Raw genomic sequence first — 230,686 nt, forward strand, 5'->3', positions numbered from 1 at the left:
CTTCGGCTTCGCCGTCGTGACGTGCATAGTGCATGCCCATGACGCCCTGAGTGTCGGTGAACTCAAAGACCATATTGGTCATCAGGTCACACTTCGACAGCAGGCCTGCGCGGGTAGCGTGATTGACGTCAGCACCTGTCTGCGCGGCAACCCAGCCCGCCAGCGCCTGAATGCGGTCAGTCTTGTCACGCAGCGTACCCAGCTCTTTCTGGAACAGCACGGTTTCCAGACGCGGCAGGTTATCTTCCAGACGACGCTTACGGTCGCTGTTGAAGAAAAACTCGGCATCAGCAAGACGCGGGCGCACCACTTTCTCGTTACCGGAGATAATTTGCTGCGGATCTTTCGACTCAATATTAGTGACGAAGATAAAGTTCGGCAGCAGTTTGCCCGCCTTGTCGTACACCGGGAAGTATTTCTGGTCGCCCTTCATGGTGTAAACCAGCGCTTCGGCCGGCACCGCGAGGAACTTCTCTTCAAACTTCGCCGTCAGCACCACCGGCCACTCCACCAGGGAAGTGACTTCTTCCAGCAGGCTGTCGCTCAGATCGGCGATACCGCCAATTTTGGCAGCAGCGGCTTCGGCATCGGCTTTGATGGTGGCTTTACGCACGGCGTAATCAGCCTGCACCTTGCCGCGCTCCAGCAGGATCTGCGGATACTGATCGGCGCTATCGATGGTGAATTCAGGTTCGCCCATAAAGCGATGGCCACGAATAGTACGTGCTGATTCGATACCCAGAATTTTCGCCGGGATCAGCTCATCGCCCAGCAGCAGCGTCACGGTATGCACCGGGCGCACGAACTGTACCTCAGAGGCACCCCAACGCATCAGTTTCGGGATGGGCAGCTTAGTCAGTGAGGTGGCGATCATCGCTGGCAGCAGGGCCTGGGCGCTTTCACCCGTCACCTGAGCACGATACAGCAGCCACTCGCCTTTGTCGGTGCTCAGGCGCTCGGCCTGATCAACGGTAATACCGCAGCCGCGAGCCCAGCCTTCAGCCGCTTTGCTCGCGACGCCGTTGGCATCAAACGCGGCCTGAATGGCCGGGCCACGTTTCTCTACTTCGCGATCTGGTTGAGCAGCGGCGAGGTTTGCCACTTTTAACGCCAGGCGACGTGGAGCAGCAAACCAGCTTACTTCGCCGTGGGCGAGGCCTGCGGCATCCAGTTCAGCGGTGAAGTTGGCCGCAAAGGATTCAGCCAGGCTGCGCAGTGCTTTTGGTGGCAGCTCTTCGGTGCCGATCTCCACCAGGAAGGTTTTTTCAGTCATGGCTGCCTCTTATTTCTTGTTATTGCACATCGGGAAGCCCAGTGCCTCGCGGGAGGCATAGTAAGCTTCAGCCACGGCTTTCGTCAGGGTGCGGATGCGCAGAATATAGCGCTGACGCTCAGTGACGGAGATCGCTTTACGCGCATCCAGCAGGTTAAAGCTGTGCGCGGCTTTCAGAATACGTTCGTAGGCAGGCAGCGGCAGTGGTTTTTCCAGCGCCAGCAGGCTTTGCGCCTCTTTCTCGTACTGCTCGAAGCAGGTAAACAGGAAGTCGACGTCGGCGTATTCGAAGTTGTAAGTGGACTGCTCCACTTCATTCTGGTGGAACACGTCGCCGTAGGTGGTTTTACCCAGCGGGCCGTCGCTCCAGACCAGATCGTAAACGCTGTCCACGCCCTGGATATACATCGCCAGGCGCTCAAGGCCGTAAGTGATCTCACCGGTAACGGGTTTGCACTCCAGACCACCCACCTGCTGGAAGTAAGTGAACTGCGTCACTTCCATGCCGTTCAGCCACACTTCCCAGCCCAGACCCCAGGCACCCAGCGTTGGGTTTTCCCAGTTATCTTCCACAAAGCGGATATCGTGGATGGTCGGATCCATACCCAGCTCTTTCAGAGAACCAAGGTACAACTCCTGAATATTGTCCGGAGATGGCTTGATGATCACCTGGAACTGGTAATAGTGCTGAAGGCGGTTCGGGTTTTCACCGTAGCGACCATCGGTTGGACGGCGCGACGGCTGCACATAGGCAACGGCGGTTGGTTCCGGACCCAGCGCTCGCAGGCAGGTCATTGGATGAGAGGTACCAGCGCCCACTTCCATATCCAGCGGTTGGATGATGGTGCAGCCCTGACGTGCCCAGTAATCCTGTAAGGTCAGGATCAGCCCCTGAAAAGTCTTGGTATCAAACTTTGGCATGTTGATTTCGCACGCGATACGAGTAGTTATAAAAGTGGGCGTCAGTATACCCTTTGACCGTACCTATTACCAAAATGCCGTGATCATTCCTCGCTGAATTTTTTGTCGCCTGCGCCACATAATCCCTTCATCCTCGTCCTATTTTTCCTCTCTCAGGTTGTTGAAGCGTGGCTGCCCGGCTACCCTCAATCTCGCATTACAGTAGAAGTGACCGTGAAATGAGGACGAAATGTCGCAAAAGATTGGTTGGATAGAGAATTTACGCGCGGTTGCCTGCCTGATGGTGATTATGATTCATACCACAACCTGGTATGTCACCACCGGGATGTCGGTGGGAGAACACAGTTGGGATCTCTCCAACCTGCTTAACTCGGCTTCGCGGGTCTGCGTGCCGATTTTCTTTATGATTTCCGGTTACCTGTTCTTTGGTGAACGCAGCGCTCAGGGGCGGCATTTTCTGCGTATCGTACTCTGCCTGCTGTTCTACAGCAGCGTGGCGCTGATTTATATCACGCTGCTGACGCCGATCAACGAAGCGCTGTCGGTGAAAAATCTGCTGCAAAAACCGGTGTTCTATCACCTGTGGTTCTTCTTTGCGATTATCGTTATTTACCTGCTTTCACCGCTGATTCAGGTTAAACCGGTGCGTGCGCGTTATCTGGCGGTGGTGACGCTGGTGCTGGCGCTGCTGGCGAATCCTAATACCGTAGACAGCTCCATCGCCCGCTTTCACTGGCTGCCGATCAATCTCTATATCAGCGGCGACACCATCTATTACCTGCTTTACGCGCTGTTTGGCCGGGCGATTGGCATGATGGAGACAGAAAAACGCGGTGTATCCTGGCTGGCGGGGGGCGTATTTTTCGCCTGTGTGCTGATGATCGCCTTTGGCACTAAGCGCCAGTTTGCTATTAACGGTGCTTTTGCCGACACCTGGTATCTCTACTGCGGCCCGGCCGTATTTATTGCTGCCGTCAGCCTGCTGATACTGTTTAAAAATATCTTTAACGATCGCGTCAACCCGTTCTTTGCGCTGATCTCTCGCTGTTCGCTGCCGATCTATGGGTTTCACGCTCTGTTTATTCACTTTATGCGTACCCATGACCTGGATAACACCAACCATCCGCTGCTCGATATACCGCTGATTTTTGGTATTACCCTGGCAGGCAGCCTGCTGCTGGCGCTGGGCTTACAGAAGCTTGACAGGCGTCGTCTGGTTAGCTGACTTTTTAATCACGGCGCGATGAACGGGAGGCTTTTAGCGGGCGCAGTCGTCGGATGCGGGGGTTAAGGATCACCCCAGGCATACGCACCAGCCTGCGGCGATTAGGGTTAGGCACCGGCCGCTCGTGCCACAGTTTGAGCATGATCACCGTCAGCGCCAGCAGCGCCGTAATTCCGTTGGCCGCCATCACCGGCACATCCCCCATGCGGTGGCCGTACCACGTCCAGCACGACACGCCAAAGAACAGCGCGGCCCACATCCCCAGCGACAGGCCGCTGGTATCCTTGTTTTTCACGATATGCATCACCTGGAGACAGAACGATCCAGTGGTCACCCAGGCCGCCAGCGTTCCCAGCCAGACCGGCCACGGTGACAGAAAGATTATCGATAACAGTGCCAGTGCCACAGTGGCGGCAACAACTAACAGGTTCTTCATAAAAGCCCTCGTATCTGTGTTAAGCCCCAAACTCATTTTTGCTAAAGCGGTTTAGCTTTTTATCAAAAAAAAGCGAATGTTACTAGTAACACTAGCACAGGAATTCAACAAATTGAAACCAGGTGGGATCGGTGGCGAAGTGAAAAACCTGTGTGAACAGGATCGCCTGGCCAGTGCCGGCGACCTCAAAAAGGATATTATTGCTACTACCGTTTTACGCTTGCCAGCGCTGTAACGCCCTGCGCAGCTGGCGCGAAGAGGAGAATCCGGCTGAGAGTGCGGCACGTTCGTTGCCTTCCCCCTGCTGTAAACGCTGCCGGGCAATGGTCAGCCGCAGCTGCTCATGATAATCGCGTACGCTAATTCCCAGATGCTGGCGGAACAGACGCGTCAGATGACGTGCGCTGACATGCACTTTGGCGGCAATCTCCTCCAGTGGCCACTCCTGTTCCGGTTGCAGAGAGAGCAGATCCTGCGCCCGATGGATCGCCGGATGGATATGATTGCGGTAGCGCAGCCAGGGCGACAGCTGCGGGTCTTCCCCTGACCGCCGGAAATAGACCACCATTTCGCGCGCCACATCCATCGCCGTCTGGGCACCGCACAGACGGTTAATCAGATGCAGCGACAGATCGATACCGGCAGTAATCCCGGCACTGGTCCAGATACCGCGATCTTCGACAAAAATGCGGTTTTCTTTGACGATCGCTCCCGGTTCTGCCGCTTTAAGCCGCTCTATCACTTCATGATGCGTGGTGCACTGAACGCCGTTCATCAGTCCGGCTTTTGCTGCCAGCAGCGATCCGGAACAGACGCAGACTAACGTTACCTCGCGGGCATGTATGGCGGGCTGGATGCGCATCAGCCAGTTACGTGCTGCCATCGCCTGTGGAGTGTCGAACCACACTTTCGAGTCATGAACCCCGGGGATCACCAGCAGGCTTCCGGCAGGTAATGCCTCCGGCAGCGGCTCGATACGGCTGATATACATCTCGGTAGAGCTGAGAACGCTCTCATCCGGGCCGATATAGCGCAGGGAAAATGCGCCCGCCGCCAGCTTCAGTGTTTCCGCCGGACCGGTCAGATCCAGCGTCATCACACCGGGCAGGGTTAAAAACCACACCGGGGTCGTCATGTTATGCAAGTTCCTTAAGGCAGCCCTCAACGGTACGGATCTCAGCAAAACGATTAATCAGCACGCTTTCGGTACGGTGGCGTAAATCGGCAATGCTCAGGGTAATCCCATCATGGGTGATTGGGAAGGTCAGCGTTGCTTCGGTCACATAGGTCACACGATAGCCGAAGTCTGACGCTACGCGCGCAGTGGTTTCACAGCACTGCTCAGAGCGCAGGCCGGTGATAATCACATGCTTCACTTCGTTCTGCTCCAGCCACTGTTGCAGGCCGGATTCCGTCAGAGCGTTATGCACTCTTTTTTGGAAGCTGGCTACCGGCTGATGTGTCAGAAATGGCAGGCGTACCACCAGACCAGACTCCGGCGCAAACGCCCCTTCACTCTCCACATGAAGTATATCCACCACAGGAATGCCTTTAGCCTGGCAGCCCGCCACCAGTGTGCTTAATGCTTTTTCAAACGCCGGAGTTTCCGCCGCCTCATTGTAGCCACGGTGATAGAAGGATTGCTGCGCGTCAATCACTAACAGTACGGTATCGGTCATTTCTGGACTCCTGCTGAATGGGATTAACGCTATGATGGACGGGATATGGCAAGGAAAGAAGGCCAAAAACGGACAGCTTGCTGCCGGTGGCGGACATCACAAAAACAGAAGGAAAAACCGGAGTTTATTTGTGGTCATTGGCGATGATATACTCTGCGCCTCTGCAATGAAGGAAGATCGTCGTCTCCGGTGAGGCGGCTGGACTTCAAATCCAGTTGGGGCCGCCAGCGGTCCCGGGCAGGTTCGACTCCTGTGATCTTCCGCCAAAAAGATATCTTACCTCTCACGGGAAGACTCCCTATCGTTAAGATTAAGCAGATGGACTGCCTTGCGATTCTTCGTCACCCCGAAAAGCGCGGTGCTTTAGAGAAAATGCGCAAAGTCCGCCAGTGTTGTAATCAAATCTACCGTTAAGCTGTCGTTACCGTAAGATCTGCTGACACTGATGAACGCAGAAGCCCGCTGTCAGTGGGCGGAGAGCCTGGTCAAAACTTAACTATTCGGAAATTCAGGATAGTTCGCCACACTGCTCCAATGGAGCGTTCAGTCAGAAATGTATCTGTATACACTCACTCTCAATATATGCGAATAAACATATATAATATTGACAGTTTTTTACCCCTCATTAATAATCAGTGGGTCAATATGAGGTGTTTATTTCAATGAAATCTCTGCAACTTTTTAAAATCCTCTCCGATGAAACCCGCCTGGGGATTGTTCTGCTGCTCAGGGAGATGGGGGAGCTGTGCGTGTGCGATCTCTGTACGGCGTTGAATCAGTCCCAGCCCAAAATTTCTCGCCATCTGGCAATGCTGCGGGAGAATGGGGTTTTACTGGATCGTAAGCAGGGGAAGTGGGTTCACTATCGCTTATCTCCGCATATTCCTGCATGGGCCGCTGAGGTCATTGAGCAAGCCTGGTTAAGCCAGCAGGATGAGGTGCAGGCTATCGCCCGTAAGCTGACATCAGCCAACTGCTCTGGCAGCGGTAAAGCTGTCTGTATCTAAAATTTATCTAAACATATATGATTTTACATATATAACTGTTTGAGGGGGTTTTATGTTACTGGCAGGGGCAATCTTTATTCTGACTCTTGTGTTGGTTATCTGGCAGCCGAAGGGCTTGGGGATTGGCTGGAGCGCCATGTTCGGCGCGATACTGGCTCTGCTATCGGGCGTGGTACATATTGCGGATATCCCGGTGGTATGGAATATCGTCTGGAATGCGACCGCCACTTTTATTGCCGTGATTATCATCAGTCTGCTGCTGGATGAGTCAGGATTTTTCGAATGGGCTGCGCTGCATGTTGCCCGCTGGGGAAATGGTCGCGGACGCCTGTTATTTACCTATATCGTGTTACTTGGCGCGGCAGTAGCGGCACTGTTTGCTAACGATGGCGCAGCGTTAATTTTGACGCCGATCGTGATCGCCATGCTATTAGCGTTAGGATTCAGCAAAAGGGCCACGCTGGCATTTGTAATGGCAGCAGGTTTTATTGCTGATACAGCCAGCCTGCCACTGATAGTCTCCAACCTGGTGAATATTGTCTCGGCTGACTTCTTCCATCTTGGATTCACGGAATATGCTTCGGTAATGGTACCTGTAGATATTGCGGCCATTATCGCTACGCTGGGGATGTTGCATCTGTTTTTCCGTGCTGATATCCCACCCGCCTATGATCTGGCACGGTTGAAAGAGCCAGCAAAAGCCATCAAAGACCCCGCAACCTTTCGCACCGGCTGGGTGGTATTACTCTTGTTGCTGGTTGGCTTTTTTGTCCTTGAACCGCTCGGTATTCCGGTGAGCGCGATCGCGGCGGTGGGGGCTGTTATCCTCCTGGTCGTGGCTAAAAGTGGTCACGCTATTCATACCGGGAAAGTGCTGCGCGGTGCGCCGTGGCAGATTGTGATTTTCTCGCTGGGGATGTATCTGGTGGTTTATGGCCTGCGCAACGCGGGGTTAACGGGGCATCTTTCCGGCGTACTGGATCTGCTGGCGGGTAAGGGGCTTTGGGCCGCAACTTTCGGCACAGGAATTCTCACCGCGTTTCTGTCATCCGTAATGAATAATATGCCAACGGTTCTGGTCGGCGCACTGTCCATTGATGGCAGCACCGCGTCAGGCGTTATTAAAGAAGCGATGATTTATGCCAACGTTATAGGCTGCGATCTGGGGCCTAAAATTACCCCTATTGGCAGCCTTGCGACACTGCTCTGGCTGCATGTACTTTCACAGAGGAATATGACCATCGCCTGGGGATACTACTTCCGCACCGGAATTATCATGACTCTGCCCGTGCTGTTTGTCACGCTGGCTGCGCTGGCCCTGCGCCTGTCCTTCACTATTTAATGAGAGACTAAAATGAGCAATATTATCATCTATCATAATCCGGCCTGCGGCACGTCGCGTAACACGCTGGAGATGATCCGTAACAGCGGTACGGAACCGACCATTATTTATTATCTTGAAACTCCGCCCTCACGTAATGAACTGGTCAAACTCATGGCTGATATGGGCATCACGCCGCGAGCGCTGCTGCGTAAAAACGTTGAGCCGTATGAAAAAGAGGGCCTTGCAGAAGAGTGTTTTACTGACGAACAGTTAATTGATTTTATGCTGACATACCCTATTTTGATTAACCGTCCAATTGTGGTGACCCCGCTGGGAACCCGGCTGTGCCGCCCTTCAGAAGTGGTACTGAATATTCTTCCCGATGCGCAGAAAGGTGCTTTCACCAAAGAAGACGGTGAAAAAGTCGTTGATGATGCCGGTAAACAACGAAAATAAACCTTCAGCCACCTGATTTCACACACTTATTAAATTATCGGGTGATTATAAAGTGATTTATGCGATTTTATTAAACCTTTCCCCAATGCATAATACCTGAGGACGTAATATTAAAAAGGATGAAAAAGTGGCAACGGGAAATACCGAAATATATCAACTAAACCGCACTCTGGTCTGGTGCGGATTCAAAAAACTTACTCCAATTTCTCTCTTTGTGATCGTATTTGGGGCCGCTTTTGGCCTGGCCGCCACTCAGGCGGGGTTAAGTGAATCAACCATTGTTATCATGAGCACCTTCGTTTTTGCCGGGGCGGCCCAGTTTGCAGCCCTTGAGCTGTGGGGCGTGCAGGTTCCGCTGTTCACGATGATGATTACTGTATTTGCCATCAATGCCCGTCATCTGCTGATGGGTGCCACGCTCTACCCCTGGTTACGGCATCTGTCACCCTCAAAAAAATATGGCGTGATGCTGGTTGCGTCTGATGCCAACTGGGCAATGTCGATACAGGCATTCAGCCGCGGTCTGCCGGGGTTAGGGCTGCTGGTCGGCGGCGGACTGGCGCTATGGTCATTCTGGGTTTTCGGCACCTGGCTTGGGGTTTATTTGGGGGCCACGTTAAGCGATCCCAAAAGTCTTGGGCTGGATATGGTAATGGGGTGTTTTCTGTTAGCCATGGTGGTGGAGGGGGAAAAGAACCTGCGCATGATGGCCATCTGGGGCACCGCAGGGCTGTCATCCATACTGGCTTACTGGTATTTACCCGAAAACAGTCACGTCGTGGTTGGTGCTCTGTCCGGGGGAGTTATCGGGACAATATGGCCGGAGAGTGCAAATGAACATTGAAATCTCAGGGGCAGGCGCGCTGATCGTTGTTTTTGCCATGGCGCTGGTAACACTGGCAACGCGCTGGGGTGGCGTGTGGATCATGTCATTTGTACCCATTAATAACCGGGTTAAGAGATTTATCCAGGCCATGTCGGGTTCGGTGCTGATCGCTATTATTGCACCCATGGCCATAGCGGGCGATAACGCTGCCCGCCTGGCGTTAGCGACAACCGCAGCGATGATGTTGCTACTAAAAAAACCATTGCCTGCGATTGCGGGTGGCATCTTCGTTGCGGCTTTAGTCCGCTATATCCAGGTTCAGAGTGGGCTCGTTTAACACAGCAGTCTGCGCAGCAATATAGTGGGAAAGTGAATACAAAATAATCCCATAATGCGCTGATAAATCATTGGGGTATTGGTTTGCATCAGCATTAATCAAACACCCCATTAATAATTGCTGTCACCACTGCGGTACTGAGTGCAATCAGCACCAGGTTATCGCCGACGATTTTCCACTCATAGCCCGGGTAATAAGGAAGCTGTCCCAGCATTGAGGCAGGGACGGATTTTTTGGCGATCCCCGGCGGCAGAGGTTTGCCGCGAGCCAGGTTTTTTGCAATGCCGGGCGGCAAGGAGCGATAGCCCGTCAGTCCAAAGTTCAGAGCAAGATGTCGCGCTTCATCAAAGCTGATATCGGAATCGACCCTGTCGGGTTTGCCGTAATTTTTACCATGTCCTGATGAGGCTCCATTTTTTTGGCTATGTTTTTCTTTCTGACTATGGCCGTTATTCCCCTTCCCACCGCCATTTCCATTCCCGTTTCCCGGATTAGCCAGAGCAGGCGCAGCCAGCAATGAGCAGGAGATAATGGCGGCCAGCGCCACAGTTAAATTACTGTGCTTCAACATGATCTGATCTCCTGTGGGTGTGTCTTAATAAGATTAGAAGATACGCTAAAAAATCACCATCTTCCGCGTGCTCAGTCGTGCATTAAACCTTTGACCGGGCGTTTAGCGTAAAAATATCCGCGCATCACTTCACAGGCCTCTCTTCTCAGGATGTGATCTCTGCAGCAAAAAAAGATACTCAGGTTTATATAAAATGAAACATCGTTTCATTTTGTTGAGTTCGCCGCGTTTTGCCGTTAAGCTGACCTTATCAGTTTCGGCATCGGGCACTGTCCGCTCACTTACGAGTCACGGAAAGCGCCTGAACATGTTTGATTTAACGAAGGAAACAACATGATTCTGGATAATTTCTCCCTGGCGGGAAAAGTGGCGGTGGTGACCGGATGTGATACCGGTTTAGGGCAGGGGATGGCACTTGGTCTGGCGGAAGCGGGCTGTGATATTGTCGGCATCAATATTGTTGAACCTCTTGAGACCATAGAACGCATCGCGGCAACCGGGCGGCGCTTTCTCAGCCTGACCGCTGACCTCAGCGACATCAACGTGATCCCGGCACTGCTGGAACGAGCGGTTGCGGAGATGGGGCATCTGGATATCCTGGTCAATAACGCGGGGATCATCCGTCGTGAAGATGCCATCGACTTCAGCGAAAAGAACTGGGACGACGTGATGAACCTGAATATCAAATCAGTGTTCTTTATGTCACAGGCGGTGGCAAAACAGTTTATCGTGCAGGGAACAGGCGGGAAAATCATCAATATCGCTTCGATGCTCTCCTATCAGGGCGGTATTCGCGTACCGTCTTATACTGCATCAAAAAGTGCTGTAATGGGTGTTACCCGTCTGCTGGCGAACGAATGGGCGCAGCACCAAATCAACGTCAACGCCATTGCACCGGGCTATATGGCGACTAACAACACCCAGCAGCTGCGTGCTGATGAAGCGCGTAGCGAAGAGATCCTGGGCCGTATCCCGGCCGGGCGCTGGGGGCTGCCAGCCGATCTGATGGGGCCGGTGGTATTTCTCTCATCCCAGGCTTCTGACTACATTAATGGCTACACCATCGCCGTTGACGGCGGCTGGCTGGCACGTTAACTCATCCCAAATTAACTGATGTGCAGCAGGTCAGCCTGCTGCCCCTAAGAGGACGTATCAATGAAAATTGCACTGATGATGGAAAACAGCCAGGCGGCAAAAAACGCGATTATCCTGAAAGAGCTGAACGCGGTCGCCGGGGAAAAAGAGTATCCGGTCTATAACGTTGGCATGTCCGACGAGCAGGATCACCATCTGACTTATATCCACCTTGGCATTATGGCCAGTATTTTGCTGAACTCGAAGGCGGTGGATTTTGTGGTGGCAGGCTGCGGTACCGGGCAGGGTGCATTGATGTCGCTGAACCTGCATCCGGGCGTGATCTGCGGTTACTGTATCGATCCGGCAGATGCTTTCCTGTTCGCTCAAATCAATAACGGTAATGCGCTATCGCTGCCGTTCGCTAAAGGTTTTGGCTGGGGTGCCGAGCTGAACGTACGCTTTATCTTCGAAAAAGCTTTTGCAGGAGAGAAAGGTCAGGGATATCCCGCCGATCGTAAAGAGCCTCAGGTACGCAATGCGGGCATCCTGAATCAGGTGAAAGCCGCCATTGTTAAAGAGAACTACCTGGATACGCTGCGCGCCATTGATAAAGAGCTGGTGAAAACTGCGGTATCAGGCGAGCGCTTCCAGAAATGCTTCTTCGAAAATAGTCAGAACAAAGAGATTGAAAGCTTTGTGCGTGAAATCCTCGCGTAATTGATTTTCATTTTTCGCAGATATAAAAAAACCGGTGCAGATGGCACCGGTTTTTTATTGAGCAGATAAATTATAAAAAGTCCTGCCGCTGCGGCGTGAAAGTATCCAACAGCACGCCTTTTTCCAGGCAAACACAGCCGTGCACAATATCCGGCTTTTTATACAGCGTATCGCCTGCCGCTACCTCGTGCGTCTCGTCGCCGATAGTAAAGCGGAAGCGGCCGGAGAGCACATAGGTCAGCTGTTCATGTACATGGTGATGCATCGGGCCAATGGCGCCAGTCTCAAAGCTGACCTCCACCGCCATCATGCTGCCACCATGCGCGAGAACGCGACGGCTTACGCCATCGCCCAAATCCTGTAATGGTCTGTCTTGCTTAAAAATAAACACGGCTTAATCCTTCCTTAACGAGTGGAGCAGGCTATCCGGGATCTCGGCCAGATAGAGCGCAGGCAGTCCTTCATGATCGGTGGTGAACAGCACATGGCGGTCGTCCGGTGAAAAAGAGGGATGCGGATGCGTAACCTGACGGTCACCGTCGAGCACCCGCCACGAACTGTTATGTGCGGCCAGCGGCGCATACTGACGGGTCTGTGCATCGAAAATATAGAGCCACGGGTCATTTTCAATGGTGTGGCTGGCGGTATCTTTGACATCTACCGGGGTGCCGGAACCATCGCCAACCAGCAGCGTACCGTTCTCATTGCTCATCAAATGCGAACAGGCTGGCATGGTCATCAGGCTGATATCTTCACCGGTTTGCGGATCAAAACGGCGAATATGGCGGTCGTGCTGGCCTTTCAGGTAGGAGACATACACCAGCGCCGAACCGTCCGGCACCCAGAATTCATGGGTACAGCTTTCCCCCGGCGCATGCTCTTTCACTTTACGTACGTCGCTGCCGTTTTCGTTCACCAGCCACATACGCGCATCGACCAGGTCGTGCGGGCCTTCATGGCAGAAGGCAACGGTACTGTCGTCAAACGGGCGATAGATCGGGTGACCCAGCCACTCATTTTTCTCATGGATAACGTGAGACTGACCGCTGAGAAGATCAATACGTAGCAGGCGGCAGTGCGGATTACTGTGATAGAAGGACTGGAAAATTTTCCAGTCTGACAGCGGCGTCCAGTCCTCGCGGCTGATCTCAATACCCACCAGGCTGGTGCATTCACTGTTGGCGACCCATGTACCGTAACCCACCCAGGCCTCCGGCACCTGATATACCGTTTCCTCGCTGAAGTCATCCAGCGCCACGCGTTGCAGCAGGCGTTCATTTTTCACGTAATAGAGGTAGCCATCATCAGGCGAAAGAAATCCGCCAAAAGTGTTATCGCCTTTGCCTTCGGTGAGCTGTACCGCCTGCTGCTTTTGCAGATCCAGCAGGTAATAGTTGCGATTACCGTCGAATTCACCGGCAAACAGCAGCTTGCTGCCGTCGCGGGTAAAGCACTTTTGGTAGAAGTAGTTACGGTGGCACAGTACGTCAGGCGGGGTTAAGCGCGTTACCCGCGCGCCGGTCTGTGCATCTTCAACGGTGTGGAAGTTGAATTGAATCTGAGAACCTTTTGCCATGATTCACTCCATCGGTGGCAATGAGTTTCGCCTTGCTTCTGGCGTCTTCATTAAATTGAAATGCCGTTTCATAAATATGAAAACACATTACCACTGCGACGAATAAAACATCGTTAATCGCTGTCAGAAATGCAAAGCCGATCACAAAATAGCCCTTTTTTCTGTCTGAAAACCGCATCGACAGCCTGGCAGGGGTGACGTGTCGCTCTCTCTGATTAAAGGGTTTTCAACGTTCCCTGGTGGCTGTTGTTATATTTAAGTGACTGTATTGTAGTTAAAAATATGGAGAAAGCGGTCACAGCTCCCGACGAAGAGATGGGGTGGAAGGCGCTGGCTTAGTCAAATTCTTGATAAGAATGTTACTCGTATCGCAAATCTGTGCGAGAAATCATCACCTGGTGTTTTAACTGTGAGTTAATTCACATCTATTCATCCGCCTTATCTATATAAAACACCGTATCTATAAAAATAAAACAACGGTTCATTTTTATAAAATCTCTCTGGGCGGGGCTCACATGAACGCAGAAAAACCAATTTTATTCAGACATCAGCTGGCATACGGCGGTGGTAACTTACTCGGTAGCGGGGCGCTGGCAATTGCCGGTATCTGGTTACTCTACTTCTATACAACGTTTTGCGGGCTGACGCTGTTGCAGGCTTCGGCGATCTTCTCTGTTGCCAGCATTATTGACGCCATCAGTAACCCGCTGATGGGCTATCTCTCCGATAACTTCGGTAAAACCCGCCTCGGCAAGCGTTTTGGCCGCCGTCGCTTCTTTATCCTGCTCGGGATCCCGCTGATGATGGTCTATCCGCTGCTGTGGATGGAAGGCTTCGGGTTCTGGTATTACCTCTCTACTTATGTGCTGTTTGAGCTGATCTATACCTCGGTGATGGTGCCTTATGAAACCCTCGCCACCGAAATGACCACTGACTTCTCGGCGCGCTCCAAGCTGACGGGTTACAAAGCGATTTTCGGTAAGGTTGCGAACTTCCTCGCCGCGTTTATTCCGGGCCAGTTCATTCTGATCTACGGTAAAGACTCTGCACAACCTTTCTTCTACACCGCCGTTACCTACGGTGTGATTCTGTGTGTGGCGATGGGCATGCTCTGGCTCTCTTCCTGGGAGCGTCCGGTAGAAGAAACCACGCCGGTTGAAGAGAGGAAAATGACGCTGGCGAAAACCATGCTGACGCTGATACGCGATATGAAGTCGACCTTCCATCTGCGTGTGTTCCGCAAACATCTGGGCATGTATCTGTGCGGATTTGGCGCGGAGTGGCTGTTTGCCTCGGTATTTACCTACTTTATCATCTTCGTGCTGCAATATGACCCGGCGATGGTAGCGGGGCTGAGTAGCCTTAACTCGCTGCTGCAACTCTTCTCCACCGCTATCTTCATCGGCATCTGTGTGAAGCACGGCTTCAGCAAACCCTACATTCTGGCGCTCTGCATCGTTGTGTTCTCCGTGGTGTGTTACAGCCTGCTGCACTTCCTCCATCTGCCGCAGCAGTACGCAACGGCGGCCATGCTGACTATTACCGTGGTGTTCGGAATTGGTACGGGCGGCGTGTACTACATCCCGTGGACGGTTTACACCTTCCTGGCGGATATCGATGAAGCGTTTACCGGCCGTCGCCGCGAAGGGATCTACGCCGGAGCCATGACCTTCTCCGGTAAGCTGATGCGCTCGGTGATTGTCTTTGTGATGGGTAGCATCCTCAGTTTCTACGGTTTCCAGTCTAAATCTCACACCCAGCCGGAAAGCGCGGTGATGGCGATTGCCCTGGTGTTCTGTGTGGGGGTTATTGCGCTGGCGCTGATGGCGATGGTCTTCAGCCATCAGATGAAGCTGAACCGCAAAACCCATCTGGTGGTACTGGGCGAAGTCGCGAGGATCAAATCCGGCGGGCTGATCGGCCATGTGCAGCCAGAAGTGCGCGCGGTAATGGAAGAGCTGATCGGCTATCCGTATGAAGAGTGCTGGGGTAACAGCAAAGTGTGCCGCAAAATCTTTGATACCCCTGCCGTTGAGCTGGTTGAGGTGCCTGAACCGAAACCGCTGGTGAGCCGCACGCAGCACCCGTAACTCCCCGTTTAAAAACGCTATTAATTCACTCACCGACTGGCCGGGAAACCGGCCAGCGGTACCCTGCGCGTAAAGGATAAGAACGATATGTGGGAACGCAAACTGTGTATTATCACGTTGTCCCTCGGGCTGAGTGCGTCCGCCGTGGCTGCGCTGCCGGAAACCGGCAAGCTGGTCTGGCACAGCATCACTTTTGGTCAGTCGACCGACGTTAATTTTGCCACTAACGTGCTGGCGGAAAAAATTGGCAGAAATGAAACCCTGCTGGCCGACGGTAAAGCGGTTGCGGCAGAGGGCAGCCTGCTGACCACGCCGTTTACGCTTGAAAGCCGTGGCGGGAAAATCGGCAACAGTCACGATGGCCTGACCTTCTTCTACACGCGTCTGCCAGCTGATGCCAACTTCCGGCTGGAAGCCGAGATCACGCTTAACCAGTTTGGCCCGGAAAATGGTGCAAAACCGGCCGGGCAGGAGGGTGCCGGGCTGTTAGTGCGCGATATTTTAGGGCCTGCGCGCGCGCCAGAGGTAAAACCGGGCATTGAAGAGCTACCGGCTGCGTCGAATATGGTGATGAATAGTGTCATGGCGACAGGCGACAAGCCGGCAGAGATAGCGCTGATTGCCAGGCAGGGCGTGCAACAGCCCTGGGGCAACACCGGTATTGGCATTGTGCGCGAACCCTATCATCTGCTGACCAGCCCGCAGCATTTTTCCCTGCGTCTGGCCCGGACAGATAGCGGGTTTGAGGTGGCCTATGCGCCTCAGGGCGGCGACTGGAGCAGCAAAAGCATACCGGGCGCAGACCGCATCACGCAGCTGGATAAAACCCACTATTACGCTGGATTTTTCGCCGCGCGTAATGCCAGCATCACCGTGCACCGCGCCACGCTGACGCTCAGTGATGCCCACACCCAGCCGGGCGTGCCTTATGTGGCACCCGCCCTGCAATCGCGAATTGAAGTGATGTCATCGCCGATTCTGACCCGGCGTGACGGCCTCTTCCAGCTTCGCACCAACGGTAACGGCAAGCTCTCCATCAAACATGGCGGGAAAGCACTGCTGCATGCAAAAACCGTACGTGGCGGTGAGGTGGTAACGGTGCCGGTTCATGCAACAGCGGCAGAGAGCGTGCTGAACGTTGCTTTCACCCCCGATAACGGCCACCCCCTGAATCAGAGCTACCCGTTAACCCTGGCGCAGGTCAGTAACCCGGATGAGCTGTACGCCTCAGCGCAGGGCACGGCCGGGAACGACGGTTCACGCGAACATCCGCTCGATTTTGCCAGTGCGGTCAATCTATTAGCTCCGGGCGGCACGCTGTGGCTGGCGGAGGGCGAGTATCCGGCCAGCGTTATTCCGGCTACGGCCAGCGGCACCGGGAAGCAGCCGAAAACGCTGCGGCCTCAGGGCAGCAACGTCGTGTTTAACGGACTCAAACTCGACGGCAGCTACTGGCATATTCAGGGCATTACGGTGACGCAGAAAAGCTTTCATATTGCCGGGAGTTACAACCATATCGACCGCGTTCGCGCCCATCATGCCGATGATACTGGCATTTGGGTGGCATCGCCGGACGGTATTGGCCGTGCGCTGTGGGCCAGTCATAACCTGATCAGCAACGCCGAGTCCTGGGGCAATCAGGATCCGGGGCGGAAAAACGCTGACGGCTTTGCGGTGAAAATGCGTGTCGGTGAGGGCAACCGCCTGGTGAACTGCTATTCCCATGACAACATCGACGACGGTTTCGACCTGTTTAACAAAATTGAAGACGGGCCGAACGGCAGCGTGACGATCGAAAACAGCCTTTCGGTCAATAACGGTAGTAACGGTTTCAAGCTCGGGGGCGAGGGGCTGCCGGTAGCGCATGTGGTGCGCAGCAATGTGGCGCTGGAAAACGGTATGGATGGCTTCAGCGATAACTTTAACCCCGGAGCGTTGAGCGTTGAGAATAACCGGGCGCTGGATAATCATCGCTTTAACTTCCTGTTCCGTCCGTCGCCTTACACTACGCCGGACAAGCAGGGTACCTTTAGCGGCAATATTTCGCTGCGTACGGTGCCGGGAAAATATGACGATGTGGTCAGCGGAAAGGCTGATGACAGTAATTATTTTTATAGCGTGACAAAGAGTGAATTAATCAAAACTAAGATCCAAAAATAATATCAATATCTCTGGGATACCAAAATGAAAAATAACAGACTGCTGCTCTGCGGTCTGCTGCTGGCCAGCGCCAGCAGCCAGGCCGTGACTATCGACCTTCGCCATGAGTGGCTGGACGACAGTAAACAACATAAAGACCGGGCGATGGTGTCACATCGCTTTGATAATGGCTTTGGTTTTTCACTGGAAGCCAAGTGGAAATCGGGCGGTGAAAATGAGAATAAAGCCTTTAACAATCTGGTGGATAACGGTACGGAGAGTACCATAAGCTATCAGTATAAGGTGACCCCGGCCTGGTTCCTGCAACCGGGATTCACCCTGGAATCCAGTTCAGACAACAGTATCTATAAGCCGTTTCTGACCACCGGATACCAGTTCGACAGCGGCATCTATTTCAATGTGCGCTATCGTTACGAATATACGCGTTCGACCAAAGAAAATACCGAAGATAAGAAAACCAACCGGGGTGAATTCTGGCTTGGCTATCGTCTTGCCGACTGGCGCTTTGAATATAACTATATTTATAAACACAGCGATCAGGTTTTATATGATAACGACAAGTGGGATTATGAGCAGGATCTGAAGGTTGCCTACAATATTAATAAGCAGTGGACGCCGTATGTGCAGGTGGGTGATGTTTCTGTCAGAAAAACCGCTGATGACAGACAGACGCGTCTGCGTATTGGTGTGCAGTACAACTTTTAACGTGAACTGATACCATCAGGCAAAACAGTCCGCCGGAAATCCTGGCGGACTGTTGTTATCACCCGGTCACGGAAGGGTTCAAGCGCTTCGCCCACAACCTCTTCATTCAGATACGGGCCATAGTGATTTTAATTCATCAAGTTACGCTAATTAGCCGTGAAGGGGGATTAGGATCGTGATGATGCATGATGAGTCGCGCTCCATAGAACCCGGCCGAGGTCAGGATCGCCGGAGTTAGCTGATATATCGCAGTATCAGCATGGCACCGGAGGTCAGCAGCAGCACATTGAGCATCTTGAGAAACTGTTCACGCGACATTCTGAGGGTGAAATGTCGCCCCAGCGTAATACCAATCAGCATCCCGGGCAGCAAAGCTGCCGCCAGCAGCAGCAGGTTTTTATCCATATACACCCCGGCGAGGGCAAAAATCACCACGCGAGTCAGAGTGCTCAGGCCAATCAGCGTGGTCTGGGTGATGCGCAGCGTCTCTTTATTCTCGATACGTCCGCTCAGGTAGATGGCATAAATAAAGCCGCCGCTGCCGAACAGCGCGCTGAACACGCCGCCTGTCAGCCCAAAAGGCACGCTGGCTTTATGCGAAAACTGACGCTGAGGCTTCAGGCCGCTCAGGGAGTAAAGGGCATAGGCGATAACAAACAGCCCCAGCGCCAGCAGCAGGATATCCGGACGGGTGGTTAACAGGAGCGCGGAACCCACGAGGCTGCCAGCTATCATCAGCGGTACCAGGCGTTTTAATTCAGGCCAGGCGGCGCTGCGGCCGTCGCGGCTGACGTTAACGACAGCGGCGCACATATCCAGCAGCGCCAGCAGTGGCACAATTTTCGCCACAGGAAGATAGAGCGCCATTACCGGGCTGGCGATCAGGGCGCTGCCGAAGCCAGCCATGCCAAAAATCACATAGGCCACCAGCAAGGTGACCGCCAGAACCAGATAAGCGGAAAGTGGGAGCAGATCCAGCACGACAAAGTTCCTTCTTGTCAAAACGGGGGACTTTACACATTTTAGCAGTAAAAAAAATTGAAGCAGATCTGATAACAACTAATTTTTGGTAAGTATCCGACTGATTTCGTTGCCATATCCCCGTACAGTTACTACGCCATCCACTACTTCCACAATCGCAAAAGGCACTTCTTTTGCCCCATCGAGCATCCCTTTCATGATGACAAAGTCGGTATTCTCACGCCGCACATAGCCGCCGCGATGATCGTGCCCGGTAAAACAGGCGCGTACCTGATAGCGGCACAGGAGATCGGCCAGTACATCACCGTTCCACAGAATATGGCCGGTATGTGGCGTCAGCGGATAGTGGCCAAAGACCACGACCGTTTCCCCCAGCTGCTGCGCCTGTTGCAGCTGAACCTCAATCCATGCGAGCTGGGCGCTGCCCACCGCACCATTCCAGGGTTCGGCCTGCGGCTGATGGCGCGCCAGCAGATCGGCAAGCATGGTTTTCGCCAGCTGGCGTTCATCACCGTTGCCCTGATTGCAGTAAAGGCTGATGTCATTACCGTCGAAAACGATAAAACGATAGCCCGCCAGGCGAAACTGATAGTAGCTTTTCGGTAAACCCGCCGGTGGGGTATGCGCCGCTTTCAGGCGATCGGAAATCACCTGCGCATCATGGTTACCAATCACAATCGCGTGCGGATGGTGCAGCGTCTCATACAGTGGCAGCAGCGCCGCGTAGCTTGACCAATGGCGATCCACCAGGTCGCCCAGCGTTACGACAAAATCGAGCGGCTGGCGATTAAATGTCGCGATCGCCTCTGGCAGTTTGTGCAGCGCATGGCGGTAATAGAGATTTTTAGCGACATCCGCGTCAACATCCGCGTACTGCGGGTCGGCAATCAGACCAAATCGCAGCGTGCTGTCAGCCGGATGAGTGGAACGCATTACCGGCGGCTGGTAAAGCATTGCGGCAGCGCCCAACGCCTGGCGTTGCAGAGGGGAAAGCGGATGCGGAGTGGTTGCAAAAGACATAATTACCTCCGTTAGCGGATACCTGACCGCATAAAAGACTGAACAAACTGACGCTGAAAAATCAGGAACAGCACCAGCAGCGGCATTGAAGTCATCAACGTTGCAGCACCGACCAGCGCCCACTGCACCCCCTGTTCCGGAGCAGAAAACAGCTGTAAACCGACGGTAATGGGTCGCACGTTAACCGAGTCGGTGATCACCAGCGGCCAGAGGAAATCATTCCAGTGAAAGCTGATCGACACCAGCGCGAAGGCGATATACACCGGCCTGGCCAGCGGCACATAGATACGGCGCAGAATCGTCCAGCGGCTGGCTCCCTCGACGATTGCCGCCTCTTCCAGCACCAGCGGAATGCTTTTGAATGTCTGGCGCAGCAGGAAAATAGCAAAGGCCGAGGCTAAATAAGGCAACGCAATACCCCACAGACTGTCGCGCAGCCCCAGCGCTCCCACGGTTTTGTAGTTGTTGAGGATCAGTACGTCGGGACTGATCATCAGCTGCAACAGGATCAGTGCAAACAGCAGTCCGGAGAACTTCAGGCGAAAACGAACCAGGGCATAGGCTGCCATGGTAGCCAGCAGCAGCTGGCAGACGACAATCATCAGCACCAGCAGCGTAGTGTTAAGGAAGTAACGGGCAAACGGCGCGGCATGCCAGGCATCAACAAAATTCTGTGTCGTCAGCGGGGAAAACAGCACAAAGGTGCCCTGATCTGCCGCCGGATGAATGGCGACCCAAATCGCCACCAGAATAGGTAAAAACCACAGTAGCGCCGCCAGCCAGATCGCCAGATTCAGGCACAGGCGGCCTGCGGAGAATGGCCGGGCGGGAAGCGTCATCGTCAGGCTCATTGGTAATGGGCTCGCTTATCCAGCAGGTTGAATTTGATTAAGGCGATAGCGCCGAGGATCACCAGCAGCACCACGGTCATTGCCGAAGCTGCCGGTAAATCCCAGAAGCTGAAGGCGGTACGGTAGATATAAAACAGCAGGAGACTGCTGCTGTTATTGGGGCCGCCGTTGGTCATGGCGATCACCTGGTCGACGATGCGAAAAGCATTCATCGAGGCGTTAATCAGAATAAACAGCGTGGTTGGCATCAGCAGCGGCCACTGTATACGTCGGAAGAAATGGCCCCGTGAGGCACCTTCGATCTCTGCCGCTTCGCTCAGTCGCGGGTCAATCTGCTGCAAAGCTGCCAGGTAGAAAATCATAAAGAAACCGGCTTCGCGCCACACGGAGACCGCCATCAGGCTCCAGAGTGCACTGTCGGGATCCCCCAGCCAGTTGACGGGCGGCAGGGAAAATAGCGCCAGCAGCTGGTTCAGCAGGCCGAGCTGTGGCGTATAGAAAAATAGCCACAAATTGGCGATGGCGATCATCGGCAGCAGTGACGGTATAAAAAATGCCGCGCGGGTCAGCGCACTGCCGCGCAGGCGGCGATTAACGGCCAGCGCCATTAGCAGAGCCAGCCCGACCGACAGCGGAATAGTGACCGCCGCATACAGCAGATTATTACGCAGCGACAGCATAAAAATGTCGTCATCCAGCAGCGCCGCGTAGTTATCCAGACCGACAAACTGCGCCGGATGCCCGTTGCGTGACGCTGAGAACAGGCTCTCCCACATCGTGGCAACCGCCGGGTAATGGGTAAACGTCAGCAGAAAACCCAGCGCCGGTAACAGCAGCAGATAGCCATAGATCTGTATTGACAGGCCACGCTGGCGTGCAGCAGGAACCGCGGTGTGAAGAGAGCTCATAGAGATCCGTTACTGGTAAGGTTTCAGCAGGCGATCGGCCTGCTTCTGTGCTGATTCCAGCGCCTGGGCAGGGGTTTTCTCCTGAGTAACGGCGGCTTCGATCGCATGGTTCAGGGTTTCCTGAATCTGTACGCTGTTATAGGTCGACAGCTCCGGCTGTGAGTATTTCAGCTGTTCACGCGCAACCAGCGCCTGCGGTACCTGTTTAACGTAATCCCGCATTACAGCGGTGTCCCATGCGGCCGGTGAAGTGGCAACATAGCCGGTGGCGATGCTCCAGCGCGCTGCCTGCTCAGGGGCAGAGACCCAGCGAATAAAGGTCATAGCGGCTTTTTGCTGTTCCGGGGTGGCGTTTTTAAACACATAAAGGTTACCGCCGCCGGTTGGGCTGCCGCGCTGGGTTTTCTCCGGCAACATCGCAACGCCGAATGGGAATTTTGCATTGTCACGCACCGTAGTCAGGTTGCCCGTCGTGGTGACCATCATCGCCGTTTTACCGCTGATAAAGTCCTGTGGCGTGGTGCTCCATGCAATCGCTCCCTTCGGTGACACGCCCTCTTTCTGACCCAGATTGGTCAGCCACTGCAATGTTTCGATATTGGCTGGCGTATTAAACGTCACCGCAGTTCCTTTGCCGTTATCCAGGCGGCTGCCGTTGGTGGCGGCCAGACCCTGAAAGTTCCAGTAACCATTTGGCGTGGAAGGAATTTCAATGCCCCACTGGCTGACGCCCTTATCGTCTTTTATCACCAGTTTTTTCCCAAAATCGACCACCTGCTGCCAGTTTGCTGGTGGGGTATTGCCGTCCAGGCCTGCTTTTTCAAACGCCTGTTTGTTCCAGTACATCACCACCGTTGAGCGCTGGAAAGGGATGCCCCACACCTTGCCTTCAATATGACGCAGAAACGCCGGATAGAACCCGTCAATCCACTGTTTCCCCTCGGCGTCATTTGCCAGATCGCTGGCGGCGGTGATAGCCCCTGCGTCGATCAGCGAATAAGCCTCAATATCGCCAATCACCGCCAGCTGCGGAGCATTGCCGCCGCGAAAAGCCGTCAGAGCTTTTGTCACGGTGGTGGCGTAATCACCGGTATATACCGGCTGAATTGTTACGTCGGGATGCAGCTTTTCGAAGTCAGCAACCAGCGTATCGACGGTGTGGCTGATCTTACCGCCCACGGCTATCGGGTAGTACATCTGGAGTTTCACCGGTTCGGCGGCAAAAGCGGACGACGCAGCGCAGAGCAGCAGGGCAGACGTCAGGCGTGAAAAATGAAGAGCTGGAGACATGGTTTTCCCTTAAGCGATAAAAACGTAGTTAAACGGCGTATTTTTGTTCTGACGGTAAAAAGTTCTGTTCCGCGCCATAGCAGCGCTTGCCGCTGGCGCTGGTAAAGAAATATTGCTTTGTCGCGCTCCATTGCAGCCCGACCAGGCTGTGTTCACTAAAGCGTTTCATCCCGGCAACCTTGACGGTGACTGGCTCCTTGCAGGCGGCGATCTGGCATACCAGCAGGGTGTCTGCGCCCATATATTCGTAGCTGATGACCCTGCCGGTTAGCGCCGCATTCTCGGCGGCCGTCAGCTGGATATCTTCCGCACGTAATCCCAGGCTTAACGCGGTTTCAGCGGCGTACTGCACCACCGGAATGGGCATTTCGCCGAGGTAGTGATGCGTGGCTTCGCGCCGCAGCGGGATAATGTTCATCGGCGGTGCACCGATAAACTGCGCAGCAAAAATGCTGGCCGGGTTGTTGTAGAGATTGTCCGGGGTGTCGTGTTGCTCGATGGTGCCATCGTTCAGCAAAATGATTTTATCGGCCATGCTCATTGCTTCGGTCTGGTCGTGGGTTACGTAGAGCATCGTCAGGCCGAGCTTCTTCTGAATGGCGCGGATTTCGCGGCGCATACTCTGGCGCAGCTTGGCATCGAGGTTGGAGAGCGGTTCATCCATCAGACACAGCTTATTGTTGGCAATCACCGCCCGCCCCAGCGCCACACGCTGCTGCTGCCCACCGGAGAGCTGTGATGGCAGGCGTTCGAGCAGCGGTTCCAGCTCCATCAGGCGGCTGACATCTGCCAGACGTGCCGGAAAGTGGCGTTTATCTTCACCGCGTGCGCGAAGCCCGAACAGCAGATTTTCTCGAACGTTAAGGTGTGGGAATAGCGCATAAGACTGGAACACCATCGACAGCTTTCGCTGTGACGGTGGCAGGGCGGTCACATCTTTCTGCTGGAAATAGATTGCGCCACTGTCGGCCGATTCCAGCCCGGCAATGGTGCGCAGCATAGTCGACTTGCCGCAGCCTGAAGGCCCGAGTAGTGCAATAAAATCGCCCTCTGCCACCTCAAAACTGATGTTGTTCAGTGCGGTTTTTGTATCCCAGGCTTTGTGGATATGGTGTAGAGAGAGATAGCTCATGCCAGCTTTGCGTCTTTGTAATAAGGAGTGGGCTTAAGCTAACGAGCCTGAATGAACTTTTTATTAAAGATTGATGACACCTGGAAGATGCAGGCGTTGTCTGGGCAAGACAGGCGGTGGTGGATTAACGTTTTCAGTGGAAAAATTTATTATCAGAGCGATGAAATAAAAAAATAGCATTGATGTTTTTTTAATTTTTAAAAAATAGTTTGTGTTTTTTTATGGTCATTTTTATTGTGCGCTTTTTAAACAATAATAATTTATCCATTTTATGTGAATACATTTGTTGATGGTTCATTTTTTTGGTTGGCGCCTCAAGGTGACAAGGCGATTAAATAACCGTTAGCCTGTTATCAAAATATGATTAAATTTAAATTCAGCTTCTGATTTTTTTGGTTTTTTAAAATAAAGTGAAATTTAAACCGAATTCAATTATTTCATTTTTTTTAATTGATTTTGCGATTCCGCGATAGTTTATGCTGTTTGTTGCGGTTGTTTCTGAAGATTGTTGTTGTTTATAAACATAGTGTTAGTGGTTGATGGTGCAGAACTTAAGTCAAATCACCCTTGAATCAGTTGATCAATAAAATTGATCGAGAAGATCATTTATTGTCACTTTACAACAATTAGCTGCAATACACAGACTTCTTCGCACTCTATTTAAATTTAAAGAGGCTATTAGTAGTTGGCGTAACCACTTCTTATGGAAATTATGTTGCGTTAATTTTCTGTGCCGGGTGGAATATATTCCTGGTGTGGAGGGTTTTCTTTTAAATAAAAAGATGAGTAAAAACAGTTACCAGAGAGGCGACTGTTTAATTGTTTTTTATAAAAAGGAATTGCAGTGATGAAAAAAAACAGTTTCAGGCTGAGTGCACTGACGGTATCCGTTATCGTCGGTTTGAGTAGTGCTGCTTACGCCGCAGGCGTGACTCCCGCAGTAAAAGATATCACGGCACTGAGCCATAATACCCAGAATCACTATTCTGGCGGCGGTGCAGTATTTATTGGTGGTGATAACCTGACCGTGGTTAATAACACCCTGACTGGTTCCCGCTGGGTTAACATCAACCCTGATACCCCCGGATTTGAGGCGTTGCTCAATAGCAGCGGCTATAAAGGTTATATGGATGCTAACGCTGCCAGCCTCAGCGGTGACGTTAACTACCTGATCGACGAAGATTACCAGCGCGCGCTGCACGGTCAGCGTCAGGTTCATGCTGCACACAAGAATGGTTATTCTGCGCCGGTTGGCGTTGTTAATGGCCTGAAAATGGGCACAGCCAGCAATCGTTACCAGAAAACTCAGTCAGTAACGCTGTATCAGCGCGATGCTGCGGGTGCCATCAAATATCAGAAAAATGCCGACGGCACCTTTGCTCTGGATAAGACAGGCAAGAAAATCCCACTGACCGTCACTGCATCTCTGGCGCTGGATCGAAACTCAGATGTTTACATCAAACCGATCACCAACGCGGGCGGTAACTTTGGCCTGGCTGATGCGGCTATCTATTCCAAAGTGGTCAGTCTGCAAAATGACGTGACCGCTGCCGTTTCTGTTAACGGTAATCTTCAGGAAAACAGCGGCAATCAGCGTGCGCGTGATGTGCTGATCGTGAAAAATACCACCATCGACAACACGCTGGATAAAGACTCTGTACGTGTGGGTGCTTCAGGTGCGAACGGTGACCTGCATGGTAACGAACATGTCTTCAATGAGCGTCCATTTGCTACCGGGTTAAGCATCAATAGCAGCAGTATCAACCATCAGTTTGATCAGAACGGGCAGACTGTTTCATCCGGTGTACTGACTCATCAGGTTGCCAAAACCGCCAATGTCGTGCTGGATAATGCACAAATCACCGCGAAGAACATCGCGGCTGTCCGTCACGACGATAACAATAACGGCGGCTATCGCAACTACACATCCTACGACCGTTACGCTGATAACAGCTCAACGGCGGTGGCGATCACCGGATCTGGTCTGTTCGTCTCTATCGGGAATAAATCTACCCTCACCGGCGGCGTTAACCATGCGGGCAATGCACTGAGCCTTTCTGGTCACGCGAACCGTGTTGATGTGAACAACTCCACGCTTAATGGTGATGTACAGCTGAATCATGACGGCTATCGCCCGACCATTACTGTCAACGTGGTACGTGACAGCAAAACTGGTCACTACGTTGCCAATGGCGCTGCCGTGGCGAATTCTCACCTGCTCGACCGTCACCATAACGGCACCACGCTGAATATCGCGAACAACAGTGTGGTTAACGGTGATATTACTGCCTCTGGTCAAACGGGTTACAGCGTACAGCTGATTGATGTGACCGCCAATAATAGTCCGGTAACGTTGTCAGAAGCTGATATCACAGGCTCCACATCTGCAACGGCTATCTATAAAAATGCAGTAAGCAGCGCTAACCAGACTCTGCTGGCGAATGCGGGTGCAGCATGGACTCCGGTGACTGTTAATCTTAACCACAGCACCCTGAATGGTCGTGTTGCGGGTATTACTTCAGTAGCACAGCCTGATTTCATTGTGGGTGGTACTAACGTGCTCTCCTGGCACCCTGACCTCAATGTTAAAAGCGGTGCGGTATGGAATGCTGCTGCAACAGCTGACGGCGGTCTGGCAATTAGCGATGTGCACGACCTGAACCTGTCTGCCTCCACGCTGAACATGATCAACCTGGAAACCGACCATGCAACATTGGGCGGTCGCGGTCGTTATGAAGATGTGGGTGCTGCACGTGTCGTGGTTCACGGAAACCTTTCACAGGATAAAGACAGCAAGGGCAATAACCTGACATCACTGATTAATATCGGTAAGGCTGTGGTTGATCCGCTGATGAATCTGGGTGGCGCATATACCTTTGGTTCGATTCAGGTAAAAGGCTCGGCACAGGGTTCATATAAGCTGGACATCGCTAACTCTGGCGTTGAGCCTTATGTTAAGCAGGGCTACATCGCCGCTCGTGGTGATGTGAACTCGGCCAGCCGATATAACCCGCACAGCTTTGTTAACTATCAAAACAGCGGCAGCAATGCGCATTTCTACGGACGTACAGAAATGGGTATCTGGCAGTACGATGCCGTCGATGTGTTTAACGATACCGTTCATAACGAACGTAACGTTTACTTTAAAAACAACGGCCATCTGTCAAATAGCGCCGCCACTGCGTTAAGCATGGCTGCGTCGCAGGTCAATATTGCCAGCATGGAAAATGATGCGTTAACACAGCATCTGAAGGCAGCACGTCATGCAGAAGATGATGGCGGCGTCTGGCTCTCCTACTTCGGTGGTAAGAACAAAAACACCACCAGTGCTGGAGCAGCCTACAAGCTGGATACCCATGGCGTCATGCTGGGTGTAGATAATCGGTTTGATGCAAAAGATGGCAGCTGGTTAGCTGGCGTGGCCTTCTCTTCTGCACGTTCTGATTTGAGCGTGATGAACAGCAGCGGCGACCTGGACAGCTACGGTGCGCAGTTCTATCTCTCCCGTCAGTTCAGCAATGGCGTCTTTGTTGATACCGCTGCTCAGTTTGACCACTTTAGCAACAGCGGCGACGTTCGTATGCTGGATGGTCAGCGCTCGCGTTCCAACTTCTCAACTAACGGCTACGGACTGGGTATGACCGTAGGTTACGCGTGGGCTGATCAGGGCTTCTTCGCTGAACCATACGCCAAAGTCACTGGCCGTACGATTGATGGGGCGCACTACACCATGAATAACGGCATGGTTGTGAGCAGTGATGATTATAAATCACTGCAAGGTGAGATTGGTGCTGACGTAGGTTATACCTTTGAAATTAATCAGGGTTATATCAAGCCTTACTTCCACCTGGCAGGCCTCAACGAATTTGCTGACAGCAATGAAGTGAAGCTGAACAACGTTAACCTGAACAACAGTATCGATGGTGCGGCAGTTCGGGTTGGTGCTGGCGCTGAAGTGAAACTGATGAAGGATATCGGAGGTTACGCCAGCTTTAACTACACCAAAGGCGATGATATCGAACGCCCGTGGCAGGCCAACGTCGGATTGAATTACTCCTGGTAACTGTCTGTTAATTTTCCCCCCATCTGCGCTTTAAGGTGGGGGGATTTTTTCGATTATGGGATAGCGAACTATATAATGAATAAGATCTTAGCTTATGTAGATGAGAAGAAGGTGAGACTCGCCAAGGTTGTGGCTCAAAGCAATCATGATGGTGGATGTGTCCCGGAGGAACTTAAAGATTATGCTGACAGGCCGTTGTATCTTCTTATTGCGCTATGGTGCTATCGTCAGCGGACGTGGATAGACCGTAAGCAGATCTCTGCCGCCTTTGCTATTACAGAACGTCGTGCTTCCTTCCAGATTTCCTATATTATTCGTAAAAATAACATTGTCCGTTGCCAGACGCGCAAAATCAAAGCTCCGGGTTCGCGCCATTTGTGCCATGAAATCCTTGTTGAAAACGTGCTTTTAACCCCTGAAGACGTTAAAAAACCCTCACAAAGTCACACCAACTGTAAACGCCGCTCGCGGGATAACATCTGTCAAAATGATATGCGCTGGCTCCTAAGCCGCAGTATCTCCAGTAAATCCTGAAGTCTGGTCAGGCACGAGAAGCGGGTGCCTGACCTCTAAAATCGCACGCTAAATCATCCTAAAACTGAGTATGACGCAGGGCAAAAAGAATCCTCGATAATTTATGCCAGAGGCGCGGCCCCTGAAATTTCAGGTGTGGCGTTTGTTCAGCCAGAAATAGTGAATAGTGGCGAACAGGCACAGGGTGTAACCCAGTAGTTCGCTTCCTTCTTCCGCCATATTTTTTACCGTGCGGGTATAGCTCCCAAGCATCAGATGTTCCCAGAGCTGATGAACGCCGAACAGCCTTGAGAAGACCAGAATAGTCAGCATACCAGCAGACATCATGCCCCAGGCCGGATGGCTCATAAAAGCAGCCAGCCCGGAGACAATAGCTCGCGGGTCGCGCAACGCGGTGGCTACACAAGCCAGTGTCAGTGTAAGGGCAAACCAGAACCAGCTACCGTGGGATAAATTATCAAATAAAAAATCCATTTCGCGGATCAGCATACAGCCGAAGAAACCGCCTACCAGCAGATCGATCTGGCGCTGTGCCGGGGAACGCCAGGCACGGAAAAAGAACAATAGTGTGATGACTAACAATATGACTTCCTGAGTCGCTTCAGTCAGCGAGGCCTCGCGAACCGCATCGTTCATCCAGGCCACATCAACAAAGACCAGTCCCATCATAAGGCAGAGAAACAGGGCAGAACCCAAAAATGCGAGTGTTTTATTTCTTATTATTGTGATATCAGCTGTCATATTACCTCCCGGCGAAATTAGGAGGCAATGATAGGGATGTTAACTATGGATACTAGCCATTTTATGCTTTGAGTGCCTTCGCCGCACATAATGCAATATTTTCAATTACTTTCTGTCGTAATGCATTGTTATATATGATATTTTTTCTCCTGTGATTCGAACCAGCTGGCAGGCACGTTGTGCGGCGGCTGCCCCAGCTGTCCGATCCCTTGTTCAATAACGCGTTCCGCCATTTGGTACAGAGCGGAATGACCGGCGGTGAGCAGTCGGATCTGAATGCGTTTCTCAATCAGATAGACGCGGGCAAAATGCGGATCGAAATGAATAATCGATCGGGTATTATCGATAATATCCGCCAGCTTGATGGTTTGTGCATCAGCAGAGGCCTGCCCGGTGTGGCGAAAATGCGCCAGTTTACGCTGCGTACGGTTCTGACCAGCAACCGCGCCACGGTTGGTCAGCATCTCGACCAGTGACGCTACTCGTTCGCCGAAATGGCTTTGGATATCCTCCAGGGTGCTGGCAGTGTCTTCGACAGTATCATGCAGCCAGGCCGCCGCCAGCATCTCTTCATCATCGCTGACGCTGCGCACCAGCTCCACTACGGCCGCCGGATGTACAATATAGGGCTCATCCGTATATTTGCGGCGCTGATCCGCTGCGGCATGGGCTTTGCTGGCGTAGCGCTGCGCCCGTTCTTCCAGTGTCTGCATTGTTATTCTCCCTGCCAATAAAGTTGCTTGCAATTAGATAGTGCACTACCTATATTGTTTTCATGACTAAAGATAAAGATGACAAAAAAGCAGCCTACGCGCCACTGTTGCTCGACCAGCAACTCTGCTTTGCGCTCTACTCCGCCAATCTGGCGCTGCATAAAGTCTACCGGCAGCAGCTGGCTCCGCTGAATATCACCTATCCACAGTATCTGGTGATGATGGTTCTGTGGGAGCAGGATGATGTCACAGTGTCTGAGATTGGAGAACGCCTGTTCCTCGACTCAGCAACCCTGACCCCGCTCCTGAAACGCCTGGAAAGCGCCGGGCTGCTGAATCGTCTGCGTTCGCGTAACGATGAGCGCCAGGTGGTAGTCACGCTGACGCCTCAGGGGCGTGAGCTGCGGGAGCAGGCCCTGAGTATTCCTGAGTCGGTACGCTGTGCCACCGCCTGCGAGCTGGAAAAATTAATGTCGCTGAAGGGCGAGCTGGAGCAGCTGCGCGATAATCTTAACGGTTAATCGCCTTGCGGGTGCCATCGCAGAGCCTTTATCCATATAAATAGCGCGCGATTAAATCGCGTATTTAATTCAAAAAGGAAACTGTTTATGTCATTAGAAAAAGTTGTTTACCGTGCGAAAGCGAAAGCCACCGGTGGTCGTGAAGGCCGTGCTACCTCTTCCGATGGTGTGCTGGATATCCAGCTGGGCCTGCCGAAAGAGATGGGCGGTGCTGGTGGTAATGTGACAAACCCTGAGCAGCTGTTTGCTGCCGGTTATTCTGCCTGTTTTCTCGGTGCGATGAAGTTCGTTGCGGGCCGCGACAAGTTCACTATGCCAAAAGAGGCTTTTGTTGAAGGGGAAGTGGGGATTGGCCCATTACCGACCGGCTTTGGCATCGAAGCTACCCTCAACATTCACCTGCCGGGTATGGACAGTGCTGAAGCGAAAAAGCTGGTGGATGCTGCCCATATCGTCTGTCCTTACTCTAACGCCACTCAGGGCAATATTGATGTGACACTCAATATCATCAACTAAGCCGTCTGACCGGGGCTGATGCCCCGGCTGTCATTCTGTTTCAACACTTTTCTGCGGTGCTTTTGTCTGCCACCCTTCCAGCCTTCCGTGACCGCTGTCAGATAATGCCGGTTCGCTTACCAGTAAAATGCCGAAATTTCACATGTCCACAGACTCAGCCCGCGTAGTGTGTTTTACTACGCATCCTGCGATGGACTGTTACCCCTCATTTTTTCTTCAGAATCCTCTGGTTATGGATGGCCTAAAGGTTTATCGGTGTTGTGGTCGAACTCTGGCCCCATGCAAAGGTCTGATTAGCGTTCAGATCGCGTTTAGCAATCGTTTAGGTTATGCCAGGATTAAGGTTGAATGAATTCTATTAAAATGTTTACCCAGCAGAAGTTATCGCTATTGCTGGCTGTCTACATCGGGCTGTTTTTGAATCTTCCAGTATTTTATCGTCGGTTTGATTCCTTTCTAATAAAGTTTGAAATGATGCAATGGCTGTCAGCTCTGGCTGAAGTGGTGGCAGCGGTTCTGCTGACCTTCTTCCTGCTGCGCGTGCTGTCGCTTGGCGGCAAAAAATTCTGGCGCATTACCGCCAGCCTGATGGTGTTGATATCCGTCTCAGCCAGTTACTACATGGCATTCTTTAACGTGGTGATTGGCTACGGCATTGTCGCCTCGGTGATGACCACGGATACCGACCTGTCTAAAGAGGTAGTGGGCTACCACTTTGTCCTCTATATGATTCTGGTGAGCCTGATCCCGCTGGCGTTGATCTGGTGGAGCAGTCTGCGTATGACGCTGCTGGAGCAGCTTAAAACGCCAGGGCAGCGTATTACGCCATTACTGACGTTACTGCTGGCACTGCTGCTGACCTGGGGACCGATTCGCTATTTCGATAAGATCCAAAGCTCCAATGAGAAGCTGACCAATATTGACCTGCCGAGTTATGGCGGCGTAGTGGCGCACTCCTATCTGCCGTCCAACTGGTTAACGGCGGCGGGGCTGTTTGCCTATACCAGCTACGACGAGAAAATGGACAGCGATGACCTGTTCGACCCGGCGAAAAACTTCACCTATACCGCGCCGAAAGGGCTGGATGACACCTACGTGGTGTTTGTGATTGGGGAAACTACCCGCTGGGATCATATGGGCCTGCTGGGCTATGAGCGTGACAACACGCCTAAGCTGTCGAAAGAGAAGAACCTGGTCGCATTCCGTGGTGAATCCTGCGATACCTCCACCAAGCTCTCTCTGCGCTGCATGTTTGTGCGCGAGGGGGGAACCATGGATAACCCGGGCCGTACGCTGAAAGAGCAAAACGTCTTTTCGGTGCTGAAATCACTGGGCTTCAGCTCGGATCTCTTCGCCATGCAGAGCGAGGTGTGGTTCTACAACAACACTAATGCAGACAGCTACGCCTTCCGCGAGCAGATTGGTTCAGAGAAACGTAACCAGGGTAAATCAGTGGACGATATGCTGCTGATACCGGAGCTGAAATCATCTATTGATGACCACCCTAAAGGCAAGCATCTGGTTATTCTGCACACCAAAGGTTCTCACTATCTCTATTCCCAGCGCTATCCGCGTGATTTCGCCCGCTACCAGCCGGAGTGCATGGGCGTGGACGATACCTGTAGCAAAGAGATGCTGATTAACGCCTACGACAACTCCATTCTGTATGTCGATACCATGCTGGACAGCGTCTTCGATCAGCTGCGCGATAAGAAAGCGATTGTGTTTTACGCCGCCGATCACGGTGAGTCGATTAGCGAAAACATGCACCTGCACGGCACGCCACGCAGTATGGCTCCGCCGGAGCAGTTCCGTGTGCCAATGATTGTCTGGGCATCGGATAAGTACCTGGCAGATCCGAACAATAAGAGTGCTTTTGAGCGCTTACAGGCCGAGCAGAAAGCGGGTAAAACTCACCGCCATGTTGAGCTGTTTGACACCATTCTGGGTTGCCTGGGCTACACTTCAGCCAACGGTGGCATTAAGCAGGCCAACAACTGGTGCGCCGATCCAAAACAGCCTTAACACGGCCAATGCTCAGTAACCTGAGATGAAATAGTGCCTTGCTGTGGTAACCCGGCAAGGCACTCTCCACCGTTATCACTCCTGACTTATTCCCTCTCTTTTTCCACCAAATAATCTGCTGTTGCTGAAAGACTATGCGGCTGCTTTTCATGCCTGGAAATGCGCATAGATGCGCATAAATCCTTATTCTGCCGGGTTCCGTCACTTATTTCGCAACGCGTTTTTCTTATGACCGATCGTGGCTTGTTGCCTGTTTCTTATCTTAGCGTTGCAGCATTTTTATCTATAAGTTAGCCATATAGACAATTTTATCGGGTGCTAATCGACTTCTTTGGGATTATTTTACGGGTTTTTTTTCGATGTTATGTGCTGACTGATCGCGAATTAACCAGGGATTAATGTGGTTTTCATCACACTTAATAACGTTTTACGCTGCAAATGTTATTGAATTGTTTTTTTTATATTTGCTTGCTGTTTCTCACACTTCGCTTAAATACCCTACGCTTGTATTGACGTTCCCTGAAACTATTGACAAATTGAAGCCTCAGTACAAAAGGTAAGGAGATTTGTCTGATCGTTTCTGCGTCGTCAGACCCTCTCCCGATCTCTCTTTTTTACTAATGCCGCAGGGCACCACGTACAGGCCACCAAAAAATATCGGCCGGCGTTAATACCCACAAGGGTATACACACAACATCACATCACTACTGGAGCAAAGCATGACTATTTCCCTGGCTAAATCCGGGATGCTGAAAGTCGGTCTCAGCGCGATCGCGCTGTTAATGGCTACAGGTGTTCAGGCGAAGACCCTGGTTTATTGTTCTGAAGGTTCGCCTGAAGGTTTTAACCCACAGTTATTTACCTCTGGCACCACCTATGACGCCAGCTCACGTCAGATTTATAACCGTCTGGTGGAATTCACCATTGGTACCACTGAATTACATCCGGCTCTGGCAGAAAAATGGGATGTGAGCGCAGATGGCAAAACTTACACTTTCCACCTGCGTAAGGGCGTGAAGTGGCAGACCACTAAAGACTTTAAACCAACGCGCGACTTTAACGCCGATGACGTGGTGTTCACCTTTGAGCGCCAGCTGGATAAAAATAACAAGTATCACGGTGTTTCTGGCGGCAGCTACGAATACTTTGACGGCATGGATATGCCGAACCTGATCAGCAAAGTTGTGAAAGTGGATGACAATACGGTTCGTTTCGAACTGACGCGTCCGGAGTCACCTTTCCTCGCAGACCTGGGTATGGACTTCGCCTCAATCTTGTCCGCTGAGTACGCAGATAACATGCTGAAAGCCGGTACGCCGGAAAAAGTGGATCTCAACCCGGTCGGTACTGGCCCGTTCCAGTTACAGCAGTACCAGAAAGACTCCCGCATTCTGTATAAAGCCAACCCGAACTACTGGGGCACCAAGCCGAAAATTGATCGCCTGGTGTTCTCCATCACCCCGGATGCCTCCGTACGTTACGCCAAAATGCAAAAAGGCGAATGTCAGGTGATGCCGTACCCGAACCCGGCTGATATTGCGCGTATGAAGCAGGATAAGAATATCAACCTGCTGGAGCAGCCTGGCCTCAACGTCGGCTATCTGTCGTTTAACGTTGAGAAAAAACCGCTGGATAACCTGAAAGTACGTCAGGCGCTGACCATGGCGGTGAACAAGAAAGCAATTATCGAAGCGGTCTACCAGGGCGCCGGGCAGGAAGCGAAAAACCTGATCCCGCCAACCATGTGGGGCTACAACGATGCAGTACAGGACTATCCGTACGATCCGGTAAAAGCCAAAGCACTGCTGAAAGATGCAGGCATGGCGGATGGCTTCGCTATCGACCTGTGGGCGATGCCGGTACAGCGTCCGTACAACCCGAACGCGCGTCGTATGGCAGAAATGATTCAGAACGACTGGGCGAAAATTGGTGTGAAAGCCAAGATCGTCACCTACGAGTGGGGCGAGTATCTGAAGCGTGCTAAAGCCGGTGAACACCAGACCGTGATGATGGGCTGGACTGGCGACAATGGGGATCCGGATAACTTCTTCGCTACCCTGTTCAGCTGCGCAGCGGCAAAAGATGGCTCGAACTATTCACGCTGGTGCGACAAGTCGTTTGAAGATCTGATCCAGCCGGCACGCGCCACGGACGATCACAACAAACGCATTGAGCTGTACAAACAGGCTCAGGTCGTGATGCATGACCAGGCACCTGCGCTGATTGTTGCGCACTCTACGGTCTACGAGCCGGTGAGTAAAAAAGTCTCAGGCTATGTTGTCGACCCGCTGGGTGGCCACTACTTCGCCCAGGTAGATATCAAGGAATAATACGGCGGGTTGGAGAGCTACAACTCCCCGTAAATTGCGAAGGGGCCAGGCATGCCTGGCCCTTCTTTCGCAAGATGTGAGCAATAATAATCCTGTCGGCTACGGCTGGCCGGAACTAAAAGAGAATGCGGAATATGTTGCAGTTCATACTCCGACGCTTGGGACTTGTTATCCCAACGTTTATCGGTATCACCCTGTTAACCTTCGCGTTTGTGCATATGATCCCCGGCGACCCGGTAATGATCATGGTGGGCGAACGTGGTATCTCACCAGAACGTCATGCGCAGTTAATGGCCCAGCTCGGTCTGGATAAGCCACTCTGGCAGCAGTACATCACCTATATCAACGGCGTCATGCATGGTGACCTCGGCATATCACTGAAAAGCCGTGTGCCGGTATGGCAGGAGTTCGTCCCGCGCTTTAAGGCTACACTTGAGCTGGGCATCTGCGCGATGCTGTTTGCCGTTGCCGTTGGCATCCCGGTTGGCGTACTGGCGGCTGTTAAACGCGGTTCCATTTTTGACCACACCGCAGTAGGCATCTCCCTGACGGGTTACTCGATGCCGATTTTCTGGTGGGGCATGATGCTGATTATGCTGGTTTCGGTGCAGCTCAACCTGACGCCGGTCTCCGGACGTATCGGCGATACGGTATTCCTCGATGACAGCCTGCCGTTAACCGGCTTTATGCTGATAGACACCCTGTTCTGGGGCGAGCCTGGCGACTTCAAAGATGCCGTGATGCATATGATCCTGCCTGCCATTGTGCTGGGCACTATTCCACTGGCGGTGATTGTACGTATGACGCGCTCGGCGATGCTGGAAGTGCTGGGCGAAGACTATATCCGTACCGCGCGCGCCAAAGGGCTGACGCCGATGCGCGTGATCGTGGTGCATGCATTACGTAACGCCATGCTGCCGGTGGTGACGGTGATTGGCCTTCAGGTCGGTACGCTGCTTGCGGGTGCCATCCTGACGGAAACCATCTTCTCCTGGCCTGGCCTGGGGCGCTGGTTAATCGACGCACTCCAGCGCCGCGACTACCCGGTGGTTCAGGGTGGGGTGCTGATGGTCGCCACGTTGATTATCGTCGTCAACCTGCTGGTCGACGTGCTTTATGGCGTGGTCAATCCGCGCATCCGTCACAAGAAATAAGGGGCCAACATGTCTGTTGTGGATCCAGGCAGCGTTAACGCTGCACCCAAGCCGATGACCCCGTTACAGGAATTCTGGCACTACTTTAAGCGTAACAAAGGCGCGGTTATCGGCCTGGCTTACGTACTTCTGATGATTATTATTGCGGTGTTTGCCAATGTGCTGGCCCCGCATGCTCCCGCTGAACAGTTCCGCGATGCGTTGCTGCGTCCACCGGCCTGGCAGGAAGGCGGCAGCTGGCAGTATATTTTCGGCACGGATGACGTAGGCCGCGATGTGCTGTCGCGCCTGATGTACGGTGCCCGTCTGTCGCTGCTGGTCGGCTGTCTGGTGGTGGTACTGTCGCTCATCTTCGGGGTTATTTTTGGTCTGATAGCCGGTTATGTTGGCGGTGCCGTTGATGCCGCGATTATGCGTCTGGTCGATATCATGCTGGCGCTGCCAAGCCTGCTGCTGGCCCTGGTGCTGGTCGCGATCTTTGGCCCGTCAATTGTTAACGCCTCTATCGCACTGACCTTTGTCGCGCTGCCGCACTATATCCGTCTGACCCGTGCTGCGGTGCTGGTGGAGGTCACGCGCGACTACGTGACAGCCTCCCGCGTGGCCGGAGCGGGTGCGGTGCGTCAGATGTTCGTCAATATTTTACCAAACTGCCTGGCACCGCTGATCGTGCAGGCGTCTCTCGGTTTTTCCAACGCGATCCTCGATATGGCCGCGCTGGGTTTCCTGGGTATGGGTGCGCAGCCGCCAACGCCGGAGTGGGGCACGATGCTCTCCGACGTATTGCAGTTCGCGCAGAGTGCCTGGTGGGTGGTCACCTTCCCTGGTGTGGCTATTCTGCTGACGGTACTGGCTTTCAACCTGATGGGCGATGGTTTACGCGACGCTCTTGACCCGAAACTCAAACAGTAGGCAGCGAGATGGCACTATTAACTGTAGATAAGCTTTCGGTGCATTTCGGTGACGAAAAAGCACCTTTCCGCGCCGTTGACCGCATCAGCTATCAGGTTGAGCAGGGTCAGGTGGTGGGAATTGTCGGTGAATCCGGCTCCGGTAAGTCCGTCAGCTCGCTGGCGATTATGGGGCTGATTGATTTCCCCGGCAAAGTGATGGCAGACAATCTGGTATTTAATCAGCGCGATCTGCGCCGCATCTCGGAGAAGGAGCGCCGCCAGCTGGTGGGTTCCGACGTCGCGATGATTTTCCAGGATCCCATGACCAGCCTCAATCCCTGCTACACCGTGGGCTTTCAGATTATGGAAGCGATCAAGGTGCATCAGGGCGGCAATAAACGTACCCGTCGCCAGCGCGCCATCGACCTGCTGAATCAGGTCGGAATACCTGATGCAGCCTCGCGGCTGGACGTCTATCCGCACCAGCTTTCCGGCGGTATGAGCCAGCGCGTGATGATCGCGATGGCGATTGCCTGTCGCCCTAAGCTGCTGATTGCCGATGAGCCAACCACCGCACTCGACGTCACTATTCAGGCGCAGATCATCGAGCTGCTGCTCGACCTGCAACGCCAGGAGAATATGGCCCTGATCCTGATTACTCACGATCTGGCGCTGGTGGCTGAAGCCGCGCAGCACATAATTGTGATGTATGCGGGCCAGGTGGTGGAAACCGGCCGCGCGGTAGATATCTTTAAGGCCCCGCGCCATCCTTATACCCAGGCACTGCTGCGTGCACTGCCGGAGTTCGCGGCGGAAAAAGCGCGACTGGCTTCGTTATCAGGCGTGGTGCCGGGTAAGTATGACCGTCCTGAAGGCTGTCTGCTGAATCCGCGTTGCCCGTATGCCAACGATCGCTGCCGCAGCGAAGAGCCGCCACTGCGTGATATTGCCGGGCGTCAGTCCAAATGTCATTACCCGCTGGATGATGCCGGGAGGCCAACATATGAAGCCTGAACACGATAAATCGACGCTGCTGATGCAGGCGATCGATCTGAAAAAACACTACCCGGTGAAGAAGGGCCTGTTTGGTCAGGAACGTCTGGTCAAAGCGCTGGACGGTGTCTCTTTCGATCTGGAGCGCGGCAAGACGCTGGCAGTGGTGGGGGAGTCCGGCTGCGGTAAATCAACGCTCGGCCGCCTGCTCACCATGATTGAAACGCCGACCGAAGGTCAGCTGTTCTATCAGGGGCAGGATCTGCTTAAACATGATCCACAGGCGCAGAAGCTGCGACGTCAGAAGATCCAGATTGTCTTCCAGAACCCGTACGGTTCCCTGAACCCGCGTAAAAAGGTCAGTCAGATTCTTGAAGAGCCGCTGCTGATTAACACCGACCTGACGCGTGCCGAGCGCCGCGAGAAAACGCTGGAGATGATGGCGAAAGTCGGGCTGAAAACCGAACACTACGACCGCTATCCGCATATGTTCTCAGGCGGGCAGCGTCAGCGTATCGCCATCGCACGCGGACTGATGCTGGATCCGGATGTGCTGATCGCCGATGAGCCGGTATCGGCTCTTGATGTATCGGTGCGTGCTCAGGTGCTGAACCTGATGATGGATTTACAGCAGGATCTCGGTCTCTCTTACGTGTTTATCTCCCATGACCTGTCGGTAGTGGAGCATATCGCCGATGAGGTGATGGTGATGTATCTGGGGCGCTGTGTGGAGAAGGGCAGCAAAGAGGAGATTTTTTCCAATCCGCGCCACCCTTATACGCAAGCGCTGCTGTCGGCGACACCACGCCTCAACCCGGATGAGCGTCGCGAGCGCATCAAACTGACCGGCGAGCTGCCCAGCCCGCTGAATCCACCGCCGGGCTGCGCGTTTAACGCTCGCTGTCGCCGCCAGTTTGGCACCTGCGTTCAGCTGCAACCGCAGTTGAAAACCTTTGGCGGGCAGCAGGTAGCCTGCTTTGCCGTCGAGCAGGATGAAAACAGTCAGGCCTGAGTTAACTATTGCCTCTCTCCTGTGAGGGGCAATTTCATCTTTAAGCCCCGCAATCAGTACCTTCTCTTCTCATTTAAACGCCATTCCCAGCCCTTCCTCTGATAAAGCCGATGAAATTCTTAAGATAAATGCGAGATTCACCATGCGCTGCTATGCTGTATGAAAAGCAGGCTAATGTGTTGTTGATAAGTCCAGGCGGCAGGCCATTCGCACCGAAGGCGCAACAGCCGTTTTCTTTCAGTAAGTTAGGTAAGATTTTAGCGGACGAGGAGAAACCTATGCGTTGACTATAATATGACAGAGGTAAACGAACCGCTAAGAAAGAGTAAGGGTTGCCGGAGGTATTTCATTTGAATGAAATAGCTCATATTAATCCGTATTAAATATATTGCTAAGGCAAATAATCACATGACTGATAAATAACCCATGTAATTAATAATTTTTTTAAAATTTCACTTTATTAACTCATTAAAATTGTTTCGTCTGTGATATGAGAATAATCTGAACAATTTAAAATTGTATGTTATATTGCCGCGAAATCATCCACCTTGCGCGATCATACTCATGAAAAGCTATGATGACCTGGAGCGTTTTAAACAAAAAACGCACACAAACCACATTGAATTCAAAGACATGTCTGAGCAGGTGCTTAACTCAGACACCACCAACTGGACGGTAATTAAACAGTTGCTGAATGAGGGCGCAGGGTCGGTTCTGAATAATAGCCAGCTAATTAACCGGCCTGCTCCCCAGCCTGTTGCGGCGGATACTTTCATATCCTCTCCAGGGGAAAATGTGCCTGTAATATCCCAGCTGGCAGTACAATCTTTTGTACCCGCCACGCCAGCCGCGTCCAGCCGTATTGGTGCATCGCTGCTCGACAGCATTTCTGCCTCGTTACAGCCCGCCGCAGAGCCAGCGCCCGTGGACGAGCCGGAGGTCGTGGTGAGCAAGACTCAGCCTGCGGAAGCCGCGCCACTGCGCGCGATGCCGATGGCACAGCAAACAGCGGTATCGGGTAGCTCGCTGTTAGCACAGCTGAGTGCCACCCCCCCTGCAGCGGCTCAACAGCCAGCCGCCAGCGAGCCGCCAGCTGTTGAGCCGCAGCCTGTGTTCCAGGCACCGCCAGCACAGGCGGCGCAGCCCGCAGTCGCTCACGCCTTTATTCCGCCACGTTCGCCTGCCGCAGAAGCGCCTGCGACTGTGAGCTATAAACAGTTATTTAGTACGGCAGCTGCATCGGCACCCGCAGCGCTTCCGAAAGATATGTTGTTACATCCCCTGTTGGAGAAAATTGCCTCATGCCGTTAGTTTGTGTCTGCTCCCCTAAAGGCGGGGTGGGTAAAACCACCATGGCAGCCAATCTTGCTCACGCCCTTGCACGCGGTGGCAGTAAGGTTCTGGCGATCGATTTTGATGTGCAAAATGCCCTGCGTCTTCACTTTGGCGTGCCGCTGGCTGACAGCCGTGGTTTTGTGGCGAGATCGGCTGAGTCCTCTGACTGGAGCCAGTCAATCCTTACCACCGGCGGCAATATCTTCGTGCTGCCTTATGGTGATGTCACGGAAGAGCAGCGCGTTGAATTTGAAGAAAACCTCACCAAAGATCCCAACTTCCTGACCCGCGGCCTGCACACGGTGCTTAACTACCCGGGGCTGGTGATTATTGCTGATTTCCCGCCCGGCCCAGGCCCGGCTCTTAAAGCTATGGCCGCTCTGGCCGATATGCATTTAGTGGTTATGCTGGCAGATACCGCTTCACTGTCTCTGTTGCCACAGATTGAAAATGAAAAAATGATTGGTGGCCCACTGAATCATCGTTTAGGCCACTATTTCGTTCTGAATCAGAGTGATAACCGCCGCAACATCAGTCGTGATGTCACCGCTTTTATGCAGCAGCGCCTGGGTGACAGGCTGCTGGGTGTGGTCAACCGCGATGAAAGCGTGGCGGAAGCGAATGCTTCCCAGCAGTCGATCTTTGATTTTAGCCCGGTCTCCGCGGCGGCATTTGATATTGAGCTGATTGGAAAACGCCTGACGGCGCTGCTTGATATCAAAGTCGGTGACGGAGAAATGCATGCTCCGCTAAAGTCCCGTTAACTGCTGGATTATTGCCTGGCAAGGACGCCTGAAGACGCGTGGTATTTATCACGAATTATAACAATCCGTATTCAGGATGACTTATGAACAAAGTCCTGTTTTATCTGCTGCTGCTGATATTATCCCCCTTAGCCGCAGTGATCATCATCACGCCGATGGACAGCCAGAAACAATATATTTTCGGCTTAATCTCTATCGCGATCCTGTTCTTATTAGGCATTAGTAAGAGCAAGAAAATCTCGCTGGTGATGGTGATCCTCTCCGCACTGATGTCTACGCGTTATATATACTGGCGAGCAACGGAAACGCTGCATTTTAATTCTGAAGTAGAAGCCATTCTTGGTATCGGATTATTTATTGCCGAACTCTACGTCTGGCTGATATTAATCCTCGGCTACCTGCAAACATCATGGCCGCTAAAGCGCACTATTGAGCCGCTGCCGGACGATGTCAGCCTGTGGCCCACCGTGGATGTCTATGTTCCCAGCTATAACGAAAGTCTGGACGTGGTGCGTGATACGGTGCTGGCTGCCCAGTGCATTGATTACCCGCGCGATAAGTTAAAAATCTATCTGCTGGATGACGGTAAACGCAGCGAATTTGCCCGTTTTGCCGCTGATGTGGGCGTGGGCTATATCACCCGTGATGATAACCGCCATGCAAAAGCCGGTAATCTTAACCACGCGATGAAAATCACCAAGGGTGAGCTGATTTGCGTGTTTGACTGCGACCACGTTGCTACCCGTACTTTCCTGCAAGCCACCGTAGGTGCTTTCCTGAAAGATGAGAAGCTGGCGCTGCTGCAAACGCCGCACTACTTCTATTCTCCCGATCCGTTTGAACGCAATCTGAAAGCTGCCCGTGAAATCCCTAACGAAGGCGCACTGTTCTACGGTCCGGTACAGCAGGGCAATGATAACTGGAATGCGACCTTCTTCTGCGGCTCCTGTGCGGTGATCCGTCGTTCAGCGCTGGAAGAGATTGGCGGCTTTGCCGTGGAAACCGTGACCGAAGATGCGCATACCGCGCTGAAAATGCAGCGTCTTGGCTGGGGATCTGCCTTCCTGGCAATCCCGCTGGCAGCCGGTCTGGCGACCGAGCGTCTCGGCCTGCATATTGTCCAGCGTACCCGCTGGGCGCGCGGCATGACGCAGATTTTCCGCGTCGACAACCCGCTGCTGGGCCGTGGCCTGAAATGGCAGCAGCGTCTGTGCTATCTCAACGCGATGCTGCACTTCCAGTTTGGTCTGCCGCGCGTCATCTTCCTGACCGCGCCGCTGGCATATCTGCTGTTTAACCTGAATATCATTCACTCGTCGGCCAGCCTGATTTTTGCTTACGTGCTGCCACATCTGGTGATGTCGCTCTACGTTAACTCCCGCATGAATGGCCGCTTCCGTGCCACCTTCTGGGGCGAGATTTACGAAACAGTGATGGCCTTCCACCTGGTGATCCCGACGCTGCTGACGATGATCTCTCCAAAGCACGGCAAGTTTAACGTGACGGATAAAGGCGGCCTGCTGGATGTTGGCTTCTTCGATTTCAACATCGTGCGTCCACATGTGATCTGCGCCCTGCTGCTGCTGGTTGGCGTGGTGAGCGGTATTGTCCGCGCCACCGCTCACGACTACTTTGGCGTTGACCCGTATGTGATTGCACTCAACGTCGGCTGGGCTACCTTCAGCCTGATTATTTTGATGGCGGCCATCGCCGTAGCGCGTGAGACCAGGCAGGTGCGTAAAACCATCCGTATTGATGTCAATCTGCCGGTGGTGCTGCATTACGCCAGCGGCATCTCATCACGTGCCAATACCATCAACCTGTCGATGGGCGGCGCGCAGATCCAGGCACCGGATCAGCGTCATGAAAATGATGAAATTGAAGCGATTGATGTGATGCTGCATTCCGGTGTTATCTCCATCCCCGTGCAGATCATCGGCGCTGAAGATGGCGTGATCCGTCTGCAATTCCACGAAATGCCGCTGTCGCGACGCCGCGAACTGGTGCGCGTGGTGTTATCGCGTGCTGATGCGTGGATCCAGCCGGAAGGGCGCAAAGATAACCCGCTGCGTTCGCTGTTAACTATTATTCGTACGGTATTTGAACTGTTCTGGCTGACATTCCAGGACAGACGCGCCAGGAAAAAACATCAGGTACAAGTGGAAGAGGATAGCGTGGCATGAAGCAACTATTACTGCGCGCACTGTGCCTGAGTACAGCGCTGACCCTGGGCAGCGTTCAGGCCGATCCGACCAGCGTAACGCAGGACAGCAGTGCACTGTCTGATATTCCGCCTCCGGCCGGTGTTGGCGCTGCTGCTGCCCCTGCCGAAACGCAGGAAAACGATCAGCCAGCCGCTGCGGCGGAAGGCGATTTACCTGCGGGTGATGAGGCCGCCCTGCCACCGGGTACTAACGAAGGCCTGCCTGCGGGCCTGCCGCCGTTACCCGCTCCGGTGATGGATGATGCCGCCGCCCCGCAGACGGCGATACTGAATCAGCCGCTGACCAGCACGGTGAGCGTGGCGCAGATGGGTCAGGCGCAGGGGATTACCCTGACCGGCGGCCAGCTGCAATCAGGTATCGTCTTTACGCTGCCGACCGATGAAGTGATCACCAATGCGCATCTCAACCTGTCGCTGAAAGTGTCACAGGCGCTGGCGGCGCGTAATACTTCGCTGCAACTGATGCTGAACGGCCAGCCGCTGGGTACGCTGCCGCTTACGGCATCCGACCGCGCCAGCGAAGATTATCAGCTGGATATTCCTGCGGCGATGGTGGTCTCCAGTAACAACCTGAGTTTTAAAATTAACGATGCAGACCAGCTGCTGTGTGAGCGTGACAGCGCCCAGCAGTATCAGGTCACGATCCTGCCGAAAACCACGCTGGCGCTGGAAGGCCAGCAGCTGAATATCGGTACCAGCCTGCGTAACTTCCCGCGTCCGTTTATCGATCCCCTGCGTATGAGTCCGGCCAGCGTTGCCATGACCTTTGGCGACAATATCACGCCGGGTGAAGTGAGCGCGGCGGCGATTCTGTCGTCGTGGATGGGTATTCAGGCAGACTATCGCGGCATCAGCTTCCCGGTTTTACGCGCACAGCTACCCGAGAAGAACGGCGTGGTGTTTGGCCACCCGGGGGAAAAAATTGGCAGCCTGACGTTACCGGATAGCGACAGCCCGTCACTGCATATCGTCAATAACCCGGACAACCCGGTCTATAAGCTGCTGCTGGTGGTGGGAAAAACTGACGATCAGCTGCGTCAGGCGACCTGGCGTCTGCTGCAGCCGTTCAACCTTGATGACGCAGCCCTGACGGTGCCGCTACAGAGCATGGCACCGCGTAAACCTTATGATGCGCCACGCTGGATCAACACCGACCGTCCGGTACGTCTTAGCGAGCTGCTGCGCAAAGATCAGAGCCTCACTACTACCGGTATCTGGCACGATGCGCTGCGGGTGAACTTCCGCGCTGCACCGGATCTGTTCCTGTGGGACGGTGACACCATTCCGGTACAGCTGAACTATCGCTTCCCGTCAGAAAGCTGGATTGATGAAGATAACTCTCTGCTCAACGTCACGCTGAACGGTACGTTCCTGCGTAACCTGACGGTAAACAAAGTCGGCCTGCTGGAGAATATCTGGCATCGTCTGGGCGGCGACGCACGTCAGGAAAAATTCACCCTGCAGCTGGATCCCTATCTGATTTATGGCGACAACCAGCTACAGCTCTATTTCAATATCAAGCCGAAGGCCAGCGCACCCTGTAGCGTGCTGACCAACAACAACATCAAGAGCCGGATTGAGGATGAGTCGTTTATCGATCTGAGCCATACCCGTCACTTTACGCTGTTGCCAAACCTCTCTTACTTCGTTGGCGCGTCGTTCCCGTTCTCCCGTCTGGCGGACTATTCACAGACGCTGCTGATGCTGCCTGAGAAACCCACTAATGCCGAAATCGGCACGCTGCTGGATATGGCCGGACGTTCAGGAAATGCCACCGGTGTGGCACTCAGCCAGAACAGCGTGGTGTTTGGTATTCCGGCTGGGGGTACCCTGCGTGAGCGTCTGAAAAACAGCGATATTCTCTCGGTTTCCACCCTGTCTCAGGCCAGTTTTAACCGCGATATGCTGGCAGACTCGCCCTATGAGCTCAACAACCACACCCTCGGTGTCAAGGTGCCAAACACGCTGGACAAACTGCGCGGCTGGCTCACCGGCGACTGGTATCGTCAGACGCTGGACGCTGACCGCTACTTCTCGTCAAACGAAGACTGGCGCGGTTTTATCAGCTATCGCTCGCCGTGGAACAGCAGCCGTCTGGTGGTGATGACCGTGGCAACGGACGATAATCAGCTTTCCCGTCTGCATCATGATATGACCTCAGCGCGCATTAACGCCGGGATCCGTGGTGATACGGCGATTATTACCGATGAAAATGGCATCCGCAGCTTCCGCGTTGGCGCGCAGTTCCCGAGCGGACAAATGCCGTGGTACATGATGGTGGTGTGGTATGCCAACCAGCACTCGGTGCTGCTGTCGCTGCTGGCTCTGTTCTGTTCCGTGCTGGTGGGGTTGAGTGCTTATGTTCTGCTACAGCGCCATTCACGCCGTCGTCTGCAACCAAAGAATAATTCCAATAGCTCTGGCGAGAAGAAAGAATGATGAAAACCAAACTCACTCCATTAACCGCCAGAATTCGTTATTGCTGGATGATCGGCAGCGGTTTTGCGCTGTCGGTGATGGCGCTCCCGCTGTTTGCCGCCGAAGCCAACCCGGCTATTCAGGCGCTGTTTGACCAGGCGAACTACTGGCATCAAAAAGCCCATGATGAGCTGGCGCGTGATGCGCTGAACAAAGTGCTGATGGTCGATGGCAACAATGTCCAGGCGCTCTATTTAATGGCGCTCTGGTCGCAGCAGAGCGGCGACGGGGCGGCAGCGGCCAAATGGCGCGCCCGTCTGAGCCAGGTTTCCCCGCAGGACTCGCGCCTGGCGGAGCTGGATAACGCCCGTCAGCTGCAAACTATTCCGGCGGCGCAGCTGTCACTGGCACGCAATCAGGCGCGTAGCGGCAACATCGCTGCCGCATTGCAGACCTGGCGTAACACCTTTAACGGTAATGAGCCACCCGCCAGCGTTGCGGCAGAGTATTACCTGACGATGGCCGGTGACCGTACCCTGCTGCCGCAGGCGGTCGACAACCTGCGCCAGTTCGCGGCGCAGCATCCGCAGGATACCGGAGCAAAACTGGCACTCGGTAAGGCGCTGACCTATCAGGAATCGACCCGTCGCGAAGGCCTGCAAATCCTCGAAGATCTGGCCGGGGGGAATGCTGATGCCGATCGTTCTCTGCGCCAGGCGCTGCTGTGGCTTAACCCACAGCCGGGCGATGCTCCGCTGTACCAGAACTACCAGCAGCGCCATCCACAGGATAAGGCGGTGATGGACTACTACCGTAAAAACATCGGCGGCGTAGCGAAAGGTCAGGGCTTTACGGCGCTGAACAGCGGCGATGTCAGCGGTGCTCAAACCGCCTTCGATCGGGTGCTGCAAACCAACCCGGAAGATGCGGATGCGCTGGCCGGCCTCGGCTATGTGGCACAGCGCAGCGGCGATTACGCTAAAGCGGCAGACTACCTGGAGCGCGCGGCGAAGCTGGGTGGTAACAACAGCGAGCAGCGCCAGCAGCAGGCAGCCGACGCCCGCTTTTATGGCCAGTTAGCCTCAGCGCAGCAGGCGCTGAAATCCGGTGACACAGCTCAGGCGTTGAGCCTTAGCGAACCGTTAACTCAGGCGGCGGGTGAGAAAGGCGTAGCGGCGAAGCTGTTTCGTGCTGACGTGTTGCGCCGTACTAATCAGTTTGAACAGGCCGAGCAGGTGTACCGCGACGTGCTGGCAAGCGATGCGGATAACCGCCCGGCGAAAGAGGGGCTGTTCTACGTCCTGCGACAGCAGAACCGCAGCGCCGAAGCGAACACGCTGCTGGCCTCGCTGCCTGCCAGCGTACGTGAAGCAGTAACGCCACGCCCGGTTGCTACCAGTGAACCGGTACGTCGTGAAGCGAAACAGGCGCTGGCTGCGGGCAATCCTCAGCGCGCTATCAGCATTCTGCAACAGGGGATGCAGCGCTTCCCGGCGGACGGCTGGCTGCGTCTCGATCTGGCACGTATTTATCAGCAGCAGGGTAATTCAGCGGCAGCCGCTGGCGTTATGCAGCCTGCCTTCCGCAACGGTGCCAGCAGCAATGAAGTCTACGCTGCCGCGCTGTTCGCCAGCGAGAGCGGTGCCTGGGCACAGGCACAGAGCCTGCTGTCACGCATTCCGGCCCGCAGCCAGAACGCCGATATGCGTGCGCTGGCGCAGCGGGTGAACTTCAATCAACAGATGTCCGTGGCCCGGCAGTATCTGGCGCAGGGTTCTGATACCGCTGCGGCGAATACGCTGAAAGCACTGGCGGCTAACCCGCCGCAGAACCCGGCCGATGCGGGTAACCTGGCCAAAGCTCTGGCACAGGCGGGAGATCTCGCCACTGCCGTATCCGTGGTGCGCGCCAATATGCAGCGTGGCGTGCAGGGTAACGCCGGAGACTATGCGGCTCAGGTGGCGGTACTCAACCAGGCTGGCCTGGGGGCGGAAGCGCAGGCGTTCCTCAGTAACCCTGAATTGCAGGCACGCAGCACCAGCACTCAGCTGGCGGGACTGCGTAACGGCGGGTTAATCAATGAGGTTGATAACCTGCGCGAACGCAAACAGTACGCTGCCGCCTACGATAAGCTGATTGGCGCACTGCAAAAAGATCCGCAAAACAGCGACCTGATGTTTGCCATGGCGCGCCTCTACCAGTCCGGCAAAATGAACAAAGAAGCGGCGGTGGTCTACGACTACCTGATGACGCGCGACACTGAAACTCAGGATGCCCGCGAAGGGGCAATCAATACTGCCCTGGCGCTGAACGACGTGCCGAAGGCTCGCGCTCTGGCCAGCGGTCTGCGCGGTGAACCTTCACCGGAACGTCTGCTGCTGCTGGCGCGTGTCTCCGAAGCAGAAGGGGATCACAATCAGGCACTGAGCTATCTGCGCACGGCGAAAGGCAAAATGATCGGCCTGGAAGGCAGCAGCGTCGGCAGCACTGCCGGTATTGGCGGCCTGACGCTGTCCGATAACCCGTTTATCAACCGTACCACCATGTCGGTGCGCCCGTCGCCGTCGGTGTATGGCAACACCATGCCTTGGCAGCAGGCACCGGATGCACATGACTACCGTGATATCGGCGGAGCCAGCGGCGGACTTACCGTGGTCGGCGGCGGTACAGAAGTGGCTACCCGGCAGAATCAGACGCTGCATCAAATCGACACCATGATGGATGATTTGCAGAAAGATACCGGCACCTGGATGCAGGGCGGTGTGCAGATCCGTGGTCGTGATGGCGAGAGTGGCTTAAGCAAGCTGACCGAAGCCAAAGCACCGCTGGTATGGTCAAGCTCACCGCTGGGCGATGCCCGCTTTGACTTTACCGTAACGCCAATGACGTTAAGTGCTGGCAGTGCCAGCGGCGATGCTTTCCGTCGTCTTGGTACCGGTGCTGTGGGGGTGTCCGTTGAGAACCTGATTCAGAATATCAAGAATGAGCAGACCAGCTATAACGGATTAACCGCCACCGAGAAGGCCACATTTGATGCGGCTAACCCTGGCGTGGGCGCAGCACTGACTAACCTCTCTGGCATTGATAGTGCGGATTACAACCCGTTCACCAACAGCGGCCTGAGTAACTTACAAAAACTGAACAACAACACTACGCTGGCAAAATACCTGGCCGCGTCCTCTCGTAAGGTTAACGTCGATACTGCGTCGTCAGCTTCCACGGACTCCCAGAATGCAACCGGTGTAGAGCTGAACCTCGCACTCAGCGGCGACAGCTACAAAATTGACCTCGGCAGTACGCCGCTTGGTCAGGATCTCAGCACCCTGGTGGGTGGCGTGAAGTGGGCGCCGAAGCTGACGGACTACCTGACGCTGGTACTGACCGGTGAGCGCCGTGCGGTAACGGACAGCCTGCTCTCTTATGTCGGGGTGAAAGATAAATACTCCGGTAAGAGCTGGGGGCGCGTGACCAAAAACGGCGGTAATGCGTTGTTAAGCTATGATGACGGCGATGCCGGATTCTATGTTGGCGCGGGCGGTTACAGCTATATTGGTGAAAACGTGGCCAGTAACACTTCGTTAATGGGGAACGCCGGGGCCTATGTGCGTCCGTTCCACTTTAATGACCGCGAGCTGAAAACCGGTATCAATATCAGCTGGATGGACTTCTCGAAAAACCTCAGTAACTTCAGCTACGGCTCAGGTGGCTACTTCAGCCCGCAGAACTATGTCAGCGTCTCGTTCCCGGTGGACTTCACCCAGACCTATGATGATCTGAGCGTGAAGATTGGCGGTTCAGCAGGCTATCAATCCTATACGCAGGATAAAAGTGCCTACTTCCCTAACAATAGCGACTACCAGTCGCTGCTGGAAGATGCCGTCACGGCGGGCTATGCCAAAGAGGCTTACTTCAGCGGCGGCAGCAAAAGCGGTATCGGCTATAACCTGCACGCAGGTGCGGACTACAAAATCAACAAAGACGTTACCGTGGGTGGTCAGTTGGGCTATGACACCTTTGGCGACTATAACGAAAGTACAGCGCAGCTCTACTTCCGCTACATGCTGGGAGGCAAATAAGCATGAGTCAGTTACAGGAACGCACCCTGCAATATTATCGTCAACAGCAGTATCAGCCGGGCTGGTTTGATCTGCTGAGTGTGATGATCAACGGCATGCTGAATAACGCCGGTGAGCGGGAAAGTCAGGCATTTTTACGCCAGATGGGCGATAACCTTGCCCATCGTTACCCGCTGGGCGCGATCGCTACCGTGGCGGATCTGGAAGTGCAGATCAACCAGGTACTGGCGCGGTTTAACTGGGGATTTGTCGATCTGCAACCGACTGAAACGGCGATCGTTATCGATCATCTGGCGCTGCCGCCGGGCGATGGCGTAATGCCGGATCGTCAGTGGCGTCTGGCGCTGGGCGCGGTGCTGATGGGGCTGTATGCCCGCTGGCTGCGCGTGCAGGGAGGCGGCGATAATGTGTCGCTGAGTTGTGAAGAGACCGGTGAAAGCTCACTACGTTTCCGTTACCAGGCTTGAGGAATACGATGATGGCAATGCTCAGGACAGGCCTGATTCTGCTTGCGCTGGTGCTCGGGATCTCCCAGGCCAGCGCCGCAGATGGCTGGAGCAGTTTTAAAGCGCGTTTTATGACCTCTGAAGGGCGCATTCAGGATACTGGCAATAAAAATGTCAGCCACACTGAAGGCCAGGGCTATGGCATGCTGATGGCGGTCTATTACAACGACCGCAGCAGTTTTGACAGCCTCTGGAACTGGACGCAGAAGAACCTCAGCAACCCGAATAACGGGCTGTTTTACTGGAAGTATATCCCCGGTGCCAGCGATCCGGTCAGCGACCGTAATAATGCCTCCGACGGCGATATGCTGATCGCCTGGGCGCTGTTAAAGGCGGGTGAAAAGTGGAATGTTCCCGCTTATTTGCAGGCTTCCGATCGCCTGCAAAAAGCGATTATTGAGCGCAACGTTATCACCTTTGCCGGACGCACAATCATGCTGCCGGGGGCACAGGGCTTTAATAAAACCAGCTATGTGGTGTTAAATCCTTCCTATTTTATTTTCCCCGCATGGCGTGACTTTGCCCGGCGCAGTCATTTGAAAGTGTGGAACTCACTTATCAATGACAGCCTTGGCCTGCTGTCGGAAATGCGTTTTGGCGACAGCGGTCTGCCGCTGGATTGGGTGGCGATGAACGCAGACGGCTCAATGGCTCCGGCCACGGCCTGGCCTCCGCGCTTTAGCTATGATGCGATCCGCATTCCGCTCTACCTGTACTGGTATGATTCAGCGTCGCTGCAACTGGTGCCGTTCCAGCAGTTCTGGATGAACTTCCAGCGCTTGCAGACCCCGGCCTGGATTGACGTGTTGAGCAACAGTAAAGCGCCTTACAATATGGCGGGCGGCCTGCTGGCGGTTCGTGATTTGACGCTGGATGATTCGGGTCATCTCAGTGATTCTTTAAGCGGCAACGAAGATTATTTTTCAGCGAGTTTGCAGCTGCTGGCGTGGCTGGCGTATAAAGATCGTTAACAATCACCCATAAAATCCGTCAGGGCGAGGTACTCCTCGCCCGACCCTCCTGCAAGGGATAAACCACCCAATCCCCGTCGTCTCTATGCAAGCCGCTACCTGACCATCAGCCACGCCTGAAATCAGCTCAGACAGCGCCAGCAGAATAACGATCCCAACTTCTCTATTCGCCTCACTCCGAATCCTCTTTATCAGGAGGCGATTTTAGTGAGATATCGTCCGGCACCAGGCGAACGGCAGGAGTAATCAGCTCTGTTGAAGGGGGATGCTCCTCCAGCTCTTTCGTGGTATCACGCCAGTCGCCAGGGGCGAGTTCCGCTATTTGCTGTACTTCAGCGAGAATCTGCACATCTTCAAACCATACCAGCCGGTGAGTGAAAATCTCATCAAGGGGCAGACGAAAGATATATTGCAGGGCGGTATTCAGGTCGGTATAGCAGCAGGAGGAGAGGAACAGATAGAGCCGGTCGCCAGTGTGCGTCACCAGGTCACCGTAACGGCGCGGTTTGCAGAGCGCCAGCGCCTGTTCGGGGCCGAGTTGCGGCACCGGCCGTAGTCCAATCAGCAGGCCTTTACCATCTTCCGGTAGCATGGTGTTATTAATCAGGCGCGTTACGGAACGGCAGAAATGATCTACCGGCAGATAGCCTTTTTCCTGTAGCGGCTGCATCGACTTAAGTAAAATAGTGAGATCGTCAGGCACATGGCGGTTATAGCGCTGGCCCTGTAGCCCTTCCAGGGTGGTGAGAAAGCGCGACACGCTGACGTTATAAGGCACAATAGCATTCACACCGCAGGCCAGCAGCAGGCGTTCATCGCTGTAGCGCAGCGCTGTTTGCATCTCACGTACCACGATTTTCAGGCCGCTGCCGCGTGTACGGCGCAGGTTGTGGATATCACCCGCCAGCGTGGCAATCTGGTCATTATGATGCAGATTAAAAATCACCGTGGCGGCGCTGGCCTGCTGCGCACGGCTGGCAAGCAGGTTGTTATCATCAAATAGCGTCCAGGCGCTGGAGAGGGACGGCGCACCTTCCAGCACATTTTTTTCCGCGAGATAAAGATATTCGTCATTTAACGCTAACGGGGTATTTTGCCCGCTTTCATTTAGCTGAATAAAAGAGTCCTGAAGTAAACTGAGACGCAGTTCACGATCTGCTAACATTCCACTTTTACTACACCACCAGTTTACCCGGTAATTCCAGCTGTCCTGCTGCCACTCAAGATGTGACAAACCTTCTAAATGCCGGTAAAGAGTTTGTAACTCATTTCGCAGGTTATTAATTCCGGAGCCGCTGGTGATTATCAACAGAGTTGATTTTCTGGCGGCTAACCATTTCTGCATTTCTTTCAGCCAGTTAATTAATTCTGCCTGGGATAGCTTCTCCCAGCTGCTGAAGGCGGTATAAAATATTACGAGCTGGGGCTTGTTAACTAACGCGTGAGATAAATCTTCTGTCAGATTTTGCAGTGCTTCTGAGGTTTCAGGCAGGGGAAATATCGTGATTTTATTCGGCTCGCCCTGGGGGGCTGGCATCAGGAGTGTCTCAGGCTTTTCGGCAGTGCTTATCAGGATTAATGCGCGTTGCGTAGCAATGACCTGACGCACCAGCAGGCGCGCATCCTCCTGCCGGTTAACCGTTATCCAGTAGCATCCTGGAAGCTGTAGCAACACTAATTCATTTTGAACTTGTCCAAGCCCTAAGGTAAATGAAATCGTCATAAGATTCTTCGCACCAGGGATAATCCAGCATGATGGTAGCCTGGGTAAATTTTTGCGTATCAATTATTATACCGCTAAATATACATGACTACTTACCAGGTTCCAGTGAATCCTTTTATACCTGTCATACATCTGGTTGCAGGGATGTTAGCGGTTCCCGTTCGTCTCCCAGACAGAGTTATCTATACTCCCCGCAGACTCGTTATTATGACAAAATATATTAATCAACAGGAAAGTTCGTGCCTGATGGCCGGAAATGACAAGTGACAGCCCGCGCCTTTTTTTACAGTCCGGGCGAGAATCATCCGATGACATTCGGGCATTGAGTGAGGCTTTTTCGTGGACGACACTTCGTTATACCGGTCTTGCGCGCCAGGAAAGGCAGGCTGCTGTTACTGCCCGATGGCAGGGCGATTTAGCGATACTACCGCAGCCGCTGGTGCCCTGCGCCAGTTTTAACTAAGCGCCGGTACCTGACGAAAACACCAGGAAAACGCTTAAACGAACGATTGCGCAGCGTGATTGCTTAAAAAACGGCAGCCATAGGATATACTCGGGACTGTTTTTTTCCTCCTGTATGTAATCAGGGCTTCGGAGAGCAGGCTTGCGCGTCAGTCGTTCATTAACGATTAAGCAAATGGCAACCGTTTCCAGCGTGGCGGTGGTGACCATTTGTATTTTTATCGTCATACAGCTTTTTCATTTTGTGCAGCAGCGCAGGATAGACTACGCCCAGCAGATGGAAAATGTGGCGCATACCGTGCGCCAGCCGCTGTCACAGGCGGTACTGAAAGCCGATATTCCACAGGCCGAATTTATTCTTAACTCGCTGCGTCCGGCGGGGATTCTGGCGCGCGCAGAAGTGGTGCTGCCTAACGGATTACAGGCGCTGCATACTGATTTTGAACCGGAAAAACCGGTTCCGCGCTTTATCATGCAGCTGTTCGAGCTGCCGGTGGAGATCACCGTTCCGCTCTATTCCGTGCAGCCGGCGAATCCTAAACCGCTGGCTTATCTGGTGCTACAGGCCGACTCCTGGCGCGTGTATCAGTTTATCCTTAGCGCCGTTTCTACCATGGTCACTGCTTATCTGCTGCTGGCGCTGATCCTCTCTGTCTCCATCAGCTGGTGTATTAACCGTCTGATGGTGCGACCGCTGCGTAATATCAGCCGCGAGCTGCAGGATCTGAGTCTGCAACAGGCGATGGGTCACCAGCTGCCGCTGCCGCGCTACCATCGTGATGATGAGATCGGCATGCTGATCCGCCACTACAATCGTAATCAGCAGATGATCGCCTCTTCTTATGATGAGATTAGCCATACCAGCAGTGTGCCTCCCCTGAGCAGTCAGCGGCGACTTGATCTGGAATATGACATTCTTCAGAGCCTGGAGCAGCAGCAGTTTGCGCTCTGGTTGCAGCCGCAAATCGATATGAACACAGGTCAGCTGGTTGGCGCAGAAGCGTTGTTACGCCAGCGTCAGGCCGATGGCTCCTGGAGCCTGCCGGAAGAGCTGATTACCCGTGCGGAGGAGAACGGGGTGATTACCGCCCTTGGCCGCTGGGTGTTTGAGGCCTCATGCCGCATTCTGGCAGAGTGGCAGCAGCAGGGAATCGGGCTGCCGCTGAGTGTGAATCTGTCGGCCATCCAGCTGCATGAAGCCAGCATGGTGAGCTTTTTGCAGGAGCTGATACAACGCTATCGTATTCTTCCCGGCAGCCTGATGCTGGAGATCACCGAAACTGCGCAAATTGGTGAGCCTGAGCAGGCGCTGCAACTGTTACAGGAACTGAAAAAAATCGGCGTGTCCATTGCGCTGGACGACTTCGGAATGGGCTATGCCAATCTGAACTGGTTGAATCAGTTTAAAGCGTTGCCGATCAGTAAATTAAAAATCGATCGCAGCTTTGTGGCGGCGCTGCCAAATGATGACACTATGGTGCGCATCGTCGCGTTTATCGCCGACATTATGACGCTCGACGTGGTAGCCGAAGGTGTGGAAACCGAAGAGCAGCGTGACTGGCTGCTGGTGCGCGGCGTTCATATTGGCCAGGGTTATCTCTATTCTGAAGCGTTGCCGCTGGCACAATTTACCCAGCGTTACCTGCCCCAATCCTGAAGTTCCGCCCCCTTCAAACGTAGTATCGGTAGCACCGAAGAATACTTTTCGGTGCTGCCATTAGAATGCGCTAAGCTGCGCTGTATATGTGCTTACACGAATTGACGATATAGCCATTAGAGTTATCCTGGTGCGCAACCCGCTGCTATAGGTAGACCTTATTTTATATTATCACCTTAGTGAATCGTTACTATTTTAAACTCAACGCTAAAAAAGCAAGCTCTTCAGGTATTGCGCAGTATTTTATTTTATTTTTTACCTTGGTTGAGATTATTTGTTCTTAATTTCGTTCTGTCTTACATTGTTGATGATACTTAATTGAATTAAGCTAGCCTTCTTCAACCTGCAAAATTAATTAATCCTAAAATAATATCTAATTCGCTCTGAAGTGAGGGTGACATGCTATGGGTGAAAAATGAAGAGAGTTTACTTTTTTTTAGTATGTTTTATGACATTCCCATTTATTAGTATTGAGGCCAATTCTGCAATGTTTATTTATCCAATGGAAGTTGCTATTGGTAAAAATGGGGCATCGCAAATAAAAATAATTTCTCAAGATGACAGCATCCAGTTTATTAAAGTCAGTCTTAAAAAGGTGGTTGAACCAGGCACGAAACAAGAGCATGAGCTCCCCGTTGAGGCTGATGATTCCACAGCACTTATTCTGACTCCACAAAAAATTGCGCTTTCGGCAGGGAGTGAAAGGATCGTCAGGCTTGTTTCAGTTATCCCACCGAAGAAGGAATCGACGTGGCGTGCATACTTTGAAAGTGTTAATGAGGATAATTTTCTTTCATCAGCTTCTGAAGGCGAAGAAAAAAACATTGCCAGTATCGGTGTGAATATTATCTGGGGCGCGCTGATACATGTTGCACCTGAAGTTGTGATTCCCAGCCTGAAAATTAACGCAGACGATGGACAAGTTATAAATGATGGTACCGTACGTATTCCTGTAAAGGAATGGGGTGAATGCGGCCTTGATGGTCAGTGTCAGTGGAAGAAAAAGATAGTGACGATCTATCCGGATACAGGAATCTATCTTCCTGGTATGAAATTTTCCGCCGATAAAAAATACCGGGTTAAGTATATAAACTGGCTTACCAAAAAAATGGAAGAACTCCCTCTGTCTGTTATGCAGGCTAATTAACCTTTTCCCGATCAAGGGAATATTATGAAAAGGAATATCCAATGAAAAGTCATTTTAAGCTCATTGCAGTTGCCGGGATGCTGGTCACGGCTTTTGGTACCAGCGCTGTGCAAAGAGATATCACCGTAACCGCAGATATTGACCCAACGGTTGACATAACACTGGCTGACGGCTCGTCACTTCCGTCCTCTATTGCGATGCAATACCTGCCGGGTAAAGGGCTGGCAGCTCATAAAGAAAACATCAAATTTTGGTCGAATACGGAGGACAGGGCGCTGAACGTCAGTCTGGCCAATGCGCCCTCCCTGACTGATGCCAATGGCAGCAATGCCATTCCACTAAGCGTGTCTGTTAACGGCAAAAAACTGTCCACTACCGCTACCAGTCTGGCGTACGCAACCACGTTCCCGAGCGGTATCGCTAACGGCTCCTCAACCATGCCGCTGGTGATCGCCCAGGCCACGCCTGGTAACGTATCCAGCGCCGGTACCTACACGGGCATTGTCAGTTTGATTGTGACACAGGCCACGGCGCCAGTTGGTAATTGAAGATAATGACGGGGCGAGAGCCCCGCCATTATCACGGGAGAGCATGGATGAAATTCAGAGTTAACTCTTTGGCCATTTTTATTTGTGCCTATCTGGGAACTTCCACTATCAGTGCCTCACTTCGCGTCCCTAAAGGTTTTGAAGAGCTTGCTCGTGGTCAGACAATCCTTACCGATATTTCTCTCTATGGACACTCGCTAGGGGTTTTCCAGAGCCATGTGGATCTGGAAATCGTCCAGTTTTTGCAGCCTGAAGCTATAGCTGCTGCCATCAATAAAGTGTATCCGGAGACGTCAGCTCTCAGCGGACTGTTGCGAAATGAACTTGGAAGACGTTTTCATCGTAACGGGAATCTTTCATGCAGTACCAGTGGTGATGCGCCAGGTTGTGATTTCCTGAAAACAGAAACAATAGACATTATTTACGATGAAAATAACGCCCGGATCAATCTGTTTATAGGTAGTCACTATCTTCCTAAAAAAAAACAAGAAAATATTTACTATGAAGCCAGTGCAGAGAGCCAGAATGCGCTGATTCACCAGCAAAATATTAATTTTGTTGCCGACAAAAATTATCAGTCAGCCTCCGTTCAGGGTAATGGATCGCTGGGGGTTACGGACAGTGGTTATCTTAATGTTGACTGGAACTGGCAGGGACAGCGTTCACATGCCGCCAGCATACAGAAGGCCGAGGTCAACAGCGCATACTTCCGGAATGACTTGAGAAAACGCATGTATATTAAGCTCGGGATGATGGATGCCCGTGATCTTTTCAGCTACACCGGAGGGAATATTAATCTGAGCCAGTTACCGTTGGGGAAAATACGTGGTGTTCGAGCGGGCTCCACTCTTGCCTGGGTTAACATGAACAAGCTTTCCCGCGGTACACCGGTCAGTGTTTTTTTATCCAGAGATGCCAGAGTAGACGTCTATCGAGATAGCCAACTTCTCGCTTCGTTTTATCTTAAAGCGGGTACGCAGGAGCTTGATTCCCGTTCATTTCCAACGGGAAGTTACGCGCTGACCCTGCGGGTATATGAAGATAACCAGCTGGTAAGAACGGAAACAATGCCTTATACCGGATTGGGGGAAGTTTCCAACACTTCGCAATGGTTTGTTCAGGCAGGCTCTCCGGATACGGAAGACTCTTCAAATAAAGATAATGACAGATATGTTATCCATGCTGGAGCCAAATGGCCGGTAGGTGATAGCGCCACACTGACTGCCGGAATGGCATTATTTAGCTCGGCCCGTTACTGGGAAGGTGCTATTGACTGGTCACACGGGTTCAATTCAGGATGGATTGATGGTCTGCTGACCTCCAGGGCCAGTTATCTCCATGGTAGTGAAGGTTCAAGGGGAAATATTCAGCAGGTTAACTATAACGATGGTTTTTCGCTGAGCTTTTATCGCAGCGAAATGACTGCGGTGGACTGCAATAGTCAGAATGCTCACCGCTACAGTTTTAGCGGATGTTATAAAAGCACAAATATGATGCTTTCAATGCCATTTAATAAATGGTACGGCACGCTGGGCTATGCGTTGAACAGTAATCAGGGGCGATACGTCTATCGCAGGGATCTGACTGATGATGACTCCCGTAATCAGGCCGGAGTGCCATGGGAAAAAGTTTACCGTACACGTTCAAGGAGCAGGACCTGGCAGACCGGTGTAACCCGTACTTTTTATGTAAGCGGCATCAATATTAACTCCAGCGTGAATGCTTTCATGCGGGATGAAAGCGTATCCACCGGAAAGGATAAAGGTATCTTTGTCACCCTCTCTTTTTCCAGTAGTCGCAATACGGCGGGGGGAAACCGGCAGGCATTCTCAGGGGGAACCAGCTGGCAGAACAGCAAATATGGAAATAATCAGCTGGGATACAACGCCGCCTACAGCCAGTACGCTGACAACAGCGATGAAAATGAATCAGGTATCTCATTTAATGGTGTAAATACCGACACAGTCATGTCTTCAGTTTACGGCCGAATGGGAGGGCAATACGGAGCGGGTTCACTGACTATTAGTGATGCGTGGGATCGTAAGGAAAGTGAACACCTGCTCAGCGGCAGTGGCAATTACAGCTCCTCCCTGATAGTGGATCGGCAGGGGGGCATCTTTGGTCGCTGGGGTGACGGTACGCCCTCTTCAGCAATAACCGTTGGCGTTGAACAGGGCGATGAGTCTGGTCAATCACGCGTTAGTGTGTCTGTGGACAGCGGTGGTGGAAGTGAAGTGCGGGGGAGCAGCAGGGGGCTATTTATGGTTCCCGGCTACAGGGAAACCGCTTTTGATGTGACTGAGTCAGTGGTTTCACCAGCAGGTATCAGCAGTGAGATCCGTAAAGGGACGGGACAACGAAAAGTCTTTATGACGCCGGGTAAGGTATTTAACAGAAAGGTTGAGGTTTTTACCCGTTATACCTGGCTGGGCAGGCTGTTAGATGAACGCAGCAGGCCGCTTGAAGGTGCTATTCCGTTGAATGTGATGTCATGGACTCCACTAGGTAAGGGAAGCTTCACTCTGGAAACGACACAGGAGATCAAGACGCTGTACGTCATGAAGAACAACATCTTCTGGCAATGTGGAATGGAAGTTAATGCGATCAGGGATGTTATCCGCTACGTAGGGGAAACCTCATGCAAAAGTACAGAGCTCGCAAAACTTCCCGATGCTGAGCAAAAACAGGCTGAGCTGATGACTGCCGGATCGGGAAGTAAAGCTCTGCCGACAGTGAAGCAATAAAGAGAAATGTTAAGCTTCCAGGATGATCGGGATAATGTTTGGTGAGGCAGAAAAGGTATGGCTCCACAAGGGAAGTGAATGATCTAAGGAGCTTTCCGCGCTCACCGCAGTCACTTGTCGGAGTAAGTTCCTGAGGATTCGCTGCGTTGTCGCCTGCCTGCACCTTTAGGGGATACATGTGAAATTTTTTAGGGTAAAGAACCAGGAAGCTGAATTATTAACATGAAAATTAAATTGTGCATATATTTAATAATATTATTAAGCCATAATTGTATGGCTAAGATTTTACAGCCTGAAAATAATACTCACACTGTCGTTTATGGCTATGATATTTCCTCATTACCTCCTGTAGATAGAGTGGAATTATATACTCATCGTGTTGCTGGCTATGATACTAGTGATGGTGAAAAATGGGGGAGGAATACCTTACAGTGTTTCTCTACTCAATCATCTGATTATGGAAGGTGCCCAACCTCACCACAGCCTGGTCATGAAGATCCTTTAAATATAACGCTTAAATTTAATAATAGTTTAAACAACGCCTCTAAAACTATCACCTTGGTTGCAACGAAAAACCCCAGCACGGGCGGGAATAATATAATTACCAGCCCATTAAATTCATCGTGGTATGGTGCGTATGGTGTCAGGTTTACAGCTTGGATACCAATGGCTGAGGTACGAAAACTCGGGATAGGGAGTTGGAATGGGCAGCTAAAAATGGGGGTTTATCAAAATGACCGTAATAACACCACGACTAATGTGAAGAAAGTTGCCGACTGGAATACTTTTATAAAAATAAATATTAAAGATAGCGGTAAAGTTAAAATATTTTTTCCTGAATTCAGAACAACATCTCCCGTTGTTAATTTGAATTTAAATTCCCGGCCAGGAGAAAAATCAGAGTTGGGTGGAACGACAAGGTTAGATATGTGCCTTTATGATGGAAATAACTCTGCAAGTAATCGTATCCGCTTAAAGTTTTCAGATCAGGGTTACCTGCCTGCGGACAGGTCTCCTGGCATGTTTTCATTATACAGGGCTAACGCCGATAAAAACTTAATAACGAACAGAATTGACTATCAGTTAAGGATATCCGACCCTACCATGGGAGAGTTTCGGGATGTCAAAAATGGAATTGATATGATATTTACAGGAACAAATTCTCGTAAATTTCAGAAGTTAGTTGTCATTCCGGGTATCCCCGGTGCGTCGTTATGTGTTCCGGCCCCCCTGGTTTTTATCACCCCAAAAATCAAATTGTCTGATAAAAAAGCAGGGCGTTACAGAGGCGTTGTGACAATAATTTATACACCTACTACAGAAAGTTAGTTATTAAGCTTACTGCAGGAGTATTAAGTGAGATCTGTGGAATCTCTATTCAATGCTGAGCCCATCAGGTAAAAACCATATATTTATCTGAGGAGCAGGCGTTGCCCGGTAGCCGTGCTCGCTGTGGTAACTGAATGCGTTGAAAGTGAAGAGCAGCGTGACTGGCTGCTGGTGCGCGGCGTCCATATTGGCCAGGGCTATCTCTATTCTGAAGCGCTGCCGCTGGCACAATTTGCCCAGCGTTACCTGCCTCAATCCTGGATTTCACTCTCCTTCCCTTACTTTCTTTAGTTATACAACTTCCGGCTGAAGTGATTCAGCTCATAAAAACAGGTTATGGATGCCCTTGAGCCGGGTGAGGTCGTACCATTCTTGTTAATGGGGTGTTAGTTTCCTGCTGTCGTTTGATGATAATAACAGCAATTAACGGATGCCTTTTATGAAAATCTCCCTGTTCAAAAGTCTTTATTTCCAGGTGCTGACAGCCATCGCCGTTGGTGTTCTGCTCGGACATTTTTACCCGGAACTGGGCGCGCAGATGAAGCCGCTGGGTGATGCCTTCGTCAAACTGATCAAAATGATTATTGCCCCGGTAATTTTCTGCACCGTGGTGACCGGTATTGCCGGTATGGAGAGCATGAAAGCGGTGGGGCGCACCGGTGCCGTGGCGCTGCTCTATTTTGAAGTCGTCAGTACCATTGCCCTGATTATTGGTCTGGTGGTGGTTAACGTATTACAGCCCGGCGTGGGAATGAACGTTGACCCGGCCACGCTCGATGCTAAAGCGGTGGCAATGTATGCCCAGCAGGCGGAGCAGCAGGGTGTGGTGGCGTTTCTGCTGGATGTTATTCCCGCCAGCGTGGTGGGGGCTTTCGCCAGCGGCAATATCTTACAGGTGCTGCTGTTCGCCGTTCTGTTCGGCTTTGCGCTGCATCGTCTGGGTGATAAAGGCACGCTGGTGTTTAACTTTATCGACAGCTTCTCAAAAGTGATTTTTGGCATCATCAATATGATCATGCGCCTGGCACCCATTGGTGCCTTCGGTGCGATGGCCTTTACCATCGGTAAATACGGCGTTGGTTCTCTGGTTCAGCTCGGCCAGTTGATTATCTGCTTCTATATTACCTGTCTGCTGTTTGTGATCGTGGTGCTCGGACTGATTGCCCGCGTGGTCGGTTTCAATATCTTCAAATTTATCGCCTATATCAAAGAGGAGCTGTTGATTGTGCTCGGTACCTCCTCTTCGGAGTCGGCGCTGCCGCGTATGCTCGATAAAATGGAGAAGCTGGGCTGCAAAAAGTCGGTGGTTGGTCTGGTGATCCCGACGGGTTACTCCTTTAACCTCGATGGCACCTCAATCTATCTGACGATGGCGGCGGTATTTATCGCCCAGGCCACCAACAGCCATATGGATATCTGGCATCAGATTACGCTGCTGGTGGTGCTGCTGCTCTCCTCGAAAGGGGCGGCCGGGGTAACGGGCAGTGGTTTTATTGTGCTGGCGGCGACACTCTCAGCGGTGGGGCATCTGCCGGTGGCAGGCCTGGCGCTGATTCTTGGTATCGACCGCTTTATGTCCGAAGCGCGTGCGCTGACCAATCTGGTCGGTAACGGCGTGGCAACCGTGGTGGTGGCTAAATGGGTAGGCGAGCTGGATGAGCAGCAGCTAAAAGAGACGTTAAATGCGGATAAAAAACGTCAAAAGATAGCCTGAAACGTCGACAGCACGGTTTTATTAACAAAAAAATCAAGCCAAATGCCCGTCGTGACTTGCCCTCACGGCGGGCATTTGCATAATAACCCCATACTTTTTTAAGATTTTTCATTCCGCTGTGTGACATCCTCGTCGATGCGTGGTCTAAAAGCTGTTCCTTTAAATAACAGCGGCTTTCCAAAGTTATCTGTAACCGTGACAGAATCAGGCCTTAGACCGCCAGTGATAATTATTTGGTTTGTGATTGAGTAGGGGTTCACATGCAGGGCACCAGAATTCGTCTTTTGATGGGTGGAATATTACTGGCAACGGCCAGTATGACTGTACAGGCTGAAACACTCCAACCCGATCCTGCCTGGCAGCAGGGAAAACTGGAGAATGGTTTTAGCTGGCAGTTGCTTACCACCCCTCAGCGGCCAAGCGACCGCATTGAGATTCGCCTGTTGGTTAACACTGGATCGCTGGTAGAAAGCGCCCAGCAGGCAGGCTACAGTCATCTGATACCGCGCCTGGCGCTGGTACATAATGCTGCGCTGGATCCGGCGCAACAGCGTTCACTGTGGCAGCAAAGTATTGATCCGCAACACCCCCAGCCTCCCGCCGTTACCTCGTATGATTTTACAATGTATAACCTGAGCCTGCCCAATAACCGCCCGGAGATGCTGAAAGAAGCGCTCACCTGGCTGGCAGCGACTGCAGGTAAAATGACGATTAACGATCAGGTGGTCAACACCGCCCTCAATGCTGATGATCCGATTGCCACCTGGCCGGGCAATCCGCAGGATGTGTGGTGGCGTTACCGTCTGAAAGGTTCCACAATGCTGGCCCATGATCCGTCCGCAGCGGTAAAAACCCCGGTGGATATGGCGCAGCTCTACGCTTTCTATAAACAGTGGTACACGCCTGATGCGATGACGCTGTTTGTGGTGGGTAACGTCGACAGCCGCAGCCTGGCTGAACAGATCAATAAACAGTTCTCCCCGCTGGAAGGTAAGCGCGATCAGCCCTCCGCCATGCCAACACTCTCTCCGTTACCGCAGCAGCCGGTAAACCTTGTGAACAATGCCATCAGTCAGGATCGCCTGTCGCTGGTGTGGGATACGCCATGGCAGCCGATTCGTGAGTCGCAAAATCTGCTGCGTTACTGGCAGAGCGATCTGGCGCGTGAAGCGCTGTTCTGGCATGTGCAGAAAGTCCTGAGCGATAACAAAACCCAGGGTATGCAGGTCGGTTTTGACTGCCGGGTGCTGTATCAGCGCGCCCAGTGTGCGATCAATATGGACGCAGACAACGCGGCGCTGAACAACAATCTGGAGCTGATAGCAAAAGAGCTGGTCAGCGTGCGTGATAAGGGGCTGACCCGGCAAGAGTTTGACACGCTGATGGCGCAAAAGAACAACGAGTTGACCAAGCTTTTCGCCACCTATGCGCGTACCGATACCGATGTGCTGATGAGCCAGCGCCTGCGCTCGCAACAGAATGCCGTGGTGGATATTGCGCCGGAGCAGTATCAAAAGCTGCGTCAGGCTTTCCTGGCAGACTTAACCCTGGAACAGCTTAATCAGGAACTGCGCCAGCAGTTAACCCAGGATATCACCATGGTATTGATGCAGCCGCAGGGCGAACCCGAAACCAAAGTGAAGATGCTGCTGGAAAACTGGCAGAAAATTATGACACCGGTAGCGGCAGCCCCGACGGACTCAGCCCCAACGGATGGCAGCGCACCGGCTCAGTAATTGCCGGGTATTTCCTGCTGCTGGCTTGATGTCGCAGGGTCGGGTATATGCCCGACCCTGCAATAATCAGGCGCAGGCATCACCATTTACGTGCGCGCAGCCATTCGTTGACCAGCATCGGCCAGCTGGCCAGCGGTAAGTCGGCCACATTGCGAATACCGAAACCATGGCCGCCTTTTTCATAGAAGTGCAGTTCGCACGGCACCTGGTGTTCACGCAGGGCGCTGAACATCACCATGCTGTTATTCACCGGCACCGACTGGTCATCAACGGCGTGGATCAGCAGCGTTTGTGGTGTTTTCTCACTGACGCGGCTCTCCATTGAGTAGGCATCAATTTCTCCCCGGGTGGGATGTTCACCCAGCAGCTGCAGGCGTGAACCGGTGTGAGCCAATCCGTCACGCATGCTGATAACCGGATAGATCAGCACCAGCGCATCAGGGCGGGGGGAGAGCGCATCAGCAGCATCCTGTACCGGATACAGTTTTTCACCAAAACGCGTCCCGAGGCTGGCGGCCACGTGGCCCCCGGCAGAAAACCCCATCATCACAATACGCTCGCCGTTGCGGCCGCGCAGCGCACGTTCGCGCAGCACCCTGACGGCCCGTTGTGCATCGGCCAGCGGCGCATCTGCACCTTCATGGTGGCCGTCGGCAGGCAGGCGATAGGTCATCACTGCCAGCGTATAGCCCATCGAGGTAAAGAACATCGCCAGCGCGCTGCCCTCTTTATCGATCATAATGCGCTGATAGCCACCGCCGGGAGCCACCAGCAGCGTGACGCCGTTCGACTGCTCCGGATACCATATCGCCAGCTCCGGGCAGCGCACGCCGCTGGCTGCACGGTCGAAAGGTTCGAAGGGTTTGGCCAGATCAACAATCTGCGGCTGCGCCCGTGAGTCGCTGGCACCCGGCGCATCGCCGTGCGGCCAGAGGTTAAAAATTTCTGCGTTCATGGGCGCTCCTGGCAGTGAGATTAAATAATATTATAGAAGCCCGGGAAAAAGGGCGGGTGGTTTCCATCACAGCGTACTGAATATATAGCCTGATTAAATCCGCTTGCAGTAATACGGCTAACGTATTTGCAGAACGGATGATGGCGCAATTAACTGTGACGTTTTATTCTCGCGCCGTCTACGATTTAGATTCAGCTTTAATCAGTTTCGGAATATGCTCAAATTTTTCCGCCTTAAGCGCCCGGACAGCGGCAAACCTGCGCCAGCGAGGCTTTACATTAGTTATTTTTAAATATTAACTTAAACACAAACTATTTAATTAAACGCTGTTTTTACTTGGGAATAATTCTTCACAGGTGAAATGTAACCAACGGTAATAATTTTACTGAAGATAATTGATTAATTAACCCCGCCTCTTTTTTTCGCAGCGGCTATGCTTTCTGACGGAATCTGAACGGAGAGTGAAGATGAAATGCCGCCTGCGTCATACGCTTATTTTCTGCCTCGGAATGCTCGGAAGCCTGCCGTTGTTTGCCCGGGAGTATGCGTTTCTCAGCCAGAGTGAACTGGCGCTGAATAAAACGCGTCTGCAACAGCAGCAGGCACCACAACTGACCGTAACGGCCTGGCAGCAGTTACAGCATGAGGCCGATCGGGCGCTGAAAGCGCCGTTGCTTAGTGTCACGGATAAAACGCTGACGCCTCCCGGCGGTTCAAAGCACGATTATCTCAGCCTGAGCGCCTACTGGTGGCCGGATGAGCACGCGGCAGATGGTCTGCCCTGGGTGCGGCATGATGGTAAGGTCAACCCGGCCAGCAAGAATGAGGCAAGCGATGGCCTGCGGCTGGCAGCATTTACCGCCCGGGTGCAGGCCCTGACGCTGGCCTGGTATTTTTCCGCTGACGATCGTTACTCCGACCGGGCGATCGCGCTGATCCGCCACTGGTTTATCGATCCCGATACGCGGATGAACCCCAATCTTACCTATGCTCAAAGCGTGCCTGGCAAAGCAGAAAACGGGCGGCGATCCGGCGTACTGGACGGGCGTTATTTTGCCACGCGTATTGTGGACTCTTTGCTGATGCTGCGCACCGCGCCGGGCTGGCATCAGCAGGATGAGCAGCAGATGCAGCGATGGATGAGTGACTATCTGCACTGGCTACAGACCAGCCCTGAGGGAAAAGGTGAAGCGCAGTCGGAGAATAACCACGGCAGCTGGTACAACGTGCAGGTGGCGGGAATTGCCTGGTATCTGCGTCGGCCGGAGGTGATACCGCCAATGCTCGAGCAGGCGAAAAGCCGTATGAACCGCCAGTTTGCCGCCGATGGCAGTCAGCCGCTGGAGCTGGCGCGCACCCGATCGTTTCACTACAGCTGGTTTAATTTGCAGGCGTTGACCGCGCTGGCGACGGTGGCACAGAACAGCGGAGCCGGGGATCTGTGGCATTACCGTACCCCGCAGCAGGCCAGCTTGCTGACGGCGCTGGACTTTATGGCACCGTACAGCAGCGGAAAAAACTGGCCGTATCGCAGCCTCGACCATACTGGCGTGCGGCTGATCCCGCTGCTGTCGCTGGCGGATAACCAGCTGCACCGCGATGGCTATCAGACAGCTATCCGTCAGGCTGACTGGACGCTGCCTGAAAACGGCCCAGGGCGCGGGGCTAAACAGGAGGCGCTGCGCGATACCTGGCTACTGGCGGTGCCGCGCTTTAGCGTGGGGCAGGCATCAGTTCACGGGGAATAATCGCCCCGCGATGCTGGATCACCGTGCTGGCGGTCAGGTGGCCGCGCTGCGCCGCCTCGGTTGCACTGCCGCCGGTCAGGCGCACGGCCAGATAGCCCGCGCTGAAAGAGTCACCTGCGGCCGTAGTATCAACAACCGCTGACGGCGGCAGGCGTACGGCGGGGATCTCCAGCAGCGGCTGGTCACCGTTCGCCACCAGACAGGCATCAGCACCGCGTTTAATGACAATTTCACTGACGCCAGCCTGCTGCGTACGTGCAACAACGTCTGTCACCGGAGCCTCGCCCCACAGCAGGGTTTCATCGTCCAGCGTCAGGAAAGCAATATCGGTACAGGCGAGCATCGCCTGATATGCGGCGCGGGCCTCTTCACGGCTCGACCACAGGCGCGGGCGATAGTTATTATCAAAAATAATTTTACCGCCGTTGCTGCGGCAGGCGGCCAGCAGGGTGTAAAGGGTTTCCCGGCTCTGCGGGCTGAGGATCGCCAGGCTGATACCGCTCAGGTAGAGATAGTCGTAATCAGCCAGCTGCTGGCAGATCGCTTCTGCACGCTCGCCCTCCAGCCAGTACCGTGCGGCGGCGTCATTACGCCAGTAGTAAAAGGTGCGTTCGCCCCTGGCATCCGTTTCAATCACATACAGCCCCGGCAGCTTGTTCTCCATCTGCTGGATCAGGTCAGTATGCAGGCCTTCGTTTTGCCAGGCAGTAATCATCTCGCGGCTGAAACTGTCGTTGCCCAGCGCAGTAACATAATCTACCCGCAGCGCCTGTTCCGGCACCTGGCGTGCCACGTATACCGCCGTATTCAGCGTATCGCCACCAAATCCCCGGCTCATGGCGTTGCCCTGCTGGGAGAGTTCAATCATACATTCGCCGATTACGGCCAGCTTCTGTTGCGTCATGGTCATTCGCTCAATAAAAAATATGCCCTCAGTCTCACCCCGCGCGCGCTTACAGTCAATGATTTAAAACGACGTTTTAATTTTATTGTGATATGAGTTCAACCTTGTTCAACTGTTGATAAAACGGCCTAAAAGGTGCCTTTTATGGCGATTGAAATAGCGTAAAGTTGGTAACCTTGGCAGGGTTATCGTGGCTCCATTGCGGATAAAGTTCTCAGGGACGATGCCGATACTTGCAACACGGGATGCTATATGAAGGCGATCTCACATATAAAGGATCACAATAATGGTGCTGAATAGCCTCAGTCACCGGTTACCGAACGCAATTGCTGAACAAGAGCAGCTTAAAGAACCTGCTTACTGGCAGCAGTGTCAGCGTTCCTATAACTTTCAGCCGATTTACCGGGTCAACGGTAGCCTGATGGCAATTGAGTTGCTCACAGCGGTGTACCACCCATCCGCGCCGAGCCAGAGAGTATCGCCGGAGCTTTATTTTGCAACGCTTGAGATCCCTCAACGCCTGCATATTGTGGCCGAGCAGCTGACGCTGCTGGCTAAATGGGAAAGAAAATTTAGCCGTACCCACATAGTTGCTTCGGTCAATATTGACGGGCCAACGCTGTTGGCTATCCAGCATAACAGTACCGTTCGTCAGCTTATTGCACGCTGCCCCTGGGTGCGCTTTGAGCTGGTTGAGCACCATGTATTGCCGCAGGAAGTGATCGTCGCGCAGATGCCAGAACTGGGGCCACTCTGGCTGGACGATTTCGGTTCCGGTATGGCGAACTTCTCCGCCCTGACCGAACTCAAATACGACTACATCAAACTGGCCCGTGAACTGTTTATTCTGCTGCGTGAAAGCGAAGAGGGACGCAACCTGTTCGGGATGCTGCTGGCGCTGATCAATCGCTACTGCAAAGGGGTGATTGTTGAAGGTGTTGAAACCCCGGAAGAGTGGGAGCAGGTGCGTAACTCCCCGGCCTATGCCGCTCAGGGCTATTTCTTTGCCAGACCAATGCCGTTTGAAGAGCTGGAGACCCTGCCGCTGAACCTCGTATAATGCCATCTGCTGCCATCTCGACTATCTTTACCTGAAACGGATAGCCATCAGGGAGACGACGAATGTCGCGTACGGGGAAGGTCATTAGCTGGATTGTCGGGATTTTTGTGCTGCTGGTGGTGGTGATTGTGGTCGCGATCGCCACCTTCGACTGGAATCGCCTGAAACCCACCATCAACCAAAAAGTTTCTGCCGAGATTAATCGCCCGTTTGCCATACGTGGCGATCTCGGTGTGGCGTGGGAACGCAACCGCAGCGAGCCTGGCTGGCGTCGCTGGGTGCCATGGCCGCATGTTCATGCCCAGGACATTATGCTGGGTAATCCCCCTGAAATTCCTGATGTTACGATGCTGCATCTGGCGCGCGTCGACGCCACCCTTTCACCGCTGGCGCTGCTGGGTAAGCAGGTCTATCTGCCGTGGATCAAGCTGCAACAGCCGGTCGCAAAGCTGGTGCAAACCGCCGGTCGCAAAAATAACTGGACGTTTAACCTCGCGGGCAGCGATGAGAAACAGGGGGATCAGCCACCGTCAGCGTGGTCTTTCCGCCTGGATAACGTGGTGTTTGACCAGGGCAATATCAGCTACCGCGATGCTATCAACAAAGCTGACGTGCAGGTCACCGTCGATCCGCTGGGCAAGCCGGTGCCTTATGCACAGCTGGCAGGCGGGGAAGAGGGGCAGAAAGGGGCGGCTGATTTTGTCTTTGGCTGGCGCGCCAGCGGCACCTATAACAATGAACCGCTGAAGGGCGAAGGTAAAATTGGCGGCATGCTCTCTTTGCGCAGCCAGAATACCCCATTCCCGGTGCAGGCGGATGTGCGCAGCGGCAGCACCCGCGTGCGGTTAGCGGGCACGGTGCAGGATCCGATGAATCCTGGCGGCGTGGATATTCGCCTGCGCTTCTCCGGCGATACGCTCTCCAGCCTCTACGGGCTGACCGGAGTACTGCTGCCGGATACGCCGCCGTATGAAACTGACGGCCATCTGACGGCGAGCTTCCGGCAGAAGGAGGGGGCGGTCTTCCACTATAAAAATTTCAACGGACATATCGGCGACAGTGATATTCACGGCGCACTGACTTACAGCCAGGGCCAGCCCCGGCCAAAACTGGAAGGTACGCTGGAGTCGCGTCAGCTGCGAATGGCCGATCTCGGCCCGCTCATCGGGGTGAATTCCGGTAAAGGCAGTGAGAAAACCGATCCGGCGAAGGCACGGCGCGGTGAGGCTGCCACTCAGCCCGCCGATCGGGTGCTGCCGCATGATAAGTTCGATACCAAAAGCTGGGATGTGATGGATGCCGATGTGACCTTTAAAGGCCGGCGCATTGAACACAGCAGCTCACTGCCAATCAGCGATCTCTCCACTCATCTGATACTGAAAAAGGGCGATTTGCGCCTCGATCCGCTGCGCTTCGGCATGGCTGGTGGCAGTCTGAATGCCAGCGTCCGTCTGGAAGGGGATAAAACGCCGATGCAGGGGCGTGTGGATCTTCATGCGCGCAATCTCAAGCTACGCCAGCTGTTCCCGGACGTGCAGGCGATGCAGAGTGCGCTTGGCCAGATTAACGGTGATGCGACACTCAGCGGACGCGGTAATTCTGTGGCGGATCTGCTGGCAACCAGTAATGGCGATCTGAAGCTGCTGATGAATGATGGTCTGATCAGCCGCAGCCTGATGGAAATTGTCGGCCTCAACGTGGGTAACTACGTGGTGGGTAAGCTGTTTGGCGATGATGAAGTGAAAATCAACTGCGCCGCCGCCAATCTCCAGGTGAATAACGGCCTCGCCTCTTCGCGGCTGTTTGTCTTTGATACCGAGAACGCGATTATCAATATTAGCGGCACCGCGAATTTTGCTAACGAACGTCTCGATCTGTCAATTAACCCGGACAGTAAAGGTATCAGGATTATCACTCTGCGCTCGCCGCTGTACGTGCGCGGCACCTTTAAAAACCCGGATGCCGGAGTTAAACCGGGGCCGCTGATTGCCCGTGGTGCGGCGGCGGTGGCGCTGGGGACGGTAGTGGGGCCGGCGGCGGCACTGCTGGCGCTCATCTCACCGAGTGATAACGATGATAATCAGTGCACCCGCGTGTTGCAGCAGATGAAAAGCGGAAAGTAACGTCGTGAGGGCCGGGCGGTACATGCCCTCCTGCATCCGCTGCAGGGGGCGTGCCCGACCCGGCGTCTGGCACTATCAGTCAAACAACGATTCGTGGCGGGTTTCTTTACACAGGATCAGCGCAATCAGCGTCAGGCAGGCCATTGATGCAAGGTAAACGCCGACGTAGAACAGCCCGTAAGTGTGCGCTAACCAGGTGGCGATATAAGGTGCCACGGAGGCCCCTAAAATCGACGACAGGTTATAGGAGAAGGACGCGCCGGTATAACGTACTTCGGTCGGGAACAGTTCCGGCAGCAGTGCACCCATCGGGCCGAAGGTCAGGCCCATAACGCTCAGGCCGCACACCAGGAAGGCCATAATCAGCACCGGATTACCGGAGCCGAGCATCGACGGGAATACCATCGCAAAGCCGATAATCATCAGGGTGATAACGATCATCGTCTTGCGGCGACCAAAGCGGTCAGCCAGCAGCCCGGCAATCGGCACCATCACGCCAAAACCAATCACCGCTACCATCAGCATCCACAGGAAGGTATTGCGCGGAATACCCAGTCCGTTCGGCGCAGGTGTGGTGCCGTAAGTCATTGAGTAGACGGTCATAATATAGAAGAGCGTGTAGGTCGCCAGCATAATGAACGTGCCAATAATGGTGGTACCCAGATGCTTACTTAACAGGGTGCCAATCGGCACTTTTACCTGTTTTTTCTCTTTTTGCACTTTGGCGAAAACCGGCGACTCATGCAGGGACACACGCACATAGAGGCCAATCAGCACCAGCACCGCAGAGAGGATAAACGGCACGCGCCAGCCCCAGCTCATAAACTGATCGTCTGTCAGCAGCCAGGAGAGCAGCAGGAAGGTGCCGTTAGCAAAGAAGAAGCCAATCGGCGCACCAAGCTGCGGGAACGAGCCATACAGGGCGCGTTTTTTCGCCGGGGCGTTTTCCGTCGCCAGCAGTGCCGCACCGCCCCATTCGCCGCCAAGACCCAGGCCCTGACCAAAGCGCGCCAGCGCCAGCAGCAGCGGAGCGAAGACGCCAATGGTGTCATAACCCGGTAGCAGGCCGATCGCCACGGTGGAAATTCCCATGGTCAGCAGCGAGGCCACCAGCGTCACTTTACGTCCGGCGCGGTCGCCGAAGTGACCAAAGACCGCAGAGCCAATCGGGCGCGCGATAAAGGCAATGGCGAAGGTAGCCAGCGACTGTAGCGTGGCAACGGTAGGATCGCCCTGCGGGAAGAAAATATGCGGGAAAACAATCACCGCCGCAGTAGCGTAAATATAGAAATCGAAGAATTCGATAGCGGTTCCGACCAGCGAAGCAATCACCACTTTACCGCGTGAGTTTACGGGCGTGGCGTCGGGATCGGTGTCGATGGATGGCGCGATGGAAGCTTGCATAAATGTTTCTTATTTGAATGTGAATGTAAACGATGTAACAAATAATCTTACGCACAGCCCTGGCCGCATTCAATGGTGAAAAAGCGCCGAAACTGCCGGTTTTATCGCCTAAAAGAGGATAATTTTCATTCCAGGATAAATGTGGGTGGATGGCAGGGCGAAACTGAGGATTTATGGCGTGAATCACTACAAAACAGCCAAATTAAAGTTAGCTGTCAGCAATAAATGCTGTCTAATGGCTAAATAATAACCAGTAATCGAGATTTTCAACTGCTTTACCGCTGATTGTTACGGTATCGCGCCTTATAAAATCTTAGCGTCGTTGATAAAAGGTTTAGGAAGGAAACTATCAGTGCGGTTTACAAAACCACCCTGCGGGCATAGAATTTCGCCACTTTCTTCTCAGGAGCACACAATTGGACAGTCACCCTGTAACTGACGCGTTATAAAGGCAGACCCACTCCCGTTGTGAGCCTGCCGAACACCGGCGGGCTATGTTTCACCTCCTTATCCGAGCTGTTTCATCCCCCCCTTTACCTTGCACCTCTTCCTGCGCTGACGTCTGAACTGCGTGTGGCGGACTGTGCATAAAATAATCTTCTTAGCATTAAGGACTATCCCATGACTGAACCTCCGTCCCGAGAGAGGTTGCGGTACGATCACAGGAGGAAAATCCGGAGATAACTCCTGCCTGCTGTCATCCTGCCCGCCTGCCTCCCTCACGCTGAAAAACTGAATAAAACCTCGTTTGCAGGCGTGCTATGCCTGCGCGTGAAACACCTTTGTTCAAGGAGTGGCATGATGAAAATGCACCAGAGCAACCTTAAAATGGCCCGCGATCTGGCGATCGCCAGCGCAGCCACCCAGAGCCAGGATCACACCCTCGCACGCCTTAATACCCAGCGTCAGGGGTTAACCCGTGAAGATGCTGCCGCCAGGCTACAGCAATATGGCGCCAATCAGGTTGCCAGCGATAATGCTCCGGCAGCGCTGATTCAGCTGTTCCAGGCGTTTAATAATCCCTTTATCTGGATTCTGATGGTGCTGGCCGCTATCAGCGTACTGACCGACTACGTGCTGCCGCTGCGCCGGGGGGAAGAGACCGATCTTACCGGTGCCACCATTATGCTGGTGATGATTAGTCTCAGCGGCCTGCTGCGTTTCTGGCAGGAGTACCGCACCAATAAAGCCACGGAAGCGCTGAAATCGCTGGTGAGCACCACCGCAACGGTGCTGCGTCGGACCCATGCTGACAGCGAGGCCGTGAAAATCGAAGTCCCTCTTCAGGAGGTGGTGCCTGGCGATATTGTGCTGCTGTCGGCGGGGGATATGGTTCCGGCTGATGTGCGGCTGCTGAGTTCCCGCGATCTGTTTGTCAGCCAGGCGGCGCTAAGTGGTGAAGCACTCCCCATTGAAAAATATGACAGCCAGAGCCACCCCCACGGCACTCACCCGTTGCCGGATGAACAGGCGTTGCTGAGTCAGCCCGGTATCTGCCTGATGGGCACTAATGTTGCCAGCGGCAGCGCGACGGCGGTAGTGGTGGCTACCGGCAGCCAGACATGGTTTGGCACGCTGGCAAAATCACTGGTAGGTGAGCGCCCACAAACCTCCTTTGACCGTGGCGTCAACAGCGTCAGCTGGCTGCTTATCCGCTTTATGCTGGTGATGGTGCCGGTAGTATTGCTGATTAACGGCTATACCAAAGGCGACTGGAGCGATGCGCTGCTGTTTGCGCTGGCGGTGGCCGTTGGCCTGACGCCGGAGATGCTGCCGATGATTGTCAGCTCCAATCTGGCGAAAGGCGCGATCGCCATGTCGAAACGCAAAGTGGTGGTTAAGCGTCTGAATGCTATCCAGAATCTTGGAGCAATGGATGTACTGTGCAGTGATAAAACCGGCACCCTGACTCAGGACAAAATCATCCTGGCCGGACACATTAACCTGCGCGGCAACAGCGATGAGCAGGTGTTGCAGCTGGCCTGGCTAAACAGTCGTCATCAGACAGGGGTGAAAAACCTGATGGATCGGGCGGTGCTGGGGTTCAGCCAGGGTAACGCGGCGGTCAGCGGGCTGTGGCGCTTCCGTAAAATCGATGAACTGCCGTTTGATTTCGAACGCCGCCGTCTGTCGGTGCTGGTAGCGGATGAAGGCCAGCAAACCCTCATCTGCAAAGGAGCGGTAGAGGAGATGCTGGCGGTATCGGCCTTCTGGCTGGATAAAGGAGAGGCACGCCCGCTGGACGATGCTGCCCGCAGCCGGTTACGCCAGCTGGCCGAAGGCTATAACCAGCAGGGATTTCGCGTGCTGGTGGTGGCAAAGCGTTATATCAGTGAGCATTCACTTACTTCACCGCTCTGCGTTGCCGATGAACGTGAACTGGTCATTACTGGCCTGCTGACGTTCCTCGACCCGCCGAAAGAGAGTGCCGCCGCCGCAATAGCTGCGCTGCATGAACAGGGCGTGACGGTCAAAGTGCTGACGGGTGATAACGCGGTGATCACCAGTAAAATCTGTCGCGATGTTGGGCTGGAGCCGGGAGAGCCGCTGTGCGGCAGTGAAATGGCGAATCTGAGTGACGCAGAACTCGCGCGTCTGGCAGAGCAGAGAACGTTATTTTGCCGCCTCAGCCCGCAGCAGAAAACCCGCGTATTGCAGGCGCTGCAAAGCAACGGCCACACCGTCGGTTTCCTTGGCGACGGGATTAACGATGCTCCGGCGCTGCGGGCGGCAGATGTCGGGATCTCCGTCGACAGTGCCACCGATATTGCTAAAGAGTCGGCGGATATTATTCTGCTGGAGAAAAGCCTGCTGGTGCTGGAACAGGGGGTGCTGAAAGGCCGTGAGACCTTCGGCAATATCATCAAGTATCTGAATATGACCGCCAGCTCCAACTTCGGTAACGTGTTTTCGGTACTGGTCGCCAGCGCGTTTATTCCGTTTCTGCCGATGATGGCGATTCATCTGCTGTTGCAGAACCTGATGTATGACCTGTCACAGCTGGCGCTGCCGTGGGACAAAATGGACAAGGAATTCCTGCGTAAACCGCGGCAGTGGGATGCAAAGAATATCGGCCGCTTTATGCTGTGGATGGGGCCAACGTCGTCGATTTTCGATATCACCACTTTCTGGCTGATGTGGCATGTATTTGCTGCGAACAGCGTCGAAACCCAGGCGTTGTTCCAGTCCGGCTGGTTTGTTGAGGGGCTGCTGTCACAGACGCTGGTGGTACATATGCTGCGCACCCAGAAAATCCCGTTTATTCAGAGCCGCGCCGCACTACCGGTGATGCTGATGACCGGGCTGGTGATGGCGCTGGGTATTCTGATTCCGTTCTCACCGCTCGGGCATGCCGTCGGTCTGGTGCCGCTGCCGTGGAATTACTTCCCGTGGCTGCTGGCAATCCTGCTGAGTTACTGCCTGGTCACCCAGGGAATGAAACGCCTCTATATACGCCGTTTCGGCCAGTGGTTCTGAGGGGATATCGGATGAAAAAAGATAATACAGTGACCGCTATCATCCTGTTTTTCGTCGGGCTGCTGATTTTTTGCAGCAGCGTGGCGATGATCTTCAGCGCTTAATCTTTCAGGGGCGGGCCTGCCTGCCCCTGAATCACGGACGAATAAAGCGCAGATAGATAAAACGGATAACGTAAAACTCGATGACGCCCAGCAGCAGGAACCACAGGCAGAACACCAGCGTATAGAGCTGGCCGATATCCTCCAGGTGGAACATCTCTACCAGCTTGCGCGCCAGAGTCAGGCCGAATGAGGGCGCTGGCAGCAGCAGCGCTGAGAGGAAGCCGAGCAGCAGGGTGCTCATCGGCATCAGGAAAGTTTCAAACGGGTTTTTCATTACAATTCCGTATTAGTCAGTTACCGCCATTTTCTGTTAATCCGCGCCTGTCTTCAATCATTAACCACCAGCGCAGCGGGCACCTGCTCACGCATCCAGCGCACAAAGCTGCGGCGCTTTTCTGATGGACTGAGATCCTGACGCCACAGCAGATTGATGGGGCGGCTCTCCGGCTGCCACTGTTGCAGCAGCGGCAGCAGCCGTCCAGCGGCAATATCCTGCGCCAGCAGAATGCGCGGTTGCAGTACCAGCCCGGCTCCGGCCAGCGCCGCCTGACGTAGCGCCTGGCCATCGTTACAGGTGAAACTGTTGTCGAAGGGCCAGGTCACATCGCCCCACTGCCACGCATTATTCTTGTTCCACGCCGGGTTGGCGAGGCACCGGTGCCGGTGCAGATCCTCTGGTATCTGTGGCGTACCGTGCAGCGCCATGTATTGCGGTGCGGCGCACACCACCATCTGATACTCCCCAAGCCGCTGTGCTACCAGCGATTCATTATGCTTCAGCCCCCCGATGCGGATGGCAAAATCGAACCCTTCGGCGATCAGGTCGACAAAGCGGTCGTTAAGATCCAGCTCGATCTTCACCTGTGGATAGCGCAGCTGATAACCGGCTACCACCGTGGCGATGGCGCTGGCTCCCAGGTTGAGCGGAGCGCTGATGCGTAGCAGGCCGGAAGGCGTGTGTTTCATATTTTCCACACTTTCATCTGCTTCTCTCAGCTGTGCCAGTGCCCGCTTACACTGCTGATAGTAGCTTTCTCCGGCCTCCGTCAGATGCTGACGGCGGGTATTACGTTGCAAAAGACGGGTATTTAGCGCTGTTTCCAGCTGGCGTACATGTTTACCGACCATCACGGCGGTGATATCCAGCCGTCGCGCAGCTTCGCTAAAGTTGCCGCTCTCCACGGCGCAGATAAAGGCCTCAATACTGCGTAATTTATCCATGATTACTAACCCAGGGTTTGGAGTTCCCGAAAGTATCGCGCATTTATCCACCCACTGCACTGCGCCACAATCAACGGACTTAACCAACCGTCTGGAGAAACAGCATGAAAATTTTAGTGATTGGCGCATCAGGTACCGTCGGGCAGGGCATTGTGCAGGAGCTGGAGCGTGACCATCAGATTATCCGCGTGGGTAAAACCCGGGGTGATTTTCAGGTCGATCTTACCCAGGAGGAGAGCGTGAAAGCGCTGTTTGCGCAAACCGGCAAAGTCGATGCGGTGATCTCAGCGGCTGGGGGCGTACACTTCGGCCCGCTGGCAGAGATGAGCTGCGAACAGTTTAACCGTGGGCTGCAGGATAAGCTGATGGGACAGGTACGGCTGGTGCTGACCGGCAAAGATTTCGTTAATCCGGGCGGCTCTTTCACCCTGACGAGCGGTATTCTGGCCCAGCAGCCGATCCGCACCGGGGTAAACGCCTCGACGGTAAATGCTGCGCTGGAAGGTTTTGTTCTGGCGGCGGCCACCGAATTGAACGGCCTGCGCATCAATGCCGTCAGTCCGACGGTGTTGACCGAAGCATTGCCAGACTACGGCCCGTTCTTCTCCGGCTTTGAAAGTGCTCCGGCCAGCCGGGTGGCGCTGGCATATCGCCGCAGCGTCGACGGCGTTGATAACGGAAAAATATATCGCGTCTGGTAATGCCTGCAAGGTAAGGAATTTATCTGGGGGTATTTGTGCTGATAACTGGCGAAATATCCCCCAACTCCTTAAAGGATATTTAACCCTGGTGATTGTGTAACGTAGTAATTCTTTTAGAGTTTCCGCTCTGATTTTCATCTCTAAATTAGCCACTGTTAAAAAGTATAGCCGAGGCTATACTCAAATCCCTGATTTTACTGTCTTTTTTTCTGACGTTTAGCGTGCTAGGATGCGTTTCTCTTGAACGGGCTTATGGTTATTTTTCCTACATAAGCTGATGTTTTAACGACCTGGAACGCCTGCGCCGTTTCAGTCCGGATAAATACAATGAACCTATATGCAACCCTGATTCTGGCTTTTGGTATGTCGATGGACGCTTTTGCTGCGGCTATCGGCAAGGGGGCCAGTCTGCATCGCCCCAGCCTGAAAGAAGCGCTGCGTACCGGACTGATCTTCGGTGTTATCGAAGCACTGACCCCGCTGATCGGCTGGGCCATTGGCCTTGCGGCCAGCCAGTACATTATGTCCTGGGATCACTGGGTGGCATTCGGACTGCTGTTTATTCTTGGCAGCCGGATGATTGTTGAAGGCGTACGTAAGAAAGAGTGCAGGCCGGAAGAAGCACCAACCAGCCACGGTTTCTGGCTGCTGGCCTGTACCGCAGTGGCCACCAGCCTTGATGCGATGGCCGTCGGCGTCGGCCTGGCATTCTTGCAGGTCAATATCGTGACCACTGCGCTGGCAATCGGTGCCTCCACCATGATTATGGCTTCAGCGGGTATCCTGCTCGGCCGCTTCCTCGGCCCGGTGATGGGAAAATGGGCAGAAATTTTCGGCGGCGTAGTGCTCATCGGTATTGGCTGTAGTATTTTGGTGGAACATCTGGGCCTGATGAGCTAATTCTCTGGCCCGTTCAGCGGCGGAGTGGGTATGGCGCTATCAATAGTCGACTGGAACAGCCGCAATCATATTGAATGTTCACATCTGACCGCCAGCAACGCGGCCTTCCCGCTGCACACCCACGAAGAATATGTAATCAGCGCCAATCTTAGCGGCATTGAAACCCTCACCCTGCATCAGCAAACCCTGTCAGTCCATGCCGGGGATATCACCATCTATAATCCCGCAACGCTTCAGTCTTCACAGTTTGGCAGCGATCCGGTGGAATTTTTTAGCGTGCATCTGCCACCGCAGGTATTTGCCGATCTCACCGATCGATCCCAGCCGATCCTGCGTGAAGGCGTTTTGCGCGATCCGGCGCTGTTCGCGGCGATCTGCGGCTATGTACTGTCGCCGGATGAGGAGCAGATCCAGCAGCAAAACCTACTTTGGCTGACCAGCCAGCTGCTGAAACAGAGCCGGGTCAGTGAGACGGCGGCAGCACCGGCGACCATCGGGCGTGCGCTGGAGTGTATGCGCGATAATCTGACCATGAAGCTGACGCTGGATGAGCTGGCCGCCGCCGCCGGGTTAAGCAAATATCACTTTGTGCGCCAGTTTCGCCAGCAGATTGGCATTGCTCCGCTGCAATATCATATGCAGCTGCGCCTGCTGGCGGCGCGTAATCTGCTGCGTCACCAGCACAGCACGCTCGACGTGGCGCATCAGCTGGGTTTCTACGATCAGAGCCATTTTATCAACAGCTTCCGCAAGATGATGGGTATTACTCCGCATCACTATCTGCGCATGGTCAGCCGATAAATTCGCGATAGCCCGAGATAATGACATACGCCGCGAAGTAGCAAAAAATCACTGCCGAGGCGATATATGACCAGCGTAGCATCTTCGCCCCGAGCATCCGTCCGCCCACGCTGCCCACCGCGCACAGCACTATCGTCCAGCAGACACCCGCCAGAAAAAAACCGCTGAGAAACCAGCCTGATGCTGCCGTTCCGCCGCTGCTGAAGCGGGAGATCAGCGCACCGCCGACCGCTGCAAACCAGAGGATCGCCGTGGGTGATGACATGGCAAGAAAGATACCGCGAAAAAAATTCTGACGGATGGTGAGCGCCTGTCCAATATCTCCGGCGCTCATCGCTGCTGCCGGACGCATGGCGTTTTGCACCATCTTCCACGCGAACCATAGCAGGATCAGCGACCCGCCGATCCACAGCACCCAGCGTACCGGGGTGAACTGTAGTAACACCGCCATTCCGGCCATTGCGAGGATCGCATAGATCAGATCGCCCACGCAGGTGCCGATCCCCAGCCAGAAACCGTGAAAAAAGCCACGCTGCATGGCTAAGGTGATCATCGCAATATTGGCGACGCCAATATCAAGGCAGAGAGAAAGACTGAGCAGAAAACCATTTGAGAAAGGCATTGGCGTCCGATCCATAATGAAAGAGATCGCCATTATGTTCAGAGATTTAATGGAAATATTGGAAAAAATTGCGCGGAAAGTGCCAGGGATTAATCGCCATAGCGGCAAGGCTGTTTAGCAACGGTTTATCTTTTTAAACGCATAATTAACTCAATTTTGTGATCTACTTCATAAAATGTTGCCTGAAAAACGCCCGGTATGTATAATTTTATAGCGATTTTCAATAGAAGCTGTAAGCAACTTATCATGAAAAAATTCTTCAAATACGTGTTCAGAGTGTATGTCGATACCTTTAAACATGTACCGCCAGGCATCGTTCTTTAAACCTGGCAGCACCGAAAAACCCTCGATAACACGTCGGTCAGGGACTGGACCGATGGTTATCACCTTCTCTGACAATCACCGTAGAAAAATATTGCCTTATCGTGCTTCCTGCGCGAATCTGTGGGCTATGCCAAATACTCAGCTTTTCCTCACCGCCACCACGACCACCACCGCTTCTGGCGGAGTGTGGCGAGTTTGCGTGTCTGAATAGTTAGCAAACCTTTCCCTCCCGCCGGTTACCGACGGGGTTGCATCTTTCTCCGTGGTTTCCGGCCTTAAACAGGCAAGTAACAGGAGAAATAGCATGCCAGACGCCTCTGCGTTGTTAGTGATTGATATGCAGGCTGGATTACTGCACGGCCCGCAGGCTCCCCATGATAAAGCACGTTTACTGCACAACGTTTCCCATCTGATGATGGCGGCACGTGCGCGCCAGGTACCGCTGTTTTTTGCGCAGCATACCGGGCCTGCGGATTCACCGATCGCCGCAGGCAGCACGCTCTGGCAGCTCGCCGCTGAACTGCCGCTGTCCGACTCTGACCGCTGTTTCAGCAAAACCCGGCCATGTTGTTTTACCGCAACTCCGCTGCTGAGTTGGTTACAGGATGCCGGTGTGAAGCGGCTGGTCATTGTGGGGATGAAAACGGAATATTGCGTTGATACCACCTGCCGGGCGGCGGCAGATCTGGGATTTGAGGTGGTGCTGGTGAGCGATGCGCACAGCACGACGGATAGCGCGGTGCTGACGGCAGAACAGATTATTGCTCATCACAATACGACGCTGGCCGGGCCATTTGTACGGCTGATAGCGACAAAGGATATGTTCTTTTAGGAAATCTGCAGGGCTGGTTAAGTATTCGGGTATCGCCGGGTTTCTCAATTCAGTCTTGCGTTGATGCCTGTTTTACGGCTGTGATCAGGTGAATTTACTTGCCTGTCCATGGCCGTTTTATTTTTCTCTGATACCGCACTTTTCCCTTAATAACGCACTGACTGACATCTGACCGCGATCCTGATGCACTAAGCTGTAGGTTTCCTGTGGTACAAGTGAGCCTGCTTTATGCTTTATCGCCGTTTTGAAAGGATGATCAATATCTTCAGGGATGCCCCGGCGGAGACGCCCCCTGACAACGTCTGGGCATTCTATCTCTACTATCTGCGTCAGGTGTGGCCGTGCTTCGCTCTGTTACTGGTGATTGGGCTGATTGCATCGCTGATTGAAGTGGCGCTGTTCCGCTATCTCAGCCGTATTATCGACCTGGTAAACAGCACTCCCGCCGCCACCTTTTTTAGCGATCACGGCAGTGAACTGCTGTGGATGGTGGCGGTGGCGCTCATCTTCAGGCCGCTGTTTATTGGCCTGCACGATCTGCTGGTACACCAGACCATTAACCCCGGCATGACCAGTATGATCCGCTGGCAGCATCATAACTATGTGCTGCGCCAGAGCCTTAACTTCTTCCAGAACGATTTTGCCGGACGTATCGCCCAGCGCATTATGCAGACCGGTAACGCCCTGCGTGACTCGGCGGTACAGGCGGTGGATGCCCTGTGGCATGTGCTGATTTACGCCATCACCACGCTGGTGCTGTTTGCTGAAGCGGACTGGCGGCTGACCATTCCGCTGCTGATCTGGATTGTCGGCTATGTGCTGTGCCTGCGTTACTTTGTGCCACGTGTTAAAGCCCGTTCAGTGGCCTCCAGCGATTCACGTTCGCGCCTGATGGGCTGCATTGTTGATGGTTATACCAATATCACCACGCTGAAACTGTTTGCCCACAGTGACCTGGAGCGTCAGTACGCACGTGAAGCCATTGGCGATCAGACGGCGAAAACCCGCAGTCAGGGGCGTATGGTTACCGGTATGGATGTGGTGATCACCACGCTCAACGGTCTGTTGATTATCAGCACCACCGGGCTGGCGCTCTGGCTGTGGACGCAGTCACTGTTAAGCGTTGGGGCGATTGCACTGGCAACCGGGCTGGTGATCCGCATCGTGAATATGTCTGGCTGGATTATGTGGGTGGTGAACGGCATCTTTGAAAATATCGGCATGGTGCAGGATGGCCTGCAAACCATTGCCCAGCCGGTAAAAGTCAGCGATAAGGCACAGGCTCCGGCACTGCGCGTGCAGCAGGGCGAAATCCATTTTGACGGCATTCGCTTTAACTACGGCGGTGAACGCACGGTCATTGATAATCTCCAGCTGACCATCCGGCCCGGTGAAAAAATCGGCCTGATCGGCCCGTCCGGAGCCGGGAAATCGACGCTGGTCAATCTGCTGCTGCGGCTGTATGACCTGAACGGCGGACGCATTTTGATTGACGGCCAGAATATTGCCGAGGTCAGCCAGGAGAGCCTGCGCGCACAGATTGGCATGATCACCCAGGACACCTCGCTGCTGCATCGCTCGATTCGTGACAACCTGCTGTATGGCCGCCCGGATGCCAGTGATGAAGAGCTGCAACGGGCTATCCATCAGGCCAAAGCGGATGAGTTTATCCCGCTGTTGTCCGATCCGCAGGGGCGTAGCGGGCTGGATGCTCACGTAGGCGAACGCGGGGTGAAACTTTCCGGCGGCCAGCGCCAGCGTATTGCCATTGCCCGCGTGCTGCTGAAGGATGCGCCGATCCTGATTATGGATGAAGCTACCTCTGCGCTGGACTCCGAAGTGGAAGCGGCGATTCAGGAGAGCCTGGAGACACTGATGGGAGAGAAAACCGTGATCGCCATTGCCCACCGTTTGTCGACTATTGCGCGAATGGACAGGCTGGTAGTGCTGGATGAGGGCAGGATCGCCGAGATTGGCAATCACAGCGAGCTGCTGGCGAAAGGGGGTCTGTATGCGCGCCTGTGGCGTCACCAGACCGGCGGTTTTGTGGGTGAAGTGTAATTAATTCGGCATGGGCGACGGGCGTTATTTATTGCCCGTCTGGCTGCCGCCACGGCAGCGCCGTTTTAGCTTCTTCTGCCCAGGCGCGTATCCCCTCGCGCTCCTGACGCAGGAAATCGGCCACTGCATCATGCAGCCCGGGATGGCGCAGCAGATGCCAGGACTCCGTCAGCACCGGTTCGAAACCGCGTATCAGCTTATGTTCACCCTGCGCTCCGGCGTCAAAACGCTGTAAACCGTGCTCAATGGCATACTCCATCCCCTGGTAGAAACAGGTTTCAAAATGCAGCCGGTTGAACTCCTCCAGGCAGCCCCAGTAGCGGCCATAGAAGGTGTTGCCGTCCACCAGGCTGAACGCCATCGCCACCGGCTCTCCGCGCTGGCTGGCAATCACCACACGAATGGCCTCCGGCATACGTTCGGCCAGCAGGCTGAAGAAATCGCGCGGCAGATAGGGCTGGCGGCCACGCACCCGGTAGGTATTGGCATAGCAGGCGTAAACAAAATCCCACTGTGCTTCGTCTACTTCTGCGCCGTGATACCAGACAAATTCCACCCCCTGACTGGCGACCAGCTCGCGCTCTTTACGCAGCTGCTTGCGCTTGCGTGAGGTGAGGAGATCAAGAAAGTCCTGGAAATCGCGAAAGCCACGGTTGTGCCAGTGATACTGACAGCCGAGGCGCGGCAGCCAGCGTTGATCCTGCTCCAGCCGCTGGCGAACACCCTCGTCGCTAAAGTTAATATGGCCGCTGTAAAGCTGCTGCCCTGCGAGGAATTCAGGCAGCGCCCGCAACAGCTGCGCTGCTGCCTGGTCATCGCCCAGCAGCCGCGCGCCGCTGACCGGGCTGAAAGGCACCGCCGACAGCCATTTGGGATAGTAGGGGATCCCCGCCCGCTCGCTGGCCTCGGCCCAGGCGTGATCGAAGACGTATTCACCCATCGAATGGTTTTTTGCGTAGCCGGGCATCGCCGCTTTTATAGTGCCATCCTCCACCCACAGGAGATGCTGCGGCAGCCAGCCGCTGGCAGCGCTCACTGCACCGCTCTGTTCCAGCGCAGAGAGAAAGGCATGACGTAAAAAGGGCTGATCGTTGGGAGCCAGGGCATCCCACTGACTGGCCGGAATATCGGCCAGCTGCGTCAGAAGAGTGAGGGACATCGGCGTGCTCCGCGTGACTATCAGGGAAGGGAACGCTCTACGTTACTGCTTTTCACGGCGGGATCAATCCGTTATTCACGCATGCAGGTGTAAAGAAGCCTCATACTCATTCTCATTATCATTTAGCTTTGTTATTCTTGCCGGCCTTATGTGCGTTGTCACGCGTGCGCGGCTTTCAGGTTTACAAGGCGGATTTATGGCGGGTGTTCAGGGTTATCGCTTATTTAATGTGGTACTGGCGCGTAAGCAGGTGCTTTCTCCTTCAATGCTGTGCTGCGTATTCAGCGGTGATGATGTACGGCAGATGAAGATGGATGCGCCGGATCAGCGGATTAAGCTGCTGTTTCCTTCGCTTAACGGCACCCCATCGGCGCTGACCGGAGAAGGGGCATGGTGGGAGATGATCGCCGGGATGCCCGCAGAAATTCGTCCGATCCCCCGCACTTACACCCTCCGCCATGTCAATGCTGAAGCGGGCGAAGTGGAAATAGAGTTTGTGATGCACGGTACTGAAGGCCCCGCTTCCGCCTGGGCGCTGGCGGCCGAAGCGGGCGATGCGTTACAGATGATAGCTCCGAATCGTGCGCATGTGGCAGACAGCGGCGGCTACGAATGGAACCCTCATCCAAAGGTGGAGCGGGCGCTGGTGGTGGCCGACGAAACCGCCTTCCCGGCGGCTAAAGCTATTCTGGAGCAGCTGGCGGAGTGGCCCAGTCCGCCGCTGTTACAGCTGTTTATCGAGGTACCAAAGCGCGGCGACTGTATCGATCTCAGCCACTATCCGTTTGCTGAAGTTCACTGGCTGCCGCGTGAAGAGAGCGGGGCGTCTCACGGTGAAGCGCTGCTGAGTGCGGTAAAACAGCATGTGATCCTGCCTGATGCTGCGCCTGAACAGCAGGAGCTGAAAGATGTGGCCGAAGAGGAGTTGCTGTGGGATCGCGCCGATAGTGTAGATAGCCGTTTTCACGGCTGGGTGGCGGCGGAGTCCAGCGCGGTGAAGCAGCTGCGCCGTTATCTGGTGGGCGATTGCGGCCTCTCTAAAGAGAGCATCAGCTTTATGGCTTACTGGAGCCGCGCACCGCGTCGCCAGGCTTGATCAGCGCTTCATCAGCCGCTGGCTGGTGTCTCTGAGGGTGTTATAGAACCAGGTTTTCGCGGTGATATCGCCGATCTCGGTGTGTGCGTACAGATATACTTCAAGATTCGGTAGTTTAAAGGGCAGTTCAATCACGCGTCCGTTGCCGCGTGCTACATAGATTTTCGCCGCGCTGGAGGGCAGCGTCACCAGCAGTTCGCTGGAGGCAATCAGCTCCCCCAGCGCGGCAAAGTGTGGCACTTCCAGCGCGATGCGGCGCTCAAAGCCATACTCTTTTATCCGCTCCTCCACCATGTAATGGCCGCTAATGGTCGACACAATAATGTGCTGCTCATCCAGATAGGCATCCAGCGTCAGCGTGTCGCCAATGCGTGGATGCTGGCAATTCAGCAGGCAGACGTAGCGCTCATCCATAATCCGGTCACGCTGCGCCAGCGAGATGCTCTCGTTACGGCTGCATAGTGCGGCGTCAACTTTACCGGTCAGCAGCCATTCATCCAGTTTCTGCATCTCCACCGGGATCACCTCCAGCTGAACATTGGGGGCGAGAGTGCGCAGATGCTGTACCAGACCAGGCAGCAGCAGCAGTTCGCCGAGGTCGGAGAGCGCGAGACGAAATTTGTGAAAGGATGTTTCCGGCGCGAAGCTGCGGGTGTCTGCTACTGCCTTTTCAATGCTGCTCAGAGACTTTTTAAAAATCGTATAGAGCTGGCTGGCTGTCGGAGTGGGCAGCATCCCTTTACGGCTGCGTTTAAACAGCTCGTTACCTGTCTCAACCCGCAGCCGTGCCAGGGCGTAGCTTGCTGAGGGCTGCGTGATAAACAGGCGCGCAGCGGCCCCGCTAACGCTCTGAGTTTCATAGATAGCGATAAACACCCGTACCAGGTTGAGATCCATTTTGGCTGACATATAGCCCTTATCTATTATCAAAGATTAATACTATCTATTTGAACTATTTTAAGCGCTCTAATACCATCCCTTCTACGTTTTTTTGATATGTTCTCCCTTTTTTTTCATATCGTAATTACTTCAATAAAATCAAAATAATAACTAACTTCCTTGAACTTTTAAGGCAGGAGTGGGCGTTTTGCGCCCGTCATCGCGGAGCTAAATATGAAACATGAAATTGTCGACGTCATCGTGGACTGGATTGACGATCACCTCGAAGAGGGGCTGAATATCGAAACGGTAGCGGCCAAATCAGGCTACTCAAAGTGGCATCTGCAACGTGCGTTTAAAGAGCAACGGGGCATTACCCTCGCCACTTTTATACGCAGCCGCCGTCTCGATCAGGCTGCATCTGTGCTGGTCAGTTCCACCAAAAGCATTATGGCGATTTCAATGGATCTCGGTTTCTCTTCTCAGCAGTGTTTCCAGCGGGTGTTTAAGAAGCACTTCAACGTTACCCCGCGAGATTACCGTATCCAGTACCGTCAGTACCATTAATCCCGGAGCCTCTGAATGTCACAGTTGGTTAAACTGGCCGCCGTGCTGGCGGCGTTTTGTCTCACTCCCCTGACGCAGGCTGCGGTAGTCAGCCATCCTCAGATGAGTGCGCATACGAATAACGGGCAGGGCAGCCCGTTCGGCTATGAACGCCAGCTGAAAAAGATGATGCGTCCGATTAACGATCTGCTGCCGCAGGGCGGGAATGACGAGGCGCAGCGGGTGCGGGAGCAGTAAGAGCCTGTACGATTGACAGGCGCAGGATCTGATTTCCCCCGTCATTTTTATCACAACGTAAAGTCCTTAAAATTCCGCAATTTTAAGCGCCCGTATCTTGAAAGAGTTCATAAATCATCGGTTATACTGTGCTCCCTGCTGATTTGTGAACTGGATGTTATGGAACGTTTCGTCGAAAACCTGATTTATACTTCGCGCTGGTTGCTGGCCCCTATCTACCTGGGGCTGTCGCTCGGTTTGCTGGCGCTGGCCATTAAGTTTTTCCAGGAGGTTTTCCACCTGCTGCCCAATGTGCTGGCGATGGCAGAAAATGAGCTGGTACTGGTGCTGCTTTCGATGATCGATTTGACGCTGGTGGGCGGCCTGCTGGTGATGGTGATGCTCTCCGGTTATGAAAATTTTGTCTCCAGACTGGATATCTCTGAGCACCGTGAAAAGCTTAACTGGCTGGGTAAGATGGATTCTGGCTCGCTGAAAAATAAAGTGGCAGCCTCAATTGTGGCCATCTCCTCCATCCATCTGCTGCGCGTATTTATGGATGCTCGCAATATTCCGGATAATAAACTGCTGTGGTATGTAATTATTCATCTGACGTTTGTACTGTCGGCCTTTGTGATGGGCTATCTGGACAGTATGTCGCGGAAAGATAAAGATAAAGTGTGAAGCATAGCGGAGTCGAAAAGAATGTCGAAAGGATTGGTTATTTTACTGCATGGCGTTGGCAGCAGCGGGGACGATCTCGCAGGCCTGGGTGACTACTGGGCACCAGCGCTGCCCGGCGTGAGCTTTGCCAGTCCCAATGCACCGTATCACTTTGAACATGGCGCGGGCTGGCAGTGGTTTAGCCTGTCGGGGATTACGCCGGAGAATCGCCCGGATCGCGTGGCCGCAGCGCGGGTGGCGTTTGATCAGCAGCTGCAGGCGATACTTGAGCAGCACCAGATGAGCGATAGCCTGGATAAAGTGGTGCTGGTGGGCTTCTCGCAGGGTTCAATTATGGCGCTGGACGCGCTGGTATCGGGCCGCTGGCCGGTAGCGGGGATGGTTGCGTTCTCGGGCCGCCTGTCATCGCCTCAGCCGTTCGCTCCTGCGCTAAATACCCCCGTGCTGCTGCTGCACGGTATGGCTGATGATGTGATCCCGGTGCAGGAAGGCCAGGCGGCAGAACAGCGGCTGCGTGCCGCAGGCGTACAGGTCACCAGCCAGTTTGAACCGGGTATTGGTCACACCATTTCGGAACAGGGCGCACAACGGGCCGTGGAGTTTATTGCAGAACGTCTGGGGTGAAACGGACGAGGCATGCCTCGTCCGCTGGTGCCATCCCCGCATGGGACGGGCTATTCCGCATAATCTTCAAGTACCGGCGGCGGCGTGAGGGGCAGGTCGATAATAAAGCGTGCTCCGCCCTGTGGCCGGTTCTCCGCATAAATGGTGCCGTCATGCAGGGTGACAATGGCCTGACAAATCGCCAGCCCCAGCCCGACACCCGGCACCGATGACTCTTTATTGCCACGGGAAAACTTCTCGAAAATCAGCTGCTCCTGACCACGGGCAATACCCGGCCCGTTATCCCATACCTCCAGCATCAGCCGCTGCGCTGAGGGCTGCGTGGCACGTATCCCAATCTTCGCCGCCGGGCCTGCATACTTCAGCGCATTTTCCAGCAGATTGCTTAATACCCGCTCCATCAGCGGGCCATCGACGTCTATCAGCAGCATTGGCGGCAGATCGAGCGCGATATTGCGTCCTGCCAGCAGCGCTGAAAGCTGACGCAGCGTGCTGCCCACCAGTTCATCGAGCGCCATCCATTCGCGTTTCAGATGGAAACCACCGGACTGAAGCCGTGCCATATCCAGCAGGTTATTGACCAGCCGGATGGTGTTCAGCGTCTGCTCGCGCATCGCGCTGGCCTGCGGGGCATAGGGTGAGTTTTCGGAGGCGAGGTCGAGGGTAAGGATTTCTGCCTGACCAAACAGCACCGTCAGCGGCGTGCGCAGATCATGTGAGAGCGCCGACAGCAATGCATTACGCATCTGTTCACGCTCGGCAGCCAGCCGCGCCACGGCTTCACGCTGGCTCAGGGCCATGCGTTCCAGCGCGTTGGCAATCAGCATGGTAAAGGTTTCTACCAGCCGCTGCTGTTCGGGGATCATCAGCTGACGCAGGTTAAGCGGCTCCAGAATCAGCAGGCCAAGGGTTTCATTGCCACTTTTTAAAGGCAGCATCTGCCAGGGAACGCCGGGCAGCGTATCGGTACCCGCCCCGGCTGGCTGGCCTTTATCAAAGCTCCAGCGGGCAATGGCCCGATCCGGTATGGCGCTGAGGTGAGCTTCACCCACGGCCACCAGCTCGCCATGTTCATCGGGCAGATAAAGCTCGCTGCGCGCCTGAAGGGTGCTTTCAATACTGCGATTGAGCGTGTCGGCGATATCGCGCTGGCTGAGGGCGCGGCTGAGTGCTTTTGCCATCTCATACAGATGATGCACCCGCCGCTCACGGTAACGCGCCACCCGCGCCTGATAGCGTACGCCGGCCGTAAGATTACCGACGATAACGCCCACCGCCAGCATCACGCCAAAAGTCACCAGATACTGCACGTCCGACACCGCCATGGTGCCGGTCGGGGCGACAAAAACTAAGTCAAAGGCGACGATATTCAGCAGTGTTGCCACCACCGAAGGCCAGCGGCCGTAGCGCAGTGCGACAATCACCACCGCCAGCAGATAGACCATGACCAGGTTGACCGAATCCACCGCCGGCAGCAACCAGCGGCCTGCCACAGTCACCAGCGTACAGAGCAGCAGCGCGGCGGCACAGCCCTTCAGCTGTGCATGCCATTTACCTTCACTGCCGCCCGCACGTGGCGTCAGCGGACTGGCAGCTTCCGGGATCGGCTCATCCAGCGCGACGATTAAAATATCGAGATCCGAGCCCAGCTCACCCAGCCGGTCGGCAAAGCGTTCGCGCCACCAGCGCCGTGAAGGACGGCGGCCAATAATAATTTTCCCCAGGTTATGCTCGCGGGCGTAGCGCAGCACCGCGCTGGCTTCGCTGGGGTCGGAGAGGGTGGCGGTTTCCGCACCAAGATCCTGCGCCAGTTGCAGCGTACGCAGGATACCGCGCCGCCGCGCTTCGGAGAGACGATGCAGGCGCGGAGTTTCGACATAGACCGCGTGCCATACGCTGTCGAGCCGTGCTGCCAGCCGTGCCGCGCTGCGCACCAGTTTCTCACTGCCGCTGTTATCACCAATACAGAGCAGGATGGCGTCCCGCGTGTGCCAGACTTTTTCACGGCCCTGGGTGTCGCGCCAGGCGCGCATCTGATCGTCCACGCGGTCGGCAGTGCGGCGCAGAGCCAGTTCACGCAGGGCGATCAGGTTACCTTTACGGAAGAAATTCTCGATGGCGCGTTCGGCGCTCTCACCGATATAGACTTTGCCCTCTTTCAGCCGCTGGCGCAGGTCATCCGGCGGCAGGTCTACCAGTACCACTTCGTCGGCGGAATCGAAAAACGGATCGGGTACGGTTTCACGCACGCGGATGCCGGTAACGCCGCCTACCACATCATTCAGGCTTTCCAGGTGCTGTACGTTGACGGTGGTGAGGACATCGATACCTGCGTCCAGCAGTTCGTCAATATCCTGCCAGCGTTTTGGATGGCGGCAGCCACGGGCGTTGCTGTGGGCCAGCTCATCCATCAGGATCACTGCCGGATGGCAGGCCAGCGCCGCATCAAGGTCAAATTCAGGGTGGCGATGCTGGCCGGTAGCGCGGCGCGGCAGGATGGTTAGCCCGGAAAGCAGTGCGGCGGTTTCCGGGCGGTCGTGGGTTTCCACCACGCCCACCAGCACCTCCAGCCCCTGAGCACGCAGACGACGTGCTTCCTGGAGCATCGCCCAGGTTTTTCCCACGCCTGCGCAGGCACCAAAGTAGATTTTCAGCTTTCCCCGGTGGCTTTCTTCCGCCAGGCGCAGCAGTGCGTCCGGGTCAGGGCGCTGGTGTTCGTCGTTCATCAGATTCCTTATCAGGTGCAAACCCGGGCGAGGCGTGCCTCGCCCCTACGAATGTGGAACCGGATGTGGTTGATCCGGTGCAAACCCGGGCGAGGCGTGCCTCGCCCCTACGAATGTGGAGCCGGATGTGGTTGATCCGGTGCAAACCCGGGCGAGGCGTGCCTCGCCCCTACGAATGTGGAACCGGATGTGGTTGATCCGGTGCAAACCCGGGCGAGGCGTGCCTCGCCCCTGCGAATGTGGAACCGGATGAGGTTGATCCGGTGCAAATCCGGGCGAGGCGTGCCTCGCCCCTACGGATGAGGTTGATCCGGCGCCCCCGGGATACCCAGGGGTCGGGCATGCCCGACCCGGTTCCATGGCTCAGGGCTGCAATTCATCCAGCGCCAGGTTCAGTTTCAGCACATTCACGCCCGGTTCACCGATAAATGCCGGGCGCGGCGTCACGGTATTATCGGCAATCAATCGTTCCACGGTTTCCAGCGGAAGCTGACGCGCTTCGGCTACCCTGGCCGCCTGCCAGTGCGCTGCCGCAGGGGAAATCTGCGGATCCAGCCCGCTGCCGCTGGCGGTAACCAGATCCACCGGCACCTGAGGGCTGGCCTGCGGATTAGCTGCCCGCAGCGCCGCCACGCGTTGAGCGATAGCCTGATCGAGCGCCGGGTTGCTGCCCGCCAGATTACTGCCGGAAGAGGCCAGCGCGTTATAAGGCGCATCGCCCGCTGCCGATGGCCGCCCCTGGAAATAGTCAGCGCGGGTAAAGTTCTGGCCGATAAGCGCCGAACCGCGCACGCTCCCCTCTTCGCGCAGCAGCGAACCGTTGGCCTGCTGTGGGAACCACCACTGCGCCAGTCCGGTGGTTAACAGAGGATAGAGCAGCCCGGTGACCAGTGTCAGCAATATCAGTAAAAACAGAGCAGGACGTAATTGGCTCATCATCTTTTCCTTATGCCATGCCCAGCAGGGTCAGCAACATATCAATCAGTTTAATCCCGGCGAACGGCACCAGCAGGCCGCCGAAACCATACACCCACAGGTTACGTCGCAGCAGCGCGGCAGCACTCAGCGGACGATAGCTCACCCCTTTCAGCGCCAGCGGGATCAGGAAGACAATCACCAGCGCGTTAAAGATCACCGCCGACAGAATGGCGGAGTTGGGCGAGTGCAGATGCATCACGTTCAGCATATTGAGCTGCGGCAATGTGGCGGCAAACGCAGCCGGGATAATGGCAAAATACTTCGCCACATCGTTAGCGATACTGAAGGTGGTCAGGGAGCCGCGCGTCATCAGCATCTGCTTCCCGATATGTACCACTTCCAGCAATTTGGTCGGGTTGGAGTCGAGATCCACCATATTGCCCGCCTCTTTTGCCGCCTGAGTACCGGAGTTCATCGCTACCGCCACGTCGGCCTGCGCCAGCGCCGGGGCATCGTTGGTGCCGTCTCCGGTCATCGCCACCAGCCGCCCTTCCGCCTGATACTGGCGGATCAGCGCCAGTTTGGCTTCCGGCGTTGCTTCTGACAGGAAATCATCCACCCCGGCTTCAGCGGCAATTGCGGCGGCGGTCAACGGGTTATCCCCGGTGATCATCACCGTTTTGATGCCCATTTTACGCAGTTCGGCAAAACGTTCTTTGATGCCGCCCTTCACAATATCTTTCAGTTCCACCACGCCCAGCACCGTTGCGCCATCGCACACCACCAGCGGCGTACCGCCCGCGCGCGCTACCTGCTCAACCAGACCATTGACCTCTGACGGGAATGTGCCGCCGTTGCTGTCGATATGGCGGCGTACCGCATCCACTGCGCCTTTACGTACCGCGCGATCCTGCACGTTAACTCCGCTCATACGCGTCTGCGCAGAGAAGGGGATAAAAGTAGCATCCAGGCTTTTCAGATCGCGCTCACGCAGATTAAATTTCTGCTTTGCCAGCACCACAATACTGCGCCCTTCCGGGGTTTCGTCCGCCAGCGAGGCGAGCTGTGCCGCATCGGCCAGCTGCTGTTCACTGATGCCAGCGGCTGGCAGGAACTGCGTCGCCTGGCGATTACCCAGCGTGATGGTGCCGGTTTTATCCAGCAGCAGCACGTCCACGTCCCCGGCGGCTTCCACCGCGCGGCCGCTGGTGGCAATGACGTTAGCTCCCAGCATACGGCTCATCCCGGCCACGCCAATGGCCGACAGCAGGCCGCCGATGGTGGTCGGGATCAGGCAGACCAGCAGCGCCACCAGTACCGTCAGACTTACCGGCGTCCCCGCCCAGGCGGTAAATGGATAGAGCGTGGCGGTTGCCAGCAGAAACACAATGGTCAGCGCTACCAGCAGAATGGTCAGGGCGATCTCATTCGGTGTTTTACGGCGTGTGGCACCCTCTACCATGGCGATCATCCGGTCGAGGAAAGTTTCCCCGGGGTTAACGCTGCACTGCACCACCAGCCAGTCAGAGAGGATGCGCGTTCCGCCGGTCACCGAGGAGAAGTCGCCGCCGGACTCACGGATAACCGGGGCTGATTCACCAGTGATGGCGCTTTCATCCACCGATGCGCCGCCTTCCAGCACCTCTCCGTCGCAGGGGATCATATCGCCCGCTTCTACCAGCACCCAGTCGCCTTTACGCAGCGACTCTGCCGCCACCGGTTGATGGCTGGCCCCATACTTCGGCTCTGCGAGTTTTTTTGCAAAGCTGGTTTTGGTGATGCCTTTCAGGCTGTTGGCCTGCGCTTTACTGCGTCCTTCCGCCAGCGCTTCCGCCACGTTGGCAAACAGCACGGTAAACCACAGCCAGATGGAGATAGCGGCGGTAAATCCAGCCTCACCGGGCAGTTTCCCGGCGGCGATGGCAATCGCCAGCAGCGTGGTCAGCACGCTGCCGAGCCACACCACGAACATTACCGGGTTGCGCACCTGGGTGCGCGGATCCAGTTTTTTCAGCGCATCGAGCAGCGCGACACGCATCAGCGCTCCATCAAACAGCGCCTGTTGATTACGACTCATGTCTCTTCTCCGCCCGTTAACGACCGATCATTTGCAGATGTTCCGCCACCGGCCCTAAGGCCAGCGCAGGGATAAAGGTCAGCGCACCGACCAGCAGCACGGTGCCCGCCAGCAGGGCGATAAACAGCACCCCGTGGGTTGGCAGCGTGCCCTGACCTGCGGGCTGAATCTTTTTCAGCGCCAGGGAACCGGCAATCGCCAGCACCGGAACGATAATGCCGAAGCGGCCCACCAGCATGCAGAACGCCAGCAGCAGGTTCCAGAATGGTGTGTTAGCACTCAGCCCGCCAAACGCGCTGCCGTTGTTGTTGGCCGCCGACGAGACGGCATACAGCACTTCTGAGAAGCCGTGGGTTCCGGGGTTGAGCATTCCGCTGCGTCCGGCTTCGGTCATCATCGCCAGCGCGGTACCGAGCAACACCAGGCTTGGCGTCACCAGGATAGCCAGCGCGGTCATTTTCATCTCCCAGACGTCGATTTTCTTGCCGAGGTATTCCGGCGAGCGACCGATCATCAGCCCGGCGATAAACACCGCCAGCAGAACGAATAGCAGCATGCCGTACAGCCCGGCACCGACGCCGCCAAATACCACCTCACCGATTTGCATCAGCCACATCGGCACCATGCCGCCGAGGGCGGTAAATGAGTCATGCATGGCGTTGACCGCCCCGCAGGAGGCCGCCGTGGTGATCACCGCAAACAGGCTGGAGTTAAGGATGCCGAAGCGCGTCTCTTTTCCTTCCATATTGATAGCGCTGTCGGCACCCAGGGTAAGGAAGTGCGGGTTACCGTTCAGTTCGGCCCACATCACCACCGCGACCGCTGCGATAAACATCAGCGACATTGTCCACAGCAGCACATGACCCTGACGGGCATCGCGCACCACTTCGCCGAAGGCAAAGCAAAGCCCAGCCGGTATCAGGAAGATCGCCAGCATCTCGACAAAGTTGCTGTAAAACGTCGGGTTTTCGAACGGATGGGCGGAGTTAACGTTAAAGAAGCCGCCGCCGTTGGTGCCGAGCATTTTGATCGCTTCCTGCGAGGCCACCGGCCCCATCGGCAGCGTCTGTTTTACCCCTTCAAGGGTGGTCAGGCTGAGATAGCTGTCGACGTTTTGCAGCACGCCCTGGCTGACCAGGAACAGCGCCATCAGCAGCGCCAGCGGCAGCAAAACATACAGCGTGATACGGGTGATATCGCGCCAGGCGTTACCCAGCTCTCCCAGCGCACGGCGGGTGAAACCGCGCATCAGTGCAAAGGCAACCGCGATGCCGGTGGCAGCCGAGAGGAAGTTCTGCACGGTCAGTCCGACCATCTGACTGAAATAGCTCAGAGTGCTTTCGCCCGCATAGGATTGCCAGTTTGTGTTGGTCACAAAGCTGACGGCGGTATTGAGCGCCAGATGCCAGCTCAGATCCGGCAGCTGCTGCGGATTCAGCGGCAGGCTGCCCTGGTTGAGCAGCATAAGAAACAGCAGCAGTAAGCCGCAGGCGTTAAACAGCAGGATCGCCAGCAGATAACGTTGCCAGCTCATCCCCTCCGGGGTGACACCGCTGATGCGCCACAGGCCACGCTCCATGCCAGCCAGCCCGGGTAGCGGGCGGTCATCCACTAATCGTGCCAGCCCTTTGCCCAGCGGGCGGGCCAGCAGCATCAGCAGCACCATATAGCAGGCTATCAGTAAAAAAGCAGGGGCAACCATCAGAACTCCTCCGCATGGATCAGGGCATAAACTAAATAGCCCAGCAGCAAACAGACCAGCACAATGCCAGTGATTACGGCGACGCTCACAACACACCTCCAACGGCGTTTTTCAGTACTGCCATTGTTGCGGGGAGCGTGCAAAGTTGATGTAAAAATGCAGGGCGGGGGTGTAAAGAAAGTATAAAAATGGGTGGGGGTGCTGGATATTTAATCAGGGGAGGCCGGGCACAGAGGGAATAGAGGGATCCTCAGAAAAAAAGGCCAGCAGCGGTTTTAATACGGCACTTTCCGCATGCTGTTGATGGTAAATCAGCGCCAGCCGATCGGCTGCGACATCAAGCTGTGGTACGTCCAATGCCAGCATTCCGGCTTCCGGCAGCGCATCGGCCAGCGACGGCACCAGCGCCAGAGCGACGCCCTGCCGGACCAGCTGCTTCATCACCGGCAGGTCGCTGGCCTGGGCCACCACCTCGGGCGTCAGGCCCGCCTCGTTAAAACAGGACAGCACCCGCTCATACATGCCAAAACCGCGTTGACGACGCAGCAGCACCAGCGGGTGTGCCGCCAGCTCTGCCAGCGATAGCGAGGATGAACCAGCCAGCGGCCCGTCTGCCAGGCACAGCACCCGTACGTGCAGCTGCTGCAACACCCTGCTGGTTACGTCGCAGGTATTAAGCGTTAGCGGCAGGTGCACCAGCGCAGCGTCGATCTGACGACGCTCCAGCAGCTCCTCCAGATAGAGCGGATCGCCCTGATGCAGTGAAAACTGCAAATCCGGACGCTCACTGCGCAGCGCGACAATGGCGTTGGTCAGCAGGACGATACCCATATCGACACAGCCAATCCGCACCACGCCGCGCTGTCCTTCGCTGAATGTGCGCATTTCGCTGTCGATATTATCAGCCAGCTGCAGCAGATCGCTGGCGCGCTGGTAGAGATGCCGTCCGGCATCGGTAGGCGTCATGCCGCGCGGGGTACGCTCAAACAGACGGACGTCCCAATGGGATTCCAGCTGAAGCAGCGCTTTGCTGATTGGCGGCTGCGCGGTGTACAACACCTTTGAAGCCGCGGAGATAGAACCGTGCTCAACCACCGTTTTGAAATAGTGCAGCGGTTTCAGTTTCAACATATCGGGGGGATCCGGTAAAGGTGTGAAGCTCCGTTGTACACCATTTACCGCAAGAAAACAGGGCGGGGCATGCCTCCCGCAGGGGGAGTGCATACCGGCTGGCAGGTTATTCAAAATCCGGCAGAAAACGCTTCACATCAACCTCTTTAAACTGGCAGCGCTGGAAATGGCTCTTCAGCGCATAGGGCACCGTACAGTCAAAAATAGTCTTACAGGAGATCCCTTTTCCACTGATGCTGGGGCTGAATTCAGGCACCTGAGAAGGATCGAGCGGGTGACAGCGCACCCCGGGAATAAACAGCGTATCCACATCCCCCTGATAGCGGGTTTGCATCGCCCACAGCACGTCATTACTGTCGAAAATATCCACATCTTCATCCACCAGCATAACGTGCTTCAGCTCCGGAAATGCGGAGAATGCCAGCAGCGCTGCCTGCCGCTGTCGCCCTTCATCCATCGGGTCGCTTTTTTTAAACTGCATCACCGCCAGGAACTTACCGCCGCCAGATGAGTGGGCAAATACGTTAAGCAATCGTCCGGGCATTGCCCGTTCAACCATGCTCAGGATGCTGGCCTCGGTGGGAATACCCGCCATATTTACGTGCTCTTCGCTACAGCCGATGGTGTGTTGCAGGATGGGCTGACGACGATGGGTAACCGCTGTCACCTTAATCAACGGCAGCGCCGCATTGGCCATTCCGGTATAACCGGGAAATTCCGGCATCGCCTTACCGGTGTTGGTGTTCTGGTCTTCACGCACCCGCACATTTGGCACCAGCTCTCCTTCTATCACCACCTCCGCATGGGCTATTGCCCGCGCATCCACTGATATTGCCTGCGCCAGCTCTACGGCGCGACCACGCAACGCCCCGGCGATACTCAGCTCATCGAATCCCAACGGCGTGGTGGGTGGCTCAAAGCAGGCTCCCATATAAATAGCGGGGTCGACGCCAATACTGATGGTGATCGGCAGCGTGTTACCGGCGGCTTCTGCTTTCTGACGGAAGACATCCAGATGACGTCCGGGAGCAAAGTACATCGACAGCTCATCACGGCCCTGGATACAGAGACGGTGGATCGTAACGTCTGATTGCCCGGTGACCGGGTCGCTGGCGTAGCACAGACCCATAGTAAAATAGGGCCCGGCATCCTCTTCGGTATTGGTTGGCGCAGGGAGCAGGGTGCGCAGGTCAAAACCTCGCTCGCTGGCAAGATGCACCACTTCCTGACAGGGAATATCAGTACGTGACGTTTTTACCGGGGAGATCGGTTTTTTTACTGAATCCATTAACAGGTGACCGAGCCGCGCCGGATGACATCCCAGAAGCTGACCGACACGACGCCGGGAGGCTAATACCCCGGTAACCACGCGAAAATCATCGAAGCCTTTTACCTTATTGAACAACATGGCGGGGCCTTCGCGCGTGGGTCGTCTTGTGGTGCCACCGGCTCCTACGTAACGGTAAACCCCGGAAAGTTCAGCATGCGGGTCAACCTCCGTATCGCTCTCAACCAGCTCACCCGGCAGCTCGGCCAGCAGCGCCAGTGCAGAGCGCAGGTCATGCACAGAATTCGCCATTATCACCTCCACAGTGCGGTATTGCAGCCATTATGCAGTTCGTCCGCAGTGGTGGATATGATCGGAAAAATTACGGGCTATGCCTTTTAGCTATTGAACTATTCAGATGGGAATTATTGCGATTCTGGAGATGTTTAAGAGCCATTTTTTATATCTGATTTTGAGACCTGCCACTGTCAGTAACGGCTGAAAAGTGAATGGGATGTTCTTTATGGTTTTTTATTCTTGATAAATTAAGATCTGGTTTCTAATTCCTCATTTATTGTATTGGTTAAATATAATGTGGTTTGTTGATTAAAAGTTCATGGTATTTCATTAGTGTGTTGTTTATTCGCTTGTTATGAATCATAAAAGAAAAAATAATATAAAATGGTAGTGTGGATTAATCTTATTATGACATCAACTAACAGGTATTTAACACGCGGTAAATATTGATTTTCCTTGCCGTAAAAAACATCGCTGATTCTTTGAATAGCAGAATAGAACGCTATAATTAAACCGCATTCAAGGCCAATGCGAGGCACATTATATTATTTTTAACGGTACAATAATCAATGTCGCCAAAGATTCATACGGAAGGTTAAGAATCATGAAAATTTTGGTTGAGAGTGAAAATGTTTTTTATAAGAAAGGACTGGAGACGTTAATTCTTGCATTGGCAGTAAAGCAAGGTACGGGGGCGGTTATAATTGCCGATTGTGTCAGAACCAGGGAGGGGGATGTAATAAATGTTATATTTCGTGACTCGGCTATCAGCATTAATATGTTTAAAAAAGATAACCCATCTTATAAATCAGCATTAAAAGAGAGTAAAGAAACCATTCAGGTTCCATTTAGTTGCAGGAACAGAAAGTTGACAGAGATTGGCTGGATGATTGAGAAGATATTACTTATCGCCAGCATGAGTCTCGACGATTTTGTTAATGATGATTTTTATCAGGTGACAGGGCTAAGAAAGCATGAGCAGCTATCTCTTACTGAAGCCAATATAGTACTTTTAATAGGTAAGGGAAATAATGTAAGAGTAATCTCTAAAGAGCTGCGCAGATCGGAAAAAACAATTAATGTTCATTGCAGAAATGCATCCAGAAAGATGGGCATGATTAATAAAGTTGATTTTTATAACTATGCGAAATTTATTGCAACTTGCGGGAAAAATGAAAGAAAAACGCTGTGTCTGTAGGTTTTTTTATCTGAAGTAATTTAAAAACTGATGAGGAGGTTGATTGTTAATAACGTCCCTCCTCAATAAAAAACTGTTCAGCGATGTCTGAAAGATGACCAACGGAAGCACTATTTTGCTTTTAACGGCTTATCATTTGTTTTAAACGAGTTCATTACCTGAATATAATGTTGACGCTGGAATTCAGTAAAGTCCTCGTTAGATATCAGAGTGAAAATAATAAGCATTTTATTTTCTGGATTATAATCGGGATGCTTCGGAAGTTGGGCGTAAGATTGCACCTGCCGGACATATTTTCCGTCTTCAAGATAGCGATGAGCAACCTGCACCACCGGCAACTGTGCCTCACCGATTTTATGTTCAATCTGCTTGCCTTCGTTCTGGAAACCAGGAAGTGTATTTTCCATGGTCTGAACCTGTTTTTCGCAGAATGTCACTAATGTCTGGTCTCCCATCATCAATGCCCGGTTAATAAGAATATTGTATTCTTTACCATCAGGATCGCGAAAACGTAAAACGTTAATAGAAACATCAATAACAGGAATATCAGTAAGGAAACTACCTTCTAATAAAGGGTATGTAATCATTGAATAACTCACATTGTAATAGAATGAGAAAGTGCTTCTTAATAATGGTGGTGTGAAATCCTGTAAAATAAATTTATCGTTACCATGCCTCCTCTAACGTTTCTCCCCAACCCGAATTACCGGAAAATGAGCAGATGCGGACGGAATAAGGAGTTAAAGAACCATTTGATGTAATTTCTACAGGTATTGAGAATCTGCTGTTATCGGATGATGACATTTTTTCCTCTATTTCATTCTGATAAACTGTTTTTTGTTCTATCAGATGATTACTTTTGGTATAGATAGCTATGTACCAATACAGTGCATTTTTATCTAACAGGTCAATTTGTTCCGGGGTAAATTCGATGGTTTTTTTATGTATTCCGACAAGCTGAGATAACCATTCGCTTTCAACCAGATCCCCGCAGGAGAAGTAAGATAGATGTTGATCGCCTGTCACATCTGGATGTACCTGGCATGTTGAGAAATGCACACCCGCTCTTCTTTCAAACTGGCTAAGAGTGCGCTGCGAACCAAGACCATACATACCCAGATTACACTGCGTATCTTTTTCCTGGCCCAACAGGATATTCACTCGTTTTTTAGAGCTGGCATCCCGTTCCCACCAGGCTTGTTTAATATTACCTTTAGATTTGGCTTCTTCACCATGATCGGACCACACTTTTACGTGCTCCTCTCGACCATAAAAATGCCATAACAGAACTTTATCAGGATGGTAAATATCATAACCATGAGTAAATGCCCTGACGGCCATCGCGATCTCTTCACCTTCAAAAAATATATTGGGATCGTTGGGGATATCCGTAACGAAACTACCCAATGAAAAGATAAATCCACCGGCCAGGTAGCTTCCTCTTATCGGAGAGTCGATCTTCTCGTTCATCACCAGAGGACTAAGCTGGAGAATTTTATCTGGAGAGAACCCTCTGAATATTATTCTTATCAGCTCGCCTGATTTTTCCGTGGGTTTATCCGGCTGATACCCGGGCGGATATCCGGTAATCACCGGTTTTGGACTATGTGGTAATAACCTGTCCAGCATAGTTATCATCTCGCTGTCCCAGCCTGATATAAAACGGCAGTGGGAGTCAATTTGCAGGAAATACTTTTCATTATCGAAGAGAGTTTCCGCAATATGCCTTGCCCAGCACGCACCCTGGCTAAGATAGTAGTGAACGCTGATTACACGAATAACGCATTTTTTATAATGGAAAACATACAGGTTGAATCCGTTATGCAACCGCTTCTCGATAAGTTGCATTCCATGATTGAGGAATATGGAGATCTCCCCACTACACTGCCAGCAGATGCTGATGCGCAAAGCGTGCGGATTATCACACCGGGAGATCATATCCTCAAGTGTGGGAATAAGTTCAGAGTCGCGATAGCTCGCGATGCTGACAAATATATAAGGTACATTATCCATTTTATACCATCACATTGTTGCTTAGAGAGGCTGCTACTTCACCTGTAATATAATTTCAGCTCTGGCATTAAACCGGCCTGCGGTCGGGCGGGTATTTGCTGTGCCGGAAGAGAGCAGTGTTGCTTTCCACTTAAATTCTGCTGGAATGTTGTTAAAGCTGGTGACCTGTCTGGTTGTTCTGCCATCAACAGAAATTTCTCTGTCATTGCTGTCAGTGATTTTTATTTTCATGGTGTCTGATGACCCACCCGCATCGGTAACGCTAATGTACTTTCCGTCTGGCGTCCGCGATGTGGCAAACACCGAAGCCGTAACAGAATAGGTGCTATAGTCTGTTCGGCAATTCATATCAAAATACAGTGGCCTCTCAACGCCGGTAGTTATTGTTTGTTGTGAGACAGTATTAAAATCGATACTTTTGCTATTCGAGAAGGTACAGGCTGGCGTACTGACAATATCGATTCGTCCGGTCACTAACTTTTGTCCATAGTTTGCTATTGAATCCGTCAATACCCAGAAATACCCTATTTCACCACCTGAAAGAACGGTGTTTACCATATTTGGCGTAATTCGCAATGTTTCTGATGTTTTATAAAACTCAATAATCCAGTAAGAACGGTAATCAATGGACAGGCGGCCGTAAATATCCGGCACGTGATTTCGGAAAGGCATATATCTGGGTGCTACGCTGTTGTTCCAGGCGACTTTTACTCCAATGCCGGGGATTTGCGTGGCATAGATGTTATTAACACCTTGTATCGGCAGGTTATAGACTGAACCGCCATACGGATCCACATTCGGGGTACAGTTGATATAAGTTACGTAATTTCCTGCGGTAGTGGTGCGGAAACTGGCAAACGGCGTGGACGTGTCAGCCGGTAAATCTGCACTGATACTCAGTACCTGCGACGGAATATTGAAAGTAATAGGTGCAACACCACCGAATTCCCCTCCTACGTCGAGGGTACATGCAGCGTGTACTGCGGGGCTAATTAACGCGCAACAGGCGAGGAAAAATTTATTCCATAACAGTTTCATTTATGTGTTCTCGCTATCAATTTTATCTATGATTTCTGACGGCAGCATTTTCAGCAGTTCGGTGAAACGCTTTCCAACCATACTTTCAGCCAGCTGCAGCAAGATGATTACCGGGCTGCTTGGTTCCACACGAGTAAACCAGTTTCTAATCTCACCCAGCCGGGCCAGAGCATCTTCGCGGGTTTCTATAAGGCTATTTATTTGTGACGAGGGTATGGATCGTCTTACTGGCTGTGCGGCTGCTTCTTCCTCTGGTTTTAAGGTTACAGCTATCTCCTGCTTATTTTCTTCAAACTGAGTTTCCTGGCTCTCTTGCTGGCTATTACCCTCGTTAATTACTGCTGATGACTTTGCAAAAAGCGTGAGTAGATGGGTAATTAAAGGCAGGTCGGGGGCCTCCTCTCCCAGGCTCTCTCTGAGCAGAGAATGAATGTCCAGCAATGATGCTGATGCCGTTTTTAAAGAGGCGATCTCCTGGTTATCCTGTACCTGCCACTCTTCGAGCATGGCAGTGATCATTGCTTCAGGAAGTGCATCGACCTCCCTGGGAGAAGAAAATGATTTCTCAAAATCTTTTACCGAAATAATCTGTCCCGCAGCTTTGGGTAGTTTTAGATTTCTTAAATCAGCGATTAATCCCGCAGTATCATCCAGCTCTGAGAATGCATTGGAGCGCATTAATGGTTCAAATTCATCTTCATCCATTAATAGCGGGTAATAGCTGTCTGGATAGGTTTCTATCAGCGTTTTTAAGGCGGTTATTCCTTCCTCAACGGCTATCAGGCCCAGCCGTTTTATCCGACAGCGCATCATGATAATAAACAGGCGCAGATCTTTACTTTTCTGCATCAGGGCGGCACATTCACGCTCGACCTCTGACCAATTTACTGGTTCAGCTTGTTCAACAAAATTACCGTATTCGGCATCCTGCCTTGGTTGTATTTTCGACAGCAGTAAAATAAAGTCAGAATCATATTCCAGGCTGTCTCCGCATGGAAACACCGCTGAGACGGGCTGTAAAAGATTGCTGTAGAACTTACTTATCTCAGTGATGGTGTTATCAGACACAGGTTCCCTCCTATGTAACATTTAACATCTGGAAAATTTAGGACATAGCTGACTAATGTAACTATCCCTGCCTGAGATGAGATATAAATGCGGTCAGGCATGACAGTAAATCTCAGGCTCAAAACTCATTCCTGATACAGGTTCAATATTATCCAGCCTTTCAAGCCAGGTAGCATAACCAAGCTGGTGTGTGCCATTTAGCGTAGCGTGGGGAACTTCTTCAGCAGCCAGCACCAGCTGTATATCCCATGCATACTCATAGCCAACAAAATTTTTTACCCACTCCTGGAGAACCGGCAGATCTTCTCCCCAGGGGCTAAACTGCATATATTCTTCCAGCTTAAGCGGGCCGAGGATAAGTTTGAATTTGTGCTGACAATCTCTCACCGTATTGCCGAGGATCGCCCCATCGCCGAGCAGCAGCGCGCAGCTGCCATCTCCGAGAATAGTTTGATCTGCTGGATCAAGGCGTATCCACTGTTCTGCAAACTCCTCCATTCGTACGGGCACCTGGAAATAGTAATGCAATGCGCCGATTATCCCCTCCGGATTGCGAGACTCGCGGATAAGATGTGAAGATGAAGCGAGGCGTGCATGCGGAGGTAAGTGTGTGTCACTTATTTCCTGAGCATCGATACCGATAAGACTTCCGATATAAAAAGAGAATCTTTCATCATATTCACGATCGAGAGAGGCCGTATCCTGTGATAAAAACCAGGCGCGATAGAGCTGCGATAAAGCCCGGTGATGAAATATATTAATAAAATCGGTTAGCGTATGGTCATGAGCCTCGGAACGTGAATAAGCCAGCTCGGAGTAATGCAATGGCATCGACCCCTGCGGGCCCCAGATACCTAAACCAAACAGTTCAAAGTTAACCCGCCCGTCTTCCAGCGAAATAGCCGATATTTCACGCGGCGCGAAGGCCATACTGGCACACTGGCCAACGCGGAAGAACTCCTGACCGGGAAGCGTTGCCTTACCAATCGGCGGCATCTCGCTTTTTTTGGCCGCGATCGCCCGCATAACGCTGATGTAACCTGCGCCCCAGGGTTCGTCCTGTTGGAACCAGGCACCCAGCTGCGAAGAGAGTGGCTCAATCAGAGCGTTTTCTTTCATACTCACAGTGCTCCACGCCTTCCTGGGCGGGCTTGCCAGCGTGCAATAAGGCCTCTTTGCATCGAGTGCAATTCTGTTTCAGTAAAAATATTGATCGCTGCATGGCGTGAGAGATAGTTCTCCATGATCAGACCAAATAAGTACGGGCTGATGCCGGAAAATCCCTCTTCATCTACGGTTAACCTGCAATTTACGCCACGGCCATATACCAACAGGCCGTTACCGGGAATGCGACGAATAACCGGCTCACTTTTACAGCCCACAAGGCTGTTAACCTGAGCAATCGCTTCCTGGTCGGCGCCATTAAGAAACAGGCGAAGCATATTTCGCAGCGATTCTCCTCCCGGCCCATGATCCATATCGGAAAGAGGCAGGTAGTTGAAACTGAGCTGGCGAATCAGCCGCCAGGCGGCTTCGCCCAAAGCAAATGCTGGCCTTGGAGCACTGGGCTGACAAACAAATCTGGCACCGTGAATCGGGACAGAGCCGGGCATAGTCAGATCGAAACTACCGCTACTTGAGATCAGACGAGGCAGATCGCGGTTAGTCACCATCGTATCGATGGAAAGGTAGCGGATATCGTCGCTAAAAGGTGCCTCATGCTGATCAACCAATGAAACGAAAACCTCAGTACTGACGTATGGGGTACGTGTGTCGTATTTTCTTTTATTGTGATCTTTTACTCTGGCTTCTCTGCGCAGTGAGAAATAGCGGCCAAAGTTACCATCGTCGGCATGCCGGGTATGATACAAAGGCTTGAATATTACTTCGTCGCTGCTTTCTGCCTTCTGTCCTAACAGCCGGTTTACTGAAAAAACCTCAAAATCCAGAGGCCTGCTGCGGTCAGGAACGACATGGAAGCTGTTCAGTGCACGGTTGATCTCTATTCTGTCGACCAGTTTAGGAAAAAGGTTAATGACAGGAGTACAGAACAGCAGGAAGCGGGATGCATCAATATGACCGATTAAATCCTGTGGTAATCGATCAAGTAAGATGATCAGTTCTGCCTCATTCGACTCATTGTGTTGCAGACCAGCGGCCAGCTGATTTAGCGTGAAGAAGTAAAAACGCTGACGGCAGGAGAAGTACTCCTGTATAAGGTTGTGCCCGTGAAACATATTCCACGAAAGTGGTAACACACTCTGCTCTGGCTTTAAGCCCTCGAAGGTAACGGGTTTTTCACTGACGACAAAATCTTCACCTTTTTCCTCTCCCCCCGCCCGTACAATCATCGCGACATGGCTGGTATGCAGTAGCTCAAAAATATGCGATACCAGTCGCTCATCACCATCAATAAAAATGGGAAGCCGATCCAACCCCTCAAGCTGGGAAAATAAGATCTCTCCTTGCAGCCTGAGTTTAATACGTAATGCTCCCTTTATTCGGGAGTTGGAAATTCGGTATCTCTCCAGATTACACATGTCTGGAGGAATAGATGTCAGGCGCGCATCCGCAATTTCAATTGGCCAAAGTGTCAGATCCTGCCCATTACGAAATTCACAGCGTGAGGCTTCACCGGGTAAAATCCGGGTATGAAATGCGCTATTTTTCGGAACGGCATAGCCCTGCATCAGGTCACCTTCTTTCAGGTTCGGCTGTAGCTGCACCACACCGATTGAAGGCGTTGGAGAGTTGTAGTTAGGATATACAACATCTAATAATCGCTGAGTGAATTTAGGGAACTCAGCATCCAGTTTTATTTGAGTTCTTGCAGAGAGAAAACAGAAAGATTCGATTAATCTTTCTACGTAGGGATCGGCGACATCTATGCCATGCATTCCCAGACGGCCAGCAATTTTGGGATGTTTCTCAGCAAACTCACGTGACATTTCTTTCATAAACGTAAGTTCCTGATTGTAATAATCAAGAAATTTATGATCCACTGATATCTCTCACTAAATCCATTTAAATCGAACGAAAAACGATTTTTTTTGTTTTTTGCTGGCGGCTCTTCACAAAGGTGAAAAATTTCTATAATTCAAAAGTTGAAAAAGTTAATTTTATTGATTAGGGCCGAGAACATAGCATATGTAAGGAAAAACAAAACCATAGTTTTTGTCCATAAAAATAAAATTAGGAGTTGTGATCGGGCTATATTCCTAATCTTGTTTTTTGGAGCGACTTTAGCTTTTGTTAGCTTCTTAAACGTGAGTATCATAGAGGAAAAGATGAAGTGAGCACTGTTTTTATCGTCATCTTCATTAGGCTCAAGGAATGAACTAGTGGCTATCACAAGAAAGAACTTATTCGGCAAGCTGGACAATGTTTTATTCAAAAGCATTGAGAGTGCAACCGCATTTTGTAAACTCCGTGGCAACCCTTACGTTGAAATACCTCACTGGATCAATCAACTATGGCAGCAGGATGATAGTGACCTGAAACATATTTTCAGGCATTTTGAACTTGATGCTGAATCCCTGGAACGCAATCTTTCACAGGCTATATTACGCCTGCCAACGGGTGCCAGTACTATTTCGGATTTCTCTTACCATATTGAATTGGCAATCGAACGCGCCTGGATTTATGCCAGTCTGGAATGTTATGCGAGTCGAATCAGAAGTGGCCATCTCCTGATTGCAATGCTGACGACAATGGAACTGCGTCGGGTATTATCCGCAATCTCACCGGTATTCGATAGTATACCGCTGGACGTGCTGACTAATGATTTTAACTATATTACGCGTTCATCGGCTGAAGCCAGCGAGACGGAAAGTGATATTCAGCATGAGAGTGCGCTGCCGGGCGAAGCCAGCAATGCCATCAATGGGAATGACGGCTCTGCTTCACTCTCTCAATATTCTACAGACCTTACGGCGCTTGCGCGTGAGGGAAAAATCGATCCCGTTTTAGGTCGCGATCATGAGATCAACACTATGGTCGATATCCTGTTGCGCAGACGCCAAAACAACCCCCTGCTGACAGGGGAAGCGGGCGTTGGCAAAACAGCAGTTGTGGAAGGGCTGGCCCAGGCGATTGTTGCAGGGAAAGTGCCGCCATCGTTATCTCAGGTTCGTTTGCTGGGCCTTGATATCGTGGCGCTTTCTGCGGGTGCCAGCATGAAGGGGGAATTTGAAGCGCGTCTGAAGGCAGTGTTAGATGAGGCAATCTCATCCCCGGTGCCGGTGATCCTCTTTATTGATGAAGTACACACGCTTATTGGTGCGGGAGGAACGGCAGGAACGGGCGATGCGGCTAACCTGCTGAAACCAGCTTTGGCACGCGGTCAGCTGCGTACCATTGGTGCGACGACCTGGAGTGAGTTTAAGCGTCATATTGAAAAAGACCCGGCGTTGACGCGTCGTTTTCAGGTACTGCAAGTTGAAGAGCCTGATGAAAACACTGCAACATCAATGCTGCGCGGTCTGGTTCCTATGCTCGAAAAGCACCATAAAGTCTGGATTATGGATGAGGCATTGCAGGCCGCTGTGCGTCTGTCACATCGCTATATACCAGCGCGCCAGCTGCCTGATAAGGCGATTAGTCTGCTGGATACTGCCTGTGCGCGTGTTGCCGTTATGCAATATGCACCTCCGGCGGAGCTGTTGTTAAGAAACTTCCGTGCTGAAACAGCCCAGACGGAGCTGTCACTGGCTGAAAAGGCTCTTGCCTTTGGTAAGGAACAGCGCCAGCGCATTGATGAGCTACAGCTTGATATTACGCAACATGAAAAACAGGCTCAGGAGCTTGCTGAACGCTGGGAAAAAGAGAGAGTTCTGGTTGCTGATATAGTTACAGCCCGTGAAGAACTTGATGCATTAATCCAGCAGGAATCGCCATCGCCAGAAGAGATCGCCGGGCTTCAGGGGCAGCTCAACGCGTTGGAGGCTGCTCTGCAAGAGAGCCGCCAGGAACAGCCGCTGGTTCAGGCCGAAGTTAATGCCGAAGTAATCGCCAGTATTGTTGCCAACTGGACGGGCATTCCCGTTGGCCAGATGATGAAAGATGATATTCGCACCGTTCTGGAGCTGCCATCACGCCTTGAGGAAAGAGTGACGGGGCAGTCTCATGCTTTAGATCTGGTCAGCCAGAGCATACAGGCTTCCCGGTCAGGTTTAGCCGATCCGGGCAAACCGATCGGCGTCTTTATGCTTGTTGGCCCTTCCGGTGTGGGGAAAACGGAAACGGCACTGGCGCTGGCAGAGCAGCTGTATGGCGGTGAACAGAATCTTATCACCATCAATATGAGTGAGTACCAGGAAGCGCATACCGTCTCTTCATTGAAAGGCGCGCCCCCGGGTTATGTAGGATACGGTGAGGGCGGTGTATTAACTGAAGCGGTACGCCGTAAACCTTACAGCGTGATATTGCTGGATGAGATTGAAAAAGCTCATCCGGATGTTCATGAACTCTTCTTCCAGGTATTTGATAAGGGCTGGATGGAAGATGGTGAAGGGCGTCATATTAATTTCAAGAACACTATTATTTTACTGACAAGTAATGCCGGTAGCGAGGTGATCAGTACAGTATATGCTGATATTGATACTGCCCCCGATGTAAATAGCTTAGGAAAGCTATTGCAGCCGGAGCTGTTAAAAGTATTCCCTGCGGCATTTTTAGGACGAGTCAGTATTGTTCCTTATTTACCATTACAACTGTCTGCGCTGAAGCATATTGTAAAAGTTCATCTTGATCGTATAGGAAATCGTTTACAAGAACAGCATCAGGCGTCCCTTAAGTATGATGATAAATTGGTGAGTTTTGTGGTGGATCAGTGCCCGGTTGCTGAAACGGGGGCACGAATGCTAATCCGATTTATTGAGCAGAATATTATGCCGGAAATGGCGCGTAAAATATTGAGTGATGAGCGAGGTATTGATGGTGGATGCATTAATTTAAGTATCAATGCCGAGCATGAAATAACAATGCTCTTACAAGAGAAGGAGATCTTAAAAAGGAAAAGGGAAAGTTCTATAAAAAAGAGTAGTCGTGCTTTGGCTTAAGCACAAAAAAACACACATTCATTATGATTTATTAAGGTTAGATATTATGAAAAAGTTTAAAATTTACGCGTCCGTATTGGCACTGAGCATGGCTGCTTCTTATGCTTATGCAGCAACTCCAGCAACACCTGGTGTTGGTCAGGGGCAGGTACAGTTCAATGGTAAGTTAATTGATGAAACTTGTGAGATTGAATCAGGTAGCGAAAATATTCAGGTTACACTTCCTACCTTATCAACTAAGACTCTGGCAGTTGAAGGTGCTACAGCGGGTAGCAAATCATTCGATATTAAAGTAATTAAGTGCCCGGCAGCCATTACTAAAGTTGCTGCACACTTCGAAGCAATTGGTAGCTCCGGCGGTAACTCTGCGACTGGTAACCTGGTGAACAGCGCAACAACTGGAGCAGCGGGATTGGTTGAAGTTCGTCTGTATAACTCTAATGAAAATCAGCTGATCCTGGGTAACTCTGGCGATCCGGTTGCGGTTAAAGATCAGAAAGCTACCCTGCGTTATTACGGTGGCTACTATGCTACGGGCGTAACAACCCCTGGTCTGGTTACAGCAACCGCACTGTATACCCTGAGCTACCCATAAAATTCTCTGATTTTTAATGAAATATTAAGTCGCGATTATTGCTTACTCGCGACTTAACATTCAGCAAGTCAGATCAGGAATCATAGAGGTGTTATCTGACACCTCTATCAATTTCGATTCATTTCTGAACTATGTAATGGTAATAAGATGTTCTATAAAATTAATACAGCAGTTATTTTTTTTATTTTGTTGTCAACAAGCTCAATGGCCGCAATGACAATTAGTGGGACACGCGTTATTTTCCCTGGCGATGAGAAGGAAGTAACCGTAAGAACTACAAATAAAGGAGATACGCCCGCATTAGTTCAGGTTTGGGTTGATGATGGAAATGCAAATGCTGACGTAAACTCAATGAAAGTTCCTTATATGGTGACGCCTCCGGTGTATCGCGTTGAACCGGGGAAGGGGCAGAGTCTGAGATTGATATATAACAACATGGTGCTGCCAAAAGACAGAGAGTCGATATCCTGGTTAAATATGCTGGAAATACCACCCGCCTATAAGGGGCCGGCTAAAGACCGGTTGGAGCTGGCATTCAGAACCAGAATAAAAATTTTTTATCGGCCAAAAGCTTTAGACAAAAGTAGCAGTGCAAGCCAGACAGAGGATCTTAAATGGGCCGTTGATAACGGAAGTAAAAAGGTGAAGGTCACAAACCCAACACCATATTATTTCTCGTTCGATAGTATGACTATTTACTCGGGCTCGAAGAGTGTCAATGTTGATGCGGATATGGTTGCACCGTTTTCTACCTCTGAGTTTGATTTTGAAAAAAACGCACCAGCTATAGGGAATGTTACTGGTGCCGAGTTTAAATTACTCAATGATTATGGGGCAATTATTGTCGGTAAACTAAAAGCAAGTGGTAATGGATTGACCTTAGAAAATTATAAATAGAAGAAAGTACTTTAAAGATTCTCATTGGAAAAAGGAGCTTGCCAATTGAGTAATTTAATCACAAGAAACCATACTGAAACAGACCGTTTAAAAAATATTAGTGCACGAGTCAGCGGAGCGATGAAGATCCTCGCCAGCATGTTCTGTTCAGTTGCAGTGGCACAGGATGGTGTGGAGAACAATGCGACCGGTGATAGCAGTGAGCCTATGAGGGTTGATTATAACCCAGTTTTTATTCACGGCTCAGGCGTCGATGTAGGACGTTTCAGTGAAGGTAATAAGATTGATCCAGGCGTTTATAGTGTATTTGTCATCGTTAACCAAAAGAGTCTTGGAAAATACAACGTCACATTTAAAGATATCGAGGGTAGTTCCAGTGCACAGCCTCATTTCACGCTGAAAGAACTGAATCAGATCGGCATAAGATTAAACGCAAATAACGATCAATCTTCTCAGTTAGTTGACGAAAAGACAGATGAGTACTTTTCCATAAAACAGGTCATTAAGAAAAGTGCTGTACACTATAACTCGGGCGACTATGAGTTAAGTATCACCGTGCCGCAGGTGAATATCATCAACCGTCCACGTGGATATATTGACCCGAACAGATGGGATGCCGGTGTTCCTACCATTTTTCTTGATTATAACAGTAATATGTACAGGGGATTTACAGGTGCAAAGCATGGTGAAAGGCTTAAGAACGTAATTTATACGGGTAACCTTGGAATGAAAGCGGGGATTAACCTTAAAGGCTGGCGCTTCAGAAAACGCATGAACGTTAATCTGTCCAGCCGCGGGGAGTCCTATACGCAAAATTTAGTGGGCTATGCGCAAACGGATATTACTCGCTTACAAAGTCAGTTGACCATTGGTGATAGCAATACCAGGGGTGAAGTGTTTGATAGCTATAATATTCGAGGCATCGTTTTGCAGTCCGATGAGCGAATGTTACCTGAGGGGTTAAGAAACTACGTACCTATACTGAGGGGTGTAGCGGAAACTAACGCTAAAGTAACCATCATCCAGCGAGGACAGACGGTATATGAAACCGTTGTTCCTCCCGGCCCGTTCGAACTGAGTGATATCGGGGCGATGGGCTACGGCGGTGACCTGCAAATGACGATAACGGAATCTGACGGACGGGTCAGAAACCAGAGTATTCCCTTTTCCGCCCCTCCTATGCTCTTGCATCAGGGAGTATCACTCTTTAGCTTCAGTGCCGGCGAGCTCAGAGAAGATTCGTTAAGGAAAAACCCTAAAATTATGCAGGGGATCTACCAGTATGGTGTGGGAAATATGTACACATTATACGGTGGCGGACAATTTGCAGAAAACTACTATTCGTTAGCGTTGGGTAATGCATTTAACACTCCGATTGGCGGCTTTTCTTTGGATGTGACAAACGCAACAAGTAAGCTTGCTGATAATAAGAAAAAAACAGGTACCAGTTTCAGGGTCGGCTACAGCCGTTATATGGAAGCGACGGATACGGATGTCACCCTCGCGGCGTATCGCTATTCAACGGAAGGGTATTTCACCTTCAGAGAAGCAAGTATGGAGCGATACTATCGTCGTAATATTCTGGAAACAGATTATCGTGCGAAAGAGCGTGTTTCCATGACGATTGGCCAGCGTTTAATCAACGATGCCTATCTTAACTTTACGGGGAGTATGTACAAATATTGGGATCACCGATCAGGAACCCGACAATACTCGGTGACGTATAACAAATCAGAAAAATATTTCAGTTACTCACTGACGGCCATGCGGAGCAAGAATAATAACCGTGAGAATGAGAATACTTACATGTTATCGTTCAGTATTCCCTTTGGTGGCGGCTACACCAAAAAACCAGTGTTTAACTCACTTTATACCAGCCTGACCCATGACGAAGGGAAAGGGACTTCTCTGCAAGTCAACGCTAATGGTAGTCAGGGAGAAATGAGTGAGCTGACTTATGGTATTGGAGCAACAACAGAAAGCAAACGTCATAATAACGGGGCACAACAATCGGTATCGGGGAATGCTTTTTATCGTTCACCTTTGGGAAACTTTGGTATCACGGCTTCGGCTGACAGTAAATCAACGAATCAGGTATCTTTATCCGCCAGCGGTAGTGTAGTAGGGCACCAGGGGGGCGTAACAGTTGGGCCACCGGTAGGTGATTCACCCTTTGCAATTGTTAGTGTGCCTGGAGGAAAAGGAGCGAAGATATTAAACGGATATGGTGCAGAAGTTAATTCTAGTGGATATGCCATTATGCCTTCGTTGACATCATATCGTGAAAACACGATCTCAATCGATACCAGAGGATTACCCGGTACGGTCGATGTATTAGACAGTGAAAGTACGATAGTTCCAAGAGCGGGATCCGCTATACTTGTTAACATGAAAACAATTGTCGGTTCGCCTTATATACTTATCGTCAGGCGCTCTGATAACAGTTACCTGCCAATTGGCACGGAGTTATTTGATATGAACGGTGTCAGTCAGGGAATAATTGGTCAGGGCGGCATGGCATTTGTTCGCGGCTGGGATCCAACCATTAATGTTCTGAGAGCAAAATGGAATGAAGGCAGGGAACAGTGCCAGATACTCCCTAATAAATATTTAACTCCTCCAATAAAGGATAGCGGTGACATAGTTACCATGGAGGTAAAATGCATCATATAAGGCTTATGCATCCTGGTTTTAATAAAATACTATATTCAGCGTTAATATTCGTAGCTATACTGCTGTTTAGTCCTGCTAGTTCAGTCGCAAGAGATTGTACTAATCTTGGTTGTAATACCAGTGTTTTTTTTACAGGAGTCTATGCTGAAGAAACCTGTGAGATTGTAATTAACGGTGGAATTAATATTGATGTAATTCAATTGCCGATAATCTCTACTCAAACACTAAGAGGTGCTGGTTCTGAAGCAGGTAGCAAAACGTTTACTGTTGGATTAAAAAAGTGTCCGATTAACAGGAATATACAGCTAAAGTTTGTTAGTAATTTGTCTCAAGCGGACAATACAACTGGGAACTTATTAAACAACACTGGTGTAGGTTACAGCCGTAATACGCAAATAAGGCTGAGGAAGAAAAATGGCTCACAGATAAAAATAGATGACCTGACAAGTGCGCAAAATTATTACATTCCTTTGTCTGGTGGGGTTGTAACCCATGATTATATTGCGAACTACTATTCGAGTGGTTTGGCAACATCAGGGCAAGTTAGAGCAACAGCAGGTATAGAACTTTTTTATAAATAAAAAACGATGGCGCTGCAAAGCGCCATATAAGCCATAAATTATCTATTTTCTTAAAAGAAATGCAGCCGGCATAGTATTAACGTATTTTATCTATTGTTAACTGAGGATTTAAAAGGAATAGTAATGGCTATTAATAAAGGAAGTGCTCAGAAATTTATTGCAAGAAACCGCGCGCCGCGAGTTCAGATTGAATATGATGTTGAAATTTATGGTAGTGAGAAGAAAATAGAATTGCCTTTTGTAATGGGTGTGCTTGCTGATTTATCCGGCTCTCCCCTGGAACCGCTGCCGCCAGTTGTTGACAGAAAGTTTCTTAGCATCGATATCGATAACTTCGACGAAAGAATGAAAGCAATGAAACCGCGAGTGGCATTTGCAGTACCTAATACATTAACCGGAGAAGGCATGTTGATGATTGACATGACTTTTGAAAGTATTCACGACTTTTCACCCGATGCTATAGCAACAAAAGTGGACTCTTTATCTCAGTTACTGGAAGCAAGAACTCAGCTGGCGAACTTACAAACCTATATGGATGGTAAAGCCGGAGCTGAAAGTCTGGTGACTAGCGTACTTAAGGATCGAGCACTGCTCAATGCACTGGCCAGTGAGGCAAAGCCTGCTGCGCCAGATAATAAAGCTGCCGAGAATGACTGAATATCGTAGAGGGAACTATGTCAACTCAAACCGTAAAGAATGAAAAACAAGCCGTTGCCACGCCGTCGTACAGCGACTTCAATGCGCTATTAACTAAAGAATTTAAACCGAAGTCTGAACAGGCAAAGTCTGCCGTTGAATCAGCAGTTAAGACGCTGGCTGAACAAGCTCTGGCGAACTCTTTGACCCTGGCTGATGATGCATATAAAAATATTGCTGTTTACATCGCAGAGATTGATCGAAAGCTAACAGAACAAATTAACCTGATTCTGCATCATGAGCGATTCCAGGCGCTGGAAAGTGCATGGCGCGGTCTGCACTATCTTGTCAATAATACTGAAACAGATGAGAAGCTTAAGCTGCGCTTTATGGACATTTCCAAAAATGAATTAAGGCGTAACCTGAAGAGATATAAAGGGATAGCCTGGGATCAGAGCCCGCTCTTCAAACAGGTTTATGAAGAGGAGTACGGGCAGCTTGGTGGCGAACCTTATGGCTGTCTGGTAGCAGACTACTACTTTGACCATACGGCGCCCGACGTGGATTTGCTTGCCTCCATTGCGAAGATTTCAGCTTCTTCTCATGCTCCTTTCATTACTGGTGCCGCGCCGTCTGTGATGCAGATGGAGTCCTGGCAGGAGCTGGCTAACCCGCGTGATTTAACCAAAATTTTTACGCAGAACCTAGAATACGCAGCATGGAACTCTTTGCGTAACTCAGAAGACTCACGCTATATCGGTCTGGCTATGCCGCGCTTCTTGTCACGCCTTCCGTATGGCATCCGCACTAATCCGGTAGATGCTTTTGACTTTGAAGAGACCACAGACGGTGCCGACCACAGCAAATATACCTGGTCTAATGCCGCCTATGCGATGGCCGTCAATATTAACCGCTCATTTAAACACTACGGCTGGTGTACGTTGATTCGTGGGGTTGAAAGTGGCGGTGTGGTGGAAGATCTTCCCTGCCATACTTTCCCGACCGATGATGGCGGCATAGATATGAAATGTCCTACAGAGATTGCAATTTCTGACCGCAGGGAAGCAGAATTAGCCAAGAATGGATTTATTCCACTGATTCACCGTAAAAATACAGACTATGCAGCATTCATTGGTGCGCAGTCATTACAGAAACCCGCTGAATATTATGACCCGGATGCCACATCTAACGCCAATTTATCAGCGCGGCTTCCTTATATGTTCGCTTGTTCGCGTTTCGCACACTATTTGAAATGCATTGTCCGTGACAAAATCGGAAGCTTTAAAGAACGTGAAGATATGCAGAACTGGTTGAATAACTGGATAATGAATTATGTTGATGGTGATCCAAGTAACTCCTCAATGGATACAAAAGCGCGTCGTCCATTAGCTGCAGCTGAAGTTATTGTTGAAGATGTAGAAGGAAATCCGGGTTATTATCAAGCTAAATTCTTCTTACGTCCTCACTTCCAGCTTGAAGGTTTGACCGTTTCTTTAAGAATGGTTGCTAAATTACCTTCACTTAAAAACGAAAGCTAATATATATCTGATATCTTGAGTGATGTTTTAATTTTGGGAACTGTATTAGAAAAATTAATTTTATCTGATACGGCAACGTAGGGGCCGCAACAAATGTGGCTATTTTATTACATTTAAAAGGAATTATCATGGCACAAGATATGTTTATCAAAATTGATGGCATCGAAGGTGAATCTCTGGATGCTGTTCATAAAAATGAAATTCAGGTACTGAGATGGAACTGGGATGTTAGCCAGCATTCCAATATGCATAGTGGTTCCGGTGGTGGTTCTGGAAAGGCAAGTGTCAGTGATTTCTGTTTCGAGCACTATACCGATAAAGCCAGTCCTAACCTTCTGAACTACTGTCTTACCGGTAAACACATTAAAAATATTCAATTCGTGGTACGTAAAGCAGGCGGCGATCCGCTTGAATACTTAACCATTAAATTTACCGATGTCATTATCACTCTGGTCGAAATGTCTGGTTCTTTAGAAGACGAGACACGCCCGCGTGAAACTGTGAGGTTCTCATTCACGAAGATGACGCAGGACTATGTAATGCAGAATGCGGAAGGTCAGAGATCTGGTGTTATCTCCGCAAGCTATGATGTTAAAGCTAACCAGCATGGCTAATAAAGCAGAGAGATAATTTACTCTATTTTTGATAGGGTTAATCTCTGAGATATATTGCCCGGGGAATTACGCATGGTTCCCGGGCAATATTAAACGTTAACATTCTGATGAGGAGTGAAATAACAGGGTGTCGAAAGGATTTATAATCATATATTTTACGATTTATGCTGGGTAGTCTTCATTTTGCTACATTTTAAAAACAGATGTTTTATGATAACAAAATGTTTAAGAAATCTTGCAGGATAATATTAGCTGTTTTTCATGCGTTGGTTTTAATTTCGACATTAACATCATGCAGTCTATTTTTCGGAAATAAAAAACCGGAAAGCAAGTCTGGCAACATAAAAATAACGCTGTCTGCATCGAAAGATATTAACCCTAGCGCTCAGAGTAAGCCGGCACCTCTGGCTATCTATATTTATGAGTTAAAAACACCGGATACATTTGATAATAGTGATTTTTACTCAATAGTAAATAATACCAATAAGATTTTTTCCGAACAATCAACGAAAGTTTATCAGGCTGTTTTGATGCCCGGTGAAAGGAGAAACATTGAGATTAACCTTGGTGAGTCCAGTGTGGCTCTGGGTGTTGTTGCTGCTTACAGAGATATTAATCACGCAGACTGGAATAAAGCGATAAAAATTCCAGGTGCTCAACCGAGACCTTGGTGGAAGATCAGTAATTCAAAGGAGCCATCAACTCTTTGTGTTCAGTTCAGCCAGCTCTCAATCTCAACAATTAAATGGATTAAGATGTGAGAACCAATAAAGTCGTCTGGAGCGAAGGGCTTTTTTTACGTCCCCAACTTTTCCAACAACAAGAGCGCTATTTGGAATATTTTGCCCATAAGCGAGCTGCGACTCTCAATCCTTTTTTTTGGGGTTTCTCCCAATACGATATTGATAAGGAGGCGCTGGCATATGGCAAGCTGGTTCTGAAATCTGGCGGAGGCGTACTGCCTGATGGTGCGCCGTTTGATATCCCTGATCATGCTGAAATTCCGGAGCCACTAACCATTCTTCCGGATCATTTAGGCAAGATGATCTATCTGGCCGTTCCCCTGCGTCTGGAGAACAGTGACGAGACAATCTTCGATAAAAACAATCAGAGTTCCCTGGCCAGGTTTCAGGCCTATGAAGCCAGTATTAATGATACCAATGCCATCAGACAAGGGGCTAAACCTGTTCAGTTGAGCAGACTGCGCATGCGTCTGGTTCCTGAATCAGAAATGACAGAGTCCTGGCTCGGCCTGCCCTTAACCAAGGTTAAAGCACTACAGCCAGATGGCAGCGTCTTACTTCACTTTGAAGATCATATCCCACCCGTTACGGGTTACGCCGCCAATACGCTATTGGCAGAGTGGCTGACGCACCTTAATGGCTTGGTTAAATTGCGCGCGGAGATGCTGGCAACGCGCCTCTCTACCAGTGACGGTAAAGCCAGTGCCGGTGCTGAGGTTGTCGACTATTTGCTGCTGCAAATTTTTAATAAATATGAGCCGCTTCTCGACCACATCAGGCATATTCCTGAGCTGCCGCCGATCCTGATTTACCAGGAGCTGGCTAAATTCTCCGGTGAGTTATCCACTTTTGTACGGACACAAACGCGTCGGCCTGTACCGGCACCGGGCTACGACCATGTGCGGCTGTATGAATCAATCCGGCCACTGGTTGAGGAAGTGAACTACCTGCTGAATCAGATCATGATCCGTGCAGGGCAAATGATCCCGCTGCTGCCCAAAGGCAACGGTGTCTGGTCTGCTTCCATGCTGCCTGCTGAACTGCATTCTTTCACCAACCTGGTGCTGGCTGTCCATGCGCAGCTTTCCATGGATGTGTTGCAGCAGCAATTTACTTCGCAAACCAAAATCAGTGCTCCGCAGCAGCTGCATGAACTGGTCAGGTCGCATTTACCCGGGCTGGTATTACAGGGCTTGCCGGTACCGCCGCGACAGATTCCTTACAGTTCAGGATATGTCTACTTCGACCTGCTTAAAAGTGGGCCATTCTGGGAGAAAATCGCTGCAACCGGTGCGATTGCGCTGCACGTAGCTGGCGATTTCCCCGGGCTTAAAATGGAACTTTGGGGAGTCAGGAGCTGATGAGCGAACTACAGGACAACGGCCTTGCTACCGAGCTTGTGCCGCCTGAAGAACAGAAGCCTGAAGAAATGACACCGCAGGCGCTGGGCAGATTTCTTCCGGATGAGCATACGGTTGCTGCCGATCGCCCTCTTCATGCCATTAACGAAGATGAAGAAATCGAAGCGTTTCTGCGAAGTGAAAAAGATTATTTAAATGAAACGTCTCTTAGAAGCGAGGGCGTACAGCAGCGGCTGGTTAATATCAGGCAGGCCGAAAATCCGCTACTGGAAGCCAGCCAGCCCTTACTGCGTGCATTGAGTGAAATGCCTGAACATGTTGAATCCATAGAATATGTTGAGGTGCTGAAAAGAAGTATCAAAAATGAAGTTAACCTCTTCGCCGTCGTTTGCGAAGAGATCGACGTTTCATGGAAGAAAATGGCCATTGTCAGATACTGTCTGTGCACCGCTATTGATGAAGCCGCCCATGCCAGAGCCTGGGCCCAAAGTGCCGGATGGTCACAGAGTAACCTGCTTAACCATTTTGAAGGTGATAACGACGGGGGGAATAAGTTTTTCCTGCTGGTTGGTCGTCTTTCCATGAACCCGCATGAATATGCAGATGTTCTTGAGGTGCTGTTAAGAATTCTGGGGCTTGGATTTGAGGGGCGCTACAGCATTATAGAAGATGGTGACCGGCAGTTAACGAAAATAAGGCAGCGGTTGTTAACCATTATTCAAAGTACCAGAGACACCACCTCAACGATTTTATCACCCCATGGATTAGTGAAGCGAGGTAAGCAGAAGCGTGAGAAGTTAATAGTTCCGGTACGCGTCACACTGTTGTTATGCGGGATTCTTATTGCCTCACTTTTCTTTTGGTATAAATACTGGCTTACCATCAATAAAAGTGGAATAGCACATAAAATTCTGGCGATGCAACAGATTAATATGGCAAAGCCGGCGGTGAAAAAGTTGCGGCTTGCCTATTTACTCAGGCATGAAATTGCCAAAGGACTGGTAAATGTCGACGAGACTAAAGACCAGAGTAAAGTGGTATTCAAAAGTGATTCTGTTTTTGATAGCGGGGCAACATCAGTTAAGCCAGCTATGGACTATGTGATGAATCGTGTGGCCAGAGAAGTCCTGCGGGTCAACGGCAGTGTGCTGGTCGTTGGTCATACTGACGCGATGCCTATTCACCGGCCGGGTATTGAAAACAATATCGTTCTCTCAGAACTACGAGCAAAGGCAGTGGCCAGTTATTTTATTAATACCGGACTGGCTGAAGGGAAAATAAAAATTCAGGGCGTAGGTGATACTCAGCCACTGACTAATAACAGTACACCCGAGGGGCGTGCGCAAAACAGGCGCGTGGAATTTTTCGTTACTTATTGATGAGATCAGTAATGTCTTTTATTAATAGATTGTTTTCTGTTCGCGTAACAAAATTCTTGCTTTTTATAGCATGTTTTATCCTGATATCCCTGTTTATATGGTATTTAGGTCCATTCTTTGGGTTTGGCGAAACACGGCCATTAGAAAGCATTGAGCCACGAATTATTCTGATCGTTCTTACTCTGCTCTGTATTATTGGGCTATGGTACAGATTCCCGCTGTTGATCATGCTGCTACTTGCACTTTGTTGTGCAGTGTGGATATTGGGGCCATATATATTAGTAGGAAACTCCTATCCCGTTGCTACAGTCAACCGCAGAGTTATCGTCATTGGCTGCATACTGCTGGTTGCACTCTTCTATGGTGCATGGAAGCTGATTGTTGCATTAAGAAAAAACCCGAAGTTTTTAGACCGGTTTATCAAAGATGAAGTGGTGAAAGAGGACTATAAGAGAGCTGAGATCTTCGCCATTATTCGAAATGCAAATAGTCACATCAAAAATATCAGTAAAAGTACCTCAAGATTTAAACAGTTTTTCTGGCCGGTGAAATTCCTTAGCGATCTGCCATGGTATATGGTCATTGGGACAGAGAGCGCAGGTAAAACCTCCTCAATACTCTCCTCCGGACAGAGTTTCCCCGAGCCTGAACAACTGAAAAAAATCGCACAGAAGACGATGCCAACGGCAATCTGTGAGTGTTGGTTCTCGAATGATGCACTTTTTTTAGATACTGCGGGCAGATATGTCACCCATGCGGAGGAAAATAATAACGAATGGAAAAATATTCTTGAAGCCATTAAAAAGTACCGTTCTATTAAAGCCATCAATGGCATCATTGTTAATCTATCCGTTGCTGATGTCATGGGCCGCAGCAAAGCGGAGTTGTACGATATTTCGGCTAAGATAAGATCAAGGCTGGATGAGACCCGCAGTGTGCTGGGTATCCATTTCCCCGTTTACGTACTGGTGTCAAAAGTCGATCAGCTGTCTGGATTTTCTGAATATTTCAGAATATTGACCGAACATGAACGTGAGCAGATTTGGGGCGTGACTTTCCCCTATGGGCAGGAAATGGAAACATCTTCTGCCGAACTGCGCGAGCGGATTGATGATGAGCTGGGACTGCTGGAAAAGCGTATTGAAGATAAGATGACGTTACGCCAGCAGGAAGAGCTTAACCTCAGTGACAGAAAAAGAATGTACAGTTTACCCCAGGATTTTCGCGTGTTATCGCAGGAAATTGCTGAAATTCTGCAAAGTATATTCTTTACTTCACGCTATGACGAAACTAAAGGATTGAGCAGCTTACGTGGATTATATTTCGCCAGCAGCAGCCAGCCAGCAGATGTTTATTTATTAAATAATAAAACGCTGATTCAGCGATGGAGTAATTTTGTACAGAGAAGAACCTCCAGCGCGGTCGAGTTAGTCATTAAAAAGCACAATGATGCGGATTTCCTGGTCACGGATACGTCCTACGGTCGTCATTACTTCCTCAAGACGTTGTTTGCTGAGATCATCGTTAAAGATGCCAGGCTGGTTCGCCATAATCTGCGGACACAATCTAAATATCGCTTCCAGAATATATTTATACACAGTGCTTGTATTCTATTCACTGCATGGATGCTTAATGGTTTTTATCATAGTTTTTATAACAATGATGGCTATCTTGCTACTGTTTCTACCAGAGTATCCTCTTTAGAAGATGCAATTCGAAATTTCGAAAAGGCGAACAACCCTGAGTTAATTCCCGGGCTGTTATCGATGGCTCAGTATATGCCAGAGTACAGTGAAATCGATGTGACGCGTCCACCACTTGATTTCCGCTTCGGCCAATACGTAGGTTGGGATATTACGGCAGACTCTCTTTCTTTGTATCAATATTTCTTACAGAGATTGTTGTATCCAATGGTACAGCATGAAGCACTGGAGAAGCTCCAGGACACGCTTATTGATGAAAATAATAGCGAGATATACACCGCACTGAAAACGTATCTGATGCTTAATGGCCATGGAAAATTTGATAAAAAGTTTCTTATCAATACGATTACTGAAGCATGGGATAGTTCTGGAAAAATAGCACCTTATGCCGATCGGGAAATTTTCATTTCACATTTAGATGCGCTTTTTGATGTCCCTGAATGGCGCCGTTATGCCCAGTCTATGGATAAGGAACTGGTTGCGCAGGCAAGAGCCGTTCTGAGCCGTATTCCGTTAAGCGATCGGCTTTACGATCGCATTAAAATTCTGGCAAGGGATGATGCCCCAGCGAACCTCACCCTCGGGCAGCTGCTCGGCGCTAAAGACAACCAGATTTTTACCATGGCAGTTACCGATCAGGCCGCGACCAGCATCCCGGGGCTATTTACCTATGTTGGTTATCATGAGGTATTCAAAAAAAAAATCAGCTCCCTTATCACCAGATTCAATGATGAAGATGGCTGGGTAATGGAAAGCAAAAAAAGCACGTCATTAGCAGAGTTCCGCTCTACAAGGGTGCGCAGTGACTTAGGGTTTGTCGGTTCCGCTATGTTGGCCAATGCAAAACGCATTGATCCTGTTAAGCAGCGAGTTATGCAGCGGTACTACGAAGAGTACACCCAGCGGTGGAGTGACTTTCTCAGCCATATTCGCCTGAGATCGAACGGGCCACAGAATCCTCTCGGGCAGCTGGCGCTCTCTTTTGATATCTATTTGCTGCGTACCATAGCCTCAACAAATTCACCGCTGATTAAACTGGCACAGCGGGTCGTAGAGGAAACCACACTTTCAGCGTCAGAGGCTGACGGTCTGGCAGATAATCAGACTCCTAACTCCCGGCTGCTACAGAACGTTAACCGGGCAAGTCAGCTGCTGGATTCGCTCGAAAAGAAACGAGTGTGGGAGGGGGTAGATAGTCACTTCGCCACTCTGCGCGAATTTGTCACAGGCTCTGCACGGCCTGATGAGAAGGCTGGCAACGGTGCGGTGGCAGACAGCCAGTTAAGAAAAATAATGGGGGTGCTCCAGGATCAATACACTTTGTTTGTTATCTCTGATAACGCATTGAAAAATGGCAATATGCCGGTTCTTTCTGATGCGGGTATCAAGATCGGCGCAGAGTCACAAACATGGCCGGATCCAATCAGAAATATTATTGAGCCTCTTTTAAAAGGGGCGCATAAAAAGGTTAACCATCTGGTTATTGCGGAAAGTAATAAAAAAATAGAGTCCGATCTGGGGGAAATGTGCCGCAATACCATCGTGGGGCGTTATCCGTTTGCCAGAAGAAGTAAGGAAGAGGTCAGGGTGAGTGACTTTGAGCGGTTCTTCGCCCCAGGAGGCCTGGCAGATACTTTCTTCAGGGAGAACCTGACGGAGATGGTAAACACTTCCGTGAAGCCATGGCGCTATAAAAGTGAAAGCGTTGAGCGAGACTCTGGCACGCTGAAGACGTTCGAACAGGCCCGGGATATCCGCAATATCTTCTTCCGGAATGGCGAGAGCAAGCAACTGTCGGTTAACTTCTCGGTATCTGTGCCTTACATGGCACCCACCATCACTCAACTCAGCCTTAATTTTGATGGTGCGACGATGGATTATTCACATGGCCCCGTCGTCCCGGTTTCATTTATCTGGCCAGGCACCCGCGCCGGTTCAATACTCAATATGACAGCACAACCAAGAATGGCAGACAAACTTTCAGGTCTGGTTTTCACCGGTCCATGGGCTCTTTTCCACTGGATGGATAGCGTGACAAGGATAGAAAATCCGTCTTCTGCCAACCCGGTTCTGGTGTTCTCCCTGAGCGACCGTATTGTGAATATCCAGGCGTCCGGTATTACCTATAATGACCGGCTGATTACTAATTTATTGCGCAACTTCCGCTGTCCGCGATGAGCTGAAGTTTATTAAATATCAACAATAAATTTGGTGGAGGTATAGACCAGTGCAGATATCTGTTATTGACGATGACCGCCGTCATCGTTGGTATCACAGGCGTAGATATAGCCATCGGGCTATGCTTAAGTTTTTACAGGATACTGTTGAACCTGCGATCAGAAATTTATCGCAGGATGATGATATTTCCGCGAGCTACCCGTGGTGTTTCGTATTTTCAGCGAAAGAACTAAACCGGAAAAAATATTATGTTGGTGCACTGACGCTATACAATAATAAAAGTCTTTGCGTCATTTATTCACACCTGACCTATGATAAAGTATCAGAGGATTTCAAAAAGAATTTCCATATCGCATTCTGGCTGGCGAGAATTCTTGTGCTGTGGCTAAGTAAAAGTAAGGAGGATAAAAACACCTCATTTATTTCAGAGTGGATTAATTCACTGAAAATACATTATTCACCTTTTCTGGAATCCATTCTAATTCGTAAGGAATACAGGTTTAGAAATACTTCTGAATCACTGCTATCAAATTATCACTGTTTAGATAATCAGATTTCTGTTGATGGTGGAGTAGAGTTTATGCCATGGACAAACTGGCCTGAGTGTATTCAATCCGGAAGTTTTGTCTGGATTTGGCGACAAAGTCGGCATGGTCGAATTATTGATTCGAGAAAAATACCGATACCTATGGATATTACTAACGTTCATCGTTAGTGGTTATGGACAATCAATCTTGTAAAAGGTGATTATAATGTCACGTACTATTAACTTGTACAGCGCCGCAATGCCCACCTTGTTGGGCGAGCCGGGTTTGGTAGCATCTACGCTTAGAGGTGAAGAGTCGTTATCTACACTGTATTCATACTCTATTATGACAAAGACACCGGCCAATCCCTTGATACCCTGGCAGTCTGCTTCAAATATCGATATTAAGGCTCTGATCGGTAAGGAAATGACAGTTGAGATAGAGCTGGACGGCAGTGGTCTTGATACGGTGATGGGTATTGGTAAAGGCACCCGCGAAATATCAGGACTTGTTCAGCGGGCAAGATTTCTTGGCCGTGATGCTAATCAGGCAAAGCATGAGTTTATTATCAGGCCCTGGCTTTACCTGACAGATTTGACTGCCGACTATAAAATTTTCCAACAAAAAAACGTGGTGGAAATAATTGACGAAGTTTTATCTGAATATAACTTCCCATCAGATAAGCGCCTTAGCGGCAGCTATCCTCAGCTTGATTTCCAGGTTCAGTATGGCGAAACCGACTTTAACTTCATTCAGCGCCTGATGGAGGAGTGGGGCATCTACTGGTTTTTCGAGCATGATGAGCATAAACACAAGCTGGTACTTGTCGATCATGTCGGTGCCCATAAAGGCTTTGCAAGCAGTGCCTACCACACTCTTCAATATTCACCCGACCAGCCCAAATCTGGTGAGGAGTATGTAACCCGTTTCGATCATCAGGAAACGATTACTACAGGAACATGGGTCACCAATGATTACGACTTTACCAAATCACGTGCGGATATCCTCGCTCTGGACAGTAAGCCGCGTAATACCAGCTTTAATGATATGGAAATCTTTAGCTGGCCGGGGGATTACGAGCAGCCTGGCATAGGTGAGCAATTAGCTAAGGTTCGTATGGAGGAGCTGGGTGCTAAGGGTTCCCGGGCCAAAGGGTTTGGTGAGCTACGTGGTGTGGTTTGTGGCTGCAACTTTACCCTTAAAGGATTCCCGGTACAAAAAGTTAACCGCGAATATTTGATTATTTCCAGTAAGTTAGACATAGAAGAAATCGGTCAGGTAACCGGCCAGGAAGAATTTAAATATCAGTGTGAGTTTACCGTACAGCCGACAACTAAAATCTACCGTCATCCATGTACCGCGATTAAGCCGAAAACACGTGGCCCGCAAACAGCTATCGTTGTTGGCCCCGCCGGGCAAGAGGTATGGACAGATACTTATGGGCGGGTAAAAGTTCGTTTCCTGTGGGATCGTTACGGCCATAATAACGAATTTGACTCCTGCTGGCTGCGAGTCAGTCAGGCCTGGGCAGGGAACCATTTTGGCGGAATTAATATTCCCCGCATTGGTCATGAAGTCATTGTCGACTTTTTAAATGGCGATCCTGACAGGCCGCTGATTTTAGGTAGCCTCTACAATAACGTCACTATGCCCCCCTGGGATCTTCCGGCTAACGCTACACAAAGTGGTCTGGTCAGCCGAACCATCGGTGGCGGACGAACAAACTTCAACGGTATCCGTTTTGAAGATAAAACGGGCAGTGAGTATTACTGGGAGCAGGCCGAGCGAGACATGAATCGGCTGACCAAACGCAACGAATACCAGTCGATAGGTGCCAACTCAAATATCAAAGTTGGATTCTCCCGAACTAAATTTGTTGGCGGTTTCCAGACGGCAAACGTTCTTGGTTTCAACAGCCTGTTGGTCGGCGGTGCGATGACCACGGTGGTTGGTGGCGCGAAGTCAGTCAACATTGGGGGGATATATGGGGTGAACGTCGGTGGCGCAGCCTCCCTCGCCGTGGGCGGCGCTAACTCTCTGGCGGTGGGCGGAGCCAACTCCCGCGCGGTGGGCGGCGCAGATTCGATTGCGGTTGGCGGTGCGGCCTCGACAGTTGTCGGCGGGGCTTTCTCGCTGACTTCCGGCGGCATGCTGACCATCTGTGCTTCCAACATTAAAATTGTCGCCGGTGGAAAGATTGTGATTCAGGCAGGTGAGGTCGACATCAACCCGGGCGACTGCTGCGACTGTAAAGGAGGGTGCGGCGGCGGCGGCGGCGGGCCTGCTTTACCTGGTTTACCTGGGCTGGGAGCGTTTGGATTTATACCTTTACCGCTGCCATTACCGCCATTGCCAATTTGGCCACCAGTGATACCGCCAGCAACGCCATCGGTTACGCCATCGGTCACACCGTCTGTTACGCCATCGGTCACACCGTCTGTTACGCCGTCGGTTACGCCATCGGTCACACCGTCTGTTACGCCGTCCGTTACTCCATCGGTAACGCCATCCGTTACCCCATCGGTGACGCCGTCGGTCACTCCTTCGGTGACGCCATCCGTTACCCCATCGGTGACGCCATCCGTTACGCCGTCGGTCACACCGTCGGTTACGCCGTCCGTTACGCCGTCGGTTACGCCATCGGTCACACCGTCGGTGACGCCTACACCTTCCTTTACTGCTTACCTGGCAACGCCAACACCGTCCGTAACACAAACTGTGACGCCAACGCCTATTGAACGAGATGCTGAGTAAGAGGAAAACTTTACTATTTTCAATCACGTCAACGCCCATATGGGCGTCGACGTTTTATCAAAGGCATACCAGAGGAGCCAGTAGCAACACAACGTTTCAGTCGATCTTTGTTTCGATGATTAATCCATTAAATGAGGTGATTTATGGCCAATGCAGCCAGAGTAGGTGATGCAATAAGTCATGGCGGAGCGATTGTTTCGGGTTCCGGCGATACAACCATCAACGGCAATAACGCGGGTATCGTGGGTAATAGTGTCGCCCCCTGTGCCTTACATGGAGCAGCTCCGGTAGCGACCGGATCCGGCTCTGTGTTTATTAACGGTTGCAATGCTGCGCGCCTTGGTGACGTCACCGGATGCGGCGCAGCGATTGTGACCGGCTCCGGTGATGTAGATATAGGCGGCTAAAGCATGTTCTTATCGATGACCTGGCCAGATAACCCCTGTCGTTACCATCTTGATGAGTCTCATACATCGGTAGCGATGGTGGGTTTCAATATGTTAAACGGTACGTTCTCCCGCCCGTGCTCTGACAGCCACAACGAGAACGTTGTATTCTTTTACCGGACACTTGCCGGAGCAGTTGCCTTCAATACCTGTGATGAGTATGTCTGTATTATTGATGGAATACCGGTAGAAAAGGGCGAGGCTCGTACGCTGAATTTGGATTCAACAATTCAGATGGGTCATTACAACATTCAGGTGATTATCAGTGAAAACGCCGTTTCGCTTGAGGATATTTTTTATGCGCTCCATGATTCCGGTGCTGATAAAAGTAATATTATCATTCCGGAAATAGAGGACATACTTCCCAGCGGTGCGCATTATGTCGGTGATTTAAACTATTTTGATGAGATGGTTTCTGAGAAGCAGGATGTCATCGATGTGATGAAACCATTGGAAGCAGAATATAAAAAATTCCTGATTTGGGGGCATATCAATAATAATCTATACGATAAAGAGGTGCATCATTACCATCATATTAATGATGATGGCTTTTTTGATGCAGCCAGATCGGAGATGAAATCAAAGACCATTACTGAATGTATCCTTGATACGCCTTCACTGATAGATAAGGTGTGGGATCAGCTCGAGGTGGTCAACCTCCAGGATGAAGTGCTGTTTGAAGAGGAGAAGCATGAAATTTTAATGCTGCTTGCTCCTGAGAAATTCACGGCAAAAGAGAAGAAAATGATACCAGAACTGGCCTTCCAGGATCTTTATAAGATTGGCCTGGATAGCCATTACTAAAAATGACAACTGAAGGAAACGTAGATGGATACTACAACGTCATTATATGGAGCGTTAAAGTCCTCATCGCTGGAAGAGATTCTGGCCAACTGCCTGTCGCAGGTTAGAAGTAATCCTGATGATATATCTTTACGCGAAACCCTCTACAGGCTGTACTGCCTTGAAGGCTCGTGGCAAAAGGCGCTGATGCAGCTGCAAACTATTGAAGTGATCAAACCCGATTTAGTGCAGCAGGTGGAGATAACCAAAAACCTGGTGTTCAGTGAATTAATCAGAGAAGAAGTGCTGCGCGGAGAACGCCTGCCGGGGATGCTGAACATTGAGCTACCAGAGTGGATTAGCCTGTTACAGCAGGCAAACAAATCACTGGCTGAAGGCGCAATTACTGAGCAAGAAGAGCAGCGTAGCCAGGCTTTCTCGATGGTCAGCGTCACCGCCGGAGATGGCCCCCATACCGGCCCGTTCTCCTGGATTGCCGATAGCGATGGGCGAATCGGGCCTGCCTGTGAATTTATTGTCGCCGGCGGCTACCGGTGGGTGCCCTTCTCTGAGATAAAGTCTTTAAGCATTGAAAAACCCACAGAGCTCATCGATCTGGTCTGGTCCAAAGCACATATCCAGACCAGTAGTGACGTCTATTATGGCTATATCCCTTCGCGCTATCCTCTGACAGATAACGTCAGTCAGGATGCTAAACTGGGTTTAGTCACTGAATGGGAAGATATTTCTTCCTCATGTACCCGTGCCTCAGGGAGAAAAGTGATCATTACTGATTCCAGCGAGTTCTCCCTGCTTGAAAGCGAAAAAATCATGTTCGCTTAAGGGTCTGGTGATGGAAAGAAAAAGGCAGTTTCTGCCCACCTTGCTGGAAAGGTTGCAGGACGATGAACCGAAACAAAGTCGCGAAAGCTACGATGCATTCTTTTTCGATTCAAGAATGATGCGATCTATTATTCAAAAAGATCTCGCAACCATGTTGAACAATACCAATATCGAAGAGAGCCTTGATGAAAACAAGCATCAGCAAGTGGCAGAGTCGGTTGTAAACTATGGTGTGAGAGCTTTGGTGGGAAACCATGCCAGTCAGCATAAGTGGCACGCCATCGAAATGAATATCAGAACTGCAATACTGCGGTTTGAAAGCAGGATTATACCTGAGTCGCTGGTTGTACGTTCGCTACTGAGCGAAGACCATCCGAGTAGAAACGGTATGATCCTGTTCGAAATACGCGGGCTTATTGACTGGTCTCCTCACCCGATCGATCTCTGCTTTCATGGTCATTATGATATTGAAACTTCACATACTGAATTAAAAAATATCTAAAAAGGCCCCCACCGTGACGATTTTTAGCGCCACGGTGGGGAGCGTCCCCGGCTGTTCGATAAAATCTGTCCGCCTGCCTGCGCAAGCTGTGACTTCTTTGTGCTCAACCCTTGCAGCGCTTCGCTATCCAGTTAACACAATTGGGGTTTCCTCCTTCCCATCTCCTTTTCAGGATGGTTAAATCCGTTATTAACCACTGAGCGGAGGTATTATGCTGTCCTCACACACCCTTAGCCTTGCTATCCATCGTAACTGGGTAGACCTGTATGAAACTATCTGGAAACCGGAGTTTTTCCCGAAATGGGCGTCAGGTATGAGTCAGGGGCCGCTCGTGCCGGAAGGCAACAGCTGGAAAGGGCGTGGCCCTCTGGGGCCGGTGAAAGTCCGTTTCACCGAACATAATCCGTACTGCATTATGGATCACTATATTGACAGCGGGTTCAGCAAGGAGATCTTTGTGCCGATGCGCATTGTCGCCAATGAGGAGGGGTCACAGGTGCTGATTACCGTGTTCCGTCAGCCGCTGGTGTCGGATGAAAAATTTGCCCAGGAGCTGGAGTGGGTGAAACGTGATTTGCAGGCGCTGCATACCTTGCTCACAACCTGAAAACCCGAACAGGGATGAACGCCGTAATCCAACGGAAAGGAAATTCTGATGAAAAAAATTATCTTTGATACTGATATTGGCGTCGATGATGCTTTCGCCCTTGCCTATGCGGCGAAATGTGCGGATATCATCGGTATTACTGCGGTATTTGGTAATGTGCCGGTAGAGCAGGTGGTGAGCAACGCCCGCCTGTTTAGCCAGAAAATTGGCCTGGATGTGCCCATTTACCGCGGCTGCTCACGACCGCTGGCGCTGCCGCCCACGCCACCCGCCACGGCGGTGCACGGCGACGACGGGCTTGGCGGAGTGTTTGCTAATCCTTATAACGGCGCGGCACCAAACGCCATCGATTTTATTATTAATAGCGTGCGCGCTAACCCCGATGCTCTCACCATTGTTGCCGTCGGGCCACTGACCAATATCGCTCAGGCGATTAATCAGGCTCCCGATATTGTGCCGCAGATTAAAGAAGTGGTGATTATGGGCGGTGCTTTTGGCACTCACGGCTACAGCGGCAACGTCACCCCGTTTGCAGAGTTTAATATCTGGAAGGATCCCCATGCAGCCGACCAGGTGCTGAATTCCGGCCTTCCGGTAGTCGTCCTGCCGCTGGATGTCACCATGGAAGTGCATATCAGCGGTGATGAAATCCGCGCCCTGATGCATCCGGTACTTGAGGCTATTTCCCGGGGCTATCTGCGCTACAGCCAGGTCAGCAACGGTATAGAAGGCATGTCGCTGCACGATACGCTGACCATTGCCTATCTTCACAATCCTGCGTGGTTTGGCGTGACAGAAGCGCCAGTACGGGTAGTTACGGAGGGCGTCAGCCTCGGCCAGACGCTGCGCCAGCTTGGCAGTGTGGCATCATTAGATAATCCGTTTGCCGGTAGCCGGGCGCAAAAGCTCTGCCTGAGCGTCGATGTTGAACGGGTGAAAGAGCATTTCCTTGCCACTCTGAAGCTCTGAATGACCCTAAAAGTCAGCTTCTGCAAAAGTGTGTAAAACGCGGTCAGTTTTCAATCAATATTTTTGACTAAGAACAGCAAAACAGTCCGCTATCACCAATTCATTAGCAAGCGTAGTATTGTTTGCAACGAGGCAGCAAGCCTTAATCAAACAAACCTAATGAAGGAATTACCCATGAAATCCATCAAAACTTTTGCAGCAGTTATCGTACTCTCAGCCGTTTCTTTCGGCAGCTTCGCTCAGAGCGTCACCGCTACCGGCACCACGCTGGACAGCGCTGAAGCTAAAATTGCCGCTCAGGCACAGCAGGCCGGTGCGTCTTCTTACAAAATTACCGAAGCTAACACCAGCAATGGCGTTCATATGACCGCTGAACTGTTGAAATAAGACAACGCGCCAGCTGGCAGACGTTGCAGTTAAAGGTTATATGCCCGGTCTCTGGATAACAGAGAACGGGCATACCCGATCCTGACGCTCAGGCAATCACCGGCACATAGTAGTCGATACGGCCGCTGCCTGAACCATTCAGGTGCTGCGGATCGATACGCTCAATATCATAGCCTTCACGGCGCACGGCTCCTGCGGTTGGCAGAGCGTGCTCGTAAATCAGTTTGATGAAATCAGCGAACTGCTGCACATTGCCGTTAAAGGTGAAATGCAGATAGGTTTGCTTATCAATCGCCACATCTACCAGCGGTGTTATTGCACCTGTCGTCTCAGTATTGAGACAAGCCAGATACTGCAAGGTGGCGCAATCTTCAGCGCGAGGCCCGCCTTTAATCACATTAGTCAGCCCGAACAGCACGTCGGGTTTCTTTGCTGTCAGCGCCAGTCGCCGCTGCCACAATATTTCACGCTGATCCCAGCAAAAGTCGCAAATAGTGTCGATCGTAAAGGCGTGGTCAGTTACCCGGCCCTGTAACGTCATCGCATCCAGCTCAACCAGTTCGCCTTGCGGAATCGGCATTTCGCCCAGGTTAATTGGCGGGCAGAGTCCCTTACATGACCAGTGCGGCGCATCACGATACTGTGCGGGCGTGATATTGAAGTGGCGCTTAAACGTTTTGTGATAAACGTTATGGCTGGAGAAACCGTGCTCGCTGCCGACGGAGTCAATCTGTTTATCAAACAGACGCAGGGTGACAGCGCTGGAGGTCAGCCGCCGCTGACGGCAGTAAGACGCCAGCTTTTGCCCGGTCACTTCTTTAAAAATACGTTGCAGGTGCCATTTCGAATAGCCTGATTTTTCAACGAAGTCGTTAATGGTCAACGGAGTATGAATATTGCCTTCCAGCCAGTGGAGAAGCTGGTAAACAACCTCCTGTTTAAAGGTAGTTTTCACAATGAATTACGCTCTCTGGTGAGTGTCAGCAAATGATTTTTCAGCGACAGCGGATCGCGGATGCCATGGGTATTACCCAGTGAGTAGGCGAGCCAGACTCCGTCAGCCGCCAGCCGCGCAACTTCGTGTTGTGGCAGGCTATCCGTCTCCTGGTGACGCTGCAGGCGTTCAGCCAGCCACGCAGCCCAGCGCTCGCACAGCTCGGGCGATGCCATCATCGAAAGTGACAAAGGAATAAGCAGGCTTTTATCGGCCTGCAAAATATCGTCAAACGCCACGCCGATATAAGCGCGGGTAAACCGGCCTGATGGCAGATCATCGGCGTCCATCAGGCGATCAATGGCCTGATCGTTCTCTGCCAGAAAACTGGCAAATACCGCATCCAGCAGCGCCTGCTTATGAGGGAAATGATGGAAGAATCCCCCTTTTGTTACCCCGGCGGCCGCTGAAACGGCCTGCACAGTGACTCCCGTCAGCCCACTGCGTGCCGCCAGTTCGGCCGCGCAGCGGATCAGTGCAGCCCTGACCTGTTCCGGCTGCTTTTTACGCTTATAACCCCGTTCACAGCAGAGTGCTTCGCGCAGTGAATGGGCTGTAGTGGTCTGTTTAGTCATAATGTTTCGCTTTAAAGATACCGGGCGGTATGTTTGAGGCAACATAGCATAATTTTGCCCGTGTCAGTATCATTTTGCCGCTAAAATAGTGGAAGAAGATGAAACGTTTGAACCCTGTTTAGCTGATAATAAAAAAAATAATCTGACATTTGTCATGTCCTGAGAATTAATCCCGACCGCTGCTGTTGCCACGTGGGCAGACGTGATAGTTTTTTTGGCATAACAGTTATCAGGAAACCCGTGATGAAAAAAACCACACTAACGGATATCGCCCGCGAGGCTGGCGTGGGTGTCGCCACGGTCGACAGAGTGCTGAACCGGCGCGCCCCGGTACGCCCGGACACTGAAGCTCGCGTGGTGCAGGCTGCTTCCCGGCTTGGCTATCGTTTCGACCCGGAATTTCTCACAGGCAGCGTGGTGCAGCCAGGCTCAGGTTCGCTGCGCATTGGTGTGATTCTGCTTTCACGTGACTACTCCTTTTACGACACCTTCGCCCGCGCGCTGGAACAGCACGCCGCACCTTATTTGCAGGAAGGCACGCGCATTGAGTTCGCTTTTCATGATATTCACGCTATTGAAGAGACCGCAGCGGCTATTGATGAACTGAGTGAGCACGTTAACGTGCTGGCGCTGATTGCGCTGGATAATGCGCTGGTGCGCCGGGCGGTGGAAAAGGCGAGTAAAAAAGGGGTGAAAGTCTTCACCGTTCTGTCCGATCTCTCACCCTGCGGTCACGCCGGATATATCGGACTGGATAACCGTAAAGCGGGGCGTACTGCCGCCTGGGCCGTGGAGCGTTTGAGCGGGCCGCCGGGCAAAGTGGGTGTGATCGTCGGCGATAATCGATTTTTATGTCAGGAAACCTGCGAAATCAGTTTTCGATCTTATCTGCGCGAATATGCCACCGGCCATACGGTACTTGAGCCGGTAAAGAGCTTTGAAAATGTCGAGCAGGGCTATCAGGTGACCGCCGATCTGATTCGTCTGCATCCCGAGCTGTCGGTGATTTATGCGCCCTGTGGCGGCGTGGAAGGTGTGGTTAATGCGCTGCGCGACAGCGACAGACGGCATGAGATTACCCTGATCTGTCACGGGCCGTTGCAGGATGCACAGCTGGCGCTGATCGACGGTACGCTGGATATTATGATCGCCCATCGGCTGGATGAACTGGCCGCCCGCGTGGTTGAGGCCATGCAGCAGGCCAGCCAGGAAGAGCGCGGTGGTTTTATCGCACTAACCAGCAGCTTCGAACTGATCACCAAAGAGAATTACTGAAAGCCTGTCGGGCCGGTTCTGCACTGGCTCCGCATTCCGAATAACTCACTGAAATAGTGGAAATGATAGATTTATATCATTTAAAACTATCAAAAATAGTGAGATCCCCATCAAAAAACGTACATTCCATCATTGTTAGAAATGGAATGTTTGTTTGATACTTCCTTCAAATATTAACTGAAGGATGACCCCCTGTGCTGCTAACTGCTCCCCTCCACATGACAACATGGCCTCTTTTAAGGAGATCATCATGACCATTCACATTGCAAACGCACCTTGCAGCTGGGGTGTGGATGATCCCAAAAACCCGTATCTGCCCCCTTACGAGAAAGTGCTGAAAGAAGCCGCACAGGCGGGATACAACAGTATTGAGCTTGGTCCCTGGACCTATCTGCCAACGGATGCGGCACTACTGACTGAGAAGTTAAAACAGCATGGGCTGACGATTGTGGCAGGCACCATTTTTGACGATCTGGTGAGCGAAGCAAACTTCCCGGCGATGATTGAGCTGACGCATAACCTGTGCCGCAACCTGTCACAAGTGCCAACGGCCACCCCGACTCACGGTGACAATCTGCCTGCACCCTATCTGGTGATTATCGACTTTGGTAACGCCGACCGTGCACGTCTGGCAGGGCAGTATCATCAGGCAGAGCGCCTTTCCGACCATGACTGGCAGCGCATGATCAGCCATATCACTGAGATCTCCCGCATTGCCAAAGAGTACGGCGTCCGTCCTGTTATTCATCCTCACGCGGGCGGCAGTATTGAGTTTGCTGATGAGCTGGAGAAGCTGGTACAGGATATTCCGCACAGCGTTGCGGGCCTGTGCCTGGATACCGGACACCTCTACTACGCAGGTATGGATCCGATCCCTGCGCTGGCCCACTATTTTGATCGCATTGATTACCTGCACTTTAAAGACGTAAACGACGCGGTTTTCCGCAATGTGATCGCCCGGGAACTCGACTTTTTTACCGCCTGTGCGGAAGGGGTGATGTGCCCGATTGGCAAGGGTGCGATCGACTATCCTGCGGTGCGCGCCTTCCTGGCTGAACGCAATTACCAGGGCTGGATCACCATCGAACAGGAACGTGACCCGCGCAATGCCGATGGCAGCCTGCACGACGTGACCGAAAGCCTGCGCTATCTCCACTCTGTCGGATTCTGAAAAGGATAACCCATGATTAACGGTATTAAACCTCTCGATCGCTCCCTTCGCTGGGGCATGGTGGGCGGCGGCGGCACCAGCCAGATCGGTTATATCCATCGTTCGGCGGCGTTACGTGACAACACGTTTACCCTGGTGGCCGGTGCATTTGATATTGATGCAGCACGCGGACGCGCCTTTGGTGAAAGCCTGGGCGTGGCGGGCGAGCGCTGCTATCCCGACTACCAGACGCTGTTCCGCCAGGAAGCGGAACGTGCTGACGGCATTGAAGCGGTGTCGATTGCCACGCCGAACAACACTCACTTTGCCATCTGTAAAGCGGCGCTGGAGTCTGGTCTGCACGTGGTGTGTGAAAAACCGCTCTGCTTTACCACGGCTGAAGCTAAAGAGCTGGCGGCGTTAAGCAAACAGCGGAACAAAATCATCGGCGTGACCTATGGCTATTCAGGCCATCAGCTGATCCAGCAGGCGCGCAGCATGATTGCTGAAGGGCTGCTGGGCGATATTCGCATCGTCAATATGTCGTTTTCCCACGGCTTCCATAATGAGGCGGTTGAGCTGGATAATCCGAGCACCCGCTGGCGCGTTGATCCGAAGTTTGTCGGCCCGAGTTACGTACTGGGCGATCTGGCTACGCATCCGCTGTTTCTGGCCGAAACCATGCTGCCAGAGTTGAAAATCAAACGCCTGATGTGCTCCCGTCAGAGCTTTGTCAAAACCCGTGCGCCGCTGGAAGATAACGCCTTTGTGCTGATGGAATATAACAACGGAGCGGTGGGATCGCTGTGGTGTTCTGCGGTGAACTGCGGATCGATGCACGGCCAGAAGATCCGCGTGATCGGATCGAATGCCAGCCTTGAGTGGTGGGATGAGCAGCCGAACCAGCTGCGCTATGAAATTCAGGGCGAACCGGTGCGTATTCTTGAGCGCGGTATGGGCTATCTGGCACCGCGAGCGCTGGAAGAGGATCGCATTGGCGGGGGCCACCCGGAAGGGCTGTTTGAGGCCTGGTCAAATCTGTATCGCCGTTTTGCCGTCGCGATGGATGCCACCGATCGTGGTGATAAGACACTGCTGGCTGATTTCTGGTATCCGGATGTTGATGCAGGCGTGGCGGGCGTGCAGTGGGTTGAGCGCTGCGTTGAGTCGGCGGATGCCGGAGCGATATGGGTTGATTTTGAGTAACCCGGGTTAGTGCTGTATTGGATGTCAGTCTGACCGGCTCCCCGTTAATGAGCACGGACTGACATCATGATCATCTGCTTCAAGCCATGAGATATTCGACAGGCTTTTTTATCGCACCAGTCAGGGCGGCTTTCGTGCCTGAATAATCCGCCCTGACGCAAAACTATTGCTTCGTCAGCATACCTCTGCCCACGCCATACCCGACCACCAGCAGCGCTCCTGTTGCTCCGGCAACCCAGTGTAAATACGCCAGATGCGCGGTATAACGCAGCAGTACCGGGTCAGTAACCAGCATACTGCCGGCAATCCAGCCGATCAGCGCGCCGCCCAGCGTCACAATCAGCGGGAAGCGCGACAGCAGAGCCAGCACCAGCTTACTGCCCATCACAATAATCGGAATACTGATCAACACGCCGAGCGACACCAGCACGACGTTGCCATTACCGGCGGCAGCCACCGCCAGCACGTTATCCAGCGACATCACCACATCAGCCAGCGTAATAGTCAGCACGGTTTTCCACAGGCGATTGTCGCTGCTAATGGCGGCCTCTTCCTCTTCGTTACCCACCAGCTTAAAGCCAATCCACAGCAGCAGCAGGCCGCCTGTTATCTTCAGCCACGGCAGCGCCAGCAGATGAACGGCAATAATCAGCAGCACCACCCGGGCAACAATGGCACCAAAAGTGCCGAGAATAATGGCTTTTTTCTGCATCTGTGGAGGCAGCTTGCGGCAGGCGAGGGCGATAACCACGGCGTTATCACCGCCCAGAAGAAGATCAATCAATACGATTTGTAGCAAAATTACGGCAAAATCCAGATGTTCGAACCACATAAGCACTCAGTTAACGCAGATATAAGGCCACCGTGGTGACCAGACAGCGATCAGCGGCGGAACTCGTCGGCGCTAATCTGATATTTCCTCAGTTTATTATATAACCCGGCACGTGACAGCCCCATTAACTGGGCGGCCTGGCGCAGATTACCGTTGAGGGCATCAAGCGTGCTGATAATATGTGCGCGTTCATTAACATCCAGCCGCACTGCCTGATGGGGCGCGTCGCGGCATGCTGCATCAGCGGGCGGGATGCTGTTGGTGACTTCATCCGGCAGATCCTGCACATCAATAAACAGACCGTCGTTAATATTGATCACGCGCTCGACAATATTTTCCAGTTCGCGCACGTTGCCCGGCCAGTGATACCGGCTTAATGCCTCCATCGCGCGCGGGGTAAACTGCACATTGATCTTCTTTAACTGGGTGCAGACTTTCTCGCGGAACCATTCAGTCAGCGCCGGGATATCGCTGCTGCGTTCGCGCAGAGCCGGAACAGGAATAGAGATAACATTCAGACGATAGTAAAGGTCGCGGCGAAACGCGCCAGTCTCCACCGCCCTGATCAGGTTGCAGTTGGTGGCGGCAATAATACGCACATTCACCTTAACCGGATGCGATGCGCCGATACGCACCACCTCACTCTCCTGCAATACGCGCAGCAGGCTGGTCTGCGCCTCCAGCGGCATATCGCCGATTTCATCAAGGAACAGCGTTCCGCCCTCCGCCAGCTCGAACTTACCTGCCGCACCGCCGCGCCGCGACCCGGTAAATGCGCCGTCCATATAACCAAACAGTTCACTCTGAACCAGATCGCGCGGCAGTGCCCCGCAGTTAACGGCAATAAAAGGCTCACCGCAGCGCAGACTGCCATTATGGATAGCCTGAGCAAACAGCTCTTTACCGGTGCCACTCTCGCCGGTCAGCAATACCGTGCTGTCGCTGCGGCAGCTGCTGCGGGCTTTATCCATCGCAGCTTTAAGCGCCGGTGCGCTACCGCACAGCATATCAAAGGTATAGCTGGCGCTGACGCCCATCACACGGCGGGTAATGGCACGGATACGCTGATTTTCACGCAGGGCGATCACCTTGCCGCCCCCCGGCGCGGGCATGATCGACACCTGGCAGCAGAGACGCTGATTCTCTGTGGGGTTAAACACAATTTCGCGGTCATTGCAGAAGGTCATGGTTGCCAGGCGGGTATTCTCCGGGTTCAGCACCTTATCGGCCTGCTGACCGGGCCGCGCCAGTCCGTGGAAGATCTGACGCGCATAGCGATTGATAGTTTTGATCATCCCGGAGCGATCGAGCACGATCACCCCTTCATTCAGGGTTTCGAGGATCGATTTTTGCTCCGCCAGCAGCGCGCGCAGGATCAGCTGCTGGCCGATGGCCTCGGCGGCGGCCTGCACTGTGCCCAAAGTGTGATAGTGGAAGTTATCCTGACTGGCGGTCAGCGTCAGTACGCCAATCATGCAGCCATCGGCATCACGAATCGGGGCAGCGGCGCATTGCAGATGGCGCTGGCGCAGAGCTAATTTCCAGTTTTCCCCGTTCAGCATATAGACCAGCCGCTGCTGTTTCAGACAGCGGGCGGTGCAGTTGGTACCCATTTCCGACTCGGTAAGAATGCTGCCCACCGGGGTCAGATCGCGCCCGCAGCAGGAGAGCGTAATCCCCTGTGCATCGGTCAGATTAATATGGCCATCCGGATTATAGGCCAGCAGGTTTTCCATAATGCTGCCCGCAACTTCAATCAGCTCACTGTTATCAGCCAGAATCTGTTTAAGCATTTCGTCGGGTGGAAAGTTGTAGGCAAAATGCGCAGGGTTGATTCCGGCGGAGCGGCTGCTTTTCCACGAGCTGAGTACATCCGGGCGCACAAATTCCGGCTCCCGCCCGGCATCAAAATCTCGCCTCGCCTGTTCCAGCAGATTATCCCAGCGGCTGGCTTCACCGCCCGCAGGCAGACTCAGCTGCCCATCACACTCCGCATCGATCCCACCAGCTAACGTCGGTTGATTCATCTTGCTTCCCTCCCGCTAAATGGAATGTCCATTTTATCGACATGTTAAGTTGACATGTTTTTTTTGTGTTCATTTTGTGATCGCCTCGTACAGAGAAAGCTGTACTCACCGGTGGTCTGCACTCTGGCATAGGGTTTGCTTATGTCTGTGTAACAACTAAAAAACAGTCAGCCAGCTACCTGAAGGGGAACAAGATGTCAGCAACAAACAAGAGCGTACGTGTGGGATTAATCGGTGCAGGCCGCATGGGCAGCTTCCATGCTCAGGCGCTGGCACAAAAAGTTCCTGGCGCAGTACTGGCTGCGGTTGCCGATCCGGTGCCGGGTGCCGCGCAGCGTCTGGCCGAAAAACTGGGTGCCGGTAAATATTACAGCGAACCACAGGCGATGCTCGACGATCCGGATATTGATGCGGTGCTGATTGCCACTCCGGCACGAACCCATGCGGAGCTGGTGGCGGCGGCAGCCCGCGCCGGAAAGCATGTGTTCTGCGAAAAACCAATGGCCATCACGCTGGAAGAGGCGGACAACGCCATTGCTGCCGCGAAGAGCGCGGGCGTGGTGCTACAGGTGGGCTTTAACCGCCGTTTTGCTGCGGGCTTTGCTGCCGCGCTGGCCGGCATCAAAGCCGGAGAAATCGGTACACCGCAGCTTATTCGTTCCCTGACGCGCGATCCCTCTCCGCTGCGCGATCCAAGCGGCATCCCGCCATGGACGATCTACCTCGAAACGCTGATCCACGACTTTGACACCCTGCTGCACTGCAATCCCGGAGCAAAACCGGTGGAAGTGTATGCGATGGCGGATGCGCTGGTGCGCCCGGACTTCAAAGACAGGGGGCTGCTGGATACCTCGGTAGTGACGATTCGCTTTGATAATGGTGCGATTGCCGTCGCGGATGCCAGCTTCGAAGCGGTTTACGGTTATGACGTGCGTGCGGAAGTGTTTGGCAACAACGGTATGTATCAGATGGGAAATATCAACGTGAATAACTGTGTGCACTACGGTGCCGCCGGTATTTCCATCGGTACCTCCCGCCAGGACACCGACCTGCTGGCGGATGCCTATATTGCCGAGCTCACCGAATTTGCACGCTGTGCGGCCAGTGGTGACACCCCGCGCGCGACGGGTGAGGATGCGCGTAATGCGCTGGAAATCGCGCTGGCCTGTATTGCCTCTGTACAGCAGGGCAAACCCATTCAACTACGAGGATAACAACGATGGCGGACTATCGTCTTTCGGTTTCAGCCGAAATGGTTTTTCTGGATTTACCATTTATCGAACGTGTGAAGCGCATACATCAGCTGGGCTTCGGCGTTGAAATCTGGCACTGGAACAATAAAGACATTGATGCGCTGGCGGCGACAGGGGCGACATTCACCTCGATGACCGGCTATCTGACGGGCAACCTGACGGATGATGACGAAATTGCACAGCTGTTAAGCAGCGCCGCTGAGTCGCTGGCCGTGGCGGCGCGTTTAAACTGCCCGAGCCTGAACCTGCATGGCACCGGGCTGGATAATCAGGGGCTGCCGGTCAAACCGGTGACGGTTGTTACCGGTGAGATGTGGGTGAAAGCGGTGCGTACGCTGGAAAAATTAGCCGCGCTGGGTGAGAAGGCCGGGCGCGTGTTTACCCTGGAAAATCTCAACCTTGCCGTCGACCACCCGGGAACGCCGTTTGCCAGGGCGGCGGATACGCTGGCGCTGGTGGAAGCGGTCAACAGCCCCTATCTGAAGATGAATCTTGACCTGTACCACGCGCAGATTGGCGAAGGAAATCTGATCGAGCTGGTGCAGCGCAGCGGCAGTGCTATTGGTGAAATCCAGGTGGCTGACGTACCCGGGCGCTGTGAGCCGGGTACGGGCGAGATTAACTACCGCGCGGTGGCAAAAGCTCTGCGCGCTATGAACTATCGGGGGGTCATTGCGCTGGAAGGCTGGGCGTCAGGGGACAGTGAAGCTGCCCTGGCAAGTTTTAAAGCGCATTTTGATTAATTAAGCATGTGATGCGGCCAGCCCTGGCCGCTTTTTTTCAGGAGGGCCTGCGTCGTTCATTCAGTTCACTACCCAAAATAATAACTTACCTACACCTACAGGAATCCATCCATGAACGTGAATAAAATCGCATTGTTGATTGGTGCTCTGGCACTGGCACCCGCTTCCCAGGCTAAAGATCTGCGTATTGGTGTTGCACTGGCGAACTTTGATCTGAATTTCATCTCCATTCTGCGTACGCAGATGGCGAAGGAGATGGAAAAAGAGAAAATCCAGGGGCAGTTTGAAGATGCCAAAGGGGATATCGCGGTACAGGTACAGCAGGTTGAGAACTTTATTAACCAGGGCGTGGACGCCATTATTCTCAACCCGGTGGATACTCAGGGGGTGAAGCCGATGATGGACGCAGCGAAACGCGCCAATATCCCGCTGATTTTCGTTAACCGTAAGCCAGAAGTGGAGCTGAGTGGCAAGATGGCCTACGTCGGTTCTGACTCGCTGCTGGGTGGCCGGATGGAGATGGAAGCACTGGCAAAAAGAATGAATTACAAAGGTAATGTCGCCATTCTGATGGGTGCGCTGTCGGCAGAAGAAGCGCGCCAGCGCACCAAAGCCACGGAAGATGTCATCGCCAAATATAAAGAGATGAAAGTGGTGGAGAAGCAGTCTGCCCAGTGGATGCGTAACGAAGCGGTAGACGTCACCTCCGGCTGGCTCCTCTCCGGTGATAAGATCGATGCGATTGCCGCCAACAACGATGAGATGGCGATTGGCGCGATTATGGCGCTTAACCAAAGCGGCAAGAAAAATATTCTGGTGGCCGGAATCGACGGTACGCCGGATGCGCTGCAATTTATCAAAAGCGGCAAGCTGGCATTAACCATCTTCCAGGACGCCGCAGCTCAGGGAGTTGGCGCTGTCACCATGGCGAAGCAGGTAATTGATGGCAAAAATAGCGACAAGTTTATGTGGATCCCCTATCAGGTGATCACTAAAGACAATTACGAAGCTTTTATCAGTAAAAACGTCAAATAATCCCGCCAGGCCCTGGTTGGCAGGGCCTGCTTCCTGCGCATCGTTTCTACTAAAAATATCACCTTACCCTGACCGGCTTTGACGTGGCTTGCTGCCATGCAGATGACCACTGTTTAGCGTTGACAGCTTTCCTTATGGCAGTTGGCGGAAATCTGCGCTTCCCCTTAGTCTCCTTACTCAATATTTTCCAATTCATGATGAAAAAAGTGTGATGTCAGTGGCATTTTCAATGTGATATGAATACTATTTCGCCACTGAGCCACGCTCTTCTGTCGCTCACCATAAACCTCCCTGTTTTCTGCTGAGAATGTTGGACATGCATTTTGATTAGTCGCCGCCGGTTTATATTGGGTACCGGTGCGTTTATGCTTGCCATGAGCACCGATAGTTTGTTCGCCCGCCAGGATTTTTTTCCGCTGTGGCCTGATGAACCGCCAGGCGGCGGCGGGCCGAGCGGGGCGCTGCGCATCTCCGCCAACGGCTCATGGTCTAACATTGTCAGTCCGGGAATTCAGCGCTTTGTACCGGAAAAACCCAACGGTAAAGCCGTGCTGATCGCCGCAGGCGGCGGCTATCGCTGGATAGGTATGGGCCGCGAGGCCTGGCCAGTGGCGCGCTGGTTGAACAGCAAAGGATACACCGCGTATGTGCTCAGTTATCGCCTGCCGGGAGAGCACTGGCAGGACGGCAACCGCGTGGCATTTCAGGATGCACAGCGGGCGATGCGCCTGGTGCGCTCGATGGAAAATAACGTGCACCTGCTCGGTTTTTCCGCCGGGGGGCATATGCTTGGCCTGGCCGCAGCGCGCCCGGATTATGCCTCCTATGCCCCGCAGGATGCCATTGACCAGATAGTGCCAAAAGCTGACAGCGTTGGGCTGATCTATCCGGTGATTACGCTGGAACCGCCTTACACCCATACCAATACGCATCTGTCGCTGGTGGGCAACCATCCCTCCCCGGCGGAAGAGGCGAACTGGTCGGTGCAAAACTATGTCACCCGAGCCTACCCGCCGCTGTTCCTTGCTCAGGCGGAGGATGATATGACCTCCAATCCGGAAAATAGCGTGATCATGCACGATATCTGCCGCAAAGCCGGGGTATCGGTGCAGATGATCCGTATTTCACAGGGCGGCCACGGCTTCGGCCTGGGAAAAGCCGGTACGCCCGCCGCCATCTGGGATGAAGCCTACGCGGTGTGGCTGGCGGCCAGGGCCTGATAGCGATGGGCGGGGGCCTGATCTGAGTTTTTATCTCTCTTCGCCAGCGCGTTCCAGCACCTCTGTCAGGCGCTGGATCACCACCTGCGCTGCCCGTGACAGCTGACGTTTAGGTGCCACGCAGAGCGCAAGGGTGAGCGGGCGTACCGCCCGGCCGTGCAGCGGCACAAACGCCAGCTCCCCGCTGGTAATCTCCGGTCTGACATCCAGCAGGCTGAGAACGGAAATCCCTGCCCCGGCGCGCACCAGCGATTTAATCATGCGGATATCGTTACAGCGGATAGTCGCTTCCGGCATCAGACTATGGCGGCCATAGAGCATGGCGGTGCGTTCATGTACCATCAGCGGCGCGGTGGGCAGGATATGGCGATACTCGCTTATCTGGCCGATGGAGAGCGACGGCTGACGGGCCAGCGGATGATCGGCAGCCATCACCACGCCAATCGGCATCTCGCAGAAAGCCCGCACTTCCAGCCCGCTGTGCTCAACCGGGTCGAGCAGCAGACCAAAATCCACCTGCGCATCCGCTACCTGGCCGACAATGGTTTGGCTGTCATGTATCCCCAGGTCGAAGGTCAGCCACGGGTATTCTTGCGCCGCCGCAGCCAGCGCTTCTACCATCACGCCCTCACTCAGTGCGGCGATCAGTGCCACGCTGACATGTCCGCGCTTCAGTCCCTGTAGCTCGTCAAACCGTTCGCGGGTGCGGCGAAACTCCCGGCTCCAGCGGCGAACATCGTCATACAGCAGCTCTCCGGCGGTGGTGAGTTTCAGCCCGGAGGGCAGGCGTTCAAACAGCAGGGTACCCATCATCTCTTCTGCCAGCAGGATTTGCCGGTTCATCGCCGAGGCGGAGACGTGCAGCTTTTCAGCCGCTTTGCGCAGGCTGCCGCTCTCGGCCACGGCGGCAAAGTAGTGTGAGAAACGCGAAAACGGATCCATAGACCTCTCCTGTACGAATTTTTGCAGAGGGTAAGTGAATTATCTCTGATGGACTGCAACACCTTTGAGTATCCACAATGCCTGTAGCGATAACAACCGAACGTTGAGACAGGTGACCCCCATGAAAGCCAAAATCACGCCGCCCCCGCACTGCACCTTTGAACCCGACGACTGGGAGCGTCTGGCCCGCCACTGGCATCCGGTGGCCCGCGCAGTGGATATCAGCAACGCGCCGATGAAAGCAGTGCTGCTGGATGAGCAGCTGGTGATCTACCGGGTAAAAGGCCAGGTGGTGGTGGCGCGCGACGTCTGCCCGCATCGCGGCGTGCCGCTGACGCTGGGTTTCCATGATGAGGCCGGGATTATCTGCCCCTATCACGGCCTGCGCTTTGGTGAAGATGGCCGCTGTAACCGCGTACCTTCCAGCCCGGATCAGGCTATTCCAGCCAAGCTGAACCTGCTGACTTATCCCACTGAGGAGCGTTTTGGCCTGATCTGGACCTGCCTCGCGCCGGAGGAGGGGGCGACCCCCATGCTGCCGCAGATGCCGCACTGGGAGGAGCCGGATTTTCAGCAGATTGTCTGTCCGCACTTTGATATTGCGGGCTTTGCCGGACGACAGGTGGAGGGCTTCCTCGACGTGGCGCACTTTGCGTGGATCCATACGGAAACCTTCGCCGATCCGGAAAATCAGGAAGTGCCGCCCTACATCCCGGTAGAAACGCCCTATGGTTTCAGCGTTGATTACTGGAGTTCAGTCAGTAACTACTCGGCTGAATCAGATAAACAGGCACCGGAAGGTTTTCAGTGGCTGCGTCATTTTGAGATGCATCTGCCGTTTACCGCCACGCTGACTATTCATTTTCCCGATGCTGAAAAACTGGTGATTATGAACGCGGCCTCGCCGGTATCGGCGCGGAAAACCCGGCTGTTTGCACCGATTGCACGTAATTTCGACCTGCATATCCCGGTCGAAGATGTTCACGCCTTCAACCATCGGGTATTTGAAGAAGATCGGCTGATGGTGGAAACCCAGCGCCCGGAGCGGCTGCCGCTGGATTTAACTCTGGAGGCCCATATTCCGGCGGATCGCAGCTCCATAGCCTATCGCCGGGGCCTGAAAAAGCAGGGCTTTGGCGAATTCTTCCTGGTTTAAGGGGAACGCGATGCAAACCATTGAGGTGATTGTTGACGCCCTGTCACGGCAGGGGAGCAAAAATATAGCGTTGACGTTAGTCAGCGCCGATGGCGGCCCGCTGCCCTCCTGGCAGGCGGGGGCGCACGTTGACCTGCATCTGGCGGGCGGGCTGGTGCGTCAGTATTCGCTGGCGGGGGATCCGCAACAGCGCGACAGCTATCTGCTGTGTGTAAAACGAGAAGCTGCTTCGCGCGGTGGCTCGCGTTTTGTTCATGAACAGCTGCGCCTCGGGCAGCGGCTGACCCTCTCCGTGCCGCGCAATATTTTTTCCCTGCAACCGGCAGAGCATAGCGTTCTGATGGCTGGTGGCATCGGTATTACTCCGCTGCTGGCAATGGCTGAACAGCTGGATGCCAGCGGGCAGAGCTTCGAGCTGCATTACTATGTGAAAACTCAGGCCGATGTCGCGTTTCGCACCCGGCTGCATCAGGGATTCCGTCACGGCAGCTGTACGCTGTGGTCAGGCTGTGAAGGGCACAGCCCGCGCCGCGATCTGCCTCCGGTGCTGCACCAGCCCGAGGGTAAGCGCCTCTATCTCTGCGGCCCGGCGGCTTTTATGGCGCATGGGGAAGCGGAGGCCATCAATCGCGGCTGGTCTGCTGACCGTATTCACAGTGAAGCTTTTTCCGCCGTTGCCATACCTGCCAGCGCTGAGTCAGCAGAGGGGTTTACCGTGACGTTAAGCAGCAGCGGAAACTCCTATTTTGTGCCGCCGGAGAAGAGCATTGCGGTGGTGCTGCTGGAGCATCAGGTGGCGGTACCACTCTCCTGTGAGATGGGGATTTGCGGTGCCTGCCTGACGCCGGTGCTGTCGGGGGAGGTGGATCATCGTGATACGGTGCAGTCGCAGGCGGAGAAAAGCTGTTCTGACCAGCAGATTGCGCTGTGCTGTTCGCGCAGTCGTACGCCGGAGCTGGTGATTGCACTATAAGGTGAGCGGGCGGGGAGGGTTCCCCGCCAGCAGAGCGGATTAACGTTGCAGGAAGGCCAGCAGATCCTGATTTAACCGATCCTGATGGGTAACGGCAAAACCGTGCGGCGCATTGTCATAAACCTTCAGTTCTGAACCGGGGATCATCGCTGCCGCCAGCTTACCGGTGGCTTCAAACGGCACAATCTGGTCGTTACTGCCGTGGATCACCAGTGTGGGCACGCTGACTTGCGCCAGATCGCCACGAAAATCGGTCTCTTCAAAAGCCGTTACGCAGTCGATGGTGCCTTTCAGCGAGGCCAGCAGCGCGATATTCAGCGTCTGGGTCAGCACACCGTCAGAGAGGGTTTGCCCGGCATTAATGCCATAAAATGGCGTGTTGAAGTCGCTCATAAACTGCGCCCGATCCTTGCGGATCCCGTCACGAATGCCGTCGAATACCGCTTTTTCCACCCCTTCAGGATGATCGTCCGTCTTACCGAAGATCGGCGTTACCGCCCCGAGCAGCACCAGCGCACTGACACGGTCGCTGCCGTAGCGGCCAATATAGCGTGAGACATCGCCACCGCCCATCGAGAAGCCCACCAGCGTAATCTCATGCAGATCGAGATGTTGAATCAGGTCGTTGATATCGGAAGCGAAGGTGTCGTAGTTATACCCTTCCCACGGCTGGTCAGAGCGGCCAAAACCACGGCGGTCAAAGGCAATAGCCCGGTAGCCACGCTCGGCAAGGAAATTCATCTGGCTGTCCCACATATCCGCATCCAGCGGCCAGCCGTGGCTGAACAGCACCGGTTTGCCCGTGCCCCAGTCTTTGAAATAAATCTGCGTGCCGTCCTGCGTAGTGAATGTGCTCATTTCTGTTTCCTCTAAGGTGGATGACGTGATGTTGTGGCTAACGTTAGCTCCCCGGAAAAGATAAAGATAAGGCATTATTTTGCACGACTTGTTAGAAAATTCTTATCAACTTATCTGTCTGATTTAACTGTCGATTTCCCTCTGTTTATTGGCGGGATCCCTGTCAAAAAAAACTTAACAAGTTGCCAAATTCTTTCCGCTATCAGCAAATTCCTGCCGGACGTAATCTTGTTTCCAGCAGCACAACACTCACTCAAAACATCGCTAACTGATAACGAAAAGAGGAATTGACCATGTCTAAATTCGACCTGCTGGATCCACAGAACTCCACCCTGATTTTCATCGACCATCAGCCGCAGATGTCTTTCGGCGTAGCCAATATCGATCGTCAGCAGCTTAAAAATAATACGGTAGCCCTGGCGAAAGCGGGAAAAATTTTTAACGTGCCGACTATTTATACCTCGGTGGAAACCGAAAGCTTCAGCGGCTACATCTGGCCGGAACTGCTGGCGGTTCACCCGGAAGTGCAGCCCATTGAGCGTACCTCAATGAACTCATGGGAAGATGAAGCCTTCGTGAATGCGGTAAAAGCTACCGGACGTAACAAGCTGATTATCTCTGCCCTGTGGACAGAAGTGTGCCTGACCTTCCCGGCGCTGATGGCGATGAAAGAGGGCTTTGAAGTCTACGTGGTCACCGACACCTCCGGCGGCACCAGCGTGGATGCTCATGAGCGCTCCATCGACCGTATGGTGCAGGCCGGTGCGATACCCGTGACCTGGCAGCAGGTGTTGCTGGAGTATCAGCGCGACTGGTCACGTAAAGAGACCTATGACGATGTGATGGATCTGGTGCGTGAACACAGCGGTGCCTACGGCATGGGCGTGGATTATGCCTACACCATGGTGCATAAAGCCCCGGCACGTAAAGCCTGATCCTTCCCACTCCAGCCGCCTGTTGGTACGGGCGGCTGATCTCCTGTCAGCTGGAGTATCACCATGAATACAACGTCATCCGGTGCATTCGCGCCGCTTAAGCAGGGGCTGTTTGCGGTGATTTGGGCCGCGACGATCCTCGGTAATACCGGCAGTTTTATGCGCGATGTTGCCAGTTCATGGCTGGTCACCGGGCTGTCATCGAACCCGGCGGCAGTGGCGCTGATGCAGACCGCCGCCACACTGCCGATTTTCCTGCTGGCGATCCCCGCAGGAGTCTTGTCCGATATTCTGGATCGCCGCCGCCTGCTGATTGCTGTCCAGCTACTGCTGGCGAGCGTCAGTGCGACGCTGCTGATCCTCTCGCATAATAATCTGCTGACCGTAGAATACCTGGTCGCGCTGACCTTTATTGGCGGCATCGGCGCGGCGCTGATGGGCCCGGCCTGGCAGGCGATTGTGCCGGAGCTGGTTCCGCGTCCACAGCTCAAGAATGCGGTAGCGCTTAACTCGCTGGGGATCAACATCGCCCGCGCCGTTGGCCCGGCCACCGGAGGCCTGCTGCTGGCCGCGCTCGGTGCCTGGGCGGCCTATGGTGCCGATGTCCTCAGCTATGTGTTTGTCATTGCCGCGCTGCTCTGGTGGAAACGACCGCAGAAAGCGAAAAATGAACTCTCAGAGCATTTTTTCGGTGCTTTCCGCGCCGGTATCCGTTACGTCAAAGCCAGCCGCGAACTGCATCGGGTGCTGCTGCGTACCGTGATTTACTTCTTCTTTGCCAGCGCTATCTGGGCACTGTTGCCGCTGGTAGCACGTAATCTGTTGCAGGGCAGCGCCGGATTTTACGGCACCATGCTGGGGGCGGTGGGTGCAGGCGCGATTGTCGGTGCACTGCTGCTACCCGCGCTGCGTCAACGGTTGAGCGTTGATGGTTTAATGCTGCTTTCGGCGGGCCTCTCCGCGCTGGTCATGGTGACGATTGCCCTGCTGCCAGTCAAAGCGCTGGCTCTGCCGCTGATGGTGCTGCTGGGCGTTAGCTGGATAATAGCGCTGACCTCGCTCAACGGCGTGGCACAGGCAGTGCTGCCAGACTGGGTGCGCGGCAGGGGCCTGGCGGTTTACCTGATGATGTTTAACGGTGCAATGGCCGCAGGCAGCCTGTTCTGGGGGCTGGTGGCACAAAAAAGCGGGCTGGTAATGACTCTGCTGATCGCTGCCGTGGTGCTGATACTCTCCGCGCTGCTGTGCCTGCGCATCAGACTCCCCGCAGGCGAGGCCGATCTGCAACCCTCAGGCCACTGGGATGAACCAGAATTAGCAAGCGAAGTGACGGCAGATCGCGGGCCGGTGATGATTCAGATCGAGTATCAGGTAACCGCAGAGGATCGCCCGGCGTTCCTGGCAGAGATCAAAAAGCTGTCGCTAATCCGTCGCCGCGATGGTGCCTGGGCCTGGGGTATCGCCGAACACAGCCATGATGAAACCACATTAATCGAGTGGTTCCTGGTAGAGTCCTGGCATGAGCATCTGCGCCAGCATCAGCGCGTCTCCCATGCGGATGCGGATCTGCAAAGCAGCGTGATGCGCTTCCATCGGGGCGGGGGGAAGCCGGTAGTGCGGCATTTTCTTTCACTCTAACCCCCCCCGCCAGCATCTTTCTGTCCGCAGCTGTGTTGGCTGCTCTCCCAAACCCCGGTCACTTACAACAGTAAGCTCCCGGGGATTTGCTCTTTTGCCGCCTTGCTGCAAACAGAAATCTACTGGCGGGGGCTTTCTGCGTCTTTCTGTGCGTAAATGCGTTGGCTGCTCTCACGAACGCCGGTCACTTACAACGGTAAGCTCCCGGGGATTTGCTCTTTTGCCGCCTTGCTGCAAACAGAAATCTACTGGCGGGGGCTTTCTGCGTCTTTCTGTGCGTAAATGCGTTGGCTGCTCTCACGAACGCCGGTCACTTACAACGGTAAGCTCCCGGGGATTTGCTCTTTTGCCGCCTTGCTGCAAACAGAAATCTACTGGCGGGGGCTGCATCTTTCTGTGCGTAAATGCGTTGGCTGCTCTCACGAACGCCGGTCACTTACAACGGTAAGCTCCCGGGGATTTGCTCTTTTGCCGCCTTGCTGCAAACAGAAATCTACTGGCGGGGGCTTTCTGCATCTTTCTGCGCGTAAATGCGTTGGCTGCTCTCATTGCTACTCCGCCGCATACACCTGGCGAAGCCCTTCGAAGTTCTGTAAGCGTTCGCGCCACCACATGGCTGCGTTGCCGGTTGCGCTGTCGCTCCAGGCCAGAAACGCCTGGTCGCGCCGCGTTTCGCTGTCGAGCTGACGTTCGACCAGCGTACCGTTCTCCAGATGCGGTGCCGCCAGATAACGCGGCAGATAGCCGCAGCCCAGTCCGTCAACCTGCGCCTGCACCTTATCAGCAAAGCTGTGCACACTCAGGATTGGTTGCTCGTCGAGCACGCGCAGGTCGGTGCCTTCGGCATGGCGTGAGCTGTCATGTACCACCACTGCCCGGTACTGGCGGATCTGCTCACGCAGCAGCGGGGCCGGCAGCACAGCCAGGGGATGATGTGGCGCAATGGCAAACGCATATTCCAGCCATCCAACCGGCACACAGCTTACGCCGCTGTGACGCACCGGCTCCTGAACCGCGCCGAATACAATATCTGCCAGACCATAACTTAGCGCTTCCCAGCAGCCAGCCAGCACGTCCTGGCGGAACAGCAGCCGGGTGTGATGATGTTCCTGATAGAACGCATCTACCAGCCCGGAGAGCAGTGAAAACGGCACGGAAGCGTCAAGGCTGATAGTCAGTTTAGTTTCCCAGCCGCTTTCAACATATTGCGCCTGCTGCTCAAGCTCGCCCACGGCACGCAGCAGAACACGCCCTTTCTCCAGCATTAAGCGGCCGGTGGGGGTAAAGGTTGCACGATGCCCGGAGCGATCCAGCAGCGTGATATTTAAGTCACTCTCCATCTTCTGCACCGTATAACTCAGCGCCGAAGCGGTTTTAAACAGCCTGGCCGCGGCGGCGGCAAAGGTACCGTGCCGATCGAGTGCATCAAGAATCAGCAGTGCCTCAAGGTTTAATCGCATGGTGTTCCCCAAACCCAAAATTTGTTTAACAACAACCTAAATTCTTTCCGTTATCAAGCAGCACCGCTATTTCGTATTGTTTTCCCTGTCAACGCAACCTGAATCGCAGCCTGGAGTTAATGATGGACTATCCCCATCAGCCTGAACATATCACCCTGGTGATCACGCACCGCCTGTTGCCAGGCAAGCAGGAGGATTACCAACGCTGGCTGGAAACGATTATGCCGCAGGCAGCACTGTTCCCCGGCCATCTCGGCGTCAATGTGCTGCGTCCGGTACACGATGAAATGACCTGGACGATACTGGTGAGATTCGACAACCTGGATAATCTTTATCAGTGGCTGAATTCTCCGCAGCGCGCAGAACGCGTAGCAGAACTGGCCATGCTGCTGGCCGGGCGCGAGCATATTGAGATGCGACCCGGCGCAGCATTCTGGTTTACCCCGGCGGATCCGGCACGGGTAACACCGAAGCGGTGGAAGCAGTTTCTGGTAACGCTGGCTGTGATTTTTCCCTCCACAAATCTGGTTCCCTGGTTCTGGGGGGCGCTGCTGCCCGCCAGTAAAGGAACGCTGTGGGGACATTTTCTTAACGATGCCTGCGTGGTCGCTCTGGTGGTGTATCTGTGGATGCCAGCGATAACGCGTTTATTAAACAACTGGCTGTCCCCAAGCGGGAAAACCAGCCCGGAGAGTAACGATGAATAGTGCCTCATTGATTCTGACCAACGGTAAATTCCATACGGTTGACCGTGAAAATCCGCTGGCAACGGCGGTAGCGATTAAAGACGGTAAGTTCCTCGCGGTAGGTAGTGAAGCAGAAGTGATGCAGTTTGCCGGCGATGAGACCCGCCTGGTGGATCTGAAAGGCCATACCGCTATTCCCGGGCTGAATGACTCGCACCTGCATCTGATCCGTGGCGGGCTGAATTACAATCTTGAGCTGCGCTGGGAAGGGGTACCGTCGCTGGCGGATGCTCTGCGCATGCTGAAAGAGCAGGCGCTGCGTACACCAAATCCGCAGTGGGTGCGTGTGGTGGGCGGCTGGAATGAGTTCCAGTTTGCCGAACGCCGTATGCCAACGCTGGATGAAATCAATGAAGCGGCACCGGATACGCCGGTATTTATCCTTCACCTCTACGATCGCGCACTGCTTAACCGCGCAGCACTCCGCGTGGTGGGCTATACCCGCGATACGCCCAATCCGCCGGGGGGCGAGATTCAGCGCGACGGTAACGGCAACCCCACCGGGATGCTGATTGCCCGCCCCAACGCGATGCTGCTTTACTCCACGCTGGCGAAAGGGCCAAAGCTGCCGCTGGAACAGCAGGTGAACTCCACCCGCCAGTTTATGCGTGAGCTGAATCGCCTCGGGCTGACCAGCGCCATTGATGCGGGTGGCGGTTTCCAGAACTATCCGGATGACTACGAGGTGATCAGCGAACTGCACGAGAAAAAGCAGCTGACGGTGCGTATCGCCTACAACCTGTTTACCCAGCGTCCGGGCCATGAACTGGAAGATTTCGAGCGCTGGACTGATATGCTGAAACCGGGGCAGGGCACGGATTTTTATCGCCACAACGGGGCCGGAGAGATGCTGGTTTTTTCTGCCGCTGACTTTGAGGACTTCCTGGAGCCGCGCCCGGATCTGGCTCCCGGTATGGAAGATGAGCTGGAGCGGGTGGTGCGCCATCTGGTAGAGCACCGCTGGCCTTTCCGTCTGCATGCGACCTATAACGAGTCCATCAGCCGCATGCTGAACGTGTTCGAGAAGGTTAACCGTGAGATCCCGTTTAACGGTCTGCACTGGATTTTCGACCATGCGGAGACCATTACTGAGGCCAATATTGAGCGTGTGAAAGCGCTGGGCGGCGGAATCGCGGTACAGCATCGGATGGCGTTTCAGGGGGAATATTTCGCCGAACGCTACGGCCATGAAGCGGTGAAGCAGACGCCGCCGGTGGCGAAAATGCTGGAGGCCGGCGTACCGGTTGGTCTGGGCACTGACGCCACCCGCGTTGCCAGCTATAACCCGTGGACGGCGCTGTACTGGCTGGTGTCCGGGCGCACCGTCGGCGGCATGGCGATGTATGATGCTAATGCACGTCTGGATCGTGACACGGCGCTGATGCTGTGGACGCAGGGTAGCGCCTGGTTCTCCAGCGAACAGGGGAAAAAAGGGCAGATAAAAGTGGGTCAGCTGGCGGATCTTGCCGTTCTCTCGCAGGACTATTTCAGCGTACACGAAGAGGCAATCAAAGGCATTGAGTCAGTGCTCACCGTGGTCAATGGCGATGTGGTGTACGCTGCCGGGAGCTTTAGCCCGCTATCACCGCCGCCGGTGCCGGTACTGCCAGAATGGTCGCCGGTGGTAACCACGCCAGGCCACTACCGCAGTGCACCACCGCTGGCGAACGGCCGCGTTGCTTTTGCCTCACAGCCGCACCAGTGTAGCGGCCCCTGTGGCGTGCACAGCCACTCGCATGACGTAGCGCGCCGTTCCAGCGTACCGGTATCGGATGACAATGCATTCTGGGGCGCGTTGGGCTGTTCCTGCTTCGCGTTCTGAGTTCTGAAAACCGGCTCCCGAAAGCAGCACTTCGGGGGCCGGAAGGTTTACCGGTTAGTGACTTAACACGGTAAATTCTGCATCGATGGCTTCAGCTTTTTTCCGCCACTCTTTAAACTGCTGCTGGCGTGCGCGCCCTTCGCTCACGCTCTGTTGCAGATTGACCACCTTTTCATGCAGCACGATGTAGTTATTGAAGAAGTCGGTAACGAAGCTCTCGCTGTCGATCGACTTCAGCCAGTGTTCACGCTGGGCCTCAAAGTTTTTCACCATGGTGTCGAGCGCTTTGGCAAACTCCTGCTCTTTTTGGATCTGGCTCCAGCTATCCCACAGTTCCATCCCGAGGCTGACAAAAGCCAGCGCCCCGTTAACGCCTTTCGCCAGATTTACCGCACCCCATGGTTTGAACTTCAGCAGCTTGCTGAGATCCACTCCCACGGTTTTAGCCACGCTCACAATGCCATTACGGGCGGCGAGCACCGTGGTGTTAGTGATCATATTGCTTTTCACCACGTAGCTGATGCCCTGGCGGCCATAGCTCATCAGGGCATTGTTAAAGTGATTTACATCAGCGTTAAATCCCGTCTGCATCTTGTCGATGGCCAGAGTGACCGACTGGAGCTGGCGATCGAACTCATTTTGCAGGCGCGCGGCAACTATGCAGCCTTCAGAACCCACTTCACGCTCAAAGAAATCATTGAAAGTCTCCATGCTCAGGCCGCGGGTTTGCAGGATCAGGTCGGTGAAATAGCGGCTGATAAACTCACGCAGAGCGATCCGTGCCGTGCTGATCTGACGTGAGATGGCATCCAGCTGTTGCCCTGCGCGCTGGCTCATCGTCTCCAGGCCGTTGACCTCCTGAGCGATATTCTCATCATTCTCAATCGCTACCGGCAGCTGTTTGCTCAGAACATCGCGGATAATACTTTTTTTCATCTCACCGACCAGCGCCAGCGGGCCGCCGTTCTGTTTAATCTTCACGGAGGTTGCCTGCTGTAACCTGTCGATATGTGACAGAGCTTTAAACGACTCCAGGTTCTGTAACCAGTGCTCTGTGCCCATATCAAACGGGTTAGCAGCGACGGCCACAATCGACAGATTTTCACGCTCGGCACCGTTAAGGGCGATCAGACTCTCCAGACGCCCGGTGACGTTATCGCGTTTAATGGCCAGCGCCGCGCGGTAAGCTTCCTCATCTTCAACATCGACGACTTCATCAAAGCGACTGAGCACAAATACCGTGCGCGGTAGCAGATCCAGAGTCCGGAACAGCCAGTTCAGGTCTTCTTTATGGCTCTCTTTTACCGGATTGGTGGAGTTCATCACATACAGCACCAGATGCGCTTCGCTGACATATTTTTTGGTGATGTCTTTGTACTTTTCAATAGCGTGGGTGTCTTCGTTAACCTGCTCTTTAAAGCCGAATAACCCCGGGGTGTCGATCAGCACATAGTCATTTCCAACGTCATAAATCCTGACCTCGTTGGAGGACTCCTGATGGCTGATATTCATGCTGGATTTGTCCAGCTTCTCCATCCAGGCCGCAGCAATGGAGGTTTTCCCTTCAGAAAAACCGCCAATCAGTGCGATTTTAAGCTTCTCGTTGCCGGCTCCGGCGATTGCGGTCGCCAGCTTATCGCGCAGGTGAGGGTCGATCTGAATACCAAAGCTCTCCCCCTGCTGAAGAAATGCAGAAAGCTCCTCCAGCACGGCAACTACGCGTGACTGCTGGCTTTTAAAAACGTCGAGTGTCTTTTCCATTAGCGGGCTCCCCGGGCTTCAGTTTCAATATTGTCAGAAAGGGTGGTGAGTTTTTTGGTCGCGTTAAGCAGCATACGGTTAATGTGCTTCACCTGCTCAACCGGCTGTTGCACGTCGCTTTGCAGCTGTTTGATGGTGTTTTCCAGCTCCGGGAAAATCTTGTCGATGCTGGAGTAGAGCGATGAGCGCAGGTTGCCCGCGATTCTGTTCAGGTTTTCGTCGGCGGATTTACGCTGCTGCGACATTTTGAATTTGGCGTTGAGTGCTCCCCATAGCGCTTTCGCAAATGAGAACACCAGGCTTGCCAGGGCCGGAGCGAGCAGCAGCCAGCCAGCCGGATTCCAGAACATCAGCGCACCGCCGATGGCCGTGCCAATCAAACCACCTACTTTCAGACCGCTATCAATCTTAAATTTCAGGTCGAAATTGATATTAAAACGCTCGGTACCAAATTTATCCGTTGCGGCCATCAGCTCCAGGGTTTGCTGCTGGTGGTGCCGGATAACATCGGCAATCTCATCCTGGAAGTACTTCGTCTCTCGCTGCATTTTTTCCGGCAGCGACGTCTGTAGCCGGGCAACGCCCTCTTCCAACTGTTCACGTAGCTCAGATTTAAAGCGATCGTTGCTGATGTCATCCTCAATGGTGCGATAGATTTTGCTGCGCACCGTGCTTTTGAACTCATCGACGGCGGTTTCGCCACAGGACGCCAGCCGGGCGCGTAATCCGGCCAGCGCATTATCCAGCTGATAGCGGGCACTTTCCGCGCCAGCATCCAGATCTTTTTGCAGCTGTCCGAAGGATTTCTGCTGTAGCTCTTTTACCTGGCGGACAATCGTATTAACGCTCTGTACCGCTTTATTCAGGTTGGAATGGGCAATTTTTGCCTTGCTGTCCCGCACCAGCTCTTTGGTCAGCAGATGGTGGAAATCGGTCAGACGACTTTTAAGCAGAATGTCGGCGGCCGGAATTTTTTGCAGGAATTTTTCGCGATCCTGCGCCAGTTTCGATCCGGGAGCAAGATGATCCGCCAGCGCCAGGAAGGCCGGCTGGGCGCTTAAGGTATACGACTGGCGATAGTGTTCGCCCAGCTGCTCGCGCATTTTATCATCAAGATCGCGCAGGCTTTCGCTCTCATCATCGCTGACCAGACTGCCTCTGGTTAACTGCATCGGGTTAGTAATACGCTTGTTGTAAACTGCCCAGACTTCGGTCTGCGCACCGAGATGTGCCTTTATCTTTTCTAATGTTCCGCTATTCTGCGCATCCCCTTTCTGTGGCGCGGTGGCTTTGCTGGTCAGGTAAAACACCGCATGGGCTTTTTGTACTGCATTGGTGATTTGTGTGCTGACCTTTTCCTCTTTGCCTTCAATGCCGGGAACGTCGAGCAGAGCAAAGCGTTGCCCTTCTGATTCAAAATGATAGCTCTGGGTATCCAGGGTAAAGTCCGATCGACCATCACCAATAATCTGCCCATCAGCAAGCTGCGAAAGCGCCGTCAGCTGCTCCTGCAAGGCAGACTGCTGTTGCAGGGCGGCGCTATGCTGCTGTTCTGCCGCGGCTTTCTGCATCAGCAGTGCGCTGGTGGATTGGGAATGCCCAGCCGTTGCCGCTGCCTGCTGCGCTTTCAGCTGGAGGATGGCGATTTTTTCCGGGCTTTTAATTAACAGGCCGATCAGGCGCTGCCACAGTGATGCACTGCTTCTCTTCGCTGCCAGCTCGTCGGTCAGCTGCTGGATTTGTTGCTGTAAGGCCGCATTCTGCTGGTTAAAGTCTTCTTGTAACTGCACCAGTGCACTGTTGAAACGCGTCAGGGTTGCTTCACAGTTTTGTACCGTCGCGTGCAGGGCGTCGATCTGTTCCGGAGCCAGGCTGTGCTGCTGGCGAAACGCGGTAAACTGCTGTCGCTGTTTCTGCTTGGTCGGTTCATTGAGCAAGATGCGTAATGTTTCAATCAGCGTTGATTTACCCGCATTGGTTTCGCCGTAAAAGGCGATTGTGAACTCATCCCATTCGGCATTGTTTTGCAGGCTGGCGATATCGTGATCCAGCTCGTGACGAAATTTTTCGAGGATTTTTACTGCCTGCGCAGTGGCCTGGGTGAGGGATTCATCACGGGTTCCGCTGGCCAGAACCGTTAACAGAGAGTCTACTTCACGGACAATATTTTGATAAATCTGATTGGGAATGGTGGCATCCATTGTCATCAACATAACCTGAATTATTTAGCAGATGGCAATATTAACGGTTCGATAGTCTCTTTTCTTTAATCAGTTTCGTGGTTTTGATGAAAAATAAGGCCAGCAATTGCTGGCCCATGTTGGTCGTGCAGTATGCAGAATAGATAAGCGTTACGGCAGAGCGTAAGCAATCACATCGTCACCGCGGTTGTCGTTGGTGCCGGTACGCGTTGCACCGCCCGCCACGACGACCACATACTGTTTACCATCTTCTGCGATATAGGTCATCGGTGCGCCCTGTCCACCAACCGGCAGACGGCCACGCCACAACTCTTTACCCGTATTGTTATCCAGTGCGCGCACGAAGTAATCGAGCGAGCCGTGGAAGAAGGTCAGCCCACCTTTGGTCACCAGCGGGCCACCCATGGTTGGCATCCCCAGCGGGATATCAAGGCCAGGTGCAACACCATTGATTGGCGCATCTTTAATGCTGCCCATCGGCATCTGCCAGCGTGTTTTACCCGTCGCAAGGTCGATAGCGGTCATCGAACCAAATGGCGGCTTGAAGCACGGTACGCCCAGCGGTGACATAAACATCGAACGCTCAACCCCCCACGGGGTGCCCAGCTGTTTGGAGTATTCGCCTTCGGTGCTCGCCTTCATCCCTTTCTGCTCGGCTTCTTCACGTTTGATGAATTTGCCCCACTGCGCCATACGGATGTCGTTAACGATCAGCGTACCGGTTGACGGGTCAATTGCACCGCCGCCCCAGTTAAAGCCGCCGTAGTAGCCAGGGTAGATCAGGGTACGTTTTTTATCAGAGAGTGGAGTGAATTCGCCCTCCCAGCGCATCTCTTTGAACTGCACGCGGCAGTAAAGCTGATCGAAGATGGAAGCGCCCCACATATCCGACTCTTTCAGTGCGGCAGTACCCACGGAGATGGCTGAGTACGGCTGAGTGTCGGCTACTTTCATACCCGGCATCGCATCGGTAGAGACCTTGCGGTATTCCACCGGGATCACCGGTTTACCGGTACGGCGATCCAGTACGAAGATCTGGCCGCGCTTGGTCAGCTGGATCAGCACCGGAGTCGTGGTGCCGTCTTTGCCTGGCATATCGTAGAGGATCGGCTGGGAAGAGACGTCATAGTCGAACTGGTCGTGATTAGCAGTGCGGAAGTGCCACACCTCTTTACCGGTTTTCAGCTCAACGGCGACCACGGAGTCGTTATATTCGTCTGAGTACGGGTGACGGTTGCCGGTCCAGAAGTCTGGAGTCTGGTTGCCGGTAGGGAAGTAGGCAATGCCGAGCTTCGCATCATAGGCCGCTGTTCCCCAGAAGTTCGGGGTCTCAATTGCATAGGTCTGGCCTTCCGGCAGCGGGGAGCTGTCCTTCGCGCCGCGTGAAGCATCCCATGCCCACAGAATTTTTCCGCTGCGAGCATCAAAGCCGCGCACCACGCCGGAAGCTTCGCCGGTGGTCAGGTTATCGTTCAGCTTGCCGCCGACCATAATCACGCCGTCGGCAACCAGTGGTGCAGAGGTCAGGTAGTAAGAACCGTGCGCCGTCGGGCCAAGGCCGTTCAGCAGGTTAACAAATCCATTGTCGCCAAAGCTTTCATCCAGCTTGCCGGTTTCGGCATCCAGCGAGAAGATGCGGCCATCAACGGTGGTGCTGATGATGCGTTTATTAGCACCCTGTGGCGCATCGCTGAGTTCGGTATAAGCGACGCCACGGCAGCGTTTCCACTGCTTGTTGCCTTCGGTTTCTTCAATTTTCGGGTCGAAGCGCCACTTCTCTTTCCCGGTGACCGGGTCGAGGGCGATCACTTTATTCAGCGGCGTACACAGATACATGGTATTGCCGACTTTCAGCGGCGTTACCTGATATTCGGAGCCGTTAATCGCCAGATCGCCGGTATGATAAGTCCAGGCCACCTTCAGATCTTTCACGTTGCTGGTGTTGATCTGATTGAACTGAGCAAAGCGCTGGCCTCCGGTATTACGACCATAGGCTGCCCAGTCGTTACCGCTGTCATCGGCGGCTTTTTCATCCAGTACGGCAGCTTTGTCACCGCTGGCTTCCACTTCCGGATGAATACGGAACATATTGGCAAAAATTGCCACGATAGCGATGGCCAGCACCACTGAGAAACCGCCTGCCACTTTGCAGCCGATAACACGGGTCTGATCTTTCTTACGCAGTACCGGAGCACACAGTGTAGCCAGCAGTGCAACCACCAGGAAGGTAACGGTACGCGGCACCAGCTGCCAGAAATCCGTACCGACTTCGCTGAAGGCCCAAATCAGGCTGACAATCAGCAATGCCCAGGCGAGATACAGCGCCCAGCCATTTTTCCGTGCTAATCCCAGACCGGTGGCGGCCATCGCCAGACCAGCAGGGAGATAAAACCATGAACCACCCAGTGTAATCAGGTAGACACCGCCACCTGCAAGAGATAAGCCCAGAAGAACCAGGACTATCCCGATAATAACAACCAGAATATTGCGACTGTTTTTCATGATGAGATATTTTCCATACAGAACGATTCCTTTTCAGGACGATTGATGAATCGACTCTTGCCCGACATTAATTGCAAAATTGTTATATTTGTTAAGTGTTTGCGATGCCTGTCCCTTGCACCTCTGTGCACCTTTTTGCCACGTCTTGATAACATTTCCCTGTAGCTTTCCTTTCTCCTCTCGTTATTACCCACAGTAACTAACGGGCTAATGCCGTTTTTAGTCATTTAAAAACATGTGGTTAGAGAGGTGATAGTGAAGCGGCAAAGATATTACCTGAGCTTGCTACCGTTGGCAAAGCGTATTGCCAACGGTAGCAACATTAAACATGTATGTAACATATTGCTGGCGCAGCGAGAGATTATCAGTATGTAAAGAGGGGGAAAATCACACATCCGGCACCCTGCGCTTTAGGGGACAGTGAGATTCCTCTATTCTGTTGGCAACAGGTTCAGCTACCGGAGCGCAACTGCTTAAATAATCATGAAAAACCGAGTGACAGAGAAACAGACGCAGAAAGCAACGGCGAGCGATGTTGCGCTGCTGGCCGGCGTATCGAAATGGACAGTGCTGCGTGCGTTTAAACCGGATGCATCGATTTCACCGCTGGCGCGCGAAGAAGTGCTGGCTGCGGCAAAAAAACTTGGCTTCCGGCCAAACCTGCTGGCGCGCAGCCTGAAACAGCGTAAAACCAATATTATTGGCGTGGTGACCGATGAGTTTACCAATCCGCATACGCTGAAAATGCTCAATGAGGTCACGCGGCAGCTGAACGAGCGTGGCTATATGGCGCTGCTGCTTAATGTCGACTCCGATGCTAACTACCAGTCGGTGCTGCAAATGGCCGGGCAGCTACAGGTGGATGCGCTGCTGTTCCTCGCCACCATTTTTAGTGACGAACTGATTGTCGCCATGGAGGAGCTGCATCAGATCCCCAGCATTCATGTGTGCCGCAGTACCGATAGCGCCGATGTGGAAGTGGTAAGCGTGGATGGCTATGCCGCAGGTCAAGAGCTTGGGCGCTTGCTGCTCTCTCAGGGCTATCATCGCTTTGGCTATATGAAAGGTCAGGACACCTCTTCAACACACCTGATGCGTATGGAAGGCTATGTTGCCAGCCTCGACGCAGCCAATAAGACGCTGGATAAAGTGCTGTTTGCCGGTCATTACGATCGTGAAATGGCCTATCAGACGATGATGACCTATCTGAAAAATACCTGGGCCTCCGAACGTATTGATGCGTTGTTCTGTGAAAACGATGTGCTGGCGTTTGGAGCCATGCAGGCGATCCGTGATTTTGGTGAGGGTGCACATATCGGCGTGGTGGGTTTTGATGACGTGGGCGAAGCCAGCTCATCAATGTGGAACCTGACCACCTGGGCACAGCGCTGTGATTTACAGATTGCCGAAGCGTTGAATCGTCTGCTCGATAACCGTGCCGATGAAGAGGGCGCATGGCGCAAAGGCGAACTGAAGATCCGCCATTCGCATCTCAGCCGTGAGGTTCATGGAGAAATGGCCCAGTGCGGCTGTGCCAGCCGTAGCTAACCGGTTTTCGATTCCGTTGCGCTTCAGACGAAAAAAAACCATGGTGATGACACCATGGTTTTTTTATCTCGCTTGTCCCGTGGGGGTTAGCGCATAGTAACAAACTCTTCCGAACCGGTCGGATGGATAGCAACGGTGTTGTCGAAGTCTTTCTTGGTAGCACCCATTTTCAGCGCCACAGCGAAGCCCTGCAACATCTCATCCATACCGTAACCGATACCGTGAATACCGACGATTTTCTCATCGGCACCGACGCATACCAGCTTCATACGGCACGGCTGACGGTGCTGAGTGACGGCGGTGTACATGGCAGTAAAGGCCGATTTGTACACTTTCACCTGGTCATCACCAAACTTCTCACGCGCTTCCGGCTCGCTCAGGCCCACGGTGCCGATTGGCGGATGGCTGAACACTACGGTTGGCACGTTGCTGTAGTCCAGATGCTCGTCTGGCTTATTGTTAAACAGGCGTTCGGACAGACGACGGCCTGCGGCCACCGCTACTGGCGTCAACTCAACTGCGCCGGTATTGTCGCCCACGGCATAGATGCCTTTAACGTTAGTATTCTGGAACTTATCAACCTTGATATAGCCTTTCTCGTTCAGCGCAACGCCGGTAACCTCCAGATTCAGGTTATCGGTCATTGGCTCACGACCAATTGCCCACACCAGGCAGTCAACGGTCTGCTCTTTACCATTTTCCAGCTGTAGCGTCAGGCTGCCGTCAGCATTTTTGACCACAGCTTTCGGGATGGATTCGGTGTGCAGCGTTGGCCCTTCGGTATTCATCACTTCAACCAGCGTGTCGACAATCAGCGGATCAAAGCTGCGCAGCGGCGCATGTTTACGCACGAAAAGATGGGTTTCAGAACCCAGCGCATTGAGTACGCCCGCGATCTCTACCGCGATATAGCCTGCGCCAACAACCGCGGTGCGTTTCGGCAACGCCTGCAATTCAAAGAAGCCGTCGGAGTTAATACCGTATTCCGCACCCGGAATGGTTGGCTGGGTTGGGCGGCCGCCGGTAGCGATCAGAATATGGTCGGCAGTAATTTTTTCGCCATTAACTTCAACAGTGTGCGCGTCAATGAAACGGGCGTAGCCTTTGATCACGTCGACGTTATTTTTTCCCAGCACGTTGTCGTACGAGGTGTGGATGCGATCGATATAGGCACTACGGTTTTTCAGCAGCACGTCCCAGTTAAACTGGTTTACAGTGGTATCAAAACCATAGTCGGGGCCATAGTTATGGATGGCTTCGGCAATCTGCGCCGCATGCCACATCACTTTCTTCGGTACGCAGCCAACGTTAACGCAGGTGCCGCCGAGGTCTTTCGCTTCGATCAGCGCACATTTCTGGCCATACATGGCCGCACGGTTAATGGAGGCGATACCGCCGCTGCCGCCGCCGATGGCAAGGTAGTCATAATGTCTGGTCATCGAATCTTCCGGTTAAGTCAGTGAGTAAAATCAGTTGGCATAGAGTGTAACGCTTCAAGGGTAAAACCCGCAAAGTTTGCGTCTATGGTTGTGATAGGGGGGGAGGCAAAGAGCGCATACTGTGCCTGCTCTGTTTAAGGTTTACCTTAGTTAGCAGGCACAAAGCGAATGAGTTCGGTGCTGCTTAATCTGGAGGATAAACACCCCTGACCTTATAGTCATCGACATATTTCACAATCTTGCCGTTTTTTTGCAAACGATAGGTGCCATCATATGCCCGGAACATCATTCCCATATTTTTGCTGCTACTGACAGAGAAAGTCGCGTCCTTCTCAATACAATTTTTTCTGGTTTTCATCTCCATAAAGCAGAGCCTGTCATACTTATCCAGCTCTTTATAGCCATCGCCGAATAGCCAGAATGTCACGCTAAATGATCCATCTTTCCCGGGAGAGGGAACGCTATATTTTTCCCTGAGCATTTTTTCATTTTTTCGCCACCAGTTTATTTTCCCCCTGTCGGTAAAAGGGAAGCTCCTTACCAGCACAGAGCTGTAATTATCATCTCTGTGAACAGCAACAATCTCAACCGGGCGTAGCGATAGCAAGTAGAAATAAAGTATTAGCGCACTGCCTGTAAAAATAAGCACGAAAATCGTTATCTTATATTTCAGTTTCATTACGATCTCCATTTACTTCAACTGTTGCTTCCATATTGGTTATAAAGGGTTTAAAACCAAATTTATTATACCGTTGTAATAAAAACCAGATGCGGAAAAAGTGAAACTGTTTAAATTTAAATTTTGAAATATCATGAATGTCCAGGCCAAAGTGATCCTGTACCTTGTAATGAACAAAAGCACGGTAACGGTCGCCCTCAACTTGTAAGGATTTAAGGGTAATATGTGTCGCCCAGGTATCGTGCACGGTGATGCTCATGCCGTTTAATTTATCCTGGAATCTATCAAATTTAGGAAGTTTTCCGAACGATATTTCTTTTCTAAATTCATCTTTTTCGTGTGCGGGATAGATGCTTTTACCCCAATCTATTTTATCACCCAGGACTTTTTTTATGCCCAATAGTGTGCTGTTTTCCGTTGTGTCACGAAGAACATGCTCTTTCAACGCCATGTTCAGCTGTGCGCTGCTATATGCCGTACCGTTACCGTGCTGCATATGGTTGATCATCTTTCCGATCTCGTGGCGGTAAGGGCCATAAATAGAGAATACGCGGGATAGATCGCGGAATTCATCGAAGAGAATTTGGGCACACTCTTGCACGGTAATTTTCGTACTGGTAACCCGTGAACCACTGAACATAGACTGTGGACGATTGAGTGCGGAAGTTTTTGTCAGAGTATAAGGATCCACCTGGTCAGAGATATATCGTAGACCAAAATGTGTTTTCAGCTGTTGTGCGGTTAAATCACCATATTGCATATCGCGGGAGTTGTAGTCATCCATTCGCCGTTGAGATTGAAATAAAACGCAGGGATATTGTAGTCTGGCCATAATAGAATCTCCTTATCCATATATTTCCACAGGATGAATAATAAGCATCGGCAGGTGCTTTTGTAAACGTCGTGGTCATAAATGGATTTTTTCGCATGTGTAGCGCAACAGAAATTCATAGGAGGGGAGTGATTAACAGCACGGGGATCCGGCTCGTTTTGTGTTAGACCTGGAAACAGTGAAGTTGGCTAAGTCAGCGGAATAATAACTGAGGGAGTCTGTGGATTATAAAATTTTTCGGTTAAGTCAGTGAGTAAAATCAGTTGGCATAGAGTGTAACGCTTCAAGGGTAAAACCCGCAAAGTTTGCGTCTATGGTTGTGATAGGGGGGAGGCAAAGAGCGCATACTGTGCCTGTTCTGTTTAAGGTTTACCTTATTTAGCAGGCACAAAGCGAATGAGTTCGGTGCTGCTTAATCTGGAGGATAAACACCCCTGACCTTATAGTTATCGACATATTTCACAATCTTGCCGTTTTTTTGCAAACGATAGGTGCCATCATATGCCCGGAACATCATTCCCATATTTTTACTATTATCAACAGAGAAAACAACGTCTTTCTCAATGCAGTTTTTCTCGGTTTTCATATCCTCAAAACAGAGTCTGTCATATTTATCCAGCTCTTTATAGCCATCACCGAATAACCAGAATGTTACGCTAAATGATCCATCTTTTCCGGGGGAGGGAATGCTATATTTCTCCCTAAGCATTTTTTCATTTTTTCGCCACCAGTTTATTTTCCCCCTGTCGGTATACGGAAAGCTTCTTACCAGCACAGAGACGTAATTACTGCTTCTGTGATGAACCGCAATAATCTCAACCGGGCGTAGCGATAGCAAGTAGAAGTGAAATATTAGCGCACTGCCTGTAAAAATAAGCACGAAAATCATTATTTTATATTTCATTTTCATTACGAGCTCCATTTGCTTCAACTGTTACTTCCATATTAGTTATAAAGGGTTTAAAACCAAATTTATTATACCGTTGTAATAAAAACCAGATGCGGGAAAAGTGAAACTGTTTAAATTTAAGTTTTGAAATATCATAAATGTCCAGGTCAAAATGTGTTTTCAGCTGTTGTGCGGTTAAATCACCATATTGCATATCGCGGGAGTTGTAGTCATCCATTCGCCGTTGAGATTGAAATAAAACGCAGGGATATTGTAGTCTGGCCATAATAGAATCTCCTTATCCATATATTTCCACAGAATGAATAATAAGCATCGGCAGGTGCTTTTGTAAACGTCGTGGTCATAAATGGATTTTTTCGCATGTGTAGCGCAACAGAAATTCATAGGAGGGGAGTGATTAACAGCACGGGGAACCGGCTCGTTTTGCGTTAGACTTGGAAACAGTGAAGTTGGCTAAGTCAGCAGAATAATAACTGAGGGAGTCTGTGGATTATGCAATTGCAGTTTTTAGGCACCGGCGCCGGAACGCCCAGCCGTGAACGTAACGTCACCAGCATCGTGCTGGATTTGCAGGGTGTCCGCAATGCCACCTGGTTGTTTGACTGTGGTGAAGGTACTCAGCACCAGATCCTGCGCACTCCGATCAAGCCGGGTAAGATCGAGAAGATCTTTATTACCCATCTGCATGGCGATCATATCTTCGGCCTGCCGGGGCTGTTAACCAGCCGATCAATGAATGGCTCCGGCGATCCGCTGACGCTATACGGGCCAGCGGGTATTAAAACTTTTGTAGAAACTGCAATCAGCCTCAGCGGTTCATGGCTGACCTTCCCACTGGAGATTGTGGAAATTACCGCTGGTGAAGTGTGTAACGATGAACAGTTCCGCGTTACAGCCTATCCGCTGACCCACCCGGTGGAGTGCTACGGATACCGCATTGACGAACATGACAAACCCGGTGCGCTGAATGCCGAAAAACTGGCGGCAGACAACGTCCCTGCCGGGCCCTATTTTTACGACCTGAAGCATGGGCGTAGCGTGACGCTGGACGATGGCCGGGTGATTAACGGCTGGGATTACGTGGGCGATAAGATCCCAGGCCGCAGCCTTGCGATCTTTGGCGATACTGCGCCGACGGAACGGGCAACGGAACTGGCGGCAGGGGTGGATGTAATGGTGCACGAAGCGACGCTGGAAGTGGCGATGGAAGAGAAAGCGAATAGTCGCGGCCATTCAACCACGGCACAGGCGGCGAAAGTGGCGCAGGAGAGCGGGGCGAAGCGGCTGATTATAACGCATCTCAGCTCGCGCTATCTGCGGGCTGACTGTGAGCGGCTGCTCAAGGAGTGCCAGGCGATATTTCCGCACACCGAGATGGCTCACGATTTCGCGGTATTTAACCTGTAAAGCCGGGCGAGGGGGGGGCAGGGTCGGGCATGCCCGACCCTCAGGTGACAGCGTTATTCCGGCACTATCCAGCTGACTTTGTGGTAGCCGGTACCCGATGGCACCAGTACTTTTTCCAGCCACGGCAGCACATTTTTCATCTGCTGCTCCAGTTTCCACGGCGGATTAATCACAATCATACCGGAGGCGGTCATACCAAAACGGTCGCTGTCCGGGCGTACGCCCAGCTCAATTTGCAGGATACGGCGGATGCCGGTGGCCTGTAGCTCGTTAAACATACGCTTAATCTGCTGACGCAGCACAACCGGATACCACAGGGCGAAGATCCCGGTGCCGAAGCGTTTGTAACCTTCCTGAATTCCCTGAACCACTGCCTGGTAGTCGCTTTTCATTTCGTACGGTGGATCAATCAGGATCAGACCACGGCGTGACGGCGGCGGCAGCTTGGACTTCAGCTGCTGATAGCCGTCGGCACGGGCCAGGCGTGCACGAGTATCTTTTTGAAACTCATTACGCAGCATCGGGAAGTCGCTGGAGTGCAGCTCGGTCAGCTGTAGCTGATCATCTTCGCGCAGCAGATGGCGGGCAATCAGCGGTGAACCCGGGTAGTAACGCAGTTTCCCGCCCGGATTGTAGTTCTTCACCACGCTAATGTAGGGTGCCAGCTCTTCCGGCAGGTCATCCTGCTGCCAGATACGTGCAATCCCTTCAAGGTATTCTCCGGTACGCTCCGCATGCTCACCGCTTAACAGGTAACGCCCGGCACCCGCATGGGTATCAAGATAGAGATAAGGTTTTTCCTTCTCATTTAACGCGCTGATAATCAGGCTCTGCACGGTATGTTTGAGAACGTCGGCATGGTTGCCGGCATGGAAGCTGTGGCGATAACTGAGCATGTATTGGGATAATCCGGATGGTAAATGCGAGCATGCCGCCATCGGGCGGCACAGGTTGCGGTCATTATAGCGAAAATGGGTTAAAAAAGCGCGTTCAGGTCGGGATATGCTGCCAGAACGGATAGGTAAACAGCAGCAGGTGCAGCATATTAAAGGCAAAATGTACCAGCGCCGCTACCCACAAACGCCCGCTCCATAGCCAGGCCAGCCCATAGATCAGCCCGGCCAGCGTGGCGAACAGCACCAGCAGTACTCCGCCAGAAAAATGAACCAGGCCAAACAGCAGTGAAGCAATCAGCAGTGCCTGTTTATCCCCCAACAGCAGGCTTAAACGCTGCTGAATATAGCCGCGAAACAGCGCTTCTTCTGCCAGACAAACAAAAAACAGGTTTGCCAGCATAAATGATCCCAGCCAGTCTGGCAGGTGCGGCTCCACTTTTATGCCGCCAGCGAGGGTGGCGAGCAGTAATAGCAGCGGCATCGACATCAGCAGAATCAGCCACCATAACGAATTAGCCGGAGGCTTTGCCTGACGTTTTAGCAGCGTGGGAAGGCAGGCAAGTAACAGAAAGGGGATCAGTGCTTTATCGATGTTGTAGTAAAAGGTAAAGGGGGCGCTCTCTGGCCCGGCCTGTTCGCCGGAAACAATGATGAGATTATTAAACCCCGGAATCATATGCAGCATCAGCGCTACAGCGCTAAATACCAGAATAATTTCACCCGGCAGAGAAAATGCGTGGGTTTTTTTTTGCATCCCGCAGCAGAGAGCGACAATCCCAATGATACTCAGTGCAATCATGCCCGGCGGCAGCAGCGTCTGATTAAATATCGCCAGGCCCAGAGCGACAGCCAGCAATATCAGCGAACTTCGCAGATAAAAAGGCAGAAAGAGTAATGAGGCCGCCAGCGTATACCACATAAATAAACTCCCTGTTTGTAACGGAGTAATACGATGTATGAAAGCGGTGAGGAGTATGCAACGACCACATGGGAGTGGCAATGCGTAAAGTGCGGAGAAAATAGTGTGCTGCGCCGGGAGAAAGCCGTTGCTGATAGGCTGGCCCATTGATTTTCACTACACTTACCCTCATGTTAAAAAGATCGTGCGTGACAACGCGCCCCATACAACGATTAAAGGACTGCGCTATGACCAATCCGTTACTCTCCTCTTTTACGCTTCCCCCTTTCTCCGCCATTAAGCCCGAACATGTGGTTCCTGCCGTGACTCAGGCGCTGGATGATTGCCGTGCGGCGGTAGAGCGCGCGGTAGCCCAGGGGGCACCGTACAGCTGGGATAATCTGGTACAGCCGCTGGCCGAAGTGGATGACCGTTTAAGCCGCCTGTTTTCGCCGGTAAGCCATCTGAACTCGGTACAGAACAGCCCGGAACTGCGCCAGGCCTACGAGCAGACGCTGCCGCTGCTGTCAGAATACAGCACCTGGGTGGGCCAGCATGAGGGCTTGTATCAGGCCTATCGTGACCTGAAAGAGGGCAGCAACTATGCGGCTCTGGATATTGCACAGAAGAAAGCAGTCGATAACGCGCTGCGTGATTTCGAACTCTCCGGTATTGGCCTGTCGAAAGAGAAGCAGCAGCGCTATGGTGAGATTGCCGCGCGCCTGTCAGAGCTGGGTTCGACCTACAGCAACAACGTGCTTGATGCCACTATGGGCTGGAGCAAGCTGATTACCGATGAGAAAGAGCTATCCGGAATGCCGGAAAGCGCGCTGGCCGCCGCTAAAGCACAGGCGGAAGCGAAAGGTCAGGAAGGCTGGCTGCTGACGCTGGATATTCCCAGCTACCTGCCGGTCATGACCTATTGTGATAATCAGGCGCTGCGCGAAGAGATTTATCGTGCTTACTCCACCCGCGCCTCTGACCAGGGGCCAAATGCCGGAAAATGGGACAACAGCGAAGTGATGGCTGAAGAGCTGGCCCTGCGTCATGAGCTGGCTCAACTGCTGGGCTTTGCCTCTTATGCTGAGAAGTCACTGGCCACCAAAATGGCTGAAAACCCGGCGCAGGTTATCGATTTCCTGAATGGCCTGGCCACCCGCGCTCGTCCGCAGGCAGAGCAGGAAGTGGCACAGCTGCGTGCTTTTGCGCAGAAAGAGCACGGCGTGGACGATCTGCAACCCTGGGATCTCACCTATTACGGCGAAAAACAGAAACAGCATCTCTACACCATCAGCGATGAGCAGCTGCGCCCGTATTTCCCGGCACAGCGTGCGCTGGATGGCCTGTTCGAAGTAGTGAAGCGTATTTACGGCATCACCGCCAGCGAACGTCACGATGTCGATGTTTATCATCCTGATGTGCGCTTCTTCGACCTGTTCGACGAAAGCGGTGAGCTGCGCGGCAGCTTCTATCTTGACCTGTATGCGCGCGAGCACAAACGCGGTGGGGCCTGGATGGATGACTGCGTGGGCCAGATGCGTAAAGCCGATGGCACATTGCAAAAGCCGGTTGCCTATCTGACCTGTAACTTCAATCGCCCGGTGAGCGGCAAGCCTGCCCTGTTTACCCACAATGAAGTGACCACCCTGTTCCATGAGTTTGGTCACGGCCTGCATCATATGCTGACGCGTATTGAAACCCCGGGCGTGTCTGGTATCAGCGGTGTGCCGTGGGATGCCGTCGAGCTGCCAAGCCAGTTTATGGAAAACTGGTGCTGGGAGCCGGAAGCGCTGGCATTTATCTCCGGTCATTTTGAAACCGGCGAGCCGCTGCCGCAGGATCTGCTGGAAAAAATGCTGGCGGCGAAAAACTATCAGGCGGCGCTGTTTATCCTGCGTCAGCTGGAGTTCGGCCTGTTTGATTTCCGTCTGCACGCCGAATTTGATCCGGCCAAAGGCGCACGCATCCTGGAGATTCTGCAAGAGATCAAAGCGCAGGTGGCCGTGGTGCCAGGCCCATCCTGGGGCCGTTTCCCTCATGCCTTCAGCCATATCTTTGCCGGTGGTTATGCCGCAGGTTATTACAGCTATCTTTGGGCGGATGTGCTGGCGGCTGACGCCTACTCGCGTTTCAAACAGGAAGGGATTTTCAACCGTGAAACCGGTCAATCCTTCCTTGATAATATCCTGACGCGCGGGGGTTCTGAGGAGCCGATGGAGCTGTTCCGTCGCTTCCGTGGCCGTGAGCCGCAGCTGGATGCGATGCTGGAACATTACGGCATCAAAGGATAAGTCAGCGGTGAACATCTGTTTATTAGATGAAACGGGCGCCAGCGATGGCGCCTTATCTGTTTTAGCTGAACGCTGGCAGCTGGTACACGACGATAACGCGCCGATGGCGCTGGTGCTCACTCCACAACATCTGGAGCTGCGTAAGCGTGATGAGCCAAAGCTGGGGGGCATTTTTGTTGATTTTGTCTCCGGAGCGATGCTGCACCGGCGTAAATTTGGCGGTGGCCGGGGTGAGGCGGTAGCGAAAGCCGTGGGTATCAAAAGCGGTTATCTGCCGGATGTGGTGGATGCCACCGCAGGGCTGGGGCGTGATGCGTTTGTGCTGGCCTCGATTGGCTGCCGGGTGCGGATGCTGGAGCGCAATCCGGTGGTGGCCGCCCTGCTCGACGACGGCCTGCGCCGTGGCTATGCGGATGCCGGGATTGGCCCGTGGCTGCGTGAACGTCTGACGCTGCTGCATGCTTCGAGTCTCAATGCGCTGACGGATATCACTCCGCCCCCTGACGTGGTGTATCTCGATCCCATGTATCCGCATAAGCAGAAAAGCGCGCTGGTCAAGAAAGAGATGCGGGTGTTCCAGTCGCTGGTGGGGCCTGATGAGGATGCCGACGGGCTGCTTCAGCCTGCGCGCCAGCTGGCAAAGAAACGTGTAGTGGTGAAGCGGCCGGACTATGCGCCGCCCATTGCCAATGTGGCCACGCCAAACGCGGTGACCACTAAAAGCCACCGCTTTGATATCTACTCGCCTGCCGGATAACAGCGGTATGCCGGGTTTATCGTTAAGCGACGTTTTTCCCTGCCTTGAGCACCAGGCAGGGAAGTTTCTTTAGACGAACGGTGCCAGCGGATCGGCAATCTCAAAGGCGGCGGTTTTATCAGCCTTCGGCGGATAGATAAGCTCACGGGTGATTGACTGTTTGATCTTCTTCGCTTCCGCACGGGTTGCTTTTACCTGTTGATCCCAGCCTTCCGTATAGACAGCGCCCCATGCGCCGAGATCCAGACAGGTGACATAGTTTTCCTGACGATACGGCAGTGGCTCCACGTTCAGCAGGCTGGCGGCCGCATTGTTACCGGCAAATTTACCCAATAAAATCGCGTGCTGGCAGGTCATAAGCGCATAATTTCCCCTGCCGTCAGTGGCTGCACGGGCAACGTCGCCGGTGGCATAAATATCGTCAAAGCCCACCACCTGTAATTGTTCATTGACCTGTAAACGTCCCTGGCGATCCCGTGGGGCATCAATTTGCTGCGTGAGATCATTCGCCTGTACGCCGACGGTCCAGATTACGGTCTGTGCAGTAATGATCTGTCCATCTTTTAGTGTCACGCCACTGGCATCCACGCTCTCGACTTCTGCATTAACCCGCCACTCTACGCCCAGTTCAGCGGACGCCTGGGTAATCACATCGCGCAACGCTTCGCTGAAACGCGATCCCGGCTGCGGGCCGCGTTCAACTACGATGATTTTAGTCTGAGCATTCTCGCCGAAGATTTCGCGCAGGCGTGCTGGTAGCTCGGTGGCCATCTCAATTCCAGTGAAGCCGCCGCCGCAGACCACCACGGTATTACGTGCTTCGCTCTCCGGCTGTTGAGCCAGGCTTGTCAGATGTTGTTCCAGCACTTCTGCGCTTTCCAGCTGATCCAGGTCGAACGCATACTTTTCCGCACCCGAGACCATCGAACGGTTAACGTGGCTGCCGCTGGCCATAATCAACCGGTCGTAGCGCAGGCGGTGGGCTTCGCCCTTGTCATCTTGCCAGCTAACTTCTTGTAACGAAGCGGTAATTTTCTTAACCGTCCCGCGCAGGAAGCGAATTCCCGTGGCATCAAACAGGGGTTGCAGAGGCGCAGTCAGCGTCCGTACGGCTTTTTCATAAAAACGTGGACGAATGCGCAGTTCGGGCTGCGGAGCAATCAATGTGATATCAACGGCCTGGTGTTGATTTTTATCGGCCAGCCGCGCGGCGCTGAGTGCTGCCCACATCCCAGAAAAACCTGCTCCCACGATCACTATTTGTTTACGCATTTTAATATCACTCATTCCATTGTGGTTAACAACTCGGATTGTATTGATCGTAGTTACAAAGTGCAATGAGCTTTGTGCTTAACGGGGGGTTAAAAAAGCGATCCTGTTATATCTGTATGATTTAATTAGAAAGTATATTTTACTCTGTTATCCGGTATTGCTGTTGCTCTGGCATGCATATAGTGAAAAAGCTACAATAACTCAGATTTATTTTAGCTGAGATAAGCATATGGCATTTTATAGTTCTGGCGTTGAGTACGGCATCCATAGCCTGATGTATATGGTGGATAGCAGAGGTGATGCCCGTGATATGAGCGTCCGGGAAATTGCCGACCTGCAAAATGTCCCTTACGATTATCTGGCTAAAATCTTTACCCGACTGTCAAAAGCGGGGCTGGTGCGAAGCAGTGAAGGCAAGGGGGGCGGCTTTCAGTTAGCGCAGCCTGCCGAAGATATAACGGTACTGGATGTGGTCAATGCGATTGATGGCGATAAGAGTATTTTTGAATGCCGTGAAATTCGCCAGCGCCTTGCTCTGTTTGACCAGCAACCGCCCGGGTGGGCCTGTGAAGGTATTTGTGGCGTACGCACGGTGATGGATATGGCGCAGCAGCGTATGGAAGAGGCATTAGCCCAGCATACTATTCTCGATCTTACGCGAAAGATGTATCGCAAAGCGCCGGACGCATTTGTCGTTGAAGTCCAGGACTGGATCGCTGCGCGTAAAGGTTGATTGCGCGCACCGACCCGTCTTCACCTGTCGGAAATGGTGCAAAGTCGGGCACATTAACGCCAGTAATATTCAGGCATTCTCAGATATTAACGTGCTCAGTTAGCAGCATTAATCTTCGTCTTCGTCACGCAGCGGCACAATCAGCATGTCAATATGAACGGTGTTGATTAGCTGGCGTGCAGAAGACATCAGCTTGCTCCAGAAATCCTGGTGGTGCCCGCAAACCACCAAATCTACCTGATACTGCTTGATGGCATCGACCAGCACCTGGCCGAGGTCACCGCTGCCGCTTAATGTTTCCGAAATTGGATAGCCTGCGCTGTTGGAGAGATCCGTCAGCGCGGTGTGCGTCTCTTCAGAAATACGTTTTTGCATATCCCCGAGGTTGACATCAATCAGACCGGTGTAGAGATCTGAATAGTTAACATCAACGTGGATCAGGGAGACTTTGGCGTCGTAGGGGCGCGCCATGGAAACTGCTTTATCAACCAGCAGTTTACTTTCCGGCGAGAGATCGACGGCAATCAGAATGTGTTTATAGGCCATTTGAATACTCCTTTTCGCGTAAGTGCTAAGAGGAAGTATAGCGAAAAAAGTTTGCAGATGTTGTGGCATGGGGCAGCGTTTGAGAGGGCGATCAACATGAATTTTCGTCCCTTTGGATATGATGCTGTAAACATCGCTGGAAATAATTTAAACATATCTCCTACACTGATAATTGACGGCAGCAAAAACGTTTTGTGGCGTCAGTCGGCATGCAGCAATAATCTCAAAATAAAGGTTGGCGAAACCATCGAGGGGCATATCCGGCTTTGCCCGCATTATGCATTCCGTGGTGAGTGGCCGGGAGGGGATCATGATCAGCACTATTGCGCTTTTCTGGGCTCTTTGTGTCGTTTGTGTGGTGAATATGGCGCGCTATTTCTCTTCGCTACGAGCTCTGTTGGTGGTGCTTCGTGGCTGCGATCCGCTGCTGTATCAGTATGTAGATGGCGCAGGATTTTTTACGTCTCACGGGCAGCCGAGCAAGCAGGTACGGCTGATTGGTTATATCTGGGCGGAGCGCTATCTGGATCATCACGATGACGAGTTTATCCGCCGTTGCCAGCGGGTTCGCGGGCAATTTATCTTAACAAGTTCTCTTTGCGGACTGGTATTAATCAGCCTGGTCGGGCTGGCAATCTGGCAATAACGTGGCATTCAGCCAAAAAAAAGCGGACCGGAGTCCGCTTTTTTATTGTCGCTATCAATCAAATCATCTTCAGCGCCAGCCAGTACAGCACACCGGAAAGAACAATCGAGACCGGCAGGGTGAAGACCCAGGCCAGCAGGATGTTCTTAATGGTGCGCCCCTGCACGCCGCCACCGTCAACCAGCATAGTACCGGCAACGGAGGAGGAGAGAACATGGGTGGTAGAGACCGGCATCCCGGTATAACTTGCCACGCCAATTGAGACTGCTGCCGTCATCTGTGCAGACATCCCCTGGGCGTAAGTCATACCTTTCTTACCGATTTTCTCACCGATGGTGGTGGCAACACGACGCCAGCCAACCATCGTTCCCAGCGACAGCGCTAACGCCACCGCGACGATGATCCACACCGGGGCATACTCAACGGTACTGAGCAGGTCACCCTTCAGCTTGTTGAGGAAGCGTTTGTCGTCAGGCTGCGTTTCCGGCAGCTTGGCGGCTTTCTCTGCGGTGTCTGAGATACACATCAGGAGACGACGCAGATGGCTGCGCTGCTCCACGCTTAACGCATCGTAGCTGGACAGGTTGTTTAACAGCCCTTGTACCGTCTGGATGGCAGGCAGAGCGCGTGCAGCATCGCAGTGGAACTCATGGGGCTGTGAAGCGACCTCTTCCGGCGTTGGCAGCGCAGGCGGTGTCATCTCAATGATATGCGTCAGCGAGAGGGCATGCTGCTGGTAATATTTTTCCAGGTGGTCGACCGCATCGCGAGTGCGAGCAATGTCATAACCGCTGGAGTTCATATTGACCACAAAGCCTGCCGGTGCCACGCCGATCAGTACCAGCATAATCAGGCCGATACCTTTCTGGCCGTCGTTCGCACCGTGCGAATAACTGACACCAATCGCTGAGACAATCAGCGCGATACGCGTCCAGAACGGTGGCTTTTTCTTGCCGTCGATCTTTTCACGTTCAGCTGGCGTCATATGAATACGCTGACGTTTTTTATTCCCACTCCAGTAACGGCGCAGAATAAACACCAGCCCGCCAGCAATGACTAAGCCGACAATCGGTGAAATAATCAGCGACATAAAGATACCGATCATTTTTGGAATATTCAGCGCATCCACCACCGAGGTGCCAGTCAGCAACGCGTTGGTCAGGCCGATACCAATGATGGCACCAATCAGGGTATGAGAACTGGAGGCCGGTAACCCAAAGTACCAGGTGCCGAGGTTCCAGATAATAGCGGCAAGCAGCATGGAAAAGACCATGGCAAGCCCGTGAGCCGATCCCACATTCAACAACAGATCGGTGGGTAGCAGATGGACGATAGCGTAAGCCACGCTTAAGCCGCCCAGCAGTACACCAAAGAAGTTAAACACCCCTGCCATGACAACCGCTAACTGCGAGCGCATTGCACGGGTATAGATCACGGTAGCTACCGCGTTTGCCGTATCGTGGAAGCCATTGATTGCTTCGTAGATCAAGACAAACAACAGAGCAAGAACCAGTAACAGGCCGGTATGATAATCAAGACCAGCAAACAGATGTAGCATAAGCGTTACGCCATTTCATTTTGGAGGACATGAACGCGGCGCATTATCAGCGACAAACCGCACCCGGGCAAAGGGAAATATAGACTTTTTTTGACATGAACGTGTCAAAGTTATGACAGTTGATGGTGAAAGCATCAGTAAATCAAACGGTTACAAAATGTTTCGACCTGCAATTTGGTCTGAAGCTGGTATCCCTGGCGTCAACTCACTACAATCAGCGTTTTTGCAGGTCGGCGCGCGGAGTGTGAAGTGGAAAAGTATGACGTTATTGTAGTTGGCGCGGGCGCGGCTGGCCTGTTTTGTGCGGCCCAGGCAGGGCAGAAGGGGCGGCGCGTTCTGCTGATTGATAACGGCAAAAAAGCCGGGCGTAAAATTCTGATGTCGGGCGGCGGACGCTGCAACTTCACTAATCTCTACACCGAGCCTGCCGCCTACCTGTCGCATAATCCACATTTTTGTAAATCTGCGCTGGCGCGCTATACCCAGTGGGATTTTATTGACCTGATCAATCGTCACGGCATTGCCTGGCATGAGAAAACCCTGGGCCAGCTGTTTTGCGATGATTCTGCCCAGCAGGTCGTTGAGCTGCTGCTGAAAGAGTGCGAAGAGGGGCAGGTGACGCTGCGCCTGCGCAGTGAAGTGGTGGCGGTAAGCCGTGATGATAGCGGCTATACCTTGCAACTGAACGGCGCAGAAGTGCAGGCAGAAAAGCTGGTGATTGCCAGCGGCGGGCTGTCGATGCCGGGGCTGGGTGCCTCACCGTTTGGCTATAAAATTGCCGAACAGTTTGGCCTGAAGGTCTTCCCGACCCGCGCCGGGCTGGTGCCGTTTACGCTGCATAAACCACTGCTGGAGCAGCTGCAAACCCTCTCTGGCGTATCGGTACCGTCGGTGCTGACCGCGGAAGATGGCACGGTATTTAAAGAGGCGCTGCTGTTTACGCATCGTGGGCTTTCAGGCCCTGCGGTGCTGCAACTTTCCAGCTACTGGCAGCCGGGTGAATTTGTAACCGTGAACCTCTCGCCAGGCCAGGATGTTGATGCTTTTATTAACCAGGAGCGCCACAGCCATCCGAATCAGAGCCTGAAAAACACGCTGGCAAAACTGCTGCCGAAACGCCTGGTCGAGTGCCTGCAACTGCTGGGGATGGTGCCCGAATGCACGCTGAAGCAGCTTAACAGCCGCCAGCAGGCCGATCTTGCCAGCGCCCTGCATCAGTGGCGCGTCCAGCCCAACGGCACCGAGGGCTACCGCACTGCCGAAGTGACGCTGGGCGGCGTTGATACCACTCAGCTTTCGTCGAAAACCATGGAAGCACGGGCTGTGCCGGGACTCTATTTTATCGGCGAAGTGGTGGATGTTACCGGCTGGCTGGGCGGTTATAACTTTCAGTGGGCGTGGAGTTCCGCCTGGGCTTGCGCGCAGGCGCTGTAATCAGACTCATCTTGCTTACTGTGGCGTCAGGGCAAAGTGCGGGTGGCGGCCAGCCAGGAGCAGCAGAAATTCATATTCAATCTGACTTAGCTGGCCTGGTTTGGTTGCCGCCTCTTTTGTCTGCCAGACGCGCAGACTGAGGTTAAACCGTTCGGCGGCATTCTCCTGCGAGAGGCCGGCGGCCAGGCGAAGTTCACGCACGTTTGTCGTGACAGACACCGGGCGTTGAGATGTTTGGTTTGCCATGGGCGTTTCCTTCTAATCCGGACAGGGGCCACCTGAGTGGCGAGTGTTAAACGGATGCAGCAATCGCCTGACGCGCGACATCATGCTATCAATCTGGTTGCTGACAGGTTTCCCCGGTGTTGCCAGCGTGGTGAATCATAAAAGGTCATGCTGTTTTATATATAGCACGCTATTTAATCGTGCATTATGTTTATGAATTATATTGTGGCACTAACTACGAAAAAGAGAAGGGGGAAATTGATTAAAGATCTGCATCGACATCCAGTATAAATTTTGTCAATGGCGGTCAGAAATACGGTGAACTCGCGCTGCGCCTGTCCTGTCAGGGAGTGTTGAAAATTTAATCGTTTGTTCCTTTCGCATTGACAGGACATTCCTCCAGCTTAGTGTTCCTTATTTAGCGCGCTGAAATAGCGCCTGAAGGGCTTAAAACCCTTTTATGGCTGTGCCGCTCAGGTCGCTTTAAGAATGAACTTCAGTATGCCGTCCAGCGTCGGCAGCTGTGTCTCCAGATCAAATTCGGGGTTGATCGCTTTGCGTGAGATCAGCCCGTCAATCAGGGCATAGATTGCAATGGTCGCGCTTTCTGCCTCCAGCTGGCGGTCAAACTCGCCTTTCTCTATTCCATCCTGAATGATGGTTTTAATGCCATTACGCATCAGCAGATCGGTAGCCATAAAAGTGGCTTTCACCTCATCATTGCGCGCCGCTTCGGCAATGATTTCTACCCATAAGCGGTGATCAGCCGGATAACCGACGTCATTGATGCAGGATTTCACCAGCTGACAGATACGTTCAAAAGGCGAGCCGCTATACGGCTGGCTGTAGTTCAGCAGGGCGGTATTTTTCTCTTCTTCAACAATTGCAGAGATAAGGGCTGATTTGCCTTTAAACCAGGTGTACATCGCGCCCTGACTCACTTCCGCCTGGCGGGCAATATCACCAATACTGGCACCGTTAAAGCCTTTTTCAGAAAAGCATTTTGCGGCAGCGTTAATCAGCCGATGCCAGGTGCTGCTTTTGTCTGTACTCATCGTATTCTCATCATATGAACGTTCATTCACTACGGTATCTGAAGGCCCTGATGTTGTACAGGCGATGGCGGGGATGCCTTCTGTCAGCTGGCGCTATAGACAGGCAGCAGCAACCAGGGTAGGTTGTGAATGAACGTTCATTCATTTTGGATGAGATGATGACCATGTTGACGGAGGAAGGGTCTAAATGAGTAAGCTGAAAACAATCCGGCTGGTGATGCCGCAGTGGCAGGGCGGAAATAACCCGGCCTATCACTTTGGCGCGCAACTGCTTGCCTGGCTTGCGCCTGCGGCCAACTGTCCCGTGATCTCTATTCCTGTCACGCCCCCTGAGAATAATCCTCTGAGCGATGAAGGTGGCATCGTCGGGCGACGGCAGGTTATCGCCCAGCTTAAGCGTGCGCAGAGTGCAATTCAGCTGCACAGCCCGGATAAAATCGCGGTGTTAGGCGGAGACTGTCTGGTCGACCTCGCCCCGTTCGCTTATCTGGCGGGAAAATATCAACAGGGCCTGGGTATTCTCTGGATCGATGCGCACCCTGATGTGATGACGCCCGCTGAGTTCAGCCACTCTCATGCGCATGTGCTGGGCGCATTAATGGGCCATGGCGATGCTGAGTTAACCGCTGCCGTGACGCGACCAATATCAGGCGGTAAAGTGATGATTGCCGGTCTGAACGATCCGACGGCTTATGAGACCGATTTTATTCAGCAGCACGCGATTAATACCTGTTCGCCGGATGAGATTAAAGCGGGCAGTCGCCCGGTTCTTGACTGGATTGAAAATGAAAAAATCACTCATCTGGCGGTACATTTCGACCTGGATGTGCTGAACTTCAGAAAATTCAGGTCGGTACTGTTCGCGAATCCGGATAGCGATGAAAAGACCTTTGATGGTATCGGAAAAGGAACGCTGGAAATTGACGACGTGATTAGCCTGATCAACCAGGTGAATAACGTCTCCACAATCGTCGGGCTGGGCATTGCGGAACATCTCCCCTGGGATGCCATTAATATGAAAAGAATGCTGGCAAGTCTGCCATTAATCAGTGACTGATTGTTTGGTTCAGCAGGCACATCCTGAGTGATGTGCCCATCCACCACCGGGCTTTACGCCGCCGCCCGCGCTCCGCGCTTCACCGACATCGCATAGCCCGCCGCAGAACAGACGGCGATAAACCACGGGATCAGCTGCACCAGCTTTGAGTCGCTGCCGCTAAGAAGTTGCAGGTTATTGATCACCAGAATGATGGTGACTGACATTGCCGACAGCGCGAGCAGCGGTGCCCAGAACACCTGCCATGCGCTGTTATGGTGATTATCTTTCCGGCGGAAAAACATGATCACCGCCGCCGAAACTCCAACTTGTAACACCAGAATCGACAGGGTGGCGATGGCTGAACCAAAGGCGAAGATCTGTGCCATCGGGTCGAGATCGATGCTGCCCATACCGACCAGCAGCATCAGGAGCAGTACGCTGTGAACATGGCTGGCTTTATGTGGTGTACCGTTGGTCGGATGTGTGGCACACAGCTCTTTCCAGATCAGGCCGTCACGGCTGATGCTGAAAATATAGCGTGAAATATTGTTATGAAACGCCATCGCGGCCGCAAACAGGCTGGTGATCAGCAGCACCGACATCGTATCCACCGCCCACTGACCGACGTACTGGCGGGTGATATCAAAGACAAAGTTGCCGGGGTCTTTACGCGCAATTTCTACCAGCTTATCGATGTCGTATGCCTGCACCAGCGACCAGCTGGTAAAGCAGAAGAAGGCGGTGATAATCAGCAAAGCACAGACGGTGGCGCGCGGTACGGTTTTATGCGGATCGCGGCACTCTTCCGCGTAAATAGCAGTCGATTCAAAGCCGATAAATGAAGCGATGGAGAACATAAAGGCGATGCCGAGGTTCCCCTGCATAAATACCGATGGCTCAAACGAACTGATATTCAGATCGCCGGATTTTTTGACTAGCAGCATCACATCGGTCAGCAGCACAATAGCGACTTCTGCCAGCATCAGCACCCCCAGCAGCTTTCCGCCGACCTCCACGCGTCGGATGCCGAGCACCCAGGCGAGCACCACACACAGCATACTCAATGCCCACCAGGGGATATGCACGCCGAGATGCTGTTCAATAAACAGCTGGCTGAAGAAGCCGAGCATCGCCACCACTGCCGTCTGGACGGAGAAATAGGCAATTAAGGCCAGCACTGAGGCGGAGGCTCCCCAGTTTTCGCCCAGTCCTTTTGAGATGTAGGTATAGAATGCGCCTGCATCGCTGACGTGGCGGCTCATGGCGATATAGCCCACCGAGAACAGCATCAGAATGGCACAGGCCATAATATAGATAACGGGAATACCGCCGCCGTTACCGGTGAACATCGCCACCGGCAACCCGCCGACCACGCCGGTGAGAGGCGATGCAGCAGCCACCACAAAGAAGACCAGAGAAAATAAGCCCAGGGTATTTTTTCTTAAACCGGTAGAGTTGCTCATCGCCAGCGCCTTAGTTGACAGTGAAATTGTGCTCTGGAAGAGGGTCTTCCGAGTCCAGGTACTGACTGGCATCATTTATCAGCAGCGGCGGGTACGGATAGTAAAAATCGGACAGTACGAAGGTGCAACAGATGCACTGTTTTAGTGCTACCTGGCGCTAACCATGCGCTAACTTTTGCTTATCAATGATAACGAATGCGGTCGTTCCACGCGGCGAGCAGGGTACGGCGCTGATAGTCGAGCGGGGTGGTGCTGATCAGCTTTTTAAACTCGCGCAGAAAATGCGACTGGTCGCTGAAGCCGAGGTCGAGCGCCATATCGGAAAATGAGATCTGTCCCTGCTGATGCAGGCTGTGCAGCGCCGCCTGGCAGCGCATAATACGGCCGAAAGCCTTGGGTGACATCCCGGTGTCCTGGCGAAACTGGCGCTGAATCGTGCGGCAGGTATAGCCGGTTAACGTCTCCAGCTGCTCTACGCGAATATTGCCTTTCTGTTGCAGGATGGTGTGGATAATCGTCGCGGTCACCGCCGACGTCTTGCGCATCAGACGTGGAATAAAGTGGCGATTAAACAGCGCTATCTGCTGTGAAAACAGCGGCGTATGCAGAATCTGTTCGCAGGCCTGACGTGCATCCGGCACCACATCGAAAAAGTTAAACTCGCGATCCGTCAGCTCCTCTGCCATCACATCAAGAAAGTCCGGAATAACTCCCGGCGCAAAGCGCACACCAAAATAACGGTGGTTACGGTTGAGTGCTGCGCTGCGCGCTTCCAGGGTGGTGCCGCACACTCTGGCCACCGGCTGTGCGGCATCGCAGTCAAAAACAATATCAACGCAGCCGTCCGGCACTGCCAGCGTCAGGTTCGCCGACTCCGACACTTCAAAACTGTAAAAATGAGAAATCGCCGGGTGGCTGCTGGCCATCAGTGAGTAGTGAGTTGCGGCACTGAGAACAAACCAGGGCTGCTGCGGCTGAATATCGACCGGCGGACGGAAAACGGTGAAATTTGACATGGGCGGCTCCTGCAACGGGGATGACCAACCCTCGTTGCAATTCGGGTGCCATATCCCGTTGTCCCATTCAGCATCATGTCGCAAAAGTTCAATACAGCCCGCCAGGCCCCCCGCTATTTTCAACCTGAAGCGCAACGTTGATTGCAACGTCACTCACTTATCTAAATGGGGTAACCGGCATGTCTGACGCAACTAAAATTGATTTTATCTATCTTTCGGAACAGGACATGATTCGTGCCGGGGTAACGGATATGCCCGCCTGTGTGGATACGATGGAGGAGATGTTTGGCCTGCTGTATCAGGGCGACTACCGCATGGCGGGATCGAATAATGATTCACACGGTGCGATGGTCACCTTCCCGGAAAACTCGCCGTTCCCGGCGATGCCTAAACCAACCGCCGATCGTCGTTTAATGGCGATGCCTGCCTACCTGGGCGGCAGTTTCTGTACGGCCGGGGTGAAGTGGTACGGCTCAAATATTGCCAACCGCCAGAAAGGACTGCCGCGTTCAATTCTGATGTTTACGCTGAATGATGCCGATACCGGAGCGCCGCTGGCGCATATGTCGGCCAACCTGCTCTCTGCTTACCGTACCGGTGCCGTTCCTGGCGTAGGCGCCCGCCATCTGGCGCGTAAAGATTCTAAAGTGATTGGCCTGCTGGGGCCGGGCGTAATGGGTAAAACCGCCGTCGCGGCGTTTATTGCCGTCTGTCCGCAGATCGACACCATCAAAATCAAAGGGCGCGGACAGCACAGCCTGGATACTTTTATCTCCTGGGTGACCGTCACCTTCCCGCAGATCGCCACCATTGAAGTGGTCGACAGCCTCGAAGCGGTGGTAAGGGGTTCCGATATCGTCACTTATTGCAGCTCCGGCGAGGTGGGCGATCCGTCGACCTATCCGCTGGTCAAACGCGAATGGGTCAAGGCCGGTGCATTCCTGGCGATGCCCGCGCTATGCAATATCGATGAGGGTATGGAGCAGCCGGACGTACGCAAAGTGCTCGACAACACCGGCCTGTATCACGCCTGGTACGAAGAGGTGCCAAAGCCCGCACATCACACCATTCCGGTGATTGGCGTGCGCTTTATGGATATGGTCGCCGAAGGAAAACTGACTCACGCGCAGCTGGAAGATATCGGCCAAATCATCGCCGGGGATGCGCCCGGCCGTCAGAGTGACGATGAGATCATCATTATGTCGGTGGGTGGGATGCCGGTGGAGGATGTGGCGTGGGGCACGGTGGTTTACCGCAATGCGCTGGCACGCGGTATCGGCGTGAAACTGAATCTGTGGGAAACCCCCGTTCTCTCTTAATCCTCGTTATTTTTGCCGCCTTGTGCCAATGCCAGTGATTGAGAGATCAATAAAAGGAGAGAGATATGACCGTTATTACTAAAGTGAAAACCGGATCGATTTTCGAAGAGAAAGCCAGCTACTCGCGCATTGTGGCGGTAGATAACTGGATTTATGTCTCGAATACCGCCGGGCGTCATCCGCAGACGAAAGACATTCCGGAGGATATCAGCGCTCAGACCCATCAGGTGTTCGCCAATATTGAGCAGGCGCTGGCCGCAGTGCAGGCGACGCTGGCCGATGTGGTGATGTCGCGGGTGTTTATACAGGATCCGCAGGATGTGCCGACGGTGATGGCCATCATTGGCGAAAAGTTTCGCGGAATCAATCCTGCTTCTACGGTGACCTGTCCGCCGCTCGGCTCCACTGTTTATAAAGTGGAGCTGGAAGTGACCGCCTATCGTGGCGCATCTGCCGCAGAAATCGTCGAACTCACCGTGGCGCTGTAACGCCCGCTAAAGAAGGTATCTATGGCCCCTGTGATTGCTCCGGTTCACACTAATACCACGCTGCCCGCTGCCACCACCGTGGTAGTGATTGGCGGCGGTATTGTTGGATTAACGGCCGCGCTGACGCTGGCAGAACGTAATATCCCCGTGGTGCTGCTGGAAAAAGGCCGCCTGGCGGGTGAGCAGTCCTCACGTAACCTCGGCTGGGTGCGTAAAACCAGCCGTATGGCGGACGATATTCCGCTGGCACTCGCCTCTGACCGCCTGTGGGCCGCCATGGCGGAGCGTACCGGGCAGGATGTTGGCTATCGTCAGGCCGGGATCATGTTTGTTGGCCGTACTCTGGCACAGATGGCGATGTATGAAAACTGGCTGAAATCCGTAGAGCATCTTGGCCTGGATTCGCAGCTGCTGAGTGCGCAGCAGATTGCGGCGCGGGTGCCGGGCGGCAGGGAAACCTGGGCGGGAGGTATTTATACTGCTTCTGATGGTCGCGCCGAGCCGACGCTGGCATCCAGTGCGATTGCTACAGCAGCCATTGCCAGAGGTGTAACCATCGTTGAAAACTGCGCGGTACGCAGCCTGTCGCTGGCGGGGGGCAAAGTCAGCGGCGTTGTGACGGAAAAAGGGGAGATCCGCTGTGAACAGGTGCTGCTGGCCGGAGGGCTGTGGTCACGGCGTTTTCTCGGCAACCATGGCATATCGCTACCGACATTGCCGTTAATCTGCTCGGTTCTGCGCACCACGCCGATGGACGGGCCAACGGAGATCGCCGTGGGCGCACCGGATTTCTCCTTCCGTAAGCATCACGATGGTGGCTTTATTATTACCCAGCGCGGTGCGCTGGATGCCTCGCTGACGCTGGATCATCTGCTGATTGGTTGGCGCTATCTGCAACAGTTACGCAGTCAGCGCAGCTTCCTGCGTATTTCGTCAGGCAAATATTTCTTTAAAGATCTGGCGCTGGCTCGCCGCTGGAAAGCACACAGCCGCTCACCGTTTGAGCGGGTACGCACTCTCGATCCCGAGGTTAACCCGGCGCTGAACCAGGAGGCGATGACTAATCTGATCGCTGCCTGGCCTGCTTTTAAAAACGCGGTTATTGCTGACGCCTGGGCCGGGGCCATCGACGTGACACCGGACTCCAATCCGGTGATTGGGCCGGTGGCGAAAATACCGGGCCTGACGCTGGCGACAGGATTTTCAGGACATGGATTTGGCACGTCGCCCGCCGCCGGGCAGCTGGCTGCCGACCTGGTGTCAGGCTCTCAGCCGATTATCGACCCGCAGCCCTATCGGTTTGAGAGATTCTGAGGCTCAGTCTCCCAGAGCTGGATACCGTCGCGGCCGGTGCGTTTAACGCTGTAAAGCGCCTGGTCGGCATGGCGCAGCCACTGGTGAATGGATTCGGCGGTGGCTGCCGGAGCAATACCGATGCTCACCGAACAGCGGAAGTCTGGTGAGGCAGGTAGCTGAATCTGCGAGATTTTCTCTTTTAACGCGGCGGCGAGCATCACAATAGTGTTGCTGTCAGCATCGCGCACAATCACCCCCAGTTCATCCCCCCCAAAGCGAGCGGGGATATCCCGGATGCCTACTTCCGTGCGCAGCAGCATGGAGATCTCCGCCAGCAGATAATCCCCGGCTTCATGGCCGAAACGGTCATTGACCTGCTTAAAGTTATCCACATCCAGCAGCAACAGCCAGGCGTGGCTGTCACCCCGCTGGGTGCGCAGGTACTCACTTTCCAGCCTGCGATCGAACAGGCGGCGATTAGGGATTTTCAGGCTGGGATCCATCAGGGAGATACGCTCCAGCTCGCGATTTTTGCGGCGCAGGCTGAGGGTTAGCTGATAGGAGACGGCGCTTAACACCAGCATATAGCAGGTCGCCAGCGGCAGCGTCAGCCACACCGTACGGGTGCTGAAGGTGAGCTGTAGCGGCATACCGATGACGCTCCACGCAGGAATAAAAGCCAGCAGAAAAGCGGCGATGGCTGATTTTAACTGCGGCCAGCCCCCGGCGGCATAGCGGTCAGAGGCCAGTACCGCCATGATAATCAGTGACGGCAGCGGGCTGATGGCCATCACCGCCACCCAGACCCCGCCAAAAGCGGCGTCGATGGTGAGATTGCGCCGCTCGGTATTGGTTGGATCGTTGGAAGATTGTGCCAGCATCCAGGCGATTATCGGCCAGATAAAGGCATTGATACTGAGCAGAATGGCCAGCCACAGCCCGCGATTTAACTCTGTCAGCACCGACAGGATGGGGAAAAAACACAAAAAAGTACCCAGTTGCCGCATGGCGAACATGCGACGAATAAAGCGCATTGAGCGCTGTTTTAATTGTCTGTCATCAGGAGAGTAATAGTGCATGAATGCGCGACATTGTGCCGATCGATGGTGCAGTGTATCGGAAAAAAAGTAACGCGTTGGTAATTTTATTAGTGCCTGAGAATAATGCCAGCAGACGAACGCTGCTGGCATTAACAGGTTGGAAAATTATCTAATTAAAACGAGTAGTTAGCCGATACTGAGAAGTTGCGAGGCGCGCCATAAACCACGTAGGTACCCATATAATCGTAATACTCGCGGTCGAACAGGTTATTGATATTAGCCTGGACGGAAACCTGCTTAGTAACCTGATAACGGCTGAACAGATTCACCAGCGTGACAGGGGACTGATCGATATAGTCGCTGCCTGCCGGGCCGTCCGCAACATTCGCCCAGGTTTTATTCTGCCAGTTCACGCCACCGCCTACGGTGAGATCCTGCAACATTGGCAGACGATAGCTGGTAAACAGTTTGGCGGTAGTGCGCGGTATTTCCGGCATAACGGCAGTACCGTTACGCTGTTCAGCTATATAGCGCGATGCACCGAACGTCATCTGCCAGTTATCGGTTAATGCACCGTTCACTTCAAACTCTACGCCGCGGCTGACCGCATCCACTTCGTCATAGGCATATTCAGTGGTGCCAGGAATATAGACATAGCTGTTAACACCCAGCCCGTTCTGCTCGGTACGGAACAGTGAAAGCGTGGCGGTCAGACGGCTGTTATTCCAGTCGCCTTTGATGCCCGTTTCGTAGCTTTTGCCCGTTACCGGATCGAGGTACTGCGCGCTGCTGTTACGTGAGGTTTGCGGCTGGAAGATGCTGGTGTAGCTGGCATACAGCGAGTAGGTATCGTTCAGGTCGTAGGTCAGACCGGCATAAGGCGCAATCTTATCGGCATCGTTATTACCGGACGTGCCGTTAGCGCTCCAGTCGGTGTAGCGGGCACCCACCAGCAGTGACAGTGGATCGGCGAGGGAGAAGCGGGCCGCCGTATAGACCGACTTCTGGCGAATAGCGTCATCCAGATAAGGCGTAAAAGGTGACCAGTCGGTGGCCCCTGTGGTGCCGTTCCAGTTACGGAAATCACCCACCTGCGAGCTATCCAGATTGGTGAAGCTGTTAAAGAAGGTGTTGTCCTGCTTGCTGTAGCTACCGCCAATCATCAGTTCATGACTGCGGCCCAGCAGTTCAAACGGGCCGTTAGCATAGAGATCTACGCTGTCGGTGGTGCGGCGACCTTTGTTCCAGCCGCTGTAAAGCAGGCTTCCCGTGCCGGTGGCTTTATCCGGGTAACCGCTGGCATACATCAGACGAGTGTCAAAATTGGTGCGGGTATGGCTGCCGGTGGCCTGTGCCTGCCAGCCGCTGTCAAATTTATGCGTCAGGGTGGCGAAAAACTTATTGGATTCTTTATCGCTGTACGCCCAGTCTGCGCCGGAGTTAAAGCTGCGATCAAAATGGGTGCGCTCGCCGTTGCTGTAGAAGGTTGGAATACCGCCCCAGCTTGGGTCTTCAGTGCTGCTCTCCTGATAATCCCACCCCAGCGACAGCGTGGTGGAATCGCTCAGATCGGCATCCAGCACGGTGGTGAGGAATTTCTTACGGGCATGATAGCGATCCAGCCAGCTGTCATTTTCCTGGTAACCGCCGATGGCGCGGCCGCGTACGCTACCTGACTCATTCAACGGTACGGTGATGTCGCCCACGTAGCGCTGCTTATCCCAGCTGCCGGTTTCCGCCGACAGGCTGCCGGTCACGACTTTACTGTCGGCGTGCTTGCGCACCATATTGACAGAGGCTGACGGATTACCGGATCCGAGCGCCAGGCTGTTCGCACCGCGAATCACTTCGACACGGTCATAGATAGCCGTATCTGAACGCGCGTCACCGAGATCCCAGACATCGGTCACCACGGTCGGTACACCATCAAACAGATAGTTATTAATCAGGAAACCGCGTGAATAGTAGTTCGAGCGATCGGAGTCGATATTTGAGGCAGAGACGCCAGTGGTATTGTTCAGCACATCGCCAACGCTTTGTAGCCCCTGATCCTGCATGCGCTGTTTGCTGACGATTGACACTGACTGCGGAATATCACGCACCGTCAGCGGCATTTTGGTACCCGCAGTGGTCACCGGCACGCTGTAGTCGGTGGCCGCCTGCTGTACTGCGGCACTATCTGCACTGGCTTCAACGGTCAGCGTATCGCTGGTGCTATCGGCGGCAAATGCAGGGTGCAGCGCGGAGATGACCAGCAGCGCGGCGATTGACGGAGTGAAAATAGGTGTAGCAGATAATGACGCTGAGTGAGTTTTATTATGGGCTGCTGAACGAGAAATTGGCACGATCATTCCTGGAATAAGTAGCTGATGTTATGTAACGGCCTGCACCGGGCACAAAGAGATCTACCGTTTGTCCTTAGGCGGTATTGGCACGCTGACTAATCCATGATGTCGCGGTGAGGTCCACTGGCACTGCAAATTGGCAATATTGCTTGTAATAGGAAGTAATGGGAAAGCAAATGAGAACTATAATTATTTAGGTATTGGATGTAAATATTTATTAAGCATGCGGGGAACTAATGCGGGTTTGGGGAATCATGGGGGGATCATGGCGCAGCGAACCTGCCCGGCCCCGGGGATAAAGAGGGAGCCGGACAGGGCAGGATTACAGCATCAGAAATCTGCTTTCAGTACCACGCGGAAATTGGCTTTTCCGGCGCGAACGTGATCCAGCGCTTCGTTGATTTTCGACATCGGGAAAAACTCAACGTGTGGCGCAATATCGCGACGTGACGCCAGCTTCAGCAGGGAACGCAGCTGACCAGGCGAGCCGGTAGAGGAACCAGTAATCGCTTTATCACCCATGATCAAATCAAAAGCACCTACCTGGAAAGGCTTCATCACGGCACCAACGGTGTGGAATTTTCCCTTCGGTGCCAGTGCATCAAAGTACGGCTTCCAGTCAAGATCGACGGCTACGGTGCTGAGGATCAGATCGAAGCGTCCGGCCTGGGCCTTCAGCGCTTCCGGGTCACGGCTGTTGACCACTTCATCGGCACCCATATCAAGGATCGACTGTTTTTTACCCGGCGTAGAGCTGAATGCCACCACTTCTGCACCCATCGCCCGCAGGATTTTGATGGCGATATGGCCAAGACCACCAATCCCGATCACGCCCACGCGGCTGGTGGCGGTAATATTGCTCATCAGCAGAGGCTTAAACACGGTGATACCGCCACACAGCAGCGGGCCGGCGCTGGTGGCATCCAGGCTTTCCGGGAGCGGGATAACCCACTGCCAGTCTGCACGCAGCTTCTCGGCAAAGCCGCCGTGATTCAGAATGGTTGGCGTGGTGCCCTGTTCGCAGTTCACCTGCTCACCGTTAATACAGGCGTCGCAGTGCTGGCAGCTTTTTGCCGTCCAGCCAATGCCCACGCGCTGGCCTATTGACAGCCCTTTATTTTTTGCCGCTTCGCCGAGTGCGGAAACGCGCCCGATCACTTCATGGCCGGCAATGGTCGGGTACTGAGAGATCCCCCATTCATTGTCGATCATCGACAAATCGGAATGGCAGACGCCACAGTATTCAACTTCGACTTCCACTTCCTCTGCACTCAGCGCGCCAGCGTCGAACTCATACAGCTCCAGGGCCTGTCCTGCTTTCATTGCAGCATAGCTTTTAATTTTCACTTCAATACCTCAGATTCAGTTTACGGTCAGGGGAGAGTGTAGCGCCCCGGGGTGTTAAAGTTGTTTTTTCGCCGCACAAACTGCGCATCAGCCGGAGTGAATGAGGTTTTTTTGTGCAAAAAAAGCCGGGAAAGAAGCAGGAGCCTGCCAGAACATGCCCTTTTGATGCCACATTCCACTTATATTGTTATTTTTCTCAGGTTAATATCAGGGACAGAGTCATTTTATATCGGCAAAAAATGCTTTTTTTTCACGAATGGTAATTAAGTATATTTAATTAATTCCTCAGTGTAATCCTAATGATGTGTTTTTTGTGAGATTAACGCTGATGATCATAATGGTGTTTTAATTTTACAAGCCTTAAATCATATTAATATGTCTTAATGGTATATGTTTTTAATTATTTTGTAATAATTAAAAATGCTTTATTGTTGTCGCCTTATGCGTTAGATCAACCGGTGTGATATTAAGCTGTGAATGCTTCAATATACGGGGTGTGTTGTATTTTTTATTAATGGAGTCTGTAATAAAGGGATTTTGTTATGCGAGTTTTTAGAAAAAGATTTTCCTTTAATCTTATAACCCTGGTGCTTTTTCCCCTCAGCGCGCTTGCATCATCAACATGGGAAGTGAATGATGGAACGCAACTTCAGGTATCTCAGGGAAATACCACCACAGGTGAGAAACAACCTACATTATCCGCCAGCGGAAAGAACAGCGTATTGACCACCGACCCGGGTCTGAACTTTATTACTACGGGAGACGTCTCGCACGGTCTTCAGGTCAGTGATGGAGCAGAAGCCAATATCAATAAAGCTTCTATTTCAACTCAGGGGGATTATGCCCATGGGGCAGAGGTTGATCAGGGTACGCTTAAGATGAATGGCGGGAATATTCATGTTAGCGGCGACAACTCGTTCGGTATCTCTGCTACTGGAAATTCCACCGTTGACCTTAAAAACACCAATATTACCCTTGGGCAAACGTTAAATGAAGGGATCGATATTAGTGGCGGAACGCTTAACGGGAGCGGGTTAGTATTAACGGCAAATAAACCGCTAATGTTGAATGTGATAGAGCTGTCCAATCGCGCTCAGGCGATACTAAAAGACACGCAAATCATTCTTAATGGCAGAAGCTCAAGTTTTGGTATCCATGTTAATGACGCCACCCTGAATGCGTCAGGGTTGATTATTAATGCCAGTAATAAAGGGCAGGGTATTCTGGTTGAGAAAAGCAGCCAGCCGGGTGATGCGTTGATCCTGAGTGACAGCAGCATCTCTACCCAGGGGGAAAACGCTACGGCAATTTCCTCGCGCGGGCAAAGCGTCCTCAATAATGTGAATCTCAACACCAGCGGTGATTTTGCCCATGGCCTGAGTCTGGAATACGGCGGTACGGCGCAGGTAAACGGCGGGCATATCGAAACGTCAGGACGTTATGCACATGGAATCTGGCTGACGACAGAGGATTCCGCGTTGCAGGTGAAAGATACGGTGTTCAGCATTTCGGGTGACAATGGTATTGCGGTATCGGCGACGGCAGGCAAGGCATCACTTGACCATATTCAGGCCACGATATCCGGAGAGGGCGGGCGCGGTATTGTTTCCCAAACCCAGCTGGATGCAAAAAATATCAATGTGCTCACCGTTGGTAAGAATACTACTGGTGTGCAATCCAGCGGTGCTAAGGCCAATATGACGTTAAGCAACTCATCTATCACCACTACCGGGAGCAGCGGCACCGGGATAGTGGCATCCGGTGGCGGCAAAATCACCGCCGATGGCACCACTCTGACGACCAAAGGTAAACAGTCCATCGGCGTCATACTGAGAAACGGCACGCTGGGTATGACTAACAGCAGCATTGCCACGATGGATGGCCCCGGATTGTATGTCGACAGTAGCGCCACCAGCGAGGTATCACTGGATAATACGCAGCTAGCCAGTGGCGGTTTCAGTGCCGTGCAGACGGTGGGGAGCGGACTGAACCTTAATCTGACTAACGGGACAGTGGTCACCGGAGGCAATGGCGATGTACTGAATGCCATGACTGCGAAAGACAGTCAGGGTGCAGATGTACGCAACAGTCAGGTTAATGTGATGGCGGATAACGCTACCCTGAATGGGAACGTGCTATCCGACTCATTGAATAATCAGGTGGATCTGAACCTGAAAAATGGTTCGACGCTGACCGGCTACACGAAGAATGTCAGCAGCATGATGCTGGATCAGGCCAGCGTCTGGAATGTCACCGGTGACTCCGATCTCAACAGCTTGCAGCTGGATGGTCACGCTCAGTTCGATGGCAAAGAGTTCCATACTTTAACCGTCAATAACGATCTGAGCGGCAGCGGTGTGATTGGTATGAACGTGCAGCTGGATGATGACAGTTCGCCGGGCGACAGGCTGAATGTGAAGGGGAATGCCACCGGGAAATTTACCGTAAATATTACCAATAAGGATGGCAAGGGCGCGCAGACGCAGATGGGGATCCCGGTGATTAACGTGGCCGGTGAAACCGGAGGCGTCACCTTCACTCAGTCAAAACCGGTTCTGGCCGGTAACTATGAGTACTTCCTCAACCCGGTGAACAGTCACGACTGGTATTTGCAGTCCAGCTATAAGCCGACCACCAGTACTATTCCGAATACACCCATTCCCACCCGCGCCTATCGTCCCGAAACGGCAGGCTATCTGATGGGGCCTTATCTTAACGCAGCCTATGCTTATACGGCTGCCGGAACCTATCACCAGCGCCTTGGGGCCAGGCAGGGGGATAAGGCCGTTTGGGGCCGTATCTATGGGCGTCACGATCTCTACGGCGCTGGCCGCTTTGGCTATGACGGCAATACGGTGTTTATGCAGCTGGGCAGCGATCTGTGGCGCGGAAACCTGGCTCCTGATTTTGAGGGGCGTTCAGGGGTGATGGTGACCATCGGGGATATCCACACTAATGCGCGCGATTATGCGCGTAGCGAGCGTTCTGGCCTGTCAGTTAATACCGGCAAAATCAAAACTACTGCTTACAGCGTGGGCGGATATTTTACCGCTGAGGCAGACGATGGCATGTATCTGGATACTGTGGGCCAGATGACCTGGTATCGTAACCGTTTCAAAAGTGCCCATGATTCCCGGCAAAGTAGCTACAGCTCCTTGCTGTCTGCTGAAATGGGGATGCCTTTTACCGTCAGCGGGCTGGTTAAACTGGAGCCGCAGTTGCAGCTGATGGGGCAGTATCTGCACAGCGGTGAAATCCGTTCTCATGGTGTTAAAGTCAATCGCAGTCATGACTTCCTGGGGCAGGCGCGTGGCGGGGTGCGAATGTTTTATGACCACAAGGATATTCAGCCCTGGTTACAGGCAGATGTGGTACAGCGAATGGGCAATCTTCCCGGTATCACAATGAACGATGAGAATTTAACACCTCATGTCCACTCCGGCTGGTGGCAAATCGGAGCGGGGGTTCGCGGCAAGGTTAACAAGGAGATCAGCCTGTACGCCGATGTTAACTATCAGCACGGTTTTGGCCAGGGTATAGAGGGCTACGGCGGTAATATCGGGATGAAGTACGAGTTTTAAGTCATTTCTTTTACGATAAAAAAAGGGCTGGCCGGTTTACCGGTCAGCCCTTTTATCACCAACACGTTTAGCTCATCAGAACTATTCGTTAATACGCGGATGCTGATCGATCAGGCGGGAGCGTTTCGCTTCCAGCTCAGTAATCTGCTCGCTGATATCATCGATTTTCTGTTCAATATTGTCGTGATGCTCCTGCAAAATCTCTTTCGCTTCGGCAATATCTGAAGCGGCAGGGGTTGCGCCACGCAGCGGCATATTGGCAGTTTCTTTCATCATAATACCCGTCACCAGGCCAATCACAGCCACCACCATCAGGTAGTAAGCAGGCATATACAGATTGTTAGTGGTTTCTACCAGCCAGGCCACTGCGGTTGGCGTCACACCGGCAACCAGCACAGAGATGTTAAAGGCACTGGCCAGCGCACTGTAGCGGATGTGAGTCGGGAACATGGCGGGCAGGGTGGATGCCATTACGCCGGTGAAGCTGTTGAGGATCACCGCCAGCACCAGCAAGCCGGCAAAAATCAGCCCCATTACGCCGCTGTTAATCAGCATAAAGCACGGTATTGCCAGCAGCAGCAGCGCGATGCTGCCGATAATCACGAACGGACGACGACCAAACTTATCGCTCATCAGGCCCATTACCGGTTGCACAAACAGCATACCCAGCATGATAGCGATGATAATCATCACACCATGGTCTTCTGAGTAGTGCAGGTTATGCGACAGGTAGCTCGGCATATAGGTGAGCAGCATGTAGTAGGTCACGTTGGTCGCAATCACCAGACCAATACAGGAGAGCAGGCTCTTCCAGTGCTTGGTGGCAATCTCTTTGAAGGAGACTTTCGGCCCTTCAGCCAGACCTTCACGATCGCCCTGTTCCAGTTTTTCCACGTGCTGCTGGAACGCCGGTGTCTCTTCCAGAGCATGACGCAGGTACAGCCCGATAACTCCCAGCGGCAACGCCACGAAGAACGGAATACGCCAGCCCCAGTCGAGGAAGTTTGCTTCACCAATAATGGCGGAAATCAGCACCACCAGCCCGGCACCGAGCACGAAACCAGCAATGGAACCGAAGTCCAGCCAGCTGCCCATAAAGCCGCGCTTACGGTCAGGAGAGTATTCAGCAACAAAAATTGATGCGCCGGTATACTCACCGCCTACCGAGAAGCCCTGAGCCATTTTACACAGCAGCAGCAGAATCGGTGCCCAGATACCAATCGTGGCATAGGAGGGAATTAAGCCGATACAGAAGGTACTGATCGACATAATGATGATGGTCATCGACAGGATTTTCTGACGACCGTATTTGTCACCCAGTGCGCCGAAGAACAGGCCACCTAGTGGACGGATTAAGAAAGGAACGGAGAAGGTTGCCAGTGCGGCAATCATTTGTGTGCCGGGATCTGCGCCCGGGAAGAAAACCTGACCCAGTGCGTAAGCGACAAAGCCATATACACCGAAGTCGAACCACTCCATGGCATTGCCTAATGAGGCCGCCGTAATTGCTTTACGCAATCTGGTATCGTCAATAATTGTAACGTCTTTTAACCCAATCGGCTTGACACGCTTCCTACGTAACTTCATATAGAGCACCCTGTAATTATCTGTTTTTCCAAGATAAAAATCTCGCCGCTATGGTCAGACCCGTGGTTTTGACTGACCGCTCACGGGAGAAAACCAGCTGCGAAATGCGCCATCGTCAAACATTGAACGGTGCCAATGTTGCACGGCAGCACATTCTGCCAACTATACAGTATATCCTCTCTTTGCCACCTGGCACCATTTCAGCAGGAAACTTCCTGTTTGCCGGAAAAAAACCTGCATTTGTACGGTGTTTCCTACTAATAATTTGCAATGGGCTGGCGAATAAAATCAGAGGAGGCAGTTTAATGCAGGCCAATAAGTTAACCTTATCATTGGCTTGATGCAAATAAACTGAGAAAAAATTGTGGAGCGAACTCTGAACGGTTGATCTCAGTCAGTAATATTCATCGCCGCTTTTTGGGGAAAAGGTGAGTAAAACAAAAACAATAATTTCCAAAATTACGGGTTCACTAAGCTGGATAGTATTGAAGAATATTTAAAATATTATTGCCATGATGCTCTGTTATCTACTCGCATTTATCACCTGCTTATTCGCTGACAGTCGTCAGGTGTGCGGCTGCCACTTACAGGCTCGGTTCTGCCGCAGCGTTCTGCTGCGCAATCCATTGCATCAGGGCCGTGTTGTCCATCGGTTTGGCATAATAGTAACCCTGGATATACATTACGCTGTGCCTCTTGAGATATTCCATTTGCACGGCGTTCTCTACGCCTTCAGCGACGACTTTTAGCGCCAGTTTATCGGCCAGCATAATAATGGCATCCAGTACTGGCGTCTCGCCGTCGACGCTCTCAATAGCATTCACAAAGCCTTTATCAATTTTCAGATAATCGAGCGGGAAAGTTTGCAGATAGGTCAGCGAACAGTGGCCGGTGCCGAAATCATCAATGGCAACCTTCATTCCTTCATTACGCAAGGTTGTTAATTTACGCCCGACTTCTGCGCCGTCTCTGATCAGGCTGCGTTCCGTCAGTTCGAGAGTGATAGTGGCGTTTAAATGCGCCACATCCAGGGCAAACTGGCGAATATCAGCAACAAAATCCTTATCCTGCAAATGTTCCGCCGCCACGTTAATCCCGAGATTAAATCCGGGCGGCACCTGCCAGTTGACGCAATCTTTTGCCACCAGCTGCAGCAGATGCCGGGTGAGGGGAATAATCATCCCTTCGTCTTCTGCGGCGGCGATAAAGATATCCGGGCGTACCCAGCTGCCGTTGGGTCGCTGCCAGCGCAGCAGCGACTCGGCTCCCGATAAGCAGCCCGTGACCTGGTTATACACCGGCTGATAATTTACCGTAAATTCATCACGATCGATGCCGCGACGAATATCATCGCGGAAGGAGCTTTTACGTTTTAGCCAGCTGTTGGTGACCATCATAAACAGCAGCGACAGAATGATCGCCATCGGCAGGAAAGTGAACAGCACCTGAAGCCAGCTGTGCAGCGCTTCGCTGCGTGGGGTGGTCAGGCTGACGGTAATCGCATAGCGATCGGAGCTGGTGGTATAAGTCGAGGTTCCGAGAAGCTCCTCATAGCTACTGAGTGGTTTCCCGCTGGCGATGCGATAACCACCGCCAAACTGCATGGTGATGTGATAGCCATGCTTAAGACCGATAGCCGTCATAAAGTCGATCAGATATTGCCCTTCCACCACGGCATAGCTGCTAAAGCCATCAGGCGTGGCCTGGGAATACACCACCGCAGGACGATCCTTCACGCCAAAAGTGCCGGGCAGTGAGAGCATCCATGAAGGCAGATGATGCCCGGGAAGACGGCCACGCAGCATGGTATCTAGCGTGGCGCGCGTCGAGCCAAAGGCCGATGAGCAATAGATCTCGTCACCGTGGGTCAGCCCCACCGAACGGAAATAGGGGTAAAGCGTACCGTAGCGCTGTAGCTGAGAACGGATATCTGCACACTGACGATTATTGAACTGGCGCAGACGGCTGGTCATCTCCCAGGCAAGCTGACTGACATGTTCAGCCTGATCTATCAGTGTAGATGCCGTAGTTTTCTGCTGATGAATAAGCGAGTTACGCGCTTCGAGAAAGGTAAAAACAAGGCAGAGTAACAGCGGCAATATACCGGCGACGGTGAGCCAGAAATAATCATGCTTAGGCTTTACGAATGCTTGCAAGCTGTTCCCCTGTGAGCTGCGCGATTGGGCCGCTGTCGCGCGAATAAACGGCCTGGATCCTGTGTTATAGGTTAATTATCGTCACACTATGACAATAATAGAATGAAAAGCCTCTTAATGACGTTTTAAGCGCTCTATTATCGGCGTAAGGCTGCCCGCAAGCGTTGATATTATGCAAAAATTACTGAATCGACCCTCACCTCTTTTTGTACAGCGTTTAACTTCACAGTGTCCCGCAAAGAGATGGGCCGCATCAGAACTTGCCGTGGCTATCCGGCTGACGTAATTTATTTTTTTACTGTTAAAGGAAGCCTGACGATGAAGATGAGCGATATTCCTTTTGGTACCACCGACTGGTCGGTGCTGGAAGCCACGGAGCACGCAGGAGAGAAGGGGAGCGCCTGGTGGCGCACGCAGCAGTTTGGTGAGGTGCGGGTGAGAATGGTGGAGTATACCCCCGGATATCTGGCCGATCACTGGTGCAGCAAGGGCCATATTCTGCTGTGCCTGTCCGGTGAGTTGCATACTGAGCTGGATGATGGCCGCCGGTTTACCCTGACGGCGGGTATGAGTTATCAGGTGGCGGACAATGCTGAAGCGCACCGCTCCTGGACGGAAAACGGCGCGCAACTTTTTATTGTCGACTAACCTGTCAAAGCTTAAGCCGCAGACTTGCTCTTCTGCGGTTCCTATTATTAAGAGTCAGAGCTGAAGTAGATCTGTTTCAGCGCCAGCTCGACGCCGCGAATTTCTGCCAGCCCCTTCAGACGGCCAATCGCGGAGTACCCTGGATTGGTTTTTTTATGCAGGTCATCCAGCATCTGGTGGCCGTGATCCGGGCGCAGCGGAATAGCACGCTGATTGCCCGCGCGACGACGGCGCTGCTCCTCGGCAAGAATCACTTTAATCACCCCTACCATATCCACATCTCCTGCCAGATGAGCGGCTTCATGGAAGCTGTTCGGGTTCTCTTCACGTTTGGTCGAGCGCAGATGCGCGAAGTGAATACGGTCGGCAAACGTCTCCGCCATTTTCACCAGGTCGTTATCTGCGCGGACGCCGTAGGAGCCGGTACAGAAGGTGAAACCGTTATGCAGACTGTCGACGGTCTCTTTCAGCCACTGCATATCTTCAAGGGTAGAGACGATGCGCGGCAGGCCGAGGATCGGGCGCGGTGGATCGTCCGGATGTACCGCCAGCACGATCCCCGCTTCCTCTGCTACGGGTACGATGGCGCGTAGAAATTCGGCCATATTTTCACGTAAACGGGCTTTATCAATGCCGTCATACTGGGAAAGCTGCGCCTGGAACTGCTCCAGCGTATAGCCCTCTTCCGCGCCCGGCAGTCCGGCAATGATATTGCGCGTCAGGGTGTCGATCTCCTGCTGGCTCATGGCGGCAAAAAAGGCAGCCGCTTCTTGCTGTTCCTGCGCGTTATAGTCCTGCTCTGCGCCGGGGCGTTGCAGGATATGCAGCTCAAAGGCGGCAAAAGCAATATGGTCGAAGCGTAGCGCTTTTGCCCCGTCAGGAAGCGTCCAGCCGAGGTCGGTGCGCGTCCAGTCCAGCACCGGCATAAAGTTGTAGCAGACCGTATCAATACCGCAGATACCCAGATTGCGCAGCGACTGTTGGTAATTGGCAATATAGCGCTGGTAGTCACCGCGCTGGGTTTTAATCGATTCGTGGATGGGGACACTTTCTACCACTGACCACACCAGGCCTTTCTCGGCCAGTAAGGCCTGACGGGCTTTAATCTCTTCAACCGGCCAGATATCGCCGTTGGGGATGTGGTGCAGGGCAGTGACGATCCCTGTAGCGCCCGCCTGGCGGGCATCGTCTAATGAGACCGGGTCTTTGGGGCCATACCAGCGCCATGTATGTTCCATACTTTCTCCTTCGGGGCAAAATCGACTGCGCCGATAGCGCCCCATCATAGTGAGTTAATTAATCTGCGATCGGGTCTTTAACGATAAAGAAATAGGCCAGCGCGCCAGCAAAAGTGACGCAGGAGCAGATCACCAGCGCCATATTGAACGAGCCGGTGGTATCGACCACCCAGCCGGTAACAATCGGAGCAAATGAGGCACAGATAAAGCTGCCGAAGTTTTGAATGCTGCTGACCGATGCCACCATGCGTGACGGAGCCATCACCTGTACCAGTCCCCATGCGGAGGTTCCGGCAAAGTGCACAAAGAACAGCGCCATGCTGATAAAGCCCACCGCCATTGCGGTAGACGTGGACTGCACCACCAGCAGTGTACAGGCGGCGGAGCAGACCAGACCCAGGCAAATCAGCGCCTTACGGGTTTTTGCCAGCCCATAACCACGGCGCGCCAGACGGTCGGCGACAGTACCGTTGACCAGCATACCTATCGAACCAAACAGAAACGGGATGGCGGCGACCCAGCCGGTATTGGTCAGGCTCAGACCGCGTTCGGCCTGTAAATAGCCTGGCAGCCAGGAGAGATAGAGCCAGCCGGTGTAGTTTACGCCGCTGAAACCGAGGATCATTCCCCATACGGTGCGCTTCTTAAACAGTGCTCCCCACTCTTTCAGCGATACGCGGGTTTTTTGCGACGGCACAGAGCCCTGATTAAGGTACTCCTGCTCTTCGGGCGTGAGGGCGAAGCGGTCGCGGTTGCGATACCAGGCATACCAGCAGAGGGCAATGGCTACCCCGGCTACCCCGATAATTACAAACATCATGCGCCAGCCAAATGCCAGCATCAGCGCCACTAGAATCGGCGGTGCAAACGCCTGACCGAAGGTGGTTGAGGAGTTAAAAATCCCCATTGGCAAACCGCGTTCCCGGGCGTTAAACCAGTCATTAACGACTTTGACGCCGCTCGGCATAAACGGCGCTTCGCCGATCCCAAGGCCAATACGTAACATAATAAAGTGGCTGAAGCTGTTTACGGCACCGGCCATTCCCTGCATCACTGACCAGAACAGCAGGCCGCCGCCGAGGACGATGCGCGGCCCGAAGCGATCCAGCAGCAGGCCGCTGGGTAACTGGGAGATGCCATAAGAGAGAGAAAATGCCGAGAGCAGTACGCCAAATTCAGTGGCAGACAGGCCGAGATCGTTACGGATCGCCGCATTAGCGATCGACAGCGATCCACGGTCAAGAAAGTTAATGATCCCCGCGAGGAACAGCAGCGTCAGCGAAACAGTCTGAATGCGCCGCAGGCGGCTGGATTTTTGCACTGGTGATTCAAAGGTTGAAACCGTCATCGGTGTTCCTCGTACGGCTCAACGGCCGTTTTTTATCAGGTAGTCACAGGGGTAGGTTGTCTGGCCCAGTGGTCAGGCCGCTGGGCCACAGGATAAACGCGAAGGGGAGTCGGATTCCGTGATCGCGATCGCAGCACGATGATCCCGGGTTCATTTACACGCAGTGCAGGCCCTGTGATAAGCTCTCTTCATCACCTCTTGCGCCTGGAACGGTTATGGAATTACCGACACTGAAAGTAGAGCGCCTGTACCGGCAGATTTCTAACCTGCTGATTGGCTGCATTAAAAAGGGGCAGTTCCCTGCCGGGGCGATCCTGCCGCCGGAAAGAGAGTTAGCGAAACAGCTGGGCGTCAGCCGTTCGTCAATTCGCGAAGCGCTGATTGCGCTGGAAATTACCGGCTGGGTCGAGATCCGCACCGGCAACGGCGTTTACGTAATGAATCCGCTGCCAGAAAGCGACGATGCTCCTTCAGAAGAGGAGTTCAGCCTCAAAGCGCTGATCAAAGCGCGTCAGGTCTATGAAGCGATGACGGCTGAACTGGCAGCGCGCAACGGCAGCGACGATCAGCGCGCTGAGTTGCAGGAGATCACCCAGGATCTCACCCAGTTACATATCAATGACGAGAAATTCCTGCGGGAAGATAAGCGCTTCCACCTGCTGATTGCCGAGATGACCGGCAATGAGGTGCTGCGCGATATGATGGAATATCTGTGGAATAAGCGTAAGAGCTCGCGCTTTGTGCGGCTTGAGAGCCACTACGCTGAGAACGATTTTCCGCGTGAGATGAACCAGGATCACGAGGATATTGCCCGTGCCATTATTGCCCGCGATGCCGTTCAGGCGCGGGTCTGCATGGATCGCCATTTGCAGCATGTGTACGACAGGCTGTTTGTGGAGTGAGGGGGGTTAACCCGGACGAGGCAGTGAGAGATCCTGCGGCATCCGGGTAACTGATACCAGCCTGACCTCAGGCTGATTTCCGTCCGTTACCCAGCAGGATCGCCAGCTTGCCGCCGCCGGGAGTGGTCTCCATCAGAATTTTACAAACGCTGGTCAGCGGTACGGATAGCAGCATACCCACCGGGCCGAGCAGCCAGCCCCAGAATATCAGCGAAAGAAATACCACCAGGCTCGACAGGCCCAGCCCGCGCCCCATCACTCTTGGTTCCAGCAGATTGCCCAGCAGCATATGAATGGTGATAAACAGCCCCGCAACCAGCCCTGCCTCCAGCGGAGTGTTCAGCAGCAGCGCCTGCAATACAGGCGGAATACCGGCAATTACCGGCCCGATATTGGGTACAAAGTTCAGCACAAAGGCCACCACACCCCACAGCAGGGCGAATTTAACCCCCAGCGCCAGCAGCGCCAGCCAGACCAGCACCCCGGTCGCCAGGCTAATCAGGGTTTTCAGCGCCAGATAGTGGGTTACGCCTTTGAGCGCTTTATGCATCCCGGCAATACGGATCTGCGGATTTACCAGCGCGTAGCGCAGCTTATATGGCAGATGATGAACCTCAAACAGCATGAAAATCACCGTCATCATTACCAGAATAATTTGCGCCATTGCCCCGGAAAACTGCCCCAGCATGGTGGTGGCAACATCCATCACGGCGTTGGGATCCAGCCGCTGCGCCAGCGACTCAGGGGAGATCATAATATGAAAACGAGCGGCAAAATGCTGTACCACGGCCAGCTTTTGCTGCGTTTGCGCCTGAAGCTGGGGATAAACCTCGCTAAACTCCTGTAACGATCCGGCAATCATGGCAATCAGCAGCGCCAGCCCAATCAGTACCACTACCACCACCAGACTGATGGCGAGGCCGCGTCGCATTTTTCGCCGCATCAGCCAGCTTACCAGCGGGTTGAGCACGATAGCGAAAAACAGCGCCATCAGGAACGGCACCACGATCTCAGCTGACAGTTTGATCCCACCCAGAATCACTACCAGCGTTGCCAGTTTCAGCAAAATATTTTGCCCGATCTTCTCCTGCTGCAATGGCTTCATTGCGTCTCCGTTTTGATGATATGCGCAGCAAGTGTAGTGGCAATCAACGACTCTCTATTCACTTTCGGAATGATCGTATTTAGAGGGACAGGAGAGCGGAACAGGGTTTTTCAGCGAGGAATTATCAGGGCGAGGCACACCTCGCCCCTGGGGATTACGCCTGCAACAGCTCAATACTTTGACGGATCTCGCGCTCGATATCTGCCGCACTCCAGTTATCCATCTCCGAGGCAAACGGCTCAAAGGCGTAAATCCCGGTGTAGCCCAGCTTTTCCAGACGCTGCACCTGCCAGACGCTTTTCAGCAGATCGTCGTGACTGAGCATCAGACGCTCTTCGTCAGTCAGTTCACTGACCGGGCGGCTGTCGACCACGCCGGAGAGATGCACCAGGCCAATCTGATTGACATCAATACCGCTGGCAAAATCCTGCTCTGCTCCTTCATACAGATGATGATGGAAGGTATCCAGCACGATCTTAAACGGCACCCCGGCCTGCCTGATAAGCTGCTGTGCCTGCGCGGCTGAACGCAGAGAACTCACCGGGAAACCCAGCGGCTCTACCAGCCCTTCCACGCCATAGCGGGCAAATAACGGTGCCAGCGTAGTCAGCGCTTGCTGCGTCTCTTCGGCAGATATCCTGGTGCCGTCGTTCAGCGGGCACATGACCAGCGCTTTCGCCCCAATCCCCTGAGCATCTTTCAGCAGGCTTTCGGCACGGGCCAGCAGGTCGTCACTGATCTGATTAAACGGATACAGCGCGTTAATAGTGACAATTTCCAGACCATACTGCTCTGCCAGCGCATGAACCTGCTGATGGCTCAGGTTATCGGTGACGCTGCCGCCTTTCATATCGTTACGCAGTTCAACTTTATGCAGACCCAGCTTTTGCACCAGCTGGAAAAATGCCTCAATGCTGAGAGCGGGTGCAATTTTACGGTTAATACAGAAACGGGTTGGATCGATAGCCATCGTGTGGCTCCTGTTGAGTAGGGTAGGAAGGTAAAAAGTTCATTAAAGGTGTACCGCCAGCCATTTTTATTGATTGCCAGGCTGGTCGAAAGTCGTACACAGGCCATAAGAGAACATTTATTTCATATTTAGTTAATAATGAAATTTAAATTTTTAGATCCGTCTCGCAAAATTTCACTCTGTGTGCGTTAAGGCTCAAATTTATCCCAGGTAATCCTTAGGTTTATGCAGGGCAAAACAGGGTGTTTTCTGGCAGGCGTAGTGAAACGGCTGCTCCGCACTCCACCTGAGCTGCGCGCTTTTTTTAGCGCACATCATTCCCGCGTGAAAGTCACCACAACATCACCATAGAAAAATGCGATCCAGCCCGCTAAAAACGAATTTTCTAAAGTGTAATATTTGAAAAATTTATTCCAATATTATACTGTCTCAACACGAATCAAGGTTTTGCCCGGTTAGGCAGCGGTATGACGTCAGACTGCCTGCCAGGGAATTCATTACTAATACAGAGGCCAGCACATGACTATCGTAGGAAACTTTATTGGCGGTAAAACATCTCTGAGCGCCAGCAACGAAACCATTCCAATTTACGATCCGGCAACCGGCAAACCGGTGCGCGAACTGACGCAGAGCACCAGTGATGAAGTGGCAAATGCGATTGCCGTTGCGCATGAAGCATTCGATAGCTGGTCTCGTACTTCGCCGCTGCGCCGTGCACGTATTCTGTTTAACTTTAAATCCCTGATGGAAGAGCACCGTGATGAGCTGGCCGGACTGATCGTCAGTGAGCACGGTAAAGTCTGGTCCGATGCGCTGGGTGAACTGACCCGTGGTCTGGAAGTGGTGGAGTTTGCCTGCGGCATCCCGCATCTGATTAAAGGTGAAAACTCTGCCGATGTGGCCACCGGCGTTGACAGCTATTCACTGATGCAGCCGCTGGGCGTGGTGGCCGGGATTACCCCGTTCAACTTCCCGGCGATGGTGCCGCTGTGGATGTTCCCGATTGCGCTGGCCTGCGGTAATACTTTCGTACTCAAGCCACCGGCTCTTGACCCTTCAGCCGCCGTGCGTATGGCTGAACTGCTGACTGAAGCGGGCCTGCCGGATGGTGTGTTCAACGTTATTCACAGCTCGAACGAAAATGCCGAGCAGCTGTACAAGGATCCGCGTGTTCAGGCTGTGAGCTTCGTGGGCTCTTCAGGTGTGGCAGAGCATATCTATACCACCGCCAGCGCCCACGGTAAGCGTGTGCAGGCATTTGGCGCGGCGAAAAACCACGCTATCGTGATGCCAGATGCTGACCTGGAAGCGACAGTTAACGCCATCATGGGCGGCGCTTTCGGCTCTGCCGGGGAGCGCTGCATGGCACTGCCGGTTGTAGTGGCCGTGGGCGACGATACCGCAGATAAACTGATTGCCGCGCTGACTCCGCTGGTGAAAGCGCTGCGTGTTGGCCCTGGTATCCACAAAGGCAAAGACGAAAACGAGATGGGGCCGGTGGTTTCAGCCGCGCACCAGAAAAAAGTGCTGGGCTACATCGATAAAGGCGAAGCTGAGGGCGCGAAGCTGGTGGTTGATGGACGGGGCATCCAGGTAGAAGGTCATCCTGATGGCTATTATGTGGGCGGGACGCTGTTCGATAACGTCACCACTGATATGGTGATCTGGCGTGAAGAGATCTTCGGGCCGGTGTTGAGCATCGTGCGCGCACCTGATTACAAAACGGCACTGGATCTGGTTAACAGCCACGAGTTCGGTAACGGCAGCGCCATCTTCACCAGCAATGGTCACACTGGCCGCGACTTCGTGCGCGAAGTTCAGGCGGGCATGGTTGGCGTTAATGTCCCGGTTCCGGTTCCGATGGCCTTCCACAGCTTTGGTGGCTGGAAACGTTCCGTATTTGGTGCGCTGAATGTGCACGGGCCGGACGGTGTGCGCTTCTACACCCGCATGAAAACCGCCACCGTACGCTGGCCGAGCGGTCAGAAAACTGTGTCTGAGTTCAGCATGCCTACGCTGGGATAATTGAATACGGGCGGGGGGAACCTCGCCCTTACAGACAGGAGGCTGTATGTCATTGCTATCCAAAGTAAAACAGCCGGATGCGCAGGGCCGTATCCAGCACATCACCCCGGAAAGCGCTGGCTGGCGCTACGTCGGCTTTGATGCTTACCAGCTGAAAAAGGGTCAGACGCTGAGGCTGGAAAGCGGCAGCAAAGAGCTGTGCCTTGTGCTGGTCGCCGGGCTGGCTTCAGTAAAAACCCGTCAGGCCGAATTTCCGCATATCGGCAAGCGCATGTCCCCGTTTGAACGCACACCGCCTTATTCTGTTTATGTACCGCATAACGAGCAGGTGGAAGTGGTGGCGGAGTCTGATCTGGAGCTGGCGGTATGCAGTGCACCTGCCACTGAGGGCAAGCTGCCTGCACGGTTAATCGCTCCTGAAGATGTCGGCGTCGAACAGCGTGGTAAAGGTAATAACAAACGCCTGGTTCACAATATTCTGCCCGATGATAAACCTGCCGACAGCCTGCTGGTGGTAGAAGTGTATACCGACGAAGGTAATACCAGTTCCTATCCCAGCCATAAGCACGATCAGGAAGATTCACCGGACGAAACCTATCTGGAAGAGACGTATTATCATCGTTTCAATCCGGATCGTGGTTTTGCAATGCAGCGTGTTTATACCGACGATCGCTCGCTGGATGTTTGTATGGCTCCGTATAATCAGGATGTGGTCACCGTTCCGCGCGGCTATCATCCGATGTCGACCGTTGCCGGTTATGACAACTACTATTTGAATGTGATGGCCGGGCCGGTGCGTCTGTGGAAATTTACCTGGGAGAAAGATCATGCCTGGGTGAACAGCGATGAGTATCCGCGTAAAGGATAATGTATGGGCGATCGTTTTCGGGTCAGGCATGCCTGACCCCTGCGAGAATTCATACTGTGTTTGCGGATTACGGTAACCCACGCTGATGCTAAAACGGACGACGAAACGGGCTACCCTCACAGGCAGCCCGTTTTCTTATGGGCGGGATTTATTCGGATCAACGTTGGTAAGCGCCAGCGACACGGCCAGCGTCTGTGCCAGACACAGCGAGGCAACCTGAGAACGGAAGCCATCAACCTGTGCTTCACGCACCACAAAACAGACATCGCTGAAGGCGGCCAGCGGACTGACCTGGCTGTCGGTAATTGCAATCTGATGCGCACCGCGTTTCGCGCCAAGCTCCACCAGCTCCACCGCTTCACGTGCATAAGGCGAATAGCTGATGGCAATCACCACGTCTTTTGGGTTGACCATACTCAGCTGCTCGGCAAACATCCCACCCAGACCATCAATCAGAAACGCCCGACGCTCCAGATGGCGCAGGGCATAGGTCAGGTAAGACGCAACGCTGAATGAACGACGTAAGCCGATAACATAGATGTTGTCAGCTTCATCCAGCAGTTTCACCGCTTTTTCCAGCTGCTCTGGGTTGACCTGCATCGCCAGCTGTTGCAGCGCCTGCGAGTTGACCATAGTAAACACATTGAGGATTTCAGCCGGGCTTTCCGGGGCGCTGGCGGACTCGTCGGTAGCGGTCTGGCGGAACAGACGCGCACGCTCGGTATAGTTAACCGTTTCTTCCATCAGATGCTGGCGGAAAACCTGCTTCATTTCATTGAAGCCGCTAAAACCGAAAGCATTCGAGAAACGGATCAGCGTGGAAGGCGGAACATCCGCCTGCTGGGCGATAGAGGCGACGGTATCAAAGGCGATACTGTTGCTGTTATCGAGAATGTAGCGAGCCACCTGTTTCAGGCGTTTACTGAGAGTGTCGTAGCGACGGCGGATATCGTCCTGCAACAGAGAGAGCTGGGTCGGATTATTATTCATTAAACGGCTCGCAAGAAAGGAAAATAATGTTCTTCTTCGCGTTATTCTACCAGATGAACAAAAAATTTCACTTGATGAAGAAAGCAGCGGCTTCTATTTCATCAGGGTTGGGAATCAGTTCACAAAATCATAACCTTTTGTGCTTTTCGGCAAAATAATAAATTCATTTCATAAAAAAAGGGTAACCCTGTGCCAGGTTACCCTTATTGATGGATCGTGCTACCGGGGATCGTGCCGGTGTTACTTCGCCGGACGCGCGTCGCGCCAGTAACCAATCAGTGTCAGATAGTTGTTTTTCACTTTTTCCACAAGCGAGGCATCATCCAGCTCACCCTGCAACCACTGGCGTGATGGCTGACCGAAGATGGTGCGACCCACAGCAAACCCTTTCACCCAAGGGGATTTAGCGGCGGCAGCGAACCCGGCTTTCAGTTCGGCTTCCGGCGCATCCAGGCCCAGCAGCAGAATGCCGCGGCAGTGTGGGTCGTTTTTCTCAATCAGCGCGCTGATTGCTTCCCAGCTGCTGTGTGACAGTGGCGGCAGCTTCCACCAGTCAGGCTGAATACCTAAACTGTAAAAGTGGCTGAGGATCTCCAGATAGTACTTTTCATCTTTATCCGGGTTACTTTCCGGCAGGATCACTTCCAGCAGCAGCTCATGGCCAGATTTGTTACAGCCTTTCCATACGTCAAGAATCAGCTCATCCTGCTCTTTACGCATCTCTGCGCTATCTTTCGGATGGTAGAAAGTCAGACATTTAACGACGTGCTCCTGAGGCCAGTCCACCAGCTGGGAGCCGATGTTACCGTGCTCAAGACGCAGCGGACGCGAACTTGGCAGCTCAATAGGGCGGCCAATCCACCAGCCTTTGCCGGTAATGGCGTTCAGCGCTGGCTGACCATAGGTGGTGTCCGCCAGGATACCGCAGCGACCATTGTCCAGGCCGGCCTCTTTTGCTGCGGCCTGTGCACCCTGAAGCAGCAGCAGTTTCAAATCCGGGATACGTGAATCATCGACGCCCGCTTCCGCCGCCATATCGGCCAGCTGTTTGCGATGGTCGAAGGCAAAAATGTTCAGCTCATTCCACTGCTGCTTACGGGTGGTGACGCGGTGCAGGTGGTTAAGGCGGCTGTCGAGGTCAGGGCGTTTCACCTCTTTATCGCGGCTGAGGAAGTCGTCCAGCTCCTCTTTTGTCGGCATGGCCGGGGCGCAACCGTGACGTGATACCACCAGCGCACCGCAGGCGTTAGCGTAGCGGCAGGCCTGCTCCCAGCTTTCGTCGTTCAGCCAGCCGCGCAGCAGACCGGACATAAAGGCATCGCCTGCGCCCAGCACGTTCAGCACTTCAACCCGTACGCCGGTTTGCAATTTGGTCTCTTCCCAGCTGTCGGGAATATCACCTTCAAATACCACACAGCCCAGCGGGCCTCGTTTGCACACCAGCGTAGCTTTTGTCGCTTTACGCACGTTTTTCAGCGCAGTCAGACTGTCGGTGCTGCCACCGGCAATATGGAACTCCTCTTCGGTACCGACGACCAGGTCAAAATAGTGCAGTACTTCCTGCAACTGCTGCGTTACTCGCTCGGACTCGACAAAGCGGGTTTCGCCATCGCCCAGCGAGGTCAGCCCCCACAGAACCGGACGATAATCGATATCCAGCGCTGTGCGCAGGCCGTGACGACGGGCGATATCTAACGCTTTCAGCACCGCTGCACGGGTATCTGCGTGTGAAAGGTGGGTACCGGTGACAGCAACCGCACGGGAGGACGCGATGTACTCTTCCTGAATATCGTCCGGAACCAGGCCCATATCTGCGCAGTTATCGCGGTAAAACACCAGCGGGAAGGTTTCCTTATCTTTAATCCCGAGGATCACCAGGCCGGTCAGGCGGGTTTTATCAGTAATCAGGCTCTGGGTATCACAGCCAACACGCTGCAACTCTTCACGCAGGAAACGGCCCATGTGTTCATCACCAACGCGTGCCAGCATGGCAGATTTCAGCCCCTGAATCGCAGTACCGTAGGCAACGTTGCCAGAGGAACCACCAAGATATTTCGCAAAGGTGGTTTCATCTTCAAGGCGCGCACCAATTTGCTGGCCATAAAGGTCGACAGCGATACGCCCGATACAAATCACATCGAGCCGCTTCTGTTGTGTACTCATACCTGTTGTTTCCTCTGTTTTTTATATCCTGCCTCCTGACCGTTGTCATGTAACGCCAGTGAGTACGGATAGTGCCGATGCTGTTGAGCGTCTCCAGAGGATCGTGGCGCATTAACACGATCGGTTCCGGATCTATACCCCTCACTCTTCAAGGCGCATATACGCTGGCTGCTACTCGAATTAGTTGGGGTATAACATGTAGCAAAGTATGAGGAATAAAAATTCCAATTTCAATATGAAATGAAATTATTGCCCCAAAAATGTGAGGTGGTTAAAACTCTTGCGTCGTGGATTTAGCTACCCGGCGGAGGTGCGGTGTTTCGCAGCATTACAGAGATGTGAGCAGCCTCTCAACTTTCTTATGGCGCTTCAGTGAAGATATTGATGTGAAACGATTTTTTCCTTTCAGTAGTAAAGGTATTGTTATCGTTTCATTTACCCGATGTAAATCACCCCATTTCCTCCCGTTTCAGTGCAGAATTTGATCTCACTCGCAAAATGAAATGTTTCTTCTGTAATTGTGTTTAGTGAAAAAAATATTTGTTTATAATCGGCTCACGTTTCACTTATAGCTGTCGCCGTTTTGACCCTCAAGGCGACCACAAATGCGAACCTCGGTGGATCTTATGAAGTGGTCACCGACACTGAAAGGAAGAGCAAATGGGCACGATCAGATTAACCACCGCACAGGCTCTGGTCAGATTCCTGGACAACCAGTATCTGTCGGTAGACGGCGTTGAAACCAAATTTGTTAAAGGCATTTTCGCTATCTTCGGTCACGGTAACGTGTTGGGCTTAGGCCAGGCGCTGGAGCAGGATAGTGGCGATCTGGTGGTTTACCAGGGGCGCAATGAACAGGGTATGGCACATGCGGCCATCGGTTTTGCCAAACAGAAGCTGCGCCGCGAAATCATTGCCTGTACCTCGTCCGTGGGGCCGGGTGCGGCGAATATGATTACCGCTGCTGCAACTGCATCGGCAAACCGTATACCGTTACTGCTGCTGCCAGGGGATGTCTTTGCCACCCGACAGCCTGATCCGGTGCTGCAACAAATTGAGCAGAGCCACGATCTGAGCATCAGCACCAACGATGCTTTCCGTGCCGTCAGCAAATACTGGGATCGCGTCAGTCGTCCGGAACAGCTGATGACCGCCTGTATCAACGCCATGCGCGTATTGACCGACCCGGCAGACACCGGCGCAGTCACTCTCTCGCTGCCGCAGGATGTGCAGGGTGAAGCCTGGGATTTCCCGGACTACTTCTTTCAGAAGCGCGTACACCGTCTGGAGCGTCGTCTGCCAACCGAAGGCCAGCTCTCTGATGCACTGAAGCTGATAGCCGGTAAGAAAAAACCAATGATTATCTGCGGCGGCGGAGTGAAATACTCCGGCGCTGGCGATGCGCTGCTGGCTTTTGCCGAGCGCTACAGCATTCCGTTTGCCGAAACCCAGGCGGGCAAAGGCACCATCGTCTCTGACCATCCGCTGAACGTTGGCGGCGTGGGTGAAACGGGCTGTCTGGCGGCCAACCTGCTGGCGAAAGAAGCTGATTTGGTAATTGGTATCGGTACGCGTTACACCGACTTTACTACGGCCTCGAAGTGGATTTTCCAGAACCCGGATGTCAACTACGTCAATATCAACGTCAGCAACTTTGATGCCTACAAGCTGGATGCGGTTCAGGTTGTGGCGGATGCGCAGGAAGCGCTGAACGCACTGACTATTCGCCTGGCGGCCACCGGCTTCAGCAGCGGCTGGGGTGAAAAAGTGTCACAGGCGCAGAGCAAACTGCTGAAAGAAACCCAGCGTGTTTACTCATCCGTTTACACCGGCACTGATTATGTACCGGAAATTGATGACCATATGGATCGCGAGGCTGTGTGGGCGGAGTTTAACCGCCTGACTGACTCTTTCCTGACCCAGAGCGGCGTGCTGGGTACGCTCAATGAGCACCTCCCAAAGGATTCAGTGATTGTCGCGGCAGCGGGCAGCCTGCCGGGCGACCTGCAACGCATGTGGCGTACCAAAGATTACAACAGCTATCACGTCGAGTATGGCTACTCCTGCATGGGTTACGAGGTCAACGCTTCACTGGGCGTTAAGCTGGCTGAACCACACCGTGAGGTTTACACCATGGTGGGGGATGGCTCCTTTATGATGCTGCACTCCGAGCTGGTTACCTCAATCCAGGAGGGGGCGAAAATCAACGTGATCCTGCTGGATAATATGACTAACGGCTGCATTAACAACCTGCAAATGGAACACGGGATGGATAGCTTCACCACCGAGTTCCGCTTCCGTAATGCCGAAGGCGGCAAGCTGAACGGTGGTTTTGTACCGGTCGACTTTGCGGCTATCGCGGCAGGTTACGGCTGTAAAACCTATCGCGTCACCACCCTGGAGCAGTTGCAGGCGGCGCTGATTGATGCGCAGAAACAGACGGTATCAACGCTGATTGATATTAAAGTTCTGCCAAAAACCATGATCCACAAATATTTCAGCTGGTGGCGCGTAGGCGGTGCCCAGGTGTCCACATCAGAGCGCGTAGACGCTGTGGCCCGGATGCTGAATGAACATATCGACCAGGCGCGTAAATATTAATCAGACCCTTAATTCTTCACGCCGCAGGTGCTTTGTCTGCGCCTGTTCACCCCAGTCACATAGTGATCTGTGCGCCAGGGGAGTCGCAGGTATTCCGCCTTCCTGCGGCGAGAATTATTTTGGGTATAGAAATTTGTTGTTGATTTAACGGGCGTCTTTATTGCACCCGCTCTTACCCCCTACTCGTAAGGAAAGATCATGACTTTAAAATTAGGTGTAATCGGAACCGGCGCTATCGGCCAGGAACATATTCGCCGTTGCAGCAAAGTGTTGCAGGGTGCGCAGGTCGTTGCGGTGTCTGATATTAATGTGGACGGTGCCAAAGCAGCGCTGACCCGTATCGGTATTGAAGCTGAAGTGTTTGCCAACGGCCATGACGTGGTGAAATCACCGAACGTTGATGCGGTGCTGGTGACCTCCTGGGATCCAACCCATGAAGAGTTCACCCTCGCGGCGATTGAAGCTGGCAAGCCGGTATTCTGCGAAAAGCCGCTGGCGCTGAGTGCGGCGGGCTGCCGTCGTATCGTTGATGCCGAGATTAAGTTTGGCAAACGTCTGGTACAGGTTGGTTTTATGCGCCCGTATGACAGCGGCTATCGCGCGCTGAAAGAGGTAATTACCAAAGGTGAAATCGGCGAGCCGCTGATGCTGCACTGCGCGCACCGTAACCCAACCGTCCCGGAAAACTACACCACCGATATGGCCATCACTAACACGCTGATTCACGAGCTGGATGTGCTGCGCTGGCTGACCGAAGATGATTATAAATCGGTACAGGTGGTATTCCCGCGCTCTACCTCGAAAACTCACGCAAAACTGCGTGATCCGCAGGTCGTGCTGTTTGAAACCCGTAAGGGCATCCGCATCGATGTGGAGATCTTCGTTAACTGTGCTTACGGTTACGACATTCAATGTGAAGTGGTGGGTGAAGAAGGTATTGCGAAACTTCCTGAGCCATCCGCCGTACAGATGCGTAAAGAGGCCAAGCTCTCTACCGCTATCCTGACCGACTGGAAAGACCGTTTTATTGATGCTTACGATGTTGAATTGCAGGCATTTATCAACGATGTCACCGCAGGCAAACTGACCGGGCCATCTGCCTGGGATGGCTATGCCGCATCCGTTGCCGCTGATGCCTGCCTGAAAGCGCAGGAAAGCGGGGCGATTGAGCCGGTGGAATTACCGCCGCGTCCAGCGTTCTACAACTAAATCCGCCCTGTTTTTCGCTGCCGGACTGATAAAAGGTGAACGCGCCTGCGTCCGGCAACGGGAATGACTGAGGTTTAGCAGTAGAAATATTGAAACCAGACGCGCTTAACTCCCGTCATCACGACGGGGGATCACCGTAAAACAGCGTACTGATTTATTCACGGAGAGTCTGATGAAAATTGCCTTTGATGTTGATGTCATTCGGGATTTAGGCATCACAAAAATGGTTCACCAGGTGGCGGATTGGGGCTACAAATATATTGAGCAGTCCCCGCATCCGCAGATTAACCCGTTCTATAAGCATCCAAAAGCCAGCCGCGAAATTATCACTGAATACAAAAACGCGCTGCGTGAGACCGGGCTGGAAATCTCCTCCTATATCGTTGTGTATCGCTGGTCCGGTCCGGATGAGGCACGCCGTCAGGCCGCCGTCAGAAACTGGAAACGGATGATTGAGATTGCGGTGGAAACCGGCGTACAGGTGATTAATACCGAGCTTTCCGGTAATCCGAATGAGCCAGAAATCTGCGAAGAGATGTTTTATCGCTCAATGGAAGAGCTGCTGCCTATCGTCGAACGTGAGGGCATCCGCATCGAAATACAGTCTCATCCATGGGATTTCTGCGAAGAGAGCAACGAAACCGCCGACATGGTGAAATCGTTCCGCAGTGAGAACGTCAAATACCTCTACAGCGTGCCGCACACCTTTTTCTACGACAAAGGGAAGGGCGATGTGAAAACCATGCTGGAGTATTCCGGTGTTGACCTTTCACACGTGCTGATTGCTGACACCATGAACCACACCAAACACTGTCGCTATATTGTGAACCCGCCTGGCGTTGACGCCACGATTCACCAGCATGTGGGTGTGGGCGAAGGTGAAGTAGATTTCCAGACGCTGTTCCAGACGCTGCGCGATATGGACTTTGCCAACCGCACGTTCAAAGTTGGTGGCGAGTCAATTATTGCCTCTTCGCTGTTCGGTTACCCGGAAAAAATGAATCGTCAGGCAGTGGAAACGCGCGAGCTGATCGAGCGAGAACTGCTGAGAAAATAAAGCAGGGCGGCAGCGGTCGCCCGGTGAACCCCTGAGGCAACACCATGAACAAAGATAACGTTAAACTGGCTATTGCACCGATCGGCTGGACCAACGATGACATGCCGGATCTGGGCAAAGAGAATACTTTCCAGCAGATCGTCAGTGAAATGGCACTGGCGGGCTTTACCGGCAGTGAAGTTGGCAGCAAATATCCGCGTGACCCGGCGGTGTTAAAGCCGATGCTGGATATTCGCGGAATTCAGATCGTCAACGCGTGGTTCAGCACCTTCTTCGCCAACGGCGATAAAGCTAAAACCATTGATGAATTCATTAACCATCGTGATTTCCTGCATGCGATGGGGGCAAAAGTGATTGGTTGTTCAGAGCAGAGCCTGAGCATCCAGGGCACCACCAAAGCGGTACTGGAAGAGAAGCCACATTTTACCGATGAGCAGTGGCGCCTGACCGTAGAAGGCTACAACGAGCTGGCGAAACTGGCCGCTGAGAAGGGCATGACCGTGGGTCTGCATCACCATATGGGTACCGGTATTCAGACCACTGCCGAGGTGGATCGCTTTATGGCCGAGACTAACGATGATGTGTACCTGCTGTTTGATACCGGCCATGCTTACTACTCGGAAGGTTCACAGGAGGCGATGCTGGCAATCCTGACCAAATACCTGCCGCGTATTAATCATGTGCATCTAAAAGATGTGCGCGATGAGGTGGTTGCTCAGGTCAAAAGTCAGAAGCTGTCATTCCTTGATGGTGTGAAAAAAGGTACCTTCACTGTACCGGGCGACGGTGTGATCGATTTTGATCCGGTGTTTAAAATCCTCGACGATTTCGGCTACAAAGGCTGGATGGTGGTGGAAGCGGAGCAGGATCCTGCCCTGGCGAACCCGTTTGAGTATGCGGTAAAAGCGCGTAAGTACATTCGCGAACACGCCGGGCTGTAACAGCTGACGAGTCCTGGCATAGGTTGACACTTTCATGCTTTTAAAACGCCTGATGCACTGCATCGGGCGTTTTGTATTTTAGCGACGGATGAGGCCGCTCTCTGTTGTAAATTTCTATCGATTCCCTCGCCATCTCTCTTGTCTGCTCCCGATCTGCCGGGCGGGATAGCAAAAACTTCGTCTTCAGTATCCCGTTTACCCTTTTCGCCAATGCGTTCTGATAGCAGTTATAGCCATCTGTTATTGAGCAGATTAGCCCGTGCTTTTTATGGATTGACTGGTAATTTGCTAATCCGAGCGGATCGATTCACCCCAGCGGATTCGGCCCGTACGCATACAGGTTTATCCCCTCGCCAGCCCTATCGGATCCGGCTGCGTGAACCGCCCTACCTCTGGGTCGTACTACCTATTTGAGTTGTAATAGGTCAAGGATGTTGCATCGTAGTTCATACGCTACCGCCCTTCCGTGATAGTCTTTATCTGCACAAAAATATTTTAAATCAGATGATAATATAAATATAGATTATTGAGATTCAAGAATATCTCAAGACCAACGTGATGCTCGGCCAAGCGAACATTAGAATTCAATAGAACCATAATCTGCGTGATACCCTGCAAGGTGATAATTCGGGTTAAGCAAGGTAATATACTAACGTAGCAACAGGGTAAAAAACTGGAAAGATTCAAGGGTGACCTTTCCAGTGTGCATTTTATCAATCACTAAATACAAAGCTTTCTTCAGCTAAATTGTGGTCTTTTCTATACTTCTCGTCCCACATTAAATAATCATCTGGCTCCTGAGAGCTAATACCTTTTTGCCAATACTGCTCTCCATAGGCTAACTCCATCGCCCAATGATATTCCAACTCATGGCACCGAACAACAATCGCCATATAACCATCTAGTGCATTTTTTACTAAAGGCGAAGAAAACATGAGAGACTCTGCTTCATCTTCTGATTTATTAGCATATTTCACCATGATGGCTTTTATTATTTCCACCCACGTATGAAAATTGAAAATTATATTTTCCGTCGGTTTTTTATCATTAATAAATGAAATTTGGTCAACAATCTTATTTTTATCCATCATAGCTAACAACCTTTAACTTTAAAACGATCAAACAGCGCTGCTGCTTTATCTGAGAAAATTTCCAATTGACTTACTCTGCTTGTTGGCGATGCCCCTCTTCTTACTGCCCTGGATTCCATACCACAGAACCAGTCACACTATCATACCCATGTAAAAGATTTGTGTTGTCGCACCGTATTTAAGATAGCACCGCCTGACAAGGCAACCGCTGGCGCTCAACATGATGCCCGGTCAGGTGGTGATTAAGATACAGCAGGTTAATATGCTGGCCTAGAAACTAATAAACTTTTCATAATGAACTATATAATATTTTTCATATTTTTAACTTGGAAATATTCTACGCCAATCTTCAGACTCACTTAACCTTGACCATGTTGCATATTTCCACTTTATATTCCCTTCTTTTAAATTTTTACTAATTGAGTCTTCAAAAGAAGAATTGAAATCATCTTCTGAATTTAAGATAATGTAGAGAATATGAAAATCATCACAAAGAAAATCCCCTAACCGATCAATTCTATCCACAACCTCCAATGAGTAACCCTCCATGGTTGCTCTAGCTATATCACGCCCTTTATCATCTTTATAAGGTAACTTTATACTAAATGCCTTTTCTAGTTTAGGAATTAATTTATCAAAAGGAATATCTTCGAGCAGTACAATACTTAAACGTCTATTGTTTTTTTTCATTTCGCACCCTTAATTAACATCCACCGCTACCCAACCGACGTTGAACATCTCCAGATCTTGCCATTGCATCTATCTCATGAGTTGGGAATATCCTAAAACCAAAAGGCTCATTTCTTAGCCCAGGAATAGCCTGTCTCAACCGCCTATCTATTGAAGCTTCTATTTCACTCATTCCTGATATCATAAATGCCTCGCGTCTTCTATTATCAAATACAGGATTGTTAGCTAAATAATCCGAGTGGATGAACCCGTCCACATCAAAGTCTTTTAGATTAATAGGTTTAGCAAGCGCCGGATCATGGGATTTACTTATTCCGCTTGCGGCACTACCTCGGTATCCGACAGTTGCGTTTGGATCTATTTTCTGTATCGCTGGGAGATGCTCTAGCAAGATCGCATCTATTTGCTGTTGGATGCTACTTAAGCTGCTAAGTCCTAGCGGATCGATCCACCCCAGCGGATTCGGCGCATAAGCATACAGGTTTATCCCCCCCGCCAGCCCTATCGGATCCGGCTGCGTGAAGCTCCCGCTCCCCGGGTCGTAGTACCTCAGCGTATTATAATGCAGCCCCGTCTCTTCGTCATAATACTGTCCCGCAAAACGCAGGTTCTGCTTCGCCGCGTACGGCGACAGCCGGCTCTCCTCCCTTCTGATGACCCCGAACAGCCCCGTATGCAGCGGACGCCACACCGTGTTTCCCTCCCTGTCACTCAGCGCCTGCGGCATCCCGTTCACTTCCGCATGTACGTACCGCATCCCGCCCTCGCCGCTGTCATACCGCGCCAGCGGCGTGTGGCTCTCTCCGTGATAAAAGTGGAAGGTCAGCGCCTCGTGCGTACCCTGCTCTGCGCTCAGGCGCATCCCCTGCCAGTAAAAATCCGTCCGCTTATCCGGCTCGTACGGGCTCACATGCTTCACCGTTTTGGCCGTCCGCCTCCCCAGGCCGTCGTAGTCATAGCACACCTCCCGGTAGCGGGGATGCCCGCTGAACGTCACCGACGTCACGCGCCCGTCGCCGTCGTAGTGAAGGTGCTGCACCGCGCTGTCCTTCACGCTGATGCGCCGCGCCAGCCGCCCGAACTCGTCCCACTCGTGGCGGTAATCACCCGCCCGGCTCACCTGGTCGTTCCACGCCACCGCTCCGCCGTTCAGCAGGTTACCCGACGCGTCCCAGCGGAACGCCTCCTCCCGCCCCTCCGCGTACCGGGCCAGCACCCGGTCAGCCCCGTCATACTCCCAGCGCGTGTCCTGCCTCACCCCGTATCCGCCCGCCTCCTGTCCGGTCGTCAGCGTCATCTTCACCATCCGGTGGCGGCGGTCATACTGCCAGCGCCGCGCCAGCACCGGGCTGAAGGGCCGGCCTGCCGCCTGCCGTCCGGCAGTTTTCGCCGTGATGCGCCCCGCAGCATCGTACTCCGTCCGCTCCGTCAGCGCCCCCAGGGTTCGCTCCGTCTCACGGTGCAGCCGGTCGCGCGCGTATTCCGCCAGCGTGTGCCGCTCACCCCCGTGCAGGAACTCGCTCTGGAGCAGGTGTCCGCTGCCGTAGCGGCAGTAAACATCTGACGGCTGTATTGTGCTGGTTCTGGACAGTGAAGAAGTGGAAGATCTGAAACGTGAGCAGGAAGCCCTGCGCCAGCAAATGCGGCAGATTAAGCAGGCTAACCGGGATATGAAGAACGCCGCTAAAGCGGCGCTCGGGGGGATCAGGGTTTAACCTATCAACCGCATGGAAATAGCTGGAAAGATCTGTTGGTTTTTCCAGCCATTATAGCTACTCGTATTTCAATTTATACTTCCCAACCACATCAAAAACATGATCATAAGTACTTAATACAATTCTTTTTCTGCCATTTTTATACACACCTTCAACCTCATCAAAGCTTGATTCTGTATATTTTTCGTATGGATAATCATCAATTTTATATATAGATAAGCTTTCTATTTCATCAAATAAAAACTGAATATCCACATCAGGATAGTTCATGATCGCCGGTCTACAAGCAGATAGTGACAATGATGCCTTAATAGCCAACTTAAATGGGTGAAAATTTAAATCCGTATTGGATAAGATCAAAGCATTACGTCCAAAAATAACACCATATTTTGTTTCTATTTCTTTCATTTTCATATCAATGGCAACCTCTTACCCCTATTGATTCACCACCATTTTGAGTCGTAAATCTTCGATCAATTTTAATTTCAGCCAACTCAGCAGGAGTTGCCCACCTAGATGGTATCTTAGATATCCCAGCCTCTTTAGCAGCATAAAGACGTCTATTATCTAAACTAAACACCGAATGTTTATGCGCACCTTGAGATAATAATCGTTCCTGAACGTTGGCAGGTAAATCAAGCATTCTAACTTTACGAATAGGCTCAACTTGGTTGATATATGATGGATCATTTATTAAACGGTGCTTGAGGTCATTAATACTTCGTCCATCATCAAATATTGGATTGATATCGTTCTGGGAATATAAAACCGTTTTAGGACTGACCGGTGATAACCCAAGCGGATCGATCCAAGTTAACGGATTCGGCCCGTACGCATACAGGTTTATCCCGCCCCTTAATCCTATCGGATCCGGCTGCGTGAAGCTCCCGCTCCCCGGATCGTAGTACCTCAGCGGATTATAATGCAGCCCCGTCTCTTCGTCATAGTACTGTCCCGCAAAACGCAGGTTCTGCCTCGCCGCATACGGCGACAGCCGGCTCTCCTCCCTTCTGATGACCCCAAACAGCCCCGTATGCAGCGGACGCCACACCGTGTTTCCCTCCCTGTCACTCAGCGCCTGCGGCATCCCGTTCACTTCCGCATGTACGTACCGCATCCCGCCCTCGCCGCTGTCATACCGCGCCAGCGGCGTGTGGCTCTCTCCGTGATAAAAGTGGAAGGTCAGCGCCTCGTGCGTCCCCTGCTCTGCGCTCAGGCGCATCCCCTGCCAGTAAAAATCCGTCCGCTTATCCGGCTCGTACGGGCTCACATGCTTCACCGTTTTGGCCGTCCGCCTCCCCAGGCCGTCGTAGTCATAGCACACCTCCCGGTAGCGGGGATGCCCGCTGAACGTCACCGACGTCACGCGCCCGTCGCCGTCGTAGTGAAGGTGCTGCACCGCGCTGTCCTTCACGCTGATGCGCCGCGCCAGCCGCCCGAACTCGTCCCACTCGTGGCGGTAATCACCCGCCCGGCTCACCTGGTCGTTCCACGCCACCGCCCCGCCGTTCAGCAGGTTACCCGACGCGTCCCAGCGGAACGCCTCCTCCCGCCCCTCCGCGTACCGGGCCAGCACCCGGTCAGCCCCGTCATACTCCCAGCGCGTGTCCTGCCTCACCCCGTATCCGCCCGCCTCCTGTCCGGTCGTCAGCGTCATCTTCACCATCCGGTGGCGGCGGTCATACTGCCAGCGCCGCGCCAGCACCGGGCGAAGGGCCGGCCTGCCGCCTGCCGCCGGCAGTTTTCGCCGTGATGCGCCCCGCAGCATCGTACTCCGTCCGCTCCGTCAGCGCCCCCAGGGTTCGCTCCGTCTCACGGTGCAGCCGGTCGCGCGCGTATTCCGCCAGCGTGTGCCGCTCCCCCCCGTGCAGGAACTCGCTCTGGAGCAGGTGTCCGCTGCCGTAGCGGCAGTGCAGCAGCCGGCTCCCGTCCGGGTAGGCGGTGCTGACGAGGCTGCCGCCGGCGTCATACCCGTACCGGTACTGCCCCCCGTGGTTACGCTCCCCGGCCAGCTGCCCCGCGGCGTCAAAGTCAAAGGAGACCGTCCGGTACTCAGGCGGCTGCCCCGCGGACAGCGCCGCCCGGCAGGCGGCCTGCCCGGCATGCCGGATGTGCAGCGAGCCCGGCCGGTACTCATATTCGGTACGGCAGTCCGCCCCCTCCCGCCGCACCAGACGCCCGGCCCTGTCGCGCACCAGGGTGGTGCACAGCTCGCCGCCCTGCGTCCCCAGCAGCCTCTCTTTCACCACCGCCCCCAGCCGGTTACGGGTCAGCTCCCGCACCGTGCCGTCCGGACGAACCTCGCGCATCAGCCCGTCCAGCGCGCTGTAAGCAAACCGGAAGGGCTCGCCCTTCTCATTGTACAGCGCGCTCAGGCGGCCAAAATTATCATACTCAAAGCGCACCCGCTTTCCGTCCTCCCGCCGCTCCGTCACCTGCCCCCGCGCGTTATAGCGGTAGCGCACCCGGGTTTCCCCGTCCCCGCTGATGCACTCCGGCAGCCCGGAGGCCGCGTAGCGGTACTCCCGCACGCCCCCTCCGGCAAACCGCTGCGTCAGCAGCCGCCCCGCGGGGGAAAACGTCAGGCGCTCCGTCTGGTGCAGGGCGTTCTGGATAAGGCTGAGTTGCCCGTAGTCATCATATATAAACCGCGTCACGCTGCCGGTGCAGTCGGTCCGGTTCAGCAGCCGGCCGCTGGCGCTGTAGCGGTAGTGCGTCTCGTTGTTTCCCGGGTCGCGCCGGCAGATGCAGTGGCCCGCGTCGTCCCGGACGAACAGCGTTTCCCCGCCGCCGGGGTCAGTCTGCGCCACCAGATCCCCCCGGTCGTTATACCGGTAACGCCAGGTGCCGCCGTCAGGCATCACCCGCACCAGCGGAAAGGCAAAGTCCTCATGCCACCGGGTATGGGTTTTCTGCCCCTCCGGATCGGTGGTGTGCGTCAGATTGCCGCTGAGGTCATACTCCAGCGTCCACGCATTATTATCCGGGTCGGTCACCCGGGTTAACCTGTCCGCCTCGCTCCATTCGAACGTCCAGACGTTGTCGAGCTCGTCAACATAGCCGGTGATCAGGGCGTTCGGCCCCAGCGGCGGTAGCTGCTCCCTTTCCCCTCCACCGTGACCTCCACCTGGCTGAAGGCGAGGTCATACTCCAGCCGCACCGACTCCAGCAGGCTGTCGCCGTCCAGCAGCGTATGCTCAGTCACCCGGTAGTGCGCAGGCTCGCCGCCCCGCTCAGGGAACAGCGTGTAGCGATAGCGCGCCGCCAGCCCGGTGGCATAGGCGTGGCCGGTCATCAGCCCGTGCTCAGGATCCCAGGCGTAGCGGCGGGTGGTCACGTGGTCGGCGTCACTCACCCGGATCAGCTCCCCGGCATCGCCGTAGTGATACTGCACCAGCAGCCTTTCCGCCTCCTCCTCCCCGCGCCGGATAACCTGCGTCACCCGGATCAGACGATCCCGCTCCGGCTCATAGCTGAGGTTCACCCGCAGTTCCTGCCGGTCTCCGGCTATCTGCCGCAGCCGGCCCTGCGCGTCATACAGGTATTCCAGGCCGTTCTCATGGCGATCCAGCTCGCAGCGCAGGCGGAAGTGGCCGGGCCGGAGGGGGTGGTCTTCAAACAGGCAGAACTCACCGGCGGCGGTCTGCAGCAGGAACTGATTGTGCACGCTGCGCCACAGGGTAAAGCCCTCGTCAACGTAGCGGACGCTCATGCCCTCCGGCACCACGCCCAGGCCGAGCTCGCGGCCGGAGCGATCCCGGTAGTAAAGGGCCTCCTCGCCGTTTTCATCGCGGATCTCAAGCGAGACGTCGGACGGCAGGCTCCAGCCTTTTCCCAGCGCACCCCGGCGGGAGTTCCCGCTGTGATACATCCGCTGCCAGAGCAGGGGGACGGGCCCCTCCAGCACAAAATCCAGCTCCGCATCGCCCGCCAGGATTTTGCTGCCGGTGGCATAGTCCACGGGATGCTCTGAGGACATCATGCGCGACACCGCCTCCCCGACGGCCGCGAAGCCCACGGCGGTCACCGCCGTCACGAGCGCCTCTTTCACGAAGCTGCATGCGGTGGTTTTGATACAGGTCATGATGGCCTGGCGGCCCGCCGCGACGAGGCCCACGGCGAGGCCCCCGGCAATCTCACCGGCCGCGGCGGCAAACGGGTTTTTACCGCTGCGGATGTCGCGTACCACCACGCTGTCCCCGCCGATGCGGACTTTGCCGCCCGTCTGCACCGGCGCAATCCTGGCCTCGCAGGTGCTGCGGTCGTCCGTACGGCAGGCGGGCTGGCTGTTGATCTGCACCCGCTTTGCCCCCTCGGCAAGATAGGGGCCGCCGTCGTTAAAATGCCATTTGGTGCAGATAATCCTGTCCAGGTTCGCCGGGGAGGAGGCCGGATGCGCGCCGGCCACCACCGGCGACAGGATGCTGCTGCCGGCCGAGGCCAGAAAGCCGGGCTTCGCGGCGCTGTCGTCACCGGCGCGGCCGCCGGCCGGCGGCATTCCCTCCCGGCTGACGGCCTTCACCGCCGCGGCGGCGGCGTTCAGCGGGATAAGCGGGCCGGCGTCCGCCGCCATCTGTAGCAGGGTTAATCCCCTGCGGAAAATGCCCTCGGCTATCCGGGCCGCCCGGCCCCCGGAGGGGGCTTCCGCGTCCGGGGCGGCCTGGCTTAACAGCGCGTCACGCTGAATTTTGCCTGCGGCGCGCGCGGCGGGGAGCGCCCTGATGCGGACGGTGGCGGAGCCGGATACAATGCGGGCATCTTCCGAAGGCGGGAACCAGCCGGCGACCGTGTCGGCCACGGCATCCACCGCTTCACCAAACACAAAGCCGACGGCGACGCCCACGGCGGCCCCGACCAGCAGTGAGGCGGGAAACGTGACGGCCATGGCGGCGCAGGCGACCGCCCCGGCGGCGGCATAGATGGCCCCCTTCACCACGCCGGACACAAAATCAGCGAGGAGCGAGGTGTGCAGCAGGACGTCCGTTTCCCGGGCGGCTAAATATTTAGCGTCACTCATGGCCCGCCCCCGTTAATTTCCTCCACTTCAGGCTCTGTTCTGGTTCCCGGCCGGGCACCGTGCCCTGCCCGCCGGACGCCTGCTCCGGCGCCTGCGGCTGCGGCTGCGGCTGCCTGCCGGTATGCTCAATGCTCAACAGCTCCGCGCCCGCCAGGCTGACGTTGAGCTGAAACGGGGTGGAAAAACGCTCTTTCAGGGTAAAATGGATCACCGCCAGGGCGTCCGGTGACAGACCCGCAGGGGTAAGCGTAAATTGCAGACCGCCGGGAGACCTGCCAGCGAACGCGGCAGGATTATTTGAATTATCAGAAAACATCTTTTTTCCTTCCTGGAAATTAACGCGCAGGCTCCGCCTGCTGCGTCAGCTGGTGATTACAGCTGAGTCAAATAGTGAGAAAATCGCATATACCCTGCCAGCATTTCTTGTTAATAACCAGCCTGTTAGCGCTGTGGCCGTGTCGAAAGGCCGATTCTGTGACCGCGATCGACCAGTGGCTGATAATCAGTGACGGGAGCGGGTATTTATATAAGAGGGAAAAATGTAGGGCGGGAAGAGTCATTACTGAGATGATTTAGTGGCCTGAGACACGCCGGAAAGTTATAAAAAATATAACCAGTGCGTGCCTCATTCCACAGATATCCTCCCCGGCTTACACTAGCGTATCCGTGCGTTTAAACCCGGCCATTATCACGTTCTCCGGATTTAAGTCGGAAACGTGTCAACGCTATTCAGGACGGGTCAGCCAATAAAAAAAGCCCCCCGCGCCAGAGCGCCCGGGGGGCTTTTTTATGCCGCCAGATTACTTCAGCTGGAGGGTATTGATAATGCTTTCTGCTTCGGTCTGCGCCTGCTGCTGATTGTCAGCTGGCAGCGTGATCTGCAAGGTCATTAGCTTGCCATCTACTTTGCCCAGAACCACAGAAGACCAGGAAGATTGATTATTGGCAGAGATCACGGTGTCCAGCTGCTGTAGCTGCTGGCCTTTGACGGTAATCGCTTTGTTGGTCACCACCTGAAGTTGAGCATCGCGATTACGCTGCTGTGCTTCCAGGCGGTTAGCCAGAACGTCCAGCCCTTCGTTAGTGCTTTCACCATCAATCACGATGATGGCTTTCTGGCCTGACTCATCCGCATAGACGTGCATATTGTTTGCCTGGGTGCCGAGCTTACCGCTCTTATCAGACATACCTGCCGGCAGGGTGAAACTCAGTTTGCCATCCATCAGAGTGACATTCTGGCTGGACTGGCTGCTGCTGACGCCATTGTCGTCGGCGGCGGCTTTTTCATCTTTTTTGCCATCACAGGCAGCCAGCCCGGCTACCAGTACAGCGATTCCGGCATATTTCAGTAAATTACGCATCAGGGTCCCTTTTCACATTGTTCGCGTGGCGTTTTAAGGCATTCATACAAACGTATTCAGCGGCTAAAAGCAACTTCTTACCCGTCTTACTTTAAGCAGCAGCCGCGATGGCTGGTGCTGCAACCCCCGGCTACATCGTTACCGATGCTTCAGGGCTTGCAGCCTTGCGGCAATTCGAATGACCGGGCAGGGCGATTAAATGCAGCTTAACCGAAGTTAACCCGTGCGCTATTGGATTTCTCTGCTAAACGCTTTAACGCTGCATTCAGCAGTACGCCATACGCAGGCAGGAAGAACACCATACAGATGAGCACCTTAAAGCTGTAATCGACCATAGCGATCTCAACCCAGTGGCTCGCCATAAACGGATCCGGGCTTTTATAGAAGGCGATAAAGAAGAAGGCCAGCGTATCGCTGATATTACCGAGAAACATCGCTGCTGCCGGAGCCATCCACCAGGCTGCTTTCTGGCGCAGGCGGTTGAACACGTGGATATCGAGGATCTGGCCGAGCGCATAGGCCATAAAGCTGGCACAGGCGATGCGGGCAACAAACAGATTCATCTGTTCCAGCGCCGCGAAGCCCTGCCATTCGCCCTGATAGAACAGCGCAGAGATAGCATAGGAGATAAACAGCGCAGGGATCATAACTGCCAGGATAATGCGTCGTGCCAGCGGGGCACCAAAAATACGCACGGTCAGGTCAGTTGCCAGGAAGATAAACGGGAAGCTGAACGCGCCCCAGGTGGTATGCAGGCCAAAAAATGCTACCGGCAGCTGCACCAGGTAGTTACTGGAGGTGATCACCAGCAGATGGAAAAGGGAGAGCCAGACCAGCGCATGGGTGCGCTGACGCGTAGAAAAAGCGATCATGATTGTAAGCCTTTTTAGATTGGGGTGAGGGAACCCATGAATATTTGTGTCTATTTCGCCCAGGCGAATTCGGCGCATATTACCGTTTTGACCTGCTAATGCAATGGTTAATTTTAGCGCAAACGTTATCGTTGCAGGCAATCCTTGCACGTGCAACCACCGGCGCTAAAATAGACGGCGTCCGCCCTACAATTACTGAGAATCTTATGAGCGACCTTTTCGCCAATCCCGACCAGACCCTTGATGCGCTCGGCCTGCGTTGCCCGGAACCGGTTATGATGGTGCGCAAGACCGTGCGCCATATGCAGGAGGGTGAAACCCTGTTGATCATCGCCGACGACCCGGCCACCACGCGTGATATCCCCGGTTTTTGCCGTTTTATGGAACATACGCTGGTGGCACAAAACACCGATGTGATGCCGTTTAAGTTTTTGCTGAAGAAAGGGATGTAAGCAGCGGGCCGGGCATGCCCGACCCTACGCAACCGGAATGCTGGCTTCGGTTTTAATTGCACAACCAGCCCATATCCGTAGGGGCGAGGCATGCCTCGCCCGGATTATTTCTTCCGCAGCAGCCGCAGTGCATTAGCAGTTACTAACGCTGTAGCGCCTGAATCTGCAAGCACTGCCAGCCATAGCCCGGTAATACCCAATAGCGTGGTCACCAGGAAGATCCCTTTCAGCCC

At 53.0% G+C, this 230,686-nt stretch carries 195 protein-coding genes, 1 tRNA gene and 2 pseudogenes (2 of these 198 only partly in view); 112 read left to right on the plus strand and 86 right to left on the minus strand.

Going from position 1 to position 230,686, the window contains the following annotated elements; genetic code table 11:
* Both glyS and glyQ read right to left on the minus strand, forming a co-directional pair.
* On the minus strand, positions 1–1,273 hold the 5' portion of the coding sequence (glyS, locus tag GN242_RS00260) for a glycine--tRNA ligase subunit beta (protein ID WP_154753306.1). Its footprint begins 797 nt before the window's first position; the window shows 1,273 of its 2,070 coding nt (coding positions 1–1,273); the start codon lies at positions 1,271–1,273; its stop codon lies off the left edge, out of view.
* Positions 1,274–1,282: 9 nt separating this feature from the next.
* On the minus strand, positions 1,283–2,194 hold the full coding sequence (glyQ, locus tag GN242_RS00265) for a glycine--tRNA ligase subunit alpha (protein WP_154753307.1): 912 nt from the start codon (positions 2,192–2,194) through the stop codon (positions 1,283–1,285).
* Between the two features lie 229 nt (positions 2,195–2,423).
* On the opposite strand from glyQ, the gene GN242_RS00270 reads away from it, so the two are divergent.
* Positions 2,424–3,419: an acyltransferase gene (locus tag GN242_RS00270; RefSeq protein ID WP_156286709.1), complete on the plus strand. Its 996-nt coding sequence runs from the start codon at positions 2,424–2,426 to the stop codon at positions 3,417–3,419.
* Between the two features lie 4 nt (positions 3,420–3,423).
* Here the strand turns inward: GN242_RS00270 and GN242_RS00275 are convergent, their stop codons facing one another.
* Complete coding sequence (locus tag GN242_RS00275) at positions 3,424–3,855, minus strand: SemiSWEET family sugar transporter (protein WP_156286710.1); 432 nt, start codon at positions 3,853–3,855, stop codon at positions 3,424–3,426.
* Between the two features lie 112 nt (positions 3,856–3,967).
* On the opposite strand from GN242_RS00275, the gene GN242_RS21820 reads away from it, so the two are divergent.
* On the plus strand, positions 3,968–4,090 hold the full coding sequence (locus GN242_RS21820; protein ID WP_255476743.1) for a hypothetical protein: 123 nt from the start codon (positions 3,968–3,970) through the stop codon (positions 4,088–4,090).
* On the opposite strand, the gene GN242_RS21885 is transcribed toward GN242_RS21820, so the two are convergent.
* On the minus strand, positions 4,070–4,990 hold the full coding sequence (locus GN242_RS21885) for a GlxA family transcriptional regulator (RefSeq protein ID WP_154753310.1): 921 nt from the start codon (positions 4,988–4,990) through the stop codon (positions 4,070–4,072). The two genes, GN242_RS21820 and GN242_RS21885, sit on opposite strands and share 21 nt — an antisense overlap.
* Before the next feature lies 1 nt (position 4,991).
* Positions 4,992–5,534, minus strand: coding sequence for an isochorismatase family protein (locus GN242_RS00285; protein ID WP_154753311.1), 543 nt, complete (start codon positions 5,532–5,534; stop codon positions 4,992–4,994).
* A 171-nt stretch (positions 5,535–5,705) separates the two neighbouring features.
* Between GN242_RS00285 and GN242_RS00290 the strand changes: the two genes are divergently transcribed.
* From GN242_RS00290 to GN242_RS00315, 7 genes are all read left to right on the plus strand, one after another.
* Positions 5,706–5,800: transfer RNA gene (locus GN242_RS00290), tRNA-Sec, on the plus strand.
* A complete protein-coding gene (locus tag GN242_RS21890) occupies positions 5,787–5,948 on the plus strand; it encodes a phage integrase central domain-containing protein (protein WP_374189814.1) in 162 nt (53 codons plus the stop codon). The genes GN242_RS00290 and GN242_RS21890 overlap by 14 nt, the downstream gene beginning before the upstream one ends.
* Positions 5,949–6,196: 248 nt before the next feature.
* Positions 6,197–6,541 carry an As(III)-sensing metalloregulatory transcriptional repressor ArsR gene (arsR, locus tag GN242_RS00295; protein ID WP_154753314.1) on the plus strand — a complete coding sequence of 115 codons (345 nt, stop codon included), beginning with the start codon at positions 6,197–6,199 and terminating at the stop codon, positions 6,539–6,541.
* Positions 6,542–6,593: 52 nt separating this feature from the next.
* Positions 6,594–7,883, plus strand: a complete 1,290-nt coding sequence (locus GN242_RS00300) for an arsenic transporter (RefSeq protein WP_156286711.1) — start codon at positions 6,594–6,596, stop codon at positions 7,881–7,883.
* Between the two features lie 12 nt (positions 7,884–7,895).
* Positions 7,896–8,321 (plus strand): glutaredoxin-dependent arsenate reductase, encoded by a 426-nt coding sequence (arsC, locus tag GN242_RS00305; RefSeq protein ID WP_156286712.1) that lies wholly within the window; start codon positions 7,896–7,898, stop codon positions 8,319–8,321.
* A 127-nt stretch (positions 8,322–8,448) separates the two neighbouring features.
* On the plus strand, positions 8,449–9,165 hold the full coding sequence (locus GN242_RS00310; RefSeq protein WP_156286713.1) for an AzlC family ABC transporter permease: 717 nt from the start codon (positions 8,449–8,451) through the stop codon (positions 9,163–9,165).
* Positions 9,155–9,484, plus strand: coding sequence for an AzlD family protein (locus GN242_RS00315; protein ID WP_154753317.1), 330 nt, complete (start codon positions 9,155–9,157; stop codon positions 9,482–9,484). The genes GN242_RS00310 and GN242_RS00315 overlap by 11 nt, the downstream gene beginning before the upstream one ends.
* A 94-nt stretch (positions 9,485–9,578) precedes the next feature.
* Here the strand turns inward: GN242_RS00315 and GN242_RS00320 are convergent, their stop codons facing one another.
* Positions 9,579–10,055 carry an anti-virulence regulator CigR family protein gene (locus GN242_RS00320; protein ID WP_154753318.1) on the minus strand — a complete coding sequence of 159 codons (477 nt, stop codon included), beginning with the start codon at positions 10,053–10,055 and terminating at the stop codon, positions 9,579–9,581.
* 333 nt (positions 10,056–10,388) lie between these two features.
* On the opposite strand from GN242_RS00320, the gene kduD reads away from it, so the two are divergent.
* A complete protein-coding gene (kduD, locus tag GN242_RS00325) occupies positions 10,389–11,150 on the plus strand; it encodes a 2-dehydro-3-deoxy-D-gluconate 5-dehydrogenase KduD (RefSeq protein WP_154753319.1) in 762 nt (253 codons plus the stop codon).
* A 60-nt stretch (positions 11,151–11,210) separates the two neighbouring features.
* Positions 11,211–11,849, plus strand: coding sequence for an RpiB/LacA/LacB family sugar-phosphate isomerase (locus tag GN242_RS00330; protein ID WP_154753320.1), 639 nt, complete (start codon positions 11,211–11,213; stop codon positions 11,847–11,849).
* A 70-nt stretch (positions 11,850–11,919) separates the two neighbouring features.
* On the opposite strand, the gene GN242_RS00335 is transcribed toward GN242_RS00330, so the two are convergent.
* Positions 11,920–12,240 carry a cupin domain-containing protein gene (locus GN242_RS00335; RefSeq protein ID WP_156286714.1) on the minus strand — a complete coding sequence of 107 codons (321 nt, stop codon included), beginning with the start codon at positions 12,238–12,240 and terminating at the stop codon, positions 11,920–11,922.
* 3 nt (positions 12,241–12,243) lie between these two features.
* Positions 12,244–13,425, minus strand: coding sequence for an oligogalacturonate lyase family protein (locus GN242_RS00340; RefSeq protein WP_154753321.1), 1,182 nt, complete (start codon positions 13,423–13,425; stop codon positions 12,244–12,246).
* Positions 13,426–13,940: 515 nt separating this feature from the next.
* On the opposite strand from GN242_RS00340, the gene GN242_RS00345 reads away from it, so the two are divergent.
* The 3 genes from GN242_RS00345 to GN242_RS00355 all read left to right on the plus strand — a co-directional run bounded on the left by GN242_RS00345 (position 13,941) and on the right by GN242_RS00355 (position 18,380).
* Positions 13,941–15,515 carry an MFS transporter gene (locus tag GN242_RS00345; protein WP_154753322.1) on the plus strand — a complete coding sequence of 525 codons (1,575 nt, stop codon included), beginning with the start codon at positions 13,941–13,943 and terminating at the stop codon, positions 15,513–15,515.
* Positions 15,516–15,602: 87 nt separating this feature from the next.
* Positions 15,603–17,675 (plus strand): right-handed parallel beta-helix repeat-containing protein, encoded by a 2,073-nt coding sequence (locus GN242_RS00350; protein ID WP_156286715.1) that lies wholly within the window; start codon positions 15,603–15,605, stop codon positions 17,673–17,675.
* A 24-nt stretch (positions 17,676–17,699) separates the two neighbouring features.
* Complete coding sequence (locus GN242_RS00355; RefSeq protein ID WP_154753324.1) at positions 17,700–18,380, plus strand: oligogalacturonate-specific porin KdgM family protein; 681 nt, start codon at positions 17,700–17,702, stop codon at positions 18,378–18,380.
* Between the two features lie 234 nt (positions 18,381–18,614).
* On the opposite strand, the gene GN242_RS00360 is transcribed toward GN242_RS00355, so the two are convergent.
* The 6 genes from GN242_RS00360 to GN242_RS00385 all read right to left on the minus strand — a co-directional run bounded on the left by GN242_RS00360 (position 18,615) and on the right by GN242_RS00385 (position 24,562).
* The gene (locus tag GN242_RS00360) at positions 18,615–19,361 is read right to left on the minus strand and encodes a sulfite exporter TauE/SafE family protein (RefSeq protein ID WP_156286716.1); all 747 of its coding nucleotides are present in this window, start codon (positions 19,359–19,361) and stop codon (positions 18,615–18,617) included.
* Between the two features lie 78 nt (positions 19,362–19,439).
* Positions 19,440–20,381: a metallophosphoesterase gene (locus tag GN242_RS00365; protein WP_154753326.1), complete on the minus strand. Its 942-nt coding sequence runs from the start codon at positions 20,379–20,381 to the stop codon at positions 19,440–19,442.
* Positions 20,382–20,392: 11 nt separating this feature from the next.
* Positions 20,393–21,220 carry a carbohydrate ABC transporter permease gene (locus tag GN242_RS00370; RefSeq protein WP_374189546.1) on the minus strand — a complete coding sequence of 276 codons (828 nt, stop codon included), beginning with the start codon at positions 21,218–21,220 and terminating at the stop codon, positions 20,393–20,395.
* 8 nt (positions 21,221–21,228) lie between these two features.
* Positions 21,229–22,140 carry a carbohydrate ABC transporter permease gene (locus GN242_RS00375; protein ID WP_156286717.1) on the minus strand — a complete coding sequence of 304 codons (912 nt, stop codon included), beginning with the start codon at positions 22,138–22,140 and terminating at the stop codon, positions 21,229–21,231.
* A gap of 9 nt (positions 22,141–22,149) precedes the next feature.
* The gene (locus GN242_RS00380) at positions 22,150–23,430 is read right to left on the minus strand and encodes an ABC transporter substrate-binding protein (protein WP_156286718.1); all 1,281 of its coding nucleotides are present in this window, start codon (positions 23,428–23,430) and stop codon (positions 22,150–22,152) included.
* A 28-nt stretch (positions 23,431–23,458) separates the two neighbouring features.
* Positions 23,459–24,562, minus strand: a complete 1,104-nt coding sequence (locus tag GN242_RS00385; protein ID WP_156286719.1) for an ABC transporter ATP-binding protein — start codon at positions 24,560–24,562, stop codon at positions 23,459–23,461.
* Between the two features lie 847 nt (positions 24,563–25,409).
* On the opposite strand from GN242_RS00385, the gene GN242_RS00390 reads away from it, so the two are divergent.
* Positions 25,410–28,625, plus strand: a complete 3,216-nt coding sequence (locus GN242_RS00390) for an autotransporter outer membrane beta-barrel domain-containing protein (RefSeq protein WP_154753331.1) — start codon at positions 25,410–25,412, stop codon at positions 28,623–28,625.
* 75 nt (positions 28,626–28,700) lie between these two features.
* On the plus strand, positions 28,701–29,159 hold the full coding sequence (locus tag GN242_RS00395; protein WP_154753332.1) for a CaiF/GrlA family transcriptional regulator: 459 nt from the start codon (positions 28,701–28,703) through the stop codon (positions 29,157–29,159).
* Positions 29,160–29,288: 129 nt separating this feature from the next.
* Here the strand turns inward: GN242_RS00395 and GN242_RS00400 are convergent, their stop codons facing one another.
* Together GN242_RS00400 and GN242_RS00405 are read right to left on the minus strand one after the other, a co-directional pair.
* Complete coding sequence (locus GN242_RS00400; RefSeq protein ID WP_154753333.1) at positions 29,289–29,900, minus strand: hypothetical protein; 612 nt, start codon at positions 29,898–29,900, stop codon at positions 29,289–29,291.
* A 128-nt stretch (positions 29,901–30,028) separates the two neighbouring features.
* Positions 30,029–30,613 (minus strand): HD domain-containing protein, encoded by a 585-nt coding sequence (locus tag GN242_RS00405; protein ID WP_154753334.1) that lies wholly within the window; start codon positions 30,611–30,613, stop codon positions 30,029–30,031.
* A 62-nt stretch (positions 30,614–30,675) separates the two neighbouring features.
* Between GN242_RS00405 and GN242_RS00410 the strand changes: the two genes are divergently transcribed.
* From GN242_RS00410 to GN242_RS00480, 15 genes are all read left to right on the plus strand, one after another.
* Complete coding sequence (locus tag GN242_RS00410; RefSeq protein WP_154753335.1) at positions 30,676–31,134, plus strand: MarR family winged helix-turn-helix transcriptional regulator; 459 nt, start codon at positions 30,676–30,678, stop codon at positions 31,132–31,134.
* Positions 31,135–31,221: 87 nt separating this feature from the next.
* The gene (locus tag GN242_RS00415) at positions 31,222–31,650 is read left to right on the plus strand and encodes an organic hydroperoxide resistance protein (RefSeq protein ID WP_154753336.1); all 429 of its coding nucleotides are present in this window, start codon (positions 31,222–31,224) and stop codon (positions 31,648–31,650) included.
* Between the two features lie 348 nt (positions 31,651–31,998).
* On the plus strand, positions 31,999–33,675 hold the full coding sequence (gene eptB / locus GN242_RS00420) for a kdo(2)-lipid A phosphoethanolamine 7''-transferase (protein WP_154753337.1): 1,677 nt from the start codon (positions 31,999–32,001) through the stop codon (positions 33,673–33,675).
* Positions 33,676–34,394: 719 nt separating this feature from the next.
* Entirely contained in the window at positions 34,395–36,005 is a 1,611-nt protein-coding gene (gene dppA, locus GN242_RS00425) for a dipeptide ABC transporter periplasmic-binding protein DppA (RefSeq protein WP_154753338.1), read from the plus strand.
* Positions 36,006–36,139: 134 nt separating this feature from the next.
* Positions 36,140–37,159 (plus strand): dipeptide ABC transporter permease DppB, encoded by a 1,020-nt coding sequence (gene dppB, locus GN242_RS00430; protein ID WP_154753339.1) that lies wholly within the window; start codon positions 36,140–36,142, stop codon positions 37,157–37,159.
* A gap of 9 nt (positions 37,160–37,168) precedes the next feature.
* Positions 37,169–38,071, plus strand: coding sequence for a dipeptide ABC transporter permease DppC (gene dppC / locus GN242_RS00435; protein WP_154753340.1), 903 nt, complete (start codon positions 37,169–37,171; stop codon positions 38,069–38,071).
* 8 nt (positions 38,072–38,079) lie between these two features.
* A complete protein-coding gene (dppD, locus tag GN242_RS00440) occupies positions 38,080–39,066 on the plus strand; it encodes a dipeptide ABC transporter ATP-binding protein (RefSeq protein ID WP_154753341.1) in 987 nt (328 codons plus the stop codon).
* Entirely contained in the window at positions 39,056–40,057 is a 1,002-nt protein-coding gene (gene dppF / locus GN242_RS00445) for a dipeptide ABC transporter ATP-binding subunit DppF (protein WP_154753342.1), read from the plus strand. Before dppD ends, dppF begins: the two co-directional genes overlap by 11 nt.
* Before the next feature lie 564 nt (positions 40,058–40,621).
* A complete protein-coding gene (bcsO, locus tag GN242_RS00450; protein WP_154753343.1) occupies positions 40,622–41,368 on the plus strand; it encodes a cellulose biosynthesis protein BcsO in 747 nt (248 codons plus the stop codon).
* Positions 41,359–42,156, plus strand: a complete 798-nt coding sequence (bcsQ, locus tag GN242_RS00455; RefSeq protein WP_154753344.1) for a cellulose biosynthesis protein BcsQ — start codon at positions 41,359–41,361, stop codon at positions 42,154–42,156. The genes bcsO and bcsQ overlap by 10 nt, the downstream gene beginning before the upstream one ends.
* 83 nt (positions 42,157–42,239) lie before the next feature.
* Positions 42,240–44,339: a UDP-forming cellulose synthase catalytic subunit gene (bcsA, locus tag GN242_RS00460; protein WP_156286720.1), complete on the plus strand. Its 2,100-nt coding sequence runs from the start codon at positions 42,240–42,242 to the stop codon at positions 44,337–44,339.
* Positions 44,336–46,819, plus strand: coding sequence for a cellulose biosynthesis cyclic di-GMP-binding regulatory protein BcsB (gene bcsB, locus GN242_RS00465; RefSeq protein ID WP_156286721.1), 2,484 nt, complete (start codon positions 44,336–44,338; stop codon positions 46,817–46,819). Before bcsA ends, bcsB begins: the two co-directional genes overlap by 4 nt.
* Entirely contained in the window at positions 46,819–50,874 is a 4,056-nt protein-coding gene (locus tag GN242_RS00470) for a cellulose biosynthesis protein BcsC (protein ID WP_156288165.1), read from the plus strand. Before bcsB ends, GN242_RS00470 begins: the two co-directional genes overlap by 1 nt.
* A gap of 2 nt (positions 50,875–50,876) precedes the next feature.
* Positions 50,877–51,341 (plus strand): cellulose biosynthesis protein BcsD, encoded by a 465-nt coding sequence (bcsD, locus tag GN242_RS00475; RefSeq protein WP_156286722.1) that lies wholly within the window; start codon positions 50,877–50,879, stop codon positions 51,339–51,341.
* Positions 51,342–51,349: 8 nt separating this feature from the next.
* The gene (locus GN242_RS00480) at positions 51,350–52,351 is read left to right on the plus strand and encodes a glycosyl hydrolase family 8 (protein WP_374189815.1); all 1,002 of its coding nucleotides are present in this window, start codon (positions 51,350–51,352) and stop codon (positions 52,349–52,351) included.
* A 172-nt stretch (positions 52,352–52,523) separates the two neighbouring features.
* On the opposite strand, the gene bcsE is transcribed toward GN242_RS00480, so the two are convergent.
* Positions 52,524–54,074, minus strand: a complete 1,551-nt coding sequence (gene bcsE / locus GN242_RS00485; RefSeq protein ID WP_156286723.1) for a cellulose biosynthesis protein BcsE — start codon at positions 54,072–54,074, stop codon at positions 52,524–52,526.
* Positions 54,075–54,330: 256 nt separating this feature from the next.
* Here bcsE and bcsR point away from each other — a divergent pair, with 256 nt between their 5' ends.
* The 9 genes from bcsR (at position 54,331) to GN242_RS00530 (ending at position 65,411) form a co-directional block, all read left to right on the plus strand.
* A complete protein-coding gene (gene bcsR / locus GN242_RS00490; protein ID WP_154753349.1) occupies positions 54,331–54,537 on the plus strand; it encodes a BcsR/BcsP family cellulose biosynthesis protein in 207 nt (68 codons plus the stop codon).
* A gap of 141 nt (positions 54,538–54,678) precedes the next feature.
* Positions 54,679–56,193 (plus strand): EAL domain-containing protein, encoded by a 1,515-nt coding sequence (locus GN242_RS00495; protein ID WP_154753350.1) that lies wholly within the window; start codon positions 54,679–54,681, stop codon positions 56,191–56,193.
* 415 nt (positions 56,194–56,608) lie between these two features.
* Positions 56,609–57,340 carry a fimbrial protein gene (locus tag GN242_RS00500; protein WP_154753351.1) on the plus strand — a complete coding sequence of 244 codons (732 nt, stop codon included), beginning with the start codon at positions 56,609–56,611 and terminating at the stop codon, positions 57,338–57,340.
* Positions 57,341–57,381: 41 nt separating this feature from the next.
* Positions 57,382–57,888 carry a CS1 type fimbrial major subunit gene (locus GN242_RS00505; protein ID WP_154753352.1) on the plus strand — a complete coding sequence of 169 codons (507 nt, stop codon included), beginning with the start codon at positions 57,382–57,384 and terminating at the stop codon, positions 57,886–57,888.
* A 47-nt stretch (positions 57,889–57,935) separates the two neighbouring features.
* Positions 57,936–60,632 (plus strand): TcfC E-set like domain-containing protein, encoded by a 2,697-nt coding sequence (locus tag GN242_RS00510; protein ID WP_154753353.1) that lies wholly within the window; start codon positions 57,936–57,938, stop codon positions 60,630–60,632.
* A 222-nt stretch (positions 60,633–60,854) separates the two neighbouring features.
* Positions 60,855–61,961: a CblD like pilus biogenesis initiator family protein gene (locus GN242_RS00515; RefSeq protein WP_156286724.1), complete on the plus strand. Its 1,107-nt coding sequence runs from the start codon at positions 60,855–60,857 to the stop codon at positions 61,959–61,961.
* Between the two features lie 114 nt (positions 61,962–62,075).
* On the plus strand, positions 62,076–62,252 hold the full coding sequence (locus GN242_RS00520) for a hypothetical protein (protein ID WP_195918371.1): 177 nt from the start codon (positions 62,076–62,078) through the stop codon (positions 62,250–62,252).
* 148 nt (positions 62,253–62,400) lie between these two features.
* Positions 62,401–63,675 (plus strand): dicarboxylate/amino acid:cation symporter, encoded by a 1,275-nt coding sequence (locus GN242_RS00525; protein ID WP_154753356.1) that lies wholly within the window; start codon positions 62,401–62,403, stop codon positions 63,673–63,675.
* Between the two features lie 260 nt (positions 63,676–63,935).
* A complete protein-coding gene (locus GN242_RS00530; protein ID WP_154753357.1) occupies positions 63,936–65,411 on the plus strand; it encodes a M16 family metallopeptidase in 1,476 nt (491 codons plus the stop codon).
* Between the two features lie 79 nt (positions 65,412–65,490).
* On the opposite strand, the gene GN242_RS00535 is transcribed toward GN242_RS00530, so the two are convergent.
* Positions 65,491–66,366: an alpha/beta hydrolase gene (locus GN242_RS00535; RefSeq protein WP_156286726.1), complete on the minus strand. Its 876-nt coding sequence runs from the start codon at positions 66,364–66,366 to the stop codon at positions 65,491–65,493.
* Positions 66,367–66,875: 509 nt separating this feature from the next.
* Here GN242_RS00535 and GN242_RS00540 point away from each other — a divergent pair.
* The gene (locus tag GN242_RS00540; protein WP_231617177.1) at positions 66,876–68,114 is read left to right on the plus strand and encodes an alginate lyase family protein; all 1,239 of its coding nucleotides are present in this window, start codon (positions 66,876–66,878) and stop codon (positions 68,112–68,114) included.
* Here GN242_RS00540 and kdgK read toward each other — a convergent pair.
* On the minus strand, positions 68,080–69,018 hold the full coding sequence (kdgK, locus tag GN242_RS00545; protein ID WP_156286728.1) for a 2-dehydro-3-deoxygluconokinase: 939 nt from the start codon (positions 69,016–69,018) through the stop codon (positions 68,080–68,082). The genes GN242_RS00540 and kdgK overlap by 35 nt on opposite strands.
* A gap of 286 nt (positions 69,019–69,304) precedes the next feature.
* Between kdgK and pdeH the strand changes: the two genes are divergently transcribed.
* Together pdeH and GN242_RS00555 are read left to right on the plus strand one after the other, a co-directional pair.
* Positions 69,305–70,078 (plus strand): cyclic-guanylate-specific phosphodiesterase, encoded by a 774-nt coding sequence (pdeH, locus tag GN242_RS00550; protein ID WP_156286729.1) that lies wholly within the window; start codon positions 69,305–69,307, stop codon positions 70,076–70,078.
* 62 nt (positions 70,079–70,140) lie between these two features.
* The gene (locus GN242_RS00555; RefSeq protein ID WP_156286730.1) at positions 70,141–72,201 is read left to right on the plus strand and encodes an AsmA family protein; all 2,061 of its coding nucleotides are present in this window, start codon (positions 70,141–70,143) and stop codon (positions 72,199–72,201) included.
* 75 nt (positions 72,202–72,276) lie between these two features.
* On the opposite strand, the gene GN242_RS00560 is transcribed toward GN242_RS00555, so the two are convergent.
* The gene (locus GN242_RS00560) at positions 72,277–73,605 is read right to left on the minus strand and encodes an MFS transporter (protein ID WP_154753363.1); all 1,329 of its coding nucleotides are present in this window, start codon (positions 73,603–73,605) and stop codon (positions 72,277–72,279) included.
* A gap of 801 nt (positions 73,606–74,406) precedes the next feature.
* On the opposite strand from GN242_RS00560, the gene mgtA reads away from it, so the two are divergent.
* On the plus strand, positions 74,407–77,082 hold the full coding sequence (mgtA, locus tag GN242_RS00565) for a magnesium-translocating P-type ATPase (RefSeq protein WP_255476758.1): 2,676 nt from the start codon (positions 74,407–74,409) through the stop codon (positions 77,080–77,082).
* A gap of 135 nt (positions 77,083–77,217) precedes the next feature.
* On the opposite strand, the gene GN242_RS00570 is transcribed toward mgtA, so the two are convergent.
* A complete protein-coding gene (locus GN242_RS00570) occupies positions 77,218–77,460 on the minus strand; it encodes a DUF1158 family protein (protein WP_154753365.1) in 243 nt (80 codons plus the stop codon).
* Positions 77,461–77,513: 53 nt separating this feature from the next.
* Positions 77,514–78,407 carry a LysR family transcriptional regulator gene (locus tag GN242_RS00575; RefSeq protein ID WP_156286732.1) on the minus strand — a complete coding sequence of 298 codons (894 nt, stop codon included), beginning with the start codon at positions 78,405–78,407 and terminating at the stop codon, positions 77,514–77,516.
* Between the two features lie 104 nt (positions 78,408–78,511).
* On the opposite strand from GN242_RS00575, the gene GN242_RS00580 reads away from it, so the two are divergent.
* From GN242_RS00580 to GN242_RS00590, 3 genes are all read left to right on the plus strand, one after another.
* Complete coding sequence (locus GN242_RS00580; RefSeq protein ID WP_154753367.1) at positions 78,512–79,108, plus strand: short chain dehydrogenase; 597 nt, start codon at positions 78,512–78,514, stop codon at positions 79,106–79,108.
* A 327-nt stretch (positions 79,109–79,435) separates the two neighbouring features.
* A complete protein-coding gene (gene mntP / locus GN242_RS00585) occupies positions 79,436–80,008 on the plus strand; it encodes a manganese efflux pump MntP (RefSeq protein WP_154753368.1) in 573 nt (190 codons plus the stop codon).
* Positions 80,009–80,038: 30 nt separating this feature from the next.
* Positions 80,039–80,809: a helix-turn-helix transcriptional regulator gene (locus GN242_RS00590; protein ID WP_156286733.1), complete on the plus strand. Its 771-nt coding sequence runs from the start codon at positions 80,039–80,041 to the stop codon at positions 80,807–80,809.
* On the opposite strand, the gene GN242_RS00595 is transcribed toward GN242_RS00590, so the two are convergent.
* Complete coding sequence (locus GN242_RS00595) at positions 80,799–81,431, minus strand: LysE family translocator (RefSeq protein WP_154753370.1); 633 nt, start codon at positions 81,429–81,431, stop codon at positions 80,799–80,801. The two genes, GN242_RS00590 and GN242_RS00595, sit on opposite strands and share 11 nt — an antisense overlap.
* Before the next feature lie 246 nt (positions 81,432–81,677).
* On the opposite strand from GN242_RS00595, the gene GN242_RS21995 reads away from it, so the two are divergent.
* The 3 genes from GN242_RS21995 (at position 81,678) to GN242_RS00605 (ending at position 84,648) form a co-directional block, all read left to right on the plus strand.
* On the plus strand, positions 81,678–81,755 hold the full coding sequence (locus tag GN242_RS21995; RefSeq protein WP_508610813.1) for a hypothetical protein: 78 nt from the start codon (positions 81,678–81,680) through the stop codon (positions 81,753–81,755).
* Positions 81,756–82,059: 304 nt separating this feature from the next.
* Positions 82,060–82,587, plus strand: coding sequence for a cysteine hydrolase family protein (locus tag GN242_RS00600; protein WP_154753371.1), 528 nt, complete (start codon positions 82,060–82,062; stop codon positions 82,585–82,587).
* Between the two features lie 228 nt (positions 82,588–82,815).
* Positions 82,816–84,648, plus strand: a complete 1,833-nt coding sequence (locus GN242_RS00605; protein WP_156286734.1) for an ABC transporter ATP-binding protein — start codon at positions 82,816–82,818, stop codon at positions 84,646–84,648.
* A 28-nt stretch (positions 84,649–84,676) separates the two neighbouring features.
* Here GN242_RS00605 and GN242_RS00610 read toward each other — a convergent pair whose 3' ends face one another.
* Complete coding sequence (locus GN242_RS00610) at positions 84,677–85,807, minus strand: GNAT family N-acetyltransferase (RefSeq protein ID WP_156286735.1); 1,131 nt, start codon at positions 85,805–85,807, stop codon at positions 84,677–84,679.
* A gap of 196 nt (positions 85,808–86,003) precedes the next feature.
* On the opposite strand from GN242_RS00610, the gene GN242_RS00615 reads away from it, so the two are divergent.
* Complete coding sequence (locus tag GN242_RS00615) at positions 86,004–86,903, plus strand: siderophore-interacting protein (RefSeq protein ID WP_156286736.1); 900 nt, start codon at positions 86,004–86,006, stop codon at positions 86,901–86,903.
* On the opposite strand, the gene GN242_RS00620 is transcribed toward GN242_RS00615, so the two are convergent.
* Positions 86,904–87,812: a LysR family transcriptional regulator gene (locus tag GN242_RS00620; RefSeq protein WP_154753375.1), complete on the minus strand. Its 909-nt coding sequence runs from the start codon at positions 87,810–87,812 to the stop codon at positions 86,904–86,906. It lies immediately after the preceding gene.
* Between the two features lie 204 nt (positions 87,813–88,016).
* On the opposite strand from GN242_RS00620, the gene GN242_RS00625 reads away from it, so the two are divergent.
* From GN242_RS00625 to GN242_RS00640, 4 genes are all read left to right on the plus strand, one after another.
* The gene (locus GN242_RS00625; protein WP_154753376.1) at positions 88,017–88,349 is read left to right on the plus strand and encodes a helix-turn-helix domain-containing protein; all 333 of its coding nucleotides are present in this window, start codon (positions 88,017–88,019) and stop codon (positions 88,347–88,349) included.
* Positions 88,350–88,364: 15 nt separating this feature from the next.
* On the plus strand, positions 88,365–88,586 hold the full coding sequence (locus GN242_RS00630; protein ID WP_154753377.1) for a hypothetical protein: 222 nt from the start codon (positions 88,365–88,367) through the stop codon (positions 88,584–88,586).
* 159 nt (positions 88,587–88,745) lie between these two features.
* Positions 88,746–89,249: a TIGR00645 family protein gene (locus GN242_RS00635; RefSeq protein WP_156286737.1), complete on the plus strand. Its 504-nt coding sequence runs from the start codon at positions 88,746–88,748 to the stop codon at positions 89,247–89,249.
* Between the two features lie 3 nt (positions 89,250–89,252).
* Positions 89,253–89,873, plus strand: a complete 621-nt coding sequence (locus tag GN242_RS00640) for an alpha/beta hydrolase (protein WP_255476759.1) — start codon at positions 89,253–89,255, stop codon at positions 89,871–89,873.
* 50 nt (positions 89,874–89,923) lie between these two features.
* On the opposite strand, the gene kdpD is transcribed toward GN242_RS00640, so the two are convergent.
* The 7 genes from kdpD to GN242_RS00675 all read right to left on the minus strand — a co-directional run bounded on the left by kdpD (position 89,924) and on the right by GN242_RS00675 (position 100,006).
* The gene (kdpD, locus tag GN242_RS00645) at positions 89,924–92,599 is read right to left on the minus strand and encodes a two-component system sensor histidine kinase KdpD (protein WP_156286739.1); all 2,676 of its coding nucleotides are present in this window, start codon (positions 92,597–92,599) and stop codon (positions 89,924–89,926) included.
* A gap of 363 nt (positions 92,600–92,962) precedes the next feature.
* Entirely contained in the window at positions 92,963–93,535 is a 573-nt protein-coding gene (kdpC, locus tag GN242_RS00650; protein WP_154753491.1) for a potassium-transporting ATPase subunit KdpC, read from the minus strand.
* A gap of 10 nt (positions 93,536–93,545) precedes the next feature.
* Positions 93,546–95,594, minus strand: a complete 2,049-nt coding sequence (gene kdpB / locus GN242_RS00655) for a potassium-transporting ATPase subunit KdpB (protein ID WP_154753381.1) — start codon at positions 95,592–95,594, stop codon at positions 93,546–93,548.
* Between the two features lie 16 nt (positions 95,595–95,610).
* Positions 95,611–97,296, minus strand: a complete 1,686-nt coding sequence (gene kdpA / locus GN242_RS00660; protein WP_154753382.1) for a potassium-transporting ATPase subunit KdpA — start codon at positions 97,294–97,296, stop codon at positions 95,611–95,613.
* Positions 97,296–97,385 (minus strand): K(+)-transporting ATPase subunit F, encoded by a 90-nt coding sequence (gene kdpF, locus GN242_RS00665; protein ID WP_156286740.1) that lies wholly within the window; start codon positions 97,383–97,385, stop codon positions 97,296–97,298. The genes kdpA and kdpF overlap by 1 nt, the downstream gene beginning before the upstream one ends.
* Positions 97,386–97,509: 124 nt before the next feature.
* Positions 97,510–98,427: a LysR family transcriptional regulator gene (locus tag GN242_RS00670; protein WP_197094750.1), complete on the minus strand. Its 918-nt coding sequence runs from the start codon at positions 98,425–98,427 to the stop codon at positions 97,510–97,512.
* Positions 98,428–98,533: 106 nt separating this feature from the next.
* Positions 98,534–100,006 (minus strand): UbiD family decarboxylase, encoded by a 1,473-nt coding sequence (locus tag GN242_RS00675; RefSeq protein ID WP_154753385.1) that lies wholly within the window; start codon positions 100,004–100,006, stop codon positions 98,534–98,536.
* Positions 100,007–100,595: 589 nt separating this feature from the next.
* Here GN242_RS00675 and GN242_RS00680 point away from each other — a divergent pair.
* Entirely contained in the window at positions 100,596–101,189 is a 594-nt protein-coding gene (locus GN242_RS00680; RefSeq protein ID WP_156286742.1) for a helix-turn-helix domain-containing protein, read from the plus strand.
* A gap of 110 nt (positions 101,190–101,299) precedes the next feature.
* Here GN242_RS00680 and GN242_RS00685 read toward each other — a convergent pair whose 3' ends face one another.
* The 6 genes from GN242_RS00685 to tssF form a co-directional block, all read right to left on the minus strand.
* The gene (locus tag GN242_RS00685; RefSeq protein WP_154753387.1) at positions 101,300–101,776 is read right to left on the minus strand and encodes a DcrB-related protein; all 477 of its coding nucleotides are present in this window, start codon (positions 101,774–101,776) and stop codon (positions 101,300–101,302) included.
* 79 nt (positions 101,777–101,855) lie between these two features.
* A complete protein-coding gene (locus GN242_RS00690; protein ID WP_154753388.1) occupies positions 101,856–103,202 on the minus strand; it encodes a GlcNAc-transferase family protein in 1,347 nt (448 codons plus the stop codon).
* Between the two features lie 33 nt (positions 103,203–103,235).
* Positions 103,236–104,240, minus strand: a complete 1,005-nt coding sequence (locus tag GN242_RS00695; RefSeq protein WP_154753389.1) for a fimbrial protein — start codon at positions 104,238–104,240, stop codon at positions 103,236–103,238.
* On the minus strand, positions 104,241–105,308 hold the full coding sequence (locus GN242_RS00700) for a type VI secretion system protein TssA (RefSeq protein ID WP_231617125.1): 1,068 nt from the start codon (positions 105,306–105,308) through the stop codon (positions 104,241–104,243).
* A 93-nt stretch (positions 105,309–105,401) separates the two neighbouring features.
* A complete protein-coding gene (gene tssG, locus GN242_RS00705) occupies positions 105,402–106,427 on the minus strand; it encodes a type VI secretion system baseplate subunit TssG (protein WP_156286744.1) in 1,026 nt (341 codons plus the stop codon).
* A gap of 2 nt (positions 106,428–106,429) precedes the next feature.
* Entirely contained in the window at positions 106,430–108,310 is a 1,881-nt protein-coding gene (tssF, locus tag GN242_RS00710; protein WP_156286745.1) for a type VI secretion system baseplate subunit TssF, read from the minus strand.
* Between the two features lie 339 nt (positions 108,311–108,649).
* On the opposite strand from tssF, the gene tssH reads away from it, so the two are divergent.
* The 21 genes from tssH (at position 108,650) to GN242_RS00815 (ending at position 134,083) form a co-directional block, all read left to right on the plus strand.
* A complete protein-coding gene (gene tssH / locus GN242_RS00715; RefSeq protein WP_156286746.1) occupies positions 108,650–111,367 on the plus strand; it encodes a type VI secretion system ATPase TssH in 2,718 nt (905 codons plus the stop codon).
* 46 nt (positions 111,368–111,413) lie between these two features.
* Positions 111,414–111,962, plus strand: a complete 549-nt coding sequence (locus GN242_RS00720) for a fimbrial protein (protein ID WP_154753393.1) — start codon at positions 111,414–111,416, stop codon at positions 111,960–111,962.
* A 147-nt stretch (positions 111,963–112,109) separates the two neighbouring features.
* Complete coding sequence (locus tag GN242_RS00725) at positions 112,110–112,859, plus strand: fimbria/pilus periplasmic chaperone (RefSeq protein WP_156286747.1); 750 nt, start codon at positions 112,110–112,112, stop codon at positions 112,857–112,859.
* 207 nt (positions 112,860–113,066) lie between these two features.
* On the plus strand, positions 113,067–115,532 hold the full coding sequence (locus GN242_RS00730; protein WP_445224724.1) for a fimbria/pilus outer membrane usher protein: 2,466 nt from the start codon (positions 113,067–113,069) through the stop codon (positions 115,530–115,532).
* A complete protein-coding gene (locus GN242_RS00735) occupies positions 115,520–116,113 on the plus strand; it encodes a fimbrial protein (RefSeq protein WP_156286748.1) in 594 nt (197 codons plus the stop codon). Before GN242_RS00730 ends, GN242_RS00735 begins: the two co-directional genes overlap by 13 nt.
* 123 nt (positions 116,114–116,236) lie before the next feature.
* Complete coding sequence (tssB, locus tag GN242_RS00740; protein WP_154753396.1) at positions 116,237–116,770, plus strand: type VI secretion system contractile sheath small subunit; 534 nt, start codon at positions 116,237–116,239, stop codon at positions 116,768–116,770.
* A 17-nt stretch (positions 116,771–116,787) separates the two neighbouring features.
* A complete protein-coding gene (tssC, locus tag GN242_RS00745) occupies positions 116,788–118,287 on the plus strand; it encodes a type VI secretion system contractile sheath large subunit (protein ID WP_156286749.1) in 1,500 nt (499 codons plus the stop codon).
* Positions 118,288–118,415: 128 nt separating this feature from the next.
* Positions 118,416–118,901, plus strand: a complete 486-nt coding sequence (locus GN242_RS00750; RefSeq protein ID WP_156286750.1) for an Hcp family type VI secretion system effector — start codon at positions 118,416–118,418, stop codon at positions 118,899–118,901.
* Positions 118,902–119,122: 221 nt separating this feature from the next.
* The gene (gene tssJ, locus GN242_RS00755; RefSeq protein ID WP_197094751.1) at positions 119,123–119,662 is read left to right on the plus strand and encodes a type VI secretion system lipoprotein TssJ; all 540 of its coding nucleotides are present in this window, start codon (positions 119,123–119,125) and stop codon (positions 119,660–119,662) included.
* Positions 119,659–121,005, plus strand: a complete 1,347-nt coding sequence (tssK, locus tag GN242_RS00760) for a type VI secretion system baseplate subunit TssK (protein WP_156286752.1) — start codon at positions 119,659–119,661, stop codon at positions 121,003–121,005. The genes tssJ and tssK overlap by 4 nt, the downstream gene beginning before the upstream one ends.
* The gene (tssL, locus tag GN242_RS00765) at positions 121,005–122,384 is read left to right on the plus strand and encodes a type VI secretion system protein TssL, long form (RefSeq protein WP_156286753.1); all 1,380 of its coding nucleotides are present in this window, start codon (positions 121,005–121,007) and stop codon (positions 122,382–122,384) included. The genes tssK and tssL overlap by 1 nt, the downstream gene beginning before the upstream one ends.
* Before the next feature lie 11 nt (positions 122,385–122,395).
* The gene (gene tssM / locus GN242_RS00770) at positions 122,396–126,265 is read left to right on the plus strand and encodes a type VI secretion system membrane subunit TssM (RefSeq protein ID WP_197094752.1); all 3,870 of its coding nucleotides are present in this window, start codon (positions 122,396–122,398) and stop codon (positions 126,263–126,265) included.
* 49 nt (positions 126,266–126,314) lie between these two features.
* Entirely contained in the window at positions 126,315–126,980 is a 666-nt protein-coding gene (locus tag GN242_RS00775; protein WP_156286755.1) for a hypothetical protein, read from the plus strand.
* Positions 126,981–127,050: 70 nt separating this feature from the next.
* Positions 127,051–129,546 (plus strand): type VI secretion system tip protein TssI/VgrG, encoded by a 2,496-nt coding sequence (locus GN242_RS00780; protein ID WP_197094783.1) that lies wholly within the window; start codon positions 127,051–127,053, stop codon positions 129,544–129,546.
* Between the two features lie 143 nt (positions 129,547–129,689).
* Positions 129,690–129,953 carry a PAAR domain-containing protein gene (locus GN242_RS00785; RefSeq protein ID WP_154753403.1) on the plus strand — a complete coding sequence of 88 codons (264 nt, stop codon included), beginning with the start codon at positions 129,690–129,692 and terminating at the stop codon, positions 129,951–129,953.
* A gap of 15 nt (positions 129,954–129,968) precedes the next feature.
* A complete protein-coding gene (locus GN242_RS00790; protein WP_197094753.1) occupies positions 129,969–130,796 on the plus strand; it encodes a TagK domain-containing protein in 828 nt (275 codons plus the stop codon).
* A gap of 24 nt (positions 130,797–130,820) precedes the next feature.
* Positions 130,821–131,618: a type VI secretion system accessory protein TagJ gene (locus GN242_RS00795; RefSeq protein WP_154753405.1), complete on the plus strand. Its 798-nt coding sequence runs from the start codon at positions 130,821–130,823 to the stop codon at positions 131,616–131,618.
* 10 nt (positions 131,619–131,628) lie between these two features.
* The gene (locus GN242_RS00800; RefSeq protein WP_154753495.1) at positions 131,629–132,120 is read left to right on the plus strand and encodes a type VI secretion system baseplate subunit TssE; all 492 of its coding nucleotides are present in this window, start codon (positions 131,629–131,631) and stop codon (positions 132,118–132,120) included.
* A 211-nt stretch (positions 132,121–132,331) separates the two neighbouring features.
* The gene (locus GN242_RS00805; RefSeq protein ID WP_156286758.1) at positions 132,332–132,727 is read left to right on the plus strand and encodes a polyketide cyclase; all 396 of its coding nucleotides are present in this window, start codon (positions 132,332–132,334) and stop codon (positions 132,725–132,727) included.
* Between the two features lie 48 nt (positions 132,728–132,775).
* A complete protein-coding gene (locus GN242_RS00810; protein WP_154753407.1) occupies positions 132,776–133,696 on the plus strand; it encodes a nucleoside hydrolase in 921 nt (306 codons plus the stop codon).
* A 174-nt stretch (positions 133,697–133,870) separates the two neighbouring features.
* A complete protein-coding gene (locus GN242_RS00815) occupies positions 133,871–134,083 on the plus strand; it encodes a YdgH/BhsA/McbA-like domain containing protein (RefSeq protein ID WP_154753408.1) in 213 nt (70 codons plus the stop codon).
* A gap of 88 nt (positions 134,084–134,171) precedes the next feature.
* Here the strand turns inward: GN242_RS00815 and GN242_RS00820 are convergent, their stop codons facing one another.
* Positions 134,172–135,038 (minus strand): helix-turn-helix domain-containing protein, encoded by an 867-nt coding sequence (locus GN242_RS00820; RefSeq protein ID WP_154753409.1) that lies wholly within the window; start codon positions 135,036–135,038, stop codon positions 134,172–134,174.
* The gene (locus GN242_RS00825) at positions 135,035–135,652 is read right to left on the minus strand and encodes a TetR/AcrR family transcriptional regulator (protein ID WP_195918375.1); all 618 of its coding nucleotides are present in this window, start codon (positions 135,650–135,652) and stop codon (positions 135,035–135,037) included. Before GN242_RS00825 ends, GN242_RS00820 begins: the two co-directional genes overlap by 4 nt.
* Positions 135,653–135,895: 243 nt before the next feature.
* On the opposite strand from GN242_RS00825, the gene GN242_RS00830 reads away from it, so the two are divergent.
* From GN242_RS00830 to GN242_RS00840, 3 genes are all read left to right on the plus strand, one after another.
* Positions 135,896–136,927 (plus strand): LacI family DNA-binding transcriptional regulator, encoded by a 1,032-nt coding sequence (locus GN242_RS00830; protein WP_156286759.1) that lies wholly within the window; start codon positions 135,896–135,898, stop codon positions 136,925–136,927.
* Between the two features lie 250 nt (positions 136,928–137,177).
* Positions 137,178–138,098 carry a TIM barrel protein gene (locus tag GN242_RS00835; RefSeq protein ID WP_156286760.1) on the plus strand — a complete coding sequence of 307 codons (921 nt, stop codon included), beginning with the start codon at positions 137,178–137,180 and terminating at the stop codon, positions 138,096–138,098.
* 12 nt (positions 138,099–138,110) lie between these two features.
* A complete protein-coding gene (locus GN242_RS00840) occupies positions 138,111–139,283 on the plus strand; it encodes a Gfo/Idh/MocA family protein (protein ID WP_156286761.1) in 1,173 nt (390 codons plus the stop codon).
* A 163-nt stretch (positions 139,284–139,446) separates the two neighbouring features.
* Here GN242_RS00840 and GN242_RS00845 read toward each other — a convergent pair whose 3' ends face one another.
* Positions 139,447–140,121, minus strand: coding sequence for a TerC family protein (locus tag GN242_RS00845; RefSeq protein ID WP_374189816.1), 675 nt, complete (start codon positions 140,119–140,121; stop codon positions 139,447–139,449).
* Positions 140,122–140,165: 44 nt separating this feature from the next.
* Complete coding sequence (locus tag GN242_RS00850) at positions 140,166–142,142, minus strand: sigma-54-dependent Fis family transcriptional regulator (RefSeq protein ID WP_156286763.1); 1,977 nt, start codon at positions 142,140–142,142, stop codon at positions 140,166–140,168.
* Between the two features lie 194 nt (positions 142,143–142,336).
* On the opposite strand from GN242_RS00850, the gene GN242_RS00855 reads away from it, so the two are divergent.
* From GN242_RS00855 to GN242_RS00870, 4 genes are all read left to right on the plus strand, one after another.
* On the plus strand, positions 142,337–143,356 hold the full coding sequence (locus GN242_RS00855; RefSeq protein ID WP_154753416.1) for a Gfo/Idh/MocA family oxidoreductase: 1,020 nt from the start codon (positions 142,337–142,339) through the stop codon (positions 143,354–143,356).
* Between the two features lie 5 nt (positions 143,357–143,361).
* The gene (locus tag GN242_RS00860; RefSeq protein WP_154753417.1) at positions 143,362–144,138 is read left to right on the plus strand and encodes a TIM barrel protein; all 777 of its coding nucleotides are present in this window, start codon (positions 143,362–143,364) and stop codon (positions 144,136–144,138) included.
* Between the two features lie 111 nt (positions 144,139–144,249).
* A complete protein-coding gene (locus GN242_RS00865) occupies positions 144,250–145,173 on the plus strand; it encodes a substrate-binding domain-containing protein (protein WP_154753418.1) in 924 nt (307 codons plus the stop codon).
* Between the two features lie 365 nt (positions 145,174–145,538).
* Positions 145,539–146,393, plus strand: a complete 855-nt coding sequence (locus GN242_RS00870) for an alpha/beta hydrolase (protein ID WP_154753419.1) — start codon at positions 145,539–145,541, stop codon at positions 146,391–146,393.
* A 30-nt stretch (positions 146,394–146,423) separates the two neighbouring features.
* On the opposite strand, the gene GN242_RS00875 is transcribed toward GN242_RS00870, so the two are convergent.
* Entirely contained in the window at positions 146,424–147,335 is a 912-nt protein-coding gene (locus GN242_RS00875) for a LysR family transcriptional regulator (protein ID WP_156286764.1), read from the minus strand.
* Between the two features lie 121 nt (positions 147,336–147,456).
* Here GN242_RS00875 and hpxD point away from each other — a divergent pair, with 121 nt between their 5' ends.
* Positions 147,457–148,491: a molybdenum cofactor-independent xanthine hydroxylase subunit HpxD gene (gene hpxD, locus GN242_RS00880; RefSeq protein ID WP_156286765.1), complete on the plus strand. Its 1,035-nt coding sequence runs from the start codon at positions 147,457–147,459 to the stop codon at positions 148,489–148,491.
* A gap of 10 nt (positions 148,492–148,501) precedes the next feature.
* Positions 148,502–149,464, plus strand: a complete 963-nt coding sequence (locus GN242_RS00885) for a PDR/VanB family oxidoreductase (protein ID WP_156286766.1) — start codon at positions 148,502–148,504, stop codon at positions 149,462–149,464.
* A gap of 39 nt (positions 149,465–149,503) precedes the next feature.
* Here GN242_RS00885 and GN242_RS00890 read toward each other — a convergent pair whose 3' ends face one another.
* Complete coding sequence (locus GN242_RS00890) at positions 149,504–150,322, minus strand: alpha/beta fold hydrolase (RefSeq protein WP_156286767.1); 819 nt, start codon at positions 150,320–150,322, stop codon at positions 149,504–149,506.
* 293 nt (positions 150,323–150,615) lie between these two features.
* On the opposite strand from GN242_RS00890, the gene GN242_RS00895 reads away from it, so the two are divergent.
* Positions 150,616–151,257, plus strand: a complete 642-nt coding sequence (locus GN242_RS00895; RefSeq protein WP_154753424.1) for a hydrolase — start codon at positions 150,616–150,618, stop codon at positions 151,255–151,257.
* Positions 151,258–151,320: 63 nt separating this feature from the next.
* On the plus strand, positions 151,321–152,895 hold the full coding sequence (locus GN242_RS00900) for an MFS transporter (protein ID WP_156286768.1): 1,575 nt from the start codon (positions 151,321–151,323) through the stop codon (positions 152,893–152,895).
* Positions 152,896–153,446: 551 nt separating this feature from the next.
* On the opposite strand, the gene GN242_RS00905 is transcribed toward GN242_RS00900, so the two are convergent.
* Entirely contained in the window at positions 153,447–154,355 is a 909-nt protein-coding gene (locus tag GN242_RS00905) for a LysR family transcriptional regulator (RefSeq protein WP_154753426.1), read from the minus strand.
* Between the two features lie 122 nt (positions 154,356–154,477).
* On the opposite strand from GN242_RS00905, the gene GN242_RS00910 reads away from it, so the two are divergent.
* Positions 154,478–155,062: an antibiotic biosynthesis monooxygenase gene (locus GN242_RS00910; protein ID WP_156288167.1), complete on the plus strand. Its 585-nt coding sequence runs from the start codon at positions 154,478–154,480 to the stop codon at positions 155,060–155,062.
* Positions 155,055–156,923: an amidohydrolase gene (locus GN242_RS00915; RefSeq protein WP_156286769.1), complete on the plus strand. Its 1,869-nt coding sequence runs from the start codon at positions 155,055–155,057 to the stop codon at positions 156,921–156,923. Before GN242_RS00910 ends, GN242_RS00915 begins: the two co-directional genes overlap by 8 nt.
* 54 nt (positions 156,924–156,977) lie before the next feature.
* Here GN242_RS00915 and GN242_RS00920 read toward each other — a convergent pair whose 3' ends face one another.
* From GN242_RS00920 to GN242_RS00930, 3 genes are all read right to left on the minus strand, one after another.
* On the minus strand, positions 156,978–158,684 hold the full coding sequence (locus tag GN242_RS00920) for a LeoA/HP0731 family dynamin-like GTPase (protein ID WP_154753428.1): 1,707 nt from the start codon (positions 158,682–158,684) through the stop codon (positions 156,978–156,980).
* Positions 158,684–160,891 carry a hypothetical protein gene (locus tag GN242_RS00925; protein ID WP_156286770.1) on the minus strand — a complete coding sequence of 736 codons (2,208 nt, stop codon included), beginning with the start codon at positions 160,889–160,891 and terminating at the stop codon, positions 158,684–158,686. Before GN242_RS00925 ends, GN242_RS00920 begins: the two co-directional genes overlap by 1 nt.
* A gap of 144 nt (positions 160,892–161,035) precedes the next feature.
* Positions 161,036–163,387: a membrane-bound PQQ-dependent dehydrogenase, glucose/quinate/shikimate family gene (locus GN242_RS00930; RefSeq protein ID WP_154753430.1), complete on the minus strand. Its 2,352-nt coding sequence runs from the start codon at positions 163,385–163,387 to the stop codon at positions 161,036–161,038.
* 495 nt (positions 163,388–163,882) lie between these two features.
* Here GN242_RS00930 and GN242_RS00935 point away from each other — a divergent pair, with 495 nt between their 5' ends.
* Positions 163,883–164,935 (plus strand): LacI family DNA-binding transcriptional regulator, encoded by a 1,053-nt coding sequence (locus tag GN242_RS00935; RefSeq protein ID WP_309547424.1) that lies wholly within the window; start codon positions 163,883–163,885, stop codon positions 164,933–164,935.
* Positions 164,936–165,021: 86 nt separating this feature from the next.
* Here GN242_RS00935 and gorA read toward each other — a convergent pair whose 3' ends face one another.
* The 5 genes from gorA to GN242_RS00960 all read right to left on the minus strand — a co-directional run bounded on the left by gorA (position 165,022) and on the right by GN242_RS00960 (position 169,060).
* Positions 165,022–166,374, minus strand: a complete 1,353-nt coding sequence (gene gorA, locus GN242_RS00940) for a glutathione-disulfide reductase (RefSeq protein ID WP_154753432.1) — start codon at positions 166,372–166,374, stop codon at positions 165,022–165,024.
* A gap of 184 nt (positions 166,375–166,558) precedes the next feature.
* The gene (locus GN242_RS00945; RefSeq protein ID WP_156286771.1) at positions 166,559–167,053 is read right to left on the minus strand and encodes a DUF943 family protein; all 495 of its coding nucleotides are present in this window, start codon (positions 167,051–167,053) and stop codon (positions 166,559–166,561) included.
* On the minus strand, positions 167,037–167,885 hold the full coding sequence (locus GN242_RS00950) for a DUF3289 family protein (RefSeq protein WP_156286772.1): 849 nt from the start codon (positions 167,883–167,885) through the stop codon (positions 167,037–167,039). The genes GN242_RS00945 and GN242_RS00950 overlap by 17 nt, the downstream gene beginning before the upstream one ends.
* A 412-nt stretch (positions 167,886–168,297) precedes the next feature.
* A complete protein-coding gene (locus GN242_RS00955; protein ID WP_154753433.1) occupies positions 168,298–168,795 on the minus strand; it encodes a DUF943 family protein in 498 nt (165 codons plus the stop codon).
* The gene (locus GN242_RS00960) at positions 168,779–169,060 is read right to left on the minus strand and encodes a DUF3289 family protein (protein ID WP_156286773.1); all 282 of its coding nucleotides are present in this window, start codon (positions 169,058–169,060) and stop codon (positions 168,779–168,781) included. Before GN242_RS00960 ends, GN242_RS00955 begins: the two co-directional genes overlap by 17 nt.
* Before the next feature lie 227 nt (positions 169,061–169,287).
* On the opposite strand from GN242_RS00960, the gene rnz reads away from it, so the two are divergent.
* Positions 169,288–170,202, plus strand: coding sequence for a ribonuclease Z (gene rnz / locus GN242_RS00965; protein ID WP_154753435.1), 915 nt, complete (start codon positions 169,288–169,290; stop codon positions 170,200–170,202).
* 53 nt (positions 170,203–170,255) lie between these two features.
* On the opposite strand, the gene GN242_RS00970 is transcribed toward rnz, so the two are convergent.
* Positions 170,256–171,098: a 23S rRNA (adenine(2030)-N(6))-methyltransferase RlmJ gene (locus GN242_RS00970; RefSeq protein ID WP_154753436.1), complete on the minus strand. Its 843-nt coding sequence runs from the start codon at positions 171,096–171,098 to the stop codon at positions 170,256–170,258.
* 94 nt (positions 171,099–171,192) lie between these two features.
* Positions 171,193–172,017, minus strand: coding sequence for a CPBP family intramembrane glutamic endopeptidase (locus GN242_RS00975; protein ID WP_154753437.1), 825 nt, complete (start codon positions 172,015–172,017; stop codon positions 171,193–171,195).
* A gap of 227 nt (positions 172,018–172,244) precedes the next feature.
* Between GN242_RS00975 and prlC the strand changes: the two genes are divergently transcribed.
* Both prlC and rsmJ read left to right on the plus strand, forming a co-directional pair.
* Entirely contained in the window at positions 172,245–174,287 is a 2,043-nt protein-coding gene (gene prlC / locus GN242_RS00980; protein ID WP_156286774.1) for an oligopeptidase A, read from the plus strand.
* Between the two features lie 7 nt (positions 174,288–174,294).
* The gene (rsmJ, locus tag GN242_RS00985) at positions 174,295–175,044 is read left to right on the plus strand and encodes a 16S rRNA (guanine(1516)-N(2))-methyltransferase RsmJ (protein WP_197094754.1); all 750 of its coding nucleotides are present in this window, start codon (positions 174,295–174,297) and stop codon (positions 175,042–175,044) included.
* Positions 175,045–175,113: 69 nt separating this feature from the next.
* On the opposite strand, the gene GN242_RS00990 is transcribed toward rsmJ, so the two are convergent.
* Positions 175,114–176,316 (minus strand): NAD(P)/FAD-dependent oxidoreductase, encoded by a 1,203-nt coding sequence (locus tag GN242_RS00990; protein WP_156286776.1) that lies wholly within the window; start codon positions 176,314–176,316, stop codon positions 175,114–175,116.
* Positions 176,317–176,545: 229 nt separating this feature from the next.
* Between GN242_RS00990 and GN242_RS00995 the strand changes: the two genes are divergently transcribed.
* Positions 176,546–177,049, plus strand: a complete 504-nt coding sequence (locus GN242_RS00995; RefSeq protein WP_154753441.1) for an RrF2 family transcriptional regulator — start codon at positions 176,546–176,548, stop codon at positions 177,047–177,049.
* Positions 177,050–177,157: 108 nt separating this feature from the next.
* Here the strand turns inward: GN242_RS00995 and uspA are convergent, their stop codons facing one another.
* Positions 177,158–177,595, minus strand: coding sequence for a universal stress protein UspA (gene uspA / locus GN242_RS01000; RefSeq protein ID WP_154753442.1), 438 nt, complete (start codon positions 177,593–177,595; stop codon positions 177,158–177,160).
* 310 nt (positions 177,596–177,905) lie between these two features.
* Between uspA and uspB the strand changes: the two genes are divergently transcribed.
* Entirely contained in the window at positions 177,906–178,241 is a 336-nt protein-coding gene (gene uspB, locus GN242_RS01005) for a universal stress protein UspB (protein ID WP_154753443.1), read from the plus strand.
* A gap of 58 nt (positions 178,242–178,299) precedes the next feature.
* Here uspB and pitA read toward each other — a convergent pair whose 3' ends face one another.
* Complete coding sequence (pitA, locus tag GN242_RS01010; protein WP_154753444.1) at positions 178,300–179,799, minus strand: inorganic phosphate transporter PitA; 1,500 nt, start codon at positions 179,797–179,799, stop codon at positions 178,300–178,302.
* A 249-nt stretch (positions 179,800–180,048) separates the two neighbouring features.
* On the opposite strand from pitA, the gene GN242_RS01015 reads away from it, so the two are divergent.
* On the plus strand, positions 180,049–181,233 hold the full coding sequence (locus GN242_RS01015; RefSeq protein WP_156286777.1) for a BaiN/RdsA family NAD(P)/FAD-dependent oxidoreductase: 1,185 nt from the start codon (positions 180,049–180,051) through the stop codon (positions 181,231–181,233).
* 15 nt (positions 181,234–181,248) lie between these two features.
* Here the strand turns inward: GN242_RS01015 and GN242_RS01020 are convergent, their stop codons facing one another.
* Positions 181,249–181,479 (minus strand): transcriptional regulator, encoded by a 231-nt coding sequence (locus GN242_RS01020; RefSeq protein WP_154753445.1) that lies wholly within the window; start codon positions 181,477–181,479, stop codon positions 181,249–181,251.
* A 452-nt stretch (positions 181,480–181,931) separates the two neighbouring features.
* A complete protein-coding gene (locus tag GN242_RS01025) occupies positions 181,932–182,513 on the minus strand; it encodes a TetR/AcrR family transcriptional regulator (protein ID WP_156286778.1) in 582 nt (193 codons plus the stop codon).
* Between the two features lie 187 nt (positions 182,514–182,700).
* Here GN242_RS01025 and GN242_RS01030 point away from each other — a divergent pair, with 187 nt between their 5' ends.
* Complete coding sequence (locus GN242_RS01030; protein WP_156286779.1) at positions 182,701–183,570, plus strand: arginase family protein; 870 nt, start codon at positions 182,701–182,703, stop codon at positions 183,568–183,570.
* Positions 183,571–183,623: 53 nt separating this feature from the next.
* On the opposite strand, the gene GN242_RS01035 is transcribed toward GN242_RS01030, so the two are convergent.
* Positions 183,624–185,015 (minus strand): APC family permease, encoded by a 1,392-nt coding sequence (locus tag GN242_RS01035; RefSeq protein WP_156286780.1) that lies wholly within the window; start codon positions 185,013–185,015, stop codon positions 183,624–183,626.
* Positions 185,016–185,197: 182 nt separating this feature from the next.
* Complete coding sequence (locus GN242_RS01040; protein WP_154753449.1) at positions 185,198–186,031, minus strand: helix-turn-helix domain-containing protein; 834 nt, start codon at positions 186,029–186,031, stop codon at positions 185,198–185,200.
* Between the two features lie 179 nt (positions 186,032–186,210).
* On the opposite strand from GN242_RS01040, the gene GN242_RS01045 reads away from it, so the two are divergent.
* From GN242_RS01045 to GN242_RS01055, 3 genes are all read left to right on the plus strand, one after another.
* Positions 186,211–187,350: an ornithine cyclodeaminase family protein gene (locus GN242_RS01045; RefSeq protein WP_156286781.1), complete on the plus strand. Its 1,140-nt coding sequence runs from the start codon at positions 186,211–186,213 to the stop codon at positions 187,348–187,350.
* Between the two features lie 65 nt (positions 187,351–187,415).
* On the plus strand, positions 187,416–187,838 hold the full coding sequence (locus GN242_RS01050; protein WP_156286782.1) for a RidA family protein: 423 nt from the start codon (positions 187,416–187,418) through the stop codon (positions 187,836–187,838).
* A 21-nt stretch (positions 187,839–187,859) separates the two neighbouring features.
* Positions 187,860–189,152 carry an NAD(P)/FAD-dependent oxidoreductase gene (locus GN242_RS01055; protein ID WP_156286783.1) on the plus strand — a complete coding sequence of 431 codons (1,293 nt, stop codon included), beginning with the start codon at positions 187,860–187,862 and terminating at the stop codon, positions 189,150–189,152.
* Here GN242_RS01055 and GN242_RS01060 read toward each other — a convergent pair.
* The 3 genes from GN242_RS01060 to ahr all read right to left on the minus strand — a co-directional run bounded on the left by GN242_RS01060 (position 189,131) and on the right by ahr (position 193,866).
* Entirely contained in the window at positions 189,131–190,213 is a 1,083-nt protein-coding gene (locus GN242_RS01060) for a diguanylate cyclase (RefSeq protein WP_154753453.1), read from the minus strand. The two genes, GN242_RS01055 and GN242_RS01060, sit on opposite strands and share 22 nt — an antisense overlap.
* Positions 190,214–190,347: 134 nt before the next feature.
* Entirely contained in the window at positions 190,348–192,525 is a 2,178-nt protein-coding gene (gene fhuE / locus GN242_RS01065) for a ferric-rhodotorulic acid/ferric-coprogen receptor FhuE (protein WP_154753454.1), read from the minus strand.
* 324 nt (positions 192,526–192,849) lie between these two features.
* Complete coding sequence (ahr, locus tag GN242_RS01070; RefSeq protein WP_156286784.1) at positions 192,850–193,866, minus strand: NADPH-dependent aldehyde reductase Ahr; 1,017 nt, start codon at positions 193,864–193,866, stop codon at positions 192,850–192,852.
* A 629-nt stretch (positions 193,867–194,495) separates the two neighbouring features.
* On the opposite strand from ahr, the gene GN242_RS01075 reads away from it, so the two are divergent.
* Complete coding sequence (locus GN242_RS01075; protein ID WP_197094755.1) at positions 194,496–197,447, plus strand: autotransporter outer membrane beta-barrel domain-containing protein; 2,952 nt, start codon at positions 194,496–194,498, stop codon at positions 197,445–197,447.
* Between the two features lie 81 nt (positions 197,448–197,528).
* Here GN242_RS01075 and proP read toward each other — a convergent pair whose 3' ends face one another.
* Both proP and GN242_RS01085 read right to left on the minus strand, forming a co-directional pair.
* Positions 197,529–199,034 carry a glycine betaine/L-proline transporter ProP gene (proP, locus tag GN242_RS01080; RefSeq protein WP_154753456.1) on the minus strand — a complete coding sequence of 502 codons (1,506 nt, stop codon included), beginning with the start codon at positions 199,032–199,034 and terminating at the stop codon, positions 197,529–197,531.
* A gap of 584 nt (positions 199,035–199,618) precedes the next feature.
* Positions 199,619–201,190 carry an EAL domain-containing protein gene (locus tag GN242_RS01085; protein WP_156286786.1) on the minus strand — a complete coding sequence of 524 codons (1,572 nt, stop codon included), beginning with the start codon at positions 201,188–201,190 and terminating at the stop codon, positions 199,619–199,621.
* A 318-nt stretch (positions 201,191–201,508) separates the two neighbouring features.
* Here GN242_RS01085 and GN242_RS01090 point away from each other — a divergent pair, with 318 nt between their 5' ends.
* A complete protein-coding gene (locus GN242_RS01090) occupies positions 201,509–201,838 on the plus strand; it encodes a DHCW motif cupin fold protein (protein ID WP_156286787.1) in 330 nt (109 codons plus the stop codon).
* A gap of 47 nt (positions 201,839–201,885) precedes the next feature.
* Here GN242_RS01090 and uxuA read toward each other — a convergent pair whose 3' ends face one another.
* Together uxuA and GN242_RS01100 are read right to left on the minus strand one after the other, a co-directional pair.
* The gene (gene uxuA / locus GN242_RS01095; RefSeq protein ID WP_154753459.1) at positions 201,886–203,076 is read right to left on the minus strand and encodes a mannonate dehydratase; all 1,191 of its coding nucleotides are present in this window, start codon (positions 203,074–203,076) and stop codon (positions 201,886–201,888) included.
* A gap of 58 nt (positions 203,077–203,134) precedes the next feature.
* On the minus strand, positions 203,135–204,424 hold the full coding sequence (locus GN242_RS01100; RefSeq protein ID WP_154753460.1) for an MFS transporter: 1,290 nt from the start codon (positions 204,422–204,424) through the stop codon (positions 203,135–203,137).
* A 215-nt stretch (positions 204,425–204,639) separates the two neighbouring features.
* Here GN242_RS01100 and GN242_RS01105 point away from each other — a divergent pair, with 215 nt between their 5' ends.
* Positions 204,640–205,326: a FadR/GntR family transcriptional regulator gene (locus GN242_RS01105; RefSeq protein ID WP_154753461.1), complete on the plus strand. Its 687-nt coding sequence runs from the start codon at positions 204,640–204,642 to the stop codon at positions 205,324–205,326.
* A 67-nt stretch (positions 205,327–205,393) separates the two neighbouring features.
* On the opposite strand, the gene GN242_RS01110 is transcribed toward GN242_RS01105, so the two are convergent.
* Both GN242_RS01110 and GN242_RS01115 read right to left on the minus strand, forming a co-directional pair.
* Positions 205,394–206,431 carry an AI-2E family transporter gene (locus tag GN242_RS01110; protein ID WP_154753462.1) on the minus strand — a complete coding sequence of 346 codons (1,038 nt, stop codon included), beginning with the start codon at positions 206,429–206,431 and terminating at the stop codon, positions 205,394–205,396.
* A 154-nt stretch (positions 206,432–206,585) separates the two neighbouring features.
* Positions 206,586–207,401 carry a TIM barrel protein gene (locus tag GN242_RS01115; protein WP_154753463.1) on the minus strand — a complete coding sequence of 272 codons (816 nt, stop codon included), beginning with the start codon at positions 207,399–207,401 and terminating at the stop codon, positions 206,586–206,588.
* A gap of 519 nt (positions 207,402–207,920) precedes the next feature.
* Between GN242_RS01115 and GN242_RS01120 the strand changes: the two genes are divergently transcribed.
* Both GN242_RS01120 and iolB read left to right on the plus strand, forming a co-directional pair.
* Entirely contained in the window at positions 207,921–209,426 is a 1,506-nt protein-coding gene (locus GN242_RS01120; protein WP_154753464.1) for a CoA-acylating methylmalonate-semialdehyde dehydrogenase, read from the plus strand.
* Between the two features lie 46 nt (positions 209,427–209,472).
* A complete protein-coding gene (gene iolB, locus GN242_RS01125; RefSeq protein ID WP_154753465.1) occupies positions 209,473–210,294 on the plus strand; it encodes a 5-deoxy-glucuronate isomerase in 822 nt (273 codons plus the stop codon).
* A gap of 135 nt (positions 210,295–210,429) precedes the next feature.
* Here iolB and GN242_RS01130 read toward each other — a convergent pair whose 3' ends face one another.
* Positions 210,430–211,284, minus strand: coding sequence for a MurR/RpiR family transcriptional regulator (locus GN242_RS01130; protein ID WP_154753466.1), 855 nt, complete (start codon positions 211,282–211,284; stop codon positions 210,430–210,432).
* A gap of 240 nt (positions 211,285–211,524) precedes the next feature.
* Positions 211,525–213,447: a bifunctional 5-dehydro-2-deoxygluconokinase/5-dehydro-2-deoxyphosphogluconate aldolase gene (locus GN242_RS01135; protein WP_156286788.1), complete on the minus strand. Its 1,923-nt coding sequence runs from the start codon at positions 213,445–213,447 to the stop codon at positions 211,525–211,527.
* A gap of 660 nt (positions 213,448–214,107) precedes the next feature.
* Here GN242_RS01135 and iolD point away from each other — a divergent pair.
* From iolD to iolE, 4 genes are all read left to right on the plus strand, one after another.
* Positions 214,108–216,048, plus strand: a complete 1,941-nt coding sequence (gene iolD / locus GN242_RS01140) for a 3D-(3,5/4)-trihydroxycyclohexane-1,2-dione acylhydrolase (decyclizing) (RefSeq protein WP_154753468.1) — start codon at positions 214,108–214,110, stop codon at positions 216,046–216,048.
* Positions 216,049–216,246: 198 nt separating this feature from the next.
* Complete coding sequence (iolG, locus tag GN242_RS01145; protein ID WP_154753469.1) at positions 216,247–217,257, plus strand: bifunctional inositol 2-dehydrogenase/D-chiro-inositol 1-dehydrogenase; 1,011 nt, start codon at positions 216,247–216,249, stop codon at positions 217,255–217,257.
* 172 nt (positions 217,258–217,429) lie between these two features.
* Complete coding sequence (locus GN242_RS01150) at positions 217,430–218,314, plus strand: sugar phosphate isomerase/epimerase family protein (protein WP_154753470.1); 885 nt, start codon at positions 217,430–217,432, stop codon at positions 218,312–218,314.
* A 44-nt stretch (positions 218,315–218,358) separates the two neighbouring features.
* Positions 218,359–219,255, plus strand: coding sequence for a myo-inosose-2 dehydratase (gene iolE, locus GN242_RS01155; protein WP_156286789.1), 897 nt, complete (start codon positions 218,359–218,361; stop codon positions 219,253–219,255).
* Positions 219,256–219,295: 40 nt separating this feature from the next.
* On the opposite strand, the pseudogene GN242_RS01160 reads toward iolE, so the two are convergent.
* From GN242_RS01160 to GN242_RS01175, 5 genes and pseudogenes are all read right to left on the minus strand, one after another.
* A pseudogene (locus GN242_RS01160) lies at positions 219,296–219,538 on the minus strand (integrase core domain-containing protein); the annotation flags it as partial.
* 27 nt (positions 219,539–219,565) lie between these two features.
* Positions 219,566–219,657, minus strand: a pseudogene (locus GN242_RS21895) (RHS repeat-associated core domain-containing protein); the annotation flags it as partial.
* Positions 219,658–219,968: 311 nt separating this feature from the next.
* Complete coding sequence (locus GN242_RS01165) at positions 219,969–220,346, minus strand: hypothetical protein (RefSeq protein ID WP_156286790.1); 378 nt, start codon at positions 220,344–220,346, stop codon at positions 219,969–219,971.
* 321 nt (positions 220,347–220,667) lie between these two features.
* A complete protein-coding gene (locus GN242_RS01170) occupies positions 220,668–221,036 on the minus strand; it encodes a hypothetical protein (RefSeq protein ID WP_154753473.1) in 369 nt (122 codons plus the stop codon).
* Between the two features lie 13 nt (positions 221,037–221,049).
* On the minus strand, positions 221,050–222,381 hold the full coding sequence (locus GN242_RS01175; RefSeq protein ID WP_508610855.1) for an RHS repeat domain-containing protein: 1,332 nt from the start codon (positions 222,379–222,381) through the stop codon (positions 221,050–221,052).
* A gap of 229 nt (positions 222,382–222,610) precedes the next feature.
* Between GN242_RS01175 and GN242_RS21695 the strand changes: the two genes are divergently transcribed.
* Positions 222,611–222,751: a hypothetical protein gene (locus GN242_RS21695; RefSeq protein ID WP_156286792.1), complete on the plus strand. Its 141-nt coding sequence runs from the start codon at positions 222,611–222,613 to the stop codon at positions 222,749–222,751.
* 57 nt (positions 222,752–222,808) lie between these two features.
* On the opposite strand, the gene GN242_RS01185 is transcribed toward GN242_RS21695, so the two are convergent.
* From GN242_RS01185 to GN242_RS01215, 7 genes are all read right to left on the minus strand, one after another.
* Positions 222,809–223,165 carry a hypothetical protein gene (locus GN242_RS01185; RefSeq protein WP_156286793.1) on the minus strand — a complete coding sequence of 119 codons (357 nt, stop codon included), beginning with the start codon at positions 223,163–223,165 and terminating at the stop codon, positions 222,809–222,811.
* 1 nt (position 223,166) lies between these two features.
* On the minus strand, positions 223,167–224,408 hold the full coding sequence (locus GN242_RS01190) for an RHS repeat domain-containing protein (protein ID WP_197094757.1): 1,242 nt from the start codon (positions 224,406–224,408) through the stop codon (positions 223,167–223,169).
* A gap of 22 nt (positions 224,409–224,430) precedes the next feature.
* A complete protein-coding gene (locus GN242_RS01195) occupies positions 224,431–225,837 on the minus strand; it encodes a hypothetical protein (protein ID WP_309547470.1) in 1,407 nt (468 codons plus the stop codon).
* Complete coding sequence (locus tag GN242_RS01200; protein ID WP_156286796.1) at positions 225,819–227,768, minus strand: DUF6531 domain-containing protein; 1,950 nt, start codon at positions 227,766–227,768, stop codon at positions 225,819–225,821. The genes GN242_RS01195 and GN242_RS01200 overlap by 19 nt, the downstream gene beginning before the upstream one ends.
* On the minus strand, positions 227,761–228,084 hold the full coding sequence (locus tag GN242_RS01205) for a hypothetical protein (RefSeq protein WP_156286797.1): 324 nt from the start codon (positions 228,082–228,084) through the stop codon (positions 227,761–227,763). The genes GN242_RS01200 and GN242_RS01205 overlap by 8 nt, the downstream gene beginning before the upstream one ends.
* A 484-nt stretch (positions 228,085–228,568) precedes the next feature.
* Positions 228,569–229,129: a DcrB family lipoprotein gene (locus GN242_RS01210; protein ID WP_154754324.1), complete on the minus strand. Its 561-nt coding sequence runs from the start codon at positions 229,127–229,129 to the stop codon at positions 228,569–228,571.
* 206 nt (positions 229,130–229,335) lie between these two features.
* Positions 229,336–230,001, minus strand: coding sequence for a 7-cyano-7-deazaguanine/7-aminomethyl-7-deazaguanine transporter (locus tag GN242_RS01215; RefSeq protein WP_156286798.1), 666 nt, complete (start codon positions 229,999–230,001; stop codon positions 229,336–229,338).
* 206 nt (positions 230,002–230,207) lie between these two features.
* Here GN242_RS01215 and tusA point away from each other — a divergent pair, with 206 nt between their 5' ends.
* Positions 230,208–230,453 carry a sulfurtransferase TusA gene (gene tusA / locus GN242_RS01220; RefSeq protein ID WP_154754326.1) on the plus strand — a complete coding sequence of 82 codons (246 nt, stop codon included), beginning with the start codon at positions 230,208–230,210 and terminating at the stop codon, positions 230,451–230,453.
* 104 nt (positions 230,454–230,557) lie between these two features.
* On the opposite strand, the gene GN242_RS01225 is transcribed toward tusA, so the two are convergent.
* Positions 230,558–230,686, minus strand: the final stretch of a protein-coding gene (locus GN242_RS01225; protein WP_154754327.1) for a zinc/cadmium/mercury/lead-transporting ATPase. Its footprint extends 2,139 nt past the window's final position; 129 of the gene's 2,268 nt are visible here — the last part of the coding sequence; its start codon lies beyond the right edge, outside the window — the gene reads right to left on this strand; the stop codon is at positions 230,558–230,560.

This window comes from Erwinia sorbitola, assembly GCF_009738185.1.
In the GTDB taxonomy this organism is placed as follows: Bacteria; Pseudomonadota; Gammaproteobacteria; order Enterobacterales; family Enterobacteriaceae; genus Erwinia; species Erwinia sorbitola.

Coding starts and splice junctions, on each gene's coding strand:
- glyQ (WP_154753307.1), bottom strand. CDS start 2,194: ATGCCAAAGTTTGATACCAAGACTTTTCAGGGGCTGATCCTGACCTTA.
- GN242_RS00270 (WP_156286709.1), top strand. CDS start 2,424: ATGTCGCAAAAGATTGGTTGGATAGAGAATTTACGCGCGGTTGCCTGC.
- GN242_RS00275 (WP_156286710.1), bottom strand. CDS start 3,855: ATGAAGAACCTGTTAGTTGTTGCCGCCACTGTGGCACTGGCACTGTTA.
- GN242_RS21885 (WP_154753310.1), bottom strand. CDS start 4,990: ATGACGACCCCGGTGTGGTTTTTAACCCTGCCCGGTGTGATGACGCTG.
- GN242_RS00285 (WP_154753311.1), bottom strand. CDS start 5,534: ATGACCGATACCGTACTGTTAGTGATTGACGCGCAGCAATCCTTCTAT.
- arsR (WP_154753314.1), top strand. CDS start 6,197: ATGAAATCTCTGCAACTTTTTAAAATCCTCTCCGATGAAACCCGCCTG.
- GN242_RS00300 (WP_156286711.1), top strand. CDS start 6,594: ATGTTACTGGCAGGGGCAATCTTTATTCTGACTCTTGTGTTGGTTATC.
- arsC (WP_156286712.1), top strand. CDS start 7,896: ATGAGCAATATTATCATCTATCATAATCCGGCCTGCGGCACGTCGCGT.
- GN242_RS00315 (WP_154753317.1), top strand. CDS start 9,155: ATGAACATTGAAATCTCAGGGGCAGGCGCGCTGATCGTTGTTTTTGCC.
- GN242_RS00320 (WP_154753318.1), bottom strand. CDS start 10,055: ATGTTGAAGCACAGTAATTTAACTGTGGCGCTGGCCGCCATTATCTCC.
- kduD (WP_154753319.1), top strand. CDS start 10,389: ATGATTCTGGATAATTTCTCCCTGGCGGGAAAAGTGGCGGTGGTGACC.
- GN242_RS00330 (WP_154753320.1), top strand. CDS start 11,211: ATGAAAATTGCACTGATGATGGAAAACAGCCAGGCGGCAAAAAACGCG.
- GN242_RS00340 (WP_154753321.1), bottom strand. CDS start 13,425: ATGGCAAAAGGTTCTCAGATTCAATTCAACTTCCACACCGTTGAAGAT.
- GN242_RS00345 (WP_154753322.1), top strand. CDS start 13,941: ATGAACGCAGAAAAACCAATTTTATTCAGACATCAGCTGGCATACGGC.
- GN242_RS00350 (WP_156286715.1), top strand. CDS start 15,603: ATGTGGGAACGCAAACTGTGTATTATCACGTTGTCCCTCGGGCTGAGT.
- GN242_RS00355 (WP_154753324.1), top strand. CDS start 17,700: ATGAAAAATAACAGACTGCTGCTCTGCGGTCTGCTGCTGGCCAGCGCC.
- GN242_RS00365 (WP_154753326.1), bottom strand. CDS start 20,381: ATGTCTTTTGCAACCACTCCGCATCCGCTTTCCCCTCTGCAACGCCAG.
- GN242_RS00370 (WP_374189546.1), bottom strand. CDS start 21,220: ATGACGCTTCCCGCCCGGCCATTCTCCGCAGGCCGCCTGTGCCTGAAT.
- GN242_RS00375 (WP_156286717.1), bottom strand. CDS start 22,140: ATGAGCTCTCTTCACACCGCGGTTCCTGCTGCACGCCAGCGTGGCCTG.
- GN242_RS00380 (WP_156286718.1), bottom strand. CDS start 23,430: ATGTCTCCAGCTCTTCATTTTTCACGCCTGACGTCTGCCCTGCTGCTC.
- GN242_RS00385 (WP_156286719.1), bottom strand. CDS start 24,562: ATGAGCTATCTCTCTCTACACCATATCCACAAAGCCTGGGATACAAAA.
- GN242_RS00390 (WP_154753331.1), top strand. CDS start 25,410: ATGAAAAAAAACAGTTTCAGGCTGAGTGCACTGACGGTATCCGTTATC.
- GN242_RS00395 (WP_154753332.1), top strand. CDS start 28,701: ATGAATAAGATCTTAGCTTATGTAGATGAGAAGAAGGTGAGACTCGCC.
- GN242_RS00400 (WP_154753333.1), bottom strand. CDS start 29,900: ATGACAGCTGATATCACAATAATAAGAAATAAAACACTCGCATTTTTG.
- GN242_RS00405 (WP_154753334.1), bottom strand. CDS start 30,613: ATGCAGACACTGGAAGAACGGGCGCAGCGCTACGCCAGCAAAGCCCAT.
- GN242_RS00410 (WP_154753335.1), top strand. CDS start 30,676: ATGACTAAAGATAAAGATGACAAAAAAGCAGCCTACGCGCCACTGTTG.
- GN242_RS00415 (WP_154753336.1), top strand. CDS start 31,222: ATGTCATTAGAAAAAGTTGTTTACCGTGCGAAAGCGAAAGCCACCGGT.
- eptB (WP_154753337.1), top strand. CDS start 31,999: ATGAATTCTATTAAAATGTTTACCCAGCAGAAGTTATCGCTATTGCTG.
- dppA (WP_154753338.1), top strand. CDS start 34,395: ATGACTATTTCCCTGGCTAAATCCGGGATGCTGAAAGTCGGTCTCAGC.
- dppB (WP_154753339.1), top strand. CDS start 36,140: ATGTTGCAGTTCATACTCCGACGCTTGGGACTTGTTATCCCAACGTTT.
- dppC (WP_154753340.1), top strand. CDS start 37,169: ATGTCTGTTGTGGATCCAGGCAGCGTTAACGCTGCACCCAAGCCGATG.
- dppD (WP_154753341.1), top strand. CDS start 38,080: ATGGCACTATTAACTGTAGATAAGCTTTCGGTGCATTTCGGTGACGAA.
- dppF (WP_154753342.1), top strand. CDS start 39,056: ATGAAGCCTGAACACGATAAATCGACGCTGCTGATGCAGGCGATCGAT.
- bcsO (WP_154753343.1), top strand. CDS start 40,622: ATGAAAAGCTATGATGACCTGGAGCGTTTTAAACAAAAAACGCACACA.
- bcsQ (WP_154753344.1), top strand. CDS start 41,359: ATGCCGTTAGTTTGTGTCTGCTCCCCTAAAGGCGGGGTGGGTAAAACC.
- bcsA (WP_156286720.1), top strand. CDS start 42,240: ATGAACAAAGTCCTGTTTTATCTGCTGCTGCTGATATTATCCCCCTTA.
- bcsB (WP_156286721.1), top strand. CDS start 44,336: ATGAAGCAACTATTACTGCGCGCACTGTGCCTGAGTACAGCGCTGACC.
- GN242_RS00470 (WP_156288165.1), top strand. CDS start 46,819: ATGAAAACCAAACTCACTCCATTAACCGCCAGAATTCGTTATTGCTGG.
- bcsD (WP_156286722.1), top strand. CDS start 50,877: ATGAGTCAGTTACAGGAACGCACCCTGCAATATTATCGTCAACAGCAG.
- GN242_RS00480 (WP_374189815.1), top strand. CDS start 51,350: ATGATGGCAATGCTCAGGACAGGCCTGATTCTGCTTGCGCTGGTGCTC.
- bcsE (WP_156286723.1), bottom strand. CDS start 54,074: ATGACGATTTCATTTACCTTAGGGCTTGGACAAGTTCAAAATGAATTA.
- bcsR (WP_154753349.1), top strand. CDS start 54,331: ATGACAAGTGACAGCCCGCGCCTTTTTTTACAGTCCGGGCGAGAATCA.
- GN242_RS00500 (WP_154753351.1), top strand. CDS start 56,609: ATGAAGAGAGTTTACTTTTTTTTAGTATGTTTTATGACATTCCCATTT.
- GN242_RS00505 (WP_154753352.1), top strand. CDS start 57,382: ATGAAAAGTCATTTTAAGCTCATTGCAGTTGCCGGGATGCTGGTCACG.
- GN242_RS00510 (WP_154753353.1), top strand. CDS start 57,936: ATGAAATTCAGAGTTAACTCTTTGGCCATTTTTATTTGTGCCTATCTG.
- GN242_RS00515 (WP_156286724.1), top strand. CDS start 60,855: ATGAAAATTAAATTGTGCATATATTTAATAATATTATTAAGCCATAAT.
- GN242_RS00525 (WP_154753356.1), top strand. CDS start 62,401: ATGAAAATCTCCCTGTTCAAAAGTCTTTATTTCCAGGTGCTGACAGCC.
- GN242_RS00530 (WP_154753357.1), top strand. CDS start 63,936: ATGCAGGGCACCAGAATTCGTCTTTTGATGGGTGGAATATTACTGGCA.
- GN242_RS00535 (WP_156286726.1), bottom strand. CDS start 66,366: ATGAACGCAGAAATTTTTAACCTCTGGCCGCACGGCGATGCGCCGGGT.
- GN242_RS00540 (WP_231617177.1), top strand. CDS start 66,876: ATGCTCGGAAGCCTGCCGTTGTTTGCCCGGGAGTATGCGTTTCTCAGC.
- kdgK (WP_156286728.1), bottom strand. CDS start 69,018: ATGACGCAACAGAAGCTGGCCGTAATCGGCGAATGTATGATTGAACTC.
- pdeH (WP_156286729.1), top strand. CDS start 69,305: ATGGTGCTGAATAGCCTCAGTCACCGGTTACCGAACGCAATTGCTGAA.
- GN242_RS00555 (WP_156286730.1), top strand. CDS start 70,141: ATGTCGCGTACGGGGAAGGTCATTAGCTGGATTGTCGGGATTTTTGTG.
- GN242_RS00560 (WP_154753363.1), bottom strand. CDS start 73,605: ATGCAAGCTTCCATCGCGCCATCCATCGACACCGATCCCGACGCCACG.
- mgtA (WP_255476758.1), top strand. CDS start 74,407: ATGAAAATGCACCAGAGCAACCTTAAAATGGCCCGCGATCTGGCGATC.
- GN242_RS00570 (WP_154753365.1), bottom strand. CDS start 77,460: ATGAAAAACCCGTTTGAAACTTTCCTGATGCCGATGAGCACCCTGCTG.
- GN242_RS00575 (WP_156286732.1), bottom strand. CDS start 78,407: ATGGATAAATTACGCAGTATTGAGGCCTTTATCTGCGCCGTGGAGAGC.
- GN242_RS00580 (WP_154753367.1), top strand. CDS start 78,512: ATGAAAATTTTAGTGATTGGCGCATCAGGTACCGTCGGGCAGGGCATT.
- mntP (WP_154753368.1), top strand. CDS start 79,436: ATGAACCTATATGCAACCCTGATTCTGGCTTTTGGTATGTCGATGGAC.
- GN242_RS00590 (WP_156286733.1), top strand. CDS start 80,039: ATGGCGCTATCAATAGTCGACTGGAACAGCCGCAATCATATTGAATGT.
- GN242_RS00595 (WP_154753370.1), bottom strand. CDS start 81,431: ATGCCTTTCTCAAATGGTTTTCTGCTCAGTCTTTCTCTCTGCCTTGAT.
- GN242_RS21995 (WP_508610813.1), top strand. CDS start 81,678: ATGAAAAAATTCTTCAAATACGTGTTCAGAGTGTATGTCGATACCTTT.
- GN242_RS00600 (WP_154753371.1), top strand. CDS start 82,060: ATGCCAGACGCCTCTGCGTTGTTAGTGATTGATATGCAGGCTGGATTA.
- GN242_RS00605 (WP_156286734.1), top strand. CDS start 82,816: ATGCTTTATCGCCGTTTTGAAAGGATGATCAATATCTTCAGGGATGCC.
- GN242_RS00610 (WP_156286735.1), bottom strand. CDS start 85,807: ATGTCCCTCACTCTTCTGACGCAGCTGGCCGATATTCCGGCCAGTCAG.
- GN242_RS00615 (WP_156286736.1), top strand. CDS start 86,004: ATGGCGGGTGTTCAGGGTTATCGCTTATTTAATGTGGTACTGGCGCGT.
- GN242_RS00620 (WP_154753375.1), bottom strand. CDS start 87,812: ATGTCAGCCAAAATGGATCTCAACCTGGTACGGGTGTTTATCGCTATC.
- GN242_RS00625 (WP_154753376.1), top strand. CDS start 88,017: ATGAAACATGAAATTGTCGACGTCATCGTGGACTGGATTGACGATCAC.
- GN242_RS00630 (WP_154753377.1), top strand. CDS start 88,365: ATGTCACAGTTGGTTAAACTGGCCGCCGTGCTGGCGGCGTTTTGTCTC.
- GN242_RS00635 (WP_156286737.1), top strand. CDS start 88,746: ATGGAACGTTTCGTCGAAAACCTGATTTATACTTCGCGCTGGTTGCTG.
- kdpD (WP_156286739.1), bottom strand. CDS start 92,599: ATGAACGACGAACACCAGCGCCCTGACCCGGACGCACTGCTGCGCCTG.
- kdpC (WP_154753491.1), bottom strand. CDS start 93,535: ATGAGCCAATTACGTCCTGCTCTGTTTTTACTGATATTGCTGACACTG.
- kdpB (WP_154753381.1), bottom strand. CDS start 95,594: ATGAGTCGTAATCAACAGGCGCTGTTTGATGGAGCGCTGATGCGTGTC.
- kdpA (WP_154753382.1), bottom strand. CDS start 97,296: ATGGTTGCCCCTGCTTTTTTACTGATAGCCTGCTATATGGTGCTGCTG.
- GN242_RS00670 (WP_197094750.1), bottom strand. CDS start 98,427: ATGTTGAAACTGAAACCGCTGCACTATTTCAAAACGGTGGTTGAGCAC.
- GN242_RS00675 (WP_154753385.1), bottom strand. CDS start 100,006: ATGGCGAATTCTGTGCATGACCTGCGCTCTGCACTGGCGCTGCTGGCC.
- GN242_RS00680 (WP_156286742.1), top strand. CDS start 100,596: ATGAAAATTTTGGTTGAGAGTGAAAATGTTTTTTATAAGAAAGGACTG.
- GN242_RS00685 (WP_154753387.1), bottom strand. CDS start 101,776: ATGATTACATACCCTTTATTAGAAGGTAGTTTCCTTACTGATATTCCT.
- GN242_RS00690 (WP_154753388.1), bottom strand. CDS start 103,202: ATGGATAATGTACCTTATATATTTGTCAGCATCGCGAGCTATCGCGAC.
- GN242_RS00695 (WP_154753389.1), bottom strand. CDS start 104,240: ATGAAACTGTTATGGAATAAATTTTTCCTCGCCTGTTGCGCGTTAATT.
- tssG (WP_156286744.1), bottom strand. CDS start 106,427: ATGAAAGAAAACGCTCTGATTGAGCCACTCTCTTCGCAGCTGGGTGCC.
- GN242_RS00720 (WP_154753393.1), top strand. CDS start 111,414: ATGAAAAAGTTTAAAATTTACGCGTCCGTATTGGCACTGAGCATGGCT.
- GN242_RS00725 (WP_156286747.1), top strand. CDS start 112,110: ATGTTCTATAAAATTAATACAGCAGTTATTTTTTTTATTTTGTTGTCA.
- GN242_RS00730 (WP_445224724.1), top strand. CDS start 113,067: ATGAGGGTTGATTATAACCCAGTTTTTATTCACGGCTCAGGCGTCGAT.
- GN242_RS00735 (WP_156286748.1), top strand. CDS start 115,520: ATGCATCATATAAGGCTTATGCATCCTGGTTTTAATAAAATACTATAT.
- tssB (WP_154753396.1), top strand. CDS start 116,237: ATGGCTATTAATAAAGGAAGTGCTCAGAAATTTATTGCAAGAAACCGC.
- tssC (WP_156286749.1), top strand. CDS start 116,788: ATGTCAACTCAAACCGTAAAGAATGAAAAACAAGCCGTTGCCACGCCG.
- GN242_RS00750 (WP_156286750.1), top strand. CDS start 118,416: ATGGCACAAGATATGTTTATCAAAATTGATGGCATCGAAGGTGAATCT.
- tssJ (WP_197094751.1), top strand. CDS start 119,123: ATGTTTAAGAAATCTTGCAGGATAATATTAGCTGTTTTTCATGCGTTG.
- tssL (WP_156286753.1), top strand. CDS start 121,005: ATGAGCGAACTACAGGACAACGGCCTTGCTACCGAGCTTGTGCCGCCT.
- tssM (WP_197094752.1), top strand. CDS start 122,396: ATGTCTTTTATTAATAGATTGTTTTCTGTTCGCGTAACAAAATTCTTG.
- GN242_RS00780 (WP_197094783.1), top strand. CDS start 127,051: ATGCCCACCTTGTTGGGCGAGCCGGGTTTGGTAGCATCTACGCTTAGA.
- GN242_RS00785 (WP_154753403.1), top strand. CDS start 129,690: ATGGCCAATGCAGCCAGAGTAGGTGATGCAATAAGTCATGGCGGAGCG.
- GN242_RS00790 (WP_197094753.1), top strand. CDS start 129,969: ATGACCTGGCCAGATAACCCCTGTCGTTACCATCTTGATGAGTCTCAT.
- GN242_RS00795 (WP_154753405.1), top strand. CDS start 130,821: ATGGATACTACAACGTCATTATATGGAGCGTTAAAGTCCTCATCGCTG.
- GN242_RS00800 (WP_154753495.1), top strand. CDS start 131,629: ATGGAAAGAAAAAGGCAGTTTCTGCCCACCTTGCTGGAAAGGTTGCAG.
- GN242_RS00805 (WP_156286758.1), top strand. CDS start 132,332: ATGCTGTCCTCACACACCCTTAGCCTTGCTATCCATCGTAACTGGGTA.
- GN242_RS00810 (WP_154753407.1), top strand. CDS start 132,776: ATGAAAAAAATTATCTTTGATACTGATATTGGCGTCGATGATGCTTTC.
- GN242_RS00815 (WP_154753408.1), top strand. CDS start 133,871: ATGAAATCCATCAAAACTTTTGCAGCAGTTATCGTACTCTCAGCCGTT.
- GN242_RS00825 (WP_195918375.1), bottom strand. CDS start 135,652: ATGACTAAACAGACCACTACAGCCCATTCACTGCGCGAAGCACTCTGC.
- GN242_RS00830 (WP_156286759.1), top strand. CDS start 135,896: ATGAAAAAAACCACACTAACGGATATCGCCCGCGAGGCTGGCGTGGGT.
- GN242_RS00835 (WP_156286760.1), top strand. CDS start 137,178: ATGACCATTCACATTGCAAACGCACCTTGCAGCTGGGGTGTGGATGAT.
- GN242_RS00840 (WP_156286761.1), top strand. CDS start 138,111: ATGATTAACGGTATTAAACCTCTCGATCGCTCCCTTCGCTGGGGCATG.
- GN242_RS00850 (WP_156286763.1), bottom strand. CDS start 142,142: ATGAATCAACCGACGTTAGCTGGTGGGATCGATGCGGAGTGTGATGGG.
- GN242_RS00855 (WP_154753416.1), top strand. CDS start 142,337: ATGTCAGCAACAAACAAGAGCGTACGTGTGGGATTAATCGGTGCAGGC.
- GN242_RS00860 (WP_154753417.1), top strand. CDS start 143,362: ATGGCGGACTATCGTCTTTCGGTTTCAGCCGAAATGGTTTTTCTGGAT.
- GN242_RS00865 (WP_154753418.1), top strand. CDS start 144,250: ATGAACGTGAATAAAATCGCATTGTTGATTGGTGCTCTGGCACTGGCA.
- GN242_RS00870 (WP_154753419.1), top strand. CDS start 145,539: ATGCTTGCCATGAGCACCGATAGTTTGTTCGCCCGCCAGGATTTTTTT.
- GN242_RS00875 (WP_156286764.1), bottom strand. CDS start 147,335: ATGGATCCGTTTTCGCGTTTCTCACACTACTTTGCCGCCGTGGCCGAG.
- hpxD (WP_156286765.1), top strand. CDS start 147,457: ATGAAAGCCAAAATCACGCCGCCCCCGCACTGCACCTTTGAACCCGAC.
- GN242_RS00885 (WP_156286766.1), top strand. CDS start 148,502: ATGCAAACCATTGAGGTGATTGTTGACGCCCTGTCACGGCAGGGGAGC.
- GN242_RS00890 (WP_156286767.1), bottom strand. CDS start 150,322: ATGAGCACATTCACTACGCAGGACGGCACGCAGATTTATTTCAAAGAC.
- GN242_RS00895 (WP_154753424.1), top strand. CDS start 150,616: ATGTCTAAATTCGACCTGCTGGATCCACAGAACTCCACCCTGATTTTC.
- GN242_RS00900 (WP_156286768.1), top strand. CDS start 151,321: ATGAATACAACGTCATCCGGTGCATTCGCGCCGCTTAAGCAGGGGCTG.
- GN242_RS00905 (WP_154753426.1), bottom strand. CDS start 154,355: ATGCGATTAAACCTTGAGGCACTGCTGATTCTTGATGCACTCGATCGG.
- GN242_RS00910 (WP_156288167.1), top strand. CDS start 154,478: ATGGACTATCCCCATCAGCCTGAACATATCACCCTGGTGATCACGCAC.
- GN242_RS00915 (WP_156286769.1), top strand. CDS start 155,055: ATGAATAGTGCCTCATTGATTCTGACCAACGGTAAATTCCATACGGTT.
- GN242_RS00920 (WP_154753428.1), bottom strand. CDS start 158,684: ATGGAAAAGACACTCGACGTTTTTAAAAGCCAGCAGTCACGCGTAGTT.
- GN242_RS00925 (WP_156286770.1), bottom strand. CDS start 160,891: ATGACAATGGATGCCACCATTCCCAATCAGATTTATCAAAATATTGTC.
- GN242_RS00930 (WP_154753430.1), bottom strand. CDS start 163,387: ATGAAAAACAGTCGCAATATTCTGGTTGTTATTATCGGGATAGTCCTG.
- gorA (WP_154753432.1), bottom strand. CDS start 166,374: ATGACCAGACATTATGACTACCTTGCCATCGGCGGCGGCAGCGGCGGT.
- GN242_RS00945 (WP_156286771.1), bottom strand. CDS start 167,053: ATGAAACTGAAATATAAGATAACGATTTTCGTGCTTATTTTTACAGGC.
- GN242_RS00950 (WP_156286772.1), bottom strand. CDS start 167,885: ATGGCCAGACTACAATATCCCTGCGTTTTATTTCAATCTCAACGGCGA.
- GN242_RS00955 (WP_154753433.1), bottom strand. CDS start 168,795: ATGAAAATGAAATATAAAATAATGATTTTCGTGCTTATTTTTACAGGC.
- GN242_RS00960 (WP_156286773.1), bottom strand. CDS start 169,060: ATGGCCAGACTACAATATCCCTGCGTTTTATTTCAATCTCAACGGCGA.
- rnz (WP_154753435.1), top strand. CDS start 169,288: ATGCAATTGCAGTTTTTAGGCACCGGCGCCGGAACGCCCAGCCGTGAA.
- GN242_RS00970 (WP_154753436.1), bottom strand. CDS start 171,098: ATGCTCAGTTATCGCCACAGCTTCCATGCCGGCAACCATGCCGACGTT.
- GN242_RS00975 (WP_154753437.1), bottom strand. CDS start 172,017: ATGTGGTATACGCTGGCGGCCTCATTACTCTTTCTGCCTTTTTATCTG.
- prlC (WP_156286774.1), top strand. CDS start 172,245: ATGACCAATCCGTTACTCTCCTCTTTTACGCTTCCCCCTTTCTCCGCC.
- GN242_RS00990 (WP_156286776.1), bottom strand. CDS start 176,316: ATGCGTAAACAAATAGTGATCGTGGGAGCAGGTTTTTCTGGGATGTGG.
- GN242_RS00995 (WP_154753441.1), top strand. CDS start 176,546: ATGGCATTTTATAGTTCTGGCGTTGAGTACGGCATCCATAGCCTGATG.
- uspA (WP_154753442.1), bottom strand. CDS start 177,595: ATGGCCTATAAACACATTCTGATTGCCGTCGATCTCTCGCCGGAAAGT.
- uspB (WP_154753443.1), top strand. CDS start 177,906: ATGATCAGCACTATTGCGCTTTTCTGGGCTCTTTGTGTCGTTTGTGTG.
- pitA (WP_154753444.1), bottom strand. CDS start 179,799: ATGCTACATCTGTTTGCTGGTCTTGATTATCATACCGGCCTGTTACTG.
- GN242_RS01020 (WP_154753445.1), bottom strand. CDS start 181,479: ATGGCAAACCAAACATCTCAACGCCCGGTGTCTGTCACGACAAACGTG.
- GN242_RS01025 (WP_156286778.1), bottom strand. CDS start 182,513: ATGAGTACAGACAAAAGCAGCACCTGGCATCGGCTGATTAACGCTGCC.
- GN242_RS01030 (WP_156286779.1), top strand. CDS start 182,701: ATGAGTAAGCTGAAAACAATCCGGCTGGTGATGCCGCAGTGGCAGGGC.
- GN242_RS01035 (WP_156286780.1), bottom strand. CDS start 185,015: ATGAGCAACTCTACCGGTTTAAGAAAAAATACCCTGGGCTTATTTTCT.
- GN242_RS01040 (WP_154753449.1), bottom strand. CDS start 186,031: ATGTCAAATTTCACCGTTTTCCGTCCGCCGGTCGATATTCAGCCGCAG.
- GN242_RS01045 (WP_156286781.1), top strand. CDS start 186,211: ATGTCTGACGCAACTAAAATTGATTTTATCTATCTTTCGGAACAGGAC.
- GN242_RS01050 (WP_156286782.1), top strand. CDS start 187,416: ATGACCGTTATTACTAAAGTGAAAACCGGATCGATTTTCGAAGAGAAA.
- GN242_RS01055 (WP_156286783.1), top strand. CDS start 187,860: ATGGCCCCTGTGATTGCTCCGGTTCACACTAATACCACGCTGCCCGCT.
- GN242_RS01060 (WP_154753453.1), bottom strand. CDS start 190,213: ATGCACTATTACTCTCCTGATGACAGACAATTAAAACAGCGCTCAATG.
- fhuE (WP_154753454.1), bottom strand. CDS start 192,525: ATGATCGTGCCAATTTCTCGTTCAGCAGCCCATAATAAAACTCACTCA.
- proP (WP_154753456.1), bottom strand. CDS start 199,034: ATGAAGTTACGTAGGAAGCGTGTCAAGCCGATTGGGTTAAAAGACGTT.
- GN242_RS01090 (WP_156286787.1), top strand. CDS start 201,509: ATGAAGATGAGCGATATTCCTTTTGGTACCACCGACTGGTCGGTGCTG.
- uxuA (WP_154753459.1), bottom strand. CDS start 203,076: ATGGAACATACATGGCGCTGGTATGGCCCCAAAGACCCGGTCTCATTA.
- GN242_RS01100 (WP_154753460.1), bottom strand. CDS start 204,424: ATGACGGTTTCAACCTTTGAATCACCAGTGCAAAAATCCAGCCGCCTG.
- GN242_RS01105 (WP_154753461.1), top strand. CDS start 204,640: ATGGAATTACCGACACTGAAAGTAGAGCGCCTGTACCGGCAGATTTCT.
- GN242_RS01110 (WP_154753462.1), bottom strand. CDS start 206,431: ATGAAGCCATTGCAGCAGGAGAAGATCGGGCAAAATATTTTGCTGAAA.
- GN242_RS01115 (WP_154753463.1), bottom strand. CDS start 207,401: ATGGCTATCGATCCAACCCGTTTCTGTATTAACCGTAAAATTGCACCC.
- GN242_RS01120 (WP_154753464.1), top strand. CDS start 207,921: ATGACTATCGTAGGAAACTTTATTGGCGGTAAAACATCTCTGAGCGCC.
- iolB (WP_154753465.1), top strand. CDS start 209,473: ATGTCATTGCTATCCAAAGTAAAACAGCCGGATGCGCAGGGCCGTATC.
- GN242_RS01130 (WP_154753466.1), bottom strand. CDS start 211,284: ATGAATAATAATCCGACCCAGCTCTCTCTGTTGCAGGACGATATCCGC.
- GN242_RS01135 (WP_156286788.1), bottom strand. CDS start 213,447: ATGAGTACACAACAGAAGCGGCTCGATGTGATTTGTATCGGGCGTATC.
- iolD (WP_154753468.1), top strand. CDS start 214,108: ATGGGCACGATCAGATTAACCACCGCACAGGCTCTGGTCAGATTCCTG.
- iolG (WP_154753469.1), top strand. CDS start 216,247: ATGACTTTAAAATTAGGTGTAATCGGAACCGGCGCTATCGGCCAGGAA.
- GN242_RS01150 (WP_154753470.1), top strand. CDS start 217,430: ATGAAAATTGCCTTTGATGTTGATGTCATTCGGGATTTAGGCATCACA.
- iolE (WP_156286789.1), top strand. CDS start 218,359: ATGAACAAAGATAACGTTAAACTGGCTATTGCACCGATCGGCTGGACC.
- GN242_RS01165 (WP_156286790.1), bottom strand. CDS start 220,346: ATGATGGATAAAAATAAGATTGTTGACCAAATTTCATTTATTAATGAT.
- GN242_RS01170 (WP_154753473.1), bottom strand. CDS start 221,036: ATGAAAAAAAACAATAGACGTTTAAGTATTGTACTGCTCGAAGATATT.
- GN242_RS01185 (WP_156286793.1), bottom strand. CDS start 223,165: ATGAAAATGAAAGAAATAGAAACAAAATATGGTGTTATTTTTGGACGT.
- GN242_RS01190 (WP_197094757.1), bottom strand. CDS start 224,408: ATGACGCTGACGACCGGACAGGAGGCGGGCGGATACGGGGTGAGGCAG.
- GN242_RS01200 (WP_156286796.1), bottom strand. CDS start 227,768: ATGAGTGACGCTAAATATTTAGCCGCCCGGGAAACGGACGTCCTGCTG.
- GN242_RS01205 (WP_156286797.1), bottom strand. CDS start 228,084: ATGTTTTCTGATAATTCAAATAATCCTGCCGCGTTCGCTGGCAGGTCT.
- GN242_RS01210 (WP_154754324.1), bottom strand. CDS start 229,129: ATGCGTAATTTACTGAAATATGCCGGAATCGCTGTACTGGTAGCCGGG.
- GN242_RS01215 (WP_156286798.1), bottom strand. CDS start 230,001: ATGATCGCTTTTTCTACGCGTCAGCGCACCCATGCGCTGGTCTGGCTC.
- tusA (WP_154754326.1), top strand. CDS start 230,208: ATGAGCGACCTTTTCGCCAATCCCGACCAGACCCTTGATGCGCTCGGC.